Here is a 228,627-nt window from a genome sequence, read left to right as displayed (position 1 = left end):
GTTGATCTGCGTGGCTTTGAACGTCGCGACGGGGAATACCTGCTGGAGGAGGACGTACTCGATCACCGGTTTATCGATGTGGAGAATGCCGAGCTGGTGCATGCCTACGATATCGAGCTGGTGGAGTCGCCCGAAGGGTGGATTCTCGCTCGACTCGATACCCGGCGTCCGGCAAGGTTTTTCGGCCTGATCAAGGCGGGGGCCGGCCAGGCGGGTAGGGACTGGAAGGCGTTCGAGCCGATGATCGGCCATGGTGGATCGCTGCTGGCACGCCGCGTCGGGGGGAGAGTGAACACGCTCAAGCCCGCGGAAATCGCCGACCTACTCGAGGAGGCCACCAAGGAAGAGGGCGGCGAGATCCTCGACCGCGTCCGCGACAATCCCGAGCTCGAAGCCGATGTATTCGAGGAACTCGATTCGGATAAGGCCAGCAAGCTGTTCCAGGACATGCCCGATGCCGAGGTCGCTGCTCTGCTTGGCAGGATGCGCGCCGATGATGCGGCGGATGCGATCTTCGATCTGCGCCAGTCGCGTCGACGGGCCGTCTTGGAGTTGATGCCGGGCCCGCAACGCACCAAGGTGGTCACGTTGATGGGGTTCAGCCCTCAGTCGGCCGGTGGTCTGATGAACGTTGACATCGTCTCGTGCGTGCTCGGTAGCAGCGCCGCTGATGCGCTTGCTGCCATCTCTGCGGCGAAATCCCTACAGCCCGAGGCGCTTCTGAAAGCGCATGTGATCGCCGATAACGGTGAATTGGTGGGTGTGGTGTCGGTGATCCGGCTCCTGCAGGCCGATCGTGACGCTCCCGTGGAATCGATCATGGACGATGACCCGGTGCGGGTCTCCCCGGAGGCCGATCTCACCGATGTCGCGCTGCTGATGGCCGACTACAACCTGGCCTTGATTCCCGTTGTCGATGGGGGAGACAAGGTTCTTGGCGTGGTCACGTATGACGACGTGTTGGCCGCGTTGATCCCTGAGGATTGGCGTCGTCGCGAACCCGCCCCGCGTCCGGTGCGCCAGATCGCCTCGAGCCCAGACGGAGTCAGCCCATGACCGAGAAGGGAATGGTCGACGCGCCCTTGGGAAACTCGGACAACCTTGTGGTGGGGGCACCTGGAGGCGTCACGGCCCAGCCGAAGAGCGCAGTTCTTGACTCGGCGCATCTCGGCGATATCGAGGGCGCATTCGGCAGGATCAGTGTGAGTGATCCCGGCCAGGCGCGGACCTTCAAGACCCGGATGGCCACGATGGCCGCGATCCTGGGACCGGGCATCATCGTCATGGTCGGTGACAACGACGCCGGCGGCGTGGCGACCTACGCGCAGGCTGGTCAGAGTTACGGATACAGCTTGTTGTGGGTGCTTCTGCTGCTCATTCCGGTTCTTATCGTCAACCAGGAGATGGTGGTTCGGCTCGGCGCGGTCACCGGGGTGGGACACGCACGGTTGATCAACGAACGATTCGGCCGTGGTTGGGGCTGGTTCTCCGTGGGCGACTTGTTCATCCTGAACTTTCTGACCCTCGTTACTGAATTCATCGGTGTGGCACTGGCCTCCGAGTACCTGGGAGTCCCGAAGTACTACACAGTGCCCGTCGCCGCGATCGCACTGATTCTCATCATGGCCACCGGGAGCTTCCGTCGTTGGGAGCGCGCCATGTTCGTGTTCATTGTGATCACGCTGCTGCAGATCCCCATGTTCTTGATGTCGGATCCGCAGTGGGGAAGGGCAGCACACGATTTCGTGGTGCCGGGCATTGAAGGCGGAATCAGTTCGGGTGCTGTGCTGCTGATCATCGCGATGGTGGGCACCACCGTGGCGCCATGGCAGCTGTTCTTCCAGCAGTCGAACATCGTGGACAAGCGCATCACTCCGCGGTTCATCGGATACGAACGTGCTGACACCGTGATCGGTTCGCTCGTGGTGGTGATAGGTGCGGCCGCGTTGCTGATGACGGCCGACTACGCAGCCCGCGTGACCGGGAACTCGGGCCCGGACAAATGGGGCGACGGTGGTGATGCGGGTCTGATCGCCGGCTGGTTGGGAGAGGCTCAGCCATTGCTGGGCAAGATCTTTGCCATCGTCCTGCTGGATGCGTCGATCATCGGCGCAGCGGCGGTCACCCTAGCGACCAGTTACGCGTTCGGCGACACCTTCGGGCTCAAGCACTCGCTGCACCGTAGCTTCAAGGACGCCAAGCCGTTCTACTTGTCCTACACCGTGATGGTCGGCGTGGGGGCGGCCATCGTGCTGATTCCGCATGCCCCGCTCGGGCTGATGACCACCGCGGTGCAGGCATTGGCCGGGCTGCTGCTGCCCAGCGCGAGCGTGTTCCTGCTGTTGTTGTGCAATGACAAGGCAGTGCTGGGTCCCTGGGTCAACAAGGCGTGGCTCAACATCGTGGCGGGGCTCATCGTCGGTGTGCTGCTGTTTCTTTCCGGCATCTTGATGGCCACCACTCTCTTCCCAGACCTGGACGTCGTGCAGGTCGCCGGTGACCTCGCGGCAGGTGTCGCGGTTCTCGGGGTGCTGATAGGGATTGGTCTGTGGTGGACCTCGGGTAGGCAAGGCGTCGATCCGGTGGCGGTGGCGGTGGCCAAGGCCCTCGAAGGCGTGGACGCCCGGACCTGGCGGATGCCCCCGTTGGCCTTACTCGAACCGGTCACGTGGAGTCCGTCGACGAAGTTGGGCATGCTCGCGCTTCGGGGATACCTGGTTGTCGGCGCCATCCTGTTGGTGGTGAAGGCAATTCAACTCGCGCACGGGAGTTGAGTGTCTGCGGGCAATACGTAATGAAATCGTTGAGAAGACGCGGTCGCGCTGGATTCTGTCGGCGCGGCCGCGTCCAATGAGGGGATGAGTATTCGCGCATTGCGACTTTTCCTGGAGCGCCATCGGTTGACCCCGCAGGAGCGCGCCAACATGCAGCTGGCCCATTCGCCGCTGGCGGTTATCTCGGCGTCCCTCGGAGCGCACGCACCCCACTAGCCGTGATCGGCCGACCATCGACTACCCGATGTTGTGGTGGTTGACTGGAGCAATGAGCAACGACGCTTTCGTATCTCCCCGAGTCTTGGCTTTGCTGGGTTCCTTTCAGGCGATCGACGCCGCGCTGTGCGTCCAGCCTGTTCCCTATGTGGCTAAATGCCTTGACGACGTGCATTATCCGGAGCAAAACCGTTGGATCTTCGCGCCGATCAAGGCCGCGTCTGCGGTAGGGCTGTTGGGCGGAATCCGTTTCCCGGGGCTTGCCAAGCTGACGCTGGTGTTGCTCACCGTCTATTTCAGTCTGGCAGTGGGTGCCCATCTGCGGGTACGTGATCTCGGAGTGAATGCGATATCAGCGTCGACCTTGTTGGCCACCTACGGTGTGTTGGCAGCCAAGGGATTGGCGGCGAAATCGTCATGACGGAGCGGCGTTTGGCGACACCGACGGTACTGGCCGCGCTGGCAGCCATGCAGGCGGCCGATGCCGCGGCATGCGTCCGTCCGATCAAACCGATCAAGGATGCGCTGGAGAAAGTGGGTTTGCCACAACGGGTCTGGTGGGTTCTGCCCGTCGTCAAGTCAGCCTCGGCCGCGGGGCTTCTCGGCGGTATCCGGTGGACGGCATTGGGTCGGCTGACCGCATTTATGCTCGCCGTCTACTTCACGCTGGCGGTCGGCGCGCATGTCCGCGCGCACGACGAGGCATTCCGTACGCTGCCGGCGGCAAGCCTGCTGGTGTGGTTCGCGCTTCTCGCGGGCAAAGGGTTCCAGGAGCGCGAGTCCGCGATCTAGCCGCCGACCCGTTCAGGTTCATCCGAGGCTTCGGGAGCGGCGATTTCGGTGTGCGTCCGCTTGTAACGCCGGATCTCGTACAGGATGCCCAGCACGCCGATCACCGAGGTGGCCAACGAAACCATGAAGAGCGTGCCGCTGATGTGCCCGGTGAGTGCATCACCGAGCACCACGACGGCAAGGGTGCCCGGAAGCAGGCCGATGAAGGTGGCCAGCGTGTACGGCAGTACCCGCACCGCGGAGGCTCCGGCCGCGTAGTTGAGCACCGAGAACGGTACGGCTGGGATGAGCCGCATGGACATCACGGCGATCCACCCGCGACGTCGTAGTTGATCGTCGACATTCTTCACGCCGGGACGGTGATGCAGCGTGCTGAGCTTCCACCCCAGCGCCCGCACACCCCACAGCGCCAGCACCGCGCTCGCGGTGCTGGCGACAACGGCCAGGAGTACGCCGAGCTGCGTGCCGAAGAGCAAGCCGGCGGCCAGGGTGAAGGCGGTGCGTGGGAACGGCAGCACCGTCACGATCGTGTGCGCTGCGAGGAAGGCCAGCGGGAACCAGGGGCCGAGCTCACGGGCCCAGTCCCGCATCTGCAGGGCGGTCGGCAGCGGAAGGAACAGCACGGCCGCGGCCACGATGAGAACGGCCACACCGGTCCATAGCAGCTGACGCGGCGGGATCCGTCGCGCTGCCGCGACGCCCGCGCCCCAGACCTGCCGGAATCCCATGGTCGTCAAGCCTACGGAGCCTGGATGAACGAAGGGGATAGGACACGGGTGTTGCGAGGGCCGTGCCCCCGTACTGGGCAGTAGTCGATGGCGTCATTTAGCCTGATGACTAAGTGTGATAGGCATTTCGGCATGGAGTGCCATATATGTCGCTCGACGACGAGCAGCAGGGAGCAGTTTCGTGACTGTTGAGGTACCCGAGATCAGGCATGACTTCGCACGGTGGCAGAAGAACGTCGCCGGGGTATTGGCCAAGTCGACGCGCAAGGCTGTCGAGGATCTGCCCGCCGACCCCGAGCGACTGCTCGACTCGCCAACGTACGACGGGATTGCGATCCGTCCGTTGTATACGGCGCTCGATGAACTTCCCGAGTCGTCGCTGCCCGGACAATGGCCATTTGTCCGTGGTGGCGACCCCCAACGCGATGTGAACAGTGGGTGGAAGGTCGCCGAGCGTTTCGGTGGTGCCGATGCGGCGCTCGTGAACGAGGCCATTCTCGACGCACTCGGGCAGGGCACCAGCGCCATCGTCCTAGCCGGTCTTGCACCCGAGGCCGTGGGACGCGCGCTGCAGGACGTGTACCTCGATTTGGCTCCGATCCAGGTGGAGGCAGGCGCCGGGCTCATCGGGGTGGCCGAGGCGATCTTCGCAGTGCTGGATGCGTACGAGGGCAATGCCGCCGGTGTCGTGGTGGACCTTGGTGCCGATCCGCTCGGGGATGCATTCACCGGCCGTCCGGGCGTCGCGATCGATGACGCGGTGGCGTTGGCCGGGCGCGCGGCCGCACGGACCGAACAGGTCCGCGCCATCACCGCAGACGGCACGATCGCCCACGAACTCGGCGCCAGCGACAGCCAGGAACTCGCGGTCGCGATAGCCGCCGGGGTTGCCTACCTGAGGCTATTGCAGAACGCGGGCCTGGGGATCGCGGAAGCATTGCGGCAGATCAGTTTCCGCTTCGCTGCGACCGATGATCAGTTCCTGTCGATTGCCAAATTCCGTGCCGCCAGGGTGCTCTGGGCGCGCGTGGCTGAGGTCGCCGGCGCGCCCGAGGCCGGCGGAGCTCTCATGCACGCGGTGACGTCAGAGCCGATGATGGCCCAGCGTGATCCGTGGGTGAACATGCTGCGCACCACCTTGGCCGCTTTCGGTGCCGGAGTCGGTGGCGCGGACAGCGTGCGGGTACGCCAATTCGATGACGCGATCGCTGGTGGACTGGATTCGGTATCTCCGGCGTTCTCCGCGCGAATCGCCCGAAACACGCAGCTCCTGCTCATCGAGGAGTCCCATGTTGGCCGGGTACTCGACCCCGGTGGCGGTTCCTGGTACATCGAGGACCTTACGGAAACCCTTGCGCAGCAGGCATGGTCGCTGTTCACCGAGATCGAGGGCACCGGGGGATTCCAGGCGGCCGCCGAACTGATTCGGGAACGCATCGCCGCAACGCGCGCCCAGCGTGCCGACGACATCGCTCACCGGCGTACCTCGGTGACCGGAGTGAACGAATTCCCGAACCTGTCGGAAGCGCCGCTGCCACCACATGCCGCGGTGGGTTACCGGTACGCCGCCGAATTCGAGGCCCTTCGTGATCGCTCCGATGCGGCTCTGGCCGCATCCGGTGCGCGTCCGGCCGCGCTGCTGATTCCGCTGGGTCCGCTGGCCGAGCACAACGTGCGCACGACCTTCGCCGCGAACCTGTTGGCCTCCGGCGGTATCGAGGTCGTCAATCCCGGTGTACTCGACGCCGGATCCGTTGCCGCTGCGGTGGCGGATGCGGGAGCGCGCATCGCGGTGATCTGTGGGACCGATGCGCGGTACGCCGCTGAGGCGGGTGCGGTTGTCGATGCGGCCAGGGCGGCGGGGATCGCCGACGTCTATCTTGCGGGACCCGAGAAGTCCGTCGCGGAGGTCGCGCAGACGTCTCGGCCCGATGGCTATCTGACCATGAAAATCAATGCTGTCGAAGCGCTTTCGGCCATACTGACCAAGTTGGGGGCGTGACATGACTGACCTCACGGATCTTTCGGTATCCGACACCACCCTGGGCAGCTTCGCCGATGTGCCGCTGCACGGTGACCGCACGTCGGTCGCGCCGGACGCTGCCGCCGTCGCGGCCGCGGTCAGTGCCGCCGCCGGTGCCCACGGGTACACGCCCGAGCAGCTCGACTGGGAGACGCCCGAGGCCATCACCGTCAAGCCCATCTACACCGCTGCGGACCGAGATGCCGTGCGGGAGGAGGGCTATCCGCTGGATACCTTCCCGGGGCAGGTGCCGTTTCTGCGCGGGCCGTACCCGACGATGTATGTCAATCAGCCGTGGACCATCCGCCAGTACGCGGGCTTCTCCACAGCCGCCGAATCCAACGCCTTCTACCGCCGCAACCTGGCCGCGGGCCAGAAGGGCCTGTCGGTGGCCTTCGACCTGGCGACCCACCGCGGATACGACTCGGATCATCCGCGAGTACAGGGCGATGTCGGCATGGCCGGTGTGGCCATCGATTCCATCCTGGATATGCGTCAGTTGTTCGACGGGATCGACCTGGGGTCGGTATCGGTGTCGATGACCATGAATGGCGCGGTGCTTCCGATTCTGGCGCTGTACGTGGTGGCCGCCGAGGAACAGGGTGTCAGTCCCCAGCAGCTGGCCGGGACCATCCAGAACGACATCCTCAAAGAGTTCATGGTCCGCAACACCTACATTTATCCGCCGAAGCCGTCGATGCGGATCATCTCGGACATCTTCTCCTACACCAGCGCCAAGATGCCGAAGTTCAACTCAATCTCCATTTCCGGCTATCACATCCAAGAGGCTGGTGCCACAGCCGATCTCGAACTGGCGTACACCCTGGCCGACGGCGTCGAGTACATCAAGGCGGGGCTGGAGGGCGGGCTGGACATCGATGTGTTCGCGCCGCGTCTCTCCTTCTTCTGGGCCATCGGCATGAACTTCTTCATGGAGGTGGCCAAGTTGAGGGCCGGGCGTCTGCTGTGGAGCGAGCTGGTCGCGCAGTTCGATCCGAAGAGCGCCAAATCGCAGTCTCTGCGTACGCATTCGCAGACTTCCGGCTGGTCGCTGACCGCGCAGGATGTGTTCAACAATGTCGCCCGCACCTGCATCGAGGCGATGGCCGCCACCCAGGGGCACACCCAGTCGCTGCACACCAACGCCCTGGACGAGGCGCTGGCGCTGCCCACCGACTTCTCGGCACGTATCGCACGCAACACCCAGCTGCTCATCCAGCAGGAGTCAGGCACGTGTCGTCCGATCGACCCGTGGGGTGGCTCGTACTACGTGGAGTGGCTGACCCATCAGCTCGCATCCCGTGCGCGCGAGCACATCCGGGAGGTCACCGAAGCTGGTGGTATGGCGCAGGCCATCGATCAGGGCATCCCGAAGCTACGCATCGAAGAGGCCGCCGCACGTACTCAGGCACGCATCGACTCGGGCCGTCAGCCGGTGATCGGCGTCAACAAGTACCAGGTGGTCGAGGACCAGCAGATCGAGGTCCTGAAGGTCGAGAACTCGCGGGTGCGCGTCGAACAGCTGGCCAAATTGCAGCAGTTGCGTGCCGAGCGCGATAACGACGCGGTGCAGCGCGCACTTGATGAACTCACCAGGGCCGCGGCTGATTCCAGCCGTGCCGGGGAAGACGGATTGGGCAACAACTTGATGGCGCTGGCCATCGACGCCGCTCGCCACAAGGCGACGGTCGGGGAGATCTCCGACGCGCTGGAGAAGGTCTACGGGCGCCATCAAGCCGAAATCCGTACCATCAGCGGGGTATACCGCGACGAGGTGGGAAGGGACGGCGCCGTCAACAGCGTGACGCAAGCGACCGAGCTCGTACAGAAGTTCGCCGACGCCGATGGTCGCCGGCCACGTGTGCTGGTCGCCAAGATGGGCCAGGATGGGCACGATCGTGGGCAGAAGGTGATCGCAACGGCCTTCGCCGATATCGGTTTCGACGTGGACGTGGGCCCGCTGTTCCAGACACCGGAGGAAGTCGCACGCCAGGCCGCCGACAACGACGTGCACGTGGTCGGGGTGTCCTCGCTGGCCGCGGGTCATTTGACTCTGGTGCCGGCGCTGCGCGAGGCCTTGGCAGAGGTGGGGCGGCCCGACATCATGATCGTCGTCGGCGGCGTCATCCCGCCCGGTGATTTCGATGAGCTGTACGAGGCGGGTGCCGCGGCCATCTTCCCCCCGGGGACCGTCATCGCCGAGGCCGCGATCGGGTTGTTGCACAAGCTGGCTGAACGACTCGGATACAAGCTCGCGTAAATGGACCTGAGCAACGCGATCCGTTCGGGTGATCGTTCCGCGCTCGCGAAAGCCATCACGCTGGTGGAGTCGACGCGCCCGGATCACCGGGCGCAGGCTCAGCAGTTACTGCTGGACATCTCGCCCGATGCGGGAGAAGCGCTGCGCGTCGGTATCACTGGTGTGCCCGGGGTGGGCAAGTCGACCACCATCGAGGCCCTCGGCATGTATCTCATCGAGCAGGGGCACCGGGTGGCGGTGCTGGCGGTAGATCCATCATCCACTCGCACCGGAGGATCGATCCTCGGTGACAAGACCCGGATGGGGCGGCTCTCCGTACATCCCGATGCATACATCCGGCCCTCGCCCACCTCAGGAACGCTGGGTGGGGTGGCCAAGGCGACCCGTGAGACTGTGGTGCTGCTGGAGGTGGCCGGGTTCGATGTCATTCTCATCGAGACCGTCGGAGTCGGACAGTCCGAGGTCACCGTCGCGAATATGGTTGACACCTTTGTGTTCCTGACGCTGGCACGCACCGGAGACCAGCTGCAGGGCATCAAAAAGGGTGTGCTGGAACTCGCCGATATCGTGGTGGTGAACAAGGCCGATGGCGCCCATGCCATCGAGGCTCAGAAGGCCGCACGGGAATTGTCGGGTGCCCTACGCCTGATTTATCCGCATGACACCCTCTGGCGCCCACCGGTTCTCACTATGAGCGCATTGGAGAACAGCGGGGTGTCCGAGATGTGGGAGACCGTCTTGCGGCACCGCGAGGTATTGACGGAGGCGGGGGAGTTCGGGGCCAAACGCCGTCGCCAGCAAGTCGACTGGATGTGGGCGATGGTGCGTGATGCGGTGCTGGATCGGGTGCTCAACGCGCCGGATGTGAAGGCAGCGCGGGCGGATATCGAACAGCAGGTGCGCGAGGGAACCCTGACGCCGGCCCTGGCGGCCGAGCAACTACTCAAGCTCAGCTCGTAGTCGCGCGCGAGAGGATGTTCGATGGCCCTGGTCTTTCTCGATACCGAGACCACCGGGCTGCACCGTGAGCGCGAGCCATGGGAAATAGCGATCATCCGCCGTACCGATGCCGGGCAGCGGCAGCTGCACCTGTGCGTGGACGTTCAGGATTTGGATCTGGAATCGGCGGATCCGGCCGGCCTTGAGATCAGCGGTTTCCACAAACGTCATCCGCAGGTGCGCCTGCGCCCGCTGCAGTTCCCCCGCGTCTTCCGTGCCGCTGAGGCGGTCTCGCTCGTCGGGGAATGGACGGCGGGAGCCACCATCGTTGGGGTGATACCTCAATTCGACGCCGAGTGCCTGACTCGAATGTTCTTGGCGTACGGGGCTCGCCCGGCGTGGAATCCGGATCTTGTCGATGTTGTCGCATTGACGGCGGCCCGGATCCGTGAACGCGGGTTGATACCGGACGCCGACTATTCGAACCTATCGCTGCAATTCGGGGTCAGAACGCCCAGCGCCGGCCAGCGGCACACGGCACTGGGCGATGCTCGCTGGGCCATGCGCTGGTACGACCGGTTATCGGAATGAGGATGTCGAGGACAGGTAGATGAGCTTGCGCCGGATGCCGGCGATCTCGCGCGCCACCGAGCGCAGCGCCGCACGTTCCTGTGGGGCAAGGGAGGCCAGCGACACGGTGTCGGACATCGGCCGCCCGTCCTGCCAGGCCGCGGCCCGGGACCGCCACCGAAATCGCAGCAGCCACGCGAAGCAATCCCGCAGCGTTGCGGCGTCATCGGCGTCCAGTATTTTCGCTGCCGAGGCGGCGTCGAGGCGACCAGGTGTCGCGAGGGCGTCCGATCCGGCGGACAACGCCGCCCAGCGGGCGATCTTCACCACGGGATCGATCGCGGCCACCTTAAGGTCGACGGCATCCGACTGCGTGGCGAATATCCGTAACCGCGAGGGGAATCCGGCGCGGACGGCCACCGCGTCCTGAAGCATGGCAAGCCGGATGGCGTAGTGCCGCTGTGCGCAGCGGACGTTCTCGCTGCGAAGTGCGTTGTCGGACAACAACGATCCCGCGTCAATCCCGTGAGAGTCGGCCATCAGCCCTGCCATCACGACACCCCGGTCTTCGGGCGGGTTGGCGCACCAACGTTCGATTCCCTGGAACCAGTTGGCCTTGCGGCGGCAGAATCGGCCGCGACTTGCCAGGACTCCGTTGGCATCGCTGCCGATGCCTGCACGTTCGAGCATCGCGTGGACCTGAGCGGCCGTCTCCATAAGGTAGGTCTTGCCGTCAGCGTCGACCTCGTCGTCGACGACAAGCAGCGTCTCTACATCGGAACCGGGTGCCGCCTCGCCCCGGGCCACGCTTCCCGAGACGAACCAGGCCCAGCCCGGGTTTACACCGTTGGTGACGAGTCGTGCCGCCGTATGGATGCTATTCCGCAATGCTTCCGACCAGGCGGCGGCCAGCGCCGCTTCCGGTGTACGCGCACGCACCTCGCGAGCCATCACCGTCCGCGCCGCGGCCACGGCCGTAGAGAACTGCGCCTCGTCGGCGGCGAGATCGATCTGCGCTATGGCCATGGCTATCCCGTTCTCGGGCGGCACTTCGGCAGACATGGGGATGATTGTTACCTAGGTCGAGGCGATGGCGTGGGATATGAAATCTCGTACCGGGCGCGAAAGCGGCTGCCCGGAGCTCCAGATGATGCCGACATCCCGGTGTGCGTCGGCATCCACGAGGCGCAACATCCTGAGGTCGGGTGGGTAGGTGGTGGCATCGACGGGCAGCACCGTGATGCCCAGACCCGCCGCCACCAGGCCCGCCACGGTGGTGAGATTGCTCGATTCGAGCACTATGCGTGGCTGGAATTGTGCGGCGGCACAGAGCTCTTCGAGAAGACGGCGCATGCCATACCCGGGATGCATTCCGATGAACGGCTCGTCGGCCAGATCGATCATCGATACGTCTTCGGCTTGTGCCAGCCGATGATCCATCGGTACGGCCACTCCCAAGCGTTGCCGAAAAAGGTTGCGCCACGCAAGATTGGCACGACGAGGACGCGGCGACACGATCGCGACGTCAAGATCGCCGTTCGCGACAAGATCGTCAAGGCTGCCCGCGGCGCCCTGCTCCAGCACGAACCGCACGTGTGGTGACGTCGCGGCGAAGCCGGCGATCAGGCGGGCGACGAGCGTGGGGCCAAAGGTGTGCAGAAATCCGAGCCGGATCTCGCCCTCGGCCGGGTTGGCGAGGTCGTTGATGGTTCGGCGGGCAGAGTCCAGTTCCATCTGGGCGCGCCTGGCGTGCTGATAGAAGATCCGTCCCGATGGGTTCAAGGTAAGCCGCTTGCCGTGCCGGTCGAACAGTTGAGCGCCAAGCCGTCGCTCCAATCTGGCGAGCATCCGGGTGAGCGTGGGCTGAGCGAGCTGCAGTTGCTCGGCGGCGGCGGTGACGTTTTGTCGTTCGGCGAGTGTGATGTACCACTCGTAGTCGCCGTCGGCCACGCTGTCACCTCCATATATGTTCAAATTGAATTATAGATCGCCATATCCCTCATTTCCGTGATATGCCCGGTTGAGAGGAGCATCTCCTGTCATGGCGATGGCTCCAAGTACCGAGCGCACCCCGGCGATCAGCGCCACCGATCCCGTACCCCACGAGACGGGCACCGCCGGATATCGGCGCCTAACGGGCGCGCTCTTCGCCGCCGGGCTTGCGACCTTCGCCGCTCTCTACGGCACGCAGGCGGTACTCCCGGCGCTCTCTGCAGATTTCGGAGTCAGTCCCGCCGCCGCCGCATTGACGGTCTCGGTGACCACCGGAATGCTCGCGCTGTCGATCATTCCGGCCAGCGCGCTCTCGGAGCGGTACGGGCGCACCAGGGTGATGCTGGTCTCTGCAATCGCGACGACGATCATCGGGCTACTGCTCCCGGCCAGTCCCACCTTCGCGGTGCTGTTGATCGGCCGCGCCGCCGAAGGTGCAGCACTGGCGGGGATTCCGGCTGTCGCGATGGCGTTCCTCGCCGAAGAAGTGCATCCGGGCTCACTGGGTTCGGCGATGGGCAGATACATTGCCGGCACGACGGTCGGCGGACTTTCCGGACGGCTCGTAGCCTCATCGGTTCTCGATGTGAGCAATTGGCGGATCGCCCTACTCGGCAGTGGTGCAATGACTTTGGTATGCACGGTGTTGTTCGCGGCGCTGCTGCCGAAGTCCCAGTTCTTTGCCCCCAAGCGGGTGAGAGTCGGCACCACATTGCGGGTCCTAGGTGCGCACCTGCGAAACCCGGTCCTGCTCATCATGTTCGGGTTGGCATTTGTGCTCATGGGCGGGTTCGTGACCGTGTACAACTACCTGGGATATCGCCTGGTCGCCCCGCCGTTCGGTTTACCCACGGCCATTGCCGGCCTGCTGTTTCTGCTGTACCTGGCGGGAACGGTGTCCTCGGCGATGGCTGGACGGCTGGCGGACCGACGCGGGCGGGGCCTGGTGCTGATCTCCGCGGTGACCATCACGGCGGTGGGGCTCGCGCTGACCATCCCGGACTCGCTCGTCACGGTGATCATCGGCGTGGGGGTGTTCACCGCCGGATTCTTCGCCGCGCATACCGTCGCGAGCGGCTGGGTTGGCGCCGTCGCGCAGCGTGACCGCGCCGAGGCATCCGCGCTGTACCTTTTCACTTACTACCTGGGCAGCTCGGTGGCAGGAGCGGCGGGCGGATTGGCATACCAGGCCGGAGGGTGGGCACTGACGGTGCTCTTCGTGGGCGCCCTCCTGGCGATTGCCCTGGTCCTGGCCGCCGTGATGATGCTCCGAAACCGGTTTGGCCATATCAACGCACCCGAATAGAATTGCCGACACAGACATCGATCCGGCCATCACCGGGGAGTCTCCGGAAGAAAGGCTCCGTGCCCAGCACGGATCACCGAGTAGAGCCGGACGGGTAGGCCCGTCACAGCCTGCGTGAGAGGCCCCAGGCAAGTAGGGGCAAGCGGGGTGGTACCGCGGAGGTACGCCGACGGCGTCCCATCGTCCCCGTGCCGGCGAGCACAGGGAGATGTACCGACTATGCCTGATGGTCTTCGCGCGAGCGGCTCATCAACGGACGCGTACCCGCGCACCGATCTCGGCGCCGATCAACGCAGCGGATCACCGAATCTTCCTGCGCTGGAAGAGCAGGTGCTGCGCTACTGGGACACGGACGACACGTTCCGCGCCAGCATCGCCAATCGGGACGGCTCGCCGGAATACGTCTTCTACGACGGTCCGCCGTTCGCCAACGGGCTGCCTCACTACGGACATCTGCTCACCGGGTACGTCAAGGACATCGTGCCGCGTTATCAGACTATGCGCGGACATCAGGTGTACCGCCGATTTGGTTGGGATACACACGGTTTGCCTGCCGAACTGGAAGCAGAACGCCAGCTCGGTATCACCGACAAATCGCAGATCGACGATATGGGTATCGCCGAGTTCAACGACGCCTGCCGCGAATCGGTGCTGCGCTACACCAAGGAGTGGCAGGACTACGTCACCCGGCAGGCACGCTGGGTGGACTTCGACAACGACTACAAGACGCTCGATCCGACGTTTATGGAGTCGGTCATCTGGGCGTTCAAGCAATTGTGGGACAAGGGACTGGCGTACGAGGGATACCGGGTACTGCCGTACTGCTGGCGTGACGAGACACCGTTGTCCAACCATGAGCTTCGTATGGACGACGACGTCTACCAGAGTCGCCAAGATCCCGCGGTCACGGTGGGGTACCGGATCGCGGGCAACGCGGACAGCCAGTGGGCAGTGCTCGACGGTGCACGCCTGCTGATCTGGACCACCACCCCCTGGACCCTGCCCTCGAACCTGGCCGTCGCGGTCAACCCAGAGGTGACCTATGCGATAGTGAAGCCCGAGGGATCAGAGGAGCGTTACCTGTTGGCGCAGGCGCGAATCGGAGGCTATGCGCGCGAGCTGGGTGAAGAGCCGACCGTGCTGGACACGTACACCGGGGCCGAACTGCTGGGCCTGCGGTACCTTCCGCCGTTCCCGTACTTCCAGCAGGATGCGTCACCGAATGCCTTCACGGTGCTTTCGGCTGATTACGTCACCACCGACGACGGCACCGGCATCGTGCATATGGCCCCCGCCTACGGTGAAGAAGACAAGAACGTGACCGACAAGGCCGGGATTACCCCCGTCACCCCGGTCGACTCAAAGGGCCGATTCGACGCCACCGTGCCCGATTACCAGGGCCAGCAGGTGTTCGATGCCAACGCACAGATCATCAAGGACCTCAAGAACGGCACCGGTTCCGCGGGTGTCAATGACGCCGTCCTGCTGCGTCACGAGACCTACGACCACTCGTACCCGCACTGCTGGCGCTGCCGAAACCCGTTGATCTATCGCGCGGTGTCGTCGTGGTTCATCAAGGTGACCGAGTTCCGCGATCGAATGGTGGAGCTCAACGAACAGATCACCTGGTACCCCGAACACGTCAAACACGGCCAGTTCGGCAAGTGGCTGGAGGGCGCGCGCGACTGGTCTGTTTCCCGGAATCGATACTGGGGCAGCCCCATTCCGGTGTGGAAGTCGGATGACCCGGCGTATCCGCGCATCGATGTGTACGGAAGTCTCGACGAGCTGGAGCGCGACTTCGGGGTTCGTCCGACGAATCTGCATCGGCCGTACATCGACGAGCTGACCCGCCCCAACCCGGACGACCCGACCGGCAAGTCCACCATGCGCCGCATCCCGGACATCTTCGATGTCTGGTTCGACTCGGGCTCGATGCCGTACGCGCAGGTGCACTATCCGTTCGAGAACGCCGAGTGGTTCGACAATCACTTCCCGGCCGACTTCATTGTCGAATACATCGGCCAGACGCGCGGCTGGTTTTACGTCATGCATGTGCTGGCGACCGCGATCTTCGATCGGCCCGCGTTCAGAACCTGTGTGTCGCATGGCATCGTGCTGGGCAACGATGGCCAGAAGATGAGTAAGTCGCTGCGCAACTATCCCGATGTCAACGAGGTCTTCGACCGCGACGGATCCGACGCGATGCGGTGGTTCCTGATGGCGTCGCCGATCTTGCGGGGCGGCAACCTGATCGTCACCGAGCAGGGTATCCGCGAGGGTGTGCGGCAGGTGCTCTTACCGCTGTGGAACGCGTGGAGCTTCCTGCAGCTGTACGCGCCCAAGCCGGGCACATGGCGCACCGATTCGACGCAGGTACTGGACAGGTACATCCTGGCCAAACTGGCGCAGCTGCGTGACGACCTCACCGCGGCCATGGATACCTGCGATGTCTCCGGGGCGTGTGAGCAGCTGCGGCAGTTCACCGACGCACTGACGAATTGGTATGTCCGACGGTCACGTTCGCGGTTCTGGGACGAAGATTCGGATGCGATCGACACCCTGCACACCGTCCTGGAGGCGACCTGTCGTCTGGCCGCACCGCTGTTGCCGCTGACCACCGAGGTGATCTGGAAGGGTTTGACCGGAGAGCGTTCCGTGCACCTGACCGATTGGGTGCCCGAATCGGCACTGCCCGCCGATCCCGACCTCGTCGCGGCGATGGACGAGGTGCGAAAGGTGGCTTCGACGGGGTCTTCACTGCGTAAGGCCAAGAAGCTGCGGGTGCGCCTGCCGCTGCTGAAACTGACTGTCGCGGTGCCGAACCCCGAGCGTTTGGAGCCCTACCGGGCACTGATCGCCGATGAGCTCAACGTGAAATCGGTGGAACTCACCGACGATATCGCCGGCTACGGCAAGTTCGAGTTGACCGTCAACGCGCGCGCCGCGGGCCCGCGGCTGGGTAAAGAGGTGCAAACCGTCATCCGTGCGGTCAAGGCCGGCGATTGGGCGCAGCAGGCTGACGGAACCGTCGTCGCGGCCGGAATCACCCTGCAGGAGGGCGAGTTCGACTCACGGCTGGTCGCCGCGGAGCCCGATTCCACGGCGGCCCTGCCCGAGGGCGGGGGATTGGTCATCCTCGATGACACCGTCACCGAGGAGCTGGAGGCCGAGGGTTGGGCGCGCGATCTCATCCGAGAGCTTCAGGACCTTCGTAAGTCGTCGGGTCTGGAGGTATCCGACCGTATCGAGGTCACCCTCGAGGTCCCCGCCGAGCGCGGTGCCTGGGCCGAACGTCACCGCGACCTGATCGCCGGTGAAATCCTGGCCACGACACTGGAAATCGGCGAAGCCGGCCAGAATATGCGGACGCCCGCCACCGATCTCGGTGACGGGGTCCGGGTGTCCTTGAAGAAGACGGCGCGCTAGCGCGTTGGTTCTAGGCGGCCTTCACCGCGCGCCAGCGCTGATTGCCGCCGTCGAGGTGATGCTCGATATCGGTGAAACCCGCCGCCCGCAAGCGACCCGGCAGCGATGTCGTCGGCACCGGGTTATAGGTGTCACCGATGTGCAGCAGCCGGAAGAACGTGGAATGCACTCCGTCGCTGCCGGCGAAAACACCGCCGGGGGCCAGCACCCTGTGCGCCTGCGCGAACAGCTGGTCCTGCAGATCAGCCGTCGGAACATGGTGCAGCATGGTGAAGCACACCACGGAGCTGAAGCGGTCGTCGTCGAAACCGAGCCTGGTGCCGTCACCCTGGATCACGGTCGCCTGATCGCTATAGAGACGCTGCAGCCGCGAGGCCATGGTGTCGTCGATCTCGACGGCGGTCAGCTGCGGGGTGCGCTTGGTCAGCACTCGCAGATTCGCGCCATAACCGGGGCCGATCTCCAAGGTGTCCGCGCCAAGCTCAACGTCCTGAAGCGCCCACGGCAGGAGCTGTGACTCGGTTTTACGTGCCCACATCTCCGAGCTACAACACCACCGGTGCACCAAATTCATTGCCATGACATCAGGCTAGGGACGCTCCGGCTGTCCGAGTAGCGTGATTCAGCCATTTCTTATCGGAGTTCGGCCATCGGATGGCAACCGTGGTGCTCAGCGCGGCGGGATCGCCGGACAGGACACGTCCGACCTGCGCAATACGATGATCGCGTGTGTGCTGCCGGTCGATGGGTTCTGCACCTCGACATGGACGCCTTCTTCGCCTCGGTCGAGCAGCTGACCCGGCCAACCCTGCGTAAGCGACCGGTTCTCGTCGGCGGCACGGGAGGTCGGGGCGTGGTGGCCGGTGCGAGCTATGAGGCCCGGGTTTTCGGTGCCCGCTCGGCCATGCCCATGCACCAGGCGCGGCGCCTCGTGGGCATCTCCGCCGTTGTTCTGCCGCCTCGCGGGGCGGTATACGGAGTCGCGAGCCGACGGGTATTCGCGACGGTGCGATCGATGATTCCGGTGCTGGAACAGCTCTCCTTCGACGAGGCTTTCGGAGAGCCCGCGGAACTAGCCGGGGCCACCACCGAAACGGTAGGCCAGTACATCGACGAACTTCGTTCCCGGGTGCTCGCCGAGACCGGGCTCACCGCATCGGTCGGGGCGGGGTCCGGGAAGCAGCTCGCCAAGATCGCATCGGGATTGGCCAAACCCGACGGGGTGCGGATCATCGCTCCGGCGGAGGAACGCTCACTGCTCGACGATCTGCCGGTGCGTAAATTGTGGGGAATCGGACCCGTTGCCGAAGAGCGGCTGAACCGCCTGGGAATCAACACTATTGGCCAGTTCGCGGCGCTGCAGACCGGTGAAGTGGCCTCGGTGCTGGGCGGAACCATCGGCCCCGCGCTGCACCAACTCGCCCGGGGGATCGATGAGCGTCCGGTCGCCGAACGTGCCGAAACCAAACAGATCAGCGCCGAATCCACCTTCGCCGACGATCTGACGACTCTCGATCAATTGCGCGAGGCCATCGAACCCATCGGCGCCCACGCCCATCGGCGACTGATCAAGCATGGTCGCGGTGTGCGTACCGTCACCGTCAAACTTCGCCGCTCAGACATGAGCATCCTGACCAGATCGGCGACTCTGCCCTACGCCACGACTGAACGGGCGGTACTGATGTCGGCCGCGCGCCGGCTGCTACTCGACCCTGTTGAGATCGGTCCCATTCGCCTTGTTGGCGTGGGATTCTCGGGATTTTCCGACACTCAGCAGGCCTCGCTGTTTCCCGACCTGGACCAGACCGAATCGATTGCCGAAACCGACGAGTCCGCATCAGCTGTCGCCGCGGCGGAACCAAGCGCGGCGAGCTGGGGCGTCGGTGACGACGTCAGCCATCCCGAGTTTGGGCATGGTTGGATCCAGGGCACTGGGCACGGGGTCATGACCGTGAGATTCGAGACACGCGGCAGCGGGCCCGGCGTCGCGCGGACCTTCGGCGTCGATGACCGGGATGTCACCCGTGCCGACCCGGTGGCCAGTCTGGACTGGCCGGAGGACTCAGCCGAGCCGGTCGACGACGGCGCGGAGATCTGATCCGGTGGCCAGTGCCGCAATCAACAGCACGCGCGCCTGTGCGGAACGTAGCCGGGGCACCACCACCGCGCCGGCATCGATCAATCTCTGGCCCGGCGCATATCCAGCCGCCAGCTCCCCGCCCGGCACCCGGGTGGTCACCAGCACCCGTATCCCGTTCTCGACGAGACGCGAAACCGTCTCGATGACAGCATCATTGGCATTGCCCGCGCCCATCGATTCGAGCACCAGTCCCTGGGCGCCGGCACGCACGTAGGAGTCGAGCGCCACTGCGTCGGCGCCCGGATAAAGGCTCACGATGTCGACGCGGGGTAACGCGGCGCGGGTCACGGTGCCGAGGAATGGTGCGAGGGCATCGCCGCTGCGAACGAACACGCCGTCGCGCACATGCCCGACAGTGGTGGTACCGGCGAATCCGGCGGGATTGGCCAGATCGATCTTGCGCAGGCCCGGCGCCGCATACACCTGCCCGGCGAAGCACACCACCACACCCAGAGCCTCTCCACTTGCGGCCACTGTCAGCGCATCGCGAAGGTTTCCCGGACCGTCGGATTCGGGGTGGTCGCCACTGCGCTGCGCCCCGGTCAGCACGACGGGCACCTGAACCGCGCAGGTCAACGCGAGCCAGAGTGCCGTCTCCTCCAAGGTGTCCGTGCCGTGCGCGATGACGACTCCGGAGGCGCCGCCGGCGACATGGGCGCGGATGGACGCGGCGATCTGCTGCCAGCGCTGCGGCGTCATTTCCGAACTGTCGATCGTCATCAGATCGTCGACCATGACCTCGCCGTACCCTGATGCCGCGAGTAGGTCATCGCCCGAACTGCGGTGCCGGGCGATGCCGTCACTGCCGACCTCGGTCGCGATGGTTCCGCCGGTGGTCAGCAGCACAAGGGTCGGTGATGAGCCTTTGGGGCGAAGAGCATCGGGCACAGCGGCGATCATCGCAGACACGCTGCGCAAAGCGCCTCACCGAGTAAGGGATGATGGGTGGCGTGAGTGACGAGCCCCAGACCGCCCCGAAGCCCAAGCGGCGGATAAAACTGCTGCTCATCGTGGCGGCGGTGGTGCTCGCGGTGGATGTCGTCAGCAAGGTTCTGGCCGTCAGACTGCTGCAGCCTGGCAAGCCAGTGCCCATCATCGGCGACACCGTCAGCTGGACGCTGGTGCGTAACTCGGGCGCCGCGTTCTCCTTTGCCACCGGATACACCTGGGTGCTGACCCTCATCGCCATGTCGGTCGTGGTGGGAATCCTGCTCATCGGACGCCGGTTGGTCTCCACGTGGTGGGCGATCGGTTTGGGCATGATCCTCGGCGGCGCGCTGGGCAATCTCGTCGACAGGTTCTTTCGGGGACCGGGACCGCTGCGCGGTCACGTGGTCGACTTCCTCTCGGTGGGGTGGTGGCCGGTCTTCAATGTGGCCGATCCGGCGGTGGTAGGTGGGGCGATCCTGCTGGTGGCGCTGTCACTGTTCGGCTACGACTACGACTCCGACGAGCGCTCGACGCGAGGAGCATCGACCACGGACGAGCGCTCGACGCGAGGAGCATCGAGCACAGACGACGAGACGACGCCGGACGACGCCGACGCGCAGGCTTCCCAGATCAAGCCGACATGACCTCGCGTTCCCTGCCGGTGCCCGACGGTCTGTCCGGCATGCGGGTCGACGCCGGGCTGGCACGCCTGCTCGGGCTGTCGCGCACGGCCGCGGCAACTCTCGCCGAAGAGGGCGCGGTGCTTCTCGATGGGGTTGCGGTCACCAAGTCCGAGAAACTCACCGCGGGCACCTGGCTAGAGGTCACCCTCCCCGAACCCAAGGCCCCGCCGGAGAATCGGGTCGAGGCCATCGAGGGCATGAAGATTCTCTACGCCGATGACGATCTGGTCGCCGTCGACAAACCAGCGGGCGTCGCGGCCCATGCCTCTGTCGGCTGGAGCGGTCCCACCGTGCTCGGCGGGCTCGCCGCCGCCGGGTTCCGGATGACTACGTCCGGTGTGCCCGAACGCAAGGGAATCGTGCACCGCCTGGACGTCGGAACCTCGGGCGTCATGGTTGTCGCGTTGTCGGAGAAGGCTTACACCGAGCTCAAACGCGCCTTCAAGTACCGGCGCGTCGAGAAGCGCTATCACGCTCTCGTACAAGGACATCCGGACCCGTCCAGCGGCACCATCGATGCCCCCATCGGGCGGCACCGGGGACACGACTGGAAGTTCGCCGTGGTCGAGGACGGGCGTCATTCGATCACCCACTACGACACCCTTGAGGCGTTCGTGGCGGCCAGCCTGTTGGACATACATCTGGAAACCGGTCGCACCCACCAGATCCGGGTGCATTTCTCGGCCATCAAACATCCCTGCTGCGGTGATCTGACCTATGGCGCGGATCCGACGCTGGCTGCCAAGCTCGGGCTGGAACGGCAATGGCTGCACGCCAAGTCGCTGGCCTTCACACATCCGGGCGATGGTCGCTGGATGGAAATCACCAGCGAGTATCCGGACGATCTGGCGCACGCGCTCGACGTCCTGCGATGAGTGGGATCGTCGCCGCTCCCGAAGAGAATCGTCTGAAGTCCGGATACCTGTTCGGTGCGGCCGCCTATTTCATGTGGGGATTGTTTCCCGCGTTCTTCCCTCTGCTGAAGCCGGCCAGTGCGCTGGAGATCCTGGCGCACCGGATGATCTGGACGCTGCTGCTGATGGTGATCGTCGTCGCCGTTTCCGGGCGATTGCGCGATCTCATCGCGATGGGGCCGCGCAACTGGTTCCTCCTCGCGGGTGCCTCGGCTCTCATCGCCCTCAACTGGGGTGTCTACATCTATGCCGTCAACTCGGGGCATGTCCTGGACGCCGCGCTCGGATACTTCGTCAACCCGTTGGTGACGGTGTTGTTGGGTGTGCTGATCTTCCGGGAGCCGCTCAGCCGATGGCAGTTGCTGGCCCTGGTACTGGCAGTCACGGCAGTCATCGTGCTCACGATCAACTACGGGCAGCTGCCGGTCATCACCTTGGTCCTGGCCGTCTCGTTCGCCGGGTACGGAGCCATCAAGAAGACGGTGACTGTCGATCCGCGGGTGAGCCTGACGGCCGAGGGAATCGTCGCGGCACCGTTCGCGCTGGCCTATGTGGCGTTTCTCGGTCTCGCCGGGCAGCAGCACTTCCTTGGCTATACCCACGGTCACACCGCGCTGATCGTGTTCAGCGGTGTGGTGACAGCGCTGCCGCTGCTGATGTTCGGAATTGCGGCACAACGCATTCCACTGGTTACCCTTGGGTTGCTGCAGTACCTGACACCATCGCTGCAGATGCTCTGGGGTGTGCTGGTCAAGCATGAGGCGATGCCCCCGGAGCGGTGGGCCGGCTTTGCGCTGATCTGGGCGGCGCTGGTCGTCTTCACGGTCGACGCGGTGCTCAGTGCGCGCCGGGTGCGGCCCGCCACGACCTGACACACAGTCATCGCCGCCGCCGCGCCATTGCGTTGCGCCGACGCCGGACACAGCGGATCGCACGCGATTCCCGCCGACTGGGTGCGCTGGGACTCGTCTCGAACCCGTGGTTGACGCCGTTGCGCGACGCGGCGCTGCGGGCCACCCGGGGTATGTCCCTACGGCAGATGGATCGGGTGCTGCAATGGCAGCCGCCACCCGTGCGAGGATTCGTCGGGAAAACGGGCCCTGATCGTTGCTGACGGGGCTTTTGTGACCGCTGTGATTCGGGTAGCTGGATGAGCGGGGCGACACACCCCCGACACGCCCGGGACTGTCAGACCCTCGCCATAAACTGACCCCTCTAGCGATTGACGCCCCCATCGTGGGTCGGTACGAAAGGCACGTGTGAGCTCCTCGAATTCTTCGTTCGTGCACCTGCACAACCACACCGAGTACTCGATGCTCGATGGTGCGGCGAAGATCAAGCCGATGCTTGCCGAGGTTGAGCGCCTCGGCATGACGGCGGTCGGCATGACCGACCACGGCAACATGTACGGCGCCAGCGAGTTTTACAACGTCGCCAGCGCGACCGGGGTCAAGCCCATCATCGGCATCGAGGCCTACATCGCGCCGGCCTCTCGGTTCGACACCAAGCGTGTCTTCTGGGGCGATCCGGGGCAGAAGTCCGATGACGTGTCCGGTTCGGGTTCCTACACCCACATGACGATGGTCGCCGAGAACGCGACAGGACTGCGCAACCTGTTCAAGTTGTCCTCACTGGCCTCATTCGAGGGCCAGCTGGGTAAATGGGCGCGCATGGACGCCGAGCTCATTGCCGAGCACGCCAGCGGCATCATCGCCACCACCGGATGTCCTTCCGGTGAAGTGCAGACCCGGCTCCGTCTCGGTCAGGAGGCCGAGGCACTCGAAGCCGCCGCCAAATGGCAGCAGATCTTCGGCAAGGAGAACTTCTTCCTGGAGCTGATGGACCACGGGCTGTCCATCGAACGCCGGGTGCGCGAGGGACTGCTGGAGTTGGGCAAGAAGCTCGGCATACCTCCGCTGGCCACCAACGACTGCCACTACGTCACCAAGGACCACTCGCACAACCACGAAGCACTGCTGTGTGTGCAGACCGGCAAGACCATGTCGGACCCCACGCGCTTCAAGTTCGACGGTGATGGCTACTTCCTGAAGCCGGCGTCCGAGATGCGCGACCTCTGGGATGACGCCGTGCCCGGCGCGTGTGACAACACCCTGCTCATCGCCGAGCGGGTGCAGTCGTACGAAGACGTCTGGAGCTTCAAGGACCGCATGCCGGTGTTCCCGGTGCCCGAGGGTGAAGACCAGGACTCCTGGCTGCGCAAGGAGGTGGACCGTGGACTGGAGCGTCGCTTCGACGGCGTCCCCGGCGGGGTACCCGAGGAGTACTTCACCCGTGCGCACTACGAGCTGGACGTCATCAAGCAGAAGGGTTTCCCCGCATACTTCCTGGTCGTCGGGGACTTGGTCACCCATGCCAAGGAAGTCGGAATCAGGGTGGGCCCGGGCCGTGGATCGGCGGCCGGATCGCTCGTCGCCTACGCGCTTGGGATCACCAACATCGACCCCATCCCACACGGGCTGCTGTTCGAGCGCTTCCTGAATCCGGAACGACCGTCGGCACCCGATATCGATATCGACTTCGACGACCGTCGCCGCGGTGAGATGGTTCGGTACGCCACGGACAAGTGGGGCAGCGACCGGGTCGCGCAGGTCATCACCTTCGGCACCATTAAGACCAAGGCGGCGCTGAAGGACTCCGCGCGTATCCACTACGGCCAGCCCGGATTCGCCATCGCCGACCGGATCACCAAGGCGCTGCCACCGCCCATCATGGCCAAGGACATTCCGCTTTCGGGTATCACCGACCCCGAACACGAGCGGTACAAAGAGGCCGCCGAGGTTCGCACCCTGATCGACACCGATCCCGATGTGCGGACCATCTATCAGACCGCCCGCGGTCTGGAAGGCCTGATCCGCAACGCCGGTGTGCACGCCTGTGCCGTCATCATGAGCTCGGAGCCACTCACCGACGCCATTCCGCTGTGGCGGCGCGCGCAGGACGGCGCCATCATCACCGGCTGGGACTATCCTTCGTGTGAGGCCATCGGCCTGCTGAAGATGGACTTTCTGGGGTTGCGCAACCTGACCGTCATCGGTGATGCGCTGGACAACATCAAGGCCAACAGGGGCATCGATCTGGACCTGGATCATCTGCCGCTGGAAGATCCGGCCACGTACGAATTGCTCTCCCGCGGTGACACTCTCGGCGTGTTCCAGCTCGACGGCGGGCCCATGCGGGATCTGCTGCGTCGTATGCAGCCCACCGGATTCAACGACATCGTCGCCGTGCTGGCGCTGTACCGCCCCGGCCCGATGGGCATGAACGCCCACAACGACTACGCCGACCGCAAGAACGGTCGCCAGCCCATCAAGCCGATTCACCCCGAGCTGGAGGAGCCGCTCAAGGACATCCTCTCGGAGACCTACGGTCTGATCGTCTACCAAGAGCAGATCATGTTCATCGCCCAGAAGGTCGCCTCGTACTCCATGGGTAAGGCCGACGCGCTCCGTAAGGCCATGGGCAAGAAGAAGCTTGAAGTCCTGGAGGCCGAGTACAAGGGCTTCTACGAGGGGATGACCAACAACGGCTTCTCCGAGAAGGCCGTCAAGGCACTGTGGGACACCATTCTTCCGTTCGCCGGATACGCGTTCAACAAGTCGCACGCCGCCGGCTACGGATTGGTGTCGTTCTGGACCGCCTACCTCAAGGCCAACTACCCCGGCGAGTACATGGCCGGGCTGCTTACCTCCGTGGGTGACGACAAGGACAAGGCGGCCGTCTACCTCGCCGATTGCCGTCGTCTGGGCATCACGGTGTTGCCGCCGGACGTCAACGAGTCGGTCCACAACTTCGCCTCGGTGGGGGAGGACATCCGATACGGGCTCGGTGGCGTTCGAAATGTCGGCGCCAATGTGGTGCAGTCCCTGATCGCGACCCGGGAATCGAAGGGCGCCTTCACCGATTTCTCGGACTATCTGCACAAGATCGACATCGCGGCCTGCAATAAGAAGGTCACGGAATCGCTGGTGAAGGCCGGAGCCTTTGACTCGCTGGGGCATTCCCGCAAGGGGCTTTTTCTCGTCCAGTCCGATGCCGTCGACTCGGTGTTGGGCACCAAGAAAGCCGAAGCCATGGGGCAGTTCGACCTCTTCGGCGGTGCCGGCGATGACGACGCCGACGCATCCAGCGTGTTCGCCATCAAGGTGCCCGACGAGGAATGGGAAGAGAAGCATAAGCTCGCGCTCGAGCGAGAGATGCTGGGGCTTTATGTATCCGGGCACCCGCTCAACGGGGTGGCGCACCTGCTGGGCCGCCAGACCGACACCCAGATTCCCACGATCCTCGAAGGCGACATCGCCAACGACACTCAGGTGCGCGTGGGCGGAATCCTCGCCTCGGTCAACCGTCGGGTCAACAAGAACGGAATGCCCTGGGCTTCCGCGCAACTCGAGGACCTAACCGGTGGCATCGAGGTGCTCTTCTTCCCGCAGGCCTATTCGGTGTACGGTGCCGAGATCGCCGATGACGCGGTCGTTCTGGTGAACGCGAAGGTGGCGATCCGCGATGACCGGATTTCACTGATTGCCAATGACCTTGTGGTGCCCGACTTCTCGCAGGCTTCCGATGATCGTCCGGTTGCGGTCACGCTGCCGACGCGACAGTGCACCATCGACAAGGTGACCGCACTCAAGCAGGTGCTGGCGCGGCATCCCGGGACCAACCAGGTCCATCTGCGGTTGATCAGCGGAGAGCGTGTCACCACTCTCGAACTCGATCAGTCGCTTCGGGTCACGCCCTCATCGGCTCTGATGGGTGACCTCAAGGCGCTACTCGGGCCCGGCTGCCTGGGCGGCTAAGCCTGCGCGTGTCGGGTCGCTGTGGCATCGGCGAGCTCGGGCACGACGGGATCGGCGGAGTCGAGCCATTCGGCTTGATCGGCCACTACACCGGTCAAGATTTTGCGTGCGGTCGCCAGTAACTCGGCTACGCGCGGTGAGGTCAGTGTGTACAGCACGGACAGTCCTTCGCGGCGGGCGGTCACCAGGCCGGCACGCCGTAGCACGGCCAGCTGCTGCGACAGGTTGGCCGCCTCGATACCCACTTCGGGCAGCATTTCGGACACCGCTTGATCGCGCTCGCTGAGCAGCTCCAGCACCCGAATCCGCACCGGATGGCCCAATGTCTTGAAGAAGTCCGCCTTCATTCGGTACAGCGGTTGACGCGCATCCATATCCAGTCCACCTCACCACACAACAACTTGCAAAGATTAGCAACCCGGCAACACTGCAGGACAGGGGCCCGTCTATAGTTCCTGACGGCTCTCGCCGGGGCCTTACCTGTACTCAGCAGGGCTGTCTGCTGCTCACTCCGGCGAGAGCCGCATAAGACGCCAGGAGTGTGTATGACAACGGATCGGCCCACCGCAGGGCAGTACATCACCTACGCCTACGGAAAGCGCTTGCCCGACTCGATGCGGGACTGGGTGACCAACGATCTGTCCGGCCCCGGTGCGGTGCGGCGGCACATGATCCGGTACGTGATCCCGCCGCATTTCATCCTGGCGCCGTTCTGGCTTCTGCCGGGTGGACTGCTCTTGCATGTAGCGATCACCCTGCCCATCTACGTCTGGGCGATCCTGATGACCCACGCTCTCAACAAGATCTGGCGCCGCTACCGGTTGGCCCAGCACGATCTGGACCCGAAACTCGCCGATATCGGTAACCGCGAAAAGCATGCGCGCAAGCACCAGACATACGCCCAGCGCTACGGCGCGCGCCCGGAGTCGACCGACACCTACTCCAGCAGCGACCCCATCTGAGAAGCACTCAACGCCGCGTCCCTGTCCAGGGCTCTTCGTTCTTCTTCCGCCGCGCCGCCTCTGCGTTCCGGTCCTTGGCCCATTGCTGCTCGAAGGTCAGTCCCGGCCGTGCGCTGGGAATCCGGTTCATCGCCCGGCTGAGCCAGCGCGGCGGGGTGGCCGGCTCCCATTGCGGGAACGTGACACTGAGCGAATACATGGTCTTCAGGACGACGAACACGCCGAACAGCGCCGAGGGCGCGTCGGTAACCGCGACCGCGAACATCCCGAAAATCAAGGTGAGGTGCACGACGGCAACGCGCATGAAGCCACGGCTTGCCATCACCTCCAGCTGCCAGAAAGACCAGCGGCGCAGTGATGGCAGATCGATCAGAAAGTCGACGGCCAGCGCGATAAGAACCTGCAGGCATCCGAACGCGACAGTGTGCCAATCGATGCCGATCAGTGCGGCCTTGCCGTTGTGGGTGAGGAGCAACACGATGACGGCCAGGAAGAACCCGTGCGCCGCCGAAAAGATGAGAGTCGTGAAGAGGAATCCCTTGATGAAGGAAGTTCGCGAGTAGCTCTGATCCGGCCCGGGTGCCTCGTACCGGAAGTGCCCGTGGCGCGGACTCCACCGCTTGTGAAGAAGTGCCCGGAGTGCGACGAACAGGGACGCCACCACGGTCTCGAACCAGTAGACCGCCAGCGTCGTGCCGGCGGTCCACCCGCCCACGAACCAGCCGGTGAGGGGAATCGCGTTGACCGCGAGCATCGTGGCCAGGTGCAGAATCCGGTTGAGAGTCCCGGGGACCTCCGATGTCGTGGTCGAGCCCTGCGGGATCACCGCTAGCCCAGAATGTTCACGGCGCGGGCCAGTACCAGCGCCACTGTGGACAGTGCGACCATCGACTGCAAGGTCATCAGCATCTTCGCCCAGCGCGACAAGGGCATGGTGTCGGTGGGGGAGAACGCGACGACGTTGGTGAAGCTCACGTAGAGGTAGTCAGGGAACTTCGGGCGCCAATCTGGCGGAGCGAGTTCGGGATTGGCCATCTGCGGAAACATGAAATCCGGGTGCGGCCGTTCGGTGGTGTGGCGCGCGAACGGTCCGCCGCGGTCGAACTCCCAGTACCACATGCCGAACACGATGATGTTGGTGATGAAGATGGCCAGGCCACTGCCCAGGAGTACCCGCGGATTGTCACCCATCTGCCCGGTGACGATCTTGTAATCCAGCAGCGCCGCCGAGATGGTGTTGTCGGCGGTGATGGCAGCGATCAGCACATACGTCGCCCAACGCCCGAGAGTTGTTGAACGCGTGAACTTTATCGGGTTCAGGATCACCAGGACGACCAGGAGCGCGGACTCAAGGGCGGGGAGCGGCCAGCGTGGCGTCAGATTGAACTGTGCGGGGATGGCTAGCTGAAGGCCGATCGCCGCGATGAGGGCGACAAGAACCGGTATTCGGCTTTCCGGAGCGCCGGGACGTAACCAGGAAGGCAGATGTTTCTCGGCGGCCAGTACGTCATCGGTCACCTCGTGGGCCAGCCGCTCTATGCGGTGCTCATCGGGATGTCCGGCGGACGATTGGCTCGGTGAAGACATGGGGATGTATTACACCCCGTTGGGTGGTTCTGCTCAGTGAATGAACGAGCCGGCGAGCCAGACCATGCTGGCCACCGCGGCGGCCGAGAGCACCGCGGTCGACAGCGATGCCACCAGCAAGAGCGCCACCACGAATACCGCCGCGCCGACTCCCAATGCCAGCAGCTTGTAGGCGGGCACGGCGGCGACGTCCACCGGCCGCACTCCATGTGCTGCGCGCTCGAACGTCGTCATGAATGAAGGATATGCCTAATCGGGAAGTTCGGTCAACCGAACACTCCCATCGTGGGCTCTAGAACTAAAGTCGGGGGGTGTCCTACGCGGGCAGGGCTCCCGGGCGATCGGCATTATCGGCGTGATTCCCCCACGCCTGGGGCGATACAGTTGTCGGCATGCCATTAACCGGTGAATACGAACCCAGTGGACTCGATTGGTCGCAGAAGCAGGTGGCCAAGATTATCGAGAGTGGGACCACCGACGGCATCACCATCGCGGACATGCCGGTGATCCTGCTGACCACACTGGGCGCGAAGTCCGGCAAGCTGCGCAAGATCGCCCTGATGCGGGTCGAGCACAACGGCGAGTACGCCATCGTGGCCTCGCTCGGCGGTGCACCCAAGAACCCCGTCTGGTACTACAACGTCAAAGAGAACCCGCTGGTCGAGCTGCAGGACGGCAGCACCACTAGGGACTACCAGGCGCGCGAGGTGGTCGGCGACGAGAAGGCACAGTGGTGGGATCGCGCCGTCGAGGCCTACCCGCCGTACGCGGAATACCAAACCAAGACCGACCGTCAGATCCCGGTTTTCGTGCTGACACCTGTCTCTTGAGCACGGCTCAGGCCGTCACCGCCAGCGATATCGATGCGGCGGCCAAGCGCATCGACGAGGTGGTGCACCCGACTCCCGTCCAGCACGCCGATCGTCTCTCGGCACTCACCGGGGCCAACGTCTATCTCAAACGTGAAGATCTGCAATCGGTTCGCTCGTACAAACTGCGTGGTGCGTTCAACCTCCTGATGCAGCTCAGCGACGAGGAGAAGGCTGCCGGCGTCGTGTGCTCCAGCGCTGGAAACCACGCCCAGGGGTTCGCGTTGGCCTGCAACTCGATGGGTGTACACGGGCGCGTGTACATCCCCAGCAAGACTCCGAAGCAGAAGCGGCAACGGATCATCTATCACGGCAACGGGTTCGTTGAGCTCATCGCCGTCGGGCACGGCTACGACGAGGCGGCCGCGGCGGCCAAGGCAGACGCCGAACGCACCGGAGCCACCCTGGTCCCGGCGTTCGACGATCCACGGACTATCGCCGGGCAGGGCACCATTGCCGCCGAGATCCTTGACCAGCTCGAGGTCCGGCCGGACGTTGTGGTGGTCCCGGTCGGTGGCGGCGGGTGTATCTCCGGGATTACCACCTACCTGCGGGAACGGGCTCCTCGGGTACGGGTCGTCGGTGTCGAGCCGGCCGGTGCCGCGTGCATGGCGGCCGCGATGCGGGCGGGTGGGCCGGTCCCACTCGATCATGTCGATCCGTTCGTCGACGGCTGTGCGGTGCAGGTGGCCGGCGCGGTTCCGTACCGGCTGCTGGCCGCTGCCGGAGAGACATTGACGTTGATGACCGTCGACGAGGGTGCCGCCTGCACGGCCATGCTCGAGCTGTACCAGAACGAGGGCATCATCGCCGAGCCCGCCGGCGCCCTGTCGGTCGCCGCGCTGTCAGAACTGGATCTGGCCCCGGGTGAGACGGTTGTCTGCCTGATTTCCGGTGGTAACAACGATGTGTCGCGGTACGGCGAGATCCTGGAGCGCTCATTGGTGCACCTGGGGCTCAAGCACTACTTCCTGGTCGACTTCCCGCAGGAGCCGGGTGCGTTGCGCCGATTCCTGGGCGACATACTCGGGCCCAACGATGACATCACGCTGTTCGAGTACGTCAAGCGGAACAACCGCGAGATGGGTGCCGCCCTGGTGGGCATCGAGCTCAGCAATGCCGAGGATCTCGCGGGCCTGCTGGACCGCATGTACGCGTCGGACCTCGATATCGAACGGCTGGAACCGGATTCGGCGGCATTCCGCTACCTGACGTAGCGTCGACTATCCGCTCTTGCGCAGCACGACCAGGGCGCGGTCCTGTACGCGCACGGCCTTGCCCGCGTCGACTATCGCCGAGCATTGTCCGTCGGGTTCGGCAGTGTCGAGGACGGCTGTCCACTGCGTCGCGTAGTCGCCGTCGGGTGTCACGAAATCCAGCGGTTCGTCATAGGCGTTGAAACACAGCAGGAATGAGTCGCCGGACACACGTTCGCCGCGTGCATTGGGTTCGGGGATCGCATCGCCGTTGAGAAAGACGGCCAGACTCTTGCCGAAACCGCTGTCCCAGTCGGCGGTGGTCATTTCCTCGCCCGCGGGTGTCAGCCACGCGATGTCGCGGACTTCCTCGCCCTCGCGGATCGGTCGTCCGGCGAAGAAGCGGCGGCGGCGGAACACCGGGTGCTGTTTACGCAGTGCGATCACCGATCTGGCGAATTGCAGCAGGTCGGAATTTGCCTGAGCCAGCTCCCAGTCCATCCAGGACAGTGTCGAATCCTGGCAGTACACGTTGTTATTGCCCTGCTGGGTGCGGCCGATCTCGTCGCCGTGCGAGAGCATCGGTGTGCCCTGGCTCAGCACCAGAGTCGCGAAGATATTGCGCATCTGACGGGCACGCAGCGCGAGAATCTCTGGATCGTCGGTGGGACCTTCGACGCCGCAGTTCCACGAGCGGTTGTAGGTCTCGCCATCCTGATTGTTCTCGCCGTTGGCCTCGTTGTGTTTCTCGTTGTACGAGACCAGGTCTCGCAGTGTGAAGCCGTCATGTGCGGTGACGAAGTTGATACTTGCGCTGGGGCGGCGCCCGGTCGCCTCGTAGAGATCTGAGGAGCCGGTGAGACGGGAGGCGAATTCGCCGAGGGTGGCGGGCTCTCCGCGCCAGTAATCGCGGACGGTGTCGCGGAACTTGCCGTTCCATTCGGTCCACAGGCCGGGGAAGTTGCCCACCTGGTATCCGCCTTCGCCGATATCCCAGGGTTCGGCGATCAGTTTGACCTGACTGACGATCGGGTCTTGCTGCACCAGGTCGAAAAAGGCGGACAGGCGATCGACGTCATGCAACTCGCGGGCCAGGGTCGAGGCCAGGTCGAACCGGAATCCGTCGACATGCATTTCGGTGACCCAGTAGCGCAGTGAGTCCATGATGAGCTGCAACGTGTGTGGGTGGCGAGCGTTGAGACTGTTGCCCGTCCCGGTGTAGTCGGTGTACCGCGCGAGGTTGTCGTCGTTGAGTTTGTAGTAGGCGCGATTGTCGATGCCGCGGAAACTCAGGGTCGGGCCGATGTGATCGCCCTCGGCCGTGTGGTTGTAGACGACGTCGAGGATGACCTCGATACCTGCCTCGTGCAGTGCGCGAACCATTGCCTTGAATTCGGCGACGGCGCCGCCTGCGTGCGGTGATGATGCGTACCCAGCATGCGGAGCCAAGAAACCGAAGGTGTTGTACCCCCAGTAGTTTCGCAATCCAAGGGTGATCAGCCGGCTGTCATGGAAGAACTGGTGCACGGGCATCAGTTCAATGGCGGTAACTCCGAGAGAACGCAGGTGCTCGATGACGACTGGATGCGCCAGACCGGCGTAGGTGCCCCGGAGCTCCTCGGGTATTCCGGGATGTGTCTGCGTCATGCCCTTGACATGAGCCTCGTAGATGACCGTCTCGTGGTACGGAGTGCGTGGGCCACGATCCGAACCCCAGTCGAAGTAGGGGTTGATGACCACAGAGGTCATGGTGTGGCCGAGCGAGTCGCGCGCGACGAGTGTCTCGGTATCCAGTGGGTCGGTCTGGTAGGAGAGCAGGGGCGGATCCGCCTCGGGGGTATAGCCGAACTCGCCGTGAAAGGCCTTGCCATACGGGTCGAGCAGCAGCTTGTTCGGGTCGCAGCGGTGCCCGGCCTCAGGTTCCCAGGGCCCGTGTACCCGGAATCCGTAACGCTGGCCGGGGGAGATGGTTGGCAGATAGCAGTGCCACACGTACCCGTCGACCTCATCGAGTGGCACTCGGGTTTCTGTGCCGTCCTTGGCGATCAGGCACAGTTCGACGGCCGTGGCGACCTCGGAGAACAACGAGAAGTTGGTGCCGGCTCCGTCATAGGTGGCGCCCAGCGGATACGGGTTACCCGGCCATACCTGAAGTGGTGGCAGGGTCATAGTGATAGACCCTATCGGTCTACACCGGGATCGCGCGCCTCACTTGCCCGGCGGGGTCGTTCGCCACCAACCGGTCGCGAGGGCGATCTGGCGCCCCAGCTCCTTGGCCATAGTGCGCATGTAGGTTGCCGAGATGTGGTGAGAATCGTGATACACCAACACGTTTCCCTCAACTACACGGCACTTGTCGGAGCGGCACACGGCCTTGGTCATATCGAGGATCTTGAGTAGTGGGAACTGGTTCGCGATGGCGAACGTGGGATTCACGTCATCGAGCGCGCGGTTGCGATCCATGGCGCACGAATCGGAGTTTCCACCCGCCGAAATGCAGTCGGCGGCGGTGTAGGTGGTGCCGTCCTTGTCGATCAGCCAGGGCGTGTCGCGCATTCCGAGAACAGGAATTCCCGCCTCGTCGAACGCCGACCAGATGCCCAGGTAGCTATCGGGCATCACATCGCCGGTGCCGAACGCGGAGCGAGGGCGGGTGGTTGTGGTGAAGACGTAGTCGGGGTGTTCCTTGATCAACCGCGCCATCACCTCGTCGACCCATTTCTTGCAATCGGGGTATGGGTCGTTGGACCCGGCGATGCGAGGGACCTCTTCGGTGCTGAGCGGGCAACCCATCTTCAGATAGGTGGTGATTTTGAAGTTGTGTTGGCGCCCCAGGATGTCGAGGGCGGTGATCCAGTGCTCGGCATGTGATCCGCCGGCCAGCGCGATGGTTCGTGTGGCGTGCGGATTGCCGTAGGTACAGGTGATCACCGCGCGATTGCGGAAGTCGCTGATGCAGTCCTGCTCGGTGGTGATGGGCAGGTCGTCAGAGGCCTCCAGGGTGGTGGGCCGCATCGGTAGGTCGGGTACGCGGTCGCCGTAGAGCAGGGCTCCGGCGCCCGGGTAGTCCCGTGGACGCAGGCCGGAGAGCTCCTTGCCATTGGACCGCTGCACCGTGACATGTTCGAGCCAGGTGAACGAGGTAGCGGTCAGCGCGACCGCCATCAAGACGATCGAGGTTCCGAGCGCCAAGGTGGGGCGCCGCAGCCTGGTCCACAGCGTGGAGGGCTTGGCGACCGGCCGGGGGTACCGCAGGGGAGTCTCGACGTATTTGTTGGTCAAGTAGGCCAACGCCAGGGATATCCCGAGGATGGCGGCACCTTCCCACAAGGAGACCTTGGGCTGACCGCTGTAGACCAGCCAGTAGACCAGCAGCGGCCAGTGCCACAGATAGAGGGAGTACGCCAGTGAACCCAGCTCGACCAGGGGTCTGGTGGCCAGGAACCGGTTCGCCGCCGGTTGTGGGGTGTCGGTGGGCAGATTCGCCGCCGACAAGATGAGGACGAGTGTGGCGATGACGGGCACGAGGGCCAGCGGACCCGGGAACTCCCGCACGCCGTTGATGAGCGCGCCGCAGGACAGGATCGTCGCCAAGGCCGCGATGCTCAGGACCTGGCGAAGCCACATCGGCCAGCGGGTTCCCGCCACCAACGCCCCTACCAGCACTCCGAGTAGCAACTCCCAAGCCCGCGCGAACGTGTTGTAGTAGGCAATCGACTGGAAGTCGAGATGGGCGTAGATCGCGTAGCCGAACGATGCGGCGGTCAGGCTTGCGATCACGGCCACCAGGACAGTGCGGATGTGCCGGCCGAGTGGTTTGCGCAGCAGAACCGCCAGCAGATACACCAACGCCAGGAAACCGACGTAGAACTGGCCCTGAACCGACATCGACCAGAGGTGCTGGAGTGGGCTGACCGACTCGCTGGCTGCCAGATAGTCGGCGGCGGTGTTGGCCAGCTCCCAGTTCTGGTAGTACCCGAGGCTGGCCAGACTCTGCTCGGCGAACGTCTCCCACCGGGTCTCGGGTTGCACTAAGACGGTGAGTACGGCACAGGCCGCCAGCACCAGAACCAGCGCGGGGAGCAAGCGCCGGACCAGTCGCTTCAACACCGGTACCGGGTTGAGCGACGCTCCCTGTGTGGTCGCTGTGCGAAGTAGCTTGCTGCCGTAGAAAAAGCCCGAAAGGGTTAAGAAGACGTCAACTCCACCCGACACCCTGCCGAACCACACGTGAAACACCGCGACCAGAAAAATCGCGATTCCGCGCAATCCGTCGAGGTCGTACCGATAAAACCCCTTGCTGCTCTTAGGCTTTGGGGTGGCGTCCATCGCCGCGGTGGGAGGCACCTCGGGATCGGTCACGGGTTTGGTTGCTGAGACGAAGAACATTTTCGCCCCCAATGTACCCATGGTTGCCGAGAGTCTCCGCAGGTGCGCGCCAACGGCGTGTGCGCACGAGGCGAATGGCTCCGTGCCGAGGGTTTGTGACAGGCTCGATGATTGTGCCGAGGTTGACACCCGATGAAGTCGGATCCGTCGATGCTGCGCATCTGTGGCATCCGTACAGCGGGATCGGTGATCCCGATGCCGCTCAACGGCCGCTGGTGGTGACCAGTGCGAGCGGTCCGAACATCACAGTGGTGCGTGATGGCCGATCGGTCGAGGTGCTCGACGCGATGAGCTCATGGTGGTCGTGCATCCACGGCCACGGCCATCCCGCGCTGGACCGTGCGGTGACCGAACAGTTGGCCTCGATGAGCCATGTCATGTTCGGTGGGCTCACCCACGAACCTGCCGCGCGCCTCGCCCAGCTGCTGGTGGAGCTGACTCCGGCCGGTCTGGAAACGGTGTTCTTCTGTGACTCCGGATCGGTATCGGTGGAAGTGGCGATCAAGATGGCGCTGCAGTACTGGCGCAGCCTGGGGCTGCCGGCCAAACATCGTCTGATGACTTGGCGCGGGGGGTATCACGGCGACACCTTCGCCCCGATGAGCGTGTGCGATCCGGAAGGCGGCATGCACTCGCTGTGGACAGATGTGCTGGTCGAGCAGGTCTTCGCCGAGAAGGTTCCCCACGCCTACGACGACGACTACACGCGGCGTTTTGAGGCGGAGCTGACCGAGCATGCCGCCGAACTGGCGGCGGTCATCGTCGAGCCGGTGGTTCAGGGTGCCGGCGGAATGCGGTTCCACGATCCGCGCTATTTGGCAGAGCTGCGCGCCATGTGCGATCGGCACGGTGTGCTGCTGATCTTCGACGAGATCGCGACGGGCTTCGGGCGCACCGGTGAGCTGTTCGCAGCCGACCATGCCGGGGTCAGCCCCGACATCATGTGTGTGGGTAAGGCGATGACCGGTGGCTATCTGACCCTGGCCGCCACGCTGTGTACCGCGAAAATCGCGCGCACCATCAGTGACGGTGCGGCGGGCGCCCTCATGCACGGCCCTACCTTCATGGCCAACCCGTTGGCCTGCGCGGTAGCGGTCGCTTCGATAGAACTGCTGCAGTCAGGGGATTGGAAATCGCGGGTTGCGGCGATCTCCGAGGGCCTGCGCAGCGGCCTGGCGCCCGCTGCTGATCTCGATGGAGTTGCCGATGTGCGGGTGTGCGGCGCCATCGGGGTGATTGACATGCAGCTGCCCTTGGGGCAGCAGGGCATGCGCATCGCCACCGATGCGGCGCTCGACGCCGGGGTGTGGCTGCGGCCGTTCCGGACCTTGATCTACACGATGCCGCCGTACATCTGCAGCGAGGACGAGATACAGCGGATTGCCGATGCGATGGTGCGTGCGGCGGCGGCGTTGGGGGCCGCGTCGCCAGGCCGAACGCCGTGACGGGAGCTTCCACGTGTGCGCTAACCTGAACACCGTTCAGGAGAGGAGGCGTCGGTGGTCGAGGCATCATCACCGCTTGCCTGGTTGGGTGAGGTAGAGCGTCAACGGGAAGCCGCCGGACTGCGTCGGCGGCTACGTACCCGCAGTGCCGCCGAGCCCGAGATCGACCTGGCGTCCAACGACTACTTGGGCCTGGCGCGACACCCGGAGGTGATCGAGGCCGGCGTCGAAGCCCTGCGGGTGTGGGGTGCGGGCTCCACCGGTTCGCGCCTTGTCACCGGCAACACCGAACTGCATGAAGAGCTTGAGCGGGAGCTCGCCGACTTCATGGGCACACAGTCGGCACTGGTTTTCTCCTCGGGCTATACCGCCAATCTCGGTGCGGTGGTGGCACTTTCCGGCCCGGGAACGCTCATTGTCTCCGATGCGCGCACGCACGCCTCGCTGATCGATGCTTGCCGCCTGTCGAGGGCGCGCGTTGTGGTGACGCCCTATCGCGATACGCAGGCGGTGGCCGCGGCCCTGGCACAACGCCCCGAGGAACGCGCACTTGTCCTTACCGATGCGGTTTTCAGTGCCGATGGCGCGCTCGCCCCACTGACCGACCTGTATGCGGTCTGCCGCAGTCACGGAGCGGTGCTGTTGGTCGACGAGGCACACGGGCTGGGTGTACGCGGAGCCGGTGGTCGCGGACTGGTTTCCGAAGTCGGGCTTGCCGGGCGTGAGGACCTCGTCGTTACCGTCACGCTTTCCAAGGCCCTGGGTAGCCAGGGTGGGGCGGTGTTGGGCTCGGAAGCTGTTCGCGCACATCTGGTCGACGCCGCGCGGCCGTTTATCTTCGACACTGGTCTGGCTCCGGCCGCGGTCGGGTCGGCGCTGGCGGCGCTGCGCCTGATGGCTGTCGAATCGGAACGGGTTCGCGCCGTCCTTGACCATGCGGCCACGCTCGGTCAGTGGTGCGGCTTGGCGGATAGACCTGAGTCTGCGGTGGTGCCGGTGGTGTTGGGAGACCCCACGGTCGCGTTCAACGCCGCCAAAGCATGCCTGGAACAGGGTGTCCGGGTGGGCTGCTTCCGTCCACCTTCGGTCCCCGAAGGACAGTCACTGCTGCGCCTGACGGCGCGCGCCTCCCTTACCGATGCCGACATGGATCGGGTGCGTGAAGTGCTCTCCGGAGTATTGGCGCTGGCCCGCCGATGACGGTTCTCCTGGTCACCGGAACATCGACCGGAGTGGGGAAGACGGTGGCCACCGCGGCCCTGGCCGCGGCCGCGGTGAGCCAGGGCATTGAAGTGACGGTGTGCAAGCCGGTGCAAACCGGGGAGGACCGTGACGCCGACGAGGTTGCCCGGCTGTCCGGCGTCACGCGAGTCGAGACCTTGGCGCGCTATCCCGAACCGTTGGCTCCGGTGGCGGCGGCATCGCGGGCGGGCCTTCGGCTGCTGGACCACGTGCAGATGGCCACGGCGATATTCGCCCTCGACCGGCCCGACGCACTGACGCTGGTCGAAGGCGCGGGCGGCCTGCTAGTGGAGTTGGCCGCCGGGGGGAAGACCCTGCGCGATCTGGCGATTGTTCTGGACGCGCCGGTGCTGGTGGTGACCACCGCTGACCTGGGCACGCTCAACCACACCGCTCTCACGCTGGAAGCACTGGCGGCGCAGTCAGTGCCGTGCGCCGGCCTGGTGGTGGGGAGTTTCCCGGCAGAGCCGGACCTGGTGCAGCGGCTTAACCGTGAGGACCTGGCGAACCAGTTCCAGACGCCGGTGCGTGCGGTGATTCCAGAGGGCGCCGGACGGCTGATGCCCGCGGTCTTCGCCGAGATGAGCGTCGCGCTCTTCGACCCCCAGTGGGTCAAGGGCCTGGTGGCCTCTAACTGATCGGGCTGGACTGGCGGGCCAACTGGCCGATGCCATCCACAAGAAGGCGCACGCCAAAACCGAACTGCGCGGTCGGGTCCGTCAGGCCCGCACCGTCAGCGAGGAAGGACTGGCCGTGTTGCAGTGCACCGGCCGAATCCCACTGCAGCCGAGACTGTTCGTCGGCGACATAACCCAAGACGTAGTAGACGATGCTGCGGGCGGCGAGGGCGGCGGGTACCGCGCCCAGTCCGGAGGTCACCGCGGCCTCGGCCAAGCGGTTCACCACCGTGATCATGTGGGAGGTCTGGCCGGAGGCGAAGCTCGCCGACACCAACTCCGCTCCGTCCTTGTGGGATAACAGAGCGTCACGCAGGGCGGCGCACAGGAATTCGATGCGCTGCTGCCAGGGCACATCGCGACAATCGGATTCGGCCAAGGGCGCCAGCACGTGATCGGCAACCGCGCCGAGTAGCTGCTGCTTGTTCGCGAAGTGCCAGTACAGCGCGCTCGGCGCGATATCGAGTTCACGAGCCAGCCGGCGCATCGTGAGGTCCGCGATCCCGTAGTCGTCGAGAATCGCGGTGGCCCGGCGCACCAGGTCGTATCGGTTCAGCGGGGCGGCGCGCCCCTTGTTTGGCTCGGTGATGGCCATACTCTAACCTGAACACCGTTCAGGATTGAGTATCAGGTTTGGACCTAGTGAGGAGCGCTGCGTGACTCAGGCAGCCGAAGCAACCACCGCGGGCGATACGGATCGCGACATACTGGCTACCGCCCGTGAGCAGGTGCTCGAGCAGGGCGTGGGACTGACCCAGGATCAGGTCCTGCGCGTGCTCCAGCTTCCCGACGATCGCCTTGAGGAGCTGCTCGCACTCGCGCATGAGGTCCGGATGCAGTGGTGTGGCCCCGAGGTCGAGGTAGAGGGCATCATCAGCCTCAAGACGGGTGGCTGCCCTGAGGACTGCCATTTCTGCTCGCAATCCGGTCTCTTTGCTTCTCCGGTGCGTAGTGCGTGGCTCGATATCCCGAGCCTGGTCGAGGCCGCAAAGCAGACCGCGAAGTCCGGCGCCACCGAGTTCTGCATCGTGGCCGCGGTTCGTGGCCCCGACGAGCGCTTGCTGGCGCAGGTCGCTGCCGGTATCGAGGCCATTCGCAATGAGGTCGACATCCAGATCGCGTGCTCGCTGGGCATGCTGACCCAGGAGCAGGTGGATCGCCTCTCGGCAATGGGTGTGCACCGCTACAACCACAATCTCGAAACAGCCAAATCGCATTTCCCGAACGTGGTCACCACGCACAGCTGGGAGGAGCGTTGGGACACCCTTCGGATGGTTCGCGAGGCGGGCATGGAGGTCTGCTGCGGCGGCATCCTCGGTATGGGTGAGACGCTCGAGCAGCGCGCTGAGTTCGCCGCCAACCTGGCCGAGCTGGAACCCGATGAGGTTCCGTTGAACTTCCTGAACCCGCGCCCCGGAACGCCGTTCGGCGATCTCGAGGTACTCCCGGCCGCTGACGCGCTGCGCGCTGTTGCCGCGTTCCGTCTCGCACTGCCGCGCACCATGCTGCGTTTCGCCGGTGGTCGCGAGATCACCCTGGGTGATCTGGGGGCCAAGCAGGGCATTCTGGGCGGTATCAACGCCGTCATCGTCGGCAACTATCTGACGACACTGGGCCGTCCGGCCGAGGCCGACCTGGAACTGCTCGTCGATCTGCAGATGCCGATCAAGGCACTCAACAGCAGCCTGTGACCAATAGCCTGTACGTGATGGGTACAGAACCGGTGGCCGCCGGTAAGTACAACGTGTATACCGGCGAATCAATGGACGGGTTGACTGGTCTGGTCATGCCCACGGCGGCACAGCTTGGCTTGGAGCCGCCGCGGTTCTGCGCGGCGTGCGGGCGGCGGATGATCGTGCAGGTGCGCCCGGATGGTTGGCACGCGAAGTGTTCGCGGCATGGCGAGGCGGACTCCAAGCAGCTCGAGCAGCGATGAGCGCCGGCGAAGAGCCGCAGGTAGCGATGAGCGCCGGCGAAGCGCCCTCGGCGCCCGTGACTGTCACCTCGGCGGTCGTCGATCAGGCTGTCGCGCCGCGTTTTTCACACGCCAAGGCGGCAACGGTGGTTTTCGGTGTCCTGAGCGTTGCAGGGGTGTTGGTGGGGGCACTATGGAGCGTTATCGCACCGGGTGTGCACGGTGCCATCGCCGATACTCGTGACAACGGCCGCGTGTTTGTTCATCTGGGTAGTCAGGCCGACAACTTCTTCATCGCGACCACGCTGCTGACGGGGATGGCGGCCGTGGTTGCGGTGGTCGTATCCGCCGCGGCCTGGCAGTGGCGGGCGCACCGGGGCCCGGTGATGCTAGGCGGGGTCGCCCTGGGGGCCCTGGCAGGCTCGGCGCTCGCGGCCGGTGTGGGAGCCGCACTGGTCCGGTTGCGTTACGGGGCACTGGATATCGCCGGTGCTCAGCTGGACGAGGGACATCGGATCAAGTACGTCGTCGAGGCTCCGGCTGTCTTCTACGGTCACACGCCCGCTCAGATCGCAGTCACCCTGGCGCTGGCTCCGTGTTTGGCGGCGGTCACGTACATGTTCTGTGTAGTGGCTTGTGTGCGTGATGATCTCGACGCCTGGCCGCCGGTAACTGGCCCGCTGTACCGGGTGCCCGTGACCGCCCCGCCGGTCGACGGCGTCAACTCGACGGCTTAGTTTCGTCGAGGCCCAGCGCGCGTGCGGTGACCCGTACGGATTCGGTGACGGCTGCCGCATCCCAGGTGCGGTCTGCGGCACCCGGGATCGCGCCGAACATCGTTGTACGCCAGGAGGTGTGCCATTGCTCGGGGAAGCAGCGTTGGAGGGCGTCGAGCATGATCGGAACCGCCGTGGAGGCGCCGGGGGAGGCGCCAAGTAATCCGGAGATGGTGTGGTCAGCGCTGACCACCAGTTCGGTGCCCTGCTGGAGTACGCCCATGCGCCGGCGATCAGGTCTGATGAGTTGTGCCCGTTGACCTGCCGGGACAAGTTCCCAATCACCAGGTTCGGCGGTGGGGTAGTAGCGGCGCAACTGAGCGAATCGTTGGCGGGGGCCCGCCACCAGCTGCTTGATCAGGTATCCAATCAGTGAAAGATTTTGGACGAGCGCGGCTGCGATCACATGCATGTTGTGCCAGCGCAGTGTGGTGAAGAAATCGATCCATCGGCCGTGTTTGAGCAGCCTGGTGCTGAATGTCGCGTAGGGGCCGAACATCAGGTACGGCCGCCCGTCAACCAGGCGTTTGTCCAAGTGCGGTACCGACATCGGTGGTGCGCCCACGGGTGCCTGGCCATACACCTTGGTCGAGTGTCGGTTCGCCACGGCAGGATTCCCGCACCGCAGGAATGCGGCACCAACGGGCAGGACGGCGTAACCACGCACCTCGGGAAGCCGGGCGCGTTGCAGGATCCTCAGTGCGTGCCCGCCGGCGCCAACGAACACGCTGCGGGCTCGTATGGTGAAGTCGCCATGGGGGTTCACCCCATTCGCCATCCATGAGCCGTCGCGCCCCTGGGTCAGTACGCGCACTTCATGTTCCAGACGCACCTGTGCTCCGCGATCGGTGATCATCTGTGTCAGCGCACGAGTGAGGGCGCCAAAATCGATATCGGTACCGTCGGGATGCAGGGTGGCGGCGACGGGCTCATCGGGTGCGCGGCCACGCATCACCAGCGGCGCCCAGTCCTCGATGGTGGTGGGGCAATCACTGAACCGTATTCCGGTGAACATCGGCTCGGCAGAGAGTGTTTCGTATCGCCGCCGCAGATAGTCGATATCCCGCTGTCCGAACACCACGTCCATGTGTGCTGCCGGGTGAATGAATGCATCAGGCTCGAGTAGACCGTTCTCGGCGAGGTAGGACCACCACTGGCGGCTGAGATGGAACTGCTGGGCTATCCCGGTGGCTTTCGCGCCGTCCGCGGGATCGGGCATGTAGTTGAGTTCGCAGAATCCGCTGTGCCCGGTGCCGGCGTTGTTCCAGGGGCCGCTGCTCTCGGTGGCGAGCGCGTCGGCGCGTTCCAGCAGCACAATTCGCCATTCGGGCGCCAGGATCGACAGCATCGAACCCAAGGTTGCAGACATAATGCCGCCACCGATCAACACCACATCGGCATCGTCATGGGGACCGTAGATACGTGGGACGTTCGTCATGGCATCCACCATCCGCCGCCGATATTCATTCCGTCCAATGAATGATCGGGCACGTATCATCCGATAATGGATCAATGGACATCCCAACTCGCTCCCCAACTGCGGGCACTTGTGGAGTTGTCCGCACATGACGGGCATATGACGCAGGCAGCACTGGCGCTGGATATTCCGCAGTCATCGATGAGCCGGCGAATCCACTCGCTGCAAGCGGCGCTGGGGGTGCCACTGCTCATTCATGACGGAAGGACGGTTCGGCTAACCCCTGTGGCGCGTCGCCTCGCGGCCCGGGCACGTGAACCCCTGGCCGAACTCGATCGCACCCTTGGCGAGCTCACCGGAGATGCGGATCCAGAGCACGGCACGGTGCGTTTCGGGTTCCCGCTCACCATGGGATCGGGGCATATCCCGGATCTGCTCGCCGCCTTCCGTCATCGACACCCGGGTATCCGGGTGCTGCTCAAACAGGCGCACGGAACAGAACTCGGTGCAGAGTTGATGACCGGCAATCTCGACCTCGCCGTCGTGATACCCGCACCGGAGCGCCTGCACCACACCACGATCGGCGCTCAGCGGATTCAGGTCGCGGTCCCCGTGGATCACCGGCTTGCCGGGGAGACCGCGCTACGCATGGACCAGCTGACCGGCGAGACATTCATCGCCAATCCGCCCAGCTACAACCTTCGGCAGCTCACCGAGACATGGTGTCGTGCAGCGGGTTACGTCCCGAACATTGCCATCGAAGTCACCGAGTTCGGCACGATCCGTGAACTCATCAGTCGGGGGCTTGGTATCGCACTGCTTCCGCATGACGACCGCACACCACCAGGTATCCGCGAGATACCGCTGGTCGGCGATGGTTACCACCGATCCATTGCGCTGGCGTGGGGCACCTCCACCCGCGCGGCATCCACTCAGCGCCTGAACGATTTTCTGCTGCAGCGTTTCTCGCCGGCGGCCGTCAACAGCGCGGAGACCGCTTAGTCGTGGCCGCCACCGCTCGACTTCGACCCGTCACCACCTGACTTGGAAGAGCCGCTTGCCGATCCGGTGGACTTACTCGCCGAGTCGTGCGCCGTGGACGCACTCGGCGGCTTAGATCCCGAGCTCTTGGACTCGGATGGCTTGGTGACCGACGCCTTGGTTTCCGAGGTCTTGGTCTCGGAAGATTTCGGCTCCGCACCCTGCGTCTGGGCATCGGGCGTCTTGCCTGCCGGGTTCTGGGAGCCCGACGCGGACGCCGCAGGGTGTCCGGTAGTCGACTGCGAGATGGGTCCGCGGACGGTGCCCTGTGCGCTGACGGTGCCATGCTCGGTGGTGCTGGCGGTGGGAACCTTCGGTTTGGCCGGCTTGTCGGTGTTGTCCTTGATCACCGCAGCGGTGAGTGCCTTATCTTCCTTCGTCGAATCCTTGGGATTCTCGACATCTTTGGCTGGCTTAATACCCGTGAGCGTCTCGCCGGAAGCTCCCTGGGTACCGGCCGCCGCACTGCCGGGCGTGGCATCTTTGGGAGCATCCTTGGGGGCCTGCTTGGTGCCGTCGGACGCCGTCTCCTTGGTGTCGGAGATTGCCTTCACGTCCGTCTTTGTGTCCTTGCCGATGGCCGTGATGGCGGCCTTGTCCTTGTCGGGCGCCTTGGTCTCGGCACGGTCCTTGCTGTCAACGGCCGCGGTGGTTGCGGCCGCGTCCTTGCCGTCTTCCTTAGCGGTGCCGTTGATCGTTTCCGTGGTGGTTTCCGCTGTGGTGCCGGTCTTTTCGAGGCCTGCGAGTTTCTGATCGGCTTTTGTGAGGCCCAGAGTCTCTGCGAAATGCGCCTGGGCATCCTTGAAGGCCTTGGTGAACGGCGCCAATGCCTCGTGCATGGAGGTGGGCGTCGCACCGACCGAATCCGCCGTCGCTTGCAGGGCCAATCCGGGCAGCGGCGGCAGTGGTGGCAGGAAGTAGCGTGCCTCTGCCCATGCGAAATTGATGACGGAGTTGACGATGTCACTGCCGAATCGTCCGAACGAGTTGACGATGTTGGAGAAGCTGGGGTCGTTGATGATCGGGTCGACGAGGTTGTAGACAAAGCTGTTGGCGATGGGCCGAACAAGATTGTCGTAGACGATGCCGATCTGCGCGCTGACGAGGCCGCCGATGACGGGAACAAACCCTGCACCCCACTGCGCCAGGTCTACGCCGTAATCCACCCAGTACTGGATGAACTGATAGGCCTGATCGATGCCATTGGTGATGGAGTTTGCGACGGTGGGACCTGCAGCGGCGGCCACGGGAGCACTAGACCGAGACGGCGTGATGGAGGGGGTGACAGGCGGGGCGGCCGCCGTACGCGGCTGCGCCAGGAGACTGGCACTGGTGATCGGAGCGAGTGGGAGCGGCCCGGCCGGCGCGTCGGATGCCCCGGGTGCGCTCGACGGCAGCGGGAACTTCAGCGCGGTCAGCGCGCTCAGCGGGGCGTTGTCGGCTTGTGGTGTGAATGCGAATGAGCTCAGACGAACTGCGGCGGATCGGACGTCGGGGAGGGAGATTGCTTGCGGCGTGCGCGGAACGGCCGTTGGCGCGACAACCAAGGCGGTTGCGGTGATAGCGGCCATACCCGCCTTGAACAAGGGATTGGCGGTCCGGTCCATCTCACTCCTCTGTCTGGTTCGAAGCGACCCGGATGTCAGCGTACGGGGTGCCGACGTGTGAATTGGCCACCGCAATGAGGTGGTGTCGGCTAGCAACGCGGCCATCACTATCGCCAATGACGTTCTGGCGCTTCCTGATCCGGACCGTTGTCGATGTGCTACGGGCGAACCATTCCCTGGTAGTCGCGGATGGCGAAGGTATCGTGGATGTTCAGCGCGCGTGCCGCGACAAGCCGGGAGGCGACGCGCGCCAATGACGGCGGCAAATGACCAAGGATTCGTGCGCCGTGAACAAGAGTCCACAGTCCGACACGGTTCCGGGGTACCAAGGTGTCCGACGCGGTCAGGGCCAGCTGACGGCTCCGGCGCACATACTCGCCCAGGGCTGCTTCGCAGGCAGGGTAGGCCCGAGTGTGATCGCCTGCCGCGGCCGCGATTTCCCCGGCGAGCACATATGCCCCGACCACTGCCAGGCTGGTGCTTCCGCCGACGGCTGGACCCGGGCAGTATCCGGCGTCACCGACGAGCGTGATCCGGCCCTTTGACCAGGTGTCCATCCGCAGCTGGGTGATGGAGTCCATGTAGAACGTGTCGGTCTCGTCCACCTGCGCCAGCATCCGTGGCACTTCCCAGCCGAAGTCTGCGAACGCCTCGCGCAATAGCTCCTTCTGCCGTGGTACATCCCGGTGGTGGTACTCCAGTGGCGCCGGCGGGCGGAAAAGGAAGAACGCGCGCGCATCCGGGAGTAGCGCGGCGCTGTAGATGCCCGCCATCCGGTCCACCCGCGGGAACATCAGGGCGCGGTCGTCTAGCTCGAGGTAATTGGGTATCGATGCGACCGCGAGATACTCGCCCAGCCAATGCGCATAGCCGGCCTCGGGGCCGAACACCAGGTTGCGAACATTCGAGTGCAATCCGTCCGCGCCGATGACGAGTTCGAAGCGGCGTTCGGGGCCTGTCTCGAAAGTGACGTGAACGCCGGTGCCGTCATCGGTGAGCGCGGCGATCGAGTCGCCGAAGATGTACTCGGCGGTGGAGGAGCTGGTGTCATACAGGATCTCGCTGAGATCGTCGCGCATGATCTCGACGTGGCGCTGCGAGACGGCCGAGAAGATGAGGGCCTCGGGAAGATCCACCAGGTCAGGCTTGCCCTCGCGATGGATGGATAACAGGTCGGTGCCGACCTTACGGGCCTCGATCCTCTCGAGAGCACCCATCTTCTCCACGATGTCCATCGCGGGTTTGAACAAATCGACGGCATGGCCCCCGGATTTGCGCGGAGCAGGCGAGCGTTCGACCACTGTGACGTCAAACCCATAGTGCGCCAGCCAGTAAGCCAGCGTGGGCCCGGCGACGCTCGCGCCAGAAATGAGAACCCGCATGTCCGCCTCCTTACTTAACGATCGGTAAGTAAATCGAGCATACTGCTTACCGCCCGGAAAGTCAGGGACTATTATCGAAAGATGGCCCCCGAAGCGCCCGTAACGATCAACACCAGGGAGCGCATCCAAGCGGTCGCGCGAGATCTCTTCGCCGAGCAGGGGCTGCGTAACACCAGCCTGCGGGACATCGCGGCCCGGCTGGATATCACCAAGCCCGCTCTCTACTACCATTTTTCGTCGCGGGACGATCTGGTTCGGAGCATCGTGCAGCCGATGGTGGACGATCTGGAGGCGTTCTTGGCCACTGGTGGATCACGGGACGCGCGTCAACTGTTGGAGGACTACTTCGACGTGCTGTGGGCGCATCGCGTGGTGATGGGCATCATCGTGCGCGACCTGGCCGCACTAGGACAGCTCGAACTGGGCGAGTGGATGATCGAATGGCGACGCACGCTGATCAGACTTCTGGCGGGCGCCAAACCCTCACCGGTACAGATGATTCGGGCGACGGTGGCCCTCGGCGGATTGTCGGACTGCACCATCGAGTACGCGGGCCGAACACGCACACAGGTCAAGAAGACTGCCGTGGACGCCGCCCTTGCCGCGTTGAACAGCTGACCCTTCTCTACAGGGGACGGCCGCCGAGCACCTTGGCGCTCACCCAGCCGAGCTTGAACAGGCCCAGGTAGGTCGAGGGCTTCAACGCCAGCGGCCAGCTCGTACGGCGCGGCTCCGTTCCCAGGCTGTCGCCGTCGAATCGTGCGCGTAGCCACGCCATCGACATGGGTGCGGACATCGGGTGCAGCAGCAGGTGCTCGTTGAGCAGGTCGCGGTGGTAGGCGACGTGGGCACCACCGCCGCGATAGGTATCGGCGAGTTCGTCGATGCAGGACGTCGAAATGATCTGGTCGTGCACGGCCTGGACGATGAGGACCGGAGGAGTGGGGACGGTCTTTCCGAGCTTGATGCTCTCGAAGACGTGTTGCACCTCAGGGGTCTCGAGGAGTTGATCCAGTGGCTGGTCCACCAGATCGTCCATGTCTTTGAAGGCCATGGCGACGATCGCCCGCAAGGTTGGCATGTCTTCGAGCCGCCCGAGGAACTCCTTGCCCTGGGGTGTCGCATGCTCCTCGATCACCCGTTCAAGGCCGGGATACACATGCGAGAGGGCTGCGACGACGAGCCCGGGCAGCGCGGCGAATAGCCCGCCGTTGAGGCGACGGAAGGTATGTCCCAGGTCGCCCACGGGAGAGCCGAGCACCGCACCGGCAATATCGAGCTCGGGTGCGTACTCGGCACTGACCTCCGCCGCCCAGGCGGTGGCAAGTCCTCCGCCCGAGTACCCCCACAGTCCGATGGGCGCACCCCGGGACAGTCCGAGGCGCTCACAGTCCAGAGCCGCCCGAATTCCGTCGAGCGTTCGATACCCGGGCTCCTCCGGCGCGCCCCAGGTCCCGTCGACGCCCTCGTGATCGGGTATGGAGACGGCCCAGCCCTGGGCGAGGAGCGCCGCGATCAGGAGCAGTTCGAGCTGTGTGAAGGAGCCGAGCGCATGGGCGCCGCGGCGCAAGGCATAGGAGGGGAAGCACCGGTCGGTGACGGCGTCGATGGCACATTGGTAGGAGATGATCGGAACCGATGCCGCCGGGTCTGTGCCGGTGGGCGTGAGAACGGTGGTCACCGCCGCATCAGGGCGGCGATTGAGGTCATTGCTGCGGTACAGCAGCTGCGTCGCGGTGAATCGCTGCGGGATCACGCCCAGGAACCCGATCTCGACATCGCGGGTGCGCAGCACGGTGCCGGGCAGGGCGTGTTCGAATCCGCGGGGCGGCAGGTAGAACGGATCCTCGGTGGGCAGCAGCGGGCGCGCGCCGCGCTCGAGCTCCTGATGAGGCGGTTCGCCGATCCACTTGACGTCACCGGATATCGCCAGGTCGTGGGGTGCCATGCCTGAGCTCCCTTCAAGGTCCCCGGCATTCATACCCTAAGAAGACTCTAAGAGGCTAGTCCCGTCAGCCGGGAGGGCGTAGCGCGGCAAATTCATCGGTGACCCGGTACCGGTCGTCGGTGAATCGGTAGAGCGCCGCCGGCCGGCCGCCGCTGCGGCCCGATCGCACGGTGGTCCCGGTCGGGGTGAGCACACCACGCCGCACCAGCACGCGTTGCAGATTGGTCGCGTCAACGGGATATCCCAGCGTCGCACAGTAGATGTCGCGGAGCGTCGAGAGCGTGAATTGCTGTGGCGCCAAGGCGAATCCGATGTTGGTATAAGACATCTTGGCTATCAGGCGGGCATGCGCGTGGGCGACCATCACCTGATGGTCGAAGGCCATCGCGGGCAACGTGCTCACCCGGTGCCACTGGGTGTCGGCGGGGAGCTCGGGGGTGGCGGGGAAGGGGACGAGGCCGAGGAAGGTCGAGGCGATGGTGCGCGGACCGGGAACACGCCCCGGTGCAGAAAACACGGCCAGCTGTTCGAGGTGTGCCAACTCACGCACATCCACCTTTTCGGCGAGCTGTCGGCGGATGGAGGAGGGGAGATCCTCGTCGGTGCGGACCTGGCCGCCCGGCAGTGCCCACGCGCCGCGGTGCGGTTCGAGCGCGCGCTGCCAGAGCAACACGGCGAGTTCTGGAGTGGATGTCGGCGCATCCGCGCTGGTTGCGGTGTCTTCGAAGTGACGTACTTGGAACACCACGGCTAACACCTCGTGCTCGGTGCTAGTATGGACCATGTTTTCGATCATAAGTCGAAAACCTCGGTCGACCAAACCCAGCCCGAAGGCTGACCGAGACCCAGGGGCGCGAGGAGGCGGCCATGACGGCAGCTGACGTCGTACTTGACGGCGTGATCGACGGCCCCGGTGGATACACCGGGGTGGAGGGCGATGCCCGTTGGGCCGAGCAAGTGCGTCGGCTGGCCAAGCAGCGCGGTGCCACATTGCTCGCGCATAATTACCAGCTTCCTGCCATCCAGGACGTCGCGGACCATGTCGGCGACTCCCTGGCGCTCTCCCGTATCGCCGCGGAGGCCCCCGAGGACACCATTGTGTTCTGCGGTGTTCACTTCATGGCCGAGACGGCCAAGATTCTCAGTCCGGACAAGACGGTGCTCATCCCGGATCAGCGGGCCGGCTGCTCACTGGCCGATTCCATCACCGCTGAGGAACTGCGCGACTGGAAGGCCGAGTTTCCCGACGCCGTGGTGGTCTCGTACGTCAACACCACCGCGGCCGTGAAGGCGCTCACCGACATCTGCTGCACGTCCTCGAACGCTGTCGACGTTGTCGCGTCGATCGACCCGGACCGCGAGGTGTTGTTTTGCCCTGACCAGTTCCTCGGCGCACACGTCAAGCGGGTGACAGGCCGTCAGAACATGCAGATCTGGGCGGGCGAGTGCCATGTGCACGCCGGAATCAACGGCGACGAACTTGCCGGGCAGGCGCGTTCACACCCGGATGCCGAGCTGTTCGTGCATCCCGAATGCGGATGCGCGACATCGGCTCTCTATCTGGCGGGTGAAGGTGCCGTCCCCGACGACCGGGTGAAGATCCTGTCCACGGGCGGCATGCTCGACGCGGCCCGTGAGACCCGGGCGCGAGAGGTATTGGTGGCCACCGAAGTCGGCATGTTGCACCAGCTGCGCAAAGCGGCTCCCGACGTGAACTTCCTGGCGGTCAACGACCGTGCCTCGTGCACGTACATGAAGATGATCACCCCCGCGGCCATGTTGCGCTGCCTCGTCGAGGGCCGCGATGAGGTGCATGTGGACCTGGACACCGCGCGGCTGGCTCGGCGCAGTGTGCAGCGGATGATCGAGATCGGGCAGCCCGGCGGCGGAGAATGACGCTACCGGCGGGGACCACCTGGGCGGCCGACGCCGATGTGGTTGTCGTCGGCGCGGGTGTGGCCGGATTGGCGGCGGCACTCGCAGCACACCGCCTCGGCCGAAAGGTCGTGGTGCTCAGCAAGGTCGGAGCCACCGCGACGCATTTCGCCCAGGGCGGTATCGCGGTGGTACTACCTGATGCGGATGATTCGGTCCAGGCGCACGTCCAGGACACGCTGACCGCCGGGGCCGGTCTGTGTGACGTCGACGCGGTGCGCTCCATCGTGTCCGATGGTTACCGCGCGGTGCGCGATCTGGTGGCAGACGGTGCCCGATTCGACGAAACACGTTCCGGGCAATGGGCGTTGACGCGTGAAGGCGGACACAGCACCCGTCGGATCATTCATGCGGGCGGCGACGCCACCGGTGCCGAGGTACAGCGGGCACTCGATCACGCCGCGGCGACGCTAGACATCCGACGCAGTCACGTGGTGCATGACGTTCTCACCGGGCCCGACGGTGTGGGCGGTGTACTCGTCAAGAACGGCGACGGTTTGGGCGTGATTCGCACCGGGGCCGTGATTCTTGCCACCGGCGGTCTTGGACACCTGTACTCTGCGACCACCAATCCAGCGGGCTCCACCGGCGACGGGATCGCACTGGCCCTGCGTGCGGGTGTTCCGGTGGCCGATGTCGAGTTCATCCAGTTTCACCCGACCATGCTGCATAGCCCCGGGGCCACCGGCTGCCGTCCTCTCATCAGCGAGGCAGTCCGCGGCGAAGGTGCTGTTCTTGTTGATAAACATGGAGATTCGGTGACCGCCGGGGTGCATCCGATGGGCGATCTGGCGCCACGCGATGTGGTGGCCGGGGCCATCGCCCGGCGGCTGCGCGAGACCGGAGATCCATGCGTCTACCTCGACGCACGCGCGATCGGCAACTTCGCGGGCCGATTCCCGACCATCACCGCTGCATGCGTCGCGGCAGGCATCGATCCCGCAATCCAGCTCATCCCCGTGGTTCCGGGGGCGCATTACAGCTGCGGCGGCGTTGTCACCGATCCCTACGGCCAGACGGAGATTGCCGGATTGTTCGCCGCCGGCGAGGTCGCTCGTACCGGAATGCATGGTGCAAACAGGCTGGCCTCCAACAGCTTGTTGGAAGGCCTCGTGGTGGGTAGGCGTGCGGGGGAGGCCGCCGCCCGGGTATTCGGCCGGTCGGCCATTGCCGCAGATCGTGATCGTGTGCAGTCACGCCTCGAACGTCGACGACTTCAGGCGGCAATGACTCGCTGGGCATCGGTGCTACGTGATGCGAACGGCCTCAAGCTACTTGACGAGGAGTTGCGCTCATGCGTCCCAACATCGTCCGATTCCGGCGGCATGAATCCACGTGAAGTGGAGGACGCCGCGCTCACCCTGACCGCCGCCGCTGTGGTCAGTGCGGCCGCTGCCCGCGCCGAGTCCCGGGGCTGCCATGCCCGCTCGGATTGGCCCGACACCGATCCCGAGTTCGCGGTGAGCCTTCCGGTGCGCCGCGACGCCGACGGATGCGAAGTTGCGCTACCGTCGGGGGTGCCATGCTGACCGAAACATTGACGGAAACCGAACTCGCCGAGGCACGTTCGGCAGTTAAGCGTGCTCTTGAAGAAGACCTCCGCTATGGCCCCGACATCACGAGCCAAGCGACTGTGCCCGCCGACGCGGAGTGCAGCGCCTCGATGGTGACACGTTCGGGGGGAGTCGTAGCCGGCATTGACATTGCCCTCATCGTTCTCGACGAGGTTGTCGGCGTAGGGAATTATCGCGTAAAGAATCGCCTTACCGACGGCGCGCGCGTGGGCACCGGAACGCCGCTGCTCACCGTCACCGCCCCCACTCGCGATCTGCTTACTGCCGAGCGCACCATGCTGAATTTGGTATGTCACCTCTCGGGAATCGCGACGACCACCGCTGCCTGGGTGGATGCTGTCGACGGAACCGGAGCGCAGATCCGCGATACCCGCAAAACCCTTCCGGGACTGCGACTCCTGCAGAAATACGCGGTGCGTGCCGGGGGCGGTGTGAACCACCGCCTCGGCCTCGGTGATGCCGCACTCATCAAAGACAATCATGTGGTGGCGGCCGGCTCGGTGGTGGCCGCGTTGCGGGCGGTTCGCGCGGCCGCTCCGAACATCGAGTGTGAGGTCGAAGTCGACTCGCTCGAACAGCTCGATGAGGTCATCGCCGAGGGGGCAGAACTAGTCCTTCTCGACAACTTTCCTGTCTGGCAGACCCAGGTGGCCGCGCAGCGTCGTGATGCACGCGCTCCGCAACTCAAGCTGGAGTCCTCCGGGGGGCTTTCGCTGGAAACGGCGGCCGCGTACGCCAAGACGGGTGTCGACTATCTTGCGGTGGGTGCGTTGACGCACTCCGCCCGAGTGCTCGACATCGGTTTGGATATGTAGCGTCAATCCCGAAGTGCGGCCCGTGCGAACTCGGTCGTGTAGGTGGCGGTGATGTCGATACGCTGCTTCACGGGCGCCACATTCTTGGAATACATCCCGAGGATGCGTAAGGCATTCTGTGCGCCTTCGGGTTTCATCAACCCGTCACCGTTGAACATTCCGATGGAATCGGCGATCGACTGCAGGTACAGGTCCTTGTTTCCGCCCGCATATTGGGGTGGCATCTTGTCCGCGATCTGTGCGGGAGAGTGCTCTTTGATCCAGCGCAGCGTCTGGACGAATGCCGTGACGAGCTTTTGCACGATCTCGGGATGCGCCTTCACCGTGTCGCACCGCATGTAGAGCGAGGTCGACGGATACAGACCGCCGAGAGCCTGGCGTGTTCCGGCCTCGGTGCGCATGTCGACGAGGACCTTGGCCTGGCCCGCGTTCACCATCTGCGCCACCGTCGGATCCGTGGTCATACCGGCATCGATGCCGTCATGGTTCATTCCGGCGATGAATGTCTGTCCCGCACCGACCTTGACCCGGTTGTAGTCGGCGGTGTTCAGCCCAGCCTGACCTGCCAGGGCCTGCGTCAGGAAGTCTGTGGATGACCCCAGCGAGGTGACTCCGAGGTTCTTGCCACGGAAGTCGGCAGGAGAGGAGACGGTCGCGGTGTCCCTGGCGGATACCAGCTCCACCTCGCCGGGAACGTCTGCCATCTGGACCACCGAGGTAATGCATTGCTCCTTGGCCTGGAGGTCGATGGTGTGGTCGTAGAACCCGACAACCGCCTGAACATCGCCGGTGAGCAGCGCGGTCTCCGCGGTGGCACCGGACTGTTCGCTGAGCAGTGTCACGTCGATGTCGTTGTTCGTGAAGTGGCCGAGCTGCTGGGTGAGCATCGCCGGTAGATAGATGATCTTCTCCAGGCCGCCCACCATGATGGTGACCTGTGGTCTGCCGTTGGCCATCGGGATGTGCCGGGAGTCGCGGCATCCAGCGGCCAGTAGCACAGCGCTGATGAGAACAAGGGCGAGTACGAGTCTTCTCATCACTACACCCCATGACCCGAACTGGACTGCGTGGGACGCCATTTGAGTAGCCGGGATTCGGCGATACCGATGAGCCATTCGGCGAGCAGGGCGACGACCGTGATGATGATCATGCCGGCGTAGATACCCGCGGAGTCGAATGTGCCCTGGGCGTTGCTGATCAACAGGCCCAACCCCTTGCTAGCGCCTGCGTATTCACCGACGACGGCGCCGATCAGGGCGAATCCGAATGCGGTGTGCAGGCTCGACAGAATCCAGCTTGTCGCGCTGGGCAGCACGATCGAGGTAAGAATGCGGGTGGGGCTGGCACCGAGAATCCGGGCATTGTTGATCACGTTTCCATCTACCTCGCGGGCACCGGTGAACGCGTTGAAGAACACCGCGAAGAACACCAGAACCACCACGGTGGCCACTTTGGAGCTCAGTCCCAGACCAAACCAGATGATGAACAGCGATGCCAATACGATGCGCGGAACCGCGTTGAGCGCCTTGATGAACGGGGCCAACACCTCCGACCAATAGCGGCTGCGGCCCAGCAGCACACCCAATGTCACTCCCGCGACGGTGCCGATCAGGAACCCCAGGACGGCCTCTTGCACAGTGGTGAAGATCTGCAGCCATATCGAGCCGAACTGGGTGCCGACGGTGAACCACTCAATCAGTCGGCCCCAGATCAGTGAGGGTTTCGAATAGAAGAAGGGATCCAGCCACAGCGTGGCAGCCAACTCCCACGAGGCCAGCCACACCACCACCAGCAGGGTTCGCAACCCCCATACGCGAATCTGGCTGCGGCGCTTGTTGTGTCGGGCGCGCGCGAGGATGTCCTCGTCGCTTTCGGACACCGGACGAATGAGCAGACTATGCGACACGAGACTCTCCCTTCGCGCGCGCGGCCTCGACCTGATCGCGCAGTGTTTCCCAGATTTCGCGGTAGATGGTCCGGAATTCGTCGGTGAGTCTCACCTCTTCGACATCGCGGGGACGCGGGAGGGTGACGGGAAAGTCGCCACAGACGGTGGCGGGGCTTGCGGTCATCACCACCACCCGGTCGGCCAGCACGATCGCCTCCTCGAGGTCGTGGGTGACGAAGATGACCGCCGCTCCGGTGCCTGACCACACCCGCAACAGTTCGTCCTGCATGAGCTGGCGGGTCTGCACATCGAGGGCGCTGAATGGCTCATCCATGAGCAGAATCTCGGGTTCGTTGACCAGGGTCTGGGCCAGCGCCACACGCTTGCGCATCCCGCCCGAGAGCTGATGCGGGTAGTACTTCTCGAACCCGGCCAGGCCGACGGTCCGGACCCAGGTCGCCGCCTTCTCGCGGGCCGCGTCTTTGCTTGCGCCCCGATAGATCGGACCCAGGGCGACGTTGTCGATGACGTTCTTCCACGGCAGGACCGCGTCCTGCTGGAACATATAGCCCACCCCCGCGGGGATATCGGATACGTCCTCGCCGCGTACCAGGACACGGCCGGCCGATGGCGGTTCAAGGCCGGACACGAGGGACAAGGTGGTCGACTTACCGCATCCTGTGGGGCCGACGACCGCGACAAATTCCCCGGCGCCGATGTCGATGTTCAGGTCTCGGACCGCGGTGTGGATACCGTCACCCCGATTGGAGGGGAACCGTTTGGTTGCGCCCTGAAGTTCGATGAGTGGAAGCGTCATTGCCTTCTCCTTCGCTAGCCGACGGAGACTGAACATAAGTGGTGGGCGTCACAGATTCCTGCTTGTGCGCACTACCCGCGCAAATCGCGGATTTCGTCAGTTTTGCGCATTCTGCGCATGGCCTGCCTACGCTCGGGCACATGGGTTCCGGGAAGCGCACCGTGCTGCGATTGCGTACGCAGGTGCTTCTCCTTCAGGTCGCCGTCATCTTTCTCGCGTTGGGGCTGGCGTTCGCGGTGCTCGCCGCGGTGGGCGATCGGCGGCTTTCCTCCGAGTATGGCCAGCGGGCGCTGGCGATTGCGGGAACGGTGGCGGCCATGCCGGAGGTGCGGGCGCGGGTTGCCGAGTACGCGCAGGGCACGCTCACTCCGGGACCGGGCCTCACCGACGAGCTCTCCGATGGGCCGCTGCAACACATCGCGGCCGCGGTGCTGGAGCGCAGTGATGCGCTGTTCGTGGTGATCACCGATGAGCATGGGCTCCGGCTGGCGCATCCCACGCAGGAGCGATTGGGCCACCCTGTCAGCACCGACCCGTCGGGCGCTCTTGCCGGACGAGATGTGGTCGTCGAGGAGACGGGGACACTGGGAGGCTCCGTACGGGCCAAAGTGCCCGTCCGGCAGCCTGGTTCGTCGACCGTGGTGGGGGAGGTCAGTGTCGGAGTATCGACCACCGCTGTGCGCGAAAGATTGTTGTCGGATCTGAGGATCGCGGGATGCATTGTCGGTGTGGCATTTCTGTTCGGAATCGGTGGCTCGGTGTTGTTGGCTCGCCGGTGGCGAAGTCTCACTCTGGGCCTGGAGCCCGCCGAGTTGGCCGAGCTGGTCAGAGAACAAGCGGCGGTCTTGCACGGCATTGGCGAGGGGGTTCTCGCCGTGGACGTCGACGGGCGCACGACGGTTGTCAACGATGAAGCGAAACGTCTGCTGGGGCTGGATGATGTGACGGGGCGGCAGGCTGGCGATATCGGCTTGACGCCAAGGATTCTCGGGGTACTTCGGGAAAAATCGGCGACGCCGGTTCTGGCGACGGTGGGCGACTGGGTTGTGGTGGTGACCGCACGGCGCGTGACCCGGGCGGGCCGTGAGCTTGGTGCGGTGCTCACCGTGCGCGATCGAACGGATGTCGAATCCTTGACTCGGCAGTTGGATGCGGTGCAGTCGATGAGCACCGTACTGCGGGCGCAGCGACATGAGTTCGCGAACCGCTTGCACCTGCTGAGCGGGCTGGTGCATGGAAATCGGACGCAGGAGGCTGCCCGGTTCCTGGACGAGTTGCTCGGTACCGGACCGCTGGGTGCGGCTCTTCCGGATATCGAGACGTTGGGCGATCCCTATCTTCAGGCCTTTGTGGCGGCCAAGACCGCGAACGCCCGCGAGGCGGGCGTCACTCTGACACTGGCCGACAACACGTGGGTATCCGGCACTCTCGTACATCCCGTTGATGTCACGACTGTGCTGGGCAATTTGATCGACAATGCGATCGATGCCGCACGCACCGGGGCCGACTCGCAACATCGGGTCGAGGTCGGTGTGGTTCAGGATGGTTCGACGCTGCACATCAGTGTCGCCGACAGCGGCGACGGCGTTGCCGAATGCGTAGCGGATGATCTTTTCGCAGAAGGGATCTCGACCAAGGCGCATGCCGAAGTGCCGGGTGGCCGCGGAGTGGGCCTGGCGTTGTCGCGTCAGATCGCCCGGGGGCTGGGCGGCGATGTGTGGCTGGCAGCGGCAGCGGGGGCAGGCCCCGGGCTTGCGGGTGCGGAATTCAGCGCACGAATGCCATCGGTGATGGCCGAGACCGACGGGAAGGACCCGGGATGACCGAAACCACGATCAAGGTGCTGATCGTCGACGATGACTTCCGGGTGGCCAACTTGCATGCCGGGATTGTCGGTGCAGTACCGGGATTCACTGTTGTGGCCACGGTCAACAGCATCGGCGCCGCTCACGATGTGACGAGGTCGAGCACGATAGATCTGGCGCTGGTCGATGTGTACCTTCCAGACGGTTCCGGGATCGATTTCGTGCGCGAATTGCGCTGTGATGCGATGGTCCTGTCGGCGGCGGCCGACGGCGTCACGATCCGGCAGGCACTGATCGCCGGTGCCGTGAGCTATCTGGTGAAGCCATTCGCCAATGCCTCGCTGGTGGCGCGGCTGACCGCATACGCCCGTTACCGCAAGATTCTGCACAGTGACGAGCTCAGCGGCGCCGAGGTGGATGCCGCGTTGGAGTCCCTGCGGCCGAGTGTCGGCATGCCGCGCGCCGCGGCCGCGGCGTCGCCGACCAAACAGATCGTCCTACACGCGATTCGGGATGCGCGCTCGCCCATGTCGTCTGCGGAAGTCGCCGTGGAGGTGGGGATCTCACGTGCGACCGCGCAGCGCTACCTGGCCTCGCTGGTGGGAAGTTCAGAGTTGCAGATGCGGCTGCGGTACGGCACCACCGGCCGTCCTGAACAGGAGTTCCTCATTCCAGGAACGTGACATTGGCGCCGACCGGGTCGCGCGGGGCGCGTACAGAATTCACCGGTGCATCGGGATTCGCATAGCCAATGGACACCGCGCAGATCAGATTCAGGCATTCGGGCAGCTTGAGCACCGGGCGAATCGCTTCGGGAAACATGGCAGGAGCGACCTGCATGCATGAACTGACACCGCGCGACTGCAGGGCCAGGGCAAGCGTCTGCAAGTACATGCCGACTCCGGCGATATCGGCCAGGCCCAGGCGTGAGTCCACGCCGACAATGGCGGCGGTGGGTGCTCCGAAGAACCTGAAGTTCCGCAGTCCGGCCTCGAAACGTGCCTCGGCATCGTCGCGCTGGACGCCGAGTGCCCCGTAGACCTGGACTCCGACCGCGAACCGCCGGGCGTTGTACTCGTCGGGCAGCTCCATGCGGCCCAGTCCGTTGGTGCGTACGCAGGCCACCAACGACTCGCTCAGACGCTCGCGTATCGCGCCTTCCGCGATGACGACGCGCCACGGCTGGATGTTCGAGTTCGATGGCGCGTGCTGTGCCGTCTCCAGGGCGCCCACCAGGACATCGCGGGGGACAGGTGTCGACAGGAAATCACGGATCGAGGACCGGTCACGGACCAGCTGTTCGAAATCAGGCACGCCTCAGTATGGGCACGATCCACCAGAAATTCAACAGCCGATGAATATTTAGTGGGCGATATCGGCGACGAAAACCCCCGCGCGCTTATTCACCTGGCGGGTCGCCCGGGTCAGTCCCGGATCCCCTTGGCCCTGCTCCACGATGCGCGGGTTGATCACATGAATCTGCTTGCCGCGGAAGAGCGTGATGTCGGCACCGCCGGCGGCGATCACGTTCTTGGTCCAGTTGGTCTTGCCGTGAATCAGTCCGATAGAGAGGACATTGCCTTTGCGGAATGCATTCACGGTGGTCTCGTACTTGGCGCCCGAGGTGCGGCCGAAGTGCGTAACGGTGGCGAATGAAGGCAGAAAGCGTGCGATAGGGGCCATGAGCGGGTTTATGAACTTGATCTGAGCTCGCTCAAGCCAGTCAGGCAGAAGCATGGGCACGCCGGGCTGATGATTTGCTGACATCGATGATCCGATCGTTGTGGGTCGGTGCGGCTTTTCGTGGACGAGTCTAGTTAGACGTGCGTCACACACAACCGGTGACTGCGTGGTAAATGGTGTTGAGCAGCTCTGGGAGAATGGCGGATGTGATCGACGGACCCACCCCGGCAGATGCTCTTGGTGCAGGCGGCGCAACGCTGCTTCGCCGTATCGACATGCGTGGTGCAAGCCTGTCCCCGTCCCATCTGCGCTCTGCGCTCCCGCGGGGCGGAACCGACGTCGATGCCGTGCTCCCGACGGTGCGACCGGTCGTCGAAGCGGTCCGGGACCGCGGCGCCGAGGCGGCACTTCAGTACTGCGCCGAGTTCGATGGCGTTCGCCCCAAGACCGTTCGCGTGCCGGCGGCCGAGAGGGAGCGCGCTCTCGCCGAACTGGACCCCGCGGTGCGTGACGCACTCGAGGTGGCCATCCTGCGCGCGCGGGCGGTGCACGCCGATCAGCGCCGCCAGGACACGGTGACCACCGTCGCCGATGGCGCCACCGTCACCGAGCGGTGGTTGCCCGTCGAACGCGTGGGCTTGTACGTTCCCGGCGGTAACGCCGTGTACCCGTCAAGCGTCGTGATGAACGTCGTGCCGGCGCAGACGGCCGGAGTCGGTTCCCTCGTCATCGCTTCACCGCCGCAGGCGCAGTTCGGCGGGCTGCCTCACCCGACGATCCTCGCGGCGGCACAGTTGCTTGGAGTTGAGGAGATCTGGGCGGTCGGCGGAGCGCAGGGTGTTGCACTACTGGCCCATGGCGGCGTCGACACCGATGGCGGCGAACTCGCTCCGGTCGACATGATTACCGGGCCCGGCAATATCTATGTGACCGCGGCCAAGCGGTTGTGCAGGTCGCTGGTGGGCATCGATGCCGAGGCAGGCCCCACCGAGATTGCCATCCTCGCCGATGAGACGGCAGATCCGGTGCATGTGGCCGCCGACCTGATCAGCCAGGCCGAACACGATGTGTTGGCAGCAAGCGTGCTCGTCACCACGAGTGAGAAACTGGCCGACGCGGTGGTGAAAGAGACCGCCGCGCAGCTGGAGACGACGGTGCATGCCGAACGAGTCACCGCGGCGTTGACCGGGCCTCAGTCGGGAATCGTCCTCGTCGACGACCTCAGCGCTGGAATCAAGGTCGTGAATGCCTATGCGGCCGAGCACCTGGAAATTCAAACTGCCGATCCGGTGCCCGTGGCCGCACGCGTGCGCAGTGCCGGCGCGATCTTCCTGGGTCCGTGGTCGCCGGTAAGCCTTGGCGACTACTGCGCCGGATCCAATCACGTACTGCCCACCGCCGGGTGTGCACGGCACTCGAGTGGGCTGTCCGTGCAGACCTTCCTGCGCGGCATCCACATCGTGGATTACACCGAGGCCGCTCTCAAAGAGGTTTCCGGGCACGTGATTACGCTTGCCAACGCAGAGAATCTGCCTGCGCACGGTGAGGCCGTTCGGCGCAGGTTTGAGCGATCATGAGCGATCTGATCGGCGGCGCGGCCCGGCTGGACGACTTGCCGCTGCGGGACAGCCTGCGTGGCAAGAATCCGTACGGTGCACCGCAGCTGACCGTGCCGGTGCGGCTGAACACCAACGAGAATCCGCACGAACCATCGGACGGCTTGATCGAGGACGTCGCCGTGTCGGTTCGCGAAGTGGCCGCCGAGTTGCACCGATACCCGGACCGGGACGCGGTGGCCTTGCGCACGGATCTGGCGGCATACCTGACCGAGCGCACAGGCGTGCCCGTCGCTACCGAGAATGTTTGGGCGGCAAACGGTTCCAATGAGATATTGCAGCAGCTGCTGCAGGCATTCGGCGGGCCCGGGCGCAGCGCGTTGGGCTTCACGCCGTCGTACTCGATGCACCCGATCATTTCCGATGGAACCCAGACGGAATGGTTGCAGGCTCAGCGTTTGGAAGACTTCTCGCTCGATGTCGGCGCAGCGGTCGAGGCGATTCGAGCGCGTCAGCCCGATGTCGTCTTCGTGACGAGCCCCAACAACCCGACGGGACAGTCGGTTCCGCTGCAGGACTTGCGGCAGATCCTCGAAGAGGCTCCAGGAGTCGTGATCCTGGACGAGGCGTACGGCGAGTTCTCTTCGGCGCCGAGCGGAATCACGTTGATCGACGAGTATCCGACGAAGCTGATCGTGAGCCGCACCATGAGTAAGGCCTTCGCCTTCGCCGGTGGGCGGCTGGGGTATCTCGCGGCGGCACCTGCGGTCATCGATGCGCTGCTATTGGTGCGCCTGCCGTACCACCTCTCCGTGCTTACCCAGGCGGCCGCGCGTGCCGCGGTGAAACATGGCGCCGAGACTCTCGGCAGTGTCGCGACTTTGGTCGCTGAACGTATTCGGGTATCGGAGGCGTTATCGGCCAGCGGATTCGAGGTCATTCCCAGTGACGCGAACTTCGTGCTCTTCGGTCGATTCACCGATTCGGCCGCGAGCTGGCAGCGTTATCTCGACGCGGGTGTTCTCATCCGGGATGTCGGCATTCCGGGATTTCTGCGCGTCACGATCGGGTTGGCGAGCGAGAATGACGTGTTCTTGAAGGTCAGCGACAACCTGGCTGCGACGGACCTAGAGAAAGGTGCGCCCTCATGACGGCATCGGCGTGGAATCGGGTGGCACGCGTAGCGCGCGCCACCCGCGAGTCGGACATCGTGGTGGAACTGAACCTGGACGGCACCGGCCAGGTGCACATCGACACCGGGGTGCCGTTCTTCGACCACATGCTCACGGCCCTCGGTACGCACGCCAGTTTCGATCTGAAGATCACGGCCAAGGGCGACACTGAGATCGAGGCGCACCACACGGTGGAGGACACCGCCATCACTCTCGGCCAGGCGCTCGCCGAAGCGCTCGGAGACAAGAAGGGGATTCGCCGGTTCGGGGATGCCTTCATCCCGATGGACGAGACCCTGGCCCACGCCGCGGTGGACGTGTCCGGCAGACCGTACTGTGTGCACACCGGCGAACCGGATCATCTGCTGCACACCACGATCGCAGGCTCTTCGGTTCCGTACCACACCGTCATCAATGCGCACGTGTTCGAGTCGTTGGCACTCAATGCGCGGATCGCGCTGCATGTACGCACGCTGTACGGCCGCGACCCGCACCACATCACCGAGGCACAGTACAAGGCTGTCGCCCGAGCACTGCGCCAAGCGGTGGAACCCGATCCGCGGGTTACCGGTGTGCCGTCGACTAAGGGCAGCCTGTGACCGGTGCTGGACCCAAAGTCGTTGTCCTCGACTACGGTTCGGGAAATCTTAGATCCGCACAGCGCGCGCTGGAACGGGTCGGTGCCGATGTCACGGTGACCGCCGATGCCAACGCGGCGCTCAACGCCGACGGTCTTGTCGTGCCCGGAGTAGGCGCCTTCGCGGCCTGCATGGAGGGACTGCGCGGTATCGACGGTGAGCGGATCATCGACGTGCGGCTGTCCGGGGGCCGCCCTGTGCTGGGCATCTGCGTCGGTATGCAGATCCTGTTCAGCCACGGCATCGAATTCGGTGTCGACGCCGAGGGCTGCGGTCAGTGGCCCGGCGTGGTCAGCCGCCTGGATGCACCGGTGATCCCGCATATGGGATGGAACACCGTCGATGCGCCGGCCGAATCGGATCTGTTCGCAGGTCTGGACGCCGACACGCGTTTTTACTTCGTGCACTCCTACGCCGTACAGAAATGGGAGCTGGAAACGCCCGTCGACTCACCGATCGCGAAGCCGCTGGTGACCTGGGCGACCCATCACGTGCCATTTGTCGCGGCAGTGGAGAATGGGGCACTTGCTGCCACTCAGTTCCATCCGGAGAAGAGTGGCGATGCGGGAGCCGTGTTGTTGAGCAATTGGGTGAAGGGAATCTCTTGAGTCTCGTTCTATTACCGGCGGTTGATGTCGCCGACGGTCAGGCAGTGCGCCTCGTACAGGGCAAGGCGGGCAGCGAAACCACCTACGGTTCACCCCGCGATGCGGCTTTGGCGTGGCAGAACGATGGTGCCGAGTGGGTGCATCTGGTGGACCTGGATGCGGCCTTCGGCCGTGGTTCCAATCGCGAGCTGCTGGCACAGGTGGTAGGCGAGCTCGATGTGAAAGTAGAGCTCTCGGGTGGCATCCGCGATGACGAGTCCTTGACGGCAGCCCTGGCAACCGGCTGCGCCCGAGTCAATCTCGGTACCGCAGCACTGGAGGATCCGCAGTGGTGTGCCTCCGCGATCGCGCGCCACGGCGAGCGTGTGGCTGTGGGGCTCGACGTGCAGATCGTGGACGGTGAGCACCGGCTACGTGGCCGCGGCTGGGTCAGCGACGGCGGCGATCTCTGGGAGGTACTGGAACGTCTGCGTGGTCAGGGGTGTTCGCGCTACGTCGTCACCGACGTGACGAAGGATGGCACTTTGACCGGTCCGAACCTCGAGTTGCTTGCCCAGGTCGCGGGTGTGGCGAACGCACCTGTGATCGCCTCGGGCGGGGTGTCGAGCCTGGATGACCTGCGGGCCATCGCGGAGCTGACCGGGGCCGGTATCGAGGGCGCGATCGTCGGAAAGGCCCTCTACGCGGGCCGTTTCACCCTGCCGGATGCACTGGCTGCCGTCTCCTGACATGCCTGATCTGAATGCGCTAGTAGCCGAGGCGTCCTTGATTCTGGACGTGGCGGCGCGGCGCTTCGTGGCCGGACACGGTGCCGATGGTGTCGTATTCAAGGGTGGCAAGGACTTCGCTACCGAAGAGGACCTGGCCATCGAGCGGATGGTGGTGGAAGCGCTTACCGACCGCACCGGAATCGGTGTGCACGGCGAGGAATTCGGTGGTCCGGCAGTGGATTCTGGTCTGGTCTGGGTGGTGGATCCCATTGACGGCACCGTCAACTACGCGGCGGGTTCTCCGATGGCGGCGATTCTGCTGGGGCTGCTCTCCGATGGGGTGCCGGTGGCCGGATTGACCTGGCTGCCGTTCATGGGGGACCGGTACACCGGTGTCGCAGGTGGTCCGTTAGTGCGCAACGGTGTCGCGATGCCGCCGTTGCCACGCGCCGATCTCGCAGATGTTGCGGTGGGACTGGGCACGTTCAACGTTGACTGGAAGGGGCGGGTACCGGGTCGCTACCGCCTGGCGGTGGTGGAGAAGCTGAGCCGCACCACTTCTCGTCTGCGGATGCACGGCAGCACCGGTATCGATTTGGCGTTCACAGCAGGCGGGATACTCGGCGGCGCAGTGAGTTTCGGCGCGCATGTGTGGGATCACGCCGCGGGTATCGCACTGGTTGAGGCCGCGGGCGGTCACGCGACGGATCTGCGCGGCAATCCTTGGACCCCCGAATCGCCATCGGTACTGGTGGCCGCGCCCGGTGTGCACGAACAGATCCTGGAAGTGCTGGCTGAGGTCGGGGATCCGGAGGACTACCGATGAGTGTTGCTACCCGCGTCATCGCCTGCCTTGACGTCGATGATGGTCGCGTAGTCAAGGGTGTTAACTTCGAAAACCTCCGTGACGCAGGCGATCCTGTCGAGCTCGCGGCGGCATATGACGCCGAGGGTGTCGATGAACTGACGTTCCTCGATGTCACGGCATCGTCGGCGGGTCGGGCGACCATGTTGGACGTGGTGCGACGCACGGCCGAGCAGGTGTTCATTCCGTTGACCGTGGGTGGCGGTGTGCGATCGGTGGAAGACGTCAATGTGCTGCTGCGAGCGGGCGCGGACAAAGTCGGCGTCAATACGGCGGCGATCGCACGTCCGGAGTTGTTGGCCGAGCTGGCACAGCGATTCGGCTCACAGTGCATCGTGCTGAGCGTGGATGCACGCCGGGTCCGTGCGGGTGACGCGCCGACGCCGTCCGGGTGGGAGGTCACGACCCATGGCGGCCGCAAGGGCACCGGGATCGATGCCATCGAATGGACCAGGCGGGGAGCTGAATTGGGTGTGGGGGAGATCCTGCTCAATTCCATGGACGCGGACGGCACCAAGGCGGGGTTCGATCTTCCGATGATCGCCGCCGCGCGTACAGCGGTGGACGTACCCGTGATCGCCAGCGGCGGAGCCGGTGCTGTTGAGCACTTCTCGCCCGCGGTCAAGGCGGGCGCCGATGCGGTGCTGGCAGCCAGTGTCTTCCACTTTCGGGAACTGACTATCGCTGAGGTGAAGGCGGCGATGGCCGCGGAAGGGATCACGGTGCGATGAGCGAGCTGGATCCCGGGATCGCCAGTCGCCTCAAGCGCGACGCGGCCGGCCTGATCACCGCGGTGGTGCAAGAGCGCGGCACCGGCACGGTGCTGATGGTGGCGTGGATGAACGACGAGGCGTTGGCGCAGACCCTTGCGACGCGGCGTGGGACATACTTCTCGCGATCCCGGCAGCGTCTATGGGTCAAGGGTGAGACATCCGGCCACACCCAGTACGTGCATGCGGTGCGGCTGGACTGCGACGGTGACACTCTGGTGCTGGAAGTCGACCAGACCGGGCCGGCGTGCCACACCGGCGCGCACAGCTGCTTTGACGCCGACGTGTTACTTGCGGGCGCGGAGGAACTCTAGAGCCTTGTCGGCGTGCGCGTTCATGTTGAGCTCGCTCGCGAAGACTTCGAGGATCGTCTTGTCGGTGCCGATGATGAACGTGGTCCGCTTGACCGGAGCCAGCTTTCCTAACAGGCCGCGCTTGACGCCGAAGGCTGACGAGACCTTGCCGCCGGTGTCCGAGAGCAACGGGTAGTCGAACTTGCGCTTGTCGGCGAAGTCGGCCTGCTTATCTACCGAGTCCACGCTGATGCCGACGCGTGAGGCGCCGACTTCCTTGAATTCGCTTGCCAGATCGCGGAAGTGGCACGCCTCGGCGGTGCAGCCGGGGGTATTGGCAGCGGGATAGAAGAACAGCACGACGGGCCCGTCGGCCAGGAGCGCGGAGAGGCTGCGGGTTGTGCCGGTCTGGTCCGGAAGTTCGAAGTCGGCGACGCGATCACCAGGTTTCATGACTCGAACGCTACGCCAGCGCTTTGGACAGTCGGTTTCCCAGGGCAGAGATCGTCGAGGTGTCACCGCGGATACCCGGTGCCCATGGCAGCCCAAGCCTGTCCCTGGACTTGTCGACGTATCGAGGAATGACGTGCAGATGGAAATGGAACTCCGTCTGCCATGCAGGGGCGCCGCAGCAATTCAGCAGATTCACCCCGTCGGCGCCGAGCTCGGAAACGACCGCTTTGGCTATCCGCTGGGCCGCTACCGCGACAGCACTCAGGTCCTCGGCCGGGATCTCGAGCAGATCCTTACTGTGCCGCTTCGGAACGACCAGCAGATGGCCGTCCGAGCCCGGATTGATATCCATGAAGGCGTATGTGTCGGCATCCTCTGCCACCCGCACACCAGGAACTACGCCGGAGACGATTCCGCAGAACAAGCATTCATCGGCCACCGCCTCAGGCTAAAGGCGTTGACGTATCGAATGTATGTTCGATACCGTCGAGTGGTCTGGATGCCTTCGACGTGATGAGGTGCGGCATGCCATCGAAGAATGTAACGGTGTTCCTGCCCGGTGGTGTGGTGTGGGAGATTAGCTGGAACGTGTGTCGGCGGGCCAGATCGATGAGTGGACACCGCCGCTCATCTATACCTAGCAGGTGCTGGACGCGCACGAATGATGCGCGGCCACCAGAACAGCGGACCGAGGAGCCGGGCGATCGCCGGGGTGATGAACGATCGCACGATGAGCGTGTCCAGCAGCAGGCCAAGCCCGATAATGGACCCCAGCTGGCCGACCGACAGCAGGTCGCTGGAGAGCATGGCCATCATCGTCGTTGCGAACACGATGCCCGCGGTGGTGACCACCTTGCCCGAGTTGGCCACCGCTCTGATCAAACCGGTGTTCAACCCGGCTTTGCTTTCCTCCAGGTAGCGGGCGATAAGTAGCAGGTTGTAGTCCGATCCCACGGCCACCAGGATGATGAAGGTGATCGGCAGGTTCAACCAGCTCAGCGGTATGCCCAGGAAGTGCTGCCAGACCAGCACCGAAAGGCCGAAGGCACCCGAGTACGAGAACGCCACCGTGCCGATGATGACCAGTGCCGCGACCACACTGCGGGTGATCAACAACATCACCAGGAAGATCAGGGCGAATGCAGCGATCGCCGCGATCAGAAGATCGGTCTTGGTGGCGTCCTGGATATCCCAGTAGGTTGCGGCCGCGCCCCCCAGATAGACCCGCGAACCGGCCAGCGTCGTCCCCTTGAGCGCTTCCTTGGCTGCCGGCAGGTAGGCCTGTGCGTGGTCGATGCCTTCCTCGCTCAGTGCCTCACCGTCGTGATAGATCATGTAGCGCGCGGACTTCCCGTCCGGCGACACGAAGTACTTCAGATCGATCTGGAAGTACGGATTGTCGAAGGCTTCGGGCGGTAGGTAGAAGAACTCGTCGTTCTTGGAGCTGTCGAAGGCGTGCCCGAGATCCATCATCTGGCGTCCCAGCTCGTTCAACTGGGTCAGCATCGGCCGCATGGTGCTCTGCTCGGTAAGCACCACCTTGCGCATGTTGTCCAGTTCGGCGGCGCTCTTGCCGATGACTTGGACCAGCTGAGGTGTGACGGCGTCCTGAATCATCGCGGCCTTGAGGCTGTCATCGACCGCATCGGTCATCGAATCGACCTGGTCGGTCATGTCGAACAGCGATCTCATCGCCCAGCACATGGGGATGTCGGCACAATGCGGTTCCCAGTAGAAGTAGTTCCGCAGCGGCCTGAACTGGTCGTCGAAGTTGGCCAGAGTGTCCCGCATGTTGACGGTGACATCCTTCAACTCCTGTGCGCCCTTGAGTGAGATATGCGCCGAATCAGCCTGCTGCCCAGTCAGTTCCTGCTGCTGGCGCATCAGGGCGGCCATGCGATCGGTGATGTCTGCCATCTGGGTAAACCGATCGGTGAGATCGGTAAGGAACGGGATCAACTCGTTGATCTTGGTTCCCATCGTCCCCATCGTGTACGTGAAGGACGAATGTTCCAGTGGGGTGCCCAATGGCCTGGTGACGCTCTGGATCATCGCGACCCCTGGCGTGTGGAACACCTCTCGTGCCACCTTGTCCAAGGCGATCATGTCCGTCGAATTGCGCATATCGTGGTCGGATTCGATCATGAGCATGTCGCTGTTGAGCTTGCTCACCGGGAAATGCCGGTCGGCGGCCGCATATCCCTGGTTCGCCGGCACGTCGTCGGCTATGTAGATGCGGTCGTTGTAGTTGGGCCGATACGTCGGAAGCGTGATCGAACCGATCATCACCACGACACTGCTCACCACGAGAATACGTCCGGGCCACCGCACGGTGACGGTGCCCACCTTGCGCCAAATACCCGAGTCCGCTTTCCTTTTCGGGTCAAAGATGCCAAAGCGACTGCCGAGTGCCAGCACCGCGGGCCCGAAGGTAAGGGATGCCGCGACCGCCACGAGAGTCGCGGCCGCGCACGGCAGGCCCATCGTGTTGAAGTAATTGAGGCGGGTGAACTGCAGGCAGAATGTCGCGCCGGCAATGGCCAGGCCCGAGCCCAGGATGACGTGGGAGACGCCTCTGACCGCGGAGTAATACGCGGTTTCCCGATCCTCGCCGGCGTGACGCGCCTCCTGGTACCTACCGATCAGGAAGATTGCATAGTCGGTTCCGGCGCCCAGAATCAGCGAGACCAGGATGTTCGATGCGAACACCGAGATGCCGATCAGCTTGTGATAGGCGAGGAAAGCGACAACGCCTCGCCCGCAGGACAGTTCCACCATCACGATCAGTAGCGTCAGCAAAGCCGTTGCGACAGAACGATAGACGATGAGCAACATCACCGTGATGATGACAATGGTCACGTACATCAGGCGGATCATGCTTTGGTTGCCCACCTGGAGCATGTCCGTGGACAACGGGGCCGACCCGGAGACATAGACCTTGACCCCATCGGGGGGCTGGACTTCGGCGACCAGCTCGCGGACCGCACGGATCGACTCGTCCGAGACTGTCGAACCTTGATCACCTGCGACGCGCACGAGTGTGTACGCAGCCTGGCCGTCGGCACTCTGCACGCCCGCGGCAGTGGTGCCCTGGCCCCACAGATTCATGACGTACTGGACGTGCTTTTTGTCGTTTTCCAGCTTGCTTGCCAGCACGTCGTAGAACTTGTGGTCGGCGTCATCCAGCTTGTGATCACCCTCCAGGATGACCATCGCCAGGCTGTTGCTGTCGGATTCCTTGAACGATTCCCCGATGTGAATCAAGGCTTTGGAGGACGGGGCATCGAGCGGCACCAACGGGCCCTGATTCGCGTCGGTTACCGGTTCGAGCTGCGGCACTACGGTATTGATCACGATGGTGAATGCCACCCACGCGAGCACGACCAGTATCGAGTACTTACGAATTGCCTTGGCGAAGCGCGGTTTCTGGGCGGAGTGTGCGCTCATGCGGAAAGCACCTGGCACCAGACACCGGCGTGCTCACCGGTCGCGGTGTGTTCCGAGCGCACCAATCCGTCAACGGTGATGCGGCAGCCCACATTTCGCCCAGCCACCTGCGCTGTAATGTCTCCGGTCGCGGTCGTCAAGACGGTCGTTTCGGTGTGTGTCCAGGGCAATCCGGTGAGTTCGATATCGACGGGCCTGTTGTCGGTATCCCAATAGCTCACCCGTGCCCAGCCGCCGTAATCGCCGTACACCTCATAAACGATGTTCTTGGGATTGAACTGGACAACGGCGAAATTGCCCCCGGGGCTGCGGGTTCGGTCCTGCGAGCCGAACACCCCGTGCGCGAACTTGATGGCCAGCCCGGCGATGAGAAGTATGACGATCGCTACTGCGGGTAACCAGATCTTGCTGATCACACGACGGCTTCTGGAAACGCTCATGGCTGCACCTTTCGAGGATCAAGACCAGCGGGGATCCGCAACATCCGGGGGGCATCGGCTTGCCTCATTGCGTGCCGTGCGGGGTGGAACGTGGTCGTCACGAGTGACGGCCGATGAGCCTCGCGATCGATTCGTCTCGGCCATGTGGCGGATGGTCAGAGTGGGAAAACGCGCTCATGCGTGACAGATACTATACAAGTTATGTATTAGGTGTGGATCTCGCTGATGAGATCCTTGTCTCAGCAGCTGGTGCGAGTGATTGAGGAATAAAATGGCCGCACCACGGGCGTATGTTGCCGAGCTCGCCAATGGTGATGCCCCGATTTCGATAGCCTGGGCCCGATCCGCGTTTATCTGGCACACCTGGACCGAGAGGCATGATGGCTGTCCACGAGAGTTCGATCACCACCCGTGACTGGACGCTGAACAGGCCGGAGCTCGACACATCGCCGATGGAGGTCATCGGCTCGCTCAAACGCGCGTCGGGATTGCTCGCCCGGTTGCTCGAGCCTCTGTACGCGACCGCGGCCATCGCTGAGCCCGAGCACGACGTTCTGGTAGTGCTCCGGCACCGCAAGGGCCCGGTGATCGCGCGCCATCTCGCGGAGGAGCTCGGTGTATCGCAAGCCTGGGTGAGCAGAATGCTGCGCAAGCTGGAAGAGCGTGGATACGTACGCCGGGAAGCAAACGCCAACGATCGCCGTGCGGCCATCATCAGCATGACGGACAGTGGGCGGTCGGTCGTGGACGAATTGTTCCCCGAGAGGCTGCGTATCGAAGCCGAGGCTCTGGCCGGACTTGGGGACGAGCGGGCCTCGGTCGTCGCCGGCCTGGAGCGGCTCGTCGCGACCCTCAAGGCATACGAAGGTTAGGTCCGCATACCGCTGACGCTGGTGGCATGGCCGAATCCGTTGGCGGGGGTCTGGGAGAATGGCACGCATGCATAGCACCGTCAGTGGCGCCGCGACCACGACCAGGGAAGAGTTCAACGCCCTGGCGGCGGTGCATCGGGTGGTGCCGGTGACCCGAAAAGTGTTGGCAGACAGCGAGACGCCGCTCTCCGCCTACCGCAAGCTGGGCGCCAACCGGCCCGGCACCTTTCTGCTTGAATCGGCGGAAAATGGGCGGTCGTGGTCGCGCTGGTCCTTTATCGGCGCGGGATCGCCCTCTGCCCTGACGGTGCGCGACGGCCACGCCACCTGGCTCGGGGCCGCCCCGGAGGGGGCTCCCGGCGGGGGCGATCCGCTCGATGCGTTGCGGGCCACCATGGACCTGCTGGCAGGCGAGGCGCTGTCGGACCTCCCGCCGCTGTCCGGCGGCATGGTCGGTTTCCTGTCCTATGACATCGTCCGTCGGCTGGAGCGGCTTCCGGAGCAGACAGTCGATGATCTGGGGCTGCCGGATCTGCTGCTCCTGCTCGCCACCGATATGGCGGCCGTCGATCACCACGAAGGCACCATCACGCTCATCGCCAACGCGGTGAACTGGGATGACACCCCGGAGCGTGTAGCCGAGGCCTATGACGGCGCGGTCGCGCGACTCGACGTGATGACGGCGGCGCTGGGCCAGCCGTTGCCCTCGACCGTTGCGCATTTCGAGCGCCCGGCACCGGCGTATCGCAGCCAGCGCACGGTGGAGGAGTACAGCGCGATCGTCGACAAACTCGTCGGCGAGATCGAAGCCGGCGAGGCATTTCAGGTGGTGCCGAGCATGCGCTTCGAAATGGAGACCGACGTCGACCCGCTGGAGGTGTACCGCATACTGCGGGTCACCAACCCGAGCCCGTACATGTATCTACTGCATGCGCCGGATGCCGATGGCGGGACGGCTTTTTCGATCGTGGGATCGAGTCCGGAGGCGCTCGTCACCGTCAAGGACGGAGTGGCCACCACCCATCCGATCGCCGGAACACGCTGGCGCGGCGCAACCGATGACGAAGACACCTTGCTCGCCAAGGATCTACTCGCCGACGAGAAGGAGCTCTCCGAGCACCTCATGCTGGTTGATTTGGGCCGCAACGATCTCGGACGCGTATGCACGCCCGGCACGGTGCGGGTCAGCGATTACAGCCATATCGAGCGCTATAGCCACGTCATGCACCTGGTCTCAACAGTGTCGGGATCGCTGGCGGACGGCAAGACAGCGCTGGACGCCATCACCGCGTGTTTCCCCGCGGGAACACTGTCCGGGGCGCCGAAGGTACGCGCCATGGAACTCATCGAGGAAGTCGAGCTGACTCGCCGCGGGCTGTACGGGGGAGTTCTGGGATACCTGGACTTCGCCGGAAACGCCGATTTCGCCATTGCGATCCGAACCGCGCTGTTCAAAGACGGGCGTGCCTACGTGCAAGCCGGTGGGGGTGTGGTCGCCGACTCCACGGGCGAGTACGAGTACAACGAGGCCAGGAACAAGGCCACCGCGGTGCTCAATGCGATCGCCGCGGCCGAAACCCTCACGGGCGCCGCGGATGTCTAATCCGGCTCCGCCGCAGTCGGGCCGTAAGCGGCTGGTCACCGGCGCCGGATTGCTCCTGATCGCGGCGGGTGGGCTGTGGGGAGCCTCGAAGTTCACCTGGGTGCGCCTGCGTTCCTTCGACGGTTTGGGTGAGCCGCGAACGATTCTGGTCTCCGGCGCCGACTGGTCGGCGGCCTTGGTCCCGTTGGCGGTCGCCTTGGTCGCGGCAGCGATCGCGACTCTGGCCATCCGCGGATGGGCCCTGCGGATCCTGGCGGTCCTCGTCGCGGTGATCGGAGCGGGCGCGGCCTATCTGGGGGTCAGCCTCTGGGCCGTTCGTGATGTCGGGCCTCGCGCCGCGGACGTCAAGAGCGTCCCGGTGTCCACCCTGATCGGGGCCGACCGGCTCTCCGGCGGAGCCACCACCGCCGTGGTGGCCGCGGTGGTGGTCGTATTGGCCGCCATTACGCTTCTGCGGGCCGCACAGGGGGTCGCGGACACGAAGTACCAGACCCCGGCCGCGCGACGCTCAGACAGTGCGGATCTGGGAGAAAAGACGCAGAGCGAGCGGGTGATGTGGGACAGCCTGGACGACGGAGAGGACCCCACCGTCGGTCCGCCCGAGCGTTCGTCGGGCCCTACCTGACCCGGTTTTCTTGTGTGAGCCTCGAACGGCTACCCTTCTGTGAAGTTCGAGCGTGTAGGCGCGGGGGCGTCGCAAGAAGGGAATCGTCGAGGTCATGAGTTCGGGAACCGTACTCGATTCGATCCTCGATGGCGTGCGCGCTGATGTCGCGGCTCGTGAAGCCGTTGTTGATCTGGTCACCGTGAAGGCGGCCGCCAAAGCAGCGCCCAAGCCACTCGATGTCATGGCCGCGCTGCGCGAGCCGGGAATCGCCGTGATCGCCGAGGTGAAGCGGGCCAGCCCGTCGCGTGGCGCGCTTGCCGATATCAGCGATCCGGCAGAGCTTGCCAAGGCTTACGAAGATGGGGGAGCGCGGATTATCAGCGTGCTCACCGAGGGCCGGCGGTTCCACGGCAGTCTCGACGATCTGGACTCGGTGCGCGCTGCCGTATCAGTTCCCGTGTTGCGCAAAGACTTTGTCGTCAGTCCGTATCAGATCCACGAGGCGCGGGCACATGGTGCCGACCTGATCCTGCTGATCGTTGCGGCGCTGGAACAGACCGCACTTGTTTCGCTGCTCGATCGCACCGAGTCGCTCGGGATGACCGCGCTGGTGGAAGTGCACACCGAGGAAGAAGCCGATCGTGCGCTGTCCGCCGGTGCATCGGTTATCGGCGTCAATGCCCGCGACCTGAAAACTCTTGAAATCGACCGGGATTGCTTCTCGCGTATCGCGCCGGGGCTGCCCAGCGGCATCATCCGTATTGCCGAGTCCGGCATTCGCGGGACGGCCGACCTGCTGGCATATGCCGGTGCGGGTGCCGACGCCGTACTGGTCGGTGAGGGATTGGTTACCAGTGGCGATCCGCGCGGAGCCGTCGCCGATTTGGTGACCGCGGGCACGCATCCGTCCTGCCCCAAACCGGCTCGCTAGACGATGCCCGACAGTCTTTCCGCACGCGGTTCATCCAACATGAAGAACACCGGTCTCCCGCAGATGAGTGCTGCGATCGCCGAGCGCACCGCGCATGATCCCGATGGCCGCGGGCACTTTGGTCCATACGGCGGCCGGTATGTGGCCGAGGCCCTGATGGCCGTCATCGAAGAGGTGACCGCCGCATACGAGAAGGTCAGGTCCGACCGTTCCTTCCTCGACGAGCTCGACCGGTTGCAGACGCACTATGTGGGCCGGCCGTCACCGCTGTACGAGGCCGAACGCCTCAGTGCCCACGCTGGCGGCGCACGTCTGCTGCTCAAGCGAGAAGACCTGAACCACACCGGTTCCCACAAGATCAACAACGTCCTCGGTCAGGTCCTCCTGGCCAAGAGGATGGGCAAGACACGCGTCATCGCGGAGACCGGTGCGGGACAGCACGGAGTCGCCACGGCCACCGCGTGTGCACTTCTGGGGCTCGAGTGCGTCATCTACATGGGCGCCGTCGATACCGCACGTCAGGCACTCAATGTCGCGCGGATGCGGCTGTTGGGATCGACCGTGGTGTCCGTGGAATCGGGGTCGAAGACCCTCAAGGACGCGATCAACGACGCCATGCGCGACTGGGTGACCAACGCGCACAACACCTACTACTGCTTCGGTACCGCTGCCGGCCCGCACCCCTTCCCGGTGATGGTTCGCGATTTTCAGCGCATCATCGGCATGGAAGCGCGGGCTCAGGTACAAGATCAGGTCGGCAGATTGCCAGACGCGGTGGTGGCCTGTGTCGGTGGCGGCTCGAACGCGATCGGTATTTTCCACGCGTTCATCGACGATCCGCAGGTCCGGCTGGTCGGATACGAAGCCGCCGGCGACGGTGTCGAAACCGGAAGGCACGCCGCCACATTCACCGGTGGCACTCCCGGCGCCTTCCAGGGCTCCTACTCGTATCTGTTGCAGGACGAAGATGGTCAAACCATCGAATCGCATTCAATCTCAGCGGGTTTGGATTACCCCGGGGTAGGCCCCGAGCATGCCTGGCTGCGTGAGACCGGGCGCGCCGATTACCGCCCGGTGACCGACAGCGAGGCCATGGACGCCTTCCTGCTGCTTTCTCGCGCCGAGGGCATCATCCCGGCCATCGAATCGGCACACGCCGTCGCGGGCGCACTCAAGCTCGGAGCCGAGTTGGGCGAAGGCGCGGTGATCGTGGTCAACCTGTCAGGCCGCGGCGACAAGGACGTCGAGACAGCGGCCAAGTGGTTCGACCTCTTGGACAAGAACGACGCGGATCAGAACGGGGCCGGGGCATGACGCAGTCAGGCCGCCTGACCGAGGTCTTCGACAAGTGCCGTGCCGAGGGGCGTGCCGCGCTGATCGGTTATCTGCCCAACGGGTATCCGGACCTGGACACCTCGATCGAACTGATGACCACGCTGGTGCAGGGCGGGTGCGACATCATCGAGGTCGGTATCGCCTACTCGGATCCGATGATGGACGGCCCGATGATCGCCGCGGCTGCGGAAACCGCGCTGACCAACGGGGTGCGGGTAGCTGACGTTTTCACGACGGTCCGCGCCATCACCGATGCCGGCGGACATGCGGTCGTGATGTCGTACTGGAATCCGGTGCTGCGGTATGGGGTTGACGCGTTCTCGCGTGACCTCGCCGCGGCTGGAGGCCTCGGGATCATCACACCCGATCTGATCCCCGACGAGGCCGAGGACTGGATCGCGGCCTCCGATGCTCATGACCTCGATCGCATCTTCCTGGTCGCGCCCTCGTCGACGCCGGAAAGACTCGAAAAGACGATCGGTGCATGCAGGGGATTCGTCTACGCGGCGTCCACCATGGGTGTCACCGGTGCTCGCGATGCGGTGTCGAATGCCGCCCCCGCGCTGGTGAGCCGGGTTCGCGAGGTCTCCGATATCCCGGTGGGAGTCGGTCTTGGCGTGCGATCCGGTGCCCAGGCGGCTGAGATCGCCGCGTATGCCGACGGTGTCATCGTGGGCTCGGCGTTGGTGGCGGCCGCCCCGCAAGGTGCGACCGCCGTGCGTACCCTGACTGAAGAGTTGGCTACCGGAGTCCGAAGGGCCTGAGCCCAGGGATGACAGGAAAAGCAGGGACAACACTGTGACAGTCGTGAATCTGGCATATATCCCCAGCCCGCCCCAAGGGGTTTGGCATCTGGGGCCCATCCCGATCCGCGCCTACGCACTGTGCATCATCGCGGGCATCATCGTCGCGCTGGTCATCGGCGATCGTCGATGGGAGCAGCGTGGCGGCGAGCGCGGTGTCATCTACGACATCGCGTTGTGGGCGGTGCCGTTCGGCCTGGTCGGCGGACGTCTCTATCACGTGATGACCGACTGGCAGACGTACTTCGGCCCGCACGGTAAGGGCCTGGGCAAGGCGATCGCGGTCTGGGAGGGCGGCCTCGGTATCTGGGGCGCAGTTGCCCTCGGCGGTGTCGGCGCCTGGATCGCCTGCCGTCGACGAGGTATTTCGTTGCCCGCCTTCGCCGACGCGATCGCTCCCGGCATCGTGCTGGCCCAGGCGATCGGCCGGTTGGGCAACTACTTCAATCAGGAGCTCACCGGTGGTCCGACCACGCTGCCGTGGGGTCTGGAGCTGTTCTATCGCCGCTCGGCCGACGGCACGGTGGACGTTCTCAATCTCAACGGTGTGTCCACCGGGGAGGTCGCGCAAGTCGTCCACCCGACCTTTCTCTACGAATTGTTGTGGAATGTCCTTGTTTTCGCGCTGCTGATCTTCGTCGACCGGCGCTTCAAGATCGGGCATGGACGTCTGTTCGCGATGTATGTCGCGGCGTACTGCGTGGGACGCTTCTGGGTCGAATTGATGCGGGTGGACCCGGCCACACAGTTCGGTGGCATTCGCGTCAACTCCTTCACCTCGACTCTGGTGTTCCTCGGTGCGATCGCCTACATCCTGCTGGCGCCCAAGGGACGTGAGGATCCGGCGACCCTGGGTGGCACCCCTGCGCAGACCGACGAGTCGACGGACGCTGCGGACCCTGCAGATGTCGCGGATGCGGGGGAGCAAGCCGTCACGAAAGACCCGGTGGACGACCCCGCCGAGGAATCGGCCGACGAGTCCGGTGAGACTTCTGGCATTGTGGAGAAATGACCGAGAGCACGCCGCCTCCTTTCGGAACACCTCCGCCGGTGCCGCCATCGCCTGGCGTCCCGTATCCGCCCCCATATGTGGACCCCGCCGCCCCGTACGGGCGTGACCCAGCCACCGGGGCGCCGTACTCAGATAAGTCGAAGCTGATCGCCGGCCTGCTGCAACTGTTGGGCCTGGTCGGATTTCTGGGCTTCGGTCGGATCTATCTGGGACAGACGCTGCTCGGCGTTGTCCAGCTGCTGATCGGCCTGGTGACGTTCGGAATCGTCGCTGTCATCTGGGCGGTCGTCGATGCGGTCCTGATCTTCGGCGGCAAGGTCAGCGATAAAGCAGGTCGCCAGCTTCGCGATTGACATGTGAGAGAATGAAGATGACCGGGACGACCCGGTAATTCTTCGCCAGGGGACGGCCTCACCGAAATGTGGAGGTATCTCTCATGGTTTGGCTGGTCCTTCTTCTTGCGGGTCTGCTCGAGGTGGGCTGGGCTATCGGCCTGAAATACACCGAGGGATTCACTCGGCTGTGGCCGACCGTCGGCACTGTCGGATCGATGATCATCAGCATCGCGATGCTGGGTATTGCGATGAAAAGCCTGCCGGTCGGCACCGCGTACGCGATCTGGGTGGGTGTCGGTGCTGTCGGTACCGCAATCCTGGGCATCGTGCTGTTCGGCGATTCGGCCAACGTCTGGCGGCTACTGAGCCTGGGGTTGATCGTTGCCGGCATCATCGGTCTGAAATTGGCCTCCTGACAACGCAAACCGGTGAAGGTAACCGCTTGGTGAATCGTGTCCGCGCTGACTCGTGAGTAGGTATCTGCACGACTATGCTCAAAAGTCGTGACGAGACGCGGAAAGATTGTTTGCACCCTTGGTCCTGCGACCGGTTCCGCCGAGCTTGTACGTGAGCTTGTCGAATCCGGGATGGACGTCGCGCGACTCAACTTCAGCCACGGCGAGCACGCCGACCATGAGCAGAACTATCGCTGGGTGCGTAAGGCATCCGACGAGACCGGGCGCGCGGTCGGCGTACTCGCGGACCTGCAGGGCCCCAAGATCCGGCTGGGCCGGTTCGCCACCGGGTCCACCCACTGGGCGACGGGCGAACAGGTCAGGATCACCGTCGAGGATGTCGTGGGAACCCCGGACCGGGTCTCCACCACGTACAAGCAGTTGGCTACCGATGCTGCTGTTGGCGACAGGCTTCTGGTGGATGACGGCAAGGTCGGCTTGACCGTCGAGGCCATCGAAGGCAATGACGTGGTCTGCCGGGTCACCGAGGGTGGTCCGGTCAGCAACAACAAGGGTCTCTCACTTCCGGGGATGAATGTCTCGGTGCCGGCCCTGTCCGAAAAGGACATCGCGGATCTGGAGTTCGCACTGCGACTCGGGGTGGACCTCATCGCGCTGTCATTTGTGCGGTCACCCGGCGATGTCGAACTGGTGCACGCCATCATGGACCGCGTCGGACGTCGGGTGCCGGTGATCGCCAAGCTGGAAAAGCCCGAGGCCGTCGCCAACCTTGAGGCGATCGTGCTGGCATTCGACGCGATCATGGTCGCCCGCGGCGATCTGGGCGTCGAACTTCCGCTCGAAGATGTGCCGATTGTGCAGAAGCGCGCCATCCAGATCGCGCGCGAGAACGCGCGTCCGGTCATCGTGGCGACTCAGATGCTCGAGTCGATGATCGAAAACTCACGCCCGACACGCGCCGAGGCTTCGGATGTCGCCAACGCGGTCCTGGACGGGGCAGATGCCGTGATGTTGTCGGGGGAGACCTCGGTGGGCAAGTACCCCATGGAGGCAGTGCGGACAATGGCCCGCATCGTGTCCGCGGTCGAGAGCCATTCGGTGAGCGCGCCGCCGCTGACTCACGTGCCGCGGACCAAACGCGGTGTCATCTCGTATGCGGCGCGCGATATCGGCGAACGGCTCAACGCCAAGGCCCTGGTGGCGTTCACGCAGTCGGGCGACACGGTGCGACGGCTAGCCCGGTTGCACACTCCGCTGCCGGTGCTGGCTTTCACCCCGTTGCCCGAGGTACGTAGCCAGCTGGCGCTGACCTGGGGAACTGAAACCTTCATCGTCCCGGTCATGGACACCACCGACGGCATGATCCAACAAGTGGATACGGCGTTGCTGGAGATGGAGCGCTATCAACGGGGAGATCTGGTGGTGATCGTCGCGGGGGCTCCGCCAGGGACAGTAGGCTCGACCAATCTGATCCACGTGCACCGGATCGGCGAGGACGACCACTAGAGACGAGGTTCGAGCATCAGCAACGCACCTGATTTCGCACAGCTACTCGCGCTGCTGGAGCTGAAGAACCCCGAGACCGATCTGTTCGTCGGCGGCCACCCGACGGTCAATCCGCCCCGTACCTTCGGCGGTCAGCTGATGGCGCAGTCCGTGGTCGCCGCTGGGCGCACCGTGTCCGAGAAGCTCTCGCTGGCGGCTGTCTCCACCCATTTCATCAACGGTGGCGACCCCGAACAAGACATCGAGTTCCGGGTCCTGCGATTGCGGGACGAGCGTAATTTCGCGAATCGCCGCGTCGACGCGATCCAGGGCGACCTGTTGCTGTCCTCCGCATTGGTGTCGTACCTGAAGGACTCGCCGGGGCTGGAGCATGCGGTGAAACCACCGACGGTGGCCGATCCGGAAACGCTGCCGACCATCGACGAGCACCTGGTCGGCTACGAGGAGACGGTGCCGATGTTCGTGGCCGCCCTCAAACCGATCGAATGGCGTTACGACAACGACCCCGCCTGGGTTCTCAAAGCGAAATCCGAACGGCTGGAACATAATCGGGTGTGGATGAAGACCCACTCCGCGCTGCCCGACGATCCGGTTCTGCACAGCGCGGCACTGGTTTACGCATCGGACACCACGGTGCTGGATTCGATCATCACCACCCATGGCCTGTCGTGGGGTTACGACCGGATTTTCGCCGCCACTATCAACCACAGCGTCTGGTTTCACCGCCCGGTGCGCTTCGATGACTGGGTGCTCTACGCAACCGAGTCGCCAGTTGCCTCGGCGGGTCGGGGAATGGGAGCGGGGCGCTATTTCGATCGCGAAGGGGCGTTGCTGGCCAGTACTATCCAGGAAGGCATTATCAAACACTTCCCGGGGCGGTCATGATTCGAATTCTCTCTCTGCTGGTGCTCGTTCTTACTGTCGTCACCATCATTTCCATCATCAAAGACCCGGTCAAGCCCAATGGCGAGAAACTGCCCTGGGCCATCATCGTGCTCGTCTTCCCGGTCTTCGGTCCCATCCTTTGGTTTGCCATCGGAAAGAGCGATCCCTCCGACCGCTGGTAGCTGCGGGAGTATCCTTAAAGGTCGGTATCGGGAGACCGTGGGAGGTGGCTGAATGCTGGAACCATCGGCCGCAACCGCCCACGTGCGTATTGCCGAACGCATTGCCGTCCATAGTGATTCGCGGCCTGCACGGTTGGTAAGCGCGGCCGCGATGCTGCTTGTCGCGGGATGGCTGGTGCTGTTGGTCGCCCATTCCGGATACCCGAAGCAACCCGATTTCGATGAGATCCTCTGGCCGCTCACGGTTCTGCTGTGCGTCGGATTCATCGCTCGCGGAATCTTTCTGGGGCGGCCGGTCACCTACGGTCATGCGGCATGGGCGGGAGTATCCGTGCTGGTCGCGTTGGGGGCCGGCGTCCTGCAGTTCGAGCACGCCGGCGACGCGTTGGTGGTCGCGGCCGGGCTCATCCTCATGTGGCCGACATCCGCGCCGGCGCAGCCCGAGGCGTTGGCCGAGGTCGGCGCACTGGTGGACAGAACCGGTGACGACCAGTTGGCGGCCTTCGCGATGCACTCGCTCAAGTCCTATTACTTCAACGCCGATCGCACCGCAGCCATCGCATACCGGACGCGCGCCGGTTTCGCGGTGGTCGGCGGAGATCCGATAGGTGACGAATCCCGGTTCCCGTCCCTGGTCCGGGAATTCGCGGCCATGTGTCGCTCGCATGGCTGGCGCATCGCGATATTGGGGTGCAGTGAACACCGCCTGTCGCTGTGGAGTGACCCGCGTTCCCTGGGGCATCCACTCCGCGCCATCGCGGTGGGTCGCGACGTCGTGGTGGATGTGCAAGCCTTCGACATGGTGGGCCGCAAGTATCGGAATCTGCGCCAAGGCATGCAGCGCACCCACAACGCGGGCGTCACCACCGAGATCGTTGACGAGCGCGGTCTCGATGGCGGGCTGCGCGCCGAACTGCGACAGGTGATGGAACTTTCGCATGGAGGTCGCTTCGAGCGTGGATTCTCGATGATCCTCGACGGTGCGCTACTCGGGCGCTATCCCGGTATCAGGCTGATCATCGCCCGGGATGATCGCGGTGTGGTGCAAGGGTTTCACCGCTACGCCACCACCGGGGGCGGCACCGATGTCTCTCTCGATGTTCCGTGGCGGCGCCCCGGTGCGCCGAATGGAATCGACGAACGACTGACCATCGACATGATCGCACTCGCCAAGACCGAGGGCGCCCGCCGCTTGTCGCTGGCGTTCGCGGCATTCCCGGAGATCTTCGCCGAGAAGGACCGCACTCGCGTACAGGAACTCTGCTACTCGGCGATTCACGTGCTCGATCCGCTGATCGCCCTGGAATCTTTGTACCGTTACCTGCGCAAATTCCACGCGCTGGGGGACCGGCGCTACGTGCTTGTGCAGATGTCCACAGTGCCGCTGGTGGCATTCGCTTTGCTGAGTCTGGAGTTCACCCCACGATTGCGCCCGAAAACACCTGATGGAGCGCCTGCGTAACAGGACATTAACGTCCGGAAAACGCGTACGACTTGGGCGATCGACAGGCTGTCCGCGTGACCGACACTCTCGATACGACTGCATCCGCACCCGTTTCGTCTGCTCCGTCCACCCACGATGCCGCCGAAAGCGCGGCACTGCGGGAGACCTTGGAGGACTACACCCTCCGATTTGCGCCCAGGCGATTTCGACGGTGGAGCCCGGCTGTTGTCGGTGTGACCGCCCTGGGCGGCATCGCCTACCTGGCCGACTTCGCGATCGGCGCCAACATCGGAATCTCCTACGGCACCGGAAATGCTCTGTGGGGGATCGGGTTGTTCGCGGTCATCATCATCCTGACCGGAATCCCGGTCTCGTACTACGCCGCCCGTTACAACATCGATCTCGACTTAATCACGCGCGGAAGCGGATTCGGCTACTACGGCAGCATCGTCACGAACATCATCTACGCGACGTTCACATTCATATTCTTCGCACTCGAAGGCTCGATCATGGCCCAGGGCCTGAAGCTCGGGCTTGGTGTGCCGCTGCCGATCGGATATGCGGCCTCCACCATCATCATTATTCCGCTGGTCATCTACGGAATGAAGGCGCTATCGGTGCTGCAGGTGTGGACCACCCCGCTGTGGCTCGTCATGATGGTCATCCCGTTCGTCTATCTCGTGGTGCGCCACCCGGATTCGATCGGAACCTTCTTCGCCTACGGCGGCAAGGAAGCGCAAGGCGTCAACCTGGGCTCGATCATGCTCGCCGCGGGCGTGTGCCTGTCCTTGATCGCCCAGATCGCCGAGCAGATCGACTATCTGCGGTTCATGCCGCCCAAGACGCCCGAAAACAGTCGCCGCTGGTGGACTGCGATGCTCCTGGCGGGGCCGGGCTGGGTACTGTTCGGCGCCATCAAACAGGTGATCGGGCTGTTCCTGGCGGTGTATCTCATCGCCAATGTGGCCGGCGGTGCTGCCGTGGCCAATCAGCCGGTGCACCAGTTCCTGGAGATCTACCAGAACATGATGCCGCACTGGCTCGCCATCACGCTGGCCGTGATTCTGGTGGTTATCAGCCAGATCAAGATCAATGTCACCAACGCCTACTCGGGCTCGTTGGCCTGGACAAACTCATTCACCCGCATCACCAAGCACTACCCGGGCCGATTGGTCTTCGTTCTGTTCAACCTGGTGATCGCACTGGTGCTGATGGAAGCCAACATGTTCGACTTCCTCAATACCATTCTCGGGTTCTACGCCAACTGCGGTATGGCCTGGGTGGTCACGGTGGCTACCGATATTGCCATCAACAAGTACGTCCTGAAACTCTCGCCCATCGAGCCGGAATTCCGGCGCGGCATGCTCTACGACGTCAATCCGGTCGGCTTCGTCTCGATGCTGCTGTCGGCGGGCATCTCGATCCTGGTCTTCTTCGGGGTATTCGGCGAGGCGATACGGCCCTACTCGCCGATTGTGGCCGTCGTGATCGCCTTCGTGTTGCCGCCCATTCTGGCCGTCGCGACACGCGGTAAGTACTACCTGCGCCGCTCCGATGACGGTATCGACCTGCCGATGTACGACGAGTACGGGAACCCCTCGGATGAGCTACTTCGTTGTGCTGTCAGCGGAATCGAGTTCGAGCGTCCCGATATGCTGGCCTCCGCCAAGCCCGGTCCCGGCGGTGAGAAGCAATACATCTCCTCGCTGAGCCTGGCCACCGATCGTGTCGGCGAGCATGTGCTGCCCGCCGATCCGCCCGCTCGGTAGACCTCAGGGCGCCGGAGTACCGGCCTTCTGATTCATCCGCTTCTCGAAATCGTTCTGGCATTGGGTTGCCTTGGCTTGATCACCCTGGGCATTGGAGATGCAGGTGATGAAGTCGGTCAAACCTGCTGACTTCATGAAAACCAGCGTGAACACCAGGATCACCGTGGACAACAGCACGGCAAGGGTTCCGAGGACGATGCCGGAGATCGCCACACCGCGATTGTTGGCCTCACCGCGCGTGACCCTTCGCACGCCCACGATCCCGAGGATCACCGCAACAAGACCGCCGATAAACCCGCCAAAGACTGTGCAGGAGAACAGAATGGCGATGATTCCCACGACCAGCGCCCCCACGCCAAGGCCATTCTTGGGAGCGGGCGGGGGAACCGGCGCACCGTACGGGTACGGGTAGGGAGGCGGGTAGCCGCCGGGCGGCTGATACGGGTAGTACGGCGGGGGTGGTGGCGGCGGCGTTTCCGTCATACCTGCACTGTATCGCCGAGTCGGATATGTGGGCAGGACACCGAATCGGGCAGATGGTGGGTTGCGACTATGACGGTTCGGCCGGCCAGCAGTGGACTCGCGGGGTCCAGTAGCTCTCGTAGGAAAGTCTCGGCGGCCTGCCCATCGAGATGTTCGGTGGGTTCGTCCAGCAGCAGTACCGGCACTTCGGAGAGCAATGCCCGGGCGAGAAGTAGCCTGCGGCGTTGCCCGCCCGAGACCGAGGCCGCGCCTGCGGTCAACACCGTGTCCAGCGCGTGTGGAAGTGCCTCGACCCAGGAATCGAGGCCGACTTCGGACAGCACGTCCAACAGCTCCCCATCGGTCGCATCACCGCGAGCGACGAGCAGGTTGTCGCGCACCGTGGTGGCGAAGATGTGTGCGTCCTCGCCGAAAAACCTGATGAGCGAGGGCAGCTCGGTGGCGGGTAGGTCCGTGATATCGGTGCCGTCGCACCGGATGGCACCGGACACCGGCGGCGCGAAGCCGGCAAGCGTTGTGAACAGCGATGTCTTGCCGACACCGCTGGACCCGGTGATCGCCATCCGCCCACCTGCGGCCAGCCGAAACGACAACGGACCCGACGCGGAAAGGCCGGTCCGCCACGTCAGTTCAACGCATTCAAGCGTGACGCCGGCCCTACCGTTGGCAGGCATCACATCGACCGGTGCGCACGTGTCGTACCCTGCCGTCACGAGCTCTTGCAGATTCCGCGCCGATGCGCGCGAGCGGGCTATGCCGATGGCTGCGGCGGGTAGTGCGGCGGAGGCCTCGAAAGCGGCCAGCGGCAGCAGCACCAAGACGGCAAGCGTCGTGGGTTCGATGTGCCCGGCCAGTTCGACCGCTGCGGCGAACGCCCCGACGACTGCGGCGCCCACGGCGAGAGTCGGAACCGCCGCTGACCACGCGGCGGGAACGGCGGCGGCGTCCTGAGCCGCAGCCCAGTCTCTGCGGCGTTGGCGCGCCACTTCGAGCTGACGGGGCAGAAGTCCTCTGACTCGCAGTTCCGGTGCATGGTCAAGGATCTCGACCGTCGCCTCGGTCTGCAGCGCGCGTGCCCGGGCGCCGCGCGTCTCTCGTGTGCTGGCTGCGCGCGACGCCAACGCGGGTGCCAGCACGTCGGCGACCAACAAGGCACACGCCAAGATGGCGGCGGCAGGTATCGATATGAGCGCAAGTGTCGCCGTGGCCGCCACTCCGAGCACCCCGGCCACCGCGACGGGTATGACGCTGCGGACCACCGTCTCGGCGAGCTCATCGATATCGGTGCCGATACGGTCCAGCACCACGCCCTTGCGGACTTCACCGGCCGCACCGCCAACCAGCCGTGCGTACACATGTGCCCGGACGGTGGCCGCGCCTCGCAGCGCGATATCGTGACCGGCCAGCCGTTCGCAATATCGCCAGATGCCTCGCGAAATCCCCAGTGCGCGTACCGCAACCACGGCTACGGACAGATCGAGTACCGGAGGCATCTGCCATGCCCTGGTGATCAACCATGCCGACAAACCCGCCAGCGCCAGTGCACTCCCCAGCGCCAAGACACCGCATGTGACGGCGATGGCCAGTCGCACCGGCCGCACCCGCAGGGCGATCAGCCAGTGCCGCAACGGATCAGAGGTGCGCGACATGTCTAGCCTGCACGGTGAACACGTTGTCGGCGGCGGCCAGAACAGGCGCCCGATGGCCCACCAGCACCACCGTCGCACCCCTGCGGGCACGGGAAACCAATGCGGCGAGCACGTGGGCCTCGGTATCGGCGTCGAGGTGCGCCGTGGGCTCGTCGAGCAGCAGGATCGACCGGTTGGTGGCGAGCACACGGGCCAGGCACAGCCGTTGGCGTTCACCCAGTGAAAGTCCGGTGCCGCCCGCACCGAGGCGGGTATCCAATCCGTCTCGCAGCGTCTCCAGTGTGCTGTCGAACCTGCTGTCGATCAGTGCGGATTCGAGATCGTCCAACGGTCCGAACATTTCGAGGTTCTCGCGCACGGTGCCGGGTACCAGCACTGGACGTTGCGGCAGCCATCCGAGCATTGACCACCAGCTGTCGCGCTGAATCCGCTCCAGTGGTACCCCGTCCACAAGAACCCTGCCGTGAGCGGGCGTGGTCAGTCCGGTGATGGTGTGCAGTACCGTCGACTTTCCGGCGCCATTGTGCCCGGTAAGAACCGTGACGGCGCGGGGGCGGATTGTTGCGGTCAGTTTCCATGGCGCGTAACCACTTCGGTCCGTCACGCTGATGGCGTCGAGTTCGATGACCGGATTCCTGCTCGGAGCTTGTGTTCCACCGGTCGAAGCCGGGGGTCCGACGGCGTCGAGGAGTTCGAAGGCCTTGTCCGCGGCAGCCGTGCCATCGGCAGCGCTGTGGAACTGGATTCCGACGCGTCGTAACGGCCAGTACACCTCGGGGGCCAGGATTAGGACTGTCAGCGCGGTGGTCAGGTCGAGGTGCCCGAAAACCAAACGCATGCCGATCCCCACCGCGATGAGCGCGACACTGAGGGTCGCGATCATTTCGAGCACCATCGCCGACAGAAACGCCACCCGCAACGTGGCCATCACCGAACGGCGCTGAGAATTGCCGAGTTCGGTGATTCGGCGCAGCGGAGTCGCGGTGCGCCCGAGCGCGCGCAGCGTCGGGATACCCGCGATCAAGTCGAGAATCTGACCGGTGACCGCGGTCGATGCCTGCAGTGCGGCCTCCGCTCGATCACGGGTGAGCAGGCCGATGAGAACCATGAATATGGGAATCAGCGGCAGAGTGATTGCGACGATGACGGCGGATCGGATATCGGACAGTGCGATCACCAATGCGGCGGCAGGTGTCACGATCGCCGCACTGAGCACCGCGGGAAGATATCCGGCGAAGTACGGGCGCAGGTCATCCAGTCCCCGGGTCAATACCGTCGTGGCCGAATCCCGGAACTGCTCTAGGTCACGTGGCTGTGCCTCGGCGATGGTCGACAACAGCTGGTCGTCGAGGTCGGCGATCACCCCGGTCGCGCCGCGTTCGCTGAACCGGGCCTGTACACCCTGAGCTGCCGCCCGAAGCATCCAGAGCACAACGAGGATGGTCATCGGCTGCCCCATATGGGCCATGTCGCGGCTCGCCGGATCGGTGATCAATAGTGCGAGGGCACGGGCCAGGACCACCGCGCTCGTCAGGGTGCAGGCCGTCATCACCAGTTCGCAGAGCACCGTCAGGATCAGGTAGCGGCGGGCAGGAGCGCTGCGGCGCCACAGTCGGGGATCGACCGGGGCACTGCGCGAGGTCGTCATCGCACGGGTAGCCCGACCGGATCGGGAATCTGATCGGCCGAGATGCGCTGCCGGAAAACCCAATATGTCCAGCCCTGGTAGATCAGCACCACGGGAGCGGTGACCGCGGCGGCCCAGCTCATCACCCTGAGCGTATAGGGGCTTGACGATGCGTTTGTCACTGTCAGGTTGTAGGCCGGATCAAGGCTGGAGACAATCAGATTCGGATACAGGGAGCCGAAAAGCAAAGCGACGACCGCGACCACTGTCAGGCAGGTGCAGGCAAAAGCCCATCCGTCACGGGAGATTCGCGAAAAGGCTGCCGCGCCGACCAGCGATAACGCGGCAATCACGAGTGCGATCCATGTCCAACTCTTGCCGTAGGCAAGCTGAGTCCACAATCCGTATGCACCGGCGGCGACGATCACGGGAATCGCCAGCTTGCGTGCTGTGGAGACGGCGTCCTCTCGCACCGCGCCGGCGGTCTTGAGCGATATGAACAGTGCGCCGTGAAAGGCGAAGAGCCCCACGAAAACTACGCCACCCAGCAGCACATAGGGTCTGAGCACGTCGCCGATGGTGAGGGTGAGCTGCTTAGCACTGTCGACCGGAAGCCCGGCGAGCATCGCCGAGAACGCCACGCCCCACAGCAGCGCCGGAATCCAGGATCCGATCGCTATCCCGAGATCGCAGCGGGCACGCCAACGGGGGTCATCGATCTTTCCCCGCCATTCGATGGCGACGATCCGGACGATCATGGCCACCAGGATGAGCAGCAGCGGAAGGTACAGGCCCGAGAACACCGTTGCGTACCAGTGTGGGAAGGCCGCGAACATTGCGCCACCCGCGGTGATGAGCCAGACCTCATTGCCGTCCCATACCGGCCCGATGGTGTTCAACACCGCCCGTCGCCGTCGGTCGTCACCGCGGCCGAGGGGATGCATGAGCATCCCGACGCCGAAGTCGAACCCTTCGAGCACGAGGAAGCCGAGGAACAACACCGCCACGACGATGAACCAGAACTGTTGCAATGCTGTGGGATTCATATCCGGACCCTCCTTACGCGGCTGGTTGGGCTAGTAGGCGAAAGACAGCGGTTTGACGCTGTCGTCATCGGTGACGGGCGAAGCAGGTTCGGTGTCGTGTTCGAGGGGCCCCTCGATGGTGTATCGGCGGATCAGCCAGAACCAGACCACACCCAGTGCGCCGTACAGCAGGGTGAACGTGATGAGGGATAGCCATACCGTGGCTGCGGAATGGTGCGAGACCGCCAGGTCCACGGTGAGCCGGATCTGCTCCACCCCAGTCGGGTTGGGTGCCACCACCCACGGCTGCCGGCCCATCTCGGTGAATACCCACCCGGCGCTGTTGGCAAGGAAAGGGGTGGGGATGGCCAGGATCGAGAGCCAGGCGAACCAACGCTGACTCGGGATGCGCCCACCACGGGTCACCCACAATCCTGCCAGTGCCAGTAGGGCGGATCCGGCAGCCAGCCCGATCATCGCGCGGAAGGACCAGTAGGTGACAAAGAGATTGGGCCGGTAGTTGCGCGGTCCGAACTTCTGCTCGTATTCCTTCTGAAGGTCTTCCACACCCTTGAGAGTGACGTCGGTGAACTTGCCCTCGGCCAGGAACGGCAGCACATACGGGACCGAAATGGCGTGTGCCACGCTGGCGCAGTTGTTGTGCGTACCGACCGTCAACACCGAGAACTTGGGGTCTTTCTCGGTGTAACACAGGGATTCTGCCGACGCCATTTTCATGGGCTGCTGCTGGAACATCAGCTTGCCCTGGACGTCCCCGGTGGCCGCCAGCGCAGCGCCGGACAGGATCATCACGGCGCACGCGCCGATGGCGGCGGGCCGGTACATCGTGCGTGCATCGTCGAGCGTGCCGACCTTGTGGGAGCGGACCATCCACCAACCACAGATTCCCGCGACGAAGGTGCTTGCGGTGAGCAGGGATCCGGCGACGGTGTGGGGGAACGCGGCCAGCGCCGTGTTATTGGTCAGGAGCTCGGTGATGCTGACCAGTTCGGCACGGCCGGTCTCCGGGTTGTAGACGGCACCGACCGGATGCTGCATGAACGAGTTGGCGGCAATGATGAAGAACGCCGAAGCGTTGACGCCGATCGCCACCATCCAGATACACGCCAGGTGCACCAGCTTGGGCAGCCGCGTCCATCCAAATATCCATAAGCCCAGGAAGGTTGACTCCAAGAAGAAGGCCACCAGCCCCTCGAGGGCAAGGGGAGCACCGAATACGTCGCCGACGAAGCGCGAGTATTCGCTCCAATTCATTCCGAACTGGAATTCCTGCACGATCCCGGTGGCCACACCCAGGGCGAAGTTGATGAGAAACAGCTTGCCGAAGAAGCGGGTCAGCCGATACCAGGAGTTGTTGCCGGTGACCACCCACGCGGTTTGCATGATGGCCAGAAGCGGAGCGAGCCCAATGGTCAATGGCACCAAAACGAAGTGGTACACGGTGGTGATGCCGAACTGCCATCGGGATACGTCCAGGGCGTTCATCGCCACCTCCTACGACGCAGCGTAGTAGTAGTTGCTATCCGAGATCAACGCGATACGGGCCACATTTACTAATACGCCAACGAGGCGAACGCGGGGCGATAAACGCATGAACCCACAAGATGGGCGCGGCTAGGGGATCCGTCGGGGCGCGGCGAGTGAGCGTAATGCCGGCGCCACGGCCGGGCCCACCAGGAATCCGTCGGTGCGGCCCGCATCGAGGGCGCGCCGGTAGATCTCGGCGGCACCGCGCACCGCCTCAAGCGTCAATTCGATGTCGACGGACGTGTGTGCGGCGGAGATCACAAAGGATTGCCCCAGCACGCCGCGACGCAGAAGTTCTTGCAACAACAGTGCCCGATAGGCCTGTGAGGGCTTTCTGTCCGGGTCGAGGCTCGTGAAGGTAAGGCATGACGACCGGCCCGCGGTCTGAATATGTTCGTCCACACCAAGTTCAGCGGTGATCTCGGCCACGCCTAACGCAAGGCTGCGGCCCGCGGCCTCCATCGCGTGAACCGGGGCGTCATCACGATAGGACTGCACCACGGCACGAAACGCAGCCAGCCCCACAGCTTCTGGCCCATTGGTGGTGGACAGGAGAAACGTCCGGGGGACATCGGTCCGTAGGCCGCCGCGTTCCATGTAGTCACGCTTTCCAGCGAGTGCGGCGATCGCAAATCCATTGCCCATGGCCTTGCCCCAACACGACAGGTCCGGGGTTACCCCGTAGACCGCCTGGGCGCCCTGGCGCGACCACCGGAACCCGGTGATGATCTCGTCGAAAACCAGCAGCGCACCGTGGTCGGTGCACAGCGACCGCACCGATTCCAGGAATCCGGGTGCGGGCTCGGCCGCCGCGCTGGCCGCTTCCATGATGACGCAAGCGATTTCCCCCGGGAAACGATCGAAAAGCGTGGCCAAAGAATCGAAATCGTTGTAGCTGAATCTGGCGATGTCGTCGGTCGCAGACGTGGGGATGCCCGCGCTCATCTCGGTGGTGCCAATGAACCAATCGTCGGTCGAGAAGAACGGCTGTCGGCACGCCGCCACCATGGTGCGTCCGGTGACGGCGCGAGCCAGGCGGATGGCGGCGGTGGTCACATCCGACCCGTTCTTGGCGAACTTCACCATTTCGGCCGTCGGCACGGTGCGCAGAAAGTCTTCGGCGGCTTCGGCTTCCAGCACCGTGGGTCGGCTGAAACTCACACCCCGCGCCAGGGTTTCGCGGACCGCCTCGACCACGGGACCGTACGCATGGCCGAGCGTTATCGCGCGCAGCCCCATGCCGTATTCGACATACGAATTGCCATCGACATCCCATACCCGCGCACCCGCCCCATGGGTGAGCACCGGTGCCATGCCGAGCGGGTACTGGTCGGCTCCGCGTGCGTAGGTATGTGCGCCTCCCGGCACCGCGTCGTGGAGCCGGGCCTGCCATGCGTTCGACTGATCGAATCCCCGGTGTGTCATGTATGGACTTTCTGATTGCGTTTGACCAGCGCCCATGCCGCACCCGCGAGCACGATCAGCAGCCATCGGACCATCGAAATTTGTTGGAAAGCAGATACATCCAGTACCGAGGCGACGACGGTGAGCGCGACGAGCGCGCCGAGCACACCATTGATCAACTCCGTGGTGGGCACATCGTCACAACGGTTGCGCGCCCTGGCCGCGTACATGATGGCCGTGATCATCAGGACGATCAGGGTCAGCAAGCCCAAGATCCCACCTTCGATGAGGCGGCTGAGGTATTCGTTGTCGAGGACCGGCTGCTCAGGTCCAAGCGGATAGGTGAACGCCCCCTGTCCCAACCAGAAATGCTCTGTCCAATGGGACATCACGTAATCGATTCCGCGGGCGCGTGATTGCAGCGAAGGATCGTCGGCGCTACCCATAAAGGTACTGATGATCGCGTCGAAGACACCCAGGCCGCTCACCGCGGCCACTGCCGCCGCACCGAGGGCGGCCGCGACCAATCCCGCGAGCCGCCGCACCGGCCAGCGCCACGACATCACCAGAATGGCTGCCGCCAATCCGATGAAGGCGGATCGCGAAACCGTCACCACCGAACCCGCGATCACCACGATGGTCAGCAGCGCCCACGGCCAGGCCTTACGGCGCGCGGCCCTGGCGCTGTACACCAGCGCCACCCCGATAGGGGCAATTGTGGTCAGCACCGCACTCAGCTCGAGGGCATGGGCGGCGGCACCCTGTGCACGAACCACACCTTCACGGACAATTCCGTGTGCGACACCGGTATCCCCGAACTTCATAATGCCGGGAATCCGGATCATGGCCGCGATATCAAGACCGGTCCCGAACTGCACCAGGGCGAAGGCCGCGGTGATCGCACCACCGATGACGAGTGCCTTCAACAACATCTCGATAGTGCGCGCGGAATTGTCGGGGTAGGCGGCGAAGAGAAAGACGAAACCTATGAGCGCGGTCACCGTTACCGCGAACGCGGCAATGCCCTGCCCAGCCTGAATCAACGCCACGTGCGGAAGAACGTGTGTGGTGACGACGTTGAAGGACACCACCGTTGTGAGTAGTGAGGCCAGGATCGCGATCGCGAGCCCGCGAGCGCCCAGGGCAAGCCGATGCCCCGACAACACCCAATAGACACCCAGGGCGCCAACGAGAATCAACGCGACCTGCGCGGGACTCAGTCCCTTCAACGCGTAGACCGCGTACACCTGTCGGGTGCTCAGGAGCACGATCAATGCCAGCGCCACGAACGTGACGGTGTCCGGCCCGCGGCCGGACACCACCGTGGCCGGGTTATCGGTCCGCGGAAGGCTTGTCGTCACGCCAGCTACGAAAATCGGTGAGTCGGGGCGGAGTCCAGTTCAAGACCGCTTGGGCAAGCGCCTCGTCATCGATCTCGACGTTGTCCAAGTCATCATCGATGATCGTTGCCTTCGGAGGGTTTGCCACATTCTGGCCGTTGCCGTTCGTTTCAGCCCGGGCTGGTTCGGTGACGGGTTCGGCAGCAGCGAGGCGCGTGTCCGCGTTGTCGGCGGATTTCGTCTTCGCCCGGGCCTTGATCTTGGTTCTACCGTCAGTGGACTTTTCTTTGCGGCGCCGGGCGGCAAGCGCGTCGTACACCAGCAGCCCGATGATGCCTGCCAGCAGCGCCGCGACCGCCATGGAGCCCGCCGATTTCATGGCGCTGGAGGACGTCACGACCGGTGCCGTGGGTTCCTGCAGCACGGTGAGGCTGGCCCAGTTCTCGGGGGAGACGGAGGCGCCCACCTGGAGTTTCACCAGGTTGTCGCGGGCAACGTCCAGCAACGCCGAAGCACCTGCCTGGCAGTCGGAAGTGGCGCTGCACAGCACCAGAATCGACACTTGCGGTGAGGGCTGTTGATTACTCGGGCCCAGGTCAATGGTGTTCGAGACCTTGTAGTCAACACCCGGTGCCGCGGCAGCGATCACGGCCTGTGCGGGCTGGCTGGACATCGACGTGGCAAGGATGCCGGCGAGCTGCGCCTTCTCTGGCGAGAGGTTCAACATGGGGTTGGCACCGAGGGTGTCGCCGGTCGACGAATACGTGGGGGGCGGTATCACCACGGCCGACGCGGTGGATGCTCGGACGGTGACGCCGGTGGTGTATCCGTACGCGCCCGCGCCGCACATCAGCAGGATCACCAGAAGTAGCGCAATTCGCCGGTTCAAGATCCGCTTGACCAGGTCGTTGACGTTCACGGGCGCTCCGACTCTCGCTATCGTCCGGACTATCCGCAGCAGGCGCGCCGTCCCATAACCAGCGTTATTGGTCACGAGCATAACCCACACTTGCCCGCTGTCCGGAATCGACGGCGCTAGGCTGTCCGCCGTGTCGACAGATGAGCTGGGCCCGCCGATTAGGGTGACGATCTCGCAGGTCACGGTGGATCTTTGCTCGGTGCGTGATGTGCTCGATGCGGTGACCCAACGTGCCTCAGCGTGTGATGCGCGGCCGCTTGTGGTCGGCTCGGTGAACTTGGACCATTTCCATCATTTCGGATCTGGTCGCGCGAACCCTGATTGCGCAGCGCTGGGTCCCGAGCTGGATTGGTTGATGCTCGCCGACGGGGCGCCGATCGTGGCCCGGGCCCGACTCAAGACTCGGCAGAACTGGCCGCGGATTACCGGAGCAGACCTGTTGCCGATGGTTCTGGAACAGGCGGCACGCACAGGTCACCGCGTCGGATTCCTCGGCGGGCTGCCACAGGTGCACGACAGGCTTCGTGCTGTGCTGCATGAGCGTTATCCGGGTCTTGCGGTGGCCGGTCTCTGGGCACCCGGTCGCGCAGATCTCACCGATTCGGATCGCAGCGATGCGTTGGCGCGGGACATTGCTGCCGCGGATACCGATGTCCTGGTGGTGGGGCTTGGAAAGCCTTTGCAGGAATTGTGGATTGCACGCGATGGCCTGACCACCGGTGCGGCGGTACTGCTGGCCTTCGGCGCATCGGCAGACTTCCTTGCCGGCGCGGCGACGCGCGCTCCGGAATGGATGCAGCGCTACGGACTCGAGTGGTCCTACCGGTTGGGCCGGGAGCCCCGCCGCATGGCCCGCCGGTACCTGATACAGGGACCGGCCGCGGTGGTGCGGTTACGAAAGGCAGCCGTCGAGCCCGCACTGCCTTGGCACGCGTAGTAGCTAAACCCCATGGATAATGCTCGCGAAATGCTCAGACATCCGTTCGGAGCTGAACTCCGCCCGTGCACGCCGCGCCCCAGCCTGTCCCAGGGCGCGGGCGCGGTCAGGATCGCGCGCCAAATCTGCGATCGCACGGGCGAAGGCATCGGGGTCGCCGGGTGGCACCAACACACCGTCGACATCGTGGCGGACGTAATGCGCTATGCCCGGGTTGTCCGTCATCACCACCGGGCGCCCGCTGGCCATGGCCTCCAGAGCGACGGTCAGGCCAGAACCCGTGATTACGTTGGGCCGCACCGCGATCGCCACGAGTGTGGATCGCCGGTACAGATCACGCATCCGTCCGTACAGCCGCTCGGTGTGCAGCGTGACAACCTCGGATGGCGCGGTGATTGGCAGGGCTGTGGCCAGCTCGAGCCCAAGGCCGGGACACTGTTCGCGGGCGATCAAAACCGCCTCGACAAGAAGTGCGTGATCGCGGTGGACATCCTCACCCGCGCTGACCACCAGGGGAGCGCCCGCGCTCTCCCACGGTTGCACTCGATAGAAATCGGTATCGATGCCCACCGGCGCGAAATGCAGCCGGGCGTCATCGACGCCCCAGGCCCGCGACAGCAGTTCGACCTGCGGGGGAGACTGCGAAAACACCGCGGCGCTGCGGGCCAGCGCATGGCGCGCGAGTCGCCGATGAATCGGCGAAGAGTCCGTGGGCTCGGTAAGCCATCCGACTCCGGTCACCACCGGTGGGCTCATCCGCATAGCTGCGGCAAAAGCCGCGGGCACTCCGGTGCGTTCGTCGTAGCAGAAGACGACATCGCTTTCGCGACGCGCCGCCCGGTCTGCGACGACTTCCAGGATCTCCAGATCACCTGTTCGATAACGGATCTGACCGGCCACACGCTCGAGGCGGCGCCCAAAAGAGAACTCACTGAAGGTCGGCGTCACACCGTAGTTGGACAGTCGGTGCAGTCCATAGGGCGCCCGGTCCGGCACCTCATCAGCGTGGTTCCGGGCCTCCCATTGCGAAGCCGAAACGCCGTGCGGCAAAGCCACATACGCGTGCAGTCGTCGTTGCATTGTTCCCATCCCGTATCGCCGCAAGGTAGCACATGACATCCGAACAGGCCGATGGATCCCCGGTCGCCGAGCCGGCCTCGGGGCGCCGGATCGCCAGTGCCGTGGCATGGCAACTCGGTGGCCGGGTGCTGGGGACCATCGCTTCCATCGCCGGGATCGCGCTCACAACCCGCGCTCTGGGGCCGGAGTCCTACGGGCATCTCAATGCCGCGATCTTCTTCATCGGTTTATGGACCAGCCTGACAGAGTTGGGTATCGGCGTCGTCATCGTCCGGCGGGTCTCGGCCGGCACCGGCAGTCTGCAACGCTTGGTCGGTATCAATCTTGCTTTCTCGCTCAGCTATTGCCTCCCGCTGGCCGCAGTGGCGGCCCTCTCTGGCTGGCTCATTTACGCGGATCACCCCGAGGTGCAGTCGATGCTGCTGATCATCAGCGCGAGTCTGACCCTGACGACATTGTCGAGCTGCCTGAACCCGATCTTCATGTCTTCGGTCCGGTTTTCGGCGGTGGCACTGGCGGACACACTGTCCCGGGTAGCGATGCTGGGGGTCACGATTTTCCTGGTCACCGTTGACGCAGAACATGTTTGGTATGCACTGCCGCAGGTGGTGGCCCCGGCCGCACTATTGCTGATTCAAGGTATCGCGGCTCATCGGATCACGCCGTTGCGAATCATTCTGTCGGCGAATGAGACGTGGGGCCTGGTGCGCGAAAGCCTGCCGCAGACGATGGTGCTCATCATCGGCGTCCTCTACTGGCGAATCGACGGTGTGATACTGAGTCTGTTGAGCACACCTGCGGAAGTCGGCAGGTATGGGCTGGCGTACCAGACCGCGTTCACATTGTCGCTGGTGGGGAACTTCTTCCTGGGCGCGACCCTGTCTACGATGACGGGACTGTTCGCCGCCTCGCGCGAGCGTTTCGCCGCCTTCATCGAGCGATCCATGGGATTGATGTTCGCCATCGCGGTTCCGGTCTCGGTCGTCGGGTTTTTCGTCGGACGAGATCTGGTCGCACTCCTGGGATCCGAGCAGTTCGTGGACAAGTCAAACCTGGTGATGCCGTTGCTGCTGGTCGCGGTGGGGCTGACCTTTCTCACCGGCACCGTCAGCCAGGCGCTCTTCGCGGCACATCATCAGACATTTCTGCTGCGCCTCAATGTATTCAATCTCGCTGCCAACATCGTTCTCAATGTCGCGCTGATTCCGCACCTGGGTTCGCTGGGCGCGGCTATCGCGCTGGTAACAAGCGAGGTGGTGGGCTTGGTTGCCGCCAGCATCAGGTTGACGACCTGCGCGGGTTATCGCACACCGTGGATGTTTCTGTTGCGGTTGGGATTACCTACCGCAGCCGCGGTGGGTGCGCTACTCCTTGCCGCACAGTGGATCCCCGAGTTGGTCGCCGCCGTCATCGCCGCCGGTGTCTACGTCGGCGTGAACCTGTGGGCGGGGCCCGTGCACCTGCGTGATGTTCGGGAAATCCTCCGTAAGGAGGCCACTGATGGGTGATCGACGTGACTAGGAAGAGGCACCGCGAACTGGATCGCGCCTACTTGCCGCCTCCTCGAGTGAGCGAGGTGCATGGGGGTATCGCAGTGTGCATCGTGGCGTATGGAAGGCCAGACCTTCTCGCGGCCTGCCTGGAGTCCTGTCGCGAACATCTTGGCGATCTTCCGGTGCACGTGTGGGATAACTCGGGACCGGACTACCCGGGAATGCAGGCCGTGCGGGCGAAGTATCCTGCCGTGCATTGGCACGGTACCGGTGAAAATCTTGGATTCGCCGCGGCGGTCAATAGGCTGGCAGATCTCACGCCAGGAGCGCATCTGCTGCTGCTGAATCCCGATGCCGCCGTGCGGGGGCCGCTCACGCTGACCCGCGCCCAGCTCGCGACCGGAATCAAGGTGGCGGCGGCAGCGCCACCGATCCAGGCCGCCACTCCGCACCACGGTGAGCTCCCGTGGGATAACGGGCATCGCACTCCCAATCTCCTGCGGGCGTTGGTGTCACGCGCGGGCTACGCACCGGCCTTGCGCGGCCGGGTTGTCTCTGAGCTCTACCGGACACGCCCCACGGCCGTAGACGGATACCTCACCGGGGCCTGTCTATTGATCAATCGGCAGGCCTGGAATGAGGTCGGTGGATTCGACGAGGAGTTCTTCCTGTACGGCGAGGAGGCGGATTGGCAGCTGCGCGCACGGTCCGCGGGCTGGCGCCTGGTTCTCGTCGATGAACCCGGTGTCATGCATAGCGCCAAGGGCACTGTCGCCGGAGATGATCGTCGAAGCGTCCGCTCCGACGATCTGCTGCGTGCGAACATCGCTTTGACACTCGAGCATTCGAGGGGAGTGCGCACCGCCGATCTTTACCTGGCCGGGACTTCCGTGCTGGATCGCGTGCAGCCCGGGGCACGCCGGGCACGCACGGCACGGGTCGGCGCAGGCTCGGGGCGCCCACAGATCATTCTCACCACGAACCGGTTGGTGTACGGGGGAGCCGAGCGACAGCATGTATTGCTGGCCACCGAACTGGATAGACGTGGATATTCGGTGACCATCGCATGCATGCAGCGATTCGGCCCGTTGGTGGCCGAGATCCCGCCGACGGTGCGCGTGGTGCGCCAACCCTGGTGGTGCCCTGCCTTCGAGACAGCCGACGGTCCCACGATCCTGGTGTCGGGGGACACCAACACAGAGACCGGATGTGCAACGCTGTGGCGTGCATCCGGACGTAACCGTAAATGGCTTGTGGCGGCACATATCCCGCCCGAGCTACGTACGGGCACCTATTCGGCCCCGCTCGCGAGGGCGATGAGCCGGGCCGACGGGTTCATCGCGCTCTCGCAGAGACACTGGGACGAGGTGTCGGCACACCAGCGGGTGGGTAAACGCTTCTTCACCGCCCCCAACGGAGTCGTCAGCCGCCGCGAACTTCCCGAGCAAGCACCCGAGCGCGGGGAACCGAACGGCCCGTTACGTTTTGTGATGCTGTCGCGCATAGTCGAGCACAAGAATCCGCATCTGCTGGTGGAGGCACTGAGCGGATTGACCGAATACGATTGGCAACTCTCCATATTCGGGGACGGGCCCGATCGCCAACGATTGGAAGCCCTCACTCCTGAGTCCGTGCGCGATCGTGTGCACTGGCGGGGTTGGTCTCCGGGACCCGAGCATGCGCTGGCCGATTGCGATGTGCTCTGTGTGCCCAGCCGAAGCGAGGCCTTTCCCCTGGTGATTCTCGAAGCAATGGCGCGGGCGGTGCCGGTCATCGGCTCCGCAGTCTGCTCGGTGCCCGACATGCTCGACCACGGTAGCGGTGTGGTGGTCGACCCTATCGATGTGCCGACATGGCGGGCAGCCCTCAAGGATGCCCTTGCCGAGAGCGGCCGCCTGACAGCATTGGGGCGTAAGGGATTTGACCGGATGCGTGATCTGTACACCATCGAGACAATGGCGGATTCGTACGAGGAGGCCTTCACCGCGGTGTTCAAGGATTGATGCCGGATGAGAATCCTGTGGTTGTCTCCGTGGATGCGCCCATTGGCGCGCGTGCATGCCGAGGCCCTGCGTGCTCGGGGCGCCGAGGTGCTGTTGGTGACCTCCGATCAGCATCCGGAATCCGGTCCGGCACGGGACTACGAGCTGGTCCTGGAGCCGTCGCTCAAGGAACCCGCAAGCTGGGTGTCATGGGCACGCGCGGTGCCGCAAGTCCGGGCCTTTCGGCCAGACGTGGTGATCGCCGAGCTGGTCCGCGACCCGCGGTGGCAGGTGTTCGGCGCGGGCCTGCCGCGCGTGCGACTCATCCACGACGATCGGCCGCACGACGCCTCCGAAGAGGTGCCGCGGTGGAGAAGCGCCGCATTCCGCCGGTGGGACAAGAACGCGGCTCACCGGGTGGCGTTCAGTGATTACGTCGCACGGCAGATAACCGGGCGCGAGTCATCGCCGGTCGGGGTGGTTCCGCTCACGAGTGATCTGGACCCGCAACGGGTCCCGTCCTTCGTTCCCGCGGGCGGGCGTCGGGATTTCGTATTGGTCGGGCGGCTCAACGGCTACAAGAACGTCGGCCTCATCCTGGATGCGTGGCAGGCGCATGTCGATGGTCCGGCATGGCGAGACGATAACCTGGTGCTGATCGGTGACGGCGATATCCGCGGGGCGTTACCCGACTCGGTGCGGTGGGTTCGCGGACCGTACAGCTATGATTCTGTGCTGCAACCTCTTTCAGAGGCCAAGGCGTCAGTCGTGCACTACCGTCAAGCATCGCAGAGCGGTGTGCAGACGTTGTCGATGCAACTCGGGGTGAACGTCATCGCCTCCACCGAAGGAGCATTGCCGGAATTCCAGCCGCCCGGGGAGGTGGCACTGCACCGCGACGACATATCCGGACTCGCCGCTGCGTTCGACCGTCATGCCGATCCTGCCGTCGCCGCTCGACTCGGCCGGGAAGCGAAAGCACACTATGCGCAGAACTTCACCGCGGATCATGCCGCTGCCAGATTGTTAGCGATCTGCGAGCGACTTCCACGTCCGCACTAGCTGCGCCTCCCAGCCTGCGATGTCAAGACCGCGTACCGTCTCGCGTGCCGCGGCCGCCAGCCGGCGCCGCTCCGTCTGGTCGGTACTCAGCCGGGTGAGGGCAGACACCAACGCGTCGACATCGCCGGGCGCCACCAGTACGCCGTTCTCTCCGTTACGCACCACCTCGGCAATCGATCCGACCGGCGAGGTGATCACCGCGACGGACGCGGCCATGGCTTCCAGAAGCGCCATGGGCAGCCCCTCGGCATAGCTGGGCAGTACGAAGATATCTGCACCACTGAGTAATTCGGCCCCGGCAGCCGCGTCCAGCCAGCCGTGCACAGTGATCACGTCCGCGACATCAGCCGCCGCAACCGCGGTACGTGCCTGCTCCACCTCGCCATCGCCGGCAAGGTGAATGTGCAATGACGCGCGAACCTCGGGTGCCAACTCGGATGCTGCCCGGATGATGTCGTAGGTGCCCTTGCGCTGCCCAAGCCTGCCCAGACTTACCGCCGCCAGCGTGCCGCCGCGCGAGGACGCGGGCTCATCGGGAATGCGTACCGGATTCTGCAGCACGGACACTCGTGCGGGATCGAGCTCCAGGCAGGCCGCGTACTCGTCGGCGAGTTGCCGTCCCAGGATGATCCACCGGTCAGCGGGCAGTGCCCACCGCACGCCGCGCTGGACCGTGATGTGCTGGCTCCGGTACCAACCGCAGAAGTCGAAGCTATGCGCATGGATGAGCGCAGGTACTCCGCGGATGCGCGCGGCCCACAGCGGCATTGCCTTGCGGGCCACGCTTCCGCCATGGCCCAGGTGGACGTGCAGGACGTCAACGCGCCCGGTCATGACCAACCACGATGACGCGATCATGCCGCGCACACCAACCCACAACCAGCGCCACCGCGCGGCATCGACATAGGTCGGCACCACTCGCACGGTCACGGCGGGGTCAGTCAACGCCGCCATATGCGCCATGACGGTTGCCATACCCCCGCGGCTCTCAGGACTCGCGGGGGCGGGCCCGATGGCCAGGACGCGCAACGGCGCCGGCCCGGGGGCGGAGTTGGACACGGGCCAAGTGTAGAGGTCAACAGCTCGGTATCGTTCCCCGCTGTGACCCGTACGCCCGCGGCCGGAAACCGCCGTCCGACGGTGGTGTGCACTGCCGCGCTCGCGATGTTGGCGCTGGTAGCTGCGATGGTTCTGGGACGCGACTCCAGCAAGTTCGAGCATCCGCACGCCTCGGACACGATGGCACGCCGGCTCGATACCGGCCCGTTGGTGCCGAACTCGCTCGATGTGCAGTGGTGGGTACGCGATCACCCCGATGATCCGCGCGCCGCGGCAATCCGGGATCGGATCGCGCGATACCCGATCGCAATGTGGGCCACCGGCAATGACGAGGACGACAGCCGCAACATCGGCGATATCGTCGAGCGCGCACGAAAGGCCGGCGGCACCGCGCAATTGGCGCTGTACAACATTCCGGATCGCGATGACGGATTCTCCGGACCTCACCACGCCGTCACACCACAGATCTACCGAGCCTGGATCGACCGAGTGTCCGCATTGGTGGGGGACACCAGGCTGGTGCTGATAGTGGAACCGGACGCGCTGTGGTTCGCCGATCGACAGTCCCTGGAGGGCACAGATTTTGACGATCGGATCCGTTCATTGCGGTACGCGGTGCAGACCTTCTCGGCCCATAACGTCAACACCCGCGTCTACGTTGACGCGGGAACCTCATCCGGTTCTGTGACGCCCGAGCGGATGGCGGCGCTGCTGGCGAGGGTCGGCGTCTCTGACCGCGTCGGGTACGCCGTCAACGTCTCGTCCTTCGCGCCGACTGCCGAGATCACCGCCTATGCGCAACGCATCAGGGCGGCGTTGCAACAGTGGTTCGGTGTCAGCGATCCACGGTATGTCGTCGATACGTCGCAGAATGGCAACCCGGATTGGAACTTCGATTGGTGCAATCCTGCCGGACGTATGCTCGGCGCATCGCCAGTGGTGCTGGGACAACCCGACGGTCTGGATATGAACCTCTGGATTCTCGCGCCAGGTAGCTCCAACGGTCCCTGCGGCATCGCCTCCGACGCACCCGGCGGACAGTTCAGCCCGGCGCTGGCGTCAGTATTGCTGCGCTAGCACAGTCCGGTCACCCAGCGGCCTTCCATCTCCGGAAAGCGCAGGCGGACTTCCGCATACAGATCTGGCAGGGTAAGCAGCACCCGGTCGGGGTCGGCAATCACCAGATCCTCGGGTGACACGATCGGAATATCCGTGCCGGGCATACGACGTCCCTGCTTGGCAGGAGATGCGTCGGCGACCGCCATCACCGACTCCGTGGTCAGCCCGGCACGGTGAAACAGCGCCACCGCCCGTGACGGTGCTCCGTACGCGTACACGCGCTCTCCGGATGCTCGTCTTTCATCAAGCCACCGCGTGAGGCGCCGCACCTGCTGGTCCACCTCATGCTGCAGCTCGACGAAGCGATGGGGATCGGCTGCTCCGCAGGCTTTCTCCCGCGCAACGATCTGCTCCGCGGCAGGCGGCATCGGATGTTCGCCATGGCGTGCGGCCACCAGCAGGGTGCCGCCGTATAGGTCGAACTCCCATACCGCCACCACAGACATGCCAGCACCAGCCAGCATTCGGCGCAGCGCGGTCAGTGAGTAGTAGGCGAAATGTCCGTGTCGTAGCGAATTCCATTGACCCAATTCCAGGATCGTGGCTATCGAATGGAATTGCAGAAGCAGTACGCCCTCCGCACCGGTCCGGCGGGCGCGCATATCGATAGCCGTGGCCTGGTCCCTGTCGTGCATCATCCCGAAGCTGTCCAGCACCAGGTCTGCGGGCCCTTCAGACATGGCCTCAAAACCCTTGGAAAAGACGAGATCCAGCCAGCTGCCACCATGAGGACTGGTGAACTCGTAGACGGTGCGCCCGTTCAGCAGCCCGGCGGCGTTCACTCGGGCAACCGCGTCAGCGGCCTGATCGCGCAGGGCTTGCGGCTCCACGGCACGCGGCTCCTCGGTGTCCGTGTCATCGACATCCAGCTGTGCGAGGGCACAATCGGTGCACAACACCATCGCCAAGGGGTGTAAGGCATCTGCTGCGGGTTCGCTGGAAGCGGCGGGGAAGTGATCCGCGGCGGGTACGGCGCCCAGGTCCAGCACCCGGCGCAGTTCTCGGCCTCCGCAATACCGGCAGGTGGTCACCGTTGGTACCACAATGTTTCCTCAGTACGGCAGGATGGCGGAGTGCGCATCCACACCACCGAGATCGACGGCGTCCTGCTGATGGAGCCGGCGCCGCACCAGGACGACCGTGGGTTCTTCACACGAACATTCGACGCCACCATATTCGACGAGTACCAGCTCGCCGCCGGCGCCGCGGTGCGGGCCGCCGACTTTCTACAGGACTCCCAATCGCGTTCGCGCCAAGGTGTATTGCGCGGTCTACATGGACGCTCGGGCCGCGGCGAAAGCAAGCTCATCCGCTGTGCGCGCGGTGCCGTGTTCGACGTGCTGGTTGACGCCCGCCCCCAATCACCGACATTCGGACGTTGGCAGAGCTTCACCCTCGACGATTCCACCTTCGCGCACCTATTCGTCCCGGCCGGCATATTGCATGGCCATCAAGCGCTGACAGAGTGGGCCGACCTCTGCTATCGCATCGACCGGCCGCACGATCCCGCCGAGGATGTCTCGGTCGCCCATGACGATCCCCAGCTCGGCATCGACTGGCCGCTTCCGATTACCGTCATCAGCGCCAAGGATGCCGCGGCGGGCAGTTGGGCCGCGTTGACCGGGCGCTGACCGGCTCACCGTGCGACCGGGCGCAGTGTGTCGTCTACTGCTCCGGACTCGCGCAGATTATTCAAATGCGCCAGGCGGGTGAAGGATTGGCGAAACAGCGATTCCGTGAGATTGCCGGCCACGCACTGCTCGTAGAGCTCCCTAGCGCCGGCCTCGATCGACCATTGCGCCCGGTACCCGGGCAATGCGGCACGGATCGCAGAGAAGTCGACGCAGTACGAACGAGGATCCGCACCCGTCTCTCCGGTGATGGCCAAGGTGGAGTTGGGCACGGCGGCGACGGCTGCCTCCGCGATCTGTGCGACCGTCTGGTTGTTCTCCTCGGTACCGACATTGAACGCCGCACAGTGGATTACGTCCTGGGGGGCCGTGAGGCACTCCAGGAATGCCGAGCCGATATCGCGGGCATGTACCAGGGGCCGCCAGGGCGTTCCGTCCGAGAGCACCCTGACCTCGCCGGTGAGAACCGCGTTGCCAACGAGGTTATTCAGCACGATATCGGCGCGAAGCCGGGGCGAGTACCCGAAAGCTGTGGCGTTACGCAAAAACACCGGCGAGAAGGAGGAGTCGGCGATCGCGGCGACATCATCCTCGACTCGGACCTTGCTCTCCGCGTAGGGGGTCAAGGGCTTCAGCGGAGCGCTCTCATTGACCAGGTCCTCGCCCGCCGAGCCGTACACAGAGCATGTCGACGCGTACAGGTAACGGCTCACTCCAGCATCTTTGGCAAGCTGCGCCAGGCGTACCGAGGCGTGATGGTTGATGTCATAGGTGAGGTCCGGCGCCAATGCGCCGAGCGGATCGTTCGAGAGCGCCGCCAAATGGATCACCGCATCAAAGCCTGCCAGCTGGTCCACCGTCACATCACGAAGATCCACCGCGAGCGACGGTGGTTCAACGAGTGCCGGGCCCAGTACACAATCGGCGAAAAGTCCCGAATCCAAACCAACCACATCGTGACCGGCCTCGGCGACCATCTGAGACATCACGGTGCCGAGATAGCCCTGATGGCCGGTGATGAGAACCTTCACTGCGTTGCTCCTAGAGAGATCGTTGCCTTTTCCAGTACGAATGCTTCGGCGTACCGGTGGCGGCACTGCACGCCGCGCACGCGCGCCAACGAGAGAAATGTCTCGTGGTCGAACCAGTCATGGGGGCGTTGCGAGGGATAGTGCGCGTAGATGAGATCTGCCTTGCTACGGGCGATCTCATCGCTGAGCGGCTGAAACACTGTGGGCGTCGGGGTATCGGTTTCCCATTTGATGATCTCGTAACCGAGGATCAGATGGTCACGGAACTCGGTGGGCACCAGGGTTGCCAGCAGGCGGTGGTCCTGGTGAGCGTCGCGGCGCTGCGGAGCGAAAACCACCGTGGCCGTCGACTCACGGCGAAAAGCCGAGAGCGCGTCCTTGATCTGGTTCCAATGTGCGGGGGCTCGTCCGTCCGGAAAGTCGAGTACGTCGACGGCCACTTCGGCCCCGGGGCACAAAGCTGTCAGCGCGGCCCGCTCCTCGGATTCTCGTTCGGTGCCACCGCCCGTCAGCACGAGCGCGCGGACCCGTAATCCGGGGTGGCGAGTCGCCATGGTGAGCAGGGTGCCACCCATGCCGATCGCGATATCGTCACAATGCGCTGCCAGCAAGGCGATTTCGTCGACGGCGCCGGTGTTGAGTTCGATCACGTGGTGGCGGGCTCCTGCTCCCAGACCATCCATGGGCGCACGCCCTTGCGGTAACCCTCGTCAAGCTCGGCGCGTTCCTTGAAGGTGTCGGCCGGCTTCCAGAATCCGTTGAACTTGTAGCCGAACATCCTGCCTTCTTTGGCCAGCGACCCGCAGGCGTCCTCGACGAGGTCGCCGCCCGCGGGCAGATAGTCGAAGACATCCTGGGAGAGCACAAAGTAGCCGCCGTTCTCCCACATGTCGAGCTTGGAGACGGCGGTGATATCGGTGATCGATCCACCGTCATTCACGTCCACGGTGTGGAACGACGATTGCGGCGGAACCAGGAGCATGGACGCGGCGGCTCCGGAATCGTGGAACTTGGCCACCAGATCGTCCAGGGGAGCGTTGGTGAGAACGTCCGCGTAATTGGCCAGGAAGTAGCGATCGTCGCCGAGGTGGTGACGTACTCGCCGCAGCCGCTCTCCGATGGGCGATTCGGCGCCGGTGTCGGCGAACGTGATGGTCCAATCGGCGATATCGGACTTCAACAGCCGCACCTGGCCCTCGGCCAAGACGAAATCGTTGGATTGCGCTTCGTTGTAGCCAAGGAAGAAGTCCTTGATGGCCTCAGCGCCGTAGCCTAGACACAGGATGAATTCCTTATGTCCATGGTACGCATAGTATTTCATCACGTGCCAGATGAGGGGGCGCGGTCCGACCATCTGGAGCGGTTTGGGGATCACATCGCCGGCGCCGTTGCGCATGCGCATGCCGAAGCCTCCGCAGAAAAGCACGACCTTCATACCGATGCTCCTTCGGGCTCAATATGGGGTTCGACGACGTGTAGCTGCGGCAGGGGGTAGACGAGCCTTCCACCCCATTCGCCGATATGCCGCAACTGCTGGGTGATCTCGGCTTCCAGGTTCCATGGGAGCACCAGCACCACGTCGGGTTTGTCTTCATCGATTCGCTCGGGGGAGTGCACCGGGATGCGGGTACCGGGACTGAACATGCCTTGCTTATAGGGGTTTCGGTCAACGGTGTAACCCAGAAGGTCGGTGCGGATGCCGCAGTAGTTCAGCAGCGTGTTGCCCTTACCGGGCGCGCCGTAGCCGACGACGGTCTTGCCCTCTGCCTTGCAGGTAAGCAGGAACTGCAAGAGCTCCAGGCGGATTCGTTCGGTTGTCGCACGGAATCGTTCATATCCGGCCAATTCGTGCAGACCTGCCCGCCGTTCCAGCTCCAAGACCTCGGCAACCGATGGCGCGATCTCGGGCCGGCATTCGCGAGGGCGCGCCCACACCCGTATCGAACCACCGTGTGTGTCAAGCAGTTCGACGTCGACCACTTCCAGATCGCCTACAGCGAGCGCTCTTTGAGCTGCTAATACGGTGTAGTACTGGAAGTGTTCGTGGTAGATGGTGTCGAACTGGCCGAGCTCGATGAGGTTGAGCGCGTGATGTACCTCGATGCTCACCCAGCCGTCATCGGCAACGAGCCCCCGCAGGGCTCGCGTGAATCCCCGCAAGTCAGGGATGTGCGCGTACACGTTGTTGGCCGCGACCAGGCGGGCCGGACCGTGCTCCGAACGGACGCGGGCCGCGGTGCCCTCGTCGAGGAAGGCCGTCAGGGTCGGAACGCCCTTGTCGCGCGCCGCCTGTCCGACGTTCACCGACGGCTCGATGCCCAGGCAGCGGATTCCCTGGGCAACGGCGTGCTGAAGGAGGTAGCCGTCGTTGCTGGCCACCTCGATCATGAAGTCGTCCGGGGCGTCGGGAGAAAGCCCCAGGCGCGCAATCGAGTTGGTGACGTATGCGCGGGCGTGATCGACCCAGCTGTCGGAGTACGACGAAAAGTACGCGTACTCGGTGAAGTTGTCCTCGGGGCTAATCAACGCAGGGATTTGCAGCAACATGCAGTCGCGGCAAAGCCGCAGGTGCAGGGGATAAGTGGGTTCCGGCAGATCCAGCTCATCGGCGTGCAGAAACTTCTGGCAGGGTGGGGTGGCACCCAGATCGACGACGCTGAGCAGCTCCGTCGAGTCGCAGAGGCGACAGCGCACCGGTTCCTCCTATGCCAGCTATGTGGAGTACGGATGTCTCCAGACCCGGCGATAGGTTACCCGGTTCTCGGCGCTACTGCGACCAGCGGTTGGCGATCAGGTTGAAGCCGATGTCCTTGGTGTTCTGCATGGCCTCATAGAGGCGGTAGTACGAGATGTAGCTGATCCGCCACTTTCCATCGGCGTCGCGGCGGTAGCGGTCGGTGTAGTACGAGGTCCCGGTGATGAGGACGCTGTGCGCCGGGACGATGACGACGTCGCTCATGGCCCAGCTGCCGGTAGCGGTGTCTCCGTCCACCGCGATCTCTGGATGGCTCATGGTGTGCACGCTGGTGATATCCGTGGTCAACGATGACCGCATGTAGTCGACAACACCGGTGCGCGAGGTGAACTCGAGCGGCGCGCCATGCACTGCGGTGCCATAGGTCGCCTCAACATCCTCGGTGAGTGTGTCGGCGAACTCGTCCCACAACTTGTTGTCGAGGGTGCGGGCGTAGCGGTATTTGAGTTCGGTGATCTCGTGGATGTCGACGAGGGTCTCGGGGGTCATGCTGGCCAGTCTTAGCACGCGGCGAGGCGTCGTGTGCGACATCGGCAGGGGTTAGACATGGTGTGCGGTTCCTACCAAGGTCATCTGCAAAAGCTGTGTGTGGGAGTACATTTGTCCTGTATTCGTCCACCCTTTGAAGAGGTGCCCATGAACTCATTCACCCGTTTTGTCGTGGCGCCCGCGGCCGGCGTCCTGGCAGCTGCGTTCGTCGGATTCGGAGCGGTGGCTTCGGCCGATCCGTCGCCGGCACCTCCGGTTCCGGGCGCACCCAACTCGCCGTCGCATGGATCGCTGGTCGATCAGCCGAGCAACGACGGGAATAGCGGCTGGGGCTACCTCCCCGGCGGCGCCGGGGCTCAGTGCGAGAACGCCTGGGTGGTGTGCGGTTCCGACAACAACCCACCCGAGTCCAACATCGCTCCCGGACATGACGACGACGGCGGCTGGGTCAGTGCACCCGGCGAGACCGGCTCCGACTGCGAGAACCCCGGAGTCACCTGTACCGACGTCGGCTAGGCGCGGTCAATACATCTGGCCGTAGGCCATCGACACCCAGCTGTGCTGACCGGCGGCTCCTTGCACCTTGATGGTGTGGGGGGCCGCCGGATTTGCCTTCACGGCAAGAAGCATCACGATGACTCCGGGCTTGCTGGGGTCGTCGCCGCATATGCCGCCGCCGGGTATCGGGGTGTTGTCCAGCGCGATGTTCACGGCCGGGCCGCCGGTGCAGAGGGCCGCGATGTAGGCCGCCGGACCCGACGCTGATGGTTGCGGCGCTACCGGGATGTCATAGCTGCCGGTGCCGTCCTTCGTGGCGGCGATCACGGGGTTCTGCAGGCTCCGGAAGGTATCGCGGATGCGCTTGGCCGGGTCATCAGCATCGGCCTTGGCAGTCGGCGAGAGGGAGGTGGACCGGGGGATGGTCGAGGCGGCGAAGGTCTTCGTGGTGGCCGTCGACGACGCCGTGTCCGATATGCGGGTAATACCGGACGATGTTTGGCACGCCGCGACCGCAGAAGCGCACACCATAAGCGTCAGCACACCGACAGTTGCTCGGTTCATGCGGGGAATCAAAGCATGACGGCCGCGATTCGCGGCGCCCTTGGTCGAGTTTGGACTCCGTCGTCTTGGAGCCCTGGTGTTGTCTTCCTGGTGCCCTCGGTGAGATTCGAACTCACACTGCACGGGTTTTGAATCCGTTTCCTCTGCCAGTTGGGATACGAGGGCCTGGCGTTACTGCCGTTTTGGTGTCCAGCGGCCAGTCGCGCGATCTCCAACCTTAAGGGATGGGGAACATCACTTTCACCAGGGTATCGCCGTACACACGACCACATGCGTCACAATGGTCGCCATGACCGGCCCTCAGAACACCGAACCGGCGGCGCCCGCCCGCCGTGTGCTCGTCGCCGAAGACGAAGCCCTCATCCGCCTCGACCTGGTCGAGATGCTGCACGAGGAGGGCTATGACGTGGTAGGTCAGGCCGGGGACGGCCAGGAAGCCGTCGACCTCGCCCAGGAACTCAAACCCGATCTGGTGATCATGGACGTGAAGATGCCACGTCGCGATGGCATCGATGCCGCCTCGGAGATCGCCGCCAAGCGCATCGCCCCGATTGTGATTCTCACCGCATTCAGCCAGCGCGACCTGGTGGAGAAGGCCCGCGATGCCGGCGCCATGGCCTACCTGGTGAAGCCGTTCTCCAAGACCGATCTGGTACCCGCCATCGAGGTCGCCGTGAGCCGTTTCGGCGAGCTGACCGCGCTGGAGAAGGAAGTTCAGACGCTCGCTGACAGGTTGGAGACCCGCAAGCTGGTCGAGCGCGCCAAGGGCGTTCTGCAGTCGACCCAGGGCCTGACCGAGCCAGAGGCGTTCAAATGGATCCAGCGCGCCGCGATGGACCGCCGCACCACCATGAAGCGCGTTGCCGAAGTGGTGCTGGAAACACTCGATACCGACGCGCCGAGCTGAAACTCGGGTAAGCACTGCGCGTCGCCCCGCGGTTGGCTATGTTTTCTGATCAGCGATTTTGTTACGACCTGTCAGCCCCAGCCATCCGGAGGTAATCGTGCGTGCACGCGCGAGTGTGATCATGCTGGGCGCGGTGTCCCTCGCCCTGGTCGGTTGTCACGCCGGCACTCAGTCGGACGAGTCCAATCAGACCAACCTGAAGATCTCGCCGTTGGTGCAGATCGCTCAGGATGGGACCGAGGTGCCCGCGTCGAACGTGAAATCAGCGGCCGATCCTGCCGGTGACGGAAAAGCGCAGTGCGCCAACGTTTCACTGGCGATGGCCGGTGCGCTCAACGGTCCCGATGCCGCCCTCGGGATCAATATTCTCGACGGGGCGAAACTCGCCGTCGACAAGCACAACGCCGCAAATCCCGGATGCCAGATCAAACTCCGCGAGTTCGATACCGAGGGCCTGCCGCAGAACGCGAGCAACATTGCCCCGCAAATCATCGGCGACCCCACCATCGTCGGACTGATCGGGCCGGGGTTCTCGGGGGAGACGAAGTCGACGGGCCAGATCTTCAGCGAGGCAGGTCTGGTCTCCACGACCGCCTCGGCCACGAACGTGACGCTCACCCAGCAGGGCTGGAAGACGTTCTTCCGTGGGCTTGCCAATGACGGCGTGCAAGGTCCCGCTGTCGCCAACTACCTCAAGAAAACGCTCGGGTACAAGAAGATCTGCGTCGTCGACGACAGCACCGACTACGGATCCGGGCTTGCCAACGCGGTTCGCGGGACGCTCGGGACCGACTGCAACGCCTCGGTGAAGAAGGGGGACAAGGACTTCTCCGCGGCGGTCACGCAGCTCAAGAACGCCGCACCGGACGCGGTGTTCTTCGGTGGCTACTACGCCGAGGCGGCTCCCTTGGTCCAGCAGCTGCGTAATGCCGGAGTGACCGCGACATTTGTGTCCGCGGACGGGGCAAAGGATATGGAGTTCGTCAAACAGGCCGGTGATTCCGCGAAGGACGCACTACTGTCCTGCCCGTGCGGGCCGGCTTCGGACACCTTCTCCAAGGAGTACACCGCCAAGTTCCAGCAGGAACCGGGCACCTACAGCACCGAGGGATACGACCTGGCCACCATCCTGGTCAAGGGCATCGACGCCGGAAAGACCACCCGAGCGGGGTTGCTTGATTGGGTCAGGAATTACCAGGGGCAGGGTGTGGCGCGTGAATACAAGTGGAACGAGAACGGAGAGCTAACCTCGACACTTATCTGGGTGTATAAGGTCACGTAGGACATACGAGGGGACTAGGCTCAGCCGCAAATGATTTCGGGGTGGATGGCACAAACAGATGTGCAGGCCAGCACAATTTCATTCGATCTTCACGGACTGTGGAACAGCATCGGTCAGCTGACGATCGACGGTTTGGCGTGGGGCGCCATCTATGCGTTGGTCGCGGTGGGTTACACGCTCGTCTTCGGAGTGTTGCGTCTCATCAACTTCGCGCATTCCGAGGTGTTCATGCTGGGCATGTTCGGGGCGTACTTCGCCCTGGATGTCGTGCTCGGGTTCTCGCCCGGCGGCAATGCCTATAACAAGGGCGTCTCGCTCACCGTGCTGTACCTCGGTGTCGCCATGCTCATCGCCATGGCGGTATCGGCCACCACGGCGCTGGGGTTGGAAGCGGTCGCCTACCGCCCGCTGCGTCGCCGTGGCGCACGGCCCTTGACGTTCCTCATCACCGCCATCGGGATGTCTTTCGTCATCCAGGAATTCGTGCACTTCGTGCTGCCGAAGATCCTCAAGGGTTACGGCGGCAGCAACGCGCAACAGCCAATCCGGCTGGTGACGCCCAGGCCGGTATGGACCTTCGGCCCATTTGATGTGGGCGGCCGCCACATTCCGTTCCAGGCCACGATCACCAATGTCACCTTGGTCGTCGTGGCAGCGGCCTTGGTGCTGGCCTTCATCACCGATGTCGCGATCAATCACACCAAGTTTGGGCGCGGTATTCGGGCGGTCGCACAGGACCCCACGACGGCGACGCTCATGGGTGTCTCTCGCGAACGCATCATCATGACGACCTTCATCATCGGTGGTCTGCTGGCCGGGGCCGCCGCACTGCTGTACACGCTCAAAGTTCCGCAGGGCATCATCTACTCCGGCGGATTCCTGTTGGGCATCAAGGCATTCTCTGCCGCGGTGCTCGGCGGTATCGGCAATCTGCGCGGAGCGCTGCTCGGGGGCCTGCTGCTGGGCGTGATGGAGAACTACGGGCAAGCGGTGTTCGGCACCCAGTGGCGCGATGTGGTGGCCTTCGTCCTGCTGGTGCTCGTGCTCATGTTCCGGCCCACCGGCATTCTCGGTGAGAGCTTAGGGCGGGCGAAAGCATGACCACCGCAGCACGCGCCCTGGCGCCGGGCGACTCGATACGCCGATGGTGGTCCGAGCTGGCCCGTCCGGTCCAGTGGGTGTACGGGCTCATCGGATTCGCGCTCATGGCACTGCTTCCGGTGTGGAAGATTCCGTACCTGAACACTCCCAATACCAGCTTCGGCGGGGTAATGGCCCAGTTCGCTATGGTGGCGCTCATCGCGATAGGCCTGAATGTCGTTGTGGGACAAGCTGGATTGCTCGACCTGGGGTACGTCGGTTTCTACGCCATCGGTGCGTACACGGTCGCATTGCTGACCAGTCCCGACAGTCCCTGGAATCGCATGGGGACATCGGCCTTCTTCAGCTCGAGCTGGGCCTGGTTGTCGTGTCTGCCCATCGCGGTCGCGATCGCCGCCTTCTTCGGTCTGGTGCTGGGCACCCCCACGCTGCGCCTTCGGGGTGATTACCTGGCCATTGTCACGTTGGGATTCGGCGAGATCATCCGCCTGCTCGCCGATAACCTGGAGGTCACCAACGGCCCCCGCGGTCTACACAAGATCGCCTATCCGCACGTGGGGGAGCAGTACGTCCGTGGTGGCGTCTTCTCCAGCGGCAATTCCGGTGGACACCTGAACTACGGGGTGTGGTGGTACTGGCTAGGACTCTGTCTGATCGCGGTGGTGCTGATACTGATGGGCAATCTGGAGCGCAGCCGGGTCGGCCGCTCGTGGGTGGCCATCCGGGAGGACGAGGACGCCGCCGAGATGATGGGGGTTCCCACGTTCCGGTTCAAGCTGTGGGCCTTCGTGATCGGCGCCAGCATCGGCGGACTGTCCGGCGCCCTCTACGCAGGCCAGGTGCAATACGTGGCATCGCCCACCTTCAACATCATCAACTCGATGCTGTTCCTGTGCGCCGTCGTCCTCGGTGGGCAGGGTAACAAGCTTGGCGTGATCTTCGGCGCGTTCATCATCGTCTACCTGCCCAATCGCCTTCTCGGCGTGCAGGTGCAGGGTGTCGACCTCGGCAATCTGAAGTACCTCTTTTTTGGGTTGGCGCTGGTTGTCCTGATGATCTTCCGGCCGCAGGGCCTATTCCCGGCCCACCAAAAACTGATGGCCTACTGGCGCAAGGCAACTGAGCGGATTGGCGCCAAGAAGCCCGAGCAAGCCGAGGCCACGGCATGACCGAGCACAACGAGACCAGCACAGGGGCCGCACCGGAAGTCGACGAACTCAGTGACTCCGGCACCGCGGTTGACCTCGCCGGGGAGGCCCCGGACGAGGCCGATTCCGCCGAGGCAGAAGTGCTGCTCGAGGTCAAGGAACTGACGCTCAAATTCGGTGGCCTGCAAGCCCTCGACGGGGTCAGCTTCGATATTCGGCGCGGGGAAATCCTCGGGCTGGTCGGCCCCAACGGTGCGGGCAAGACGACCTGCTTCAACGCCATCACCGGGGTATACAAGCCGACATCGGGCGCCATCGTGTTCGACGGGAAGCCACTGCGCCGGCTGCGGCGCCACCAGATCACCCGGCGTGGGATCGCCCGGACCTTCCAGAACATCCGGCTGTTCGGCGAGATGACCGCCTTGGAGAACGTCGCGGTGGGCACCGACGCCCGGCACAAGACGTCGGTGCTGGGCGCGCTGCTGCGAACCCCGCGGCATCGCCGCGAGGAGCACTACGCCGTCGATGTGGGGCTGGGGCTACTCGACTTCGTCGGCATCGCCGATGTAGCCGACGTCAAGGCCAAGGAGCTGCCGTATGGCAGCCAGCGCAGACTCGAGATAGCGCGGGCGCTGGCGACCGAACCCAAACTGCTCTGCCTGGACGAGCCGGCCGCCGGATTCACCCCCAGCGAGAAGGAATCGCTGATCGAGCTGATCCAGCGCATCCGGGACTACGGCTACACGGTGTTGCTCATCGAACACGACATGAAGCTCGTCATGGGCGTCACGGACCGCATCGTGGTGCTCGAATTCGGCAGGAAGATCGCCGACGGCCTGCCCGCCGAGGTACGAAACGATCCGGCGGTCATCGAGGCGTACCTCGGAGTGGCCGATGAGGAGTTCCACGGACCCGATCCCGGTTGGCTCGATTCGGCCGCACCCGATACCGAAAGCGAGAGGTAGATGCCTCCCGTACAGCTGAAACTCAACAACGTCGGGGTCCACTACGGTCCGATCCAGGCGGTGAGCACGCTGTCCTTCGATGTCCGGGAGGGCGAGCTGGTCACCCTGCTCGGTTCGAATGGCGCCGGTAAATCGACCACGATGCGCGCCATCTCGGGTCTGGTGCCGCTGAGTTCGGGGACGATCTTCTTCGAGGGCCAGGACATCTCGAAGATGAAGGCGCACAAGCGCGTCAAAGCAGGGATCGTGCAGGCCCCCGAAGGGCGCGGAATCTTCCCCGGCATGACCGTCGCCGAGAACCTCGAAATGGGATGTTACGGAAGAAAATTCAAGTCCAGGGCGGAGCGCCGGGAGCGTCTCGACTGGATCAACGCGTTGTTCCCGCGGCTGGCCGAGCGTCGGCACCAAGAGGGCGGCACGCTCTCCGGCGGCGAGCAGCAGATGCTCTCCATTGGACGTGCCCTGATGGCCAGGCCGAAGATCCTTCTGCTCGACGAGCCTTCCATGGGTCTGGCCCCGCTGCTGATCACGAAGATCTTCAACATCATCGAGGAGATCAACGCCTCGGGGACCACGGTGGTTCTGGTCGAGCAGAACGCACAGCAGGCACTGAGCCGTTCGGACCACGCCTATATTCTGGAGACCGGCTCGGTCGTGCGGTCCGGTGCCGGGCGAGAATTACTGCAGGACGACAGCATTCGCTCCGCCTATCTCGGCGTGGTCTGAGGTTCACCGGTTTCAGCCGGCGATCGCTGCCACGGCCAGGTCATCAGCGCCCAGACCGTCAGGACCAGTACGGTCGCGGTGACGACGTACCACGGCCATGGACCCATCAGGTCGAAAAGACTTGCGGTCGAGGGTTTCTGATTGAGAAATCCATAGTTTGACCCGACGACAGCATTGAAGGCCATGGTGAAGACAGCCCAGGCAACGTGACCATGGCGGTCATGCGATAGCTGCGCCAGGTAGGGCGCATGCCCCGCCCCCAGGTGAGATAGATGGCCGCCCACACCACGAGCAGATGTATCGACCAGAACGCCAGGAACCCCCGCCCCGGGAAGTCGGGACCTGTCAGCACGGGGGAGATCAACGCCTGGCTGCTGAGCACCAGGCCCCAGTAGTAGGTCAACGCATACGCCCAAGTGCGCTGGGACCACAGCGCATAGGCGGCGACCGCGGTCGCCAGGTCGGTCAGCCGCAGAGGCACCGAGGCCTCGATGCGCGGGGGGATACATCCCGCGATCAGTATGGCGGCATAGATGATCGCGGTCACGGCGCCGAGCACCCGCCCCAGAAGGCGGGCTGGGGTATCGGTGAGCCGACGCCCCTGCCACACCAAGAGCCCTGCGCCGAGCACGAATACGGCCAGAATCACCCAGTGCGACGGACCGTACGCGTGGAACTGTCGCACCATCGCTTGAGGCTAACGCCCCGCGATCGTAGGTGAGCGCCGCTAGCGCGCCACAATCACCGACGAGCCGTTGCCGAACAAGCCCTGGTTTGCGGTAATCCCAACCCGGGCACCCTCGACCTGCCGGTCACCGGCCTGCCCGCGCAGCTGCCAGGTCAGCTCGCACACCTGCGCGATGGCCTGCGCCGGAATGGCCTCGCCAAAACAGGCCAGACCACCGGAGGCATTCACCGGGATCCGGCCGCCGACCGTCGTGGCACCGCTGCGCAGCAGCTGCTCACCCTCACCCTTGGCGCACAGGCCCAGGTGCTCGTACCAGTCCAGCTCCAGGGCCGTCGAGAGGTCGTACACCTCGGCAAGGCTCACGTCCTCGGGGCCGATACCGGCCTCCGCGTACGCGGCGTCAACGATCTGGTCCTTGAAGACACGATCGGGCGCCGGCACCACCGCGGTGGAATCGGTTGCGATATCGGGGAGTTCGGGAAGATGCTGCGGATACTTGGGGGTGATGGTTGCGACGGCGCGCACCGAGGGCACGCCTTCGACCGAACCGAGATGCTTCTTCACGAAATCGGCGCTGGCCACGATGAGGGCCGCGGCGCCGTCGCTGGTCGCGCAGATGTCCAGTAGCCGCAGCGGATCCGACACCACCGGGCTGGCCAGCACATCCTCCACCGTGGATTCCTTGCGGAACCGCGCGTTCGGGTTGTTCAGGCCGTGCCGGGAGTTCTTGACCTTCACCTGGGCGAAATCCTCTGCGGTCGCGCCGTAGAGGTCCATCCGCCGCCGGGCCAGCATCGCGAAGTACACCGGGTTGGTGGCTCCGATGAGGTGGAAACGCTGCCAGTCCGGGTCGGCCTTGCGTTCGCCGCCTACCGGTGCGAAGAAGCCCTTGGGGGTGGTGTCGGCCCCGATGACCAGCGCCACGTCGCAGAATCCGGCCAGGATCTGAGCGCGCGCACTCTGCAACGCCTGTGAACCACTGGCGCAGGCCGCGTAGGTCGAACTGATGGGCACACCGTTCCATCCCAGCTTCTGGGCGAAGGTCGAACCGGCGATGAAGCCCGGGTAGCCGTTTCGGATGGTGTCCGCTCCGGCGACGAATTGAATTTGGCGCCAATCCAGTTCGGCGTCTTGAAGCGCGGTGCGGGCGGCCGCCACGCCGTACTCGGTGAAGTCGCGACCCCACTTGCCCCATGGGTGCATGCCCGCGCCAAGGATGTAGACGGGATCCGGGGTGCGGCTCATGCGGAAACCTTCTTCCATGCGTAGACCAGCCGCTCGACACCCTCGTCGTCGGTGTACAGCGGCTCCAGGGCGAGTTCCATCGGTTGGCCAACCTTCAGATCCGCGGCGCCGGTGCCGGCGACGACCTTGCCCAGCACGATGATGCCCTCGGCCGCCAGCTCGACCGCGGCGATCGCGTACGGCTCGTATGGATCAGAGGGCGGATACGGGGGAGGCGGTGCGTACTGGTTCTCGGTGTAGCTCCAGACCGTGCCGCGCGATGACAGCGGCACCTGATCCAGCACGTCACTGTCACAGGCCGGGTTGGGGCAGTTGTTGGCGCGCGGCGGAAACACGATGGTGGCGCACTGTGTGCACTTGCCGCCAATCAAATGCGGTTGGCCGGATTCGTCGGTATCGAACCAACCGTCGACGGCGGGGGCTTGATCTGTAGGCACCCGGTCAGATTACCCATGCTCGCGAACGAATTGAAACGTGTGTCAGTTTTGTGTCCCGCACAGCGGGATCAGGGCTGGAAGGCCGAGTCCCGCGGCACGAAATTCTCGAACGTGCTGCGCATAGTTGACATACCCCACAGGTGCTCAGCCAGTACTGCCGATTCGACCGTCGGAAACTCGCGGGCGTCCCCGGGTGTTATCGCCGCCATCTCGCTGCCGAGGATGAGGGCCCCGATGGTCAACAGCCCGACGTACACACCGTGCGGTGCCATCTCAGAATGCAAGCCCTGCAAATAATTTCGTGCCGCAGCGGCAGCCGGCCCAGGCCCGCTCATCTCCGGCATCGCTCTGGCCCCGGTACCGCCGATGGTGGCCAAGATCGTTCCGCGTTTCCGGTCAATCATCCCCGGCAGCGCGGCGGTCACCGTGCGGATCAGTGGTCGCACGAACAGCGCCCAGTAATGGTCGGCCTCGGTCGCGGTGAGATCGCGCGCCGGGGTGAATGCCACCGGCGACGAGGGGCCGTAGTAAATCGCCTCGATTGGCGGCAATGCGGTGTCGACTGCCGCGAGAAGTTCCTCGACGCGGATGTCATCGGTGAGGTCCACGGAAAACGCGGTCGCGCTCACTCCGCTTCCCGCGAGGTCTGCCACCAAGGTGTCCAGTGGTTCGCGGCGGCGGCCGACCACCGCAACGTGGAATCCTTCGCGTCCGAACCGCCGCGCCACCGCGGCTCCGGTGCCACTACCAGCACCCAGTACAAGCATTGTTCTGTCCATGACTAACCTCCAGGTCATATCATTTCTTCCGATATGTGCGTAGCACCATCATGGAGATGTTTTGGACCTCCTACAAAAGGCACACACGTGTGCGCCCGCGAACAAGGATGTGCGTAATGACCGATCTCGACATGACCTCCGCCAGTCCGGCATTGCCGAGCATCTGTGCCGGGGTAGGGCTGGTCGAAGGTGAATTCATCCGCGAGGTCCTCGACCGCGTTGGCGACAAGTGGAGCGTGCTGATCATCGCGACCCTGCACGATGGCCCGCGCCGATACACGGAGCTGCACGAGGCCATTCCGAGCATCTCGCAGCGCATGCTCACCCGCACGTTGATGCTCTTACGCCGCGACGGGCTGGTCACGCGCACCGCGTTCGCCGAGGTGCCACCCCGAGTCGAATACGCCCTGACGCCGCTGGGAATCGACCTGCACGGCATCTCCGCCGCGTTGGTGCTCTGGGCACGCACCCATCACGTGCAGATCCGTGGTCACAGAGCTGTGTTCGACGCCGCGCTGGACAACGCATCGGGGTCGTAGGCGCTGTCGCACCCGTTGCTTAGGGTAGGAGGGTGACTGCGTCTGCAACGAAGACCGGAACCAAACAGCCGACCCTCCTGCTGCTCGACGGTAACTCGCTGGCGTTCCGCGCGTTTTATGCACTCCCGGCCGAGAACTTCAAGACGCAGTCCGGCCTGACCACGAACGCGGTCTATGGGTTCACCTCGATGTTGATCAACCTGCTGCGCGATGAGGCGCCCACACATGTGGCAGCCGCCTTCGACGTTTCCCGCAAGACGTTCCGCTCGGAGCGGTATCCCGAGTACAAAGCCACCCGCTCGGCCACACCCGATGAATTCCGCGGACAGATCGACATCACGAAGGAAGTCCTGCAGGCACTCGGCATCACCGTGCTCGCCGAGGAGGGCTTCGAGGCAGACGACATCATCGCCACCCTGGCCACGCAGGGACAGGCCGAGGGTTTCAAGGTCTATGTGGTCACTGGTGACCGCGACTCGCTGCAGCTGGTCAACGAGGACGTGACGGTGCTGTATCCACGCAAGGGCGTCAGCGACCTCACCCGGTTCACGCCGGAGGCGGTGGTCGAGAAGTACGGCCTGACGCCCACCCAGTACCCGGATTTCGCGGCACTGCGGGGCGACCCGAGCGATAACCTGCCCGGGATTCCCGGTGTCGGCGAGAAGACCGCTTCCAAGTGGATCCTCGAGTACGGCTCGTTGCAGGAATTGATCGACAAGGCCGACACCGTGCGCGGAAAGGTCGGCGACTCACTGCGCGCAAACCTGGCCTCGGTGGTCCTGAACCGCGAGCTCACCGATCTGGTTCGGACGGTGCCGCTTCCGTATGTGCCTGCTCAACTGGCGCTGGCCCCCTGGGATCGTGATCAGATCCACCGGCTCTTCGACGATCTCGAGTTCCGGGTACTGCGTGACAGGCTGTTCGAGACCCTGGAGGCTGTCGAGCCCGAGGTAGACGAGGGATTCCAGCTGGTGGGCCAGGCACTCGAGCCGGGAACTGTCACCGACTGGCTGGCCACCCACACCTCCGATGGTCGCCGTAGCGGACTAGCCATCGTCGGGGCGTACACGCCCTATGACGGCGATGCCATGGCGGTGGCCGTCGCGTCGGCCGACGGCGATGGTGCGTACATCGACACCACCACGGTCACGCCAGAGGACGAAGCAGCTCTGGCCGCGTGGCTTGCCGACGAAGCTCGCCCCAAGGCTCTACACGAAGCGAAACAAGCCATGCACGCACTGGCTGGGCGTGGGTGGCAGCTCAACGGTGTCACCTCCGACACCGCTCTCGCGGCCTACCTGGTGCGCCCGGGGCAACGCAGCTTTGCACTCGACGACCTGTCGTTGCGGTATCTGCGCCGCGAGCTACGCGCCGAAGACGATGGAGAGCAACAGCTTTCGCTACTCGATGACGACGGCGCCGGTGATGCCAAGGCTGCTCAGGCCCAGATGCTGCGTGCCCGTGCCGTCATCGACCTCGCCGATGCACTCGACGTCGAACTCGAACGTATCGAGTCGTCGGGTCTGCTGGCCGACATGGAGCTGCCGGTCCAGCGGGTGCTTGCGGGATTGGAATCCGTTGGTATCGCCGTCGACATCGACCACCTGACCTCGCTGCAGAACCAGTTCGCCACCGGTATCCGTGAGGCAGCCGATGCCGCCTACGCGGTGATCGGTAAGCAGATCAACCTGGGCTCTCCGAAACAGCTGCAGGTTGTGTTGTTCGACGAGCTCGGCATGCCCAAGACCAAGAAGACCAAGACCGGCTACACCACCGATGCCGATGCCCTGCAAACGCTTTTCGACAAGACCGGACATCCGTTCCTTGAGCATCTGCTCACACACCGCGACGTCACCAGGCTGAAGGTCACCGTCGATGGGCTGCTGAAATCCGTTGCCGCCGATGGGCGTATCCATACCACCTTCAACCAGACGATCGCGGCCACCGGTCGGTTGTCGTCCACCGAGCCGAACCTGCAGAACATCCCGGTGCGCACCGAGGCCGGTCGTGAGATCCGGGACGGATTTGTGGTGGGCTCGGGCTACTCCGAGTTGATGACGGTGGATTACAGCCAGATCGAGATGCGCATCATGGCGCATCTGTCGGCCGACGAAGGCCTAATCGAAGCGTTCAACACGGGCGAGGACCTGCACTCGTTTGTGGCTGCCCGCGCATTCGGGGTGCCGATCGACGAGGTCACCGGCGAGCTGCGCCGGCGGGTCAAGGCGATGTCCTACGGCCTGGCCTACGGATTGTCGGCCTATGGACTTGCCACCCAGCTCAAGATCTCTAACGATGAGGCAAAAGAGCAGATGGACCAGTACTTTTCGCGATTCGGCGGCGTTCGCGAATACCTGCACGCCGTGGTGGATCAGGCGCGCAAGGACGGATACACCTCGACAGTGCTCGGCCGACGCCGCTACCTGCCCGACTTGGACAGCGGCGATCGTCTGCGGCGCGAGGCGGCCGAACGCGCGGCTCTCAACGCACCGATCCAGGGGAGCGCCGCCGACATCATCAAGGTCGCGATGATCACCACCGACAATGCTTTGCGCGACAAAGGCTTACAGTCACGCATGCTGCTTCAGGTGCATGACGAGCTGCTGTTCGAGGTGGCCGACGGCGAGCGGGAGACGCTGGAAGCATTGGTTCGCGAAACCATGGGTTCGGCATATCCGCTGGATGTGCCACTGGAGGTTTCGGTGGGGTACGGGCGCAGTTGGGATGCCGCGGCCCACTAGTTCGTCAGACCAGCAGTCGGTTAAGAGTGCGGAGACCGATCTTGCTTACGGTGGGATTGCTCCTTTCGTAGTACCAGATCAGTCCCATCGCCTGTTGGAATGCCCACGCACGACCGCGCTGCCATTGCGGTTCATCCACGTGTAGATGTTCTCGGAACACTCTGCGAGGACCCGCATTCAGAAGGTGCCAGGCACACACCAAGTCCAGTGCCGGATCAGCAGGCCCGAGGCCACCGACATCAAGTACACCCGCCAGGCGTAAGCCGCTGGACACCAGTAGGTTTCCCGGCATCAGGTCACAGTGGCTTGTGACATCGGATTCCGGTCCGCGCGGCAGCTGTCGCATTCGGGCCCACATTCGGCGCAGTGGGGGTACATCGACCAATCCTTCGCTGCGCTCGAAACATGTTTGCATCCAGGCATCGTGGCTGGCCAGCTCGCCACCTCGGCCCGCGCCACCGAATGTTCTGCCTTCGACAGAGATGGCACGAACGTCCGCAACAAGCGCAGCGAGATCCTGCGCGAAGCCCACTGAGTCGCCGGGGTCGCGGTCGGTGGCCGCCACGCCCGGCAGCCATGTTTGCACCGACCAGGGCAACCGGTAGCCTGCGCCTGGTCTTCCGATTGCCACCGGCTGAGGTGATGCAAACCGTAGGCGCCCCATGAGTTTTCTCGCAGCGGCAGACTCAGCCTCCAGTTGCTTCAAAACTATCCGGGAGTCAACGCCTTCTAGCGGGAAGCGCAATACGAGACAGTCGCCGAGCCGAAAGATTCCATTGACCGTTCCGTGCCCGTCGACAGCCGTGATGGGAAAGTGGCGCCATTCAGGAAATTGGTCATCGACCAGGGCACGCGCCACGGGAATGGTGATATCCAGCTGGCGGGGATGCATGTCCACGGACTAAAAGCATTCGCGGGGATATACCTGGCATGCAAGCCAATTACCAGCCCAACCATTACTGCGTCAGGCCACGGCTCGCTAACCAGCCAGGCACCGTCATGGTGCTCGTTACCTCGTCCAGATCCAGCACCACGCGGGTCTGATCGTTGATCAGCTGCACGGCGCGCTCGCAGACGGCAATGGACTCGCTACGCACAGCGGCATGGATTGCGTCGTTGATGTCCGAAGGCAGATCTGCCGAATCGTGCGTGAGGCGTGCGGCCGTACGTGCGGCGCGGGCGCTGATTTCGCGCAATGTGCTCCCGGCGTGGCGGCGGATCGTCTCCACGGTGGTGATGGCGCGGGCGAGCGCGAGGTATTTCTCGCGGGTGTCGGTCTCGGGGGCATCAGGCTGGCCAAGTCGATTCGTGGCCTCACGAAGCCTGTCGGAATCGTCGACGGCCTCGAAAGCGAGATAGAAGCCCGCGACGGCACGGCCGATGGGTGTCGAGATGTCGACTGCGGGGGAGGACGGCCGTGGTGGGCGCTGACGCGGAGCGGACTCCGATAACGGCGAGTCGACGGGCGACGGCAGGCCGCACCGTGGGACATCCATCTGTCCATACTGCCCGAAAAATAGACGATGTGTGCAGAAGTTGACAAGGGAAAGATCACTCAGGACGCGGATGTCAGCGTTGCCCGAACCGCTCCCGCAGCTGTGGGTCGTTCTCCCACCATAGCGTCGAGGGGCCCTGGTCCTGTGCCGCCGAGTCGCCCAGATCGGTGGTAGCCTGGTCGGCTTGGTCGAGTTCCTCGTCGATCCTGGCTGCCTGCGCTTTGTCGTCGGCCGATAGTGCACGCATAAGCAGCAGGAGAAAAGGAAGCCCAAGGACGTCGCCGAGGATCCAGAGAATCCCGGCACCATAGGTCTGATCGGTTCGCATATCCGGTCCCCAAGAGCGGTGCAACGCCAGGTAATAGGCCGATGCCACGAGCGGACCCTGCCACAGCACCAAACCCAGTATTCCGTCGCCGATCGTCTCGGCCACGCTGATCAGCAGTGAGATCAGCTGCGGGTACCTGCGGGGTACCTGGTCAACCTGAAGGCGCGCGTAGAAGTACGCAAACCCTATGAACACCAACACTGTTCTTGTCGCTGCACCGAGCGCGCCGACTGTGAGGGAGGCCGTGTACCAGGGCGTGAGATAGAGCAACCATGGGGTGACCAGCATCGCCAGAGATGTGGTGAGCGGGTGAGTGAGCACGCGCGCGGACATCGACGACACTGCGCTATCGAATCTGTCCAGCATGCGCGGATGCAGTGCGCTGCGCACAACAGTGACCGGCCGCCCCAGGGCCAAGAAGAACGGGACAACCAGCAGTAGCAAGACAACCTGCAGTGCACGCATCCAGAACAGGGCCTGCGCATAGACACCGATGACGCTCATGCATGCCAGCGCCCAGCAACCGATTCCGACGAAAAAGCAGCTCGCCGAGGCGGCACTGATGGTCACCTGACGGCGCCGCGCACGAGCCAGCGCCCAGCTATAACTCGCGCCGAGCAAGACAGTGCACACGGCCGCGGCCGCATCGAAATGCCATGCACACCAGAGCATCGTCCAGGTGAGTGGCTCGGAGGGTGCAAACATCTCAGGCGATGCCCCGGGGAGCGTGGGAGGTCGCGCTGGCACGGTGAAGTGCGGCGGCCGCGATGATCACGACAGCTGTCGCCAGCACGACCCCCGCCAAAACATCGACCATCCAATGATCTCCGAGATAGAGACGACTACCGGCCACCGACAGCACCGCAGCGATCGTCCCCAACAGCGCCGCATGCCGTCGCCAATCGCGGTACCGGTAGGCGACGACCACAGTCAATATCCCGGCGAGAGCGGTCGTGCCCGTAACGTGCCCGGAGGGAAAGGACCAGCCGCTTTCGGCAACCAGCTGAGCATCTCCGGGCGGACGATGCTCTCCAACAGTCCATTTCGCCACCGCAGCAAGGAGGAATGCGGCCCCGACCGCGACGGCGACGGTGGCAGCGGTTCTCACCGAGCGTGTGAAACGCCAGATCACCAGTGCCGCGATGACTGTCGCGATAGACACCGCCGTCGGGCTACCGAGGTGGGTGACCACGATCGCCACCGCGGTGAGCCAACCATGCCGATGAATCTCCAACCAGCCCAACGCGTGGTGATCGACAGCGGTGCCCGAGCCGTAATGGTGCGCTGTTGCAGCCAATGTCGCGAAGACCACGAACAGAGCTGCGGCGAGAACCGCAGCGATCCGTGTGCTCGTTGTTTCGGGGCGAAGATTTCTCACGCTGAAAGCCATCGCATCCTTCTCGTCGATTCCGGGACCGACGAATGAGGCTAGATCTCACACCTGAGAATCAGCTGGCAGCACTCAGCCGAGTGCCATCGCGTTCAGCCCCTCGGTGCGTGTTGTCTTTCCGACGTAACCCAGTTCGCGGCGTGCGGCCGAATCGTCGGTCGTGAATTCGCGTCCAATCAATCGCACCATCGTGCGTGTCAGCGGCGGATCGCCCTTGTCTGAGCGCAAAGTCGCGACGGCCTCCAGAACACGTCCGAGGGTAAAGGCCACCCGGTAGGGGATGGATCGCAGGCCATCGATCGAAACGCCTGACGCCGCAGCATGACCGGCCACGAACTCGTGGAAGGTGACGGGTTCACGATCGTTGATGAAGTAGGGACGACCGCCGGTGCCGCGTTCGAGCGCGCACTGGACCGCCTCGACGACGTTATCGACGTGGATCGTGGACACCGGGTACTCGCCGCGCGCGATAAATGCGAATTGTCCGGACTCCACGGCCGCGGGAAGCTGCTTGCTGAACGGACCGCCAGGACCCCAAACACCGGGTGGACGAAGCGCGAGGGTGCGGAACCCGGGCCGGTTCGCAGCGAGGACTGCCGCCTCGCCCTGAGATTTGCTTGCGATGTACCCGGAGAAGCTATTCGGGTAGGTGGGCGCCGTCTCATCAACGTTGCGCAGGGGTGTCCCACGATCGTCCATGACCAGCGCAGCGGCACTGATGTAGACAAATGTGTTAGCGCCAGCCTTTTGAGCTGCTGCCAGAAGCGCCTCGGTGCCAACGACATTCGCCTGGAAGTAGGGGGCACGCGGGCCCGCGAACCGGAAGTGCGCAGCGGCGTGGATCACCGCGTCGACGCTCGGAAGCGAGAGTTTCTCGGGGCTTTCCAGATCTCCTTCAACCGGTGTGGCACCGAGTGCGCGCACCGTGTCGATGGACGACGCCGACCGCGCCAGCGCGAACACCTCGTGCCCGTCGCCGACGAGCGTGGGAATCAGGCGCGCACCGAGGAACCCGGAGCCGCCGGTAACAAATATCTTCATGTCTGCTTGTCACTTTCGTTGGGTGCGTAAATGGATTGGATGGCGCGGTCGCGCAGGGCATTGATCACGATCGGATCAGGTTGCCGTTCGGTGTCCAGCAGGTACAGCGATGACGCGGCATGCGCAGAGGCCCAGATGAGGTCCGCGGCCGCCTGCACATCCATGGCAAGTCGGCGGTTGGCAGCGACGGCTTCAAGACGTTCGATCAGAAGGCCACGTGCCGCATCTGCGGCCGGAATGCTGGCTCCCTGCAGGACGCGGACCAGCATTGCGGCATACAGACGTGGACGTTCGGCGGCGAAGCGGACGTAGTTATCCCATCCCTGCCCAAGCGCTACCAGGGGATCGGGCGAGAAGGTCTCCGCCTTCTTACCCGCGAGGAACTGCGCAAACGCTTCAGTGATCGCGGCGCTGAGCAGGCCGTCCGCATTGCCGAAGTGGTGATAGAGAGTTGGGGCGGTGACGCCGGCCATCGCACACACTGCGCGCGTCGAGAAGCCTGCCTCTCCGCGGTGCTCCAGAACCTCCAAAGCAGAGGCCAATAGCGTTGCCCGTGCGTCCATGATTTTCACTATAGCGCTGCTATAGCTTTGTCTATAGCAGCGCTATAGTGATCTACGCCACGCGCCGACTCGCGACCCGCCCGACAGGGTTGCAACTCTACCCTTCCGTGAGGGTAGAGTTACGGACAATCTGCCGGCTTCAAGATTCCTGAGCTGCCGGCGTTCCGATAGGGGTGCAGTGCCGCATCCGTCGCATCCCACGTCTCCCGCCAAGGTAGATGCTGTTGTGCTGCAATATGAATGGAGAACGCTGTGCCGTCTAGACAACCATCTGCCATACCGGGCGTGCGTGAAGCAGATGACCCGAGCATGTCGGTGTGGGCGACGCTGCGGTCCTGGTCGCGGATGCGCACGGAGGTTCTAGCTGGACTGGTAGTGGCCCTGGCGCTGATCCCTGAGGCGATCTCGTTTTCGGTGATCGCCGGGGTAGATCCACGAGTCGGCTTGTTCGCGTCGTTCACGATGGCGGTGACCATTGCGATAGTTGGTGGGCGCCCGGCGATGATTTCAGCGGCGACCGGGGCAGTGGCTCTCGTGATCGCGCCGGTTGTGCGCGAGTACGGCATGCACTATTTCATCGCCACAGTCATTCTGGCCGGACTGTTCCAGATCCTGCTCAGTGCACTGGGAGTGGCCCGGCTGATGCGGTTCATCCCACGCAGCGTCATGGTCGGCTTCGTCAACGCACTGGCCATCTTGATCTTCACTTCCCAATTGCCGCACTTGATCGGCGTTCCCGCGCTCGTCTATCCATTTGTCGGGGTGGGGCTGCTGATCATGGTGCTTCTACCGAAACTGACCACTGCGGTGCCCGCACCGCTGGTCGCCATTGTGGCCCTGACGGCCGCGGTGATGGTGCTTGCGCTCCACCTGCCCAGCGTCGGCGATGAAGGCACTTTACCGTCCAGTCTGCCAACGCTATTCATTCCGCGTGTGCCGTGGACGATGCACACATTGGGAATCATCGCGCCGTACGCGTTGGCGATGGCCTTGGTTGGACTGCTTGAATCGTTGATGACCGCCAAGCTGGTTGATGACATCACCGATACTCACTCCAACAAGACCCGCGAGGGCTGGGGACAAGGCGTGGCCAACGTGGTCACCGGGTTCTTTGGCGGCATGGGCGGATGCGCCATGATCGGCCAGACCATGATCAACGTAAAAGTCTCCGGTGCACGCACGCGTATCTCAACTTTCCTAGCCGGGGCCTTCCTTCTGGGATTGGTTGTCGGACTGGGGGATATCGTCGGCCGCATACCCATGGCGGCCTTGGTTGCAGTGATGATCATGGTTTCCGTGGGCACCATGGACTGGCACAGCATCAACCCGGCCACGCTGCGTCGCATGCCTCGCAGCGAAACCCTAGTCATGGCAGCCACTGTGATCGTGACAGTGATCAGCCACAACCTGGCCTATGGCGTCATCATCGGGGTGCTCACTGCCATGGTTCTGTTCGCCCGCCGCGTCGCGCATCTGGTCACTGTCCATAGAACCGAACAGCCCCAACAACACTCAGACACGGGCAGCCGCACAGCGATCTATCGGGTCACCGGAGAACTGTTCTTCGCATCCAGTAATGACCTGGTGTACCAGTTCGACTACGCCGGCGACCCCGACCGCATCACCATCGACATGACCGATTCCCACATCTGGGACGCTTCTACCGTCGCCTCACTGGACGCGATTACCACCAAGTACCAAGCCAGAGGCAAGCAGGTCGAAATCGTGGGCCTGAACCGAGACTCAGCCGTCCGCCACGACCGGCTCACCGGACGATTCGGTGCCAGTCACCAATAGGCCCGCAACGGCTCTGCGGGCCTGACTACAGTTGGCAGCACACAAACGTGCAGTTGCAGAAGGGCACAGGTGCACTGACCGGTGACGGAAATAGACAACGCGAACATGCAGATCGGGCAAGTCGCTGCCCGCACCGAACTGTCGATTCGCACAATCCGCCACTATGACGAGGTCGGCCTGGTGACCCCGTCGGCGCGCAGTACAGGAGGCTTCCGCCTCTACACCGAAGCCGACATCGAGCGCCTCCTGGTCATCCGCCGAATGAAACCCCTCGACTTCACCCTCAACGAGATGAAAGAGCTGCTCGAAGCCATCGACACCGTCAACGAGCCCGCCGCCACCATCGCTCAAAAGACTGCAGCCACCGACTACTTGCAGCGGTGTCAAGCCCGGACCCGGGACAGCATCGACAGGCTCCGCAAACATCTGGCGTACGCCGAAGAACTCGACCAGGTTCTCACCACTCGTACCAAACAGTGAGGTAATCATGGTGGGCTCAGGTGTGAATAGGGCAGTGTGGCGGGGCCTTGTTCTCAGCGAAGTCTCAGCGACTGACGGGCATTGTCGAGCCATGTCGAACATTGATGACACCAACAAGTCTCCCGATCCTGCAGAGGACGCCGACGTACAGACCGCTGAACCGAGCCCAGAAACCAGCCAGAGGCGGAAAAGTTCCAGCCTGTCGGTGTTCACCCGGGTAGCAGCAATTGCAGGTGCAGCGGCTGCTGTGGTCGCGGTGCTGGGGCTGACATTCGGTGCCGGGGTTTGGGCGGGTAGCCAGTTTGGTGACGAGTATGGCCGGGATGGTCGCGGGCACAGCGAGTCCCGGTCACATAACCATGAAGCCGACGAAGATGACGGCGACATCGATCAGCGCTGGGCCCGCGATGGCGCCGAGAGCCAACGTCCCGGCGATGATGAAGGTAAGTCAAGCGATGGCCAACAGGTACGTCGGGATGGTGAACGTGTCCAGACGCCCGCGTCCTCCTCAGCTACGCCTGTTCCTGCGCCGACGGCTTCTGGGCGGTCGTAGGCCTGAGATGATTGCGGTATGTGCTCGCCTGCCACGACAGGGCATCCAGCGTTGGTGATGCGCCTGTGGGGTCGACGGTGAGGAGTCGCATACGCGTTCGTTTGCGGCGATGGTGTGGCGGGATTGCGACCCGCTCGGCGCTGGTGGCCGCCGCCGTAGTCCTGGCCAGTTTGATGATTGTGGGATCGGTATCGGTGGTGCTGCTGTATCGCTCGATGTGCGCCGATGTCGATGATGCGGCCAATGCCCGTGCGGTGGCGGTGGCTGAGTGGCTAAGTAGGGAACCACCCGATGAACTGGAGCCGGTGTTGTTGGCCACCGATCAGCGGATCGTGGGAGTCCAGATCGTCGACGCGAGCGGCCAGATAGCGAGACGTTCGGATTCGGCGCCGAAGGTTCCGTTGATCCCTATGCACAGCAATACTTTTCAGGGAAATCAAGTGGGTGTTTCTGCCACTGCCGATGACGATATTCGCGTGGCTTCGGTCGCAGTAGATGGCAGTAAAGGCCGGTACACGGTATTGGTGGGCGGCGGTATCGAGCCGATCGAGTCGATGACCTCGACGGTGGCCACCATGCTGTCGGTCACCGCACCGGTAGTGGCGTTGGTGGCCGCGGTAGTGACGTATCTATTGGTGCGGCGCTCCTTGCGATCTGTGGATGTAATCCGTTCCCGGGTCACCCAGATCAGTACCTCTGATCTGGGTGAACGGGTGCCGGTGCCCGATCGTGCCGATGAAATTTCGGCGCTGGCAGTCACCATGAACGAGATGCTCAGCCGGATTGAGGCCGGGCACACCGCGCAGCGCCGGTTCGTCGGCGACGCCTCCCATGAGTTGAGAAGCCCGTTGGCGACGGTGATTTCGGCGTTAGAGATCGCGCAAACTCATCCCGAGGTGTTCGACAGAACGCTGGTGCAAACGGCGTTGTTGCCCGAAGCTCATCGGATGCAGTCCCTTGTGGAGGATCTCCTGCTTTTGGCGCGAGCCGATGAGCATGGGCTGCCAATGCGCCGCACCGAGATCGACTTCGACGATCTGGCGTCCGCCGAGGTGGCACGTCTGAAACGCGAAACTCCACTGCAGATTTCGGCGAAGCTGGATGCGGTCAAGGTGAGCGGTGATGCGCTCGGGCTGGCTCGGGTGCTGCGCAATCTCGCCGACAACGCGGCCCGGCATGCCGCCACGGAGGTATCCCTCACGGTGTGCGCCGATGTGGACAGCGCATTTCTGCAGGTGTTCGATGATGGCCCGGGCATTCCGGTCGCCGAGCGTGCCCGGGTTTTTGAACGGTTCGTCCGCTTGGATGCCGATCGTTCACGCCAGGCGGGCGGCAGCGGACTGGGCTTGGCGATCGTTGCCGAAATCGTTGCCGCCCATGATGGCACCGTGGTCATTGGAGACCGCGCCGGTGTGGGGACGATTGTGACGGTTCAGTTGCCGTTGGCGTATTCGCCCGAGTCGAGCCGATAGCCCACACCTCGAACGGTGATTATCTGGTGTGTGCCGATCTTGCGGCGCAGATAGCCCACATACACCTCGACCACATTGTCCGGGCCGTCGTAGTGACTGTCCCAAACGTTCTGCAGAATATCGGTTTTCGTGACCGCGGTGTCCTTATTGCGCAGCAGGTACTCGAGCAAGCCGTACTCGCGCGGTGTCAACGGCACTGTCGCGCCGGCGCGTTCGACAACCTTTCGTGATGGATCGAGCGAGATCTCGCCGGCGGTGAGCACCACCGGGCGTTTTGGGGCGCCGCGCCGCACCAGCGCGCGCAGGCGCGCTGTCAGCACGATGAACGAGAAGGGTTTGGTCAGATAGTCGTCGGCACCTAGATCGAAGGCGTCGGTCTGGTCGTAGTCGCCGTCCTTGGCGGTGAGCATCAGCACCGGCGTCCACACTTGTGCGGCCCGCAGCTTGCGTAGTACCTCGTAGCCACTCAGGCCCGGCAACATGATGTCCAGCACGATGACGTCGAACTGTTCGTTGGTGGCCTGCCACAGTCCGTCGACCCCGTCGCCGACCGTGACCACGACGAATCCTTCGGCACGTAGTCCGGCCGTCACCGTCTCCGCGAGCAGTGGTTCATCTTCTACGAGCAGAACCCGCACTGTGCATCCTTCTCCCGAGCTACGTTAAGCCGCCGTCAGTCTTACAGGCCCGGGTGTGTGGCGCCCGGGACCGGCACGGGCTCGGTCACCGACATCGTGCGTTCGTGCGCCCGCTCCTGAGCCTCGGCTACCGTCGCGGCCGCACCGAACAACATCAAAGCGCCGATGATCAGGGTCGCCGTCTCTCGCCGAGTGCTCGTCATCATCGGTCCTTTCCGTATGAAACCTGTTGGGATCCGGGGCCAATTGCCCGGCAATGACACCAGGTTCGCATCCGGGACCTGTGAGCACGCTGAGCGCCGGAGGCGCTGTGGTTCTCAGCGGATCCTCAGCGCCAGGCGGCTACGGTGCGGGCGGAAATTGTTGACTGCTACCACGAAATGATGGGCGTATGGCTGCATCGAGCTACAAGCTTCCCCAGGTCACCGCGTTGTTTTGGATCCTGAAAATCGCGGCGACGACGCTAGGGGAGACCGGCGGGGACTTGATCGCCCAAACCCTGGGCCTCGGCTATGCCGCAGCGTCCGTCCTGTTTATCGGAGTGTTCGTGGTGAGCTTGCTCGCTCAGTTGCGTGCTCGGCAGTTCCACCCAGCCCTGTACTGGACCGTGATTGCCGCCACCAGCACCGCCGGCACCACGATGTCCGATCTGGTCAACCGCGGCCCCGGGTCGGGGACAGACACCGACGGCGGCCTGGGCTACGGCGCAGGGGCGGCCCTTTTGGTCACCGGCCTCGCCGTCGTGTTCCTAATCTGGAAGCTGACGCGCGAAACCTTCGATGTCGCCAACATCAGCACCTTGCGCGGCGAAATGCTCTACTGGGCCGCAATCCTGCTGTCCAACACCCTGGGCACGTCACTGGGCGACTACCTGGCCGACAGCTCCGGGCTCGGTTACTGGGGGAGCGCCGCCCTCATCGCCACGGTCATGATCGCCATATTGGCCGCGCATTACCTCACCAACATCTCCGGCGTCCTGCTGTTCTGGGCGGCATTCATTCTCACGCGCCCCCTGGGTGCCACTGTCGGCGACTTGCTGTCCAAGCCAATTGAGAAGGGCGGGTTGGCACTCGGCACCTGGGGAACCTCGGCAGCATTGTTGACCGTCCTTATCGTTGGTATCGCTTTCGGATACCGCAAGGCGCCGGTTAACATGACCGAGGATGATCCGGACTCGGACTCACGTGAGCTGATCCGAGACTAATGAGCGGTTAATGGATAACGTAAACCGTTACATAACATCGTTTTTCACGCAAACGATGATTCAGCCATCCAGCCGAAAATCGCGACAACTGCCGTCGCTGCGCCACAAAACATCACGGACTTCGCAACCATCCAGTTGTCGTTGGCGATCTCTCGGCGGCGACTCGCTGACGTCGCGAATCCGCTACCGGACATGGGTCCATCAAGCAGCCCGCGGTCATTGCTCAGTGTGTCTGGATTGGACATGACCTAAGTGTCCGTTCTCAGTGAATCTGGGGCACAACGCCGCCTCTGACCTGCGTTGCCCCAGATTGAATGAGAATCGGTCCGCTGGGCTTTCTCATCCAATCTGGGGCAAGTCGTGTTCGGTTGGTAGGTAGCTACGCGATGCTACGTGGACTAACAGCTTGCAGAAGCGCAATTGCCTTGTCTAGGAACGTCGAAACCGGCGCAGGACGTGGCGAGGAGATTCGCGGCGAATCAATGCGGCGGTGAGGAACATGGGAAGGGTGACTGCCCAGGCGAACAGGGAGATTGCCAGTTCATCGCGAAGCCTGCTGTTATCAACGGGATCGCGCGACAGTCGGGCCAGAAGCGCATCGAAGGTGTTGGTGCTGCGGTTCAAGATCGTGATGATCCGGGCGATCGTCTCGATTCGGCTGCGGTGGTCGCTGTCGAATTCGACCGTCACCGCGGTTTCGAGCAACGGCGAGACTGGGCCGAAGTCGGCGCGTGCCAATGCTTCGGCGTAGGTGGTGGCCAGCCATTGCGGGTCGTGTGGTGAGCCGATGGTCTGTTTCTGGTGCGGGTCGGCGGGTGTTTCGATTCCTGAGATCACCGACAGCGGAAGGCCGGTGCGCAACGCCCATTCGCGGTGGATGAAGGTACAGTAGCGGCAGTCGTGGGCGTGGGATACCGCCAGCATGATGGCTTCTCGCGTTCGCCGATCCACTGTGTGACGGAGCCAAACATCGGCTCCGATCTTCCAGTCGACGCGCCGCAGATCTGCCCACAACTGAGCGACGGTATAGGTGCGCTTGTTGAAGACGTCAAAAACATGATCGCGTGACACAGGAATCATCGGCTTCGCTCATTGGTCTTGCTCCGCGCGACGCTGCGCGGTGCCCTCGGTGAGGACCGTCCACAGCAGTTCGCTGATCTGTTCGGCGGTCTTGTTTGGTGGATGGTCGGCGGTCCAGTTCAGCGCCCCCAGCCACAGGTCCCTCAGCATGGGGATGTCGATGTCGGCGGAGATGAAGCCGGCGCCGGCGGCTTCATAGAACAGGCCGTCAAAGAGCGAGAAGAGTCGCTCGTGTAGCAGCGCGGCCCGCTCCCGGTCTCCGCCCTTGAGGGAGCGCCAGTCATACAGCAGGACATAGAGTGCGTCGTTCCCGCTCCACAGCGTCTCAAGGTAAGCCGTTATCGCCGCGCGCAGTCGGTCATCGACCCGGTGCTTGCCGGCGATCGCCTGGCGGATGGCATCGGTGGTGCGGTCCACCGCGCTCTCCATGACTGCGATCAGCAGTCCTTCTTTCTTGGCGTAGCGGTACTGCAGGCTGCCCAACAGCATTCCGGCATCGTCGGCGACCTGGCGAACCGTGGTGGCCGGGTAGCCCTGCGCGCGAAAACGCCGTGCAGCGCTGTTGAGAATCTTCGTGCGCATGTCAGTTGCGCGGTGTCGTGGTGCGATGGCCCCTATCCTTCGGCTTCGGTTTAGCGGCGGGATGGCTGGCGGCAATGGGTGTCGGCAAGCCTGAGTTTTCTACGCTTCGAGAGTGAAGTACAGCACCGCCGTGCCGCGATGGATGGCCCGGCACAGGAAGTGGCCCGGTACGAGTTCACGTATCTCAGCTTCGAGCCCGCGCAGAAATCGCGGGTTGTCCGGGCTTTGATACGACAGTCGCATGCGCTGCTCCCGATACTGCACGCTGTAGCTAAAACGCCGGAAGCGACCGGTCGAGGTCAACCAGACGTTGGCGCCGTGATCACCGTCAAAGGACTTGCCATACCAAGGAAACCGTAGGTGCGGGGCGAGCAAGGCGACCGTACGTCGTATCCAATCTGGCAGCGCGTCAAGTACTGGAAAGGCCGCCAGACGGCCACGAAACACACCGTTGAGCGTGGTTGCGGGCTGGGCAGTCAAGCGATCAAACAGCTGTTCGCATTCGGCCATCGTGCGCACCGACACGCTGGAGCTGTCCCGCGGTACGGCCTCCTGGACAGGCGATGTCTGCGGTGCTCGGCCGTCGGGTTCAGGGATAGTCGGGTCTTGGCCGCTGTGAAGGTCCATCAGGCGGCCTGCGCATCGTTGGGCGTCTCGCCGGCGGTGAAGGCGCGGAACTCACGAAGCAATCGCCACGGGGACTTGCGCAAAATGACGCTCAGCGCCGGCACGATGACCGGGCCAATCGCAGCAAGGCCGACCGTGATGGCCACCTCGGCTCCCAGTGACTGTGAAGCGGGTTCGCCGCGCAGGCGGCAAAGCAGAGCATCCATGGTGTTCGCGGATCGGTTGACGATGGTCATCACCAGCGCGACGGCCTCAATGTTGTGGCGTTCACCCGCGTTATGGTGGCGGGCCGCGTCGGCGACGATCTCGGCAGGCGGCGTCCCGAAGTCGTTTTCAGCCAGTGATCTCGCGTAGACAAGCGCGCTCCACCTGCCACGGTCGAAGGCCGCGGGATCGGTGCCCTCCAGTTGCGCGATTTCTTCGTCGGACGCGCCGGTGCGGATGGCCCATTCCTGATGGATATAGCTGCAGTACCGGCAGCCGTTTGCCCGGGCGACCGTCAGCATGACCTGTTCACGCTGACTCGGTTCCATCCGGCGCAGGCCCCACACCATAGCGGCGCGGGGTGCCAGTGGGACGAACCGGACCAGGGCGGCGGCCAGTTCACGCAGCGTATAGGTTTTCCCAATGGGTTTTCCATCGGCTCGCGCCGACTTCTTGGTGAACACCATTTCCCAGCTCCCTTCAGAGTTTCTGCTTACCCGGTGTGGTTATTGCCGGTGTCACGACCCCACCCCAGTCATCAATGCGGCCTGCCGTTCGGCCATCGCCGCAATCCCCAGCGACGGAGGCACCCCCGGGGCGGCCGGGTAGATGGAGCCGTCTGCGATGAAGAGCCCGCGGTGACCGAATACCTCACCGCGGTGGTCGATCACCCCGTTATCAGGCGTAGCCCCGATCGCAGCACCCCCAACCGGGTGCACGGTGACCAGCCGTCGGCTTCGTTGTCCGCCGGGCCAGTTCCCACGGAACCGGGAAGGCTGGTAGGCCTCGGCGATGCGTTTGACCCGATCGCCCGTCTGTGCGTAGAAATCGGCATTGATCGCCTTGTATGCAGGGGCGAACGGGACACCGTTGGCGGCCAGCAACTGAATCCCGGGCTCGCGTCCCGTGGCGAACAGAAACACGGTTTCGGATAACCAGCGGCGCACCGGTCCGGGCAGCGGGAGTTGGGCAACCGGAGGGGCGGCCTCGCCGATGAATCCGCCGTCGGCCAAGTGGTGCACATTCTGAAACATTGCGTGTCGCCCATCATGTTTAGCCGAACGAGTTCGGCTCAGCATCGCCAGATAGTCCCCGTTGCCTGAAAAGTTCTTGCCCAGCGCGGGCGGCAGCCAGGGCATGCTGCGGTGTTTGTCGCGGGCGGCGTACAGCAGCCGCAGTGTCCCAACCGTGCCGGCAGCCAGAACCAGCTGCGGCGTGACGATCAAATGATCGGTTCCGTCCCGGTGGTCGTGCCAGGCCACCTCGTAGCGGTGGTCGGTACCGCCGATCGCGGTCACCTCGCACAGCGCACGGATATCGGCGCCGTGGCGCCGCGCCAATGTGAGATACGTGTGATCCAGCGTTGTCTTGGCGGTGTATTCACATCCGATGACGCAGGCACCACAGGCGCGACACGTTTGTTGCGGGTTGCCGACCGCATTGTTCCGCCATCGCGGGGTGCTGGGGTCGCCGAACTGGATACCCATGACGGGTGATTCAGCCGCCCCCAGGTCCGCGCGTGCGAGCCCCCGGGCGAAGACCTCACGCGAAGCAACCGGGTGTGGCAGCGGCTGCGGTTGCTGGATCGCTTCGACCATCTCGAAGTAGGGTGCCATGTCAGCATCGGAGATCTCAGCAGGAAAGTGGTCATCGAAGAATCCGGCCGCCGGACGGGACTGGTACCCCGCGTAGACCAGGGAACCGCCGCCGACACCGCTGCCGACCACAACCGTCACACCGGGCCACAGGTGCACGTCGAACAACCCGGTCGGACGTGACCACAGGACTCGCTGTCCATCATCGTTGGCCCTGGTCAGGCCGCGGAGAAACCCCGGCATCCCCGTCAGACCGCGGGGAAATGGTCGGGTGACTTCCTTAGGCCGAGAATCGCCAGCCACACCCCACCACGGACCGCGTTCGAGGACCAGCACCTTCATCCCGGCTTCAGCCAACCGGGCCGATGTCACCGCACCGCCGAACCCAGAGCCGACGACCACAACATCAAAGTCGCCACACGGCCGGGACACATTCGTAGGCAATGTATTACCGATTCGCTCGAAGCGAACTGACCCAGCACGTTGCCAGCGAGTGGCGAGCCAGCTCGGTTTGCATCGAGTGCGCCTCCGCCCTGCTTCGCAGATTCGTTTTCCAGACGCCGCCAGGCGGCGCTAGCCAGAATCCATTCTTTGGTCTCGTGACCAAATGCTAGAACAGGACGGAACGCAATGCAACCACCCGCGGTGCTTGATCAAGGATCCCGGGACAGAGGAGATCGCCTCCGTGCGGCGTAGCCCCACGAAGCCCACGTGTACCGTCGCAGAGGGACCGCGGGCAGCCGATCACCGTTGCAGATCGGTGCATACTCGTCACCGTCGATGTCGACGAGTTGCCGTCCGATCTGGGTGCACTGCGAAGCTTTTTCGAAGCCCCCTGATTAAGGAGCCCCTGACAAGCGACCGCCCGACACCTTGCTCACCTGCCGCCGGTTCTGTACCCATTGCTCAACGGGAGTGGCGTCATTGTGGTGGGTGGTGGTGCGTTCGCCGATACGGACGATCAGCAGTGTCGAGGCGGATACCGTTGAGCTGTCAGGATGTTCGATCTGCGGTCGAGCGGTGAGCAAGGTCGCGGCGATCGAGATCACATCGGGATAGGCCGACACGTGTGCGTGTAGTCCACCCCGCAGAATCGCGGCCGCTTCGCGCTGCTCGGCGTGAGCCCAATAGCCCAGCATGTGGCGCGCATCGCCGAGCGCCGCGCGCAGGTCCAGTTCGGCGTACAGATTCGCCAGGCGCCAGTGCATTCGGGCAGCCCGAAGAACCTGAGGATGACCCCGCAGATCAAGTTGGTCGTCGAGGGTATTCGCAGGCGGTCCGACCCAACGTCGGTGCCGGTGACAGACCGTGAGGTGTGCTGGCAGGTAGCAGTAGACGGGTTCGCGGATTCCTTTACCGGCCATACATCTTCGGCAGAGCGGACGTCGCAGATTCTGCTTGAGCGTGGCGGGGTCGCCAGCCAGGCCACGCAGACGCGTCTCGAGGACGTCCACTGGTTGACCGCTGACAGCGGCCAACCAGTCGGGCCGCGGGCGAGCGTTACAAGATTCAGCGACGTAGCCCCGCAGTGTGTGCACTCCGATGCGGTTGGCGTGGGCCAGCCTTGCGGCATATGACGTTGCGGCCTCATATGCGAACGGTGCGACTGTTCGCGGCAACCGCTGGCGCGGGCCACGGGGCCAGGCCCAGGTAGCAGCCATGTCAGCTGGCGGTGCGGGCCGCAGCGGTATGTGCGGCGTAGTCGATCAACACTGCGTCCATCCCGTCGCGGGTGATGTGCTCGGTACCGTCGAGCATGGCCTGGATCGCTGAGGCCCGGATCAGGTGAGCCAGGCTGCCGATCATGCCGCCGGTGCGCCGATGTAGGTAACGAGCTTGGGCAATCAGAGTTCCTGGCTGGTGGCGGTGCAGTCGCAGGGTGCCTTCCATCGCGGCGATGAGTTGTCGCCACTCCTTGGCATCGGGGAACGCGCTGGTGTGGATGACTCCGCAGCGACCGGCGAGCTGCCGTCCTCGGGTCCCGGTGAACAGCCCGGAGCGTTCCACGTCGATCCCGGCGTAGACGAATGTCGCCGGCAGATGTTCGGTGAAGTACTTCAGGTGATCGGACAGTTCCTCGCCAGCGCGGGTATCCAGGTTCAGGTTGTGGATCTCGTCGACCACCACGATGTCGGTGCGGGCATCGATGAGCACTTGGCAGACCGCATCGGAGATGTCGGTCACGTTCATCCGCGGATTGAGCAGTGGCAGTCCCAAGAATCGGGCGAATTCCATCGCCAACTTCCGTGGTGACCCTTTCGGCGGCGCCGTCACATACACCACCGGAATACGGCTCTCGTCGCCAGGAAAACGTGCATGGGTCCGCAGTTCGTGAAACCGGCCCAGTTGCTTCATGGCCGTGGTCTTTCCGGTCGCCGCGCCGCCGGAAATGATCAGTCCCCGCCGCGCTCCGATCTCACGCTGATTGAGCAGGGTCAGCAGCCGGCCCTGGTGGGTGATCGCTTCGATCGCGGAGGTGGTGACCACCACCAACTCGGAATGATGCGCCACCCGGGCCTCGTTGTAGGCCGTCCGCTCGTCATCGCCGAGGCTGGCCCACGTGTCGTCGTCGAGCAACGTGAATTCCGGCGGGTCCGCATCAACAAATCGCCGCCAGCCTTCCAACGTCGTGGTTGGCTGGCGGCGATCTTCGAGCTGACCGACCGCGGCAATTTCGGTCACAGTCGCCATGCGTGGGCCTCCTTACGCGCATCGAACACCGGCAGAGGTATGACCTCGGCCATGTCATCGTCATCGTCGATGGACGCGCCGTGGGCGCAAGGCTGCGCCGGTGACGGCGCAGCGCGCTGCGGTGACTGCGGTGGGGTCGGCCACGTGGGGCCGGCGCTGGCGGCGCTGGTCCGCCCGATCACCCGCCGCTCGGCTTTCGATCGATCTGCAGGCCCGGCTGCGGCCCGATCCATCAAGTCCTCGGCGATTGCTGCGATCTCGGCTTCCCGAGCCTTCTGGGTGCCCCTGCGGTCGGCCACCGTGCGGGCGTGGCGCCACAGCGTTTCACCGAACGGAACCGGGGCGCTGCGCAGGTGCGTCCACGTCGCGGCCAGCCAACCGTCTTCGTGGTGATTGCGCACCCAGATCCGTGACACGTCGTAGGGGTCGTAGTGCACCTCCCACTTCCCGTTGTGAGCATCGACGCCGGAATGCTGGCGCCGGTAGGGATTGAGCGCCTTGGCGTCATAAGTGCGGTGGTTGATCCGGATCCCGTAGTTGTTGATCGTGCGCCACTGCACCGGAAGCAACTCGATGTAGTCGTCGGCATCCAAGGGCACCGGCACGTAGCCGGCCACCTCGACCAGCGCTGCGTATTTCTCATTGGGAGTCAACGCCTTACCCGGGGTCACCGGGTCCCGCAGCCCGTCATGGGGACGGTTCTGCCACACCGCGATGATCCATTCGTCCAACAGCGCCTGCAGCTCGACCATCGACCACACCGCGTCCTGCTCGGCGTTCTTGCCTCTCCGTTCCACCGAGGAGCCCACATACCCCGCGACGTACTGCGCAAACAGGGTGCCCACCGACTGCAGGGTGCGTTCGATCTTCGGCTTGTCCGTCGGGCAGTCCGGATGGGCCGGCTGCAGATTGATGCCCAACGTGCAGCACGCTTGCCGAAACGTCTGGGATAGATACGCTTTGCCGTGATCGCAGACGATCGTCTCCGGGGCGATCACCGGCCGCGCCGCAGCATCGGCCAAACGTTGATCAACATCGGTCATACTGTGGTGCGGCAGCACCGACCGTGACATCCGCAGCGCATCAGCCCATCCCGGACGCATTGGCTCGGGCGTCAACGCCCGCGCCAGGAGCAACGACGCATCGACTGCCTTGGTCGTCGGCCGCAACACCGCCGCCGGGATCGAGCGAGTCGCATTGTCGACCATCCCGGTCAACTCGACCCGATCGACCAGGCCGTCATCGAGGACCACCCGAACATCCAACGGGGTGGAATCGATCTCCACCATCTCACCGGGCCGCACCACGGTGATCGCCCCGAACGGGCCGTCGGGCTGCTTGGACAGCGATCGGCGCGTGCGTGCCGACCCGAAGGTGTGCCGGCCTTCGGCGAGCCGTTTGACCAGCCGATAGAAGGTCGGCTGCGACGGCATCGCGGGCGCATCATCGGCGCCATAGGTGACCACCAGCGCCTTGGCGACCTGTCGTTGCAAACGCTGCACCGTTCCGGTCGACAGATCGGTCTCGCCGTCGATGGCGTCGCGCACCGCGGCGACGACGCGTTCGTCGACCCGACCGAACACTGGCTGGTGTCGATTGTGCCGCCCGTCAACGACCCCCAGAAAGCCGTCACGCTCATAGGAAAACCTGCGGCGCTGCAACGCATTCCGGCTCACCTTGTGGCCGGCGGCACGCAACTCCTCAAGCTTGGCCAGCTCCCGTTGGCGCAGTGAACGCTTCGCTGTGTCGAACTGCGGACGTGGTCGCGTGCCCGGAGCCGCCCCGGGCTGGCGACCAGTCAGAACTTCCACGATGTGGCGCTCCCACCAGCGAGCCTGCTCGACGGCTCCCTCCGGGATACCGGCCAGCATTTCCTCCGAACACAACGGCGGCCGCGAGCCCGACACCAACTCCAGGGTCGGATCAGTCAACAGTTGCGAAAGCGGCATCACCATCTGCTGACCGACTGCGTCGACCAGCCGAGCCGACCCCGATAACAACGTCACGACGGTGAAAACACCTGAAGATAAACGGATTTCGTCACCAACTCGGACGACACCCGTTCTCACGTCAGGTCACCAGCCCGTCCCGAGGGCTATCCGCGTGTCATCAGCCAGCGTCGCATCGCACAAGTCGGCAACCAAACGGCCATGCCAGATCAGATGGTAAAGGACGGGCAGCACCACCAGGGGAGTCCCTACTGCCAGCACGCCAGCCATCAACGGACCCGACCGGGCGAAGACCTCGGCCAGGCGCTCAGCCAGACGCATCCGCAATACCCGTGGATGCCGATAACCCGACAGCCAACGCAAGTTCGCCCTCAACACCGGGTCCAGAGCGCCGACACGGCAATAATCCCAGCCCACGGTTCCACACGTGGCCGCTGATCGATCAAACACCTCACGGTCGGCGTCAGAGACCCGATCATCCTCCCGAACGTCGACCACGACAACAGATCCGTCGCGTCGACGCACGAAGTAGTCAGGAGCATGCCGGGTGCCGTCAGGCCAGCGAATCCAAAACGGTTGAGACAGCACACCAATGACGTCTGGATCGGCGTCGAGTGCCATCAACTGGTCACGTTCAACCCACGATTCATAACCAACATGAGTCCCCGTAGTGGCGAACCACCACAGGCCTGGATAATTGCGCTGACCACGAAACGACGGGAAGTCCCGCACTGGTGAACACTCCAACTCGAACTGCGCCGCGGCACATCGGTTCAGTCGCTGGCGCACGAAGCCCTCGCGGGTGTTGAACTCCAAGTCCACAGCACTCGCCACGACCTGCCCAGCCGACACCGCCGCCGTCAGCACACATAAACGCTAAGCCCGGTGCCCCAGATTCGATGAGAAAGACACGCACTTACCCCAGATTCGATGAGAATGCCCCAACTACGGCGAGAACGGACACTAAGAATGCCAAGCGAGCGCTTAAGTTTGGCTGAGAATGGCAGAAATCAAACAAGTTGCAGGGCAAGCAGATTCATGATACTTTCGTCACAGTGACGTAATGATTATGAGTGTCGGGCTGAGTGACCGGCGGGAGGGCAGCGCCACCCTGTCCCGCGAATACTGTTTGCGCAACAGAGGACCGCGAAGAATTGTGGTGATGATGCCATTTTCCGATGGGTCGTCTATCCACCCGAACCGGCTGAGTATCAAGCATTCCCAATTGAGCACCCAGCGGATCAGGCCCGGTTACTCTGCGCACAGTGGAGCCCCCGGCAATCCTTACATATCGTCACAGTGACGTTTCGAGGGTGTGGGGCTGGATGTCCGAAAGACGCACTTCAACTCCCAAACATGCGGTGCGCGAGGAGTTTTGGATGCAGAGACGACGACGGTTCGCCATTCCGTCGGCTACGCCAGCACATGCGCCGTCTATCGGATCAACCCGACACTGTTTGGTTGTCAATAAGCGGTGACGAGCACGGGCGAGAGCCGGGCATCGCACGAGCCGCGGCGCGATAGATGCAGATGGGGCCCTTATCGTGATGCGTCATGCGTATATCTAACGCCGATAAGACACATTATGTCAGATAATATCCTGGTCTTGCAGCGCATGCACGATCTGCCCCTGCCCTTTGTTGGTGGCTGACCGGACCTGTAACGCAATGCTTTTTGTCGTAGCGCCTGATCGGCAAGCATCGTGTCGATACAGGTTGCCCCTTCAACTGGATCGCGGTGTCCGCAATGACGGTCATGGAGTGATTAGGGTGGCGAGCATGACTGTGCACGACCGGCTCGACGAGCTTTCTCAGCGGATCACCGCGCTGACAGGGCAAACCATCAGCCGCGACCAGGTGATGGCATTAGCCGACCAGGCCTTCAAACAGCAGATCGATCTCGATGACGATGGCCAGCTGGGCACGCTGGTGGCAGAACTCTCTGCACCGCTGGCTGCCGGTGGGCCCGCATTGCGGGGCATACAGTCTGGCCAGTCTGCTGAACCGGAGAACGCTGCCTCGACCTTGCCGGCACCCACGCCTTCAGCCGCGGCGTCCGGGAACCGCCGGATGCGACGGGCGGTAGTCGCAGCTGTCGCAGTACTAGTGATCGCGGTGGGCACCACCGCCTACCTCGTGATCCGACGCGCCTCGAACCACTGCGCCACTACCGTCGCCGCCGCCGCGGAGGTTGCCCACCTGAGCTTCGAGTTCACCGGTCTCGCAGATCAGAACCTGCCCGCGCTCAAGGAGCGTCTATCCCCTGAGGTTTACACACAGTCCGAACAGGCATTCCGCTCCGTCAGCACGATTCCGGGCGCAGATCGATACGTCTCGCATATCGCCGAGCTGACCAGCAAGCAGATCGAGTGCTCCGGTACCAACGCCCGCGTTGAGTCAGAGATCGCCTGGTCGGTAACGACACCGAGAAACCCTGCGCCGCAGACCGCGCACGGGACCTGGGCCACCACTCTCGAGTACCAGAAGAGCCGGTGGATCGTCACCAAGGTTGAGTACGCGTCTAAGCACTGATTGTGGGCCGGTCCTAAGCGATTTCGCCGCCGGTAGGCCATTCTGCCCGTGTCCAGGCCGTTGTCCTGGTTTCGGCTTATCCGGTTACGGAAGTGGCTGGCCACCGGAGTTGGTTCGCCGGTTGCCCGCTCTCAATCGCTCCGGCCGCCTCGATAGAAATCCAGGGGACGTCCGCATTTTGCTCAGCGGAAGAAAGGTTCAACCGTGCCACTGAGCTTGACGACCATCGGATTTCCGCGGCGATCCTTCGCGGTGGGGACTTCAACACGCACCCAACCCTCGGCCACGTTGTATTCGTGAACATTGGTTTTCTCGACGCCATTAAAGCGAATACCCACGTCGCGGCGAAGCACCTCTTCGCTATAAAAGGCGCTACGCGGATCGATGGAGAGGTGATTGGGTGGAACGTCTGTGTTCTGATCCTCGGACATGATGGCCTTCGTTGAATGCTGCGTTGGTGCTCGGATTGTTCTCGAAGAATCTACGCGACCCTGCCGTAGTGGGTTGCGCGTAGGTCTAGGAGGGCCGCTCTCCCCTGCCGCTTCTGATGAATTCCGCACGTTCGTATCGGGAGGAACTGAATGCGGCCCGACTGCTCAGTGGGCGCCACTTGGGGGGACACTATGACGTGGCCCTTTCTGCAACAGTCTTCAAAGTCGAACTTGGCGTCTCCGATGTCGATCACGGTTACTACGCCGATCACTCGCTGACCGTGGCCCGTCATCCCAGTGAGACCGATGAGCGGATGGTGGTGCGGTTGTTGGCTTTTGGGCTTCGTGCACACAGACTCAGCGACGTCGACGGGGAGTTGGCGTTCGGGCCAGGCCTGTCCACTCCTGGTGTGCCGGACTTGCGGCTCGTCGACTACACCGGCCGGATCCTGGAGTGGATCAACGTCGGCCAGCCCGATGAACGCGCATTGGGCAAGGCGGCCAGCCAGGCCGATCGGGTGCTGCTCTTCCCATTCGCCGCCGGCACGGCCACCTGGTGGCGCACCGTCGGCCCCAAAGTGGCGGGGCTGTCGAACCTGTCGGTAGTGCAGATTCCGCATGCAGCGGTGCAGCAACTGGCCCAGACTGTCGATCGACGGGTCTCGGCGCAGGTGATGGTGATCGAAGGTCAGGTGACGATGACTGTAAGCGGGGTCGACGTCACCTTCACGCCCGAGCCATTGGAGTGAACGTTTGAGCCCGAGGTGCTAGTCGATGGCGTTAGCGTCACGGATGCTGATGTCATCATCATCATCATCGTCCGGGCCGGGCCGGGCCGGGCCGGTCGCCGCCTGCGAGCTCGACGCGCGGCGGCAAGACTGCCCGTGTCTGGGCCCTTGTCCTGGATTCGGCTTATCCGATCCTGGAAGTCGTCGGCAGGTCGTGGCCACTTCCCTACTGCCGAGAATGGATTCGACCCGCACGGTCGTTTTGTCACAGTGCCGGGCGCATTCGTGGGAGTTCTGCTAAGCACAAGTTCGCCGGCACAGGCCGTACCCGTACAAGTCGCCCGTACAGGCGCTCGGCTGCTTGAGTGATCTGGCTAAGCGAAGTCAAGGTTGGGAAGCGGCCGCTTACAGATCTGACGCGCCTCCTCGGCGGACAATCCGAACAGTCGTAGTACGTCTTCGGCGACCCGATCTGCCGCCACCGCATCATCGCGTTCGGGCTCTTGCTGTAAGAGCTTGCCAAGCCCGAGGAGCGCCCCTGCAGCGACGGCCATGGCCAACTTGGGATCGTTAACGGTGAATCGGCCGGCAGCGACCGCGGCGGCGATGTCCCGCAATGCGCGTGGACCCAGGCCCCGGTCTGAACCCATGAGGCTGAGGCCACTGGCGAGCAGGATTTGACTCTCCTGCGGGCGGCGCCGAAACAGTCGGCCGGTGAGCCGAAAGCTGCAGGCAAATGCTTCGGCCGGGTCGTCAATCGACGCGGTGAGTTGATCGAGCAGTGCGCCGTGGCTGTCAAGCACATCGGCCACAGCGGCCTCGAACAGCGCGTCCTTGCTGTCGAAGTGGTTGTAGAACGAACCCATTCCGACGTCTGCCGCCTGCGTGATTTCCAGGACCGGCACGTTGAGCTTGCCCGCGGCGATCAGCGCCTGCGCCGCCTGGATCAGCGCTGCGCGGGTGCGTTGTTTCCGCCGTTCCAGGCGGTTAACCGGCTCGTCTAGCGGTGCACTCACCAGCCCAGAATAGCAGCATCAATCAGTTTTGATGATTTCATCAGAACCTCTTGACTGAGTATCACGTCGGATGTGACGATTTCGTCAGTATGAAAGGGGTGCGGATGACCGAGCTGTTCGGCGCACACAACGAGCTCCACAGCGCGCAGGGAGCCCTCAAAGGCGAGCATTGCGGGCGCTCGCGCAACCCCGTAATCAAGGTGGCCGATATCGCCTGGCTCGAATTCGAGAAACCAGACCTTCAACGGGCCGAGGCGTTCGCCGGCGCCTTCGGTTTCGACACCTCGCTACGAACCGACGAGGAACTGCATCTGCGTGGCAGCGATTCGACGGCGCCGTGCGTGATCGTGCACCGCGGAAACCGGAGCAGGTTCCTCGGGGTCGCGTTCGCCGCTGCCGACAAAGCGGACCTGTTGCGACTGTCCACCGCGACCGGCGCACGGACCAGGCCACTGCCGACAACCATCGGCGGCAAGGCGGTCGATCTGGTCGACCCAAGCGGTGTGCCGGTGCACGTGGTGGCTGGAATGCACTCCCTCGACGCGTTCCCGTCTCAGCCTCCGCACCGCTACAACATGGGACACGAGGTTCACCGGATCAATGCCACCCAGCGCCCGCGTCGGGAACCCACCACAGTGCAACGGCTCGGCCACCTCGTCATGCAGTCGACGAAGTACCTCGAGACGCTGAACTGGTATCTCGACACCCTCGGCATGATCGTCAGCGACTTCCTGTACTTCCCAGGACAACGCGGCCGTGGGCCCACCATGAGCTTCATCCGATGCGACAGAGGGTCGATCCCCGCCGATCACCACACCCTGGCGCTGGCCCTCGGACCACAGAACCGCTATGTGCACTCGGCCTATCAGGTATGCGATCTCGATGCGCTGGCCGCCGGCGGCGAATATCTCACGGAGCAAGGCTATTTCCGGTCCTGGGGAATCGGGCGCCACATCCAGGGTAGTCAGCTCTTCGACTACTGGCGCGACCCTGATGGCTTCATGGTCGAGCACTTCACCGATGGGGACCTTTTCGACTCGACCCTGCAACCGGGTTGGGCACCTTTCACTGCCTCGGGCCTGGCCCAATGGGGACCACCGGCCAGCAAGGACTTCCTCGGCACCAATCCGAAATCCCTACCGCACGAAGCACAGTCGATCTTCGCAGCCCTGCGAGGCGACAACGAACTCGATATCAACCGCCTCATCGGCCTGCTGAAAGTAGCGAACTCATGACCATCTCCGTTCTGCGCACCGCCGACGCCTGGTGGGCGCACACCGCCACCGGTGCCGCAAAGATCGCCACCAACGCGACCACGACCGGCGCACTGCTCGCCGACCGCGCCGCCATCGAAGCCGCCGCCTCAGATATCACCACGGTGCCTGTCGACGGCCTCGATCTGCTCTCCCCCGTGACCGCACCCTGCCGGGTGGTCGCCCAGATGACCAACTTCGCCTCGCATGTCAAAGACGCCGGTATGGACCCAAAGACCATCCCGCTGACCTTTTTTCGCAAGTCCTCCGGCTCGATCAGCGGACCTTTCGATGACATCGTCAAACCCGTCCACGTGCAGTTCCTGGACTACGAAGTGGAGATCGGCGTAGTCATCGGACGCGAGCTTCCCGTCGGCACCGAGGTCAGCGAGGAGAACCTCGCGGACTACATCGCGGCCTGGGTGGTAACCAATGATGTGTCGGCCCGCGACGTCCAACTGACGAAAACCCAATTCTACGAAGCCAAGTCGTATCCATCGTTCACACCGGTTGGCCCCTCACTGGTACTGATCGATCCTGCCGAATTGCAACGATTTAAGGAGCTCCGGCTCCAGTTAAAGGTCAACGGGCAACTCCGCCAGAACATGCTTGTCGGCGCCGACATGATCTTCTCACCGCTGCAAGCTCTGCAAGCTCTGACCCGATTCCAACGTCTTGATGCTGGAGATCTGCTGTTGACCGGCACACCGATCGGTACCGCACTAAGCGCCCCACCCAAACCGATCGAGAAGATCGGTGCGCTGCTGCCGCCCGCACTCAAATGGCGCCTGTTCTTTGCCTCTCAAGGCAAAAATCTCAAGTACCTGCGGGACGGCGACGTGGTGGAGACCTCGGTGGCCACCGATGACGGCAGCATCTGCCTGGGAACCCAGCGCAACACGGTGAGGTTCTCGTGACGACCGGAACCGAGGACCTGATCATTCGCGGCGGCCACAACATCGATCCAGCCACCACCGAAGATGCGCTGCTATCACATCCGGCGGTCGCCGCGCAGATCCGATGCCCGTCGTGAACGCCTCGGCGCAGCCGTCATTTCCGGTTGTCATCGTCGGCGCGGGCCCAACCGGTGTCACCGCCGCGACGCTGTTGGCTCAGCACGGCGTGCAGTGTCTGCTTCTTGACCGGTGGGCCACGGTGTACCCGCAACCGCGCGCAGTGCATCTGGACGACGAGGTCTACCGCATTCTCGCTCAGCTGGGCGTCGCCGAGCAGTTCGCCGCCATCTCCCGACCCGGTGCCGGCATGCGGCTGCTCGGTCACCGCAGGCAGGTGCTGGCCCAGATCGCGCGCGCCCCGATCGGTGTACATGGATACCCGCAAGCCAACATGTTCGACCAGCCCGAACTAGAGCAGCTGCTGCGCGCCAACCTCACCAACTATCCTCAGGTCACGTTACGCGGCGGCGTGGAAGTCACGGCCATCGCACATATCAGCGCCAGTCAGGTGCAGGTTACGTTCACTGACCGTGACAGCGGCGACGAGCACACGGTCACAGCAACCTACGTGCTCGGCTGCGACGGCGCCAACAGCGTGGTCAGGACCACGATCGGCGCCAGCATGACGGCGCGCCGATTCGCGCAACGATGGCTCGTGGCCGACCTCACCACCGAAGCCGACCTAGGCCACTGGGACGGCGTGCATCACCTGTGCGACCCATACCGACCGACCACATTCATGCGGATCGGGGCACGCCGCTACCGCTGGGAATTCAAACTGCACCACGACGAGGCCGTAGCAGATTACGACACCGTCGAGAAACTGCAGCCGCTGATCGCTGCCTGGACGGGCGCGACCTCGACCGGCGAGCTGAACCTGGTTCGGGTCACTGAATACACCTTCCGCGCCCATGTCGCCAACCATTGGCGTGACCGCAACGTGTTCATTCTCGGCGATGCCGCCCACCTGACACCGCCGTTCGTGGGACAAGGCATGGGCGCTGGACTCAGAGATGCGGCGAACCTCACCTGGAAACTGGCCGGAGTACTCACCGGCCAGCTGCCTGCAGACATGTTGGACACCTACCAACAAGAACGAAAACCCCACGCCTGGAAAATGATCGCCCTCGCCCTGACTGTCGGAGCGGCTATGACCGCCCGCGGCACTGCAGCCACCGCGATACGGGACCTGCTTGCTCCACGCCTGCGGCACATCCCGGGGCTACGGTCGCGGATACAGCACTCAGGCACCCCACCCCTCACACGGTCTGCACTCGTGATCAAGGCTCGCCGCCGACGGCAACTGGCGGGCACACAGATCCCCAATCTCGTTCTCACCCAGGGCCACCGGATCGACACCGTCCTAGGCAACAGGTTCGCGCTCGCCACCTCCGAAACCGTCGACGCTGATCAGCGAACACAACTGCATCGGCGCGGCGCCATCACCATCGTCGAACCTCGCGGATCCGAGCTCGACCGATGGCTGCGCCGCGGCGGTGCCCGCGCAGCCCTCATTCGGCCCGACCGCACCGTCATGAAAACGAGCCGTTGCCCCAATGAAATAGCTTTTGCTACAACATATTTCACCCAAAACAACTAGCCATCTATGTACCAGAGGGCCCCACGAAAAGCCGTACCGCCATCAACGCCAACGCGGCGCTCGTGGCCGCCGCTTCCGGCACTGCCGGTGACCATGGCCCCGGTAGGCGCGGGCACCAACACATAGATGGCCCCGAAGGATTGGTATCTGAGGCGGCGAACAAGATGCGCATAGCGAAATGGACTGCCAGGTTAGCGATTACCCCGACCCCCGCAGCAGCTCTCCCGGCCGTGCCGCCGACGACTGCTAGTTGTTGCACAGCCTTTCCACTTCCATCCAGAAGGCGTGCCTAACTGTCGTTCGCGTCAATACGTAGTCGTAATGCATGGTTAGCGTCTTCCAGATCCAGGATGCGGCCAATGCCGGCGATGTTGACCCCGGCAGCGACCAGGATGACGATGCGTTCGATACGCGCCAGATCGTCGGTGCTGTAACGGCGGGTGCCTCCGTCGGTTCGCGCCGGGGCAAGCAGGCCGTGGCGTTCCCACAAGCGCAGCGATTGTGTTGGCGCCCCAGATAATTCGGCAGCCACCGTGATCCCATATACCCCTCGGGCCGATGCGGGAAGCCTATAGCCGGGGGTTGAGCCCAGCGAGGACGCACCGTCGTCGATCACGTTCAAATTTTTCCGTTTCCCTACTTGCACTCAACGTTGGTGAGTGCTAAATAGAATCTATACCAACTGGCATAGATAAGCCAGTTGGGAACGCACAGATGGCACAGGAGAAAGGACAGATGGAGGTGGCTACCATGCTGCTGCGTACAGACCCATTCCGGGAGTTGGACCGTCTCACCCAGCAGGTGCCGGGCACGGCGGCCCGGCCAGCGACGATGCTGATGGATGCGTGGCGCGACGGGGACGAGTTCCACGTGGAGTTCGACTTGCCGGGCATCGCGGCAGATTCGCTGGATCTGGATATCGAGAACAATGTCGTGACAGTGCGCGCCAACCGCGCTCCAGTGGATTCGTCCCGTGAAATGCTCGCCGCCGAGCGGCCCCGTGGCGTGTTTTCTCGCCAGCTTGTGCTGGGCAACAACCTGGACACCGGCCGGATCACCGCCGACTACCGTGACGGGGTACTACGGCTGGTAATCCCTGTGGCAGAGAAGGCCAAGCCCCGCAAGATCACCGTCGACCGGCGCGAATCCGCCAGGGCGATCGATGACAACAAGGTGATCACCGAGGACGGCGAGCAGGTGCACGGCAACGCTGCCGCCAAAGAACCGGTCAGCGCCTGATCTGGGAGTGGTCGCCCTGAAGGGTGTCCCGGGGTGACCGGGCAGCTCGCTTCGCTTGCCCGGTCACTCCCCCGGGCGCCGCGCCAACGGCGGCTGTGCGCTCTGGGATCCTCATTGGCCGGTCCGATGCTGACAGCGGAAGGAGATAGCGATGACGCAGTGCACCACAATGGCAGCGCGCAGTTCCATCGAGCCGTACACCCTGGCCACGTCCCTGACCGTGGACGACCCGCCGGTGGTGCTGGCGCTAATCGACGAAATCGATGCCATCTTCGAGTCCGCTGCGCCCGCCCCTGTCTGCCAGCGGCCGGCGCCACCAGCGGTTGGGTGTGCCCTGTATGGGCCCCGGCGCGCTGGTCGGTCTTACCCTCATCGACAGGCCGCGCATAGCGAACCGGTCCAGCGGATCGACCCGACACAACGCAGCCCTCCGCGTCAGCTGAAGCACCCTTGAGACCCGACGACCGTATTGACTGACACGTGAAAGCGAGGTGGTGGCATCACAACCGCGGCGGCCGGGCCGCCCGCCATCTGGACCACGCCCTCGGCGCCCATGCATCAAGCGCGCCAACGCCTAACCTAGGCAACACTTCCCATGGCTGGGGCGGCCCCGCCACCACAAACTTAAAGTCCTGCAATCGTCACCCAACGACCGCATTGTTGTCATCCTCCCGACACACGAGAGGCCGAACCATGCTCAAACACGACAACATACCCACCGGCAACACCCGCGTCCTCATCGTGGAAGCAGACCTGACCGACTGGTCCGAACAACACCACGCCGTGGTGCTACCCGACGACGAATACCCCCATACCGCCCATCGACATATTGCAGCAGCTGACGAGCCGTATGCGAACGGTTGTTAGACGGCAGCGCTCACACCTACGACGGGCCTGGTGAACCGTTACGTCAAGCAGTCTCAGGTGAATGTGAGTCCGGTGAGTTCCTCAGACACTGTCCAGATCCGTGATGCACTCTCGTTGTCGCGCAGCGGCTTCCAAAGTTTCTGTGCGCCTGCAGGTCCGCCGACATTACCTGGCCACTGGGGGCCGTAGAACCCACCGTTTTGGGCCTGAGGCGACGTAGACGCCAACAGCGCCGGCAGTTTGGCGCTTTCCACTGTCCCGACCACGAGCCCTCGCTCTGATAGCCAGCGGATAATTCGCACACCGGCGGTGTCATCGGGCCTGTCAATCTCCGGGCGCGCGGCTAACAGGCTGGTTGGGGCGACACCGGGATGCGAGATATTGCTGGTGATGCCCCACCCTCCGGTATGGCTGCGTCGGCTTAGTTCAAGCCCGAACAGGCCGAACGCGATCTTGGATTGACGATAGGCGCGCATGCCGTCGTAGCTGCGCTCCCAGTTCAAGTCATCCCAGTTGATCGCGCCGCTGCGCGCTGCGACGCTCGTCTGCGACGTCACGTGTGCGTGTCCCGCCTTCAACAATGGAAGAAGATGAGCGGTGAGCGCAACGTGGCCCAGATGGTTCGTACCGAACTGGATCTCGAACCCATCGGCGGTGGTTTGCCGATCCGGTGGTGTCATGACGCCTGCGTTGTTGATGAGCAGGTGGATCGGTGCCCCGTCCGCGCGCATCCTGTCCCCAAACGCCGCCACCGAGGACAGTGAGGACAAATCCAATGCCTCCAGCGACAGCTTCGCATGCCAATGTTGATCACGGATGGCGGCGACTGCTGCCTCCCCTTTGCGGGGATTTCGTACCGGCATGATCACTTCGGCGCCAGCGCCAGCCAGCGCCGAGGCGATCCCGAACCCGATACCGTCGCTCGCCCCGGTCACCACTGCTCGCCTGCCGGATAAGTCAGGAATCTTGATGTCGTACTTCGTGCGTGTCATATGTTCGCCCCTACGATCGGCCTGCGTTGACGCACCGATGCGGTGCTTGATAGCCAGGGTTGCCGACATGCGCAAGGTTATCCATGGTCTGTCGATCCCTGGCTGAGCAATTCGACATGGGCGAAGATGGCCGTGTGATTGATCGAGCAGGTCTGGCGGAATTTCTCGTACACCGCCGCAACGCACTGCAGCCGGAGGACGTCGGACTCCCGCGTGGGCAGCGCCGCCGAACGACTGGCTTGCGCCGGGAGGAGGTCGCGGCGTTGTGTCATATGTCGACGGACTACTACTCGCGCCTGGAGCAAGAACGTGGACCGCAGCCCTCAGAACAGATGATCGCCTCGATAGCTCAGGGGCTACATCTCTCTCGGGACGAGCGCGACCACCTGTTCCGGCTTGCCGGACACCAACCGCCAGTTCGCAACTCGTGCAGCGAGCACGTCAGTCCCGGCATTCTGCGCATCTTCGATAGGCTCACTGACACCCCTGCTGAGATCGTTACTGAGCTCGGTGAGACCCTGCGTCAGACGCCACTGAGCGTCGCGCTCCTGGGCGACCTGTGCAGGCACAGCGGAGCGTCGCGAAGCAGTGGGTACCGGTGGTTCACCGACCCGACCGCACGTGACCTTTATCTACGCGAGGATCACGAGTTTTACTCTCGCATGTACGTTTCGGGGCTCAGAGGCGTACTCACTCTCCGGGGCTCCGAGTCGAAGGCGGCCCGGTTTGTGGAGTTACTCATGGCCGAGAGCGCGGAGTTCCGCAGCCTGTGGAAGCAGCACGAGGTCGGCGTCACGCCACGAGAGATCAAGCGCTACCAGCATCCGGAGGTCGGGCTTCTGGAACTCCACTGCCAGATCCTGATGGACCCGTACGAGTCGCACTCGCTCTTGGTCTATACGGCAGTGCCGGGGAGCGAAAGCTACGAGAAGCTCGAACTGCTCTCGGTTATCGGCGCGATCCCGTCCGGCTGACTAACAGCGCCTACTTCGTGATCGATGGGCCGCTGCACTAGATCAACGAGCCGGGCGTAGAGGAGGGTGAGCGAGGCTAAGCCGTAGACATCAGTCGCACACGTCCGTGGGTTCGGACTGCGCTGCTCGCTACCCAAGGATTTCTAGAATGTCGAGCTGTCGTCTGGGCCCAGCACGAAACCGTGTGGGGCCCTTGAGGTTGACTCGCCAGGTCGCGGGACGGTGTCGACAACACAGGCGGTCATCGCCTGGTCAACCGCGCACGTACCGGTCCACACCCCGCGGGTGAACACGACCTTGCTACCAGCCGGCAACAGTTTCGCCTGCCCAGGACCGGGCGGAGAATTGCCGAACTTACCGGCTTCCAGATAGCTCGCGGTCACGCTGCTGTAGCTGCTCCCCGGAATCGGCCCGGTGCACGTCGCGATGTCCCACATTCCCCGAACGTTGATCACCACACTGCAGTTCTGGCCGGCGGGAGTGCTGAACTGCACGCTGCTCACGGCACCGTTGTATCCGCTGGTCGGGATCGCGACCGTGTAGTCGGGCGTGTTCACCGCGGTGTACTGATCCAGATCCGGTAATTGCGGTTCAGCGACGGCAGGCGGCGCCAATGACAAGCCGCTAACTGCCAGTGCTCCGATACATCCCAAGGCCCGAGCGGACGCCATTCCGCCAGGTTAACAGCATGCGCCAGCCGTTCGAGCTCGGCGACGACATTGCCACGGCTGAGGAGGAAGATGGTTGGCACGTCGGGCGTGATAGCGAACGCGAAGTCGACGTCCGGGCTGATTGGAGCGGCGACTGGCCCCCGGCTACCGGTGTTCGACAAGCGAACTCAGGGTACGGGGACGCCGTCCTTGAGGAAGTACAGACCCGCGACGGATCCGTCCGGGTGGACAGTCAGCCGGAACTGGCCGGGTGCGCGCTCCATCTGAAGAGGAATGTTGACCACGGTCAGCTCGCCACGCTTGACGTCGTGGGGATCACCGTGTGACTGGTATGCGCCCAGCAGCTCCTGGTAGGTAATCCATGCTTGCCCCAGAGCCGGAGCCGACAACGTGTCCGCCATGGTTTGGTCGAAATGGGCGGTGGCAGCTGCATTGTCACCCTGCACGATATGGTCCAGCGTTGCCAGTGCCAGTTGGTCCGGACTACCGGCAGGGCTTGCTGTTCGAGTGTCCCCCCGGCCACAGGCAACCGCACTTACGGCAAGAGCACCCACCACCGCCAGTGTCACCAGAGCGCGAAGCCGGGAGCTTCGGAGCGCTCGTGCGTATCGCATAGGCCTGAAGATACTCCCGTCGACCTTGACTCGATCAACCGTGTACACAAGTTCTCCTACTGCGTGGTCGCGTGATCGGTAGTCAGCGGTCCATCTCCGGTATCAACCAGGAAGACTGCGAGTAACTCGGCAGGTTCTGTGGCGCTGGCATTTTCGCCGATCGTGTGGTGCGCGCCGGGGTCTTCGTACCAGGTTTCGCCGGCGTGATACACCCGGGACGGCCGACCCTCGACTTGGCTGCGGATCGCACCTGAGATCACGTACGCCATGATGAACGCTGACTTCGCATGACGGTGAGCCATACTTTTTGTGCCCGGCGGATAACTCACGGTCACTGATATCAAGGACTTTCCAGGCACATTGGTCGGCCAATCGAACACCTGGCGGACAACGGGGTCATCGCCCACGTTCCGCGGCGAAGGTTGGGCGCAGGCCACGGGCACGAGCATCACGGCGGCGCTCAAGGCAGCAAGCAGAGCTTTCGGAGCCATGTGCGCCTCCGCTCACCATTAGCCGCAGCGCCGCCACGTCCCCCGGAGCTGCCTCCGAGGTTCCAGCGCGTTGTCGAGCCCCCTCCACCCACGTGCGATCTTTCTAAACCGTCTCGTAAATACGCCGTAATACGTTTCCGATTTGTTATCGGTTTTCAGCAGATTGACAACTTTCGCGTAGCCTCCATTCAGCAATGGAGAGTAATTTACCCTTTGAAAAATGCTCGCTTTGAGCAAAACAACTTGTTGCCGGCCGTCGGTATCGCACCTAATATCGGCAATATGCCAACATTTGATGTGAATGCCGTGGACTGGGACGAGTTATACAGGGGCGAAGCGGTTTATGCGCCTGGTGATCCGGGGTGGAATATCGGCGAGATGCAACCCGAAATAGCAGCTCTACACCGGCAAGGTCGATTTGAGAGCCCGATCCTCGATTCTGGGTGCGGGGTGGGGTTGACCTCGCTAAAGCTGGCCGGTCATGGGTACCAAGTCGTGGGTCTCGATCTATCTGGCAGTGCGATAGACAAAGCGCAGAGAGCGGCCGCCCAGCTTGGCTTGGATGCTATTTTCAATACAGCTGACCTGACCGCAGACACCGGCTACCACAATTATTTTAATACCGTCATTGATGGCCTTGTATTTCACTGCCTACCCGATGAGCTCAGAGAAAGCTATGTGCGATCACTGGCGCGAGCGCTCAGGCCCGGCGGCAAGTTCTTTGCACTTGTTTTTGCGACCGAGGCCTTTCCGCCAGATGCCGAATTCGGGCCCCGGCCGTTCACCGAACAGCAGCTGCACAGCATCGTGGGGCGGCACTTGGTCATCGACGAGATCCGGCGCGCACGAGCATGGGTGAATGTTCCCAGCCAGTTGCCCGAAGGCTTCGAGTATCGCGGTGTGACGATCGGCTCCGACGGACGCGCCCAGTTACCGGCCTGGTTGGTTTCTGCGCACCGCAGCCTCTAGCTGCATGGAACTTGCCCATTGAGCACACAGTTCAACGGTGGTGTGTAGGAACCGCTCAGCACGCCCCGTAGACCGCCGGTGGCCGAACCTCCTGGCGCGATGATGCGATTCCAGTTCGCGGGACTCAGAACGTAGTGGGTACCAGATTGCGTCACACTGCTGCTCCACGTATGCCGGATGGACTCTCCGATCGGCAGGTCGAACTCGAGCCGCCAATCGGAGAGCGGCACCGTGCTCAAGTTGGTGATCGTGAAACTAGCGATGAAACCGGTCTGCCACGTCGATGTCACCGACAACGTCGCCGCCGCCGCGGCCGCGTGAGCTACCGGCACAATGGGGAGTGCGAGACCAGCAAGTATCGATGCCGACACGGTTACGTGAAGGGCTGTGCGCCAGCGCTTCACGTAACCGACAAGTCCCGCCATAACAGCCAACACTAAAGCCACGCGGCGGAGGTAGGCCCCCGCATCGCGGGTAAGACGCAGTACCTTTGCCCAACTGAGACCGTTGCGACATCACTGGATGGGCCAGGCAGTGGGCCGGTAGTAACTGATCCGGGGCACGTGGCGGGTGTCGCTGCAGTAGAAGGGCTGAGTGCCGGGGGCCGGTACGGCCTCGGTATGGCAGTCGATCCGGATCTCCCCTGAGATCCAGTCGATCTCGTCCGCCGCGTCTTCAAGAACGGGGACTACCCAGTCGGCAAGCGTGCCGGTCACGAGTGACTTGTTCGGCACCTGATGGAGCGAAGGATCGCTCCACTCCCCAATGTTCCGAATCCGGTTGCCGATTCATATGCTGCTGCGCCGAACTACTGTCAGCCATTGGCTATCAGGCTCGACCTCTGGTAAGGTCAAAATGGTTGATTTTCTTAGTGACACGCTCGCGAAGATTTTCCGCGGCGGACACATACCCAATCTCCGTGACTTTTGCCGGTTGCTTTGATTTCGCGTACCTCCGCAAGACCCAGGGTCGAATGTCGGCCCCGCAATTAGACACTCAGGAGAGTAATCGCATGGCTCAAGGCATCGTGAAATGGTTTAACGCCGAAAAGGGATTCGGATTCATCACCCCGGACAACGGCAACAAGGACCTGTTCGTTCACTTCTCGGCCATCATCGACAAGGGCGGATACCGCAGCCTCAACGAGAACGATCGCGTCAGCTTCGAAGAAGAAGCCGGCGATCGCGGCCCTCAGGCTGTCTCAGTGCAGACCGTCTAAAGTTCCTACAGCGCGAGAAAAATGCGCCCGGCTGGCCGTCCAGATACCCTGGCCGGCCAGCCTTTCTACTTGCTGCCCAGGCTATCTCACCTGCCGACTCAACGCTCGTGCGGCGCTCGATGAGATTGTCCCCTTGCGACGGCATCTTCGACCGCCCGCGAGAAGCCTCACGTGAAGGTGCGGCGCCCAAGCTCGGTGAAATCGACCTCGACCTCGTCGCCGTCCCGCTCGACCTCGCAGTAACCCGTACTACGCAGCTCGTGCAACGCCTCCCAAGGCGGCTCTTCGTCAGGCAGATGCCAGCCGATCGCCGTGGGCCACTCACGATCGTGATGGTGATCAACGAGCTGGTCAACCACAGAGGCGGCCTCAGCGCTGAGCTGAACGGGCTCGCGGTCTTCGCTTCGCCTCCGTGAGAACCATTTCATGGCAGCAGTTTACGAGTCGCTTCGGCTAACGCGATACGCCCTTGGCGGATAGCGCCGTCGAGCGGTAGCTCCAATCTGAAAATTACTCGCGGGCCGACGGAGGAACGCACGATTGAGCGAGTTCGCCGGGCCGTGCTGATCCCCGGACAGTGCCACTTCCCCCACCGCGTGAACGCCATTGACTTGGCACTCGCAGGCGGTCGCCGCGCAGCTGTTAGCGTGGCGACCGTGAACTCCTTGCGCGTGTACCCGTCCGTCGCACTTGCCGCCTGCGCCGCCTCATTCGTTGTGACGCTGGCCGCGTGCGGCTCCGACACGGAGGCCAAGTCAGCACCCGCCGACCCGCCCGCCGCCACCACCGGGTGCCCCACGGCGGCGCCACAGAACTCCGGCACACCTGAATGGACGCTGTCGGGAAGCACCGGGAACGTCGCCGTCTCCGGCTCCACGGACACCGCGGCGCCGAGTGTCAACGTGACCGCGCCATTCAGCGTGGCCGAGACCCAGGTGCACACGCTCCAGGCTGGATCCGGACCGATCGTCGGAGATCTGGCCACGGTTTCGGTCTGCTACATGGGCGTTAACGGGCGCGACGGCTCCGTGTTCGATAGCGCCTATACGCGTGGCACGCCTGCCCAATTCCCGCTTAATGGGGTGGTACCGGGATTCAAGAAGGCCATCGCGGGGCAACATGTCGGGTCGACCGTCGCCGTCGCGATGGTCCCCGCTGACGGCTATCCCTCCGGGCAGCCCAGCGCCGGTATCCGGCCGGGAGACACACTCGTCTTCGCGATCAAGATTCTCAACGCATCAAACTGACTTAGCGCGCCGGCTCCGGTGCCGTCGACTGCGTGTTCTCGACGGCACCGAACGCGGCCACACTCACCGCCGAGACGACCGCAACCACGAACGCCACGGCCACAAGCCAGCCCAATCCCGGGCGCGCGCCGTCGCCCAACAGCAGTACACCGGTCACACCGGGTACGACCGTCTCCCCCACAACCAATGCCGCGGCCGCGCCGTTCACCGAACCCACTTGCAGCGCAACGGTAAACAGGTAGAAGCCGCCCACCCCCGCGAGAATCACCGCGTAGGCGACGGGATCGGACAACAGGACCTTCACCCGTAGCGGATCGAGCCCGTCAAGCACTCTGACCGCAACAGACATTGCGCCATAAAGAATCCCGGCCAACAACCCCGCAGTAATCGCGGCGCGTGAGCCCAAGACACGAATGAGGCCCAGGCCGGTGAGCAGCACTGCCACCGATGCGATCAACACACCCCAGTGAACCGATGGCGTCGCGAAATCCTCGCCACGAGGACCGGCAGTCAACGCCAGCACACATAGCGACAGCAATACGGCCGAGATGGCGAGCCAGTCCCGTCGTTGCAACCGCACACCGAGTACGGCGATACCGAGCACCGCGGTGACCGCCAGGTTCGCACTCATGATCGTCTGGGAGAGAAACAGTGGAATCAACCGCGCCGACACCAGGGTGCCCGCGAATCCGACGAGATCGAGAACCATCCCGGCGATGAATGCCGGCGTCAGCATCGCGGCGATTGTGGAGCTTAGCGACGGTGCACCATTACCGGAGCGCCCGTGAACATTCGTCGCGGATTGGCGGGCACCGTATCCCTGGAGGACGGACGCGGTTCCGTACCCCAGGCATGCCAGCACGGCCGCCGCGATACCGATCAGCATGAACGAGCGCTGTCACTGCGGGCTGTCGTCGACATCGGTCGATTCTATTGGCAGCAGCTGGGATCCAGGACCGTGCACAACGCGGTCAGCGCATCCGGAACCGGCCGGTGATAGACGTTCATTCCGCGGCGGTCCGATTCCACCAACCCGGCTTTTCGCAACTGATTCATGTGGTGACTAACGGTTGACTCGGTGAGTCCGAGGATGCCCGCGAGGTCACCGCTGATGATCTCTCGCATGGGCGCGCCAAAGAGCTGGGACATGATCTTGACCCGCACCGGGTCCGCGAGCGCCTTGAGCCGCAGCGCGACTTCCAGGGCCTGTTCGTCGCTCATCGGACCGGCCGCCACAGGTGCGCAGCACACGGGAGCGGTGGTATCTACCACGGGAAGAGCCTTGGGCATGCTTCCAGCATCCCGAATGCTTTGACATATGTCAAAGACATGGCACACTGGGCGCATCCGATAAGTTCGATAAATATCTCATTAGTTCCGGAGGTGAACCGGTGTCCCGCGTACAGCTGGCTCTCAATGTCGACGACCTCGATGCGTCAATCGACTTCTATTCAAAGCTTTTTGGCGTACAACCGGCCAAACGTAAGCCCGGATATGCCAACTTTGCGATCGATTCCCCACCGCTGAAGCTGGTGTTGTTGGAGAACCCGGGCCACGGCGGCACGATCAACCATCTCGGGGTACAGGTCGAATCCAGCGAGCAGGTCCACGCCGAGATCGGCCGATTGACCGATGCAGGCATGTTCACCGAAGAAGAGATCGGCACCACGTGTTGTTTCGCAACACAAGACAAGGTGTGGGTCACCGCACCTGATCGGGAAAAGTGGGAAATCTACACAATTTTGGCGGATTCGGACACATTCGGCACCAGTCCCGAACTCCTCCCCGAAGACGACGGCTGCACATGCGGGCGTCCTGAGTGAGTACGCCACAGAGATTATCGATGCTGGACCGGTTTCTGCCGGCATGGATCGGACTCGCGATGGCAGCCGGACTGCTGCTGGGTCGCTGGATCCCTGGGCTGAACAGTGTGCTGGAAAGAGTTCAGGTCGAAGGGATCTCGCTGCCGATCGCGGTCGGGCTACTCATCATGATGTACCCGGTATTGGCCAAGGTGCGCTATGACCGCCTCGGTGCCGTCACCGCCGACCGCAAGCTGCTGATCGGCTCGCTGGTCTTGAACTGGGCGCTCGGCCCGGCGTTGATGTTCGCGCTGGCCTGGCTGCTGTTACCAGATCTGCCCGAGTATCGCACCGGGCTTATCGTCGTCGGACTGGCACGGTGCATCGCCATGGTGATCATCTGGAACGACCTTGCGTGCGGCGATCGGGATGCGGCGGCCGTCCTTGTCGCCCTGAATTCGATGTTTCAGGTGCTCATGTTCGCGGTCCTGGGTTGGTTCTATCTATCCGTCCTGCCCGGTTGGCTGCATCTGCCGCAAACCGTCATCGCCACGTCGCCGTGGCAGATCGCCAAATCTGTACTCCTGTTCCTGGGGATCCCGCTCGCGGCTGGATATCTCTCCCGCCGTATCGGCGAACAGGTCAAGGGGCGCACGTGGTATGAAACACGATTCCTGCCGATCATCGGCCCCTGGGCACTGTGGGGACTGTTGTTCACCATCGTGATCTTGTTCGCGCTCCAAGGCGATCAGATCTCTTCTCGGCCTTGGGATGTTGCACGTATCGCAGTGCCTTTACTCGCCTACTTCGCGATCATGTGGGGTGGCGGATACCTCCTCGGCGCTGCCCTCAGGCTGGGCTACCCACGCACCACCACGCTCGCGTTCACCGCTGCCGGTAACAACTTCGAACTCGCCATCGCTGTGGCGATCGCCACCTGGGGCGCCGCCTCCGGCCAGGCCCTAGCCGGTGTCGTCGGCCCCCTGATCGAAGTACCCGTGCTGGTCGCCCTCGTATACGTGTCCTTGGCGCTGCGGCGCCGCATTACACATGCCCCTCAACCGGATTCGATCGACACTGCAGGCCAGAAGGTGACCCAATGACCCAAGACAAGCCCACTGTGCTCTTTCTGTGCACGCACAACGCGGGCCGCTCCCAGATGGCACTTGGATTCTTCACGCATCTAGCCGGCGACCGGGCGGTTGCCTGGTCGGGCGGCTCAGAGCCCGGAAAAGAAATCAACCCCGCCGCGGCCGCAGTCATGGCCGAGCTCGGCATCGATATCACCGGCGAGTACCCGAAACCGTGGACCGAAGAGATCGTGCGAGGCGCCGACGTCGTCGTCACCATGGGCTGCGGCGACACCTGCCCGTACTTCCCCGGGAAACGTTACGAAAACTGGGAGCTGCCCGACCCTGCCGGCCAGCCCCTCGAAGCGGTGCGCCCCATCCGGGACGACATCGAACAACGCGTCCGCCATCTGCTCGCCGAGCTCAACGCCGACCGCTAGGCGGCCATAATGATCCGGAGCGCCGCGGATACTTCGTCCTCCTTCGGAGAATCAAGCAGAGGCATCTGCGCCGCCAGACGCATGATCAACCGCGCCAGACTCCTGTTCGTACGAGCCGGCACCATAAGAATCCGCACCGTCCGATGCTCACCTCGAAGCGTGACCACCCAATGGAACGGACGATTGGTGAGCGACGGAGGCATCGCCGCCGACCTCATGCTCGACCGAGGCGACCCCGCCTTCCAGTTCAGCGACACCTCGCTGACCCCGCCGATGTGCCCGGACAGCTCTTCCACCAAAGGGGAGAGTTCCCGCGCGATGAATCCGTCGTCTTGCGGCCACCACGCTCCGTTCATCCTGCCGGTCTTGCGCGGACCTAGCGTGAAGCGAATGGGAGGGCCGGGGTACTCAGCCTGTGTCATGCGTACTTCCTTGTTGCTCAGTGGGACTCAAACAAACGAAATCCGTATGAGCCAAACCAGTCGGCGCTCGGACATGCCACGGCGATAGTTACGTCACGGACACTACTCGCCTTTTCATGGACTCGGAGGAGGTGACTTGTAAATATCTGGTGCTCAACGACTTTCGATCCACCGGGATGGCAATCGATCGCCACCGTCGGCGAATACGCGCCATGGTCGGCCGCACGCAGAGGGACGGTCACGGAATGCTCTCAATTAGACGAGTAATCGCTGTACATGCCTGCGGGGCATCCAGGCATGCTAGATTTCTGTAACTGCTGGATACGGGTACTGCTAGTTGCGGTTTCTGTCTGGCCCCCACTACGAGGAAGTATTCATGCAGAAGGCCTTCACCGATCTGGAGCTGCTCCATGAGCTTGAGCCCGTGGTCGAGGCGAATGTCCATCGCCACCTCGGCGTCACCAAGGACTGGAACCCGCATGACTATGTCCCCTGGTCAGAGGGCAAGAACTACAAGGCACTAGGCGGCCAGGACTGGGATCCTGAGCAGTCCAAGCTCTCCGAGCTGGCCAAGATCGCCATGATCACCAACCTGCTCACCGAGGACAACCTGCCCTCGTATCACCGCGAGATCGCCATGAACTTCACCATGGACGGGCCGTGGGGCACCTGGGTGAACCGCTGGACCGCTGAAGAGAACCGCCATGGCATCGCCATCCGCGACTATCTGGTGGTGACCCGTTCGGTGGACCCGTTCGAACTCGAGAAGCTGCGCATTGCGCAGATGACCAGCGGGTTCTCCCCTGGCCAGAACCGCCAGAACATACCGTTCTCCGAGAGCCTGTTCGACTCGGTGGTGTACGTGACCTTCCAGGAGCTGGCCACCCGCGTCTCGCACCGCAACACCGGTAAGGCCTGCGCCGAGCCGATCGCCGATGAGCTGCTCAAGCGCATCTCCACCGACGAGAACCTGCACATGATCTTCTACCGCAACATGGTGACAGCCGGCCTGGAAATCGCCCCGAACCAAGCAGTCAAGGCTGTCCACAAGGTGCTCGATAACTTCACGATGCCCGGCTACACAATTCCGGGATTCCGCCGCAACGCGGTCACCATCGCCACCGGCGGCGTCTACGACCCGCAGTCACACCTCGACGAGGTGGTGCTGCCGGTGCTGCGCAAGTGGCGCATCTTCGAACGCGACGACATCAACGGCGAGGCCGAGTGGTACCGCGAGGACCTGGCCCGCATCGTCAGTGACCTCAAGAAGACCTCCGAGGACTTCGAGGAAGTCAAGGCCAAGTACCTGGAGCGCCAGGCCAAACGCGCCGAACGCCAAGCCGCCAAAGTACTGGTGTAGACGGACGGATTACGCGTTCGCTACCGCGCTGCCTTGTGTGGCCGACGAAGCGTTGCGCTTCGGTGCCGTCCGATAGTGCGTCAGATAGATCATTACAGCTCGGGCGGTTTTCACGTACGTCAACGGTGGCACCTTTGTGTCAAGTCGGGTCTAGTAGACGTCTCGCAAATACCGCTTACTGGCGACCAGTTCGCGCTTGTAATCGTGGGTACCCTCGGCCGAGAGCCTGCCATGTTTTTCAATGATTGATGTCAGTGCGGTGTCGACGTCTTTGGCCATCCGGGATGCGTCGCCGCACACATAGAGGTGGGCGCCGTCTTGCAGCCATGCCCAGAGCTCGGCGCCGTTGTCCACCATCTTGTGCTGCACGTAGACCCTGTCCTTCTGGTCGCGAGAGAAGGCGACGTCAAGCTTGGACAGAAAGCCGTCATCGGCCATGGTGGACAGATCGTCTCGATAGTAAAAGTGTTGGGCCGCATGCTGGTCGCCGAAGAAGAGCCAGTTACGGCCGGTGTGGCCGAGCGCGCGACGCTCGTGCAGGAATCCGCGAAACGGTGCGATCCCGGTTCCCGGGCCAATCATGATCATCGGAGTCCGCGACTCCTCCGGGGGCCGGAAATGCGGGGACTTCTGCAGAAACACGGGAACTGGTGTGTCATCGGCGCGGTCGGCAAGGAACGTCGAGCACACACCCCCTCGTTCGGCGCCGCCAGTCCCCCGGTACCGGACCACGGAGACCGTCAACTGAACCTCATGCGGGCTGACCAGAGGGCTGGACGAAATCGAATAGCAGCGGGGGGTCAACCGCACCAATACGTCCTGCCACTGCTCGGCGGAGACGCGTACCGGAAATTCTTGCACGGCGTCCACGCCGCTGCGGCCAATCACCCATGATGCAAGGTTCTTTCGTGCTTCATGGAGATCCTTGACCGCTGCCGTGTTGGTGCTGTTGTCGGCGAGGAAGCTCAGCAGATTCGGGGTTATCCGCCCGATGTCGTAGGAGTATGTCAGCGCATCGCGCAGGGTCTGTTCTACACCGTCGACCTCGACGATTTCGTCGGCACGCAGCCCTGTGCCGGAGAGCCACGCGTCGACGGCGCCGTCGCAGTTGGTCGGGCAGACCCCGAGTGCGTCGCCAACACTGTAGGCGACGCCATGCTCGGAGATGTCGAACCCGAAATGTCGCACCTCTTTTGAGGAGGAACGCGGTGTCAGCACGGTGTTACGGGTCAAACGGGCCGCGACGGGACTGTTGCGGGTGAACGGTTCGGGTGCGCCAGTGCTCGACGGTCGAGGGCTCGCGGCGGGGACCGCCGCCGGGGTGACCGGCCCCTCCTGGGTCGTGATCAGATCCGTCACCTGACGTGCCCATTGCGCTAGAGGCTCGTCATCGTAGATCTCGCAGTCCATCCGGTCCATCAGACGGACCGCGCCCAGACTTGCCAGGCGTTCGTCGATGGATTTGGCGTGCCCGCAGAAGTTCTCGTAAGCACGATCACCAATTCCCAAGACCGCGAAGCGGATCCCAGACAACTGCGCATCCGATGCATGCAGGCGGTCCCAGAAGTCGGCGCCGTTATCAGGAGGGCCGCCGTCTCCGAACGTGCTCGTGACGACCAGGACGTCGGTGGCCGCGGCGAGATCAGCCATCCCACAGTCGTCCATGTTCACGATCCGCGGCGGCGCACCCGTGGAACTAAGCTGCGCGGCAAGGTTGGTGGCATAGTCCTCGGCGTTGCCCGTCTGGGATGCCCACAGCACCAACGGCATGGGCCGTGTGGCAGGTAGCGGTGCGGCGAGCGGGCCAGGCGCCGAGTCGCCGGTACGGGAGTACATTCCCGCCAACGCTCCGTCGACCCAGAGCCGGACCAGATCACTAACGGGCGCCCCTGCGGGCAAGACGGGAACTCCCTCTCCTCCCCGCTCCAGAGTGGTGAAAAACCCAGCCAGGTAGACCTGTTCGCTCTCGACCAGATTGGGCACGGGCTGCGGTGCCAGGTCGAGCGCTTCTGCGACGGGGTGCATGGATGTTGCCTCCGGTCGATCGGGTTGCTGGACGACCGCGATGGGCCGCATCCTGACCGCACACACTTTCAGCTCAGGCTGCAGCGAGTCGGGGTCCACGGCATCGCTCGTCAGTGCGTTGATAGCGAGGTACTCGCCATGCTCGTCGTTCCAATGGAAAGGTACGAAGCAATTGCCTGGCCGCACACGGTCGGTGATGAGGGCGGGCAGCACAGCGCGCCCGCGCCGCGAGTGCAATTCGACCGGTTGGCGGTCAGCGATGCCCAGTTCGGCGGCGTCCTCTGGATGGATTTCGACGAAGGGATCACTGTTGAGCTTGTTGAGCTTGGCCACCTGCCCCGTTTTGGTCATGGTGTGCCATTGATGTTGCAGGCGGCCCGTGTTCAAGATGAACGGGTAGTCGTCGTCGGGCAGCTCGCGCGCATCCATGTGCGGGCGTGGGTGAAAGACCGCCCGGCGCGACGGGGTCGCGAACGCCAACCGCGGTTGATGTCCGGCGGCGTCGACGAAAAGACTCTGGCTGACACCGTCGTTCAGGTAGCGAATCGGGTGCCGATCGTTCGCATCGTCTGGGGGGCACGGCCATTGCAATGGAGTCTCGCGCAGGCGCTCGTAGCTGGCACCGCGAAGGTCGTAGCCCGTCTTTGGATTCCAGAACCGGCGAATCTCATCGAACACCTCCTCACTGGACGCATAGCTGAACTGCTCGCCGAATCCCATGGCCGTGGCGACTTGGCAGATCAACTGCCAATCGGGTCGGGATTCACCCATCGGGCCGATCGACTGCTGGAGCAAGGTGAGGTTGCGTTCCGAATTGATCATCACCGCGTCGGCTTCTGCCCACAAGGTGGCGGGCAGGACGATATCCGCGTAGCGGTTTGTGGCCGTGGCCGCGTAGGTGTCCTGGGTAATGACCAGTTCCGCGGTCTCCAGCCCGGTGATCGTGGTGCCCCGATTTGCCACTGTTGCAACAGGATTAGTGCAGATGATCCAACACGCCTTGATATTTCCTGCCGCCATGCTGTCGAACATCGCGATGGTTCCCGGGCCCACCTCGGTTCGGATGGTCTGCGGCGCCAGGCTCCACTGCTGTTCCACGAACGCTCGGTCGTCGGCGCTGACCACGGATCGCTGGCCGGGCAGGCCCGGACCCATGTAGCCCATCTCCCGTCCACCCATGGCGTTCGGTTGACCGGTCAGCGACATGGGGCCACTTCCCGGACGGCAAATCGCGCCGGTCGCGAGATGAAGATTGCAGATCGCGTTGGTGTTCCAGGTGCCGTGCGTGCTCTGGTTCAAACCCATGGTCCAGCACGTCATCCACTCGCCGGCCTGCCCGATCATGGCGGCGGCAGCACGGATATCAGCTTCGGGGATACCGGTGATCTCGGCTACCACCCCGGGCGGATAGTCGGCCAGGAACTCGGGCATTGCCGCCCAGCCCTCGGTGTGTTCGGCGATGAACTCCTCATCGATATCGCCGGACTTCACCAGAAGATGAAGCAATCCATTGAGAAGCGCCAGATCAGTACCGGGGTTGATCTGCAGGAACAAGTCGGCTTTGTCGGCGGTCGCGGTGCGCCGCGGGTCCACGACGATCAATTTCGCGCCGGCCTTCAACCGGTCGGCCATCCGAAGAAACAGAATGGGGTGGCAATCAGCCATGTTTGCGCCGATGACGAAAAACACATCAGCGCTGTCGAAGTCGGTGTACGAACCCGGTGGGCCGTCCGCTCCGAGCGACTGTTTGTACCCGGTGCCGGCGCTCGCCATGCAAAGTCGTGAATTGGACTCGATGTGCACAGTACGGATGAATCCCTTGGCCAGCTTGTTGGCCAGGTACTGTGCTTCGATCGACATCTGACCTGATACGTACAGCGCGATCGCATCGGGCCCGTGCTCGTCGAGTATCGAACGCAGCCGCTGACCAGCTTCGGTCACTGCGACATCCACCGGCGTCTCGACAAGCTCCGCACCACGGGAGGGCCGGACCAGCGCGGTCTTCAGACGACCGTCGACCGCCTCCATCAACTCGGCATGGGTAGCCCCCTTGGTGCACAGGCGGCCGAAATTGGTCGGGTGAAGCTTGTCGCCCGACACCCGTGCGATAACCGGGCCCCCAGGACCGGGCTTCGTCTGGACCTCGATACCGCAGCCCACACCGCAGTACGAGCACGCGGTACGCGTCGTACCCATCTCCCCTGGAGTGGCCATGTCACCACAGTGACCCGGATGTGTTTCCCCATCGTTTCCGTGGACATTATGGAAAAGAAAAACCCACCTCACAGTGCGGCCAACGCTCCTGTAAGCCTCGGCCGACCGCTCGGGACCGGACGCGCCCAGTGCGATCGGGCGCCGTCTACGACAGAATCGGGTGGACTGGCCGATGAGAGGACAACGAATGACGGATTGGGATGTGGTCGGCCGGGCGAACTATGTGTCGTTGACGAGCTACCGCAAAGACGGTGCGGCGGTATCCACGCCGGTCTGGATTGCTCCCGCCGATGGCAAGCTCTACTTCTTCTCGGAGGTCGCGGCGTACAAGATCAGACGTATTCGGCGCAACCCAGCGGTGACGTTGCAGCCCTGCGGTATTCGAGGGCAGCTCATCCCCGATGCACCGGTGGTGGCGGGCATCGCGCGCGTCCTGGACTTCGATGACACTCGCAGGGTCCGCAAGATCGTCAATCAGAAGTACTGGCTGTTGGGGCCGTTGAGTGAATTTGGAGTCTGGATCACCCGTCGTCAGCAGGCATCGGTGGCCATCGAGATCTCCCCGGGCCCCGAGGCCCCGTAGCTGAGCTACGCGTTTATCTGAGCTCCGGTTTCTACTCGAGTGGCAGAAGAGCCGTATCCAAAATCCATCTGTCCGCAGCGTACGGATAAGCAATGCGAAGCAGCTTCGCCGAGCAAATCTGTTTCAGGAATAGTTATTGCCACGGGACCCGCACGGAATCGCATTCGGTCGCCGCGACGCATCCCTATGCGTCTCAGCCCCTCCGGATACTGCTTTGCAATAGCTCGACAGCAATGAATCAATGCGTACCGCGAGATTCTTGCCGCTTGCCCTCACCGTGGTGAGCCCAAACAGACATATCCGCTGCTATCGGCCATTGTGCACCGCCGCGGACGCAAGCAGGTAAAGCGTGATGGGGAACCAATGGAATTCGCTCGTTCGATCTCAGAGAAGCCGGAACAATTCGCAAACAACTTGAGCACTTGCGGTCTGAAGATTCGTCCCGCGAGGTAAGCCGGGTGCCACTCGGGATTGTGCAGTATGTTCATTCGCAAAAGTAAACACACAGCATCGGCGCCTCGGGGAATTTATGAAGCTTGAGCAGGTATTTGATCGACAACACAATGCGCTGACGCTGTGGCGTCTCATTCTCGCGATCGGCGTGGTCTTCTACCATTCCTGGCCCCTTACCGGCCGCGAGATTGCCTACGAGCCGATCGTGCGGCTGCTCAGTAATATTTTTGCCGACGGATTCTTTGCCATCTCAGGTTTCCTCATCACTGCCGCGTGGATGCGTCGCCCGTACCTGAAGGAGTATTGGGCCTCACGCGTTTTGCGTATTTTCCCCGCACTATGGGTGTGTCTGCTCGTAATCGCCTTCGTGATCGCTCCGATCACGGCCAAGGTCCAGAACACGCCGATTTCGTTGTCGGCAGAGCTCGGATACGTCATCAACAACGCGCTGCTCAACGTGGCGTACATCGGCATCGACGGCACTCCCGCCGATGTGCCGTTTCCGGGGGTCTGGAACGGATCTATCTGGACCCTTTTCTTCGTTCTGCTCTGTGACGTAATGGTCTCCGTCCTTGGCTTCCTGGGACTTCTGAAGCGCCGTTGGGTTATTCCCACTCTGTTCGTCTTGGCGACAGTCTGGGCGGCTTACGTCTCCTACACCCCGCCGATGTTCAGCTGGCCACAGATGTTGGCCCGGTTCTTCGTCGTTTTCCTCGCGGGCGCGATGTTCTACCAGTACCAGGACCGGATACCGGCCCGCTGGTCCTTGGTCGTGCTCAGCGCCGCCATTGTCATGGCTTCCGGATTTACCCAGAACTATCGAGTCATCGGTGCCCTACCCCTGGCGTACGCCATCATCGTTTCGGGTGCGCTGATCCGTAGAGCTCGGCTGCGCAACGATCTTTCGTATGGCGTGTACATCTACGCATTCCCTATCCAACAGATGCTTGCCAGCTTCTGGCTTGTCCGCTTGAACCCTGTTGTGTTCTTCGTCATCGCCACAGCGGCCACCTTGCCGGTAGCCGCATCGAGTTGGTTCGTGGTGGAAAAGCGGGCCACCGAGCTCAAAACCCGGATCTTCCGCAGGTCCCCCACACCGGCCGCGGCGCAACGGCCGGTGACGCCGTAACGGCGCCACCAGTTGCATTGGGGTTCAATGAGGTTGCCAGCCGGATCGAAGTGTTCATGTGAATGGCAGACCACTGCGCGATCTTGGTGCTAGCTTCTGCTCTTGTGTCCCCCTTCGCGCCTCGCCTCATCGTCGAGCCGGACGACGGCCTGGAACCGGTTCGTCAGTTCATTGAGAGCGCAGAAACATCGCTTCTCATCAAACAATTCACCTTCACCGAGGAAGGCTTGATCGACGCCGTCATCGCGCGGCGTCAGGCGGGTGTCGACATTCGAGTGATGCTCAACCCGCAGCGATCCGGGGGCGATCGCGCCAACGACGACACCTTCGGCAGGCTCACCACGGCCGGGGTGAACGTCGCCTGGTCTAGTCCGAAATTCTATGTGACGCACGAGAAATCGATAGTCGTCGATGGCAAGGCCGCACTGGTGGCCACCTTCAACCTATGCGAGAAATACTTCACACGGACACGCGACTACGGCGTCATCACGGTCGTGCCCAGTCATGTCAAACAGATCGTCGAAGTGTTCGAGGCCGACTGGGAACACCACGACTGGGTACCGTCACTCTTCGACGGCCTGCTGTGGAGCAATGCGAACTCCCGGTATCACATGGCGGAATTCATCGACGCGGCTGAGCAGCGGCTCGACATTCAACATCCGAAGTATGTCGATGCTGTCATCTTGGACCGTGTTGCCGCGGCAGTGGACCGGGGTGTCAGGGTGCGCGTGCTGTGTGGGGGCAGGCACGGCATCAGTGAATGGGACATTCTGGACACGTTCGCATCGCTGCGGACATTGCGTCGCATCGGAGTGAAGGTGCACAAGCAGAAGAACCTGAGGGTGCACGCCAAATTACTCATCATCGACAACACCCGGGCACTGGTGGGCTCGATGAACATCGATCGCAGCGCCTTCGACCTGCGTCGTGAACTTGGGATCACCATCACCGACCCACCCGTGGTTGCCCGGCTGAAAGACGTCTTCGACACCGACTGGGATCTCTCCCATCAGTACGACCCTCCGGATCCGCTGGATTCACGTCAACACTATGAAGACGACTTCCCACACGATCCGGAACTCATGCATGAGTAGCGGTGACAACGATCCCCCGTTGCCACGGGTGTCCCTCTTTCGCTTGGCGTGGACGTTCAACCACATAGCGCTGGCCTCGTTCGGAGGTGGTTTGTCGGCGTGGTCGCGCGAGGTGCTCGTCGTCGAGAGGAAGTGGCTGGGCGAGGAAGAATTCCTGTCCGCGATGACGATGTGCCGAATCCTGCCGGGCGCCAACCAGATCAACATGGCCGTATTCGTTGGCACCAAGATGCGCGGTGCACTGGGCGCCATCGCGGCCGTCGTCGGGCTCTGCCTGATACCGCTGGTTCTGGTGTTAACGGTGTCGTACTTCTACTTTCGCTTCAAAGAGGTACCCGCCGTCAAGGGCGTACTGCATGGCGCTTCCGCCGCCGCCGTAGCGCTCACCCTGGCGATGGTGATCAAGACCGGACAGAAGTGCCTCACCAGCCTGATCCCGGTGCTCCTGTTCGCCGCCAGCTTCGCGCTCAACGGACTGATGCGCTGGCCCCTGCTGGCGACACTCGCACTCCTTGCCCCGCTGGCCCTCTTCTGGGCGTGGCCCAGGAAGGCGGCCGCGTGAACACCTACTGGCAGCTGGTGGTGTTGTTCGGATCGCTGTCACTGATGTCCATCGGCGGCGGTAATGCGGTGCTGCCGGAGATGCACCTGCGCTCAGTGCGCGACGAACACTGGCTGACCAATTCGCAATTCGCCGACATCTTTTCGATCTCCCAGACCACACCGGGCCCTAGCATTCTGATCGTGGCGATGGTCGGGTATGCCGCGGGCCTTCCTGTCGGTGGCATCGCGGGAGGCATCCTCGGCGGAGTCATCGCGACGGTCGCCATGGTGTTTCCCGCCGCCTCCCTGGTGTATGCGGTAACGCGATTCTGGCAGCGGGCACAGAAGTCGAAATGGCGCACCGCCGTTGAGAGGGGCTTGGCGCCGCTGACAGTCGGGCTCATCCTGGCGACCTCCCTGGTGATGAGCCGAGCCGCGGATCACGACTGGCGTGCCTACACGGTCACCGGAATCTGCACCCTGATCTTCGTCTTTACGAAGACAAATCCGTTGATCGTGGTCGCCGCGGCCGGAGTGCTCGGCTATCTAGGTCTTGTCTAGTACCAGATCAGCGCCAACCGAAGCCGGGTCCACCAAACCCGACCCCGAATCCGTCGTCGCCCGGCCACATCCACGGCGTCGTGAGCTCATCGTCATCGGTGCTTTGGGTGCAGGCGGCGTCAGGGCCCAGACCTCCCGAGAACTGACACTCGGGCTCACCCCGAGCCGGCGTGGCAAGAATCAGCATCGCCGCCAATGCTGCTGTGGCACATGCGCTGTAACGCATTTCCATCCCCCTCCTTCGTCGCAATAACGTGCGGGGTTGGCATGAGATTAGCACCGCAATCGCGGCGCGGTAGGCCATCGAGTGAGGTATTCGAGTGCCCTGATCTGCGACGCTACCTCCGCTTGCGACAATGGCTGCATGGTTGAGCAGAGCCTCTGGATGCAGAAAGTCGCGGCCAATCCGAACCATTCGCATTGGTACATTGAGCGGTTTCGCGCCATGGCGCGTGAGGGTGCGGATTTGGCGGGCGAAGCTCGCTTTGTGGACGCGATGGTTCCTCGTGGCGCCCGGGTCCTCGACGCCGGGTGTGGCTCCGGCCGGGTGGGCGGGTTTCTGGCGGCCGCCGGTCACTGCGTGGTCGGCGTCGACGTCGACCCGGTGCTCATCGAGGCGGCCGAGCAGGACCATCCCGGTTCACGGTGGATCGTCAGCGATCTCGCCGACCTCGACCTGCCGTCGGCCGGTATCGCCGAGCCATTTGACGTCATCGTGTCAGCGGGCAATGTGATGGCGTTTCTCGCCCCGAGCACACGGGTTCAGGTGTTGAAACGCCTGCGCGGACACCTCGCGGAAGATGGCCGCGCGGTGATCGGCTTCGGCGCCGGCCGTGACTACGAGTTCGCTCGATTCCTCGACGACGCTGCCGAAGCAGGTCTCGCTCCGGACCTCCTGCTGTCCACCTGGGACCTGAGGCCCTTCACCGATGACTCGGACTTTCTCGTCGCACTGTTGCGAAGGGACAACACCCCGCATGAGCTCTGAAGCCATCGTTCGAAGCAAGTCACAATCGTTGGTGCTCGTGACCATCGCCTATCTCATCGCCGTGGGCGTGGCCGCCGGCTGGCTCATCTGGGGTCCAGGTACCGGCCGCATGTGGCTGGACACGTTGATCGCCGATGTGCTGGCCACGGTGGTGATATTCGTCTTCAGCAGGCTGTACCGCAATTCGAGCTTCTACGACGCCTATTGGAGCGTGATACCCCCGCTGCTGCTGGTCTACTGGTGGAGTCAGTCCGGGGTACATGAGTTGCGTTGTTGGCTCATCGCGATGGTGATCGCGCTGTGGGCAGTGCGCCTCACCGCCAACTGGGTGTATTCGTTCCCTGGTCTGCACCATGAGGATTGGCGCTACCCGATGCTGCGCGCCAGCGCCGGCCGATGGAGCTTCCTGGCCGATCTGGTCGCCATCCATCTCATCCCCACACTGCTGGTCTTTCTCGGGATGGTGCCGGCGTATGTCGCGGTAACGCGCCCCGTCGGCGACCTGGTCTGGCTGACGACGATCGCGTGTCTGGTTGGCCTCGCGGCTGTAGCTCTGGAGCTGGTCGCCGATGTGCAGATGCACCGCTTCACCGGCAACCGTCGTCCCGGTGAGGTGATGGACCGCGGCCTGTGGTCATGGTCTCGGCATCCAAACTATTTCGGAGAGTTCAGCTTCTGGCTCTCCCTAGCACTCTTCGGTATTGCGGTCTCCCCCGCTGATGCGTGGTGGCTATGCCTCGGCGCCGCGGGCATGTTGGGGATGTTCCTGGGCTCGAGCATCCCGATGATGGAGCAGCGCAGCCTGCAGCGGCGGCCCGAGTACCGAGATGTCATCGCACGGGTATCCCGATTTGTGCCCCGCCCTCCACGGAAATCGGCGTGAGCCGCAGACGGGTCCTTATCGCCGGGCTCGGCGACAGCGGCCTGCTCACGGCGATCCGGCTCGCCCGCCACAGCGATGTTGTCGGAATCTCCGCCAAACCCGGGTTGGTCAGTGGCCAAGAGTTAGGGATACGGCTTTCACGCCCCGACGAATGGGCACGGAACTACTGGGTGCCGTTTGACCGGTTCCACAGACTGGACCGTGTCCGTACCGTGCATGCCCGGCTCACCGGCGTCGACTTCAGCGCCCGAACAGTTTTCGCCCACAGCAGTAACGGCGTATCGCTTGCGGAACCATACGACACTTTGGTCATCTCGACCGGTGTCAGTAACGGCTTCTGGCGACAGTCCACACTGCAGTCCAATGTCGAGGTCGCTGCGGAGCTGCGCGCGGCGCACCTGCGACTGGCCGCGGCGGGCACGGTAACCGTCATCGGTGGAGGAGCAGCCGCTGTGAGCAGCGCGGCCAACATCGCGATCACATGGCCCAACCTGCGTGTCGACCTGTATTTCCCTGGTGAGCGTGCGCTCACACAGCACTCGCCGCGAGTATGGCACCGGATTCGGCAGCGGCTCAACGACCTCCGCGTGGGGCTGCACCCCGGACACCGTGCACTCATCCCCGAAGGATTCACCGGCAACCGAATCACCAGCGAGCCGGTTGAATGGAGTTCCGGGCAGCCGCCGGTCTCCTCCGATGCGGTGCTGTGGGCGATCGGCCGGGTCCAACCCAATACAGAATGGCTGCCCGACGAGGTACTCGACCAACACGGATTTGTCCGTGTGACGCCACAACTGCAGGTTCCCGGCTACCCCGACGTCTTCGCCGTCGGAGACGTCGCGGCCACCGATGCGCTACGCACCTCGGCTCGCAATCGAGCTGACCGGCTGGTGGCTCACAATGTTCGCGCCGGAGTATCCGGGCGGCCTTTACGTACCTACCGCCCACCCAGGTACCGGTGGGGCTCGGTTCTCGGCGTACAGCCCGACGGGCTGGAAGTCTTCGCCCCCTCCGGTCACGCCTTCCGCTTCCCCGCGTGGTCGATCGAGCGCGTACTGCAACCCTGGATCATCAAACGCGTTATCTACCATGGCATCCGCGACAACACGGCGCCGCCGTCGGGCGTCGGCACACTCAAGCCTCTCCCGAAGGATTGACCGCATGAACATCGGCAGCACGATCGTGATGGGCGCATGTGCCGGGCTGGCGACACTCGCCGCGGCGTGCGGGTCATCTACCCCCGTGTCCGAACGTGAGCCGGTGAGCCGCACCGACTTACAGCGCCATGATCTGAGCATCCCGGGCCGCGAGGCACTACAGACACGTGTCGATTTTCAGCCGGGAGCCACGGCTGCCCGCCACAAGCATCCCGGCGAGGAGATCATCTACGTGCTCAAGGGCACGCTGGTCTACGACATCGACGGTCAGGGTTCACAGAGCGTCACCGCCGGAGATGTCCTTTTCGTCCCCGCCGAGACTTTCCATTCCGTTCGCAATGTCGGTGATGACGAAGGTTCAGAACTGGCAACCTACATCGTCGACAAGGACAAGCCGCTCTTGGTACTGGCTAAGTAGGCCGGTCAGTGCTTGATCTCGTGACGGATCTGGCCGTCCATCATCGTCATCGTGACCGTCGCCTTGTGGATGTCGTGTGGGTCTCCCTCAAGGATGTTGCGGTCGAGCACGATGAGATCGGCGAGCTTGCCGACCTCCACCGAGCCGACCTTGTTCTCCATCCGGATCTGGTGCGCGGCACCCAGCGTATTGGCCTGCACCGCCTGCGCCGCCGACAACTTCTGGTCGGTGGGGCCGAGCACCGCGGCATTCGGGTCACCGATCAGCTGACGGGTCACACCGATCTGGATTGATTCGAGTGGCTTGTAGGTGGAGAAGTACCCCGCCGCAGGCCAATCCGTTCCCAGTTACACTCTTCCGCCGGCGTGCAGTATGTCCTGGATCCGGTAGAAGTTGTCCTTGCGGGGCGCGCCATACCGGGCAGCCAGATTGACCACGGTGTCGGGGTCGGCGGAGAACCAGTTCGCGGACAACTGGGCTCCAACCCCAAGCTTGGCAAATCGGGCGTTGTCCGCGTCATCGACATAGATCAGGTGCGCGATTGTATGCCGGCGGTCCCGGGCGGGATTCTTGGCGATCGCCGCCTCAAACGCATCCAGTGCCGCCCGCACCGTGCGCTCCCCGCACGCGTGCACATGCATGTCGATACCCGCAGCATCAATCTGGCCGACCAGCTGGCCCCACTGCTGCTCGGTGAACGGTGACGTTCCGATCGAATCGGGTTTGTCCGCATAAGGATCGAGCAACCAGGCGGTGTAGCCGCCTTGGGTGCCGTCGCCCATGATCTTGATCATCCCCACCTGAACGAGGTCGCTCGCGATCTCGTCACGAGTCTGGGTGAACATCGCTACCGCATCATCGAAGGGAGGCGCCTTCACAACATAGGACGCCACCACGCGGAAGGTAACGCGCCCCTGCGCTCAATGTCGTTGTACAGCCGCGGTGGAGCGCTCTCGGTGTCGACGTGCGCGAGCATCCGATTCGTTTCGGTGAGCACCTCACCGCTGCACCATAATTCGCGAAGGCAGGATTCGCATTTCTCTCCGATCATTTCGGTCGCGCCGAAGCAAGCGCAGCCACGGTGAGGGAAGCGGGATGATTCGGATACCGCGAGGCGTGGGGCGTTAATCTCGCCTACGCAACCCGGCGGGACATGCGATACCCGGCCGCGAGCAGTAGAAGCCACACCGCACCGACGATGAGCGCAACGCGGGTATCCGCACTGAAGCCCAGCAGGATCATGACGAAGACCAGAAATCCGGTCGCGAACACCTGCAGGTACGGCCAGGCCGGTACCGGAAAGCTCGGCCCTGACATATCGCCGGCGCCCGTTTCCGATCGGAACCTGAAGTGGGACAGAAGGATCATCAGCCAGACAAAGATCGTTGCAAAGGTGGCAACCGAGGCGATGATGACGAAAACACGTTCCTCTATCGCATAGTTCAACACCACGCCGATGAGCAAGGCCGCCGTCATGACGACCACGGTCATCCACGGGACGCCGTTACGCGATACCCGCCGCATGATCGCGGGTGCCTGTCCTCGCTGAGCCATGCCGTAGATCATTCGTCCAGCGGCGAAGACATCACTGTTGATCGCCGACAATGCGGCCGTCACCACAATGACATTCAGGACGGTCGCCGCTGACGTAAGCCCCAACCCCTCGAATATCTGGACAAACGGGCTGCTGTTCGAATCGATGGAGCGCCAGGGATTCAGGGACATGATGACGGCGAGCGTCAAAACATAGAAAAGCATGATGCGTATGGGAACTGTGTTGATGGCCCGGGGAATCGTGTGCGCCGGGTCCTTAGCCTCACCCGCAGTGATTCCGATGATCTCGGTGCCTCCGAACGCGAACATCACGATCATGAAGCTGCCCAAGAAGCCTGCCAACCCGTTGGGAAAGAAGCCGCCGTCATTCCACAGATTGGCGATACCGTGCTGCGCCTCATGCCCGGTAGATGTCCCCCACAGCAAGATCGCGATGCCACCACCGATCATCGCCACAATGGCAAGCACCTTGACGAGGCTGAGCCAGAACTCGACTTCCCCGAACACCTTGACGCTGAGCAGATTTATCGCACCGATGAAGAAGATGATCGAGAGGACCCAGATCGAGCGTGGCACGCCCGGGAACCAGAACCCCATGTACACACCGAACGCGGTGACATCGGCCAGGCAGACGACGACCATCTCCAGGGCGTACGTCCAGCCGGTGAGAAATCCGGCCAGCGGGCCCATGTATTGCGTCGCGTATTCGCCGAATGATCCGGCGACCGGGCTGCGCACCGCCATCTCCCCCAGCGACCGCAACACGATGTAGATGACGGCCCCGCCCAGCAGGTAAGCCAGCAGAACCGAGGGGCCCGCCTGCCTGATCGCTTCGGCCGATCCGTAGAACAGACCTGTCCCGATGGCCGAACCCAATGCGATGAAACGGATGTGGCGAGCGGAGAGCCCTCGCGTCAGCGTCTCCGGCGTGCTGTTCACAGGGCGAACTCCTATCGCGTGGCGTATTCGGGGTTGTGAGATAACCGGGAAGTTAGCTGAGTTTAGGTGCTCTGCCACTGCCCGCGAGCATCGGAGCTGATCGACCTGACGCTGTGACTCCCATGTGGCAGGAGAATCACGCTAACCCGGCTGCCAGCTGGCACGATGGTCATCGTGACCGACGCCCCTGTTCCTGGCGCATTCAGCGCGAAGATGGCTGACGCCGCCCGCCGCATGCAACAAGAGCATTCCAGCGTCGAGATGACGCTCCAATCGATCACCACCGCGGCTCTGGAGAATGTGCCCGGTGTTGAGCAGGCCGGCATCACCCTGGTGACCGGTCAGTACACCATCGAATCCCGGGCAGCGACCTCGGAGGTGCCCCGCATTCTCGACGAGATACAACAGAAGCTGCGCGAAGGGCCCTGTGTCCAATCTGCGTGGGAGCATGAAACGGTGTACGCCGAGGACCTGGCCAAGTCCACACGCTGGCCGGAATTCGCGAAGGCCGCAGTCAAGCTCGGTGTGCGATCAATGTTGTCTTTCCAGTTGTTCACGCATGGGGAAAACCTTGGGGCGCTGAATCTCTACTCGCAAAGCCCCCAGGCATTCGGCGCGGATTCGTATGACGCCGGCCTTGCGCTGGCCACCCACGCGGCGATCGTGCTCGTGGCTGCGCAACGCGAATCACAGTGGGTCTCGGCTCTAGCCTCCCGCGACATCATCGGGCAAGCCAAGGGAATGTTGATGGAGCGGTTCGCTATCGATGCCGCCCAGGCCTTCACGCTGATACGGCAGTTATCTCAGGAGTCCAACACCAAGCTGGTGGACGTGGCCCGTGCCATCGTCGATGATCGCCCCTCGCGTTGACGCGCGCCATCGTCAGACTGTCTTGCACTCCTGCCGCTTCTTGTCGATGGGCGCCATGATGTCCTGAAGTTCCCGGTCCTGTTGGGGGTGGGCGCCAAAGTACGCCTTGATATTCGCTGCCCCAACCGATTCGGGCTGCGTGTAGGCCTGCGTGATCACCTCGTTGGCCTGGGGATACTTCGCAAAATAGACACTCAGGGCGTTGTCGGCCGCGCGGATCGTCTGCGTGACGCTCTCCGGGTTGCAGTCTGTCGATGCATGTGCGACGGGTGCGCCGACCACCGCTGATGCCGCCGAGATGGCAAGGGCTGCAAGGATAGTCTTGTTACTCATGCCATGACCTCCTCTCTCGGATCGATCAGGGTACGTTCACACACCCCACATTGGGGATGCAGCCGCTTCCACCGCCCGGCCCACCGGAACCAGTCGGACCGCCGGGGATGCTTCCGGCGCCACCTTCCGGTCCACCGCCGCCGGTCGGACCACCGGGGATACTGCCCGCACCCCCACCCGGGCCACCACCGCCGGTGGGGCCGCCCGGAATGCTTCCGGCGCCGCCCTCAGGTCCGCCCCCGCCGGTCGGGCCGCCGGGCACGCCTCCGCTGCCCCCGGGCGCGGGTGGTGTTTGAGTGGTGGTGCCGACGCTAGAAGCGGACGTGTCGCTACCGCAGCCAACTAGCGAAGCAATCACCGCCATGGAGCTGATGACGACACTCACTGAATTTCTGGCTTTCGTATGCATACATTGCCTCTACCCGGGTTTCGCCCGGCTCAAACGGGGAACTATGGACAGGTGGACGTCGACCATCCGGAAAGCGACCAGCAGTGGGACGCGCGGGCTCGCCACGAGAATGTGACCGAACGGCTTGACCGGAACTGGGCCAACCTGCTGCAGGAACTGCGGGTGGTGGAAACCGGTGTCCAGTTGTTGACAGGCCTGCTGCTTACGCTCCCCTTCCAACAGCGCTTCATCGTGCTCGATCACCCGATGCGGTTGGTCTATCTCGCCACGGTCGCGTGCTCGGTCGTATCCACGGTGCTGCTGGTGGCACCCGTTGGCATGCACCGCGTGTTGTTCCGACGGCACCGCCTACCCGTGCTTGTCTCGGCGGCACACCGGCTGGCGTTCGCCGGTCTGCTGTCACTGGGACTGGCCATGGTCGGAGTAACCGACATCGTCTTCGATACCGTCTCGGGCCGCCGTGCCGGTATCGCTTCGGGTGCCATAGCACTCGTTGCATTCACCCTCTGCTGGCTCGTGTTGCCGCTGGTCCTTCGTTCGAGAATCACCTCGCGGACGCGGCGTGGACCGCGACTTCCCTTGTAACAGAGCCATTGCGGCCCGGGCAAGGACGCGACGTTTGTTTATGCAGCGGGCGGGGTACCCGGCCGCAGTACTTTCAGGTCCGCTATGAACAACGGAACTCGTTCCAGCGATCGAAAAGGCCGATCGGCGCGAAAACCGCTGAGGCTGGACAAGCTATCTGGCGAAAGTGAGGCCGACCGTGCCATGCGCCGGTCGGCCTCACTTCTCTGCCAACGACATCCCGCGTCACACCCGCACGATGATGTTCGAGTGCGTCGGGTGTGATTCGCGTCAGACGTTTGACGCCATACAACTTCGGGAAGCCTCTCCACGCAGTACCGAGAAAGGACGAAAGGGATGGCTCTATGCGGCCCACACGAACCAGCACTAGCGAGATGACACCTTCGTGAACGCCCCTATGTACAGCGACCCAGCACGAAAGTCACTGGATAAGCGGACGTTCGGAAGAGCCATGTGGTTCAGCCTTGCATTCGTTGCGATCGCCGCCATGACCCTCATCACGACCGTGATGTGGATCGGGCAGTGCTCGATCAGTCTGGACGTCAATGAGGCACTTTGCAGACGACACGGCACACCGATGATTGCGCTGGCCTCACCGGCGGTTCTCTTGATCGGCGGGATTATTGCATTTGTACAGACCTACCGAAGCTGGAAGCGTCACGAGAGCTGGTGGATCTGGCAGGGCGCCGGCTGGTTCCTGCTATTGCTCATGGTCGTGAACCTCATGCTGGCCGGACGGATGATGACGACCTGACCACGCCCCGGGTTTGATCGGCGGGATCGCGGGTACTGCTGCGCCATGAGCCGCGGAATACCGGCGCCCCTGGCCATGAGGAGACCGCATGCAAAAATCAGATGACGACCCAGTGGATCATGCCCGCACATTTCGCCCCCACGCCGGCGAAGCCTTGGCAGACAGGGCGTCCTGGCCAGGATTGGGACTCATCGCGCTCGGCATCACCGTTGTTGTGCTGGGACTCACCGCAGCCGGCTATCGGCTCTACGGTTGGGCATCGATTGCGGGCGTTGCAGCCTTTGCATTCTTCCTTCTCGGGTGGCTCTGGCTCCACATCGAACGCAAACGCGTCCGTCAAATGGAAGACGCTTGGCACCAAGAACATTCGGAACCTCGCCACGATTGATCAAAGCCTGGAAGTAGGCGGACCTTACTCTTGCCACAGTGCACCGCTGAAACATTCGGTATCGAGCGCCGCACAGCGCGCGGTTGTTCAAAAGATTGCAGTGCAAGGTAGTTCGTGTGACGAGTAGAGATAACGTAGCGATGTGCGGCGGTGCCCGTGCCACAGGGTACGGCTGCGTATCCGTCCGAGGTAAACCAGCGGCTTTCGGCAGGTGCGCGACACTGATGTCCGGATATGTCCCGCCGCCAAGATAAGAGCACCGACTCCTCATAAGTTGCGCAATCAATGATTGAGTCCGCGGCGCTGCGGGTAGGTCACACCTATCATGAACAAACAGGCTCTGTGGGCACCCCACGGATTACGTTGCCGTAACGCGTGCTTACCCGCTTGCACCAGCGACACTCGCTCCCGCCCCACCCGAACGCGATGCAACCCGTCTCATGCAGACCGATCAGCCATATGTTCCCTAGGCCGATATGCCAGCAGAAGACGTACACTGACGTTACCTAATTCATCGACAACGCACGGAGTTCGGTGTGGATGCCGAACGGGCACGTGCAGGTGTTGGTTGTGCGCCGATGATCCAGGTAATCTCGAACGCAGAAAATGTTGGGAGAGATATGACCGAGACTGACGCCACTGAATCCGGCAGTCATGCGGGCGACCGGTCTCTCACGTTCCAAATAGCCGCTCGGCTCGATAATCTGGCGATGATACGTACCGTCGTAGGCGCGGCCGCAACGTTCGACGATGTCGACATGGATACGGTGGCTGACTTGAAACTAGCCACTGACGAAGCGTGCACCCGGCTGATCCGGGCGTCGGTATCCGAGGCCACACTCACCGTTCGGTTGGATTTTCATTCAGATTGTCTGGGCATCGTGGCGTTTACGCAATGCCTGCCCGGGGATGTGTTTCCGCTCGATAGCTTCAGCTGGCATGTCCTCAGATCGCTGGTAGACCATATCGAAGTTTTTGAACGAGACCGCTCGGCCGACGAGCCTGGTCGTGTCGTCGGCGTAACGATGAGCACAGGGCGGCGCACCACTGCCGCAGTACACGTGGCTCATGGTTAACTCTGGCTGAGACAATGCTTTTCGGCTACAGCGCCAACTTACTCCACACCTCAGGCATCGAATCGCTCAGCGGGAAAGTGCTGCTGTCCCCGCTGATGTCAAGCAGTTTGGCGACAGCACGTCCGGGAATCACCGACCAGTCGATCCCTTCTATCGCACAGTGGCGGCGTATCTCGTCGAGTGCCACCAAGCCGTCGGTTCCGAAGAACCGCAGACCTTCGAGATCGAGCACCAAAGCGCGGTGCCCATCGAGATAGCGCGTCGCATACTCCGAGAGGTGGCTGGCGTTGACCGCGTCGATCTCGCCCGTGACGCGCACGAGGATTGCAGATGGACGGTGCCAGTGAGCCGTGAACCGCGCAGTGTCATCCATTGATGAAAACAGGGAAATAACACCGGTTTTGGTTCGAGCCGCGAAACGTGATGCATTTTGGTCAATGATAGACATGTATGACTCCATCGATCGAAGTGTGCATTCTTCGGATCGGAGACACCAGGCTGCAAGCCCGATATAGAAGCCCGACACTGCACTGGCATCTACAGATCCTGCGCGGCTGTGGACTCAACCTGATAACGACGCTACGCCGACTCACGTTCGTGCACAATGCTTCTAGCTGCCTAGATGCCCTATCGCAAACATAGGCAGCCAGCATTGTCAGGTGTTTACGCTGTAAAGCTAATTATGACGATCGTGAGCCTGATCGCGCTCGGCGTTGGCAGTGCACGGCATCAGCGCCACAAGTGGGCAGTGTCCGACAACGGGCGCATTCGGCGGATAGCCTCGCCGCACGAAGCCTGCTAGGCGTTGTACAAATCGAAGTGCGTCCACGACTCACCTCCAAATATGCCGCGCTGGACATCACATACCCGGTGAAGACGCCATTCAATCCACCGAAACGCTTTTGACCTACTGCAACTGTTCCCGGAGATGCCGCAGGGTGTCACTGAGTATCCGCGATACATGCATCTGGGATACGCCGATCTCGTCGGCGATCTGACTCTGGGTCATGCCTTTGAAGAATCGAAGTTCAAGGACCGTGCGCTCGCGACGCGGCAACCCAGCCAGCAGCGGGCGTACCGCCTCACGATTGGTGACGTGTTCCAGTGCCGGGTCGATGCCACCGAGCAGGTCCCCTACATGCCTGGACTCGTCATCTCCGTGGGGCAGAGGCGCCTCGATCGACTGCGGCTGATAGGCATCCGCCGCGACCAGGCTCTCAACGACGTCCTCACGGCTGATCCCCATCTCCGCTGCCAACTCGCTAGCTGTGGGCGCACGCTGCAGCGCCTGGGTCAGTTCCGCGGTGGCCCTGGCAATCTGGACATGCCTGTCACGGATCGCACGCGGCACATGCATCGACCACCCATGATCGCGGAAATACCGACGCACCTCCCCCATCATGGTGGGGACAGCGAAACCAAGGAAATTCGCACCCTTGTCAGGGTCAAAGCGATTGACCGCATTCATCAATCCGACCCGCGCGACTTGAACCAGGTCCTCGAGGTCGACGCCACGGCGATCGAAATGGCGCGCGACATTGTCTGCCAGCGGCAGGCATCTGGTAACAATCTGCTCCCGGCCACGGTGATACGCGTCGCCGTCGGATGGCATACCACCGAGGGCCAGGAACATGTCAGGAACATCCGAATAGTCGTCGGCCCCGCCGCCCGGTTTAGGTTTAGCCACCGGGCGCCCGGTATCCGGAACATCCACAGGGCATTCCATGTAATGAACCCTCTCAACGCTGTCCACGACGCAGCTCGTTTGATTTGGCCGACCACGTCGGCGAGCTGCGCGTGCATTCAATGGCGGGCCACTGCCATTCCGCTGCCAGCGGGCCCGCGTCCTCTCATGCGGACCATATGCGCACCACATCTGCTTCCCCCACACTAAGCGGATATTGCGATAGGCACCACCCTACGGCGAATTCACGCGCACCGGACCAGTCACTGATCAGGAGCAGGCTCCACGCTCTACGTGGCTGACTTATACACGGGCAGTGGATATTTGATACGAAATACCGAAGCCATCAGGCCTCGTGGCCGGGGATGAGCCCCGTGACATCGCTCAACGTTACGTAGCCATGCAACTCATCGGGCCGCATAACGGCGACAGGTGAGAGCACGTGGCCGATGTGGTCGCCGAACTCGATGCGCGCCAGAATCTCACCCACGAACCAAGCCGAGGATGCGTCGAGTATCGCCGCGCTATGCGGGCCCTCACGCCAAGAACACCTCGCGAATTTGTCAACGCTGTCGCCGGTCTCCTCGCCAAAAAGGCGCACCACCGAGCCCTCTGCCGGAGGCATCACGTGGACTGCCAGATGGCTGGCTGCCTGCGAAACCCGCCATGTGTGGTTCTGGTCCGACAGTCCGACAAGAAACAGCGGCGGATTCATACTGATCTGCGTCGCAAATCCGACTAGGCAACCCGAAGGCCCCTCTGCGCCCTGCACAGTCACGACGTACATCGGATGATCCAGTTGGCCCATGAGCTTGGTGAAATCTGCCTGCATATCCGAGTCTGATGACGCTGTGTTGTCCATTCCCGTCTCCGATCCCCGGCTACATCCAGCAGCTATACCCGTTTGACGCTCTGGGAAACGGGTAGGCAAGCGGTGACCTGGGACCGGCCAGGAGAGACGGAGTGATTGTGACGAGTGCGATAGCAAGAGCAGCGCTGTCCGATGAGGAGCTCAGTCAGCTCGACTCCTACTGGCGAGCAGCCAACTACCTGTCGGTCGGCCAGATTTATCTGCTGGACAATCCCTTACTGCGTGAACCACTCGCCGCGAGCCATATCAAGCCACGCCTGCTGGGCCACTGGGGTACGACCCCCGGTCTCAACATCGTCTATGCACACCTCAATCGAATTATCCGCCAAAGGGATACCAACGTCATGCTGGTAACCGGGCCGGGGCATGGAGGACCGGGGGTCGTCGCCAATACCTACCTCGATGGCAGCTACAGCCATTTCTATCCGCACATCGATCAGAGCTTCGAGGGTATGCGAAAGCTCTTCAGGCAGTTCTCTTTTCCTGGCGGCATTCCCAGCCATGCGGCACCTGAGACCCCCGGGTCGATCCACGAGGGCGGAGAGCTTGGATACGCGCTCGCCCACGCCTACGGAGCAGCCTTCGACAATCCGGATCTAGTGGTCGCGTGCGTCATTGGGGACGGGGAAGCAGAGACGGGCCCCTTGGCGGCAAGCTGGCACTCGAACAAGTTCCTGAACCCGACCACGGATGGTGCGGTCTTGCCCATCCTGCACCTCAACGGTTACAAGATCGCGAATCCGACCGTGCTGGAACGAATTCCCCAGAACGATCTCCATTCTCTGCTGAGCGGATACGGCCACGATCCCTGCACGGTGAGCGGAGACGACCCCGCCGAGGTTCACCAGCAGTTAGCCTCCGCATTCGACTGGGCCTTTGGCCGTATCGCCGACATTCAGCAGGAATTTCGTCGGGCGCAGACGGTATGCCTTCCCCGTTGGCCGCTCATTGTCCTGCGCACACCCAAGGGGTGGACCGGCCCAAAGATGGTCGAGGACTTGCCGGTGGAAGGCACCTGGCGGTCGCATCAGGTTCCGCTGCCCGAATGCCGTACCAATCCTTCGCAATTGGCGCAGCTTGCGGACTGGATGGAGAGCTATCGTCCGCACGAGCTGTTCGACGACCATGGGGTACTGCGCCCAGAGATCGCAGAGCTTGCTCCCCGCGCCGAGATGACGATCGGGCGTAACTCACATGCCAACGGCGGCTCGTTGGCGCGTGACCTCAACCTGCCGGACGTGGATCGCTACGCCGTGCCCGTAGGGAGCCCCGGGACAGTGAACGCGGAGGCCACAAAGGTTCTGGGATCGTACCTTCGCGACGTCATCGACCGTAATCCGACGAGTTTCCGTCTGATGGGGCCGGATGAAACCGCTTCCAACCGGTTGTCGGCGGTCTATGCACGCAGCGACAAAGTATGGCTGGCGCGTACCGAGTCAACAGATGAACACTTGGCGCCCACGGGCAGGGTCATGGAAGTACTTTCCGAACACCTCTGCCAAGGATGGCTGGAGGGATATCTGCTCACCGGCAGACACGGCGTCTTCAACTGTTACGAAGCCTTCGCCCATATCATCGACTCGATGCTCAACCAGCACGTTAAATGGCTGTCGAGCAGTGCTCAGATTCCCTGGCGGCACGCCATCCCTTCGCTGAATTACTTACTAACTTCGCATGTTTGGCGTCAGGACCATAACGGCGCGTCCCATCAGGACCCGGGTTTCATCGACCATGTGGCCAACAAGCGGCCCGAAGTGGTGCGCGTCTATCTTCCTCCCGATGCCAACACCCTCCTCGCAGTCACCGATCACTGTCTTCGCAGCCGCCATTACGTCAATGTCGTAGTGGCAGGCAAGCAGCCGGCGTTGACCTACATGGAAATGGATACCGCGCGGGCGCATTGCGCACGCGGGCTGGGAATCTGGGATTGGGCAAGTAACACCTCGAACGAACCGGATGTCGTACTGGCCTGCGCCGGGGATGTACCCACCTTGGAAACTCTGGCCGCCGCCGACATCCTGCGGCGGCGACTGCCCGAACTTGCATTCCGCGTGGTCAATGTCGTGGACATCATGCGACTACAACCCGATTCCGAGCATCCGCATGGCCTGTCGCACAGCGACTTCGATGCACTCTTCACGCCGGACAAACCGATCATCTTCGCGTATCACGGCTATCCGTGGTTGATCCATCGTCTCGCCTATCGACACACCGACCATGACCGGATGCACGTCCGCGGGTTCAAGGATCGCGGCACCACCACCACTCCGTTTGACATGGTGATGCTCAACGACCTGGACCGCTTCCACCTGGTCATGGATGTGATCGACAGAGTCGAGGGGATGGGTGTCCGGGCAGTGGACCTTCGACAGGACATGGTCGATGCCCGAATCGCGGCCCGTCGATACACCCGAGAACACGGCCGCGATGATCCCGCCATCGCAGACTGGGTATGGGAACACGAACTGGACTCCCCGGCCTCACCACTCTAGGCGGCGTCCCCAACCCAGCGGGCTGAATGCCCGATCTTGGAGTGCCCCTCGGTACTGAGAGCCTGCATGAACTCGTACTGCCGGCGCGAGCCGTTACGCGCCTGTCTGAGGCGGCCGCCAGGTAGCACGAAATTCGCGCCGGTACGTAACAGATTCGCCGGAATTCGCAGCATCGGATACCACGGCGGCATGTACGTGGGGAGCCCCAGTCTGCGCATCTGCGCCCGCCCGATGTACGTCGTGGTAATCGAAATATGTTGTGCCCATGCGATTCGGCGGCGGATGCCTTCGAAGTTCGGGTAGCGCCAATGCAGCGGATCGTTGGCCATTGGCACTGCCATGGCCCGGCTGGTCTCATCGGGGCGATGCAATGACATCAGGTAGTGGTAGAGCCGCGTCATCGCGTCACGGAAACTCACTGGAAGGTATTGCTCCTCGACCCCCATGAGCCACCCCACATACCGCGTCAGGTGCGCGACATCCTCCAGTTCGCGAGGTGTCGCGACGATGCCGAACGACAGCGATAGCACCGCCGGTACATAGATAGCACCGAGAATGGTTGCCGCCATATCGGTTTGGTTGATCGGCACTCCCCAGTCCTCGGCCTGCCATTCCGGCAGGGCTTGCACATGCCGTCTCACCAGTGCGTGAATCAGCCGAACCTGCAGAGTTGCCTGGTAACCGCGCCCTTGCGGCAAGAGGCCGTCATCGGCGATCGTGCTCAGGGCCCATTGCATGGTTTCGGCGAAGCGCTGAGCACTCCCGCTTTCCCCGCTCCGTCCCGTCTTGGTGAGCAGAAGTGTTCGATTGATGCCCGACGCGGCGAAACCGCCCAGGAATGGAACGTCCCTGGCCAAGAAGATCGTGTCGAGGCCGCCACGCTGAAAGAGTCGCTGCCCGGATCGAATTCGTGCCCAATCTACCCAATTCGGCGTTGCCTCAAGGTGTGCGAAGAAGGCGCGCAGCGGTTCGGGAGGATTGTCCAGACCGCGGATCCCTTCAACCACCGCCTGGTTGAAAAGCGTGCGTGCGGAATCCATCCCGTGCGAGTACATCCAATCGACCAGGTCGTCCGTCGGCTGGTCCCCCACGTTCAAAGCGTTGCCGATGGTGCGCCATTCAGTATCAGTTGGCGGGCTGATCAGCATTGCCCTGGCGAGCAGGCCGACAACGGGTACCTTGCGGCGGTCCCGGGGGTGGCGGGCCGGGACGGAGGTGTCTGCACAGGGCGCCATGAGGGGTTCCTTCCGGAGTCGGAGGCAATTCTGGTGGAAGTCTCCACCAGAAGTTGTTTTTGTGCAAGCACTCCACCAGAATGGATGCATGGCGGCTATACGCGGTTACGGTGGGATTTCTGCTGATCAGCGACGAACCGAGCGCCGCGTGCGCCTACTGGACGCGGCGCTCGACATGGTGGGCTCGCAGGGCTACAACGGCCTCTCGGTCTCGGGTTTGTGCCAGGCCACGGGATTGAATGACCGGTACTTCTACGAGCACTTCGAGAATCGCCATGCAATCTTCGTGGCACTGGTCGATGAACTGGCGGCTCAGACGTTGGCGGTCATGACCGCTGCGATCGCGGTAGCCGGGACCGACGAGCGTCAGGTCGTGCGGGCCGGATTGGGCGCGTGTATCGATCTACTCACCGAGGATCCACGTAAGGCACGCGTGGTGTTTGTCGAGTCCCCCGCGCACAACTCACACCGACATCGCACGCAGATCCGCGACATGTTCATCGCGTTGATGCGCGCCCAGGCAAGCCGAATATCTGGCGGAGCCTTATCGCAGGATCTGGATCATAGAGTCACCCTCGCGGGCATCCAGTTGTTCGGCGCACTCATGGAGAGCGTGACGAGTTGGCTTGCCGGTGACCTTGCCATCAGTAAGAACCAGCTGATCGATCTCAGTGCCGATCTCCTGTTGACGGTGGCCAATCACGCGCTGGCCGTTGACAACATCTCCTCTACCTGACGCTGCCGCGGCTACTTACCGGTGCGCTCGCGATGCTTGCATCCGGGCCAACAACAGGGCCGCCGCTTTCCTTCTTCGAGTTCCTCTTGGGTCCGCCGAATCCGGCGTTCACGGGTCGCTTCCTGCTTGGCATCCTCGACCCAGCAGATGAACTCATTGCGCCCCAGCGGGGTGATGTCCTGCCATAGGGCCAGGGCCGTGGGGTTCCCGATCAGTGCGGTGCGTAAGTCTGCGGGCAGCGTGTGCACGACCCCACCGGGCACCTGCTTACTCACGGCGCAGGGCTGCCCTGGGCCGGAGCCGCGGGTTCATAGCCGGGCGGCGCAGGATCCTTCAACGAGGTATATCCGGGTGGTAGCGGCGGCCCCGAGGGCGCCGGCGCATAGGGGTCCCTGATCCTTCCCGGATTCGAGGACTCTGGGGCATTTGTCGAGATGTATCCCGGCGGCAGCTGCGGAGCGGGACCCGCACCGGCGGGCCGTCCGGTGACACCTTCGGGCGTATCGAGTGGACCGTCGTGGGCTTGATGCCAAAGGTCGCGGATGGTTCCCAATGGGCCACTCGACCCCGAGCCGTAGGTGGGGTTTGCGATCTCGGGAACCGCCGGCTGAGCCGGTGCCGGAGGTGGAGGGCCCAGGGGGCCGGTGGCAGGTGCTGCCGCATCCGGAGTCGAGGGTCCCGGCGCAGGTCCGGGCACCTCGGGATCCGCGAGGGCGGGGACCGACAGGGTTAGCGTGGCACCAGCAACGATTACGCCAGCGACAAACAGCTTGGCTGCGTCCATCGGCTCATCGTCGCACAGTCGTTCTACAGCCGCTGGTCAGTGATGCCGGATGATTAGGCTCCCGACATGATCAGCAGACGCGGATTTTCCAAAGTGGCGCTCGCTGCGGCGGTCGGCGCAACGACCCTCGGGGCATGCTCGAACGGTGCCCGTGTCGACGCGACGCGACCGCGCACACAGTTCCCTCCGCTCAAACAGATCGACGCGGGCCTGCTCAACGTCGGGTACGTCGATGAGGGCCCGCCCGATGGACCACCGGTGATTCTGCTGCACGGTTGGCCCTATGACATTCACAGCTATCTGGACGTGGTGCCGCTTCTGACCGCCAAGGGATTTCGGGTTCTCGTCCCTTATCTGCGTGGATACGGCAGTACCCGCTTCAGGTCCGCCGACACCGTGCGCAACGGTCAACAAGCCGCACTTGCCAGCGATGTCATCGACTTCATGGACGCGCTGAAGATCCCGTCAGCCATCCTCGGCGGATTCGACTGGGGCGCCCGCAACGCCGACATTGTGGCCGCGATCTGGCCCGAGCGTGTCAAGGCACTCGTCGCGGTCAGCGGTTACATCATCGTGAATCTCGAAGCCAACCAGCAGCCACTGTCACCACAGGCCGAACTTGGCTGGTGGTACCAGTACTACTTCTCCACCGACCGTGGGCTGCGGGGATACCGACAGAACACGCGCGACTTCAACAAGCTCATCTGGCACAACGCCTCACCAACGTGGAACTTCGACGACGCCGTCTATGACCGCTCGGCCGGCGCCTTCGACAACCCCGACCATGTCGACATCGTCATACACAACTATCGGTGGCGACTCGGGCTGGCCAAGGGCGAACCACGCTACGACGCCGTCGAGGCCAAGCTGGCGGCCAAGCCAACTATCGGCGTGCCAACCATCACGATCGGTAGCGATTTCGACGGGCCGGCCAAGGACGGGGCCACCTACCGGAAGATGTTCACAGGCAAGTACTCCCACCTCATCCTGGATGGGATCGGACACAACGTCCCGCAGGAGGCGCCCAAGGATTTCGCCACCGCGATCATCGATGCGAACGCCCTTTAGGTCCTCCCTCAAAGGCACCCGCCTAGAATCACAATCGAACAGGCGAACAGGTAGGGAATGAACTCACTCGGAATGTCGATCGGGGCTACACAGCTGGTCGCCACCGACAGCAACCCTGACGGCGTTCCCGTCGTGCGGACATCGATGCTCACCTTGCATGACGATCGGCCCTCGGAGGTCGGCATCCCAAAGGAGCCTGGTCTGGGACTCACTGGATTTGTCGATCGCGTCGGAGATCCCGTCGGAATCGTAGGTGCTGACGGATCGGTGCACAGCGCAGATTGGGTCATGGCAGAAGCCATCCGGGTGATGATCGCCGATGCGGCGGTGGTGGCCAATTTCGAAACTCCCCCGGCACTCGCGGCCGCCGTACCCGCCCATTGGAGCGCGCAGTCCATCGCCGCGTTGCGCGCCGCCATCGACAAGGTGCCTGCCCTGGCGCCCGGCGGAAACCCAATGAAGCTGGTGCCCGACGCGCGCGCGGCATTGGTGAGCGTGCGCGATCGCGTCCCGGATCACGGATTCGTCGTCGTCTGCGATCTGGGCGGTACCGGCACAAGCATCACGTTGGCCGACGCCGCAAGCAATTTCGGGCCGATCGGCGACACTGTTCGTCATCGCGACTTCTCCGGGCAACGCATTGATCAGGAACTCCTGGCACAGGTCCTTACCGGCCTCGACCAGGATCCGGACGGCACAGCATCGTTGGGTGCCTTGACCCGACTGCGTGATCGGTGTCGCGCGGCCAAGGAGCATCTGTCGACCGACACGACGACCGTGGTTCCCGTCGAGCTGCCCGGCCTCACCGCCGATGTGCGGCTTACCCGTAGCGAGCTGGAAGACCGGATCCGGGGCCCGCTTGCCGCGTTGATCACAACCATTCAAGAAACACTGGAACGCAACAACATTCCTTCCGCTGGCGTCAGCGCCGTCCTCACCATCGGGGGCGGCGCCGGCATTCCTCTTGTGACCCAGCAGCTCTCCGAACGATTGCGATGCCCGATCATCGCCGCGCCACAGCCCCAGCTCGCCGCCGCATTCGGGGCCGCCGTCATGGCCGGTCAACCAGACGAGACACCATCGCCCGAAGCGACCATGATGCGGCCGGTGCCGACGGGCGAGGAAACCGCCAAAAGCCCGGCATCCAAGCCCATCGACACCGTCGAGTCCGATAGCTTTGCCTGGTCCCAAGCCGATACTTCCCCGGAACTGCAGGAATATCAGGACTACTCGACGCCGGTCACGGCCGCTCGCCCGGAGGTGACCTTCAGCCCCGCACCGGGCGACTACCATGACACCGACCGGATGCGCTGGTTCCAGCGTCCGTTCCTATGGTTTCTTGCCGCAGCGGTGTTCTCGGCGGCCATATTCACTGCGCTATTCATCGCGTGGCAGGACCGCGACGATGCTCCGTCACCAAGTAACCGCACGTCGACCACGACCACGACGACGGCGACCAGCACACCCCATCCCTAGCCGCGAATGTTGGCTTAGGCCACGCGGTCGAGCCAGAAGATACGAGCGGGAGGGTCCATGACCGGCACCAAACGATTCTGGATCGCACTCGTGGTGGGGTTGGCGGCCGGCATCCTGACGTGGACACTGCTGCAGCGCTGGCAAGTTGCCCTGCTCGCGGTGGTAATCGTCGCCGCGGCCATCAGTGTCGTGTGGGCGCTGATTGTCTTGTGGCCCATGGATCCCGAGCAGACGCGTGCCCGCGCGAGTAGCGAGGACATGGACGACGAGCTCGGCGATGTGGCGATGCTGCTGGTTCTGGTGGCCAGTCTGTCCGCAATCGGAATACTTCTGATTTCCGCCAACGACGAGGACAAGGGTATTTACGCGGGCCTGTGCATAGGAGCGATCCTGACCGTGTGGGCGATGCTGCACACGATCTACGCCGCTCGCTATGCGCGGATCTATTACCAGGACGCCCCCGGTGGAATCGACTTCAATTCCACCGTGCCGCCGCGCTATGTCGACTTCTATTACTTCTCCTTCAATCTCGGCATGACATATCAGGTCTCTGACACCGCCGTCACCGAGTCGCACATCCGCGACGTGGTCTTGAAACACTGCCTTTTCAGCTATGTCTACGGCACCGTAATCATTGCGTGCACAATCAATCTGGTGATCAATCTCGTCGGGTAGATCTGGCCACACGCGTGCTGATACCGCGTCGTGCCGACGTCGCGGCTACAGATCAGTCACGGGACGAGGAACTGGACATGACCAGCCCGCGTAGGGAATTCATCAGGCGCTCACGCGGGTACGCGCCGGGATCAGTGAGCAGCAGCCAGCCGGAGTCCCAGACGGCGGCGAGCAGGTGCCGCGCAAGGAGTTCATGGTCCTGATCCCTGCCGAAATCATTTGAGCTCTGCATTGTTTGGGCAAGCTGCACGGCCAGGGCGGTACGACCACGCTCGACACGTTTGTGGAATGCGGGCGTACCGCTGTCGACGACCAGATAGATGGCCCGCCACCGCAGTGGCGCGTCCGTGACCGCTCGCAGGAAGGCATCGATCAGGCGATTTAACGCGGCAGCGAGGTTCTGCTCTCCCGGTGTCGGGATGGATGCACCGATCTGCTCGAAAACCCGCTTCTCTTCCCGGTCCAGTGAGCTGCGCAAGATGTGGTTGGTATCGGTGAAGAGTCCGTATACGACGGGTCTGGTGACGCCAACCCGGCGCGCCACTGCGTCCATGCTCACCGCGCCCACACCGTCGGTGTTGATGATGTCCAGTACACCGTCCAGTAGCTGTTCTCGGCGCTCCTCTGGGGTCAAACGCGGTGCGTACGGCCGGTTCCGCCGCGGTGTCATCGCTGGCATCGACCCATGTCCTCCCGCCGTTCAGCGCACGCCTATTGCAAAGCTACATAACCGTATCTTATAGTCGTCCGCCATAAGCTACATTTGTGTAGCTTTGGGAGGATTGATATGGCAAAACAGACTTCCAATGGGCGTTTCTGCATCATCGGTGCTGGATATGTAGGCAATGGAGTCGCACGCGCATTTCGGCAAGCCGGCTTGGACTACGACCACTTCGAGGCCACGGATGCGATCGGCGGAAACTGGTCGCACGGGGTGTACGACTCGACGCACCTGATCAGCTCGAAGTCTTCGACCCAGTACGTCGAGTACCCCATGCCCGCGGACTACCCGACCTTTCCGAGCCGGGCGCAGATGCTGCAGTACCTCGAGGACTACGTCGACCACTTCGGTTTGCGGGACAACATCGAGTTCAATGCCGAGGTTGTCCGGGTTCGCCCTCTCGATCGCACCGGGATGGCCGGATGGTCGGTGCAACTGGCCTCCGGTGAGGTGCGGAATTACCTGGGCGTGGTAGTCGCCAACGGTCATTACTGGGAGCGCAACATTCCGATCTATCCCGGTACGTTCTCCGGGCGCCAACTGCATTCCAAGGACTACAAGCGACCCGCCGACTTCGGCGGCGGCGAGCGTGTCCTGGTGGTGGGTGCGGGGAACTCGGCGAGCGATTTGGCGGTCGAAGCCGCCGCAACATTTGGGCATGCCGATATCTCCATGCGCGGTGGCTACTGGTTCATCCCCAAGACAATCTTCGGTATCGCCTCCTCCGAACTGGACCGGGTGTGGGTGCCGGTGGCGGTGCAACGCCCTGTCTTCAAACTGCTCCTACGCTTGTCCTACGGCTCATACCGCCGATACGGGCTCGACGTGCCGGATCACCGGCTGTTCGACAAAGACGTCACCGTTAACTCATCGCTGATGTACGCACTTCAGCACGGTCGGGTATCCCGGCGCCGAGAGATCGAGTATTTCGACGGCAGCACAGTGCATTTCGTAGATGGAACAGCCCGCGACTATGACACGATTGTGTGGGCAACCGGCTTCCGCACCCGATTCCCGTTCCTGGATGAGTCGATGTTCTTGTGGGAAAACGGCAATCCGCTACTCATCGAGCATGTACTCGTCCCCCGCTACGCCAATCTCTACCTGTGGGGCCTGGTCGCACCGCGTTCAGGCGCCGGCCGCATCATCTCGGCCGGGTCGAGCTTCTTGTCGGAACTGATTCAGCTGCAAAGGCTTTTTCCGGTCCCACTATCAGACCTCGCGGGGCTACACGTGCGCGCACGATCGTCGATGCTGGCTGGATCTGCCGAGATCCTGGGCCGCATCCGATTACTGCGGCGAGCAGTCCGCTGGTACGCATGGCGCGCCCGCGTTCTCGGCGGGAACCTGGCAGCCCGCACACTGACACCGCCGGAATCTCCCACTCCAATTTCTACGCCCGCCGCACTATGCCTTAGCGAGGAGCCTGTCGCATGAGCCTGCCCACGCCACACCCGCGCGCCAGGGCCGTGATTACCGGAGCGTCCTCCGGAATCGGCTCTGCACTTGCTGAACAGCTTGCACAGCAAGGTCATTCGCTTATCCTCGTGGCCCGCCGCGAGGACCGTCTCCGCACGCTCGCAGACCGTCTGGCCAACGCCCATGCCGTCACCGTGGAGGTACGCGCCTGCGATCTTGCCGACCGGGGCGCACGGGCCGTGCTCGCCGACGAGATTCGGGGCCGCGAGATATCGATCCTGTGCAACAACGCCGGATACGCAACCTACGGTGACATCGCGGAACTTCCGGTCGCGCGTGAGCTGCGTCAAGTGGAGCTTAATTCGGTTGCAGTCCACGAACTCACCTTGGCCGTGCTCCCCGGAATGCTGGCACGTAAGGCAGGCGCGATCCTGATCACCGGCTCCACCGCGGGAAACCAGCCGGGGCCGGGAAACGCCACCTACGCCGCGTCGAAGGCATTCGCAAATACCTTCGCTGAATCCCTGCATGGCGAGTTGCGCGGCACCGGGGTCACGTGCACACTGCTCGCTCCCGGGCCGGTCCACACCGAATTCGGTGAGGTTGCCGAGCTGTCCAATCTCGAGCGGCTACTGCCCGATCCATTGTGGGTATCTGCGGAAACGGCTGCGGCAGTGTCGCTCTCGGGGGCATCTAAAGGAAAGCGGCGGGTGGTGCCGGGCGCTTTCGCCAAGCTGCAGACCGTCGGCGGCCAATACACTCCGCGCGCTGTCATCGGTCCGGTGTTGCGGGCCGTCTATGGGAAGGCGAAGTAATGGATTGGGAACCCACCACCCGGACCCAGGGGCGCCGTGTCACGAGCGACGTCAAGCGCATGCTCAACCTCGCGGACCCGCGGCGAACCCTTTACCGTGACGCGCACTACTTCACCGCCACCGTCGAGGTGGACCCGGACCACATGCGGCAATGGCTGCCCGCAGGGATACGCCTGGCCAATCCCGCTCGCGCGGATGTTTTCACAGCGTTCTTCCCAGACTGTAACTACGGCTCGGTGTACCACGAAGCGGGCGTGTTCGTGCATATCAAAGCGCGGGGGAAAACCGGGATTCACTGTCCCTGGATGATTCTCAATGACGATGTCGCGCTCATACTGGGCCGCGAGCTGCTGGGATACCCCAAGAAGCTCGGTGAGATCGACTGGCAGCTGGACGGCCGGCAGATCCACGCCACGGCAACCCGCCGTGGTCACAAGCTCATCACCATGGGAGGACGTGTCGGTGAGCCGATGAGTGATGCACCGCCCATCCTCGGTCGGCCGCACCGCAATGTCGCGAGCCTGACAGGGGCCTTCCTCCCCTGGGTACTGGCCTTCACCCCGGGCGAACGTCCCATCGAGGTGCGCCGGATTGACGATGCCTACTTCGAGATCGGCGGTTCCGAACGCGATCCCATCGACCAGATGGGTTTGGGCCGCGTCGTTGAAGCACGCCTGCATCGCGTGGACCTGACGGCAGGGCGTCCGCCGATTCCGGTCAGGCCCCTCACTCCCCTATTCACGGCAACCCACCTCCGACCGAGAGTCCTCTAACACCATGAGCGATATTCTGAATCAGCCGGTTTCCTTGCCTTGCGGTGCAACACTTTCCAACCGCATCGCGAAGGCAGGAATGAGCGAGCAGCTCGCGGCGCGCGACGGTGGTGTCACCGACGAGCTGGTGCGCCTGTACGCCAACTGGGCACGCAGTGGAGCCGGACTACTCATCACCGGCAATGCCGTCATCGATCGCACCGGACTTGTTGAGCCACGCAATGTCATCGTTGATAGCGAACGTTGTCTCCCTGGCCTGCGGCGGTGGGTCGACACGGTCCACGCCACGGGCACCACGCTGTGGATGCAGATCAATCATCCGGGGCGCGTTGCGACCGTGCCCTTCAACCGGCGCCCGGTGGGACCGGCCGCGGTGCGCGAACCTGTACCCGGGTTCAACCTGCGCAGGCCCCGGCAGCTGTCGGCGCTGGAGGTACGCCAGGTCATCGCACGATACGCGCGTAGCAGCGAACTCGCGGTGTCCGCTGGTTTCGACGGCGTGCAGATTCATGCGGCGCATGGATTCCTCTTGTCGCAATTCCTCTCACCGCTGGCGAACACTCGAACCGACCAGTACGGGGCCGATGCAGTGGGACGGCGCCGAATGCTTCTAGAAACTGTGGCCGCCGTCCGCGGCACGGTGGGACCGACAGTGGCCATCTCAGTCAAGCTCAACGCCGGAGACTTTCAGCACGGCGGTTTCACCGAGGCTGAATCCTTAGATGTTGCCCGCGCGCTCTCCGATTCCGGTATCGATCTCCTGGAAATATCGGGCGGTAACTATGCGGTCCCCGCCATGGAAGGCGTGGCCCATCGCGGGCGGGCCGCCACCGAGAACGGATACTTCCTGAGTTTCGCCACCAAAGTCCGTGCTGCCGTGCCGATCCCACTCATGCTTACCGGAGGCATACGGACCAGGGCGGCAATGGAGGGCGCAGTCGCTTCGGGAATCGATGTGGTGGGCATCGCCCGCCCTATGGCGTTCGTTCCCGACTACCCGACCCGAATCCTCTCCGGGGAACTGGAACCACAGTTTCCTTCAGGTCCGCGCGCGTTGGGATACCGTCCGCTCGACGGATACTTGCAGCTGGCTGCACATAATCACCAATTCCACCGCATCGCCGCGGGTCTGACCCCGCAACGCGCTGCCGGATACGGCACGGTGGTCAAAGCACTGGCACGGATCGGTGCATCGGGTGCGACGCAGGCTGTGATTCCCAGGCGCACGCGATGAACCTGGCATCGCGATTACATACCGAGCCGTTGGCCGTGCCCAGGCCGGTGCGCAGCGCACCTTTCCCTCGCATCGATGTGTTCGACCGGGCGCTTGAAGCTCCCGGCGGGTACGGGGCGCGCCTACGCGCCACCCGCACCCGGGCACTGGATTTCCGGCGGGACTTCGCCGCCACCGGTAGACCAGATTCGGTGACCACGCATGATCTGATCGCCCTGCCCTACCCCACCAGGTACGGGCTGTTCCGGGCCGCGATGAGCCCGGCTCCGTTCCTGACCATCACCAACCGGATGTTGATCGTGCGCTGGACCGAGACCGACGGAACGCGGCGCACGCTGCTCTTCGAACCTAGCGATCACGAACTGGATTCCTACACACCCTATTTCGCCGAACTACAGCGGCGTACTCCCGCACCTGCGCGACGCTTCTTCGTTACCGAGCATTCCGACGTGCTCACCGCCTGCCGTCAGGCCGGCATCGACCCGGCCGAGGTCGACTACCTCGCATTCGACCACCTACACACCCAGGACGTACGCCGTTGGCTCGGTACCACTGCGCCACAGCCCGATATCAGTCCGCGAGATCCGGTTTCTGCCGCGTTTCCCAACGCCGTGCTGCTCGCGCAGCGTGACGAGCTCGAGGCTATGGCTGACCTGCACCCGCTCCAGCGCCCGTGGTACCAGCCGGCCACCTTCGTCGACCTACCGCCAGAGAAGATCCTGCCGCTCGACGGCAGCGTCCTGCTCGGACCGGGAGTTGCTCTGCTCTCCTCTCCGGGACATGCAGCGGGAAACCAATCGCTCGTTCTCAACACCGACACCGGTATCTGGGCTGTCAGCGAAAACGCCATCGCAGCAGAATGTTTAGCTCCCGAGCACTCGCGCATACCAGGGGTTGCGCGATCTACCCGTTCCTGGGGACACGAGGTAGTACTCAATGCGAACACGATCGAGACCACCTACGAGCAGTACAACTCACTGGTGATGGAGAAGTGCATCGTCGATGAATCTCAGACTGACCCGAGGTTTCCACAGTTCTTCCCCTCTAGCGAACTTACGCCAGCCCGCCTGAATCCCGGCACAACACCGACATTCACGCACAAGGCGATTCACCACGGCTGAGCCTGCGCACCACAGGCATGCTAGGTGTTGCGCGCGTGCTGATACCGCGTCGTGTGGAAGTCCCGGTTGCCGAATTCTGACTCAATCACGGTAAGACGCTTGAAGTAATGTCCGATGGCGAGCTCCTCGGTCATGCCCATGCCGCCATGCAGCTGAACGGCCTCCTGCCCCACCAGCCTGGCCGCACGCGCGATGGTCGCCTTGGCGGCCGACACCGCCCGAGTACGGCGTGCGCCATCGAGATTGAGCGAGGCCAGATACGAGGCCGCGACCGCCTGCTCGACCTCAATATGCATATTCACCATGCGGTGTTGCAGCGCTTGGAAATTGGATATCGCTACGCCAAACTGCTGACGCTGCTTGGTGTATTCGACAGTGTCGGAGAGGACCTTGCGCAGCATCCCCACTGCCTCGGCCACGGTGGCAGCTGTGGCCTCATCGAGTGCGGCATCGATCAGCGGCCACGCCTCGTCCACCTCCGAGATGCGCGCCGAATCCGGCACGCGCAGGCCGGCTATCACCAGATCGCTGGCGTGATGGTCATCGATCGTCCGGTAATGGTGTACGTCGATCCCTGATGGCGGATCGGCGGGATCGAACGGTATCGCGAACAGCGTGAGACCCGCGGTGTCGGCGGCATCACCGGAGGTCCGCGCGGTGATGATCAGATGGGTGGCGATCGGTGCGTCACTGACCACGATCTTTTCGCCGTCGAGCACCCAGTGCTGTCCATCACGGCGCGCGGTGGTCCGTACGGAATGGAACGCCTGGCCGGAAGTTGGTTCCAGCGCCGCAAATCCGGTGACAACATCGCCGGATGCAATTCCGCCAACGAGTTCTCTGGCAAGGTCACTGCTCGAGCGCCGCAGCAGCCCGCCACCGAGAACCACGGTGCCGATGAATGGCTCGACCACCAGATGCTGCCCTAGCACCTCGGCGATGACAAGAACTTCCTCCGCGCCGCCACCCAAACCACCGAGTTCCTCAGGCAGTGGCGCGGCGAGGATGCCGAGTTCCTCGGCGAAGGACTTCCACACCTGCGGCTGCCAGCCGGCATCCGAGCGCGCCGCACGTCGGCTGGTGTCCAGGGCATAGCGGTTGGACAGGAAGTCCGAGACAGAGTTCTTGAGGAGTTGCTGTTCGTCGGTGAGGTTGAAATCCATGGTGATGTTCGCTCTTGTCTGTCAGAGACCCAGCTGGGCCTTGGCGAGGATGTTGCGTTGAATCTCGTTGGAACCGGCGTAAATTGATCCAGCCCGATCGTTGAAATAGTGCAGCGGTGCCACCGCCTGCCATAGCTCACCGCTGTGGTAACCATCGGCGGGTGGGGTGTACTCGACCACCGGACCGCCCGGCTTCGTGACATGGGGCTGATACACACGGCCGCGCGGACCGGCGGCCTCCAGCGTGAGCGTGGTCAACGCTTGAGAAAGCTCGGTGCCAAGGATTTTCAGCATCGACGAGGCCGTGCCGGGGTTACCGCCACCGGCTACAACCGCCAGTACGCGGTGCTCAAGAACTTCCAATACATCGACACGAATCGCGAGATCGGCAAGCTTGGCACGGAACAGGGGATCTGCTGCCAGGGTGCCCTTCTCGGTGGGTACCGATTGGGCTGCCGTGGTCAACTGATCGAGACCCACCTGCAGCATGGGCGCCACTGCCCCGCCGCCGCGCTCGAACTCCAGAAGGTATTTCGCGACAGTCCACCCCTCGTCGACCTCACCGAGGACATTCGCTTTGGGCACTCGTACGTTGTCGAAGAAGACAACGTTCTGCACCTCCTCCCCCGAGCTCATCACCAGTGGTTTGACGTCGATTCCGGGCGAGGTGAAGTCGATGAGGATGAAGGTGATACCAAGCTGCTTCTTCAGGCCCTTGGTGGTGCGAACGAGGGCGAACATCCAATTTGCCTCGCGTGCATGGGTTGTCCAGATCTTGGAGCCGTTGAGAATGAAGTCATCACCATCGGCGACCGCCGACATCTGCAGCGACGCCAGGTCGGAACCGGATTCCGGTTCGCTGTATCCCTGACAGAAGAACACCTCGCCGGTCAGGATTCGGGGCAAGAAGAAGTCCTTCTGCTCCTGGGTGCCGAACTTGACGATAGCGTGCGCAACCATCCGAATACCCATGGGTGACAGGGCGGGCGCCCCGGCGATCATCGACTCGACCGCGAAGATGTAATGCTGCGCAACGGTCCAGGGCTGACCCCCGTACTTCACCGGCCACGCCGGCGCGGCCCATCCCTTCTCATGCAGGATCGCCTGCCATTGCAGGCTCGCCTCATGGTCGCTGTACACACTCGTTTGCAGGCGCCCGGCCGAACGCAGGTCCTCCGTGAGGTTCTCTTCCAGGAACTCCCGAACCTCTGTGCGGAATTGTTCTTCCTCTGCCGAGAAGGCCAGGTCCATGTGCACTCCGTTGCGTCGAGTCTGTGATGTGAGGGCGATGAATCGCATTAATCTGGATGCAAGCGCATTCAGATTAATGCGCGTCGACTCCACGGGCAACACCGCCTCCCGTAAGTGCGTTTCGCCACAGCTTCGGACGACATAACGACCCGCACCTGCTCCCATGACCGTCGGTTTGGTTGACAGAACGACCAGGATCGTCCACACGCATCCAGACCCATATGGCGGGACACGGGCCAAAATCCCAAGCCGCACCAACGTCTGGCGGCCGGCCGGGGTGGACGTTGCTCCGCCCGAGATTGACTGGCCACCACTGGATGGATGTGGCCACCTCCGGATAGTGGCTGCGATCGCCAAAAGTAATCAAATTACTTGTACTGCAACATGTTTCAATCAGTTTGCCCGGCGCCTACGTTGCGTCCACGGGTAGAGATTCATTGTTTCTTTCGATGTAGAAGGGTGTCATGAGCGGATATCGCTTTTGTGTGAATGTGGTGACGGCGAGCTTTCTAGCCGCGGCTGGATCTGCTGGATGGTTGGGTTTAGTAGCGACAGCAGCGGCCGACCCGGGTGGTAGCAGCAGCTCGCATGATTCAGGCGGGTCGCACAGCTCTGCTGCTGGGTCGCACGGCCCGCGTAGTTCGCGACCTGGTGGCTCTGGGGCTTCAGGATCAGCTGGGGCCGGGTCCGGCCATGAGTCAAAGACTCCCCGTGCTGCAGGGAATTCGCCAACACAGCACGGTGGCGGCGCCCAAGGCGGTCACACCGGCACGAAGTCTTCTGGCGGCACCGATGCGCCTGGACATTCGACGGCGACAAAGCCGAAGGCCCCGCCCAGCCCGCATTCGGCAGATTCACCGTCCACGGCGACCAAAGATGCCGCCGGCGGCGGCGTTCCGACTAAAGAGAAGCGAGCCCTAACAGATCCCAAGCCAGGTACACGCGACACCGCGCAGGCATCCGGCGCCTCAGGCGGAGGCGTGGGTCCCGAAGCTGATCACAAACCCGGCGGTAAGCCAGCGAGTACCCCACCGGGTCACGCTGCCAAAACCGGCGAAGACGGTTCAAATGCGTTACGCCCCAAGCACGTAGAGGGGCACAAGGAAGGTGAGCACTCAGGGGTCAAAGGCGAACAGCACCCTTCGCCCAGCACGAATGGTGAATGGAAGTCCCACAGCGGTGGAGCTTCACTCAACTCTGAGCAGAACGCTGCGGCCAACAAGTTTCTGGAACAGGCGCGGCGGGCCGAACCTCGTATCACCCAGTCCCTCCGGGGCATCGTTGACAATGCCCCCGGCAGTCAACTCACAGGTCTTGGAAAGCGGCTCAAGACGGAAGAATCATTCAAACGGAAGCTCTACACGTCCATCGTGACGACTCCGAATCTGAGCACTGCCGAGCACCTTGCGGACATGAAGGATTCGGTGAGATACACCGTGCAGTCACCCCATGAGCTTTACACGGCGAACACACAGCAGGCGATTGATCGTCTAGTCGCGCAAGGCTACGAGCCTGTCAAGTTCAAGAACACCTGGGACAAGCCGGGTTATCAAGGAATCAATAGCTTCTGGCGCGAACCGACAACGGGGCATACCTTTGAAGTCCAGTTTCACACGCCCGCGAGCTTCGATACCAAGACGCAGGCGCACTCCCTATATGAAGAAGAACGCCTTCCTGATACCTCACCGCAGCGGGCCAATGAACTGCAGCAGAAACTCAATCACGTGTTCGATTCGGTCCCGCGCCCGAGCGGCAGCGCATCCATATCTCTACCGCCGAACGGAAAACGTAAATGAGTAAGACACCAGTCACTTTCTATGCGCTTTTGGCCGGTGGCCGGACACCCGACAACCCAGCAGGAATTGTCAGGCGGATCCATACGGATCCTCCTATCGACGAGGCATTCGGCCGGGACTTGGAGTGGCACCCCACCGAGTACATACGCCGCTACTACCTCGGACACAACGATGTAGACCACGTCGAAATCGATGAAGGCTCAGCTAAGTCAATCCTCGATAGATGGCGTGTTGAGTGGGCCGAGCAGGACGGAGCAGGCGGCACTCGTTAGCCCGGCCCCTAAGAGGCGACTCGACAAGTGCATGCCGTACGTGACCGAAAAGTGCCGGCAAGGCTCATGTCGGACACGTACGGCATGGCACCGATTTCGCCGGGTCCGGCAGAGCCTGAACCGGCAACACCGGCTCCTGCAAGACTGGTCGGATGTCATCCCCTGCCGGTCGCTCCTACAGTGGCCTACCCGCCGACGAACGCCTGGCCCGGCGTCGGCAGCAGCTACTGGAGGCGGGACTCGACATCCTCGGTGCCCCGGAAGGACCCGGTGACCTCACCCTGCGCGCCGTCTGTCAGCACTCCGGCCTGGCGCAACGATATTTCTACGAGAGCTTTGCCGACAAGGACGAATTCGCCGTCGCGATCTTCGATTGGGCAGTTGAGGGGCTTGCTTCGACGGTCGAGGCCGAAGTGGCCGCGGCACCACCGCGCCTGCAGGTGAGAGCAGGTATCACCAGCGTGGTCCGCGTCATCAACGCCGACCGGCGCATCGGACAGCTGCTGTACAGCCCCAGCCAGGTCAACCCGGTACTGGTCCGCAAGAGGTTCGAAGCCACCGCGATGTTCGTCTCGCTGTTCGCCCAGCACCTACGCGACTGGTTCCGTCGCGATGACCAGGGCAACCTGCCCGTGCTGGCCCATTTCATCATCGGGGGCGTGGGCCAGGCCGTCGCGGCGTGGCTGCATCAGGACGTCGCGGTCGGTGAGGACGAGCTGATCGAGCAGCTTGTCGAGATGCTGCTCGCTCATGGTCCCGAACGCTCCGCGCAACTCTGAAAGCCGACGGATCGAATTTATACCCATACCCGGCGTCGGTATCCTGAGTATTAACTGAGCTCTCCATGAGAGCTTCCTGATTTCTCCCTATTCGATATAGACAACCCATCTGATGCTGATATATGCATAGATAGCCATGAATTGGCAGGCCGCGAAACGCGGCAGAATTGATTAGCTGAATTTCCGACGTTCAGAGAGGCATGGACATGACCGTGTTGACGGCAGTGAGTTCGGCAATGGCCCTCGGGATCGTGACATTGATCGGGGCGCCGGTCGCGACGGCCGCACCGGAACCCCCACCGGTGTGTTACGCGAACCAGCCCAGTGTCAGCGCCACCGAGTTTGACCCGTGCCTCGCGCCGGGTGACATCGAGTACCAGCAAGGCGCCCATCAGCCGACCTACGATGGCGCCAATCCGTTGACACCACCTGGTGTCAACCCGTTCGTGCCGGACGGCACCAATAAGAACAACGCCGGCTAGCGGGCGACGCGACTCGCCGGACACACCTGCCAGACACGCGGAAAAGCCCTTGAGAACAGCGGCTCCGCGAGCCAAGGATGTAGGCGTGAATTACGGTGAGGTGCTTGAGAAGTTGGTCGCGTGGGCCGCTGAGACAGACGCCGTCCGGGCGGTCATTGTCACCGGATCCGCGGCCAACGGGGATGATCACGCCCTATCGGATCGGGATATCGAGCTGTACGCGCCCGATCCCGATGACCTGGCGGACGACGATTCCTGGTGGTCGGACTTGGGTGAGGTCCTCGTGGTCGAGCGCCTGGAAGACGAAGACACCGGGTACCCCACCCGGCTGATCTACTACGCAGGCGGCAAGCTCGACTTCACCCTCGTGCCTGCCGAAGATCTGGCCACCGCGCGGCACGACAGGCCTTTTCTGGTCCTTCTCGACAAAGACGATCTCGCGCCCGACCCGGAGTCGGTGGGCGCTCCCGAGGGTGCACTACCGGACCAGGAGGAATTCGAGGAGTGTCTGCACTGGGGTTACGCCGCGGCGTTGATGTGTGCGAAATCAGTAGTGCGCGAGGAACTCTGGTCGGCAAAACTACGTGACCAGGACCTCAAGGAAGAGCTGCTGCGGGTCATCGAGTGGGATCACACCGTGAGGCATGGCACCGCCCATGACACCAGATACCTAGGCTCCCGGATGAATACCTGGATGGACTCGGACATCCGCGAGCAGCTCAACGGGTGCTGGGGCCATTTCGACGCCGTCGACACCCTCAAAGCCCTGCGACAGACCGTGGACCTGTTCGCACGCCTGTCCGCGCGTACCGCCACCGCCCTCGGCTTCCCACCGTTCGATCACGAACGGCTGCAGCGCGAGATCGAGCAGATCCTGTCACTGCGTGTCTAGGAGGTTGTGGATGTTTGACGCCTGGACACTTCATGATGGAAGGCATGGAATCGTCCCGCATCGATCGGTGGCTGTGGGCGGTCCGGTTGACAAAAACCCGGCCTGACGCCGCGGCGGCATGCCGGGGCGGACATGTTCGAATCAACGATCGACCGGCAAAGCCGTCGACCACCGTGTCCCCCGGCGACGAGGTTCGCGCTCGGGTCGGTGACACCACGCGAGTCGTGAAGGTGGTGCGGGTAATCCAGAAACGGGTGGGCGCCGTCGACGCCGCGACCTGTTATCTCGACCGAACACCTGCGCAGCCCGCTGCGCCCCCGGTACTGGTCGCCGCGCGTGATCGCGGTGCGGGGCGACCGACCAAACGGGACCGTCGAGTGCTCGACAAGTGGCTTGCGGGTCGGGATTGAACCGTCAGTAGACGTCGCGCACGTACCGATGGTTCTTAATGAGGTCATTGACGTACGCATGGGCACCGGCGGCATCCATGCCCCCGCAGCGAGCAACGATCTCGTGCAAGGTCGCGTCTACGTCCTTGGCCATGTGGTCGGCGTCGCCGCACACATACACGTACGCACCGTCCTGCAACCAGGCGAACAACTCCGCTGCGTTCTCCGACATACAGTGCTGGACATACCGTTTCGGTTCCCCCTCGGCCCCGTCGCGGGAGAACGCGAGATCGAGCCGGGTCAGCACGCCCGAATCCACGAAGCCCTGTAGTTCCTCCCCATAGAGGAAACTGGTGGCGCGGCGCCGGTCCCCGAAAAACAGCCACGAACGCCCCGAGGCGCCCGTGGCCTGACGCTCCTGCAGGAAACCGCGGAACGGAGCGATACCGGTGCCCGGCCCGATCATGATGATGGGTACATCGGCCGCCGGTAGCCGGAAGGTGTGGTTGGGGCGCAGATGCACCCGCATCGTCTGTCCACGATCTGCCAGGAAGGTCGATGCCACCCCGCCATAGGTGCGTTCGGCATCGGCGTACCGGATGGTCGCCACGGTCAAGTGCACACTGCCGGGATGGATAAGAGGACTCGAGGCTATGGAGTAGTCGCGGAACTGAAGCGGCCGCAGGTTGTCCACTAGCTCATCAACGGTCAACTCCCCCAACCTGATCAGATCGAGGACATCTTTCCCGTACAACCAGGAACCCGGCGTGGGCACGACATCGCCACCCAGCGCCGCGACCGCATCCGTGTCCTCTGTTCGGGTGGCCACCACACTGCGAAGGGTGCGAGAAGGGGTGCGGATCTCCAGGTGATCGGAGAGCAGTTCACCAAGGGGCTCGTCGTGACCGGTCACCCGATGGTCGGCGCCCACGCCCAGTTCGGCAAGTATCGCCGCGACTAGGGCAGGGTCGTTGCTCGCGTGCACGGCAATCGAATCACCTGCCTCATAGGAGATTCCAGAGTTGGTGAGGTCCACTTCGTAGTGGCGTACTTCTTTGTCGGATTCGGTGGTGGTGAGCAGCCGGTTGACGAGCAATCGGGCCTCGACAGGTTCGTTGCGATCGCGTTTGGGCTGTGTGGGGGTCTCGGTCACGGCTGCCGGTGTGGACACATCGGTCTGGCCCGCGGACAAGCGCTTGACGAGGTCGGTGGTCCATTCCTTCGAGGGCTGCAGGTACGGCCCATCCACATCCACGCGGTCGGCGAGCTTCACCGCGCCGAGCGCCTCCAGGCGTTGATCGAGCAGCAGACCCGCGTTGCAGAAGAACTCGTAACTGCTGTCGCCCAGTGCCAGCACCGCATAACTCAGGTGCTCCAGCCGGCCGGCCGCCTCGGCGCTGATCGCCTCCCAGAACAGCAGTGCGTTGTCGGTGAACTCGCCGTCGCCGAATGTCGACACCACCGCTACGAAATGCGTTGCGGACTGCAGGTCCGCGAGATCAATCTGGTTGAGCTCGATCGCCTCGGATTTGATTCCGGTGGCCTCTTCCAGGGCCTCCGAGAACGACATCGCAGCGTCCTCCGCATTGCCCATATCGGTGCCATAGCCGACGATCAACGAAAAATCCGGCTGGGCGGTCACAGCACTCCCTCACTCGCGCGCGCGGGGCTGCTCCCAGCGCTGGGTGAGGGCGACCTTACTTTGACGCGCAACGCCGTGGGGATCTCCCCCCTCTCTTTTCCCGGTATCACCCGTCTGACCGGCTAACATCCGAAGGTGGCCTGGCTGGATACCTGGTGGCAGTACGACGTGGTGGACGGTTACAAGGGTCCCCTGCTACTCGGCTTCGTCGCGTTCGTGGTGACCTTCGTGGTGACGCGCACCATCACCCGACTCATCCGCGACGGACGGGGCCCGTTTCATAACATCTCCGGTGGCGGCGTCCACATCCACCATTCCGTGCCGGGCGTGATCCTGTTGATCGTCGGAGGGTTTACAGCGCTCGGTTCTCCGCCGTTGTCGGTGTGGACCTATCTCGCCGGCCTACTGGTGGGAATCGGCGCATCGCTGGTGCTCGACGAGTTCGCGATGATCTTCCATCTGGAGGACGTCTACTGGTCCAACGAAGGTCAGCTTTCGGTCGATATGGTCACGCTTGCCACCGCCTGCATAGGTCTGGCCGCGGTCGGTGTCTCGCCGCTGAATGTCGATGGCCTGACCGGCGTCATCGCTATCGCTCGCGGGGTCGCGGTGATGCTGCTGCTGGTACACCTCGGGCTGGTGGCGCTCACCGCACTCAAAGGCAAGTACCCCACCGCGATGATCGGGATTTTCATCGCGCCCATCGCCTGGTGGGCGGCGGTTCGCCTGGCCCGCCCGACATCCCCCTGGGCGCGGTGGCGCTACTCGCCGGAGAAGCTCGACCGCGCGCGGCAGCGAGCCCAGGTGTTTGACCGTCGGTGGGGTCCGGTGCGCCGGCGATGGCTCGACGCTATCGGTGGGACACCAACCCCCGAGCTCCCTCACGCACCTACAGAGTCGCGGACTCGCTGAGTGACCTCGGCGAGTGTTCCTTCCGTATGCACCGGTGTGCCCCACCGCGGATTGACCTCGAGCTGCACCCAGCTGGTGCAGCCGACGTGTCTGTCATCGCGGGGAATTCTCACAGGCGTGACCAACGGGTACGCACGCACCACCAACACCGTCAGCCGATGTTTGGGCCGGAAATCCACGCGGTCCTCGCGAATGGATTCGGCTGTCCAGATATGCAGCGACGCAATCTCTTCGAGCGCCTCGGGCCGATTGACCTCGATCGCCGCGACGACCTCGGCCCCGGCCCGCACCACAACGTCGGTTTCGGTGCTATCGGTGGCGGCACGCTCGAGCACGTCATGGTGTTCCGGTCGCACTCGTTCGGCGTGGCCGTGCACGATCGTCGGGAAGAGCAGGAACCGGGAATCGGCAAGAGTGAAACGCTTCTCGTGAATTCCGCCCTTGCGCAGCAGAATCTGCTGTCGGCCGTCGAGCAGGGCATGCACCGCCGCGCTCCATTCCTTCAGCGCGGTGGTCACATATCGAGACTACGGCCGCGGTGTCACCAGCACCGGGCAAGCAGCCTTGTGAATCAGCGCATGGCTGGTGGATCCGAGGAAGAATCCCGCGACGTCACCACGGCCGCGGCTTCCCGTGACGATCAACTGCGCGCCCTCTGATGCGCGGAGCAGGACGTCGGCAGGATGCCCGATCGCGAGAACGCGCCGGACCGGTACGTCCGGGTGCTTCTCCTGCCAGCCGGACAGACGCTCGGCAAGAATCTGTTCCTGACGCCGTTCCTCCGTGGTGGAATCGACGGCGCTCCACGCGGTGTAGGCGTAGACGTACCCCGGCGGAATGTTGTTCCAGACATGCACCGCCACCAGCTCGGCGTGTCGCATCGAGGCCTCCTCGAACGCCCAGGCAAGCGCGCCGTCGCTGGAATCGGAGTCGGCGACTCCCACGACAACCGGCCCTGCCGGTCCTGCCGCTTCTCTCACCACGACAACCGGACTGTGCCCCTTCGCGGTCAGCGACACCGATACCGAGCCGGCCATCATGCCGGTGAATCCGCCGAGCCCGCTGGATCCGAGCACCGTCATGACAGCGTTTCGGGACAACTCGACGAGGATCGCGACGGGTTTACCCGCCGCCTTGACCGTGGACACTTCGACATTCGGGAACAGCGCGTAGACGTGGTCCTTGGCCTGACTGAGGAACTCGGCACCATCGGTGTCCAGGTGATCAAAGAAGCTCGCCGATGCCCCGAGGTTGTAGCCCTGTCCGAAGCTGCTGTGATCGACGGCGTGGACCAACGTCAGCGGCAGATTCCGCTGCTGGGCCTCGGCTCCTGCCCACGTCAGGGCGTGGAGCGCCGATGTCGATCCGTCGACACCAACAAGAATGTGGGGGTTGGGTGTCGTGGTGGTCATGGCTCCTCCGATGCGATAGGGCGGCTCTGCTCCTCCTCCCCGACACTATTGGCCGCCCGGCGCAGTAGCCATGGGCCAAAAGCCCGACTATCAGTGACTTTCGCCCATACAAAAGTGTGCTTCATCACGTCATCGACGTGTCATTCGTGTTGGTAGAGCTTCCATTTGGAGCTCACCTGCCGGTAGATAGCATGACTAAGGACTCTGATGATCCTGCTAGCGTTGTGCGTAACGGAATCTCGCCGACTGTCGATATGGACGTCGGGGGAACTGGTGGAAGGTAGACGAGAATGCCCTTGACGGCGAAATTGATTGTTGGTTCTGGCGCAATGGCATTGTCGCTGTTCGCAGGTGGTGGAATCGCATCCGCCGACCCGGATGTGACGGCCATCGTCAACACGACATGCACGTACCCGCAGATCATGGCGGCACTGAACCAGCAGTCGCCCGCGGCAGCACAACAGGTGAACGCGAATCCGATCGCCGGTGCCTGGCTGCAGCAGTTCGTGGCATCGCCGAAGGTGAAGCGCCAGCAGATGGTCAACGAGGTACGGGGCATGCCGGCCGTTCAGGAGTACACCGTCCTGATCAACCAGGTCGCCAGCTCCTGCAATAACTACTGACCGGCGATTTTCCCGCCGCTGCCTCATAATGGGAAGTGGCGGCCGGTCCATTGAAGCGTCGGCACGCTTGCTAGGTCTGATCGTCGGTGTGACGAATATCCCGCTGACTATCAGACCTCATCGACTTAGGCTAGGCTTGGTTTAACTGACCCCAGGAGCCGGGGAACCGGCGTCTGCCAGGTCGCGACCATGCGGAGCACTGGTCAGGGCGGGTTCGCTCAACGAACGAGAAACCCAACGTCACACGCTGGATACGCCGTGCGCGGCGCTGGGTGAGGAGAATCGGCTGAACGGGCTGTATGACCAGAGCCAGGAGAAAAATAGCTGCGGTGTCGGCTTCCTGACCCGCAAAGACGGCATCCAGACACACGATGTCGTGCGCAAGCTCCACGAAGCACTCTGTGCCGTGCCGCACCGAGGAGGAATGTCTTCCGAGGGCGTCGGTGATGGCGCTGGCGTGAACATGGACCTTTCCTTGCGCTTCTTCTCCGAGCTAACCGGCGATCCTGACTTGCTGCCGGGCCAGTTCGGGGTGGGCAACTTCTTCCTACCCACCGATCCGGCATTTCATCCCGAGGCCGAGGCGGTCATCGAACAGGCACTGCGGGCACAGGGATTCACGATCCTGCTCACACGGGATGTACCGGTGGACAATGAGGCGATTCGCCCTGCCGCCGTCAAGTACCAGCTGCCGATTCGGCAATGGGTGTTCCGTTCCGATTCCGAACGCAAGACCCATGAGGCACTCATGGCGATCGAGGCCGTGGCCTACACCCGCCCCGAACTGCTTGGGCTCTACCCACTCTCGCTCAGCACGCACACGCAAGTCCTCAAGGGACGCCTGAACTCCAACGAGGTGGTGCCGTACTTCAGCGACCTGTCCGATCCTCGGATGGAAGTACATTCGATGTTCTTCCACACCAGGTTCTCCACCAACACCGCACCGAATGCGACCATGGCTCAGCCGTTCCGGCTGATGGCGCACAATGGCGAGCTCAATACGGACAAGAAGAATCGCTTGTCCGAGAATGCGATTGCGTTGGCCCGTAACCGGGCCATCATTCGCCCGGTGGGGCAATCCGACAGTTGTCGACTGGATCAGACCCTGCAGAGCCGGGTGCTTGAGGACGATCTCGACCTCGTCACCGCCGTTGTTGCGATGATGCCGCCCGCATGGGAGAACGACACAACACTCTCGCCCGGTGTAACGGCGATGCTCGAATACTTCAGCCTCTACGAGGAAAAGAATGACGGCCCGGCCGCATTGATCTTCGGTGACGGCAACATCATCGGCGCACGCCTGGACCGGCTTGGGCTCAGGCCATTACGCACCGTGGAGACGGCCGAGTACCTCGGAGTGATGTCTGAGGCCGGGCAGATCTACTTCGACCCCGATACGGTGATCGAGCGAGGCCGCATCGAGGCCGGCGGCATGCGCTATTACGACCACGCCGAAGGCCGTTCCTACGGAACCATCGAGGCTCTCGAAAAACTTGCCGCGTGCCATGACTACCCCGCCATGCTGGCGCAGGCCCGCGTGAACATCGCGGACCTACCCCATGTTCCCCCCGCGGGCCAGGGCTCGCCGGCACGATACGACGGCGACCTCGACCGCCACCAGCGGTACGTGGCGTACTCGCTGAACCAGGAAAGCTTCAAGTTCCTCATGGATCCGATGCTGGCGACCGGCCAGGAGAAGATCTCCGCGATGGGCTATGGCGCGGCCATCAACGCCCTCTCCAATCAGGAAGGCGGCGTTGCGAAATACTTCTCGCAGCGGTTCGCCCAGGTGACCAACCCGCCACTGGATTCCATCCGCGAAGCCGATGGAATGACCTTGCGTGTCGCGCTCGGCGCAAAGCCCAACAGCGGGGCGCAGCCCGCACCGCAGATCGTGGTGCCCTCCCCCATCCTGACCCACCTCGACATGCTCAAGATCCGCGAGCAGCAGGACACCCCGGTCCGGCGTTTTGGGATGCGCTATCGCATCGAGCTCTCCGACCCGGCATCCAACGCCGATCGAATCGTGCGGGCCATCGATGAACTATGCGATGCGGTAGAGCAATTCGCGCGGGAGTCCGGCGGCATTGCGGTGATCTCCGACCGCCATGTCTCCAGTGACCGTGCCGCAATGCCCCTCATCATCGTCATCTCCGCTATCAACCAGCGGCTGATCGAAGAGGGCCTACGGCTGCGCGTTTCGTTGATCGCCGAGAGTGGACAACTGTGTTCCTCGCACCACGTGGCCGCGGTGCTGGGATTCGGCGCGTCGGCGGTGTACCCGCTGGCCGTGCAGATGCGGGCCGAGGAGAAGTACGGTGCCGATGCCGACAAGGCGTTCAAGCATTTCGCCAAGGCGGCCGAGAAGTCACTGATGAAGACGATGGGCCGCGTGGGCCTATGTACCGTCGAGAGTTACATCGGCGGTGAGTTCTTCGAGCCGAACTACCTCGATACCTCTGATCCGGTGTTGCACAGGTACTTCCCCAATGTCGTGTCGCCGGTCGCCGGTGTCGGTTTCTCCACTCTCGCAACGGCTGTCGCCGACTGGCATGCGCGCGCACTGGCGGTGACCGGGGAGAAAGACGTTCCGTTGCTGGGGCTGTTCAAGGAGCGAGCCGAAGGCGCGGGCCACTCATACGGCACCACGGCGGTACGCGGGTTCGTCGATATGACCGAGGAAGCCATCTCGTTCGGGGATGAAGCGCGCCCGGAAAATCCCGACATGGCCGACCCGACCTACCTCAGACTGCTGCCGCTGCACCAACTTGAGGGTGCGTTCGGGCTGAACGACGGCGCTTACCGCAACAACAGCTTTGACGAGCTGCCCACACGCGCTGTCGATAGTTTCGATATCACTCCGGGATACCGCAGTTTTGTCCGGGCGATGAACACGGAACGCACCCGGCGCCCAGCGGCGCTTCGGGACGTGCTGGCGCTGCCCGCTGATGTGAATTTCGTGCGTACCGCCAACGAGTTCCGCAGGGAAATGGGGCAATTCGCCCGGTTCGGGAACAACGACTTTCAGGTGCGTGGCCTGTCCTGCCGGGAAGCCGACGGCGAGTTCGTGCTGCGGCTCTCACACACCCACGAGCGGCTCGCGGCGCTGGCGGCCTCGCTTCGGGTCCGGTTCGGGGCTGACATCACCAGCCAGGAGATCATCGGCGACGAGCTGCATCTGAAGGCGACCGGCCAGGCAGCGAGCTACCTGACGAAGATCAGGACGGCTCCGGATTCGGTTCCCCTGTCCGCAGTACAACCGGCCAGTGAAATCACCCCCACGCTGACATCGGGAGCCATGAGCCACGGCGCGTTGGTAGCCCCGGCACATGAGGCAGTGGCCCACGGGACCAACTTGGTAGGCGGACTCTCCAACTGCGGCGAGGGCGGCGAGCACATCAGCCGTTACGGCACCATTCGCGGCTCCCGCATCAAGCAGTTCGCCTCCGGGCGCTTCGGGGTGTGGGCGGGGTATCTTGCCGACCCGATGCTCCAGGAGCTGGAGATCAAGATCGGGCAGGGCGCCAAACCCGGTGAAGGCGGACAGCTTCCAGCGCCGAAGGTAACCGTTCAGATCGCCGCGGCGCGCGGAGGAACCCCGGGTGTCGAACTCGTCTCTCCCCCGCCCCATCACGACACCTACTCCATCGAGGACCTCGCGCAGCTGATCCACGATTGCAAGGCGGCCCGTGTCCGGGTGATCGTGAAACTGGTTTCTTCGGAAGGCATCGGCACTATTGCCGTGGGTGTGGCCAAGGCCGGCGCCGATGTCATCAATGTCGCCGGCAACACCGGTGGCACCGGCGCGGCGGCCGTGACAAGCCTCAAGTATGCGGGCCGCTCGGCGGAAATCGGTGTAGCCGAGGTGCATCAGGCTTTGTGCGCCAATGGAATCCGGCAGAAGGTTGTGCTCCGGTGCTCGGGCGCGCATCAGACCGCCAGCGACGTCATCAAGTCAGCGCTGCTGGGGGCGGACAGTTTCGAGTTCGGGACCACCGCCCTGATGATGCTCAAGTGCGTCATGGCCAAGAACTGCAACATCAAATGTCCGGCCGGGCTGACGACCAACGCCGAGGTCTTCGAAGGTGACCCTCGGGCACTTGCCCAGTATCTGCTGAACATCGCGCACGAAGTGCGGGAGCTGCTGGCCACGCTCGGCCTGCGGACGCTGCGTGACGCGCGCGGTCGCAGCGACCTCCTACATCTGCTGGATCACCCATCGAGCATCGGCACCCTCGATCTGCGCCGCATGCTGGCTGTGGCAGAGGAATTCGTAGTCCAGAATCCGGTGTACATGGAGAAGGACTACTCGGTGGACGATGCGTTCACCGAGCAGCTCGACCTCGACGGCACGGTACTGCCACCCAGACAGCTGACAAACCAGAACAAGAGCGTCGGCGGCCAGCTCGCGATCGATATCGAGCGGATGCTCAACTATCAAGGGGCAGAAGGATCTGCGGTCGCCGTCGATGAACGCGGCCGTCGCTACTTGTTACCCGAGAGCGTCTCGATCACCACAACGGGATCGGCAGGCCAGAGCTACGGCGTGTTCTGCAACGACGGCATGATGCTGATGCACACGGGCGCCTGCAACGATGGAGTCGGTAAGAGCGCCTGCGGCGGCACGATCACCGTGCGCTCACCCGGCGGTGGTTCGGAAGCGCCGGGCGGCAACGTCCTGATCGGAAACTTCGCTCTCTTCGGCGCTTCGGGCGGACGGCTCTTCGTGGAAGGCCAGGCCGGGGACCGATTCGCGGTTCGGAACTCGGGTGCAACGGCGGTGGTCGAGGGTGTCGGCGAATTCCTTTGTGAATACATGACCAATGGTGCCGTGCTCAACATCGGCGGATTCGGCAAGGGTGTCGCGAACGGGATGAGCGGCGGCTTCCTATACCAGTACGACCCACACGGCGAGCTGCCGTCGAAGGTCAGCAGCGACTCGGTGCTGGTACTGCCCGTGACCGATGCCCCGTTCCACGAGGCCGCGGCACGCATCCTGCTGCAATGGCATGTGGCGGCCACCGGATCAGCTAGAGGCCAAGCCCTGCTTGATGATTGGCAGACAACCCGAGAGCACCTGGTCTACACGATGTCGCGGGCGCTGCTGCAGTACCAGGATTCCGACGCCATTCTGCAAGGCAAGACACGCAAGGAATTGCTGGACGAACTGGCCGCCGCGCTGGCCGGCTATCAAGTACACAAGTTCAAGCAGTCCTACCGCAGCCAGCGCGATGTCCTCGAAGGATCGGTGCCCGCATATGGCGACACCGATACCGAGGGGATGTACGCGCTGCTGAACACCTACACGGTGCTGAACATGGCCCAGCAGCTCGCGCTGTCCAGAATGCCGAACGTCACCGATGTCACCGACCCCCGGATCGGCAAGGCGGTGCGCAATCTCGTACTCACCGAAGACTTCTTCTTGATCCAGAAGCTGCAGAAGTATGCACGGGAGGCGATCGACGGACATAGCGATGAGGACCTGGCCGTGCTCATCGCGGACAAGCGCCTCAACGATTACAAGGAGGCGCTGAGCCAACGCAACGTCTTGTCGATGGACAGCCCGGGAACCTACGGCTGGATCCTGTACCAGAGCAACAAAAACCGGGACAAGATCGGCCGTCTGCCCTCCTTCGAAGAGCTGTTCGCACATCAAGCGTTACCTGTCGTCGCCCTGTCCGGACCGTCCCTTCAGACCACGTGAAGAAGCCATGAAGATCGCCTACATTCCCGAAGACGCCCCATTCAACGAGGACCAGCGCGCCTGGCTCTCCGGCTTCCTGGCGGGACTGCACTCCCGTCTCGCCATGAACCTGGCAACGCCACCACCGGCGGCCTCCGCAGACCTCGCAGCTCCCCGTCCGCCACTGCGCATCCTGTACGGCACCCAGACCGGCAATGCCGAGATCGTGGCGGGTGACGCTGCCGCCGCGGCCAAGGCTCAGGGGTTCGACGTGACGGTCAGCGGCCTCGAGGAGATAGCGCTCGATCAGCTCGCCGGGCTGAAGTACGTCCTCATCGTCACGTCCACCTACGGCGAGGGCGAGATGCCCGATAACGCCGAACTGTTCTGGGATGCACTGTCTTCAACATTGGCGCCCCGCCTCGAAGGGGTGTCCTACGGTGTGCTCGCCCTCGGCGACACCAGTTACGACGGCTTCTGTCAAGCAGGCAAGCTCATCGACACCCGGCTCGAACAGCTCGGTGCGAGTCGGGTGGTCGGACGCGCCGACTGCGACATCGACTATGAGGCGCAGGCCGCCGAATGGGTCCAGGGCGCAGTCGCGAGCCTGGTCACCCTGGCCGGAGCCAGCGGCACCCCTGGAACTCCCCCGCCAAGCACCGTGGTGCGCTCCGGATGGACCCGCAAGAATCCGTTTCCCGCAGAGGTACGGGTCAACCGGCTGCTCTCACGCGCGGGCTCTGACAAGGAGATCCGGCACTTCGAGTTCGCGCTCGCGGACAGCGGGATCACCTACGAGGCGGGCGACGCGCTCGCGGTCATCGCGGAGAACGATCCGACACTGGTAGCGGCGATCGCGGATCACTTCCGTGTCTCCACAGAGACCCTGGTCGACGGTGAGCCCCTGGGTGAACTGCTGGGCACACGCTACGAGATCAGCGCCCCGTCACGAGACTTGTTGAGCGAGGTGGAAAGCCGGGCGGAGAGCGAGGAGTTCTCGCATGCACTGCGGGGTGGTGTCAAGGAGGTGCTGGATGCCTGGCTGTACGGCAAGGACATCCTCGACATCCTGCGCATCGGCGGGGATGCGCTAAGCCTGGAAGAGTTCATGGGGCTGCTCAAACCGCTACAGCACCGCGCCTACTCGATCTCTTCCAGCGCATTGGCTCACCCAGAGCGCATCCACTTGACGGTAGCCAGTGTCCGGTACCAAAGCTTGGGCCGTGAACGCGGCGGGGTGTGTTCCACCTTCTTGGCAGATCGTGGCAGCAATGCCCGAATCTTCCTGCAGCCCAACAAGTCCTTCCGGGTCCCGAGCGATGACGATGCGCCGATGATCATGGTCGGACCCGGTACCGGCGTGGCACCGTTCCGGGCGTTCCTGCAAGAACGTGAGCAGCGCGGTGCCAGCGGCCGCAACTGGCTGTTCTTCGGTGACCAGCACCGGGACCACGACTACATCTACGAGCACGAGCTCGACGGCTGGCACACGTCCGGCCTCCTCAACCGACTCGATCTGGCCTTCTCGCGTGATCAGGCAGAGAAGATCTACGTGCAGACGCGGATGCGCGAGCACGGCCAGGATCTGTTCGCATGGCTCCAAGATGGCGGGCACTTCTACGTATGTGGCGATGCCACGCGCATGGCCAAGGATGTGGACAAGGCGCTGCACGAGATCGTCGGTGAGCACGGCGGATTCAGTCCCGACGAGGCGTCCGAATACGTCAACACCCTCAAGCGGGAGAAGCGGTACGTCCGCGATGTGTACTGACGGCCGGCGCTGCGAACACTGCCCCGCCCGACGAATCGTGGCGGGGCCCAACGCCATTGCCGAGGCGCTCCCCGCCCTTGGCACGGTGGTGGCCGTGACCGCCAACGATGCGGCCCTGATCAGCCACACCGGCGAGTACCTGGAACCCGCCTTCCCCGGTGAAGCACTGTGCTGCGACGACGAGTACATCGCACTTCGGCTTAACCCTGCACTTGTCCGCGATGCCTTCCTAGCACCGCGAGCACTGACGATGGTCGCCGAGACCGGCACGCACCGCGCGTACCTGACCCCGCTTTCGGACCGCCTGACGATCAGCGCCCTCGAACTGGCACCGGCGGCGATCCCCGAGGCGTTCCCCGTCACCGATTGGTCCGACGTCAATTGGCATGACACCGATCAGCTCACCCACCTTGACGCTCTCACTCCCGGGCGTTATCGGGTGCTCCCGTTCACCGGCGCCCGCAAGATCGATTCGCAGGTCATCCCCCATCTGCTGGCTCACATCGTGGACGTGGACATGCCTTTCACGATCGCCGTCCCCGGCGGCGGCTGCGTGCAGCTGCACCGCGGCCACGCGGCAATGGTCGAACAGGCCGGCGCACACATCGCTGTCATCTTCGGGGCCTCGCGGTATGCCATGGATCCGGTGTTCATCGCGGAGTCCTGGGTGACACATGCGCACGGTACCCAGGGCCTGACATCGTCGGTTGAGCTCTACGACCACAGCCATCGGTGCGTCACCACCATCACGCAAACCGGACCGATCACGCCCCGGCTTCATCAGGCGTGGGAACACATGATTGCCTCATTGCCGGACGCCGCCTGACCCCCACCCGCCTCGTGGTTCGACACCCATCTCACAGTGGGCGGCCAGCGAAGTGTGAACAGATTGAGATGTCCCGGTGAATTGGGGGCAGCGTCCGGGAAATTGTGCGGCCCTAGCGTGTGCGCATGAAAGCGACACCCGGAGGCAACATGGGCGGTGCACCGTGAGCAGCCTGATCAAGGTCGTCGATCCGATCCTTCCTGGTCGGAGCGCGGATCTGCGTCAGGCGCAGTACTACCAGGATGTCCTCGGCGAGCTACGCGCGGTAGCTCTGCGGGAACTCGACGACCACGTGGCTTCCCTGGAGCGCAGAAGACAGAGCGGCAAGCCATCAAGCCTCTCGCGCCTGCACCGGCTCGTCGGTGCCAAACGCGCCGAGCTGGCCGCACTGGACCAGTTGCTTGTGGCGCTTAGTGATCGATTCGGAGATCACTCCACCTTGTCAGCCGGGTAGCGCTGCTCGACGGTGCGACCGGCCCGGGTGTCCGTCGGACAGATAAGGCCCGCGGCCACCGAGATGTTCACGCAGACTGAGCTTTTCCCGCCGATGCGGCACCCGGACACGGCGGCGAAGCTCAGGCACCACGAAGCGGGCGAAATCGACGAAGGTCCCGGGTGTCGTCACATACGCGACATTGAACCCGTCGACATCGGCGTCATCGACCCAGCGTTCCAAGTCGTCGGCGATGTCGGCGGCAGAACCGACGAGAACCGGCCCACGCCCGCCGATCCCGATTTCCTGGGCAAGTTCACCGGCCGTCCAGGTACGGTTCGGATCCTTCGTGAACGAGGCCAGCGCGGAACGGTTGGCATCGGTCTCCACATGCCGCAGCGCCTCGTCTGGCGCGAGCCCAGCCAGATCAACTCCCGTCCATCCACCGAATAGTGCCAATGCACCTGCGGGGCTGACATATTGGCGGTACTCATGCAGCTTGGTGATCGCCAGATCCCGCGTCTCGGCGACGATCGGCGTCACCATGGTGAAAACCTTGATGGACCGCGGGTCGCGGCCCAATCCCGCTGCGGCTTCGCGCAGCGCCCGCACGGGTCCGCGCACGACCTGCGGCGTCGGACCCGATACGAACACCGCTTCGGCATGAGCGGCCGCGAATTGAATTCCCCGCGCCGAGGCACCCGCCTGGAACAACACCGGTGTGCGCTGCGGCGAGGGTTCGCACAGAAATGGCCCAGGAACGGTGAAATACCTTCCCCGGTGCGCGATGTCATGGACCTTGGCCGGGTCGGTGAAGACACCTCGCGCCCTGTCATGCACCACGGCACCGTCCTCCCACGAACCTTCCCACAGCTTGTAACAGACCTGGAGGTACTCGTCGGCGATGTCGTAGCGCCGGTCATGCGGTATTTGAGAGTCCAGTCCTAAATTCCTTGCTGCACTGTCTAAATACGATGTGACAATGTTCCATGCCACCCGCCCCTCGGTGAGGTGATCGAGTGTCGAGAGGCGGCGCGCCAAGGCATACGGCTGCTCGTAGGTAAGCGACAGCGTGATCCCGAATCCCAATGTCTCGGTCACCGCCGCCATCGCCGATACGGCCAACGACGGGTCATTCACCGGGAACTGTGCCGCGTCGACCACGGCCGCATCGCGAGAACCTCCGTACACGTCATACGCGCCCAGCACATCGGCCAGGAACAACAGGTCAAATCCGCCGGTCTCGAGTGACCGGGCGAGTTCGGTCCAATAGCTCAGCGTGCGGTATCGATGTCCCTGATCCTCGGGATGTCGCCACAGGCCAGGTGATTGGTGGCCGACACATGCCATATCGAAGGCATTGAGGTAAATCCGGCTCATCGAGAGGCCCCGATCTTGTCGCGATAGGTCTCACGGGCGGCGTGTGCGGAGGCGAACGTGAGTGCGGCGAGCACCAGGTAGTAGACGACGATGAGCCATGGGTTGCCATGGTTGACAGCCAGCAGTGCCGCGGCGATCAGCGGAGCGAATCCACCGGATAGCACCGCACCGATCTGATAGCCCAGCGACGCCCCGCTGTATCGGACACGGGTGTCGAACAATTCGGCGAACCATGCGGCCTGCGGCCCATACATGGCGTCGTGAACAACGTTGATCCCGAAGATAATTGAGAGCACCACGAGAACCGTTGAACCGCTTGCGGCGGCCAGGAAGAACAGCGTCAACGCCACCGGTCCGGCCGCGGCTCCGAACAGGTAAAGCGGGCGTCGGCCGATCCTGTCCGAGAGTGCGGACCACGCCGGCGTGCTCACGATGCCGATCGCCGAGGCGATCAACACGGCAGTCAATCCGACCTGGCTGTCCTTCCCGAATACGTCTTGCAGGTAGGTGAGCGAGTAGGTGGTCAGCAGCACGAACAAGGCGATTTGCGACAACCGTAAGCCGCTGGTCAACAGCACATTACGGGGCTGCGTACGCAGGACTTCCACGACAGGCAGCCGCGCGAGCTCGCCTCGGTCACGTAGCCGCCGGAAGTCCGCCGAGTCGCTCAGACGCAATCTGATCGCCAGGCCGACGGCCACCAAGATGACGCTGCTCAAGAACGGGAGGCGCCAGCCCCAGGCAAGGAACGCCTCCGGTCCGGCAAGTGATCGGGTGAGACCGAATACCCCCGTAGCCAAGAGCATTCCCGCCGGTGAGCCCAATTGGGTGAAGCTGCCGAACAGTCCCCGATGGCCGGGCGGGGCGTGTTCAACGGACAGGAGGGCGGCGCCACCCCATTCTGCCCCGGCCGCGAGCCCCTGCAACACCCGTAGCGCCGCCAGTGCGCCCGGCGCCAGAACTCCCGCGTCGGCATAGGTCGGCAGCGCGCCGATCAATGCGGTGGCAATGCCCATGAGCAGCAGCGCCCCAACGAGAACGGCCTTGCGCCCCAGCCGGTCACCCAGGTGTCCGGCGATGACGGCACCCACTGGGCGCGCACCGAACCCCGCCGCGTAGGTGGCGAACGAGGCCAGCGTGCCGGCCGTCGATGAGACGGTCGGGAAGAACAGGGGTTTGAGGACAAGCGCCGCGGCCGTCGCGTAGAGGTAAAAGTCGTACCACTCGATGGTGGTGCCGACCATGCAGCTCAGCGCGACGGTGCGGGCGCCGGGACCGCCACTCAGGGCCGGCCCACCCGCGTGGACGGCAGGTGCCGCGCTGGTGGTAGTCACGTGATGCCACGGTGCATTACCGGATCGGCAGTGGGAACCTTTGTGCTCGGCGGGATTTCAGCCGTGCGGCTAGTGGCTACCGGCCCGCATATCGGGCTGTGAGTCCTCTAGCGGGGTAAGAATCGTCGCGAGCCAGGTGACCGTCAGCGTGGCGGACGCGACAGTAGCGAGCAGCGTCCACATCAACGGATCGGACCCGTCCGCCGTCTGATGCCACCACAGCGCGGCCAGACTTGTCACGGTGCTCAGCGCGGCGGTGTACGCCGCCGCGCAGCACCACCGGAAGTGCCTCCGGCGCAGAGCTACGAGCGAAACAAGGCACGCCGCCACAAACATGATGGACGTCCCGGGCACCACGGCATCGACATGTAGCGACGGGCTGGCCTGCGCACCGAGGTTTGACCAGCGACTTGCCGCGGCCACACCCAGGACGATGGCGGCCGCAAGCGCGGTCCAGCGTCGCGGCCTGCTCATCCAGACGTCCTCAAGCACACCGCGCTCGATCGCGCGCAGCGTGTCCTCAAGCCCAACGTCGTCGTGGCGCTGCGTCCTCACTCAATGCCTCCCAAATTCGAACATCTCTGAGACTAGAGGTCGGATGCGGTGGCGCGGGAGTTCCGTACCACTTGTCGTGCTGCTACTTTCCGGCGGTGGACCTCTTCACCCACACCTGGGCAGCTCTGCGCGCCGCTGTCGCCGATCTGCCGGGCCAGGCATTTACCCGGCCTTCGGGCTGCGCGGGCTGGCTCGTGCGCGACCTGGTGTGCCATCTGATCATCGATGCCCAAGACGTGCTGATAACCCTGGCAACTCCCAGTGCGGAACCACCGACGCGCGATGCGCTGACCTACTGGGAAGTCCTCGATGCGCCCCCGGCCGGAGACGACGCCCTCGATGCGCTAATCGTCCGGTTGGCCGCCGCCTACCGGGAGCCGAGCCTGCTCACCTTTCACCTGGATGACCTGGGTGCCGCTGCGGGGCGCGCTGCGGTCCTCGCCCCTCGCGATCAGTGCATCGCCACCAAGGGCCAGGTTCTCACCGTGGGCGATTACCTGGATGCCTACGTCCTGGAGTGGACATTGCATCATCTCGACCTTGTCGCGTATCTGCCCGACGCGGCAGCCCCACCCGCCGCCGGGCTTTCACGTGCACGTCAGATGGTGGAGCAGATCGCCGGATACAAGATTCCCGCGGCACTGTCGGATACCGATGCCCTATTGATCGGAACGGGGCGCCGCTCCCCAACCGCCGCGCAAGCCGCGGCCTTGGGAACCGACGGGAACAGAATTCCCGTCTTTCTCCGCTGAGTCACGAGCGTGCTTCGCCTACGCGCAGTTGAGGGTGACGTAGGCGATCTTGTAATCAGGGGCTTCCCCATCGCGACCTGGGGACGGCCTGATATCGCTCGTGTGCTGGTGCTGCACCGGCGTTTGGGTAAATACAGATCGAATTGTGCAGTCCTCGATGTCCCGTCCGCCCGTCTTGGTGACGATGACGCGGTACCCCTCGGAGGTGAGCATGTCGATGACCCCTTGGGCGCCGCCGACGGCGGCTGGGCCTGCAGCGGCCAGCGGGGGTTCCGTAAGAACTACCGCCGTGATTACCGCCGCGGCGAGGAACCCGGCCGAGGACACCACCCTGACGAGCGTTTTGACACCTTGAACTGTGCATTCGGTGATCATGCGACGGTGCTCCTCTCGGGTTGAGTCCACTGTATGACACAGTGTGTCATTATGTACACTACGTTTCATGTGGCGTGGAGCACATCTAGACAGGCGGACCATTTCTCGGACGTCGCGGCTAGCATTGGGACATGACAACGCAGTTTGACGCCGTCATCGTCGGGGCCGGTTTCGGCGGGATGGGCGCGGCGATCCAGCTCAAGGAGCTGGGCCTGACCAACCTTGCGATCCTGGATCGCGAGGATGATTTGGGCGGTACCTGGCACGTCAACCATTACCCCGGCCTGGCTGTCGACATCCCTTCGGCGACCTATTCGTACTCCTTCGAGCCGAATCCCTACTGGTCGCGTTTGTTCGCTCCGGGTTCCGAACTCAAGCAGTACGCCGCCCACGTGGCCGAGAAGCACGACCTGCGCAAGTACATGCGGTTCAACACCCCGGTGTCGGGTGCACGCTGGGACGAGGAAGGGCAACACTGGGTTGTGGCCACCGAGTCTGGTGAGACCCTCACCGGTAAATACCTCCTGACGGCCACCGGATACCTGTCTCAGCCCAAGATGCCCGATATTGCGGGTATCGAGTCCTTCGCCGGCAAGGTCATCCACACCACCAAGTGGGACAACAGTTATCGGGCCGCGGGCCACAAGATCGGCCTGATCGGCACCGGCGCCACCGCCGTTCAGCTCATCCCTGAGCTGGCCAAGGACGCGCAGCACCTGACGGTGTACCAACGCACCCCGATCTGGGTCGTGCCCAAGGCCGACGCGAAGGTCCCCGGTGTGATCAAGAAGCTTTTCGCGAAGGTGCCACGCACCCAAAAGATCGCTCGCACGGTGGGTTCGGCAATCCTTGAAGTGATCATGGTGGGCGGAGTGCTGCATTTCCGCCAGTTCCGGCAGGCCAACAACGGGGCCGCGATGCTGGCCAGGGCGCATTTGTTCGCGCAGGTGCGCGATCGCGAGCTGCGCCGCAAGCTGACACCCGACTACGACTTCGGCTGCAAGCGTCCGACATTCTCGAACACGTACTTCCGGGCCTTCAGTAAGAAGAACGTCAGCCTGGAGACGGCATCGATCGAGCGGATCGAGCCGGACGGCATCGTCACCGCGGACGGTCGCAAGACGGTCATCGACACCCTGGTCCTGGCCACCGGTTTCAATCTGTGGGAATCAGCCTTCCCCGCGTTCGAGGTAGTCGGTCGTGAGGACTACAACCTCGGGAAGTTCTGGCGGGACAATCGCTTCCAGGCATTCGAAGGTATCGCGGTGCCCAAGTTCCCGAATCTGCTCACGCTCAACGGGCCGTACTCCTACAGCGGGTTGTCCTACTTCGACACCATCGAGTCCCAGATGCGGCACATCAAGCGGCTCTTTGGCGAGATGGCGCGCACCGGCACCGAAACCTTCGAGGTCACCGACGAGGCCAACACCGAGTTCCTGAACCGCATGGTCGGCAACCTGGACAATTCGGTGTTCTATCTCGGCAGCTGCCAAACGGCACGAAGCTACTACTTCAACCAGCACGGTGAGGCCGCGCTGCTGCGTCCGACATCCACGGCCAGCGCGTACAAGGAGCAGGAGTCTTTCCCGCTGGAGGCCTACCAGCTGGCCTAGCCGGTTCTGTGTGGGTTAGCCGAGTACACAGTCGCCGCATACCGCGGAACGGTCGTCGGTGAGCTGATAGATGAGACAGCAGCTGCGTCTCCGGAAATCAGGCCCTGCACGTTGGGTGCCGTCGTCGACGCGAAGGTCGCGGAGGTAGGTGTCGGCCACTTCGTGGGCAGCATCGGTCAGTTCGGGTCGCGACGAGACGATGAGACGCGCGGCGCTGTTGACCGCAGATCCGACGTTTCCCCATAGGACGCGGTCGCTCACCCCGGTGTGTTCCATGACGCCCTCGGTGATCGATTCCACTACCGACCCGGTGATGACGCTGCCCTCCCCCATCCGCGTGACCACGGAAAGCGGAAACGGACCCCCGAGCTCGTCCTGCCACCACAACTCGTGTGGCTGCTGCGAGATTCGAGGTTCGTCGCATGCCGCTGCGGCGACGGTTGGTGCCAGGATGCGGGCGACCAAACCAAGATGAGCCACCGAGCCCGCTACCCGCAGATCGATGTCGGCGGGGCTCACCGCTATCCGTGCGGCGAGATTGCTTCGAACGCGCTCAATCCGATCCGCCAACGCGCGTGATCCGTCGGTCAACTCCGCCACAGGCCGCCACGGCGACCTCGGTGTATCACCGGCGTCATGGGTCTCGACGGCGAAGAAGGGCCCAAAAGCCGACACCTCAACCGCGCTCACACGCCGATGATGCCATCAGCCCGATCAAGATCACGCGCGGGCGAGGCGTTGGGTCTAGGTTACTTGCGTCCGGTACATCCAGGGTCAGTGCGCACGAAAGGTGTCGTTGGTGGCTGAGCAGGTCGGGGACCTCACTACTGTCAATTTCGAATACCACTACTCGTATCCGGCCCACCAGGTGTGGTCGATTCTTGTTTCGCCACAGTTGTTCGGACAGTGGGTCAAAGATTTCGGGCCCACCGAATACGAGACGGGACTCGCATTCTCGTTTAGCGTCTTCCCGTTCGTGGGAAGCGGATTCGTCGGAGAGATCGACGGCCGATTCACCGAGATTATCGACGACGAGCTGTTGGCCTACCGGATGACCACCCGCGACGGATCGATCTCCATCGACTCACGTTGGACCCTCAACCCGAATGCAGACGGAACCCGACTATCGGTCGAGGCGACCGGATTCAACTCGAATGACCACGACCAGATGCGGTTCAGGCAGCTATGTCTGGTCGGTTGGCCCGCTGTGCTGGAACGGATTGAGGACTTTCTGCGCGAGCGGTGATCGCACAGAAAGCCCC

Annotated in this window: 227 protein-coding genes, 1 tRNA gene and 3 pseudogenes (1 of these 231 cut by a window edge); 128 read left to right on the top strand and 103 right to left on the bottom strand. The window is 63.5% G+C overall.

The window, feature by feature from the left end; genetic code table 11:
• The 5 genes from BB28_RS13265 to BB28_RS13250 form a co-directional block, all read left to right on the top strand.
• On the top strand, nt 1–1,056 hold the 3' portion of the coding sequence (locus BB28_RS13265; RefSeq protein WP_046253831.1) for a magnesium transporter MgtE N-terminal domain-containing protein. The gene continues 249 nt to the left of window position 1, outside the view; only the last 1,056 of its 1,305 coding nucleotides appear in the window; its start codon lies off the left edge, out of view; its stop codon occupies nt 1,054–1,056.
• Nucleotides 1,053–2,774: an Nramp family divalent metal transporter gene (locus BB28_RS13260; protein ID WP_046253830.1), complete on the top strand. Its 1,722-nt coding sequence runs from the start codon at nt 1,053–1,055 to the stop codon at nt 2,772–2,774. The genes BB28_RS13265 and BB28_RS13260 overlap by 4 nt, the downstream gene beginning before the upstream one ends.
• 84 nt (nt 2,775–2,858) lie before the next feature.
• A complete protein-coding gene (locus BB28_RS25645) occupies nt 2,859–2,990 on the top strand; it encodes a hypothetical protein (protein ID WP_256364546.1) in 132 nt (43 codons plus the stop codon).
• A 52-nt stretch (nt 2,991–3,042) separates the two neighbouring features.
• Nucleotides 3,043–3,411, top strand: a complete 369-nt coding sequence (locus BB28_RS13255; protein WP_046253829.1) for a DoxX family protein — start codon at nt 3,043–3,045, stop codon at nt 3,409–3,411.
• Nucleotides 3,408–3,782 (top strand): DoxX family protein, encoded by a 375-nt coding sequence (locus BB28_RS13250; RefSeq protein ID WP_046253828.1) that lies wholly within the window; start codon nt 3,408–3,410, stop codon nt 3,780–3,782. Before BB28_RS13255 ends, BB28_RS13250 begins: the two co-directional genes overlap by 4 nt.
• On the opposite strand, the gene BB28_RS13245 is transcribed toward BB28_RS13250, so the two are convergent.
• On the bottom strand, nt 3,779–4,510 hold the full coding sequence (locus BB28_RS13245; protein WP_046253827.1) for a TVP38/TMEM64 family protein: 732 nt from the start codon (nt 4,508–4,510) through the stop codon (nt 3,779–3,781). The genes BB28_RS13250 and BB28_RS13245 overlap by 4 nt on opposite strands.
• Before the next feature lie 181 nt (nt 4,511–4,691).
• Between BB28_RS13245 and mutA the strand changes: the two genes are divergently transcribed.
• From mutA to BB28_RS13225, 4 genes are read left to right on the top strand one after another with little or no spacing between them, the layout of a single operon-like run.
• Nucleotides 4,692–6,512, top strand: coding sequence for a methylmalonyl-CoA mutase small subunit (mutA, locus tag BB28_RS13240; RefSeq protein WP_046253826.1), 1,821 nt, complete (start codon nt 4,692–4,694; stop codon nt 6,510–6,512).
• Nucleotide 6,513: 1 nt separating this feature from the next.
• A complete protein-coding gene (gene scpA / locus BB28_RS13235; protein ID WP_046253825.1) occupies nt 6,514–8,793 on the top strand; it encodes a methylmalonyl-CoA mutase in 2,280 nt (759 codons plus the stop codon).
• The gene (meaB, locus tag BB28_RS13230; RefSeq protein WP_046253824.1) at nt 8,794–9,753 is read left to right on the top strand and encodes a methylmalonyl Co-A mutase-associated GTPase MeaB; all 960 of its coding nucleotides are present in this window, start codon (nt 8,794–8,796) and stop codon (nt 9,751–9,753) included.
• A gap of 21 nt (nt 9,754–9,774) precedes the next feature.
• Nucleotides 9,775–10,323 (top strand): exonuclease domain-containing protein, encoded by a 549-nt coding sequence (locus BB28_RS13225; protein ID WP_046253823.1) that lies wholly within the window; start codon nt 9,775–9,777, stop codon nt 10,321–10,323.
• Here BB28_RS13225 and BB28_RS13220 read toward each other — a convergent pair.
• Nucleotides 10,312–11,364 (bottom strand): putative nucleotidyltransferase substrate binding domain-containing protein, encoded by a 1,053-nt coding sequence (locus BB28_RS13220; protein WP_046253822.1) that lies wholly within the window; start codon nt 11,362–11,364, stop codon nt 10,312–10,314. The two genes, BB28_RS13225 and BB28_RS13220, sit on opposite strands and share 12 nt — an antisense overlap.
• A 15-nt stretch (nt 11,365–11,379) precedes the next feature.
• Nucleotides 11,380–12,252: a LysR family transcriptional regulator gene (locus tag BB28_RS13215; protein WP_046253821.1), complete on the bottom strand. Its 873-nt coding sequence runs from the start codon at nt 12,250–12,252 to the stop codon at nt 11,380–11,382.
• Nucleotides 12,253–12,343: 91 nt separating this feature from the next.
• Between BB28_RS13215 and BB28_RS13210 the strand changes: the two genes are divergently transcribed.
• The gene (locus tag BB28_RS13210) at nt 12,344–13,600 is read left to right on the top strand and encodes an MFS transporter (protein WP_046253820.1); all 1,257 of its coding nucleotides are present in this window, start codon (nt 12,344–12,346) and stop codon (nt 13,598–13,600) included.
• Nucleotides 13,601–13,819: 219 nt separating this feature from the next.
• The gene (gene ileS, locus BB28_RS13205) at nt 13,820–17,029 is read left to right on the top strand and encodes an isoleucine--tRNA ligase (RefSeq protein ID WP_046253819.1); all 3,210 of its coding nucleotides are present in this window, start codon (nt 13,820–13,822) and stop codon (nt 17,027–17,029) included.
• A 10-nt stretch (nt 17,030–17,039) separates the two neighbouring features.
• Here the strand turns inward: ileS and BB28_RS13200 are convergent, their stop codons facing one another.
• Nucleotides 17,040–17,609, bottom strand: a complete 570-nt coding sequence (locus tag BB28_RS13200; RefSeq protein WP_191985232.1) for a class I SAM-dependent methyltransferase — start codon at nt 17,607–17,609, stop codon at nt 17,040–17,042.
• A gap of 147 nt (nt 17,610–17,756) precedes the next feature.
• Between BB28_RS13200 and BB28_RS13195 the strand changes: the two genes are divergently transcribed.
• Nucleotides 17,757–19,127: a DNA polymerase IV gene (locus BB28_RS13195; RefSeq protein WP_075874254.1), complete on the top strand. Its 1,371-nt coding sequence runs from the start codon at nt 17,757–17,759 to the stop codon at nt 19,125–19,127.
• On the opposite strand, the gene BB28_RS13190 is transcribed toward BB28_RS13195, so the two are convergent.
• On the bottom strand, nt 19,092–20,009 hold the full coding sequence (locus BB28_RS13190) for an asparaginase (RefSeq protein WP_046255809.1): 918 nt from the start codon (nt 20,007–20,009) through the stop codon (nt 19,092–19,094). The genes BB28_RS13195 and BB28_RS13190 overlap by 36 nt on opposite strands.
• 98 nt (nt 20,010–20,107) lie before the next feature.
• Between BB28_RS13190 and lspA the strand changes: the two genes are divergently transcribed.
• The 4 genes from lspA (at nt 20,108) to dnaE (ending at nt 26,513) form a co-directional block, all read left to right on the top strand.
• On the top strand, nt 20,108–20,743 hold the full coding sequence (gene lspA, locus BB28_RS13185) for a signal peptidase II (RefSeq protein ID WP_046253816.1): 636 nt from the start codon (nt 20,108–20,110) through the stop codon (nt 20,741–20,743).
• On the top strand, nt 20,740–21,657 hold the full coding sequence (locus tag BB28_RS13180) for an RluA family pseudouridine synthase (protein WP_046253815.1): 918 nt from the start codon (nt 20,740–20,742) through the stop codon (nt 21,655–21,657). The genes lspA and BB28_RS13180 overlap by 4 nt, the downstream gene beginning before the upstream one ends.
• Nucleotides 21,654–22,568 (top strand): EamA family transporter RarD, encoded by a 915-nt coding sequence (rarD, locus tag BB28_RS13175; RefSeq protein WP_046253814.1) that lies wholly within the window; start codon nt 21,654–21,656, stop codon nt 22,566–22,568. Before BB28_RS13180 ends, rarD begins: the two co-directional genes overlap by 4 nt.
• A gap of 387 nt (nt 22,569–22,955) precedes the next feature.
• On the top strand, nt 22,956–26,513 hold the full coding sequence (gene dnaE / locus BB28_RS13170) for a DNA polymerase III subunit alpha (protein ID WP_046253813.1): 3,558 nt from the start codon (nt 22,956–22,958) through the stop codon (nt 26,511–26,513).
• On the opposite strand, the gene BB28_RS13165 is transcribed toward dnaE, so the two are convergent.
• Entirely contained in the window at nt 26,510–26,887 is a 378-nt protein-coding gene (locus BB28_RS13165) for an ArsR/SmtB family transcription factor (protein ID WP_046253812.1), read from the bottom strand. The genes dnaE and BB28_RS13165 overlap by 4 nt on opposite strands.
• 171 nt (nt 26,888–27,058) lie before the next feature.
• Between BB28_RS13165 and BB28_RS13160 the strand changes: the two genes are divergently transcribed.
• The gene (locus tag BB28_RS13160; RefSeq protein WP_030093419.1) at nt 27,059–27,475 is read left to right on the top strand and encodes a DUF5313 domain-containing protein; all 417 of its coding nucleotides are present in this window, start codon (nt 27,059–27,061) and stop codon (nt 27,473–27,475) included.
• Between the two features lie 7 nt (nt 27,476–27,482).
• Here BB28_RS13160 and BB28_RS13155 read toward each other — a convergent pair whose 3' ends face one another.
• Genes BB28_RS13155 through BB28_RS13145 form a run of 3 tightly spaced genes read right to left on the bottom strand, consistent with a single transcriptional unit; the run spans nt 27,483 to nt 29,296 of the window.
• On the bottom strand, nt 27,483–28,298 hold the full coding sequence (locus BB28_RS13155; RefSeq protein ID WP_263854232.1) for a DUF6498-containing protein: 816 nt from the start codon (nt 28,296–28,298) through the stop codon (nt 27,483–27,485).
• Between the two features lie 5 nt (nt 28,299–28,303).
• Nucleotides 28,304–29,062, bottom strand: a complete 759-nt coding sequence (locus BB28_RS13150) for a hypothetical protein (RefSeq protein WP_046253811.1) — start codon at nt 29,060–29,062, stop codon at nt 28,304–28,306.
• A gap of 33 nt (nt 29,063–29,095) precedes the next feature.
• Entirely contained in the window at nt 29,096–29,296 is a 201-nt protein-coding gene (locus BB28_RS13145; protein ID WP_046253810.1) for a hypothetical protein, read from the bottom strand.
• 158 nt (nt 29,297–29,454) lie between these two features.
• Between BB28_RS13145 and BB28_RS13140 the strand changes: the two genes are divergently transcribed.
• Nucleotides 29,455–29,892 carry a nitroreductase family deazaflavin-dependent oxidoreductase gene (locus tag BB28_RS13140; RefSeq protein WP_046253809.1) on the top strand — a complete coding sequence of 146 codons (438 nt, stop codon included), beginning with the start codon at nt 29,455–29,457 and terminating at the stop codon, nt 29,890–29,892.
• Nucleotides 29,889–31,148 (top strand): threonine ammonia-lyase IlvA, encoded by a 1,260-nt coding sequence (gene ilvA / locus BB28_RS13135; protein WP_046253808.1) that lies wholly within the window; start codon nt 29,889–29,891, stop codon nt 31,146–31,148. Before BB28_RS13140 ends, ilvA begins: the two co-directional genes overlap by 4 nt.
• 6 nt (nt 31,149–31,154) lie before the next feature.
• Here ilvA and glgX read toward each other — a convergent pair whose 3' ends face one another.
• Nucleotides 31,155–33,296: a glycogen debranching protein GlgX gene (glgX, locus tag BB28_RS13130; protein WP_046253807.1), complete on the bottom strand. Its 2,142-nt coding sequence runs from the start codon at nt 33,294–33,296 to the stop codon at nt 31,155–31,157.
• A 39-nt stretch (nt 33,297–33,335) separates the two neighbouring features.
• A complete protein-coding gene (locus BB28_RS13125; RefSeq protein WP_046253806.1) occupies nt 33,336–35,516 on the bottom strand; it encodes an acyltransferase family protein in 2,181 nt (726 codons plus the stop codon).
• A gap of 122 nt (nt 35,517–35,638) precedes the next feature.
• Between BB28_RS13125 and BB28_RS13120 the strand changes: the two genes are divergently transcribed.
• From BB28_RS13120 to bioD, 3 genes are read left to right on the top strand one after another with little or no spacing between them, the layout of a single operon-like run.
• Complete coding sequence (locus BB28_RS13120) at nt 35,639–36,961, top strand: adenosylmethionine--8-amino-7-oxononanoate transaminase (protein WP_081252390.1); 1,323 nt, start codon at nt 35,639–35,641, stop codon at nt 36,959–36,961.
• 54 nt (nt 36,962–37,015) lie between these two features.
• Nucleotides 37,016–38,161 carry an 8-amino-7-oxononanoate synthase gene (locus BB28_RS13115; protein ID WP_046253804.1) on the top strand — a complete coding sequence of 382 codons (1,146 nt, stop codon included), beginning with the start codon at nt 37,016–37,018 and terminating at the stop codon, nt 38,159–38,161.
• Complete coding sequence (bioD, locus tag BB28_RS13110; protein ID WP_046253803.1) at nt 38,158–38,841, top strand: dethiobiotin synthase; 684 nt, start codon at nt 38,158–38,160, stop codon at nt 38,839–38,841. The genes BB28_RS13115 and bioD overlap by 4 nt, the downstream gene beginning before the upstream one ends.
• Here bioD and BB28_RS13105 read toward each other — a convergent pair.
• Nucleotides 38,834–39,475, bottom strand: coding sequence for a TetR/AcrR family transcriptional regulator C-terminal domain-containing protein (locus BB28_RS13105; RefSeq protein ID WP_046253802.1), 642 nt, complete (start codon nt 39,473–39,475; stop codon nt 38,834–38,836). The two genes, bioD and BB28_RS13105, sit on opposite strands and share 8 nt — an antisense overlap.
• Nucleotides 39,476–39,536: 61 nt before the next feature.
• Between BB28_RS13105 and bioB the strand changes: the two genes are divergently transcribed.
• From bioB to BB28_RS13090, 3 genes are read left to right on the top strand one after another with little or no spacing between them, the layout of a single operon-like run.
• The gene (gene bioB, locus BB28_RS13100; RefSeq protein ID WP_046253801.1) at nt 39,537–40,571 is read left to right on the top strand and encodes a biotin synthase BioB; all 1,035 of its coding nucleotides are present in this window, start codon (nt 39,537–39,539) and stop codon (nt 40,569–40,571) included.
• Nucleotides 40,568–40,816 (top strand): biotin synthase auxiliary protein BsaP, encoded by a 249-nt coding sequence (bsaP, locus tag BB28_RS13095; protein WP_030093406.1) that lies wholly within the window; start codon nt 40,568–40,570, stop codon nt 40,814–40,816. Before bioB ends, bsaP begins: the two co-directional genes overlap by 4 nt.
• Nucleotides 40,813–41,532, top strand: a complete 720-nt coding sequence (locus BB28_RS13090; protein ID WP_046253800.1) for a DUF2567 domain-containing protein — start codon at nt 40,813–40,815, stop codon at nt 41,530–41,532. The genes bsaP and BB28_RS13090 overlap by 4 nt, the downstream gene beginning before the upstream one ends.
• Here BB28_RS13090 and BB28_RS13085 read toward each other — a convergent pair.
• Nucleotides 41,516–43,009, bottom strand: a complete 1,494-nt coding sequence (locus BB28_RS13085) for a malate:quinone oxidoreductase (RefSeq protein ID WP_225421935.1) — start codon at nt 43,007–43,009, stop codon at nt 41,516–41,518. The genes BB28_RS13090 and BB28_RS13085 overlap by 17 nt on opposite strands.
• A gap of 66 nt (nt 43,010–43,075) precedes the next feature.
• Between BB28_RS13085 and BB28_RS13080 the strand changes: the two genes are divergently transcribed.
• Nucleotides 43,076–43,990: a LysR family transcriptional regulator gene (locus BB28_RS13080; RefSeq protein WP_046253798.1), complete on the top strand. Its 915-nt coding sequence runs from the start codon at nt 43,076–43,078 to the stop codon at nt 43,988–43,990.
• Here BB28_RS13080 and BB28_RS13075 read toward each other — a convergent pair.
• Both BB28_RS13075 and BB28_RS13070 read right to left on the bottom strand, forming a co-directional pair.
• Nucleotides 43,987–45,636 (bottom strand): hypothetical protein, encoded by a 1,650-nt coding sequence (locus BB28_RS13075; RefSeq protein WP_046253797.1) that lies wholly within the window; start codon nt 45,634–45,636, stop codon nt 43,987–43,989. The genes BB28_RS13080 and BB28_RS13075 overlap by 4 nt on opposite strands.
• 158 nt (nt 45,637–45,794) lie before the next feature.
• Entirely contained in the window at nt 45,795–47,018 is a 1,224-nt protein-coding gene (locus BB28_RS13070; RefSeq protein WP_046253796.1) for an FAD-dependent monooxygenase, read from the bottom strand.
• Nucleotides 47,019–47,099: 81 nt separating this feature from the next.
• Here BB28_RS13070 and BB28_RS13065 point away from each other — a divergent pair, with 81 nt between their 5' ends.
• The gene (locus tag BB28_RS13065) at nt 47,100–47,636 is read left to right on the top strand and encodes a TetR/AcrR family transcriptional regulator (protein ID WP_046253795.1); all 537 of its coding nucleotides are present in this window, start codon (nt 47,100–47,102) and stop codon (nt 47,634–47,636) included.
• Between the two features lie 7 nt (nt 47,637–47,643).
• On the opposite strand, the gene BB28_RS13060 is transcribed toward BB28_RS13065, so the two are convergent.
• Together BB28_RS13060 and BB28_RS13055 are read right to left on the bottom strand one after the other, a co-directional pair.
• On the bottom strand, nt 47,644–48,966 hold the full coding sequence (locus tag BB28_RS13060; RefSeq protein WP_046253794.1) for a lipase family protein: 1,323 nt from the start codon (nt 48,964–48,966) through the stop codon (nt 47,644–47,646).
• 64 nt (nt 48,967–49,030) lie between these two features.
• A complete protein-coding gene (locus tag BB28_RS13055; RefSeq protein ID WP_064393596.1) occupies nt 49,031–49,750 on the bottom strand; it encodes an NUDIX hydrolase in 720 nt (239 codons plus the stop codon).
• Between the two features lie 83 nt (nt 49,751–49,833).
• On the opposite strand from BB28_RS13055, the gene nadA reads away from it, so the two are divergent.
• The 3 genes from nadA to nadC are packed head-to-tail and all read left to right on the top strand — an operon-like array spanning nt 49,834 to nt 53,290.
• On the top strand, nt 49,834–50,862 hold the full coding sequence (gene nadA, locus BB28_RS13050) for a quinolinate synthase NadA (protein WP_046253784.1): 1,029 nt from the start codon (nt 49,834–49,836) through the stop codon (nt 50,860–50,862).
• Nucleotides 50,859–52,430, top strand: coding sequence for an L-aspartate oxidase (locus BB28_RS13045; RefSeq protein ID WP_046253783.1), 1,572 nt, complete (start codon nt 50,859–50,861; stop codon nt 52,428–52,430). The genes nadA and BB28_RS13045 overlap by 4 nt, the downstream gene beginning before the upstream one ends.
• On the top strand, nt 52,424–53,290 hold the full coding sequence (gene nadC / locus BB28_RS13040; RefSeq protein ID WP_046253782.1) for a carboxylating nicotinate-nucleotide diphosphorylase: 867 nt from the start codon (nt 52,424–52,426) through the stop codon (nt 53,288–53,290). Before BB28_RS13045 ends, nadC begins: the two co-directional genes overlap by 7 nt.
• A gap of 2 nt (nt 53,291–53,292) precedes the next feature.
• Here the strand turns inward: nadC and BB28_RS13035 are convergent, their stop codons facing one another.
• Genes BB28_RS13035 through BB28_RS13025 form a run of 3 tightly spaced genes read right to left on the bottom strand, consistent with a single transcriptional unit; the run spans nt 53,293 to nt 55,995 of the window.
• On the bottom strand, nt 53,293–54,327 hold the full coding sequence (locus BB28_RS13035; protein ID WP_046253781.1) for an ABC transporter substrate-binding protein: 1,035 nt from the start codon (nt 54,325–54,327) through the stop codon (nt 53,293–53,295).
• A gap of 2 nt (nt 54,328–54,329) precedes the next feature.
• Complete coding sequence (locus BB28_RS13030) at nt 54,330–55,196, bottom strand: ABC transporter permease (protein ID WP_052740230.1); 867 nt, start codon at nt 55,194–55,196, stop codon at nt 54,330–54,332.
• The gene (locus BB28_RS13025; RefSeq protein WP_046253780.1) at nt 55,186–55,995 is read right to left on the bottom strand and encodes an ABC transporter ATP-binding protein; all 810 of its coding nucleotides are present in this window, start codon (nt 55,993–55,995) and stop codon (nt 55,186–55,188) included. The genes BB28_RS13030 and BB28_RS13025 overlap by 11 nt, the downstream gene beginning before the upstream one ends.
• 140 nt (nt 55,996–56,135) lie before the next feature.
• Between BB28_RS13025 and BB28_RS13020 the strand changes: the two genes are divergently transcribed.
• Together BB28_RS13020 and BB28_RS13015 are read left to right on the top strand one after the other, a co-directional pair.
• On the top strand, nt 56,136–57,818 hold the full coding sequence (locus BB28_RS13020) for a sensor histidine kinase (protein ID WP_225421934.1): 1,683 nt from the start codon (nt 56,136–56,138) through the stop codon (nt 57,816–57,818).
• Complete coding sequence (locus BB28_RS13015; RefSeq protein WP_046253779.1) at nt 57,815–58,483, top strand: response regulator; 669 nt, start codon at nt 57,815–57,817, stop codon at nt 58,481–58,483. The genes BB28_RS13020 and BB28_RS13015 overlap by 4 nt, the downstream gene beginning before the upstream one ends.
• Here BB28_RS13015 and BB28_RS13010 read toward each other — a convergent pair.
• Together BB28_RS13010 and BB28_RS13005 are read right to left on the bottom strand one after the other, a co-directional pair.
• Nucleotides 58,467–59,114, bottom strand: coding sequence for a nitroreductase (locus tag BB28_RS13010; RefSeq protein WP_046253778.1), 648 nt, complete (start codon nt 59,112–59,114; stop codon nt 58,467–58,469). The genes BB28_RS13015 and BB28_RS13010 overlap by 17 nt on opposite strands.
• A 48-nt stretch (nt 59,115–59,162) precedes the next feature.
• Nucleotides 59,163–59,537 (bottom strand): nitroreductase family deazaflavin-dependent oxidoreductase, encoded by a 375-nt coding sequence (locus BB28_RS13005; protein WP_064393507.1) that lies wholly within the window; start codon nt 59,535–59,537, stop codon nt 59,163–59,165.
• Between the two features lie 221 nt (nt 59,538–59,758).
• Here BB28_RS13005 and hisD point away from each other — a divergent pair, with 221 nt between their 5' ends.
• From hisD to hisI, 8 genes are read left to right on the top strand one after another with little or no spacing between them, the layout of a single operon-like run.
• Complete coding sequence (gene hisD / locus BB28_RS13000; RefSeq protein WP_046255801.1) at nt 59,759–61,060, top strand: histidinol dehydrogenase; 1,302 nt, start codon at nt 59,759–59,761, stop codon at nt 61,058–61,060.
• Complete coding sequence (locus BB28_RS12995; RefSeq protein WP_046253776.1) at nt 61,057–62,190, top strand: histidinol-phosphate transaminase; 1,134 nt, start codon at nt 61,057–61,059, stop codon at nt 62,188–62,190. Before hisD ends, BB28_RS12995 begins: the two co-directional genes overlap by 4 nt.
• Complete coding sequence (hisB, locus tag BB28_RS12990; protein ID WP_046253775.1) at nt 62,187–62,810, top strand: imidazoleglycerol-phosphate dehydratase HisB; 624 nt, start codon at nt 62,187–62,189, stop codon at nt 62,808–62,810. The genes BB28_RS12995 and hisB overlap by 4 nt, the downstream gene beginning before the upstream one ends.
• Nucleotides 62,807–63,457 (top strand): imidazole glycerol phosphate synthase subunit HisH, encoded by a 651-nt coding sequence (hisH, locus tag BB28_RS12985; RefSeq protein WP_046253774.1) that lies wholly within the window; start codon nt 62,807–62,809, stop codon nt 63,455–63,457. The genes hisB and hisH overlap by 4 nt, the downstream gene beginning before the upstream one ends.
• Entirely contained in the window at nt 63,454–64,185 is a 732-nt protein-coding gene (gene priA, locus BB28_RS12980; protein WP_030093383.1) for a bifunctional 1-(5-phosphoribosyl)-5-((5-phosphoribosylamino)methylideneamino)imidazole-4-carboxamide isomerase/phosphoribosylanthranilate isomerase PriA, read from the top strand. The genes hisH and priA overlap by 4 nt, the downstream gene beginning before the upstream one ends.
• A 1-nt stretch (nt 64,186) precedes the next feature.
• A complete protein-coding gene (locus tag BB28_RS12975) occupies nt 64,187–64,993 on the top strand; it encodes an inositol monophosphatase family protein (protein ID WP_109550677.1) in 807 nt (268 codons plus the stop codon).
• Nucleotides 64,990–65,763: an imidazole glycerol phosphate synthase subunit HisF gene (gene hisF, locus BB28_RS12970; protein ID WP_046253772.1), complete on the top strand. Its 774-nt coding sequence runs from the start codon at nt 64,990–64,992 to the stop codon at nt 65,761–65,763. The genes BB28_RS12975 and hisF overlap by 4 nt, the downstream gene beginning before the upstream one ends.
• A complete protein-coding gene (gene hisI / locus BB28_RS12965) occupies nt 65,760–66,116 on the top strand; it encodes a phosphoribosyl-AMP cyclohydrolase (protein ID WP_046253771.1) in 357 nt (118 codons plus the stop codon). The genes hisF and hisI overlap by 4 nt, the downstream gene beginning before the upstream one ends.
• On the opposite strand, the gene BB28_RS12960 is transcribed toward hisI, so the two are convergent.
• From BB28_RS12960 to BB28_RS12945, 4 genes are all read right to left on the bottom strand, one after another.
• Nucleotides 66,090–66,548: a peroxiredoxin gene (locus BB28_RS12960; RefSeq protein WP_030093379.1), complete on the bottom strand. Its 459-nt coding sequence runs from the start codon at nt 66,546–66,548 to the stop codon at nt 66,090–66,092. The genes hisI and BB28_RS12960 overlap by 27 nt on opposite strands.
• Before the next feature lie 10 nt (nt 66,549–66,558).
• Nucleotides 66,559–66,987 carry an HIT family protein gene (locus BB28_RS12955; RefSeq protein WP_046253770.1) on the bottom strand — a complete coding sequence of 143 codons (429 nt, stop codon included), beginning with the start codon at nt 66,985–66,987 and terminating at the stop codon, nt 66,559–66,561.
• 188 nt (nt 66,988–67,175) lie between these two features.
• Nucleotides 67,176–69,995 (bottom strand): MMPL/RND family transporter, encoded by a 2,820-nt coding sequence (locus BB28_RS12950; protein ID WP_064393506.1) that lies wholly within the window; start codon nt 69,993–69,995, stop codon nt 67,176–67,178.
• Nucleotides 69,992–70,435: an MmpS family transport accessory protein gene (locus BB28_RS12945; protein ID WP_046253769.1), complete on the bottom strand. Its 444-nt coding sequence runs from the start codon at nt 70,433–70,435 to the stop codon at nt 69,992–69,994. Before BB28_RS12945 ends, BB28_RS12950 begins: the two co-directional genes overlap by 4 nt.
• Nucleotides 70,436–70,815: 380 nt before the next feature.
• Between BB28_RS12945 and BB28_RS12940 the strand changes: the two genes are divergently transcribed.
• The 14 genes from BB28_RS12940 to BB28_RS12875 all read left to right on the top strand — a co-directional run bounded on the left by BB28_RS12940 (nt 70,816) and on the right by BB28_RS12875 (nt 84,135).
• A complete protein-coding gene (locus BB28_RS12940) occupies nt 70,816–71,307 on the top strand; it encodes a MarR family winged helix-turn-helix transcriptional regulator (protein ID WP_046255800.1) in 492 nt (163 codons plus the stop codon).
• 67 nt (nt 71,308–71,374) lie between these two features.
• A complete protein-coding gene (locus tag BB28_RS12935; protein WP_046255799.1) occupies nt 71,375–72,910 on the top strand; it encodes an anthranilate synthase component I in 1,536 nt (511 codons plus the stop codon).
• Nucleotides 72,903–73,535 carry a TIGR02234 family membrane protein gene (locus BB28_RS12930; protein ID WP_046253768.1) on the top strand — a complete coding sequence of 211 codons (633 nt, stop codon included), beginning with the start codon at nt 72,903–72,905 and terminating at the stop codon, nt 73,533–73,535. The genes BB28_RS12935 and BB28_RS12930 overlap by 8 nt, the downstream gene beginning before the upstream one ends.
• A gap of 94 nt (nt 73,536–73,629) precedes the next feature.
• Nucleotides 73,630–74,448, top strand: coding sequence for an indole-3-glycerol phosphate synthase TrpC (gene trpC, locus BB28_RS12925; RefSeq protein ID WP_046253767.1), 819 nt, complete (start codon nt 73,630–73,632; stop codon nt 74,446–74,448).
• Between the two features lie 39 nt (nt 74,449–74,487).
• Nucleotides 74,488–75,762 (top strand): tryptophan synthase subunit beta, encoded by a 1,275-nt coding sequence (gene trpB, locus BB28_RS12920; protein WP_046255798.1) that lies wholly within the window; start codon nt 74,488–74,490, stop codon nt 75,760–75,762.
• Entirely contained in the window at nt 75,759–76,547 is a 789-nt protein-coding gene (gene trpA, locus BB28_RS12915; RefSeq protein ID WP_046253766.1) for a tryptophan synthase subunit alpha, read from the top strand. The genes trpB and trpA overlap by 4 nt, the downstream gene beginning before the upstream one ends.
• A 34-nt stretch (nt 76,548–76,581) precedes the next feature.
• A complete protein-coding gene (gene lgt, locus BB28_RS12910) occupies nt 76,582–77,598 on the top strand; it encodes a prolipoprotein diacylglyceryl transferase (protein ID WP_046253765.1) in 1,017 nt (338 codons plus the stop codon).
• Nucleotides 77,595–77,951, top strand: coding sequence for an NINE protein (locus tag BB28_RS12905; protein WP_046253764.1), 357 nt, complete (start codon nt 77,595–77,597; stop codon nt 77,949–77,951). The genes lgt and BB28_RS12905 overlap by 4 nt, the downstream gene beginning before the upstream one ends.
• Nucleotides 77,952–78,034: 83 nt before the next feature.
• Nucleotides 78,035–78,349: a quaternary ammonium compound efflux SMR transporter SugE gene (gene sugE / locus BB28_RS12900; protein ID WP_046253763.1), complete on the top strand. Its 315-nt coding sequence runs from the start codon at nt 78,035–78,037 to the stop codon at nt 78,347–78,349.
• A gap of 87 nt (nt 78,350–78,436) precedes the next feature.
• Nucleotides 78,437–79,855 carry a pyruvate kinase gene (gene pyk, locus BB28_RS12895; RefSeq protein ID WP_075874253.1) on the top strand — a complete coding sequence of 473 codons (1,419 nt, stop codon included), beginning with the start codon at nt 78,437–78,439 and terminating at the stop codon, nt 79,853–79,855.
• 15 nt (nt 79,856–79,870) lie between these two features.
• Nucleotides 79,871–80,740, top strand: coding sequence for an acyl-CoA thioesterase II (locus BB28_RS12890; RefSeq protein ID WP_191985272.1), 870 nt, complete (start codon nt 79,871–79,873; stop codon nt 80,738–80,740).
• Nucleotides 80,737–80,922: a PLD nuclease N-terminal domain-containing protein gene (locus tag BB28_RS12885; protein WP_046253760.1), complete on the top strand. Its 186-nt coding sequence runs from the start codon at nt 80,737–80,739 to the stop codon at nt 80,920–80,922. The genes BB28_RS12890 and BB28_RS12885 overlap by 4 nt, the downstream gene beginning before the upstream one ends.
• A gap of 52 nt (nt 80,923–80,974) precedes the next feature.
• Nucleotides 80,975–82,384, top strand: a complete 1,410-nt coding sequence (locus BB28_RS12880) for a bifunctional lysylphosphatidylglycerol flippase/synthetase MprF (protein ID WP_046253759.1) — start codon at nt 80,975–80,977, stop codon at nt 82,382–82,384.
• A gap of 56 nt (nt 82,385–82,440) precedes the next feature.
• Nucleotides 82,441–84,135, top strand: a complete 1,695-nt coding sequence (locus BB28_RS12875; protein WP_046253758.1) for a purine-cytosine permease family protein — start codon at nt 82,441–82,443, stop codon at nt 84,133–84,135.
• A gap of 3 nt (nt 84,136–84,138) precedes the next feature.
• Here the strand turns inward: BB28_RS12875 and BB28_RS12870 are convergent, their stop codons facing one another.
• The 8 genes from BB28_RS12870 to BB28_RS12835 all read right to left on the bottom strand — a co-directional run bounded on the left by BB28_RS12870 (nt 84,139) and on the right by BB28_RS12835 (nt 94,130).
• Nucleotides 84,139–84,618, bottom strand: coding sequence for a DUF4190 domain-containing protein (locus tag BB28_RS12870; RefSeq protein WP_046253757.1), 480 nt, complete (start codon nt 84,616–84,618; stop codon nt 84,139–84,141).
• Nucleotides 84,615–86,267 carry a thiol reductant ABC exporter subunit CydC gene (gene cydC / locus BB28_RS12865; protein WP_046253756.1) on the bottom strand — a complete coding sequence of 551 codons (1,653 nt, stop codon included), beginning with the start codon at nt 86,265–86,267 and terminating at the stop codon, nt 84,615–84,617. The genes BB28_RS12870 and cydC overlap by 4 nt, the downstream gene beginning before the upstream one ends.
• Nucleotides 86,251–87,915 carry a thiol reductant ABC exporter subunit CydD gene (cydD, locus tag BB28_RS12860; protein WP_046253755.1) on the bottom strand — a complete coding sequence of 555 codons (1,665 nt, stop codon included), beginning with the start codon at nt 87,913–87,915 and terminating at the stop codon, nt 86,251–86,253. Before cydD ends, cydC begins: the two co-directional genes overlap by 17 nt.
• Complete coding sequence (gene cydB, locus BB28_RS12855; RefSeq protein WP_046253754.1) at nt 87,912–88,940, bottom strand: cytochrome d ubiquinol oxidase subunit II; 1,029 nt, start codon at nt 88,938–88,940, stop codon at nt 87,912–87,914. The genes cydD and cydB overlap by 4 nt, the downstream gene beginning before the upstream one ends.
• A gap of 30 nt (nt 88,941–88,970) precedes the next feature.
• Entirely contained in the window at nt 88,971–90,425 is a 1,455-nt protein-coding gene (locus BB28_RS12850; RefSeq protein WP_046253753.1) for a cytochrome ubiquinol oxidase subunit I, read from the bottom strand.
• A 129-nt stretch (nt 90,426–90,554) separates the two neighbouring features.
• Nucleotides 90,555–91,892, bottom strand: coding sequence for a glutamate-1-semialdehyde 2,1-aminomutase (locus tag BB28_RS12845; RefSeq protein ID WP_046253752.1), 1,338 nt, complete (start codon nt 91,890–91,892; stop codon nt 90,555–90,557).
• Nucleotides 91,889–93,232 (bottom strand): O-antigen ligase family protein, encoded by a 1,344-nt coding sequence (locus tag BB28_RS12840; protein WP_046253751.1) that lies wholly within the window; start codon nt 93,230–93,232, stop codon nt 91,889–91,891. Before BB28_RS12840 ends, BB28_RS12845 begins: the two co-directional genes overlap by 4 nt.
• A complete protein-coding gene (locus BB28_RS12835) occupies nt 93,204–94,130 on the bottom strand; it encodes a hypothetical protein (protein WP_046253750.1) in 927 nt (308 codons plus the stop codon). Before BB28_RS12835 ends, BB28_RS12840 begins: the two co-directional genes overlap by 29 nt.
• A gap of 130 nt (nt 94,131–94,260) precedes the next feature.
• On the opposite strand from BB28_RS12835, the gene BB28_RS12830 reads away from it, so the two are divergent.
• A complete protein-coding gene (locus BB28_RS12830; protein WP_046253749.1) occupies nt 94,261–95,067 on the top strand; it encodes a WecB/TagA/CpsF family glycosyltransferase in 807 nt (268 codons plus the stop codon).
• A 3-nt stretch (nt 95,068–95,070) separates the two neighbouring features.
• On the opposite strand, the gene BB28_RS12825 is transcribed toward BB28_RS12830, so the two are convergent.
• The gene (locus tag BB28_RS12825) at nt 95,071–96,147 is read right to left on the bottom strand and encodes a glycosyltransferase family 4 protein (protein WP_046255797.1); all 1,077 of its coding nucleotides are present in this window, start codon (nt 96,145–96,147) and stop codon (nt 95,071–95,073) included.
• A 32-nt stretch (nt 96,148–96,179) separates the two neighbouring features.
• On the opposite strand from BB28_RS12825, the gene BB28_RS12820 reads away from it, so the two are divergent.
• Genes BB28_RS12820 through BB28_RS12810 form a run of 3 tightly spaced genes read left to right on the top strand, consistent with a single transcriptional unit; the run spans nt 96,180 to nt 100,684 of the window.
• Complete coding sequence (locus BB28_RS12820) at nt 96,180–97,655, top strand: flippase (protein ID WP_046253748.1); 1,476 nt, start codon at nt 96,180–96,182, stop codon at nt 97,653–97,655.
• Nucleotides 97,656–97,660: 5 nt separating this feature from the next.
• Complete coding sequence (locus tag BB28_RS12815; RefSeq protein WP_046255796.1) at nt 97,661–99,643, top strand: glycosyltransferase; 1,983 nt, start codon at nt 97,661–97,663, stop codon at nt 99,641–99,643.
• 12 nt (nt 99,644–99,655) lie between these two features.
• Nucleotides 99,656–100,684, top strand: a complete 1,029-nt coding sequence (locus tag BB28_RS12810; RefSeq protein WP_081252389.1) for a glycosyltransferase family 4 protein — start codon at nt 99,656–99,658, stop codon at nt 100,682–100,684.
• Here BB28_RS12810 and BB28_RS12805 read toward each other — a convergent pair.
• Entirely contained in the window at nt 100,649–101,743 is a 1,095-nt protein-coding gene (locus tag BB28_RS12805) for a glycosyltransferase family 4 protein (protein ID WP_046253746.1), read from the bottom strand. The genes BB28_RS12810 and BB28_RS12805 overlap by 36 nt on opposite strands.
• A gap of 42 nt (nt 101,744–101,785) precedes the next feature.
• Between BB28_RS12805 and BB28_RS12800 the strand changes: the two genes are divergently transcribed.
• Nucleotides 101,786–102,820 carry a glycoside hydrolase family 6 protein gene (locus BB28_RS12800; protein WP_052740228.1) on the top strand — a complete coding sequence of 345 codons (1,035 nt, stop codon included), beginning with the start codon at nt 101,786–101,788 and terminating at the stop codon, nt 102,818–102,820.
• On the opposite strand, the gene BB28_RS12795 is transcribed toward BB28_RS12800, so the two are convergent.
• On the bottom strand, nt 102,817–103,893 hold the full coding sequence (locus BB28_RS12795; RefSeq protein ID WP_046253745.1) for a class I SAM-dependent methyltransferase: 1,077 nt from the start codon (nt 103,891–103,893) through the stop codon (nt 102,817–102,819). The two genes, BB28_RS12800 and BB28_RS12795, sit on opposite strands and share 4 nt — an antisense overlap.
• Nucleotides 103,894–103,935: 42 nt before the next feature.
• On the opposite strand from BB28_RS12795, the gene BB28_RS12790 reads away from it, so the two are divergent.
• The gene (locus BB28_RS12790; RefSeq protein ID WP_046253744.1) at nt 103,936–104,493 is read left to right on the top strand and encodes a dTDP-4-dehydrorhamnose 3,5-epimerase family protein; all 558 of its coding nucleotides are present in this window, start codon (nt 103,936–103,938) and stop codon (nt 104,491–104,493) included.
• Nucleotides 104,494–104,498: 5 nt separating this feature from the next.
• On the opposite strand, the gene BB28_RS12785 is transcribed toward BB28_RS12790, so the two are convergent.
• The 5 genes from BB28_RS12785 to BB28_RS12765 all read right to left on the bottom strand — a co-directional run bounded on the left by BB28_RS12785 (nt 104,499) and on the right by BB28_RS12765 (nt 108,768).
• Entirely contained in the window at nt 104,499–105,524 is a 1,026-nt protein-coding gene (locus BB28_RS12785; RefSeq protein ID WP_046253743.1) for an NAD-dependent epimerase/dehydratase family protein, read from the bottom strand.
• Nucleotides 105,521–106,174 (bottom strand): PIG-L deacetylase family protein, encoded by a 654-nt coding sequence (locus tag BB28_RS12780; protein ID WP_046255794.1) that lies wholly within the window; start codon nt 106,172–106,174, stop codon nt 105,521–105,523. The genes BB28_RS12785 and BB28_RS12780 overlap by 4 nt, the downstream gene beginning before the upstream one ends.
• A complete protein-coding gene (locus tag BB28_RS12775; RefSeq protein WP_030097751.1) occupies nt 106,171–106,959 on the bottom strand; it encodes a glycosyltransferase family protein in 789 nt (262 codons plus the stop codon). The genes BB28_RS12780 and BB28_RS12775 overlap by 4 nt, the downstream gene beginning before the upstream one ends.
• The gene (locus BB28_RS12770; RefSeq protein ID WP_046253742.1) at nt 106,956–108,218 is read right to left on the bottom strand and encodes a class I SAM-dependent methyltransferase; all 1,263 of its coding nucleotides are present in this window, start codon (nt 108,216–108,218) and stop codon (nt 106,956–106,958) included. Before BB28_RS12770 ends, BB28_RS12775 begins: the two co-directional genes overlap by 4 nt.
• A 73-nt stretch (nt 108,219–108,291) precedes the next feature.
• Complete coding sequence (locus BB28_RS12765) at nt 108,292–108,768, bottom strand: nuclear transport factor 2 family protein (RefSeq protein WP_046253741.1); 477 nt, start codon at nt 108,766–108,768, stop codon at nt 108,292–108,294.
• A 147-nt stretch (nt 108,769–108,915) separates the two neighbouring features.
• Here BB28_RS12765 and BB28_RS12760 point away from each other — a divergent pair, with 147 nt between their 5' ends.
• A complete protein-coding gene (locus tag BB28_RS12760) occupies nt 108,916–109,284 on the top strand; it encodes a hypothetical protein (RefSeq protein WP_030097754.1) in 369 nt (122 codons plus the stop codon).
• Nucleotides 109,285–109,290: 6 nt separating this feature from the next.
• Here BB28_RS12760 and BB28_RS12755 read toward each other — a convergent pair whose 3' ends face one another.
• Nucleotides 109,291–109,830 (bottom strand): hypothetical protein, encoded by a 540-nt coding sequence (locus BB28_RS12755; protein WP_046253740.1) that lies wholly within the window; start codon nt 109,828–109,830, stop codon nt 109,291–109,293.
• Between the two features lie 88 nt (nt 109,831–109,918).
• A tRNA-Leu gene (locus tag BB28_RS12750) sits at nt 109,919–109,995 on the bottom strand.
• A gap of 124 nt (nt 109,996–110,119) precedes the next feature.
• Here BB28_RS12750 and BB28_RS12745 point away from each other — a divergent pair.
• The 6 genes from BB28_RS12745 to BB28_RS25550 all read left to right on the top strand — a co-directional run bounded on the left by BB28_RS12745 (nt 110,120) and on the right by BB28_RS25550 (nt 115,959).
• A complete protein-coding gene (locus tag BB28_RS12745; protein ID WP_046255793.1) occupies nt 110,120–110,737 on the top strand; it encodes an ANTAR domain-containing response regulator in 618 nt (205 codons plus the stop codon).
• A 97-nt stretch (nt 110,738–110,834) separates the two neighbouring features.
• A complete protein-coding gene (locus BB28_RS12740) occupies nt 110,835–112,019 on the top strand; it encodes a branched-chain amino acid ABC transporter substrate-binding protein (RefSeq protein WP_101312502.1) in 1,185 nt (394 codons plus the stop codon).
• Nucleotides 112,020–112,049: 30 nt separating this feature from the next.
• The gene (locus tag BB28_RS12735; RefSeq protein WP_030097758.1) at nt 112,050–113,120 is read left to right on the top strand and encodes a branched-chain amino acid ABC transporter permease; all 1,071 of its coding nucleotides are present in this window, start codon (nt 112,050–112,052) and stop codon (nt 113,118–113,120) included.
• Nucleotides 113,117–114,289, top strand: coding sequence for a branched-chain amino acid ABC transporter permease (locus tag BB28_RS12730; protein WP_046253739.1), 1,173 nt, complete (start codon nt 113,117–113,119; stop codon nt 114,287–114,289). The genes BB28_RS12735 and BB28_RS12730 overlap by 4 nt, the downstream gene beginning before the upstream one ends.
• The gene (locus tag BB28_RS25555; RefSeq protein ID WP_046253738.1) at nt 114,286–115,233 is read left to right on the top strand and encodes an ABC transporter ATP-binding protein; all 948 of its coding nucleotides are present in this window, start codon (nt 114,286–114,288) and stop codon (nt 115,231–115,233) included. The genes BB28_RS12730 and BB28_RS25555 overlap by 4 nt, the downstream gene beginning before the upstream one ends.
• Nucleotides 115,234–115,959, top strand: a complete 726-nt coding sequence (locus BB28_RS25550) for an ABC transporter ATP-binding protein (RefSeq protein WP_030097761.1) — start codon at nt 115,234–115,236, stop codon at nt 115,957–115,959.
• On the opposite strand, the pseudogene BB28_RS12715 reads toward BB28_RS25550, so the two are convergent.
• From BB28_RS12715 to BB28_RS12700, 4 genes and pseudogenes are all read right to left on the bottom strand, one after another.
• A pseudogene (locus BB28_RS12715) lies at nt 115,941–116,647 on the bottom strand (YwaF family protein). The gene BB28_RS25550 and the pseudogene BB28_RS12715 overlap by 19 nt on opposite strands.
• Nucleotides 116,648–116,686: 39 nt before the next feature.
• Nucleotides 116,687–117,892: a lipid-transfer protein gene (locus BB28_RS12710; protein WP_046253737.1), complete on the bottom strand. Its 1,206-nt coding sequence runs from the start codon at nt 117,890–117,892 to the stop codon at nt 116,687–116,689.
• On the bottom strand, nt 117,889–118,329 hold the full coding sequence (locus BB28_RS12705; RefSeq protein ID WP_030097764.1) for a Zn-ribbon domain-containing OB-fold protein: 441 nt from the start codon (nt 118,327–118,329) through the stop codon (nt 117,889–117,891). Before BB28_RS12705 ends, BB28_RS12710 begins: the two co-directional genes overlap by 4 nt.
• Nucleotides 118,330–118,397: 68 nt before the next feature.
• Nucleotides 118,398–119,108, bottom strand: coding sequence for an SDR family NAD(P)-dependent oxidoreductase (locus BB28_RS12700; protein WP_046253736.1), 711 nt, complete (start codon nt 119,106–119,108; stop codon nt 118,398–118,400).
• Nucleotides 119,109–119,239: 131 nt separating this feature from the next.
• Here BB28_RS12700 and BB28_RS12695 point away from each other — a divergent pair, with 131 nt between their 5' ends.
• Together BB28_RS12695 and polA are read left to right on the top strand one after the other, a co-directional pair.
• A complete protein-coding gene (locus BB28_RS12695; protein WP_201257838.1) occupies nt 119,240–119,647 on the top strand; it encodes a winged helix-turn-helix transcriptional regulator in 408 nt (135 codons plus the stop codon).
• Nucleotides 119,648–119,679: 32 nt separating this feature from the next.
• A complete protein-coding gene (gene polA / locus BB28_RS12690; protein WP_046253734.1) occupies nt 119,680–122,388 on the top strand; it encodes a DNA polymerase I in 2,709 nt (902 codons plus the stop codon).
• 4 nt (nt 122,389–122,392) lie between these two features.
• On the opposite strand, the gene BB28_RS12685 is transcribed toward polA, so the two are convergent.
• The 6 genes from BB28_RS12685 to BB28_RS12660 form a co-directional block, all read right to left on the bottom strand.
• Entirely contained in the window at nt 122,393–123,280 is an 888-nt protein-coding gene (locus BB28_RS12685) for an aminoglycoside phosphotransferase family protein (protein WP_046253733.1), read from the bottom strand.
• Between the two features lie 64 nt (nt 123,281–123,344).
• The gene (locus BB28_RS12680; RefSeq protein WP_109550674.1) at nt 123,345–123,884 is read right to left on the bottom strand and encodes a hypothetical protein; all 540 of its coding nucleotides are present in this window, start codon (nt 123,882–123,884) and stop codon (nt 123,345–123,347) included.
• A gap of 73 nt (nt 123,885–123,957) precedes the next feature.
• On the bottom strand, nt 123,958–124,917 hold the full coding sequence (locus tag BB28_RS12675; protein WP_046253732.1) for a cytochrome c oxidase assembly protein: 960 nt from the start codon (nt 124,915–124,917) through the stop codon (nt 123,958–123,960).
• 1 nt (nt 124,918) lies between these two features.
• Nucleotides 124,919–125,602, bottom strand: coding sequence for a phosphatase PAP2 family protein (locus tag BB28_RS12670; RefSeq protein ID WP_052740226.1), 684 nt, complete (start codon nt 125,600–125,602; stop codon nt 124,919–124,921).
• A gap of 72 nt (nt 125,603–125,674) precedes the next feature.
• A complete protein-coding gene (locus tag BB28_RS12665) occupies nt 125,675–126,643 on the bottom strand; it encodes an NAD-dependent epimerase/dehydratase family protein (protein ID WP_046253731.1) in 969 nt (322 codons plus the stop codon).
• Complete coding sequence (locus BB28_RS12660) at nt 126,640–127,206, bottom strand: TetR/AcrR family transcriptional regulator (protein WP_046253730.1); 567 nt, start codon at nt 127,204–127,206, stop codon at nt 126,640–126,642. Before BB28_RS12660 ends, BB28_RS12665 begins: the two co-directional genes overlap by 4 nt.
• 240 nt (nt 127,207–127,446) lie before the next feature.
• Here BB28_RS12660 and BB28_RS12655 point away from each other — a divergent pair, with 240 nt between their 5' ends.
• From BB28_RS12655 to BB28_RS12640, 4 genes are all read left to right on the top strand, one after another.
• Nucleotides 127,447–129,003, top strand: coding sequence for a SulP family inorganic anion transporter (locus tag BB28_RS12655; protein WP_419894516.1), 1,557 nt, complete (start codon nt 127,447–127,449; stop codon nt 129,001–129,003).
• Between the two features lie 105 nt (nt 129,004–129,108).
• The gene (locus BB28_RS12650; RefSeq protein WP_046255788.1) at nt 129,109–129,483 is read left to right on the top strand and encodes a MerR family transcriptional regulator; all 375 of its coding nucleotides are present in this window, start codon (nt 129,109–129,111) and stop codon (nt 129,481–129,483) included.
• A gap of 91 nt (nt 129,484–129,574) precedes the next feature.
• Nucleotides 129,575–130,036 carry a hypothetical protein gene (locus tag BB28_RS12645; RefSeq protein ID WP_046253729.1) on the top strand — a complete coding sequence of 154 codons (462 nt, stop codon included), beginning with the start codon at nt 129,575–129,577 and terminating at the stop codon, nt 130,034–130,036.
• A 101-nt stretch (nt 130,037–130,137) separates the two neighbouring features.
• Nucleotides 130,138–131,508, top strand: coding sequence for a sensor histidine kinase (locus tag BB28_RS12640; RefSeq protein WP_046253728.1), 1,371 nt, complete (start codon nt 130,138–130,140; stop codon nt 131,506–131,508).
• Here BB28_RS12640 and BB28_RS12635 read toward each other — a convergent pair.
• The gene (locus BB28_RS12635; protein WP_046253727.1) at nt 131,469–132,146 is read right to left on the bottom strand and encodes a response regulator transcription factor; all 678 of its coding nucleotides are present in this window, start codon (nt 132,144–132,146) and stop codon (nt 131,469–131,471) included. The two genes, BB28_RS12640 and BB28_RS12635, sit on opposite strands and share 40 nt — an antisense overlap.
• 41 nt (nt 132,147–132,187) lie before the next feature.
• Entirely contained in the window at nt 132,188–132,349 is a 162-nt protein-coding gene (locus BB28_RS25335; protein ID WP_165690401.1) for a hypothetical protein, read from the bottom strand.
• A 188-nt stretch (nt 132,350–132,537) separates the two neighbouring features.
• Between BB28_RS25335 and BB28_RS12630 the strand changes: the two genes are divergently transcribed.
• Nucleotides 132,538–133,350, top strand: a complete 813-nt coding sequence (locus BB28_RS12630; protein WP_046253726.1) for a COG4705 family protein — start codon at nt 132,538–132,540, stop codon at nt 133,348–133,350.
• Between the two features lie 44 nt (nt 133,351–133,394).
• Here BB28_RS12630 and BB28_RS12625 read toward each other — a convergent pair whose 3' ends face one another.
• From BB28_RS12625 to BB28_RS12575, 10 genes are all read right to left on the bottom strand, one after another.
• Nucleotides 133,395–133,595: a hypothetical protein gene (locus tag BB28_RS12625; RefSeq protein WP_046253725.1), complete on the bottom strand. Its 201-nt coding sequence runs from the start codon at nt 133,593–133,595 to the stop codon at nt 133,395–133,397.
• 184 nt (nt 133,596–133,779) lie between these two features.
• A complete protein-coding gene (locus tag BB28_RS12620; protein ID WP_046253724.1) occupies nt 133,780–134,430 on the bottom strand; it encodes a carboxymuconolactone decarboxylase family protein in 651 nt (216 codons plus the stop codon).
• 9 nt (nt 134,431–134,439) lie between these two features.
• On the bottom strand, nt 134,440–135,012 hold the full coding sequence (locus BB28_RS12615) for a TetR/AcrR family transcriptional regulator (protein ID WP_052740224.1): 573 nt from the start codon (nt 135,010–135,012) through the stop codon (nt 134,440–134,442).
• 99 nt (nt 135,013–135,111) lie between these two features.
• Nucleotides 135,112–135,639: a hypothetical protein gene (locus BB28_RS12610; RefSeq protein ID WP_046253723.1), complete on the bottom strand. Its 528-nt coding sequence runs from the start codon at nt 135,637–135,639 to the stop codon at nt 135,112–135,114.
• Complete coding sequence (locus tag BB28_RS12605) at nt 135,639–136,310, bottom strand: carboxymuconolactone decarboxylase family protein (protein ID WP_046253722.1); 672 nt, start codon at nt 136,308–136,310, stop codon at nt 135,639–135,641. Before BB28_RS12605 ends, BB28_RS12610 begins: the two co-directional genes overlap by 1 nt.
• 51 nt (nt 136,311–136,361) lie before the next feature.
• Nucleotides 136,362–137,840 (bottom strand): GMC oxidoreductase, encoded by a 1,479-nt coding sequence (locus BB28_RS12600; protein WP_046253721.1) that lies wholly within the window; start codon nt 137,838–137,840, stop codon nt 136,362–136,364.
• 437 nt (nt 137,841–138,277) lie between these two features.
• The gene (locus BB28_RS25545) at nt 138,278–138,646 is read right to left on the bottom strand and encodes a hypothetical protein (protein ID WP_052740222.1); all 369 of its coding nucleotides are present in this window, start codon (nt 138,644–138,646) and stop codon (nt 138,278–138,280) included.
• 454 nt (nt 138,647–139,100) lie between these two features.
• Nucleotides 139,101–140,129 (bottom strand): TniB family NTP-binding protein, encoded by a 1,029-nt coding sequence (locus BB28_RS12585; protein WP_046253719.1) that lies wholly within the window; start codon nt 140,127–140,129, stop codon nt 139,101–139,103.
• On the bottom strand, nt 140,117–142,078 hold the full coding sequence (locus BB28_RS12580) for a Mu transposase C-terminal domain-containing protein (RefSeq protein ID WP_046255786.1): 1,962 nt from the start codon (nt 142,076–142,078) through the stop codon (nt 140,117–140,119). Before BB28_RS12580 ends, BB28_RS12585 begins: the two co-directional genes overlap by 13 nt.
• Nucleotides 142,079–142,204: 126 nt before the next feature.
• Nucleotides 142,205–142,945 carry a TnsA-like heteromeric transposase endonuclease subunit gene (locus BB28_RS12575; RefSeq protein ID WP_046253718.1) on the bottom strand — a complete coding sequence of 247 codons (741 nt, stop codon included), beginning with the start codon at nt 142,943–142,945 and terminating at the stop codon, nt 142,205–142,207.
• A 911-nt stretch (nt 142,946–143,856) separates the two neighbouring features.
• Between BB28_RS12575 and BB28_RS12570 the strand changes: the two genes are divergently transcribed.
• On the top strand, nt 143,857–144,609 hold the full coding sequence (locus BB28_RS12570) for a hypothetical protein (RefSeq protein ID WP_046253717.1): 753 nt from the start codon (nt 143,857–143,859) through the stop codon (nt 144,607–144,609).
• 182 nt (nt 144,610–144,791) lie between these two features.
• Here BB28_RS12570 and BB28_RS12565 read toward each other — a convergent pair whose 3' ends face one another.
• The gene (locus tag BB28_RS12565) at nt 144,792–145,040 is read right to left on the bottom strand and encodes a DUF3297 family protein (RefSeq protein WP_005058085.1); all 249 of its coding nucleotides are present in this window, start codon (nt 145,038–145,040) and stop codon (nt 144,792–144,794) included.
• A gap of 197 nt (nt 145,041–145,237) precedes the next feature.
• Here BB28_RS12565 and BB28_RS12560 point away from each other — a divergent pair, with 197 nt between their 5' ends.
• Nucleotides 145,238–145,789 (top strand): YaeQ family protein, encoded by a 552-nt coding sequence (locus BB28_RS12560; RefSeq protein ID WP_046253716.1) that lies wholly within the window; start codon nt 145,238–145,240, stop codon nt 145,787–145,789.
• Between the two features lie 353 nt (nt 145,790–146,142).
• On the opposite strand, the gene BB28_RS12555 is transcribed toward BB28_RS12560, so the two are convergent.
• The gene (locus BB28_RS12555) at nt 146,143–146,784 is read right to left on the bottom strand and encodes a TetR/AcrR family transcriptional regulator (protein WP_046253715.1); all 642 of its coding nucleotides are present in this window, start codon (nt 146,782–146,784) and stop codon (nt 146,143–146,145) included.
• 104 nt (nt 146,785–146,888) lie between these two features.
• Between BB28_RS12555 and BB28_RS12550 the strand changes: the two genes are divergently transcribed.
• The 3 genes from BB28_RS12550 (at nt 146,889) to mhpA (ending at nt 150,593) form a co-directional block, all read left to right on the top strand.
• Entirely contained in the window at nt 146,889–148,019 is a 1,131-nt protein-coding gene (locus tag BB28_RS12550) for a VOC family protein (protein ID WP_046253714.1), read from the top strand.
• Entirely contained in the window at nt 148,016–148,954 is a 939-nt protein-coding gene (locus tag BB28_RS12545; protein ID WP_046253713.1) for a fumarylacetoacetate hydrolase family protein, read from the top strand. The genes BB28_RS12550 and BB28_RS12545 overlap by 4 nt, the downstream gene beginning before the upstream one ends.
• A gap of 112 nt (nt 148,955–149,066) precedes the next feature.
• Complete coding sequence (gene mhpA, locus BB28_RS12540) at nt 149,067–150,593, top strand: bifunctional 3-(3-hydroxy-phenyl)propionate/3-hydroxycinnamic acid hydroxylase MhpA (RefSeq protein WP_081252385.1); 1,527 nt, start codon at nt 149,067–149,069, stop codon at nt 150,591–150,593.
• Between the two features lie 289 nt (nt 150,594–150,882).
• Here mhpA and BB28_RS12535 read toward each other — a convergent pair whose 3' ends face one another.
• A complete protein-coding gene (locus BB28_RS12535) occupies nt 150,883–151,206 on the bottom strand; it encodes a MerR family transcriptional regulator (protein WP_412458098.1) in 324 nt (107 codons plus the stop codon).
• A gap of 137 nt (nt 151,207–151,343) precedes the next feature.
• Between BB28_RS12535 and BB28_RS12530 the strand changes: the two genes are divergently transcribed.
• The gene (locus BB28_RS12530; RefSeq protein ID WP_081252384.1) at nt 151,344–151,832 is read left to right on the top strand and encodes an Hsp20/alpha crystallin family protein; all 489 of its coding nucleotides are present in this window, start codon (nt 151,344–151,346) and stop codon (nt 151,830–151,832) included.
• A 111-nt stretch (nt 151,833–151,943) separates the two neighbouring features.
• On the opposite strand, the gene BB28_RS25065 is transcribed toward BB28_RS12530, so the two are convergent.
• Nucleotides 151,944–152,102 carry a hypothetical protein gene (locus BB28_RS25065; protein WP_157889438.1) on the bottom strand — a complete coding sequence of 53 codons (159 nt, stop codon included), beginning with the start codon at nt 152,100–152,102 and terminating at the stop codon, nt 151,944–151,946.
• Nucleotides 152,103–152,525: 423 nt separating this feature from the next.
• Here BB28_RS25065 and BB28_RS25060 point away from each other — a divergent pair, with 423 nt between their 5' ends.
• Complete coding sequence (locus BB28_RS25060) at nt 152,526–152,699, top strand: hypothetical protein (protein WP_157889437.1); 174 nt, start codon at nt 152,526–152,528, stop codon at nt 152,697–152,699.
• Nucleotides 152,700–152,752: 53 nt separating this feature from the next.
• On the opposite strand, the gene BB28_RS12520 is transcribed toward BB28_RS25060, so the two are convergent.
• On the bottom strand, nt 152,753–153,691 hold the full coding sequence (locus BB28_RS12520; protein ID WP_046255783.1) for an SDR family oxidoreductase: 939 nt from the start codon (nt 153,689–153,691) through the stop codon (nt 152,753–152,755).
• 134 nt (nt 153,692–153,825) lie between these two features.
• Here BB28_RS12520 and BB28_RS12515 point away from each other — a divergent pair, with 134 nt between their 5' ends.
• Nucleotides 153,826–154,665 (top strand): helix-turn-helix transcriptional regulator, encoded by an 840-nt coding sequence (locus BB28_RS12515; protein WP_064393595.1) that lies wholly within the window; start codon nt 153,826–153,828, stop codon nt 154,663–154,665.
• A gap of 143 nt (nt 154,666–154,808) precedes the next feature.
• On the opposite strand, the gene BB28_RS12510 is transcribed toward BB28_RS12515, so the two are convergent.
• The 3 genes from BB28_RS12510 to BB28_RS12500 form a co-directional block, all read right to left on the bottom strand.
• Nucleotides 154,809–155,336, bottom strand: a complete 528-nt coding sequence (locus tag BB28_RS12510; protein ID WP_046253709.1) for a hypothetical protein — start codon at nt 155,334–155,336, stop codon at nt 154,809–154,811.
• A 167-nt stretch (nt 155,337–155,503) separates the two neighbouring features.
• Nucleotides 155,504–155,950: a DUF3887 domain-containing protein gene (locus BB28_RS24595; RefSeq protein ID WP_081252257.1), complete on the bottom strand. Its 447-nt coding sequence runs from the start codon at nt 155,948–155,950 to the stop codon at nt 155,504–155,506.
• Between the two features lie 56 nt (nt 155,951–156,006).
• Nucleotides 156,007–156,441, bottom strand: coding sequence for a cupin domain-containing protein (locus BB28_RS12500; protein ID WP_046253708.1), 435 nt, complete (start codon nt 156,439–156,441; stop codon nt 156,007–156,009).
• Nucleotides 156,442–156,723: 282 nt separating this feature from the next.
• Between BB28_RS12500 and BB28_RS12495 the strand changes: the two genes are divergently transcribed.
• Nucleotides 156,724–157,410: a class I SAM-dependent methyltransferase gene (locus tag BB28_RS12495; RefSeq protein WP_046253707.1), complete on the top strand. Its 687-nt coding sequence runs from the start codon at nt 156,724–156,726 to the stop codon at nt 157,408–157,410.
• Here the strand turns inward: BB28_RS12495 and BB28_RS24590 are convergent.
• Nucleotides 157,407–157,835: a cellulose-binding domain-containing protein gene (locus tag BB28_RS24590; RefSeq protein ID WP_046253706.1), complete on the bottom strand. Its 429-nt coding sequence runs from the start codon at nt 157,833–157,835 to the stop codon at nt 157,407–157,409. The two genes, BB28_RS12495 and BB28_RS24590, sit on opposite strands and share 4 nt — an antisense overlap.
• Nucleotides 157,836–157,925: 90 nt before the next feature.
• Nucleotides 157,926–158,126 carry a hypothetical protein gene (locus BB28_RS12485; protein ID WP_126315398.1) on the bottom strand — a complete coding sequence of 67 codons (201 nt, stop codon included), beginning with the start codon at nt 158,124–158,126 and terminating at the stop codon, nt 157,926–157,928.
• Between the two features lie 296 nt (nt 158,127–158,422).
• On the opposite strand from BB28_RS12485, the gene BB28_RS12480 reads away from it, so the two are divergent.
• Nucleotides 158,423–158,629 (top strand): cold-shock protein, encoded by a 207-nt coding sequence (locus BB28_RS12480; RefSeq protein ID WP_046255780.1) that lies wholly within the window; start codon nt 158,423–158,425, stop codon nt 158,627–158,629.
• Between the two features lie 167 nt (nt 158,630–158,796).
• On the opposite strand, the gene BB28_RS12475 is transcribed toward BB28_RS12480, so the two are convergent.
• Nucleotides 158,797–158,988 carry a hypothetical protein gene (locus tag BB28_RS12475; protein WP_046255779.1) on the bottom strand — a complete coding sequence of 64 codons (192 nt, stop codon included), beginning with the start codon at nt 158,986–158,988 and terminating at the stop codon, nt 158,797–158,799.
• Nucleotides 158,989–159,345: 357 nt separating this feature from the next.
• Here BB28_RS12475 and BB28_RS12470 point away from each other — a divergent pair, with 357 nt between their 5' ends.
• On the top strand, nt 159,346–159,876 hold the full coding sequence (locus tag BB28_RS12470) for an FKBP-type peptidyl-prolyl cis-trans isomerase (protein WP_078284713.1): 531 nt from the start codon (nt 159,346–159,348) through the stop codon (nt 159,874–159,876).
• Nucleotide 159,877: 1 nt separating this feature from the next.
• Here the strand turns inward: BB28_RS12470 and BB28_RS12465 are convergent, their stop codons facing one another.
• Nucleotides 159,878–160,762 (bottom strand): hypothetical protein, encoded by an 885-nt coding sequence (locus BB28_RS12465; RefSeq protein WP_046253704.1) that lies wholly within the window; start codon nt 160,760–160,762, stop codon nt 159,878–159,880.
• Between the two features lie 44 nt (nt 160,763–160,806).
• Complete coding sequence (locus BB28_RS12460) at nt 160,807–161,166, bottom strand: Rv2640c family ArsR-like transcriptional regulator (protein WP_046253703.1); 360 nt, start codon at nt 161,164–161,166, stop codon at nt 160,807–160,809.
• A 101-nt stretch (nt 161,167–161,267) separates the two neighbouring features.
• On the opposite strand from BB28_RS12460, the gene BB28_RS12455 reads away from it, so the two are divergent.
• The 3 genes and pseudogenes from BB28_RS12455 to BB28_RS12445 form a co-directional block, all read left to right on the top strand.
• On the top strand, nt 161,268–161,699 hold the full coding sequence (locus BB28_RS12455) for an ArsI/CadI family heavy metal resistance metalloenzyme (protein WP_046253702.1): 432 nt from the start codon (nt 161,268–161,270) through the stop codon (nt 161,697–161,699).
• A gap of 20 nt (nt 161,700–161,719) precedes the next feature.
• Nucleotides 161,720–162,781 carry an ACR3 family arsenite efflux transporter gene (gene arsB, locus BB28_RS12450; RefSeq protein WP_046253701.1) on the top strand — a complete coding sequence of 354 codons (1,062 nt, stop codon included), beginning with the start codon at nt 161,720–161,722 and terminating at the stop codon, nt 162,779–162,781.
• Nucleotides 162,782–162,786: 5 nt separating this feature from the next.
• Nucleotides 162,787–163,188: pseudogene (locus tag BB28_RS12445) on the top strand (arsenate reductase ArsC); the annotation flags it as partial.
• Here the strand turns inward: BB28_RS12445 and BB28_RS12440 are convergent.
• Nucleotides 163,185–163,544, bottom strand: coding sequence for a DUF5994 family protein (locus BB28_RS12440; RefSeq protein ID WP_046255777.1), 360 nt, complete (start codon nt 163,542–163,544; stop codon nt 163,185–163,187). The pseudogene BB28_RS12445 and the gene BB28_RS12440 overlap by 4 nt on opposite strands.
• A gap of 442 nt (nt 163,545–163,986) precedes the next feature.
• On the opposite strand from BB28_RS12440, the gene BB28_RS12435 reads away from it, so the two are divergent.
• Nucleotides 163,987–164,970 (top strand): acyl-ACP desaturase, encoded by a 984-nt coding sequence (locus BB28_RS12435; RefSeq protein ID WP_046253699.1) that lies wholly within the window; start codon nt 163,987–163,989, stop codon nt 164,968–164,970.
• A gap of 150 nt (nt 164,971–165,120) precedes the next feature.
• Here BB28_RS12435 and BB28_RS12430 read toward each other — a convergent pair whose 3' ends face one another.
• Entirely contained in the window at nt 165,121–169,209 is a 4,089-nt protein-coding gene (locus BB28_RS12430) for a bifunctional nitrate reductase/sulfite reductase flavoprotein subunit alpha (RefSeq protein ID WP_046253698.1), read from the bottom strand.
• A 187-nt stretch (nt 169,210–169,396) separates the two neighbouring features.
• Between BB28_RS12430 and BB28_RS12425 the strand changes: the two genes are divergently transcribed.
• From BB28_RS12425 to BB28_RS12405, 5 genes are all read left to right on the top strand, one after another.
• Complete coding sequence (locus BB28_RS12425) at nt 169,397–169,792, top strand: PPOX class F420-dependent oxidoreductase (RefSeq protein WP_046253697.1); 396 nt, start codon at nt 169,397–169,399, stop codon at nt 169,790–169,792.
• A gap of 529 nt (nt 169,793–170,321) precedes the next feature.
• Nucleotides 170,322–171,374, top strand: coding sequence for an acyltransferase family protein (locus BB28_RS12420; protein WP_057966358.1), 1,053 nt, complete (start codon nt 170,322–170,324; stop codon nt 171,372–171,374).
• A 104-nt stretch (nt 171,375–171,478) separates the two neighbouring features.
• On the top strand, nt 171,479–172,468 hold the full coding sequence (locus tag BB28_RS12415) for a phospholipase D-like domain-containing protein (protein ID WP_064393593.1): 990 nt from the start codon (nt 171,479–171,481) through the stop codon (nt 172,466–172,468).
• Nucleotides 172,461–173,030, top strand: a complete 570-nt coding sequence (locus tag BB28_RS12410; protein WP_030097830.1) for a chromate transporter — start codon at nt 172,461–172,463, stop codon at nt 173,028–173,030. The genes BB28_RS12415 and BB28_RS12410 overlap by 8 nt, the downstream gene beginning before the upstream one ends.
• Nucleotides 173,027–173,572: a chromate transporter gene (locus BB28_RS12405; protein WP_030097831.1), complete on the top strand. Its 546-nt coding sequence runs from the start codon at nt 173,027–173,029 to the stop codon at nt 173,570–173,572. The genes BB28_RS12410 and BB28_RS12405 overlap by 4 nt, the downstream gene beginning before the upstream one ends.
• 7 nt (nt 173,573–173,579) lie before the next feature.
• On the opposite strand, the gene BB28_RS12400 is transcribed toward BB28_RS12405, so the two are convergent.
• Nucleotides 173,580–173,798 (bottom strand): hypothetical protein, encoded by a 219-nt coding sequence (locus tag BB28_RS12400; RefSeq protein ID WP_030097832.1) that lies wholly within the window; start codon nt 173,796–173,798, stop codon nt 173,580–173,582.
• Between the two features lie 138 nt (nt 173,799–173,936).
• Here BB28_RS12400 and BB28_RS12395 point away from each other — a divergent pair, with 138 nt between their 5' ends.
• From BB28_RS12395 to BB28_RS12380, 4 genes are read left to right on the top strand one after another with little or no spacing between them, the layout of a single operon-like run.
• The gene (locus tag BB28_RS12395; RefSeq protein ID WP_057967736.1) at nt 173,937–174,560 is read left to right on the top strand and encodes a class I SAM-dependent methyltransferase; all 624 of its coding nucleotides are present in this window, start codon (nt 173,937–173,939) and stop codon (nt 174,558–174,560) included.
• On the top strand, nt 174,550–175,443 hold the full coding sequence (locus BB28_RS12390; RefSeq protein WP_191985230.1) for a DUF1295 domain-containing protein: 894 nt from the start codon (nt 174,550–174,552) through the stop codon (nt 175,441–175,443). Before BB28_RS12395 ends, BB28_RS12390 begins: the two co-directional genes overlap by 11 nt.
• Entirely contained in the window at nt 175,440–176,600 is a 1,161-nt protein-coding gene (locus BB28_RS12385) for an FAD-dependent oxidoreductase (protein WP_064393502.1), read from the top strand. The genes BB28_RS12390 and BB28_RS12385 overlap by 4 nt, the downstream gene beginning before the upstream one ends.
• Before the next feature lie 4 nt (nt 176,601–176,604).
• Nucleotides 176,605–177,018: a cupin domain-containing protein gene (locus BB28_RS12380; RefSeq protein ID WP_064393501.1), complete on the top strand. Its 414-nt coding sequence runs from the start codon at nt 176,605–176,607 to the stop codon at nt 177,016–177,018.
• Nucleotides 177,019–177,023: 5 nt separating this feature from the next.
• Here the strand turns inward: BB28_RS12380 and BB28_RS12375 are convergent.
• Nucleotides 177,024–177,961, bottom strand: a pseudogene (locus BB28_RS12375) (amidohydrolase); the annotation flags it as partial.
• A 191-nt stretch (nt 177,962–178,152) separates the two neighbouring features.
• A complete protein-coding gene (locus BB28_RS12370) occupies nt 178,153–179,511 on the bottom strand; it encodes an amino acid permease (RefSeq protein WP_064393500.1) in 1,359 nt (452 codons plus the stop codon).
• Between the two features lie 213 nt (nt 179,512–179,724).
• Between BB28_RS12370 and BB28_RS12365 the strand changes: the two genes are divergently transcribed.
• Nucleotides 179,725–180,381 (top strand): GAF and ANTAR domain-containing protein, encoded by a 657-nt coding sequence (locus BB28_RS12365; RefSeq protein ID WP_225422044.1) that lies wholly within the window; start codon nt 179,725–179,727, stop codon nt 180,379–180,381.
• A gap of 12 nt (nt 180,382–180,393) precedes the next feature.
• Here BB28_RS12365 and BB28_RS12360 read toward each other — a convergent pair whose 3' ends face one another.
• Together BB28_RS12360 and BB28_RS24585 are read right to left on the bottom strand one after the other, a co-directional pair.
• Nucleotides 180,394–180,714, bottom strand: a complete 321-nt coding sequence (locus BB28_RS12360) for a hemophore-related protein (protein WP_064393499.1) — start codon at nt 180,712–180,714, stop codon at nt 180,394–180,396.
• A 25-nt stretch (nt 180,715–180,739) separates the two neighbouring features.
• Entirely contained in the window at nt 180,740–181,123 is a 384-nt protein-coding gene (locus BB28_RS24585; protein ID WP_075874249.1) for a hypothetical protein, read from the bottom strand.
• 51 nt (nt 181,124–181,174) lie between these two features.
• Here BB28_RS24585 and BB28_RS12355 point away from each other — a divergent pair, with 51 nt between their 5' ends.
• From BB28_RS12355 to BB28_RS12340, 4 genes are all read left to right on the top strand, one after another.
• Complete coding sequence (locus tag BB28_RS12355; protein ID WP_064393498.1) at nt 181,175–181,708, top strand: DUF6328 family protein; 534 nt, start codon at nt 181,175–181,177, stop codon at nt 181,706–181,708.
• A gap of 385 nt (nt 181,709–182,093) precedes the next feature.
• Complete coding sequence (locus BB28_RS12350) at nt 182,094–182,462, top strand: hypothetical protein (protein WP_064393497.1); 369 nt, start codon at nt 182,094–182,096, stop codon at nt 182,460–182,462.
• Between the two features lie 88 nt (nt 182,463–182,550).
• Complete coding sequence (locus tag BB28_RS12345) at nt 182,551–182,850, top strand: hypothetical protein (RefSeq protein ID WP_064393496.1); 300 nt, start codon at nt 182,551–182,553, stop codon at nt 182,848–182,850.
• Between the two features lie 536 nt (nt 182,851–183,386).
• Nucleotides 183,387–183,926: an anti-sigma factor gene (locus BB28_RS12340; protein WP_272936691.1), complete on the top strand. Its 540-nt coding sequence runs from the start codon at nt 183,387–183,389 to the stop codon at nt 183,924–183,926.
• A 25-nt stretch (nt 183,927–183,951) separates the two neighbouring features.
• On the opposite strand, the gene BB28_RS12335 is transcribed toward BB28_RS12340, so the two are convergent.
• The 3 genes from BB28_RS12335 to BB28_RS12325 all read right to left on the bottom strand — a co-directional run bounded on the left by BB28_RS12335 (nt 183,952) and on the right by BB28_RS12325 (nt 186,472).
• On the bottom strand, nt 183,952–184,374 hold the full coding sequence (locus BB28_RS12335) for an STAS domain-containing protein (protein ID WP_064393590.1): 423 nt from the start codon (nt 184,372–184,374) through the stop codon (nt 183,952–183,954).
• Between the two features lie 459 nt (nt 184,375–184,833).
• Nucleotides 184,834–185,652 carry a SigB/SigF/SigG family RNA polymerase sigma factor gene (locus BB28_RS12330; RefSeq protein ID WP_064393495.1) on the bottom strand — a complete coding sequence of 273 codons (819 nt, stop codon included), beginning with the start codon at nt 185,650–185,652 and terminating at the stop codon, nt 184,834–184,836.
• 304 nt (nt 185,653–185,956) lie between these two features.
• Nucleotides 185,957–186,472: a flavin reductase family protein gene (locus BB28_RS12325; protein ID WP_191985254.1), complete on the bottom strand. Its 516-nt coding sequence runs from the start codon at nt 186,470–186,472 to the stop codon at nt 185,957–185,959.
• Nucleotides 186,473–186,579: 107 nt separating this feature from the next.
• On the opposite strand from BB28_RS12325, the gene BB28_RS12320 reads away from it, so the two are divergent.
• Nucleotides 186,580–188,973 (top strand): phosphoketolase family protein, encoded by a 2,394-nt coding sequence (locus BB28_RS12320; RefSeq protein ID WP_064393588.1) that lies wholly within the window; start codon nt 186,580–186,582, stop codon nt 188,971–188,973.
• Here BB28_RS12320 and BB28_RS12315 read toward each other — a convergent pair.
• Nucleotides 188,970–190,208 carry an oxygenase MpaB family protein gene (locus BB28_RS12315; RefSeq protein ID WP_064393494.1) on the bottom strand — a complete coding sequence of 413 codons (1,239 nt, stop codon included), beginning with the start codon at nt 190,206–190,208 and terminating at the stop codon, nt 188,970–188,972. The two genes, BB28_RS12320 and BB28_RS12315, sit on opposite strands and share 4 nt — an antisense overlap.
• A gap of 88 nt (nt 190,209–190,296) precedes the next feature.
• Between BB28_RS12315 and BB28_RS12310 the strand changes: the two genes are divergently transcribed.
• Complete coding sequence (locus tag BB28_RS12310; protein WP_064393493.1) at nt 190,297–190,944, top strand: TetR/AcrR family transcriptional regulator; 648 nt, start codon at nt 190,297–190,299, stop codon at nt 190,942–190,944.
• An 11-nt stretch (nt 190,945–190,955) separates the two neighbouring features.
• On the opposite strand, the gene BB28_RS12305 is transcribed toward BB28_RS12310, so the two are convergent.
• Both BB28_RS12305 and BB28_RS24580 read right to left on the bottom strand, forming a co-directional pair.
• The gene (locus tag BB28_RS12305) at nt 190,956–191,192 is read right to left on the bottom strand and encodes a YdeI/OmpD-associated family protein (RefSeq protein WP_191985270.1); all 237 of its coding nucleotides are present in this window, start codon (nt 191,190–191,192) and stop codon (nt 190,956–190,958) included.
• 23 nt (nt 191,193–191,215) lie between these two features.
• The gene (locus BB28_RS24580; RefSeq protein WP_075874248.1) at nt 191,216–191,728 is read right to left on the bottom strand and encodes a hypothetical protein; all 513 of its coding nucleotides are present in this window, start codon (nt 191,726–191,728) and stop codon (nt 191,216–191,218) included.
• Between the two features lie 66 nt (nt 191,729–191,794).
• Here BB28_RS24580 and BB28_RS12300 point away from each other — a divergent pair, with 66 nt between their 5' ends.
• From BB28_RS12300 to BB28_RS12290, 3 genes are read left to right on the top strand one after another with little or no spacing between them, the layout of a single operon-like run.
• Entirely contained in the window at nt 191,795–192,796 is a 1,002-nt protein-coding gene (locus tag BB28_RS12300) for an alpha/beta fold hydrolase (RefSeq protein ID WP_064393492.1), read from the top strand.
• A 57-nt stretch (nt 192,797–192,853) separates the two neighbouring features.
• Nucleotides 192,854–194,272 (top strand): Hsp70 family protein, encoded by a 1,419-nt coding sequence (locus BB28_RS12295; RefSeq protein WP_064393491.1) that lies wholly within the window; start codon nt 192,854–192,856, stop codon nt 194,270–194,272.
• 57 nt (nt 194,273–194,329) lie between these two features.
• Complete coding sequence (locus tag BB28_RS12290) at nt 194,330–194,947, top strand: DUF1345 domain-containing protein (protein WP_064393490.1); 618 nt, start codon at nt 194,330–194,332, stop codon at nt 194,945–194,947.
• A 52-nt stretch (nt 194,948–194,999) separates the two neighbouring features.
• Here BB28_RS12290 and BB28_RS12285 read toward each other — a convergent pair whose 3' ends face one another.
• Nucleotides 195,000–195,617 (bottom strand): TetR/AcrR family transcriptional regulator, encoded by a 618-nt coding sequence (locus BB28_RS12285; RefSeq protein WP_157889436.1) that lies wholly within the window; start codon nt 195,615–195,617, stop codon nt 195,000–195,002.
• Between the two features lie 117 nt (nt 195,618–195,734).
• On the opposite strand from BB28_RS12285, the gene BB28_RS12280 reads away from it, so the two are divergent.
• From BB28_RS12280 to BB28_RS12260, 5 genes are read left to right on the top strand one after another with little or no spacing between them, the layout of a single operon-like run.
• Entirely contained in the window at nt 195,735–197,105 is a 1,371-nt protein-coding gene (locus BB28_RS12280) for a flavin-containing monooxygenase (protein WP_075874247.1), read from the top strand.
• Nucleotides 197,102–197,902: an SDR family NAD(P)-dependent oxidoreductase gene (locus tag BB28_RS12275; protein ID WP_064393488.1), complete on the top strand. Its 801-nt coding sequence runs from the start codon at nt 197,102–197,104 to the stop codon at nt 197,900–197,902. Before BB28_RS12280 ends, BB28_RS12275 begins: the two co-directional genes overlap by 4 nt.
• Complete coding sequence (locus tag BB28_RS12270) at nt 197,902–198,675, top strand: acetoacetate decarboxylase family protein (RefSeq protein ID WP_064393487.1); 774 nt, start codon at nt 197,902–197,904, stop codon at nt 198,673–198,675. The genes BB28_RS12275 and BB28_RS12270 overlap by 1 nt, the downstream gene beginning before the upstream one ends.
• A 4-nt stretch (nt 198,676–198,679) precedes the next feature.
• Nucleotides 198,680–199,909, top strand: coding sequence for an oxidoreductase (locus tag BB28_RS12265; RefSeq protein WP_064393486.1), 1,230 nt, complete (start codon nt 198,680–198,682; stop codon nt 199,907–199,909).
• Complete coding sequence (locus BB28_RS12260) at nt 199,906–201,030, top strand: MBL fold metallo-hydrolase (RefSeq protein WP_109550672.1); 1,125 nt, start codon at nt 199,906–199,908, stop codon at nt 201,028–201,030. The genes BB28_RS12265 and BB28_RS12260 overlap by 4 nt, the downstream gene beginning before the upstream one ends.
• Nucleotides 201,031–201,050: 20 nt before the next feature.
• On the opposite strand, the gene BB28_RS12255 is transcribed toward BB28_RS12260, so the two are convergent.
• Together BB28_RS12255 and BB28_RS12250 are read right to left on the bottom strand one after the other, a co-directional pair.
• On the bottom strand, nt 201,051–202,193 hold the full coding sequence (locus tag BB28_RS12255; RefSeq protein ID WP_064393485.1) for an acyl-CoA dehydrogenase family protein: 1,143 nt from the start codon (nt 202,191–202,193) through the stop codon (nt 201,051–201,053).
• Nucleotides 202,194–202,214: 21 nt separating this feature from the next.
• A complete protein-coding gene (locus BB28_RS12250; protein WP_064393585.1) occupies nt 202,215–203,444 on the bottom strand; it encodes an acyl-CoA dehydrogenase family protein in 1,230 nt (409 codons plus the stop codon).
• 980 nt (nt 203,445–204,424) lie between these two features.
• On the opposite strand from BB28_RS12250, the gene BB28_RS12245 reads away from it, so the two are divergent.
• The 6 genes from BB28_RS12245 (at nt 204,425) to BB28_RS12225 (ending at nt 208,075) form a co-directional block, all read left to right on the top strand.
• Nucleotides 204,425–205,240, top strand: a complete 816-nt coding sequence (locus BB28_RS12245) for a hypothetical protein (protein WP_191985252.1) — start codon at nt 204,425–204,427, stop codon at nt 205,238–205,240.
• Nucleotides 205,237–205,512, top strand: a complete 276-nt coding sequence (locus BB28_RS24575) for a hypothetical protein (RefSeq protein ID WP_075874246.1) — start codon at nt 205,237–205,239, stop codon at nt 205,510–205,512. The genes BB28_RS12245 and BB28_RS24575 overlap by 4 nt, the downstream gene beginning before the upstream one ends.
• A 152-nt stretch (nt 205,513–205,664) precedes the next feature.
• Nucleotides 205,665–206,291: a TetR/AcrR family transcriptional regulator gene (locus tag BB28_RS12240; RefSeq protein ID WP_064393484.1), complete on the top strand. Its 627-nt coding sequence runs from the start codon at nt 205,665–205,667 to the stop codon at nt 206,289–206,291.
• Nucleotides 206,292–206,497: 206 nt separating this feature from the next.
• Entirely contained in the window at nt 206,498–206,773 is a 276-nt protein-coding gene (locus tag BB28_RS12235) for a hypothetical protein (RefSeq protein ID WP_081252380.1), read from the top strand.
• Nucleotides 206,774–206,858: 85 nt separating this feature from the next.
• Nucleotides 206,859–207,665, top strand: a complete 807-nt coding sequence (locus BB28_RS12230; RefSeq protein WP_064393482.1) for an aminoglycoside 6-adenylyltransferase — start codon at nt 206,859–206,861, stop codon at nt 207,663–207,665.
• A gap of 44 nt (nt 207,666–207,709) precedes the next feature.
• Nucleotides 207,710–208,075 (top strand): RNA-binding S4 domain-containing protein, encoded by a 366-nt coding sequence (locus BB28_RS12225; RefSeq protein ID WP_064393584.1) that lies wholly within the window; start codon nt 207,710–207,712, stop codon nt 208,073–208,075.
• Between the two features lie 4 nt (nt 208,076–208,079).
• On the opposite strand, the gene BB28_RS12220 is transcribed toward BB28_RS12225, so the two are convergent.
• The gene (locus tag BB28_RS12220; RefSeq protein WP_064393481.1) at nt 208,080–209,696 is read right to left on the bottom strand and encodes a diflavin oxidoreductase; all 1,617 of its coding nucleotides are present in this window, start codon (nt 209,694–209,696) and stop codon (nt 208,080–208,082) included.
• A 135-nt stretch (nt 209,697–209,831) separates the two neighbouring features.
• Here BB28_RS12220 and BB28_RS12215 point away from each other — a divergent pair, with 135 nt between their 5' ends.
• Nucleotides 209,832–210,608: a hypothetical protein gene (locus BB28_RS12215; RefSeq protein ID WP_064393480.1), complete on the top strand. Its 777-nt coding sequence runs from the start codon at nt 209,832–209,834 to the stop codon at nt 210,606–210,608.
• On the opposite strand, the gene BB28_RS12210 is transcribed toward BB28_RS12215, so the two are convergent.
• Both BB28_RS12210 and BB28_RS12205 read right to left on the bottom strand, forming a co-directional pair.
• Nucleotides 210,578–211,126, bottom strand: a complete 549-nt coding sequence (locus BB28_RS12210) for a DUF1802 family protein (RefSeq protein WP_064393479.1) — start codon at nt 211,124–211,126, stop codon at nt 210,578–210,580. The genes BB28_RS12215 and BB28_RS12210 overlap by 31 nt on opposite strands.
• Nucleotides 211,127–211,135: 9 nt before the next feature.
• On the bottom strand, nt 211,136–212,020 hold the full coding sequence (locus tag BB28_RS12205; protein ID WP_064393478.1) for a universal stress protein: 885 nt from the start codon (nt 212,018–212,020) through the stop codon (nt 211,136–211,138).
• 290 nt (nt 212,021–212,310) lie between these two features.
• Between BB28_RS12205 and BB28_RS12200 the strand changes: the two genes are divergently transcribed.
• The 5 genes from BB28_RS12200 (at nt 212,311) to BB28_RS12175 (ending at nt 221,377) form a co-directional block, all read left to right on the top strand.
• A complete protein-coding gene (locus BB28_RS12200; RefSeq protein ID WP_064393477.1) occupies nt 212,311–212,643 on the top strand; it encodes a hemophore-related protein in 333 nt (110 codons plus the stop codon).
• 286 nt (nt 212,644–212,929) lie between these two features.
• Entirely contained in the window at nt 212,930–218,347 is a 5,418-nt protein-coding gene (locus BB28_RS12190; protein ID WP_075874244.1) for a glutamate synthase-related protein, read from the top strand.
• A 7-nt stretch (nt 218,348–218,354) separates the two neighbouring features.
• On the top strand, nt 218,355–220,097 hold the full coding sequence (locus BB28_RS12185; RefSeq protein WP_064393474.1) for a diflavin oxidoreductase: 1,743 nt from the start codon (nt 218,355–218,357) through the stop codon (nt 220,095–220,097).
• The gene (locus BB28_RS12180; RefSeq protein WP_064393473.1) at nt 220,087–220,923 is read left to right on the top strand and encodes a ChuX/HutX family heme-like substrate-binding protein; all 837 of its coding nucleotides are present in this window, start codon (nt 220,087–220,089) and stop codon (nt 220,921–220,923) included. The genes BB28_RS12185 and BB28_RS12180 overlap by 11 nt, the downstream gene beginning before the upstream one ends.
• A 163-nt stretch (nt 220,924–221,086) precedes the next feature.
• The gene (locus BB28_RS12175; protein ID WP_064393472.1) at nt 221,087–221,377 is read left to right on the top strand and encodes a hypothetical protein; all 291 of its coding nucleotides are present in this window, start codon (nt 221,087–221,089) and stop codon (nt 221,375–221,377) included.
• Here the strand turns inward: BB28_RS12175 and BB28_RS12170 are convergent.
• The 3 genes from BB28_RS12170 to BB28_RS12160 form a co-directional block, all read right to left on the bottom strand.
• Nucleotides 221,366–222,736: an LLM class flavin-dependent oxidoreductase gene (locus tag BB28_RS12170; RefSeq protein ID WP_064393471.1), complete on the bottom strand. Its 1,371-nt coding sequence runs from the start codon at nt 222,734–222,736 to the stop codon at nt 221,366–221,368. The two genes, BB28_RS12175 and BB28_RS12170, sit on opposite strands and share 12 nt — an antisense overlap.
• On the bottom strand, nt 222,733–223,980 hold the full coding sequence (locus BB28_RS12165) for an MFS transporter (protein ID WP_081252379.1): 1,248 nt from the start codon (nt 223,978–223,980) through the stop codon (nt 222,733–222,735). Before BB28_RS12165 ends, BB28_RS12170 begins: the two co-directional genes overlap by 4 nt.
• A 159-nt stretch (nt 223,981–224,139) precedes the next feature.
• The gene (locus BB28_RS12160; protein ID WP_064393469.1) at nt 224,140–224,625 is read right to left on the bottom strand and encodes a hypothetical protein; all 486 of its coding nucleotides are present in this window, start codon (nt 224,623–224,625) and stop codon (nt 224,140–224,142) included.
• 95 nt (nt 224,626–224,720) lie between these two features.
• Between BB28_RS12160 and BB28_RS12155 the strand changes: the two genes are divergently transcribed.
• Nucleotides 224,721–225,377, top strand: a complete 657-nt coding sequence (locus BB28_RS12155; protein ID WP_064393468.1) for a maleylpyruvate isomerase N-terminal domain-containing protein — start codon at nt 224,721–224,723, stop codon at nt 225,375–225,377.
• Nucleotides 225,378–225,395: 18 nt separating this feature from the next.
• Here the strand turns inward: BB28_RS12155 and BB28_RS12150 are convergent, their stop codons facing one another.
• The gene (locus BB28_RS12150; protein WP_126315397.1) at nt 225,396–225,782 is read right to left on the bottom strand and encodes a hypothetical protein; all 387 of its coding nucleotides are present in this window, start codon (nt 225,780–225,782) and stop codon (nt 225,396–225,398) included.
• 101 nt (nt 225,783–225,883) lie between these two features.
• On the opposite strand from BB28_RS12150, the gene BB28_RS12145 reads away from it, so the two are divergent.
• Nucleotides 225,884–227,365, top strand: coding sequence for a flavin-containing monooxygenase (locus BB28_RS12145; protein ID WP_064393466.1), 1,482 nt, complete (start codon nt 225,884–225,886; stop codon nt 227,363–227,365).
• 15 nt (nt 227,366–227,380) lie between these two features.
• Here the strand turns inward: BB28_RS12145 and BB28_RS12140 are convergent, their stop codons facing one another.
• Nucleotides 227,381–228,055 (bottom strand): (2Fe-2S)-binding protein, encoded by a 675-nt coding sequence (locus BB28_RS12140; protein WP_064393465.1) that lies wholly within the window; start codon nt 228,053–228,055, stop codon nt 227,381–227,383.
• A gap of 109 nt (nt 228,056–228,164) precedes the next feature.
• Between BB28_RS12140 and BB28_RS12135 the strand changes: the two genes are divergently transcribed.
• Nucleotides 228,165–228,611 carry an SRPBCC family protein gene (locus BB28_RS12135; protein ID WP_064393583.1) on the top strand — a complete coding sequence of 149 codons (447 nt, stop codon included), beginning with the start codon at nt 228,165–228,167 and terminating at the stop codon, nt 228,609–228,611.
• Nucleotides 228,612–228,627: the final 16 nt, after the last annotated feature.

Origin of the sequence: Mycobacteroides chelonae CCUG 47445, assembly GCF_001632805.1 — a bacterium.
Lineage (GTDB): Bacteria > Actinomycetota > Actinomycetes > Mycobacteriales > Mycobacteriaceae > Mycobacterium > Mycobacterium chelonae.
Note: the sequence above shows the minus strand (reverse complement) of the source record. Positions and strands in the feature narration are given on the sequence as shown.

Excerpts from the sequence above, each read along its gene's own strand:
- BB28_RS13260 (WP_046253830.1), top strand. The coding sequence starts at position 1,053 with ATGACCGAGAAGGGAATGGTCGACGCGCCCTTGGGAAACTCGGACAAC.
- BB28_RS25645 (WP_256364546.1), top strand. The coding sequence starts at position 2,859 with ATGAGTATTCGCGCATTGCGACTTTTCCTGGAGCGCCATCGGTTGACC.
- BB28_RS13255 (WP_046253829.1), top strand. The coding sequence starts at position 3,043 with ATGAGCAACGACGCTTTCGTATCTCCCCGAGTCTTGGCTTTGCTGGGT.
- BB28_RS13250 (WP_046253828.1), top strand. The coding sequence starts at position 3,408 with ATGACGGAGCGGCGTTTGGCGACACCGACGGTACTGGCCGCGCTGGCA.
- BB28_RS13245 (WP_046253827.1), bottom strand. The coding sequence starts at position 4,510 with ATGGGATTCCGGCAGGTCTGGGGCGCGGGCGTCGCGGCAGCGCGACGG.
- scpA (WP_046253825.1), top strand. The coding sequence starts at position 6,514 with ATGACTGACCTCACGGATCTTTCGGTATCCGACACCACCCTGGGCAGC.
- meaB (WP_046253824.1), top strand. The coding sequence starts at position 8,794 with ATGGACCTGAGCAACGCGATCCGTTCGGGTGATCGTTCCGCGCTCGCG.
- BB28_RS13225 (WP_046253823.1), top strand. The coding sequence starts at position 9,775 with ATGGCCCTGGTCTTTCTCGATACCGAGACCACCGGGCTGCACCGTGAG.
- BB28_RS13220 (WP_046253822.1), bottom strand. The coding sequence starts at position 11,364 with ATGTCTGCCGAAGTGCCGCCCGAGAACGGGATAGCCATGGCCATAGCG.
- BB28_RS13210 (WP_046253820.1), top strand. The coding sequence starts at position 12,344 with ATGGCGATGGCTCCAAGTACCGAGCGCACCCCGGCGATCAGCGCCACC.
- ileS (WP_046253819.1), top strand. The coding sequence starts at position 13,820 with ATGCCTGATGGTCTTCGCGCGAGCGGCTCATCAACGGACGCGTACCCG.
- BB28_RS13200 (WP_191985232.1), bottom strand. The coding sequence starts at position 17,609 with ATGGCAATGAATTTGGTGCACCGGTGGTGTTGTAGCTCGGAGATGTGG.
- lspA (WP_046253816.1), top strand. The coding sequence starts at position 20,108 with ATGATGGGTGGCGTGAGTGACGAGCCCCAGACCGCCCCGAAGCCCAAG.
- BB28_RS13180 (WP_046253815.1), top strand. The coding sequence starts at position 20,740 with ATGACCTCGCGTTCCCTGCCGGTGCCCGACGGTCTGTCCGGCATGCGG.
- rarD (WP_046253814.1), top strand. The coding sequence starts at position 21,654 with ATGAGTGGGATCGTCGCCGCTCCCGAAGAGAATCGTCTGAAGTCCGGA.
- BB28_RS13165 (WP_046253812.1), bottom strand. The coding sequence starts at position 26,887 with ATGGATGCGCGTCAACCGCTGTACCGAATGAAGGCGGACTTCTTCAAG.
- BB28_RS13160 (WP_030093419.1), top strand. The coding sequence starts at position 27,059 with ATGACAACGGATCGGCCCACCGCAGGGCAGTACATCACCTACGCCTAC.
- BB28_RS13150 (WP_046253811.1), bottom strand. The coding sequence starts at position 29,062 with ATGTCTTCACCGAGCCAATCGTCCGCCGGACATCCCGATGAGCACCGC.
- BB28_RS13145 (WP_046253810.1), bottom strand. The coding sequence starts at position 29,296 with ATGACGACGTTCGAGCGCGCAGCACATGGAGTGCGGCCGGTGGACGTC.
- BB28_RS13140 (WP_046253809.1), top strand. The coding sequence starts at position 29,455 with ATGCCATTAACCGGTGAATACGAACCCAGTGGACTCGATTGGTCGCAG.
- glgX (WP_046253807.1), bottom strand. The coding sequence starts at position 33,296 with ATGACCCTGCCACCACTTCAGGTATGGCCGGGTAACCCGTATCCGCTG.
- BB28_RS13125 (WP_046253806.1), bottom strand. The coding sequence starts at position 35,516 with ATGTTCTTCGTCTCAGCAACCAAACCCGTGACCGATCCCGAGGTGCCT.
- bioD (WP_046253803.1), top strand. The coding sequence starts at position 38,158 with ATGACGGTTCTCCTGGTCACCGGAACATCGACCGGAGTGGGGAAGACG.
- BB28_RS13105 (WP_046253802.1), bottom strand. The coding sequence starts at position 39,475 with ATGGCCATCACCGAGCCAAACAAGGGGCGCGCCGCCCCGCTGAACCGA.
- BB28_RS13090 (WP_046253800.1), top strand. The coding sequence starts at position 40,813 with ATGAGCGCCGGCGAAGAGCCGCAGGTAGCGATGAGCGCCGGCGAAGCG.
- BB28_RS13085 (WP_225421935.1), bottom strand. The coding sequence starts at position 43,009 with ATGACGAACGTCCCACGTATCTACGGTCCCCATGACGATGCCGATGTG.
- BB28_RS13080 (WP_046253798.1), top strand. The coding sequence starts at position 43,076 with ATGGATCAATGGACATCCCAACTCGCTCCCCAACTGCGGGCACTTGTG.
- BB28_RS13075 (WP_046253797.1), bottom strand. The coding sequence starts at position 45,636 with ATGGACCGGACCGCCAATCCCTTGTTCAAGGCGGGTATGGCCGCTATC.
- BB28_RS13070 (WP_046253796.1), bottom strand. The coding sequence starts at position 47,018 with ATGCGGGTTCTCATTTCTGGCGCGAGCGTCGCCGGGCCCACGCTGGCT.
- BB28_RS13065 (WP_046253795.1), top strand. The coding sequence starts at position 47,100 with ATGGCCCCCGAAGCGCCCGTAACGATCAACACCAGGGAGCGCATCCAA.
- BB28_RS13060 (WP_046253794.1), bottom strand. The coding sequence starts at position 48,966 with ATGGCACCCCACGACCTGGCGATATCCGGTGACGTCAAGTGGATCGGC.
- BB28_RS13055 (WP_064393596.1), bottom strand. The coding sequence starts at position 49,750 with ATGGTCCATACTAGCACCGAGCACGAGGTGTTAGCCGTGGTGTTCCAA.
- nadA (WP_046253784.1), top strand. The coding sequence starts at position 49,834 with ATGACGGCAGCTGACGTCGTACTTGACGGCGTGATCGACGGCCCCGGT.
- BB28_RS13045 (WP_046253783.1), top strand. The coding sequence starts at position 50,859 with ATGACGCTACCGGCGGGGACCACCTGGGCGGCCGACGCCGATGTGGTT.
- nadC (WP_046253782.1), top strand. The coding sequence starts at position 52,424 with ATGCTGACCGAAACATTGACGGAAACCGAACTCGCCGAGGCACGTTCG.
- BB28_RS13035 (WP_046253781.1), bottom strand. The coding sequence starts at position 54,327 with ATGAGAAGACTCGTACTCGCCCTTGTTCTCATCAGCGCTGTGCTACTG.
- BB28_RS13025 (WP_046253780.1), bottom strand. The coding sequence starts at position 55,995 with ATGACGCTTCCACTCATCGAACTTCAGGGCGCAACCAAACGGTTCCCC.
- BB28_RS13020 (WP_225421934.1), top strand. The coding sequence starts at position 56,136 with ATGGGTTCCGGGAAGCGCACCGTGCTGCGATTGCGTACGCAGGTGCTT.
- BB28_RS13015 (WP_046253779.1), top strand. The coding sequence starts at position 57,815 with ATGACCGAAACCACGATCAAGGTGCTGATCGTCGACGATGACTTCCGG.
- BB28_RS13005 (WP_064393507.1), bottom strand. The coding sequence starts at position 59,537 with ATGCTTCTGCCTGACTGGCTTGAGCGAGCTCAGATCAAGTTCATAAAC.
- hisD (WP_046255801.1), top strand. The coding sequence starts at position 59,759 with ATGCGTGGTGCAAGCCTGTCCCCGTCCCATCTGCGCTCTGCGCTCCCG.
- BB28_RS12995 (WP_046253776.1), top strand. The coding sequence starts at position 61,057 with ATGAGCGATCTGATCGGCGGCGCGGCCCGGCTGGACGACTTGCCGCTG.
- hisB (WP_046253775.1), top strand. The coding sequence starts at position 62,187 with ATGACGGCATCGGCGTGGAATCGGGTGGCACGCGTAGCGCGCGCCACC.
- BB28_RS12975 (WP_109550677.1), top strand. The coding sequence starts at position 64,187 with ATGCCTGATCTGAATGCGCTAGTAGCCGAGGCGTCCTTGATTCTGGAC.
- hisF (WP_046253772.1), top strand. The coding sequence starts at position 64,990 with ATGAGTGTTGCTACCCGCGTCATCGCCTGCCTTGACGTCGATGATGGT.
- hisI (WP_046253771.1), top strand. The coding sequence starts at position 65,760 with ATGAGCGAGCTGGATCCCGGGATCGCCAGTCGCCTCAAGCGCGACGCG.
- BB28_RS12960 (WP_030093379.1), bottom strand. The coding sequence starts at position 66,548 with ATGAAACCTGGTGATCGCGTCGCCGACTTCGAACTTCCGGACCAGACC.
- BB28_RS12950 (WP_064393506.1), bottom strand. The coding sequence starts at position 69,995 with ATGAGCGCACACTCCGCCCAGAAACCGCGCTTCGCCAAGGCAATTCGT.
- BB28_RS12945 (WP_046253769.1), bottom strand. The coding sequence starts at position 70,435 with ATGAGCGTTTCCAGAAGCCGTCGTGTGATCAGCAAGATCTGGTTACCC.
- BB28_RS12940 (WP_046255800.1), top strand. The coding sequence starts at position 70,816 with ATGGCTGTCCACGAGAGTTCGATCACCACCCGTGACTGGACGCTGAAC.
- BB28_RS12935 (WP_046255799.1), top strand. The coding sequence starts at position 71,375 with ATGCATAGCACCGTCAGTGGCGCCGCGACCACGACCAGGGAAGAGTTC.
- BB28_RS12930 (WP_046253768.1), top strand. The coding sequence starts at position 72,903 with ATGTCTAATCCGGCTCCGCCGCAGTCGGGCCGTAAGCGGCTGGTCACC.
- trpC (WP_046253767.1), top strand. The coding sequence starts at position 73,630 with ATGAGTTCGGGAACCGTACTCGATTCGATCCTCGATGGCGTGCGCGCT.
- trpB (WP_046255798.1), top strand. The coding sequence starts at position 74,488 with ATGAAGAACACCGGTCTCCCGCAGATGAGTGCTGCGATCGCCGAGCGC.
- trpA (WP_046253766.1), top strand. The coding sequence starts at position 75,759 with ATGACGCAGTCAGGCCGCCTGACCGAGGTCTTCGACAAGTGCCGTGCC.
- BB28_RS12905 (WP_046253764.1), top strand. The coding sequence starts at position 77,595 with ATGACCGAGAGCACGCCGCCTCCTTTCGGAACACCTCCGCCGGTGCCG.
- sugE (WP_046253763.1), top strand. The coding sequence starts at position 78,035 with ATGGTTTGGCTGGTCCTTCTTCTTGCGGGTCTGCTCGAGGTGGGCTGG.
- BB28_RS12885 (WP_046253760.1), top strand. The coding sequence starts at position 80,737 with ATGATTCGAATTCTCTCTCTGCTGGTGCTCGTTCTTACTGTCGTCACC.
- BB28_RS12880 (WP_046253759.1), top strand. The coding sequence starts at position 80,975 with ATGCTGGAACCATCGGCCGCAACCGCCCACGTGCGTATTGCCGAACGC.
- BB28_RS12870 (WP_046253757.1), bottom strand. The coding sequence starts at position 84,618 with ATGACGGAAACGCCGCCGCCACCACCCCCGCCGTACTACCCGTATCAG.
- cydC (WP_046253756.1), bottom strand. The coding sequence starts at position 86,267 with ATGTCGCGCACCTCTGATCCGTTGCGGCACTGGCTGATCGCCCTGCGG.
- cydD (WP_046253755.1), bottom strand. The coding sequence starts at position 87,915 with ATGACGACCTCGCGCAGTGCCCCGGTCGATCCCCGACTGTGGCGCCGC.
- cydB (WP_046253754.1), bottom strand. The coding sequence starts at position 88,940 with ATGAATCCCACAGCATTGCAACAGTTCTGGTTCATCGTCGTGGCGGTG.
- BB28_RS12850 (WP_046253753.1), bottom strand. The coding sequence starts at position 90,425 with ATGAACGCCCTGGACGTATCCCGATGGCAGTTCGGCATCACCACCGTG.
- BB28_RS12845 (WP_046253752.1), bottom strand. The coding sequence starts at position 91,892 with ATGACACACCGGGGATTCGATCAGTCGAACGCATGGCAGGCCCGGCTC.
- BB28_RS12825 (WP_046255797.1), bottom strand. The coding sequence starts at position 96,147 with ATGCAACGACGACTGCACGCGTATGTGGCTTTGCCGCACGGCGTTTCG.
- BB28_RS12820 (WP_046253748.1), top strand. The coding sequence starts at position 96,180 with ATGACATCCGAACAGGCCGATGGATCCCCGGTCGCCGAGCCGGCCTCG.
- BB28_RS12775 (WP_030097751.1), bottom strand. The coding sequence starts at position 106,959 with ATGAAGGTCGTGCTTTTCTGCGGAGGCTTCGGCATGCGCATGCGCAAC.
- BB28_RS12765 (WP_046253741.1), bottom strand. The coding sequence starts at position 108,768 with ATGACCCCCGAGACCCTCGTCGACATCCACGAGATCACCGAACTCAAA.
- BB28_RS12760 (WP_030097754.1), top strand. The coding sequence starts at position 108,916 with ATGAACTCATTCACCCGTTTTGTCGTGGCGCCCGCGGCCGGCGTCCTG.
- BB28_RS12755 (WP_046253740.1), bottom strand. The coding sequence starts at position 109,830 with ATGAACCGAGCAACTGTCGGTGTGCTGACGCTTATGGTGTGCGCTTCT.
- BB28_RS12745 (WP_046255793.1), top strand. The coding sequence starts at position 110,120 with ATGACCGGCCCTCAGAACACCGAACCGGCGGCGCCCGCCCGCCGTGTG.
- BB28_RS12735 (WP_030097758.1), top strand. The coding sequence starts at position 112,050 with ATGATTTCGGGGTGGATGGCACAAACAGATGTGCAGGCCAGCACAATT.
- BB28_RS12730 (WP_046253739.1), top strand. The coding sequence starts at position 113,117 with ATGACCACCGCAGCACGCGCCCTGGCGCCGGGCGACTCGATACGCCGA.
- BB28_RS25555 (WP_046253738.1), top strand. The coding sequence starts at position 114,286 with ATGACCGAGCACAACGAGACCAGCACAGGGGCCGCACCGGAAGTCGAC.
- BB28_RS25550 (WP_030097761.1), top strand. The coding sequence starts at position 115,234 with ATGCCTCCCGTACAGCTGAAACTCAACAACGTCGGGGTCCACTACGGT.
- BB28_RS12710 (WP_046253737.1), bottom strand. The coding sequence starts at position 117,892 with ATGAGCCGCACCCCGGATCCCGTCTACATCCTTGGCGCGGGCATGCAC.
- BB28_RS12700 (WP_046253736.1), bottom strand. The coding sequence starts at position 119,108 with ATGGACAGAACAATGCTTGTACTGGGTGCTGGTAGTGGCACCGGAGCC.
- BB28_RS12695 (WP_201257838.1), top strand. The coding sequence starts at position 119,240 with ATGACCTCCGCCAGTCCGGCATTGCCGAGCATCTGTGCCGGGGTAGGG.
- BB28_RS12685 (WP_046253733.1), bottom strand. The coding sequence starts at position 123,280 with ATGCATCCCCGCCAGCTGGATATCACCATTCCCGTGGCGCGTGCCCTG.
- BB28_RS12680 (WP_109550674.1), bottom strand. The coding sequence starts at position 123,884 with ATGGATGTCCCACGGTGCGGCCTGCCGTCGCCCGTCGACTCGCCGTTA.
- BB28_RS12675 (WP_046253732.1), bottom strand. The coding sequence starts at position 124,917 with ATGTTTGCACCCTCCGAGCCACTCACCTGGACGATGCTCTGGTGTGCA.
- BB28_RS12670 (WP_052740226.1), bottom strand. The coding sequence starts at position 125,602 with ATGGCTTTCAGCGTGAGAAATCTTCGCCCCGAAACAACGAGCACACGG.
- BB28_RS12665 (WP_046253731.1), bottom strand. The coding sequence starts at position 126,643 with ATGAAGATATTTGTTACCGGCGGCTCCGGGTTCCTCGGTGCGCGCCTG.
- BB28_RS12660 (WP_046253730.1), bottom strand. The coding sequence starts at position 127,206 with ATGGACGCACGGGCAACGCTATTGGCCTCTGCTTTGGAGGTTCTGGAG.
- BB28_RS12655 (WP_419894516.1), top strand. The coding sequence starts at position 127,447 with ATGGAGAACGCTGTGCCGTCTAGACAACCATCTGCCATACCGGGCGTG.
- BB28_RS12650 (WP_046255788.1), top strand. The coding sequence starts at position 129,109 with ATGCAGATCGGGCAAGTCGCTGCCCGCACCGAACTGTCGATTCGCACA.
- BB28_RS12645 (WP_046253729.1), top strand. The coding sequence starts at position 129,575 with ATGTCGAACATTGATGACACCAACAAGTCTCCCGATCCTGCAGAGGAC.
- BB28_RS25335 (WP_165690401.1), bottom strand. The coding sequence starts at position 132,349 with ATGACGAGCACTCGGCGAGAGACGGCGACCCTGATCATCGGCGCTTTG.
- BB28_RS12630 (WP_046253726.1), top strand. The coding sequence starts at position 132,538 with ATGGCTGCATCGAGCTACAAGCTTCCCCAGGTCACCGCGTTGTTTTGG.
- BB28_RS12625 (WP_046253725.1), bottom strand. The coding sequence starts at position 133,595 with ATGTCCAATCCAGACACACTGAGCAATGACCGCGGGCTGCTTGATGGA.
- BB28_RS12620 (WP_046253724.1), bottom strand. The coding sequence starts at position 134,430 with ATGATTCCTGTGTCACGCGATCATGTTTTTGACGTCTTCAACAAGCGC.
- BB28_RS12615 (WP_052740224.1), bottom strand. The coding sequence starts at position 135,012 with ATGCGCACGAAGATTCTCAACAGCGCTGCACGGCGTTTTCGCGCGCAG.
- BB28_RS12610 (WP_046253723.1), bottom strand. The coding sequence starts at position 135,639 with ATGGACCTTCACAGCGGCCAAGACCCGACTATCCCTGAACCCGACGGC.
- BB28_RS12605 (WP_046253722.1), bottom strand. The coding sequence starts at position 136,310 with ATGGTGTTCACCAAGAAGTCGGCGCGAGCCGATGGAAAACCCATTGGG.
- BB28_RS25545 (WP_052740222.1), bottom strand. The coding sequence starts at position 138,646 with ATGCACTGGCGCCTGGCGAATCTGTACGCCGAACTGGACCTGCGCGCG.
- BB28_RS12585 (WP_046253719.1), bottom strand. The coding sequence starts at position 140,129 with ATGGCGACTGTGACCGAAATTGCCGCGGTCGGTCAGCTCGAAGATCGC.
- BB28_RS12580 (WP_046255786.1), bottom strand. The coding sequence starts at position 142,078 with ATGCCGCTTTCGCAACTGTTGACTGATCCGACCCTGGAGTTGGTGTCG.
- BB28_RS12570 (WP_046253717.1), top strand. The coding sequence starts at position 143,857 with ATGACTGTGCACGACCGGCTCGACGAGCTTTCTCAGCGGATCACCGCG.
- BB28_RS12565 (WP_005058085.1), bottom strand. The coding sequence starts at position 145,040 with ATGTCCGAGGATCAGAACACAGACGTTCCACCCAATCACCTCTCCATC.
- BB28_RS12550 (WP_046253714.1), top strand. The coding sequence starts at position 146,889 with ATGACCGAGCTGTTCGGCGCACACAACGAGCTCCACAGCGCGCAGGGA.
- BB28_RS12545 (WP_046253713.1), top strand. The coding sequence starts at position 148,016 with ATGACCATCTCCGTTCTGCGCACCGCCGACGCCTGGTGGGCGCACACC.
- BB28_RS12530 (WP_081252384.1), top strand. The coding sequence starts at position 151,344 with ATGCTGCTGCGTACAGACCCATTCCGGGAGTTGGACCGTCTCACCCAG.
- BB28_RS25065 (WP_157889438.1), bottom strand. The coding sequence starts at position 152,102 with ATGGCATCGATTTCGTCGATTAGCGCCAGCACCACCGGCGGGTCGTCC.
- BB28_RS25060 (WP_157889437.1), top strand. The coding sequence starts at position 152,526 with ATGCTCAAACACGACAACATACCCACCGGCAACACCCGCGTCCTCATC.
- BB28_RS12520 (WP_046255783.1), bottom strand. The coding sequence starts at position 153,691 with ATGACACGCACGAAGTACGACATCAAGATTCCTGACTTATCCGGCAGG.
- BB28_RS12510 (WP_046253709.1), bottom strand. The coding sequence starts at position 155,336 with ATGGCGTCCGCTCGGGCCTTGGGATGTATCGGAGCACTGGCAGTTAGC.
- BB28_RS24595 (WP_081252257.1), bottom strand. The coding sequence starts at position 155,950 with ATGCGATACGCACGAGCGCTCCGAAGCTCCCGGCTTCGCGCTCTGGTG.
- BB28_RS12500 (WP_046253708.1), bottom strand. The coding sequence starts at position 156,441 with ATGGCTCCGAAAGCTCTGCTTGCTGCCTTGAGCGCCGCCGTGATGCTC.
- BB28_RS12495 (WP_046253707.1), top strand. The coding sequence starts at position 156,724 with ATGCCAACATTTGATGTGAATGCCGTGGACTGGGACGAGTTATACAGG.
- BB28_RS24590 (WP_046253706.1), bottom strand. The coding sequence starts at position 157,835 with ATGGCGGGACTTGTCGGTTACGTGAAGCGCTGGCGCACAGCCCTTCAC.
- BB28_RS12480 (WP_046255780.1), top strand. The coding sequence starts at position 158,423 with ATGGCTCAAGGCATCGTGAAATGGTTTAACGCCGAAAAGGGATTCGGA.
- BB28_RS12465 (WP_046253704.1), bottom strand. The coding sequence starts at position 160,762 with ATGCTGATCGGTATCGCGGCGGCCGTGCTGGCATGCCTGGGGTACGGA.
- BB28_RS12460 (WP_046253703.1), bottom strand. The coding sequence starts at position 161,166 with ATGCCCAAGGCTCTTCCCGTGGTAGATACCACCGCTCCCGTGTGCTGC.
- arsB (WP_046253701.1), top strand. The coding sequence starts at position 161,720 with ATGCTGGACCGGTTTCTGCCGGCATGGATCGGACTCGCGATGGCAGCC.
- BB28_RS12440 (WP_046255777.1), bottom strand. The coding sequence starts at position 163,544 with ATGAACGGAGCGTGGTGGCCGCAAGACGACGGATTCATCGCGCGGGAA.
- BB28_RS12435 (WP_046253699.1), top strand. The coding sequence starts at position 163,987 with ATGCAGAAGGCCTTCACCGATCTGGAGCTGCTCCATGAGCTTGAGCCC.
- BB28_RS12430 (WP_046253698.1), bottom strand. The coding sequence starts at position 169,209 with ATGGCCACTCCAGGGGAGATGGGTACGACGCGTACCGCGTGCTCGTAC.
- BB28_RS12425 (WP_046253697.1), top strand. The coding sequence starts at position 169,397 with ATGACGGATTGGGATGTGGTCGGCCGGGCGAACTATGTGTCGTTGACG.
- BB28_RS12420 (WP_057966358.1), top strand. The coding sequence starts at position 170,322 with ATGAAGCTTGAGCAGGTATTTGATCGACAACACAATGCGCTGACGCTG.
- BB28_RS12410 (WP_030097830.1), top strand. The coding sequence starts at position 172,461 with ATGAGTAGCGGTGACAACGATCCCCCGTTGCCACGGGTGTCCCTCTTT.
- BB28_RS12400 (WP_030097832.1), bottom strand. The coding sequence starts at position 173,798 with ATGCGTTACAGCGCATGTGCCACAGCAGCATTGGCGGCGATGCTGATT.
- BB28_RS12395 (WP_057967736.1), top strand. The coding sequence starts at position 173,937 with ATGGTTGAGCAGAGCCTCTGGATGCAGAAAGTCGCGGCCAATCCGAAC.
- BB28_RS12390 (WP_191985230.1), top strand. The coding sequence starts at position 174,550 with ATGAGCTCTGAAGCCATCGTTCGAAGCAAGTCACAATCGTTGGTGCTC.
- BB28_RS12380 (WP_064393501.1), top strand. The coding sequence starts at position 176,605 with ATGAACATCGGCAGCACGATCGTGATGGGCGCATGTGCCGGGCTGGCG.
- BB28_RS12365 (WP_225422044.1), top strand. The coding sequence starts at position 179,725 with ATGGCTGACGCCGCCCGCCGCATGCAACAAGAGCATTCCAGCGTCGAG.
- BB28_RS12360 (WP_064393499.1), bottom strand. The coding sequence starts at position 180,714 with ATGAGTAACAAGACTATCCTTGCAGCCCTTGCCATCTCGGCGGCATCA.
- BB28_RS24585 (WP_075874249.1), bottom strand. The coding sequence starts at position 181,123 with ATGCATACGAAAGCCAGAAATTCAGTGAGTGTCGTCATCAGCTCCATG.
- BB28_RS12345 (WP_064393496.1), top strand. The coding sequence starts at position 182,551 with ATGCAAAAATCAGATGACGACCCAGTGGATCATGCCCGCACATTTCGC.
- BB28_RS12335 (WP_064393590.1), bottom strand. The coding sequence starts at position 184,374 with ATGTCTATCATTGACCAAAATGCATCACGTTTCGCGGCTCGAACCAAA.
- BB28_RS12330 (WP_064393495.1), bottom strand. The coding sequence starts at position 185,652 with ATGGAATGCCCTGTGGATGTTCCGGATACCGGGCGCCCGGTGGCTAAA.
- BB28_RS12325 (WP_191985254.1), bottom strand. The coding sequence starts at position 186,472 with ATGGACAACACAGCGTCATCAGACTCGGATATGCAGGCAGATTTCACC.
- BB28_RS12315 (WP_064393494.1), bottom strand. The coding sequence starts at position 190,208 with ATGGCGCCCTGTGCAGACACCTCCGTCCCGGCCCGCCACCCCCGGGAC.
- BB28_RS12310 (WP_064393493.1), top strand. The coding sequence starts at position 190,297 with ATGGCGGCTATACGCGGTTACGGTGGGATTTCTGCTGATCAGCGACGA.
- BB28_RS24580 (WP_075874248.1), bottom strand. The coding sequence starts at position 191,728 with ATGGACGCAGCCAAGCTGTTTGTCGCTGGCGTAATCGTTGCTGGTGCC.
- BB28_RS12300 (WP_064393492.1), top strand. The coding sequence starts at position 191,795 with ATGATCAGCAGACGCGGATTTTCCAAAGTGGCGCTCGCTGCGGCGGTC.
- BB28_RS12295 (WP_064393491.1), top strand. The coding sequence starts at position 192,854 with ATGAACTCACTCGGAATGTCGATCGGGGCTACACAGCTGGTCGCCACC.
- BB28_RS12290 (WP_064393490.1), top strand. The coding sequence starts at position 194,330 with ATGACCGGCACCAAACGATTCTGGATCGCACTCGTGGTGGGGTTGGCG.
- BB28_RS12285 (WP_157889436.1), bottom strand. The coding sequence starts at position 195,617 with ATGACACCGCGGCGGAACCGGCCGTACGCACCGCGTTTGACCCCAGAG.
- BB28_RS12280 (WP_075874247.1), top strand. The coding sequence starts at position 195,735 with ATGGCAAAACAGACTTCCAATGGGCGTTTCTGCATCATCGGTGCTGGA.
- BB28_RS12275 (WP_064393488.1), top strand. The coding sequence starts at position 197,102 with ATGAGCCTGCCCACGCCACACCCGCGCGCCAGGGCCGTGATTACCGGA.
- BB28_RS12270 (WP_064393487.1), top strand. The coding sequence starts at position 197,902 with ATGGATTGGGAACCCACCACCCGGACCCAGGGGCGCCGTGTCACGAGC.
- BB28_RS12265 (WP_064393486.1), top strand. The coding sequence starts at position 198,680 with ATGAGCGATATTCTGAATCAGCCGGTTTCCTTGCCTTGCGGTGCAACA.
- BB28_RS12260 (WP_109550672.1), top strand. The coding sequence starts at position 199,906 with ATGAACCTGGCATCGCGATTACATACCGAGCCGTTGGCCGTGCCCAGG.
- BB28_RS12255 (WP_064393485.1), bottom strand. The coding sequence starts at position 202,193 with ATGGATTTCAACCTCACCGACGAACAGCAACTCCTCAAGAACTCTGTC.
- BB28_RS12250 (WP_064393585.1), bottom strand. The coding sequence starts at position 203,444 with ATGGACCTGGCCTTCTCGGCAGAGGAAGAACAATTCCGCACAGAGGTT.
- BB28_RS24575 (WP_075874246.1), top strand. The coding sequence starts at position 205,237 with ATGAGTAAGACACCAGTCACTTTCTATGCGCTTTTGGCCGGTGGCCGG.
- BB28_RS12240 (WP_064393484.1), top strand. The coding sequence starts at position 205,665 with ATGTCATCCCCTGCCGGTCGCTCCTACAGTGGCCTACCCGCCGACGAA.
- BB28_RS12235 (WP_081252380.1), top strand. The coding sequence starts at position 206,498 with ATGACCGTGTTGACGGCAGTGAGTTCGGCAATGGCCCTCGGGATCGTG.
- BB28_RS12225 (WP_064393584.1), top strand. The coding sequence starts at position 207,710 with ATGGAATCGTCCCGCATCGATCGGTGGCTGTGGGCGGTCCGGTTGACA.
- BB28_RS12205 (WP_064393478.1), bottom strand. The coding sequence starts at position 212,020 with ATGACCACCACGACACCCAACCCCCACATTCTTGTTGGTGTCGACGGA.
- BB28_RS12200 (WP_064393477.1), top strand. The coding sequence starts at position 212,311 with ATGCCCTTGACGGCGAAATTGATTGTTGGTTCTGGCGCAATGGCATTG.
- BB28_RS12185 (WP_064393474.1), top strand. The coding sequence starts at position 218,355 with ATGAAGATCGCCTACATTCCCGAAGACGCCCCATTCAACGAGGACCAG.
- BB28_RS12180 (WP_064393473.1), top strand. The coding sequence starts at position 220,087 with ATGTGTACTGACGGCCGGCGCTGCGAACACTGCCCCGCCCGACGAATC.
- BB28_RS12170 (WP_064393471.1), bottom strand. The coding sequence starts at position 222,736 with ATGAGCCGGATTTACCTCAATGCCTTCGATATGGCATGTGTCGGCCAC.
- BB28_RS12165 (WP_081252379.1), bottom strand. The coding sequence starts at position 223,980 with ATGGTCGGCACCACCATCGAGTGGTACGACTTTTACCTCTACGCGACG.
- BB28_RS12145 (WP_064393466.1), top strand. The coding sequence starts at position 225,884 with ATGACAACGCAGTTTGACGCCGTCATCGTCGGGGCCGGTTTCGGCGGG.